This is a genomic window from Pseudomonas sp. ABa2, assembly GCF_056676075.1.
The window spans coordinates 1,609,068-1,830,829 of record NZ_CM155239.1 but is presented as its reverse complement, the minus strand read 5'-3'; the positions used below and the strand labels follow the sequence as shown (position 1 = coordinate 1,830,829).

The 221,762-nt window shown below is 65.3% G+C and carries 221 protein-coding genes, 5 tRNA genes and 11 pseudogenes (2 of these 237 cut by a window edge); 67 read left to right on the top strand and 170 right to left on the bottom strand.

The features are described 5' to 3' along the window. The 8 genes from flgG to AC1G9C_RS09005 all read right to left on the bottom strand — a co-directional run. Positions 1-382: the 5' portion of a flagellar basal-body rod protein FlgG gene (flgG, locus tag AC1G9C_RS09040; protein ID WP_021443992.1), read on the bottom strand. It extends 404 nt beyond the left edge of the window; the window shows 382 of its 786 coding nt (coding positions 1-382); the start codon lies at positions 380-382; the stop codon falls past the left edge of the window. A 46-nt stretch (positions 383-428) separates the two neighbouring features. After that, on the bottom strand, positions 429-1,169 hold the full coding sequence (locus tag AC1G9C_RS09035; protein ID WP_480409984.1) for a flagellar basal body rod protein FlgF: 741 nt from the start codon (positions 1,167-1,169) through the stop codon (positions 429-431). A gap of 211 nt (positions 1,170-1,380) precedes the next feature. Next, on the bottom strand, positions 1,381-2,697 hold the full coding sequence (gene flgE, locus AC1G9C_RS09030) for a flagellar hook protein FlgE (protein WP_021443990.1): 1,317 nt from the start codon (positions 2,695-2,697) through the stop codon (positions 1,381-1,383). A gap of 36 nt (positions 2,698-2,733) precedes the next feature. Further along, positions 2,734-3,399, bottom strand: a complete 666-nt coding sequence (gene flgD / locus AC1G9C_RS09025; protein ID WP_021443989.1) for a flagellar hook assembly protein FlgD — start codon at positions 3,397-3,399, stop codon at positions 2,734-2,736. A 21-nt stretch (positions 3,400-3,420) separates the two neighbouring features. After that, a complete protein-coding gene (gene flgC / locus AC1G9C_RS09020) occupies positions 3,421-3,864 on the bottom strand; it encodes a flagellar basal body rod protein FlgC (RefSeq protein WP_021443988.1) in 444 nt (147 codons plus the stop codon). A gap of 11 nt (positions 3,865-3,875) precedes the next feature. Beyond that, complete coding sequence (flgB, locus tag AC1G9C_RS09015; RefSeq protein WP_122108429.1) at positions 3,876-4,283, bottom strand: flagellar basal body rod protein FlgB; 408 nt, start codon at positions 4,281-4,283, stop codon at positions 3,876-3,878. A 474-nt stretch (positions 4,284-4,757) separates the two neighbouring features. Continuing rightward, positions 4,758-5,585: a protein-glutamate O-methyltransferase CheR gene (cheR, locus tag AC1G9C_RS09010; RefSeq protein WP_122108430.1), complete on the bottom strand. Its 828-nt coding sequence runs from the start codon at positions 5,583-5,585 to the stop codon at positions 4,758-4,760. 43 nt (positions 5,586-5,628) lie between these two features. Next, on the bottom strand, positions 5,629-6,561 hold the full coding sequence (locus AC1G9C_RS09005) for a chemotaxis protein CheV (RefSeq protein ID WP_122108431.1): 933 nt from the start codon (positions 6,559-6,561) through the stop codon (positions 5,629-5,631). A gap of 77 nt (positions 6,562-6,638) precedes the next feature. On the opposite strand from AC1G9C_RS09005, the gene flgA reads away from it, so the two are divergent. From flgA to AC1G9C_RS08985, 4 genes are all read left to right on the top strand, one after another. Next, positions 6,639-7,397, top strand: coding sequence for a flagellar basal body P-ring formation chaperone FlgA (gene flgA / locus AC1G9C_RS09000; protein ID WP_480409983.1), 759 nt, complete (start codon positions 6,639-6,641; stop codon positions 7,395-7,397). Positions 7,398-7,531: 134 nt separating this feature from the next. Continuing rightward, positions 7,532-7,867: a flagellar biosynthesis anti-sigma factor FlgM gene (flgM, locus tag AC1G9C_RS08995; RefSeq protein WP_021443983.1), complete on the top strand. Its 336-nt coding sequence runs from the start codon at positions 7,532-7,534 to the stop codon at positions 7,865-7,867. Positions 7,868-7,917: 50 nt separating this feature from the next. Continuing rightward, positions 7,918-8,385, top strand: coding sequence for a flagella synthesis protein FlgN (locus AC1G9C_RS08990; protein WP_122108433.1), 468 nt, complete (start codon positions 7,918-7,920; stop codon positions 8,383-8,385). 88 nt (positions 8,386-8,473) lie between these two features. Further along, on the top strand, positions 8,474-9,223 hold the full coding sequence (locus AC1G9C_RS08985) for a flagellar brake protein (protein WP_480409982.1): 750 nt from the start codon (positions 8,474-8,476) through the stop codon (positions 9,221-9,223). A gap of 2 nt (positions 9,224-9,225) precedes the next feature. Here AC1G9C_RS08985 and AC1G9C_RS08980 read toward each other — a convergent pair whose 3' ends face one another. From AC1G9C_RS08980 to AC1G9C_RS08965, 4 genes are all read right to left on the bottom strand, one after another. Further along, positions 9,226-9,849 carry a TIGR04282 family arsenosugar biosynthesis glycosyltransferase gene (locus AC1G9C_RS08980; RefSeq protein ID WP_122108435.1) on the bottom strand — a complete coding sequence of 208 codons (624 nt, stop codon included), beginning with the start codon at positions 9,847-9,849 and terminating at the stop codon, positions 9,226-9,228. Further along, entirely contained in the window at positions 9,846-10,535 is a 690-nt protein-coding gene (locus tag AC1G9C_RS08975) for a TIGR04283 family arsenosugar biosynthesis glycosyltransferase (protein ID WP_480409981.1), read from the bottom strand. Before AC1G9C_RS08975 ends, AC1G9C_RS08980 begins: the two co-directional genes overlap by 4 nt. Next, a complete protein-coding gene (locus AC1G9C_RS08970; protein ID WP_021443067.1) occupies positions 10,532-11,839 on the bottom strand; it encodes an MFS transporter in 1,308 nt (435 codons plus the stop codon). Before AC1G9C_RS08970 ends, AC1G9C_RS08975 begins: the two co-directional genes overlap by 4 nt. Before the next feature lie 79 nt (positions 11,840-11,918). Then, positions 11,919-13,160, bottom strand: coding sequence for a glutamine synthetase family protein (locus AC1G9C_RS08965; protein ID WP_480410398.1), 1,242 nt, complete (start codon positions 13,158-13,160; stop codon positions 11,919-11,921). 380 nt (positions 13,161-13,540) lie between these two features. Between AC1G9C_RS08965 and sstT the strand changes: the two genes are divergently transcribed. The 3 genes and pseudogenes from sstT to AC1G9C_RS08950 all read left to right on the top strand — a co-directional run. Then, positions 13,541-14,764 carry a serine/threonine transporter SstT gene (sstT, locus tag AC1G9C_RS08960; RefSeq protein ID WP_480409980.1) on the top strand — a complete coding sequence of 408 codons (1,224 nt, stop codon included), beginning with the start codon at positions 13,541-13,543 and terminating at the stop codon, positions 14,762-14,764. 157 nt (positions 14,765-14,921) lie between these two features. Continuing rightward, a complete protein-coding gene (locus AC1G9C_RS08955; protein ID WP_021443064.1) occupies positions 14,922-15,680 on the top strand; it encodes a siderophore ferric iron reductase in 759 nt (252 codons plus the stop codon). Beyond that, positions 15,598-15,771 (top strand): annotated as a pseudogene (locus AC1G9C_RS08950) (hypothetical protein); the annotation flags it as partial. The gene AC1G9C_RS08955 and the pseudogene AC1G9C_RS08950, both read left to right, overlap by 83 nt. A gap of 25 nt (positions 15,772-15,796) precedes the next feature. Here the strand turns inward: AC1G9C_RS08950 and AC1G9C_RS08945 are convergent. The 7 genes from AC1G9C_RS08945 to AC1G9C_RS08915 form a co-directional block, all read right to left on the bottom strand. Then, positions 15,797-16,129 (bottom strand): hypothetical protein, encoded by a 333-nt coding sequence (locus tag AC1G9C_RS08945; protein WP_480409979.1) that lies wholly within the window; start codon positions 16,127-16,129, stop codon positions 15,797-15,799. A 181-nt stretch (positions 16,130-16,310) separates the two neighbouring features. Then, positions 16,311-17,495: an aromatic ring-hydroxylating oxygenase subunit alpha gene (locus AC1G9C_RS08940; protein WP_480409978.1), complete on the bottom strand. Its 1,185-nt coding sequence runs from the start codon at positions 17,493-17,495 to the stop codon at positions 16,311-16,313. Between the two features lie 168 nt (positions 17,496-17,663). Next, positions 17,664-19,526, bottom strand: a complete 1,863-nt coding sequence (locus tag AC1G9C_RS08935) for an IucA/IucC family protein (RefSeq protein ID WP_480409976.1) — start codon at positions 19,524-19,526, stop codon at positions 17,664-17,666. Beyond that, positions 19,523-20,107: a GNAT family N-acetyltransferase gene (locus AC1G9C_RS08930; RefSeq protein WP_480409975.1), complete on the bottom strand. Its 585-nt coding sequence runs from the start codon at positions 20,105-20,107 to the stop codon at positions 19,523-19,525. The genes AC1G9C_RS08935 and AC1G9C_RS08930 overlap by 4 nt, the downstream gene beginning before the upstream one ends. After that, positions 20,097-21,296, bottom strand: coding sequence for an MFS transporter (locus AC1G9C_RS08925; protein WP_480409974.1), 1,200 nt, complete (start codon positions 21,294-21,296; stop codon positions 20,097-20,099). The genes AC1G9C_RS08930 and AC1G9C_RS08925 overlap by 11 nt, the downstream gene beginning before the upstream one ends. Further along, a complete protein-coding gene (locus AC1G9C_RS08920; protein WP_480409973.1) occupies positions 21,293-22,630 on the bottom strand; it encodes a lysine N(6)-hydroxylase/L-ornithine N(5)-oxygenase family protein in 1,338 nt (445 codons plus the stop codon). Before AC1G9C_RS08920 ends, AC1G9C_RS08925 begins: the two co-directional genes overlap by 4 nt. A 309-nt stretch (positions 22,631-22,939) precedes the next feature. Next, positions 22,940-23,014 (bottom strand) — tRNA-Arg (locus AC1G9C_RS08915). A gap of 122 nt (positions 23,015-23,136) precedes the next feature. On the opposite strand from AC1G9C_RS08915, the gene AC1G9C_RS08910 reads away from it, so the two are divergent. Continuing rightward, positions 23,137-23,613, top strand: a complete 477-nt coding sequence (locus tag AC1G9C_RS08910) for an N-acetyltransferase family protein (RefSeq protein WP_480409972.1) — start codon at positions 23,137-23,139, stop codon at positions 23,611-23,613. A gap of 84 nt (positions 23,614-23,697) precedes the next feature. Here AC1G9C_RS08910 and AC1G9C_RS08905 read toward each other — a convergent pair whose 3' ends face one another. The 3 genes from AC1G9C_RS08905 to AC1G9C_RS08895 all read right to left on the bottom strand — a co-directional run bounded on the left by AC1G9C_RS08905 (position 23,698) and on the right by AC1G9C_RS08895 (position 29,775). Then, the gene (locus tag AC1G9C_RS08905) at positions 23,698-25,092 is read right to left on the bottom strand and encodes a sodium-dependent transporter (RefSeq protein WP_480409971.1); all 1,395 of its coding nucleotides are present in this window, start codon (positions 25,090-25,092) and stop codon (positions 23,698-23,700) included. Between the two features lie 76 nt (positions 25,093-25,168). Beyond that, positions 25,169-26,227, bottom strand: coding sequence for a Leu/Phe/Val dehydrogenase (locus AC1G9C_RS08900; protein ID WP_397497409.1), 1,059 nt, complete (start codon positions 26,225-26,227; stop codon positions 25,169-25,171). 80 nt (positions 26,228-26,307) lie between these two features. After that, complete coding sequence (locus AC1G9C_RS08895; protein WP_480409970.1) at positions 26,308-29,775, bottom strand: indolepyruvate ferredoxin oxidoreductase family protein; 3,468 nt, start codon at positions 29,773-29,775, stop codon at positions 26,308-26,310. 197 nt (positions 29,776-29,972) lie between these two features. On the opposite strand from AC1G9C_RS08895, the gene AC1G9C_RS08890 reads away from it, so the two are divergent. Then, positions 29,973-30,440 (top strand): Lrp/AsnC family transcriptional regulator, encoded by a 468-nt coding sequence (locus AC1G9C_RS08890; RefSeq protein ID WP_003247035.1) that lies wholly within the window; start codon positions 29,973-29,975, stop codon positions 30,438-30,440. Positions 30,441-30,494: 54 nt separating this feature from the next. On the opposite strand, the gene AC1G9C_RS08885 is transcribed toward AC1G9C_RS08890, so the two are convergent. The 14 genes from AC1G9C_RS08885 to phnC all read right to left on the bottom strand — a co-directional run bounded on the left by AC1G9C_RS08885 (position 30,495) and on the right by phnC (position 42,368). After that, on the bottom strand, positions 30,495-31,742 hold the full coding sequence (locus AC1G9C_RS08885; protein ID WP_480409969.1) for an MFS transporter: 1,248 nt from the start codon (positions 31,740-31,742) through the stop codon (positions 30,495-30,497). Further along, complete coding sequence (gene phnP, locus AC1G9C_RS08880; RefSeq protein WP_480409968.1) at positions 31,739-32,503, bottom strand: phosphonate metabolism protein PhnP; 765 nt, start codon at positions 32,501-32,503, stop codon at positions 31,739-31,741. The genes AC1G9C_RS08885 and phnP overlap by 4 nt, the downstream gene beginning before the upstream one ends. Continuing rightward, a complete protein-coding gene (phnN, locus tag AC1G9C_RS08875; RefSeq protein WP_480409967.1) occupies positions 32,494-33,051 on the bottom strand; it encodes a phosphonate metabolism protein/1,5-bisphosphokinase (PRPP-forming) PhnN in 558 nt (185 codons plus the stop codon). The genes phnP and phnN overlap by 10 nt, the downstream gene beginning before the upstream one ends. Next, positions 33,051-34,196 carry an alpha-D-ribose 1-methylphosphonate 5-triphosphate diphosphatase gene (locus tag AC1G9C_RS08870; RefSeq protein ID WP_480409966.1) on the bottom strand — a complete coding sequence of 382 codons (1,146 nt, stop codon included), beginning with the start codon at positions 34,194-34,196 and terminating at the stop codon, positions 33,051-33,053. Before AC1G9C_RS08870 ends, phnN begins: the two co-directional genes overlap by 1 nt. After that, positions 34,186-34,902, bottom strand: coding sequence for a phosphonate C-P lyase system protein PhnL (gene phnL / locus AC1G9C_RS08865; RefSeq protein WP_480409965.1), 717 nt, complete (start codon positions 34,900-34,902; stop codon positions 34,186-34,188). Before phnL ends, AC1G9C_RS08870 begins: the two co-directional genes overlap by 11 nt. Before the next feature lie 152 nt (positions 34,903-35,054). Then, a complete protein-coding gene (phnK, locus tag AC1G9C_RS08860) occupies positions 35,055-35,864 on the bottom strand; it encodes a phosphonate C-P lyase system protein PhnK (RefSeq protein WP_480409964.1) in 810 nt (269 codons plus the stop codon). Next, positions 35,861-36,730 (bottom strand): alpha-D-ribose 1-methylphosphonate 5-phosphate C-P-lyase PhnJ, encoded by an 870-nt coding sequence (locus tag AC1G9C_RS08855; RefSeq protein ID WP_480409963.1) that lies wholly within the window; start codon positions 36,728-36,730, stop codon positions 35,861-35,863. Before AC1G9C_RS08855 ends, phnK begins: the two co-directional genes overlap by 4 nt. Continuing rightward, positions 36,730-37,806 (bottom strand): carbon-phosphorus lyase complex subunit, encoded by a 1,077-nt coding sequence (locus AC1G9C_RS08850; protein ID WP_480409962.1) that lies wholly within the window; start codon positions 37,804-37,806, stop codon positions 36,730-36,732. The genes AC1G9C_RS08855 and AC1G9C_RS08850 overlap by 1 nt, the downstream gene beginning before the upstream one ends. Next, entirely contained in the window at positions 37,806-38,417 is a 612-nt protein-coding gene (gene phnH / locus AC1G9C_RS08845; protein WP_021443045.1) for a phosphonate C-P lyase system protein PhnH, read from the bottom strand. Before phnH ends, AC1G9C_RS08850 begins: the two co-directional genes overlap by 1 nt. Beyond that, positions 38,417-38,866 carry a phosphonate C-P lyase system protein PhnG gene (gene phnG / locus AC1G9C_RS08840; RefSeq protein ID WP_122108457.1) on the bottom strand — a complete coding sequence of 150 codons (450 nt, stop codon included), beginning with the start codon at positions 38,864-38,866 and terminating at the stop codon, positions 38,417-38,419. Before phnG ends, phnH begins: the two co-directional genes overlap by 1 nt. A gap of 11 nt (positions 38,867-38,877) precedes the next feature. Beyond that, positions 38,878-39,582: a phosphonate metabolism transcriptional regulator PhnF gene (gene phnF / locus AC1G9C_RS08835; RefSeq protein ID WP_021444680.1), complete on the bottom strand. Its 705-nt coding sequence runs from the start codon at positions 39,580-39,582 to the stop codon at positions 38,878-38,880. A gap of 35 nt (positions 39,583-39,617) precedes the next feature. Beyond that, on the bottom strand, positions 39,618-40,412 hold the full coding sequence (gene phnE / locus AC1G9C_RS08830) for a phosphonate ABC transporter, permease protein PhnE (RefSeq protein WP_480409961.1): 795 nt from the start codon (positions 40,410-40,412) through the stop codon (positions 39,618-39,620). Positions 40,413-40,478: 66 nt separating this feature from the next. Beyond that, positions 40,479-41,480, bottom strand: a complete 1,002-nt coding sequence (gene phnD, locus AC1G9C_RS08825; RefSeq protein ID WP_480409960.1) for a phosphonate ABC transporter substrate-binding protein — start codon at positions 41,478-41,480, stop codon at positions 40,479-40,481. A gap of 54 nt (positions 41,481-41,534) precedes the next feature. Continuing rightward, entirely contained in the window at positions 41,535-42,368 is an 834-nt protein-coding gene (gene phnC / locus AC1G9C_RS08820; RefSeq protein ID WP_480409959.1) for a phosphonate ABC transporter ATP-binding protein, read from the bottom strand. Positions 42,369-42,755: 387 nt separating this feature from the next. Here phnC and AC1G9C_RS08815 point away from each other — a divergent pair, with 387 nt between their 5' ends. Continuing rightward, positions 42,756-43,082 carry an Arc family DNA-binding protein gene (locus AC1G9C_RS08815; RefSeq protein WP_031303295.1) on the top strand — a complete coding sequence of 109 codons (327 nt, stop codon included), beginning with the start codon at positions 42,756-42,758 and terminating at the stop codon, positions 43,080-43,082. A gap of 83 nt (positions 43,083-43,165) precedes the next feature. Here the strand turns inward: AC1G9C_RS08815 and AC1G9C_RS08810 are convergent, their stop codons facing one another. The 4 genes from AC1G9C_RS08810 to AC1G9C_RS08795 form a co-directional block, all read right to left on the bottom strand. Continuing rightward, a complete protein-coding gene (locus AC1G9C_RS08810; RefSeq protein ID WP_021444685.1) occupies positions 43,166-44,302 on the bottom strand; it encodes a sodium ion-translocating decarboxylase subunit beta in 1,137 nt (378 codons plus the stop codon). Between the two features lie 10 nt (positions 44,303-44,312). Further along, a complete protein-coding gene (oadA, locus tag AC1G9C_RS08805; RefSeq protein ID WP_480409958.1) occupies positions 44,313-46,088 on the bottom strand; it encodes a sodium-extruding oxaloacetate decarboxylase subunit alpha in 1,776 nt (591 codons plus the stop codon). Between the two features lie 24 nt (positions 46,089-46,112). Beyond that, a complete protein-coding gene (locus tag AC1G9C_RS08800) occupies positions 46,113-46,370 on the bottom strand; it encodes an OadG family protein (RefSeq protein WP_480409957.1) in 258 nt (85 codons plus the stop codon). Positions 46,371-46,567: 197 nt separating this feature from the next. After that, entirely contained in the window at positions 46,568-47,464 is an 897-nt protein-coding gene (locus AC1G9C_RS08795) for an AraC family transcriptional regulator (protein ID WP_480410397.1), read from the bottom strand. Positions 47,465-47,662: 198 nt separating this feature from the next. Between AC1G9C_RS08795 and AC1G9C_RS08790 the strand changes: the two genes are divergently transcribed. Beyond that, positions 47,663-48,163: a nuclear transport factor 2 family protein gene (locus AC1G9C_RS08790; RefSeq protein WP_480409956.1), complete on the top strand. Its 501-nt coding sequence runs from the start codon at positions 47,663-47,665 to the stop codon at positions 48,161-48,163. Here the strand turns inward: AC1G9C_RS08790 and mgtE are convergent. Continuing rightward, positions 48,126-49,568 carry a magnesium transporter gene (mgtE, locus tag AC1G9C_RS08785; RefSeq protein ID WP_021444690.1) on the bottom strand — a complete coding sequence of 481 codons (1,443 nt, stop codon included), beginning with the start codon at positions 49,566-49,568 and terminating at the stop codon, positions 48,126-48,128. The genes AC1G9C_RS08790 and mgtE overlap by 38 nt on opposite strands. Before the next feature lie 320 nt (positions 49,569-49,888). Between mgtE and AC1G9C_RS08780 the strand changes: the two genes are divergently transcribed. Beyond that, entirely contained in the window at positions 49,889-50,371 is a 483-nt protein-coding gene (locus AC1G9C_RS08780) for a DUF4124 domain-containing protein (protein ID WP_480409955.1), read from the top strand. Positions 50,372-50,405: 34 nt separating this feature from the next. On the opposite strand, the gene AC1G9C_RS08775 is transcribed toward AC1G9C_RS08780, so the two are convergent. The 29 genes from AC1G9C_RS08775 to gspE form a co-directional block, all read right to left on the bottom strand. Next, a tRNA-Arg gene (locus AC1G9C_RS08775) sits at positions 50,406-50,482 on the bottom strand. Between the two features lie 71 nt (positions 50,483-50,553). Then, positions 50,554-50,630 (bottom strand) — tRNA-Arg (locus AC1G9C_RS08770). Positions 50,631-50,701: 71 nt separating this feature from the next. Continuing rightward, a tRNA-Arg gene (locus AC1G9C_RS08765) sits at positions 50,702-50,778 on the bottom strand. A 48-nt stretch (positions 50,779-50,826) separates the two neighbouring features. After that, positions 50,827-50,917 (bottom strand) — tRNA-Ser (locus AC1G9C_RS08760). A 61-nt stretch (positions 50,918-50,978) separates the two neighbouring features. Further along, positions 50,979-51,164 (bottom strand): carbon storage regulator CsrA, encoded by a 186-nt coding sequence (gene csrA, locus AC1G9C_RS08755; protein ID WP_003244478.1) that lies wholly within the window; start codon positions 51,162-51,164, stop codon positions 50,979-50,981. A 188-nt stretch (positions 51,165-51,352) separates the two neighbouring features. Continuing rightward, entirely contained in the window at positions 51,353-52,591 is a 1,239-nt protein-coding gene (locus tag AC1G9C_RS08750) for an aspartate kinase (RefSeq protein WP_021443544.1), read from the bottom strand. Between the two features lie 102 nt (positions 52,592-52,693). After that, the gene (gene alaS / locus AC1G9C_RS08745; protein WP_480409954.1) at positions 52,694-55,318 is read right to left on the bottom strand and encodes an alanine--tRNA ligase; all 2,625 of its coding nucleotides are present in this window, start codon (positions 55,316-55,318) and stop codon (positions 52,694-52,696) included. Between the two features lie 125 nt (positions 55,319-55,443). Continuing rightward, on the bottom strand, positions 55,444-56,448 hold the full coding sequence (gene ltaE / locus AC1G9C_RS08740) for a low-specificity L-threonine aldolase (protein ID WP_480409953.1): 1,005 nt from the start codon (positions 56,446-56,448) through the stop codon (positions 55,444-55,446). A 177-nt stretch (positions 56,449-56,625) separates the two neighbouring features. Continuing rightward, positions 56,626-57,636, bottom strand: coding sequence for a succinylglutamate desuccinylase (astE, locus tag AC1G9C_RS08735; protein WP_480409952.1), 1,011 nt, complete (start codon positions 57,634-57,636; stop codon positions 56,626-56,628). 17 nt (positions 57,637-57,653) lie between these two features. Further along, positions 57,654-57,932 (bottom strand): hypothetical protein, encoded by a 279-nt coding sequence (locus AC1G9C_RS08730; protein WP_003244469.1) that lies wholly within the window; start codon positions 57,930-57,932, stop codon positions 57,654-57,656. A gap of 25 nt (positions 57,933-57,957) precedes the next feature. Continuing rightward, positions 57,958-59,304 (bottom strand): N-succinylarginine dihydrolase, encoded by a 1,347-nt coding sequence (gene astB, locus AC1G9C_RS08725; RefSeq protein WP_122107192.1) that lies wholly within the window; start codon positions 59,302-59,304, stop codon positions 57,958-57,960. After that, a complete protein-coding gene (gene astD, locus AC1G9C_RS08720; protein ID WP_480409951.1) occupies positions 59,304-60,767 on the bottom strand; it encodes a succinylglutamate-semialdehyde dehydrogenase in 1,464 nt (487 codons plus the stop codon). Before astD ends, astB begins: the two co-directional genes overlap by 1 nt. Before the next feature lie 233 nt (positions 60,768-61,000). After that, positions 61,001-62,017, bottom strand: coding sequence for an arginine N-succinyltransferase (gene astA, locus AC1G9C_RS08715; RefSeq protein ID WP_021443538.1), 1,017 nt, complete (start codon positions 62,015-62,017; stop codon positions 61,001-61,003). Positions 62,018-62,112: 95 nt separating this feature from the next. After that, on the bottom strand, positions 62,113-63,129 hold the full coding sequence (gene aruF, locus AC1G9C_RS08710) for an arginine/ornithine succinyltransferase subunit alpha (protein ID WP_021443537.1): 1,017 nt from the start codon (positions 63,127-63,129) through the stop codon (positions 62,113-62,115). 135 nt (positions 63,130-63,264) lie between these two features. Continuing rightward, positions 63,265-64,485 carry an aspartate aminotransferase family protein gene (locus tag AC1G9C_RS08705; protein ID WP_021443536.1) on the bottom strand — a complete coding sequence of 407 codons (1,221 nt, stop codon included), beginning with the start codon at positions 64,483-64,485 and terminating at the stop codon, positions 63,265-63,267. A 578-nt stretch (positions 64,486-65,063) separates the two neighbouring features. Next, entirely contained in the window at positions 65,064-66,044 is a 981-nt protein-coding gene (gene argR, locus AC1G9C_RS08700) for a transcriptional regulator ArgR (RefSeq protein ID WP_021443534.1), read from the bottom strand. A gap of 75 nt (positions 66,045-66,119) precedes the next feature. Continuing rightward, positions 66,120-66,884 carry an ABC transporter ATP-binding protein gene (locus tag AC1G9C_RS08695; protein WP_021443533.1) on the bottom strand — a complete coding sequence of 255 codons (765 nt, stop codon included), beginning with the start codon at positions 66,882-66,884 and terminating at the stop codon, positions 66,120-66,122. Between the two features lie 61 nt (positions 66,885-66,945). Then, positions 66,946-67,644, bottom strand: a complete 699-nt coding sequence (locus AC1G9C_RS08690; RefSeq protein WP_122107197.1) for an ABC transporter permease — start codon at positions 67,642-67,644, stop codon at positions 66,946-66,948. Positions 67,645-67,654: 10 nt separating this feature from the next. Further along, positions 67,655-68,344 carry an ABC transporter permease gene (locus tag AC1G9C_RS08685; protein ID WP_021443531.1) on the bottom strand — a complete coding sequence of 230 codons (690 nt, stop codon included), beginning with the start codon at positions 68,342-68,344 and terminating at the stop codon, positions 67,655-67,657. Positions 68,345-68,509: 165 nt separating this feature from the next. Continuing rightward, positions 68,510-69,289, bottom strand: a complete 780-nt coding sequence (locus AC1G9C_RS08680; RefSeq protein ID WP_397497434.1) for an ABC transporter substrate-binding protein — start codon at positions 69,287-69,289, stop codon at positions 68,510-68,512. Positions 69,290-69,742: 453 nt separating this feature from the next. Then, a complete protein-coding gene (locus tag AC1G9C_RS08675) occupies positions 69,743-70,267 on the bottom strand; it encodes a type II secretion system protein M (protein ID WP_480409950.1) in 525 nt (174 codons plus the stop codon). 2 nt (positions 70,268-70,269) lie between these two features. Next, complete coding sequence (gspL, locus tag AC1G9C_RS08670) at positions 70,270-71,412, bottom strand: type II secretion system protein GspL (protein WP_480409949.1); 1,143 nt, start codon at positions 71,410-71,412, stop codon at positions 70,270-70,272. Continuing rightward, a complete protein-coding gene (gspK, locus tag AC1G9C_RS08665) occupies positions 71,409-72,383 on the bottom strand; it encodes a type II secretion system minor pseudopilin GspK (protein ID WP_480409948.1) in 975 nt (324 codons plus the stop codon). Before gspK ends, gspL begins: the two co-directional genes overlap by 4 nt. Next, complete coding sequence (gene gspJ / locus AC1G9C_RS08660) at positions 72,380-73,141, bottom strand: type II secretion system minor pseudopilin GspJ (protein WP_480409947.1); 762 nt, start codon at positions 73,139-73,141, stop codon at positions 72,380-72,382. Before gspJ ends, gspK begins: the two co-directional genes overlap by 4 nt. Then, entirely contained in the window at positions 73,141-73,524 is a 384-nt protein-coding gene (gspI, locus tag AC1G9C_RS08655) for a type II secretion system minor pseudopilin GspI (protein ID WP_480409946.1), read from the bottom strand. The genes gspJ and gspI overlap by 1 nt, the downstream gene beginning before the upstream one ends. Beyond that, positions 73,521-74,066, bottom strand: a complete 546-nt coding sequence (gspH, locus tag AC1G9C_RS08650; protein ID WP_122107202.1) for a type II secretion system minor pseudopilin GspH — start codon at positions 74,064-74,066, stop codon at positions 73,521-73,523. The genes gspI and gspH overlap by 4 nt, the downstream gene beginning before the upstream one ends. 5 nt (positions 74,067-74,071) lie before the next feature. Further along, a complete protein-coding gene (gene gspG, locus AC1G9C_RS08645) occupies positions 74,072-74,458 on the bottom strand; it encodes a type II secretion system major pseudopilin GspG (protein WP_480410396.1) in 387 nt (128 codons plus the stop codon). A 42-nt stretch (positions 74,459-74,500) separates the two neighbouring features. Further along, entirely contained in the window at positions 74,501-75,718 is a 1,218-nt protein-coding gene (gene xcpS, locus AC1G9C_RS08640; RefSeq protein WP_122107204.1) for a GspF family T2SS innner membrane protein variant XcpS, read from the bottom strand. Next, positions 75,719-77,206: a type II secretion system ATPase GspE gene (gene gspE / locus AC1G9C_RS08635; protein WP_480409945.1), complete on the bottom strand. Its 1,488-nt coding sequence runs from the start codon at positions 77,204-77,206 to the stop codon at positions 75,719-75,721. It lies immediately after the preceding gene. Positions 77,207-77,436: 230 nt separating this feature from the next. On the opposite strand from gspE, the gene AC1G9C_RS08630 reads away from it, so the two are divergent. Further along, positions 77,437-78,066: a type II secretion system protein N gene (locus AC1G9C_RS08630; protein ID WP_480409944.1), complete on the top strand. Its 630-nt coding sequence runs from the start codon at positions 77,437-77,439 to the stop codon at positions 78,064-78,066. Positions 78,067-78,070: 4 nt separating this feature from the next. Beyond that, on the top strand, positions 78,071-80,017 hold the full coding sequence (gene gspD / locus AC1G9C_RS08625) for a type II secretion system secretin GspD (RefSeq protein ID WP_021442345.1): 1,947 nt from the start codon (positions 78,071-78,073) through the stop codon (positions 80,015-80,017). Positions 80,018-80,082: 65 nt separating this feature from the next. On the opposite strand, the gene AC1G9C_RS08620 is transcribed toward gspD, so the two are convergent. Beyond that, positions 80,083-81,786, bottom strand: a complete 1,704-nt coding sequence (locus AC1G9C_RS08620; protein WP_480409943.1) for an amidase — start codon at positions 81,784-81,786, stop codon at positions 80,083-80,085. A gap of 329 nt (positions 81,787-82,115) precedes the next feature. Between AC1G9C_RS08620 and AC1G9C_RS08615 the strand changes: the two genes are divergently transcribed. After that, the gene (locus AC1G9C_RS08615; RefSeq protein WP_480409942.1) at positions 82,116-82,523 is read left to right on the top strand and encodes a GFA family protein; all 408 of its coding nucleotides are present in this window, start codon (positions 82,116-82,118) and stop codon (positions 82,521-82,523) included. Positions 82,524-82,711: 188 nt separating this feature from the next. Here AC1G9C_RS08615 and AC1G9C_RS08610 read toward each other — a convergent pair whose 3' ends face one another. Together AC1G9C_RS08610 and AC1G9C_RS08605 are read right to left on the bottom strand one after the other, a co-directional pair. Continuing rightward, positions 82,712-83,935 (bottom strand): MFS transporter, encoded by a 1,224-nt coding sequence (locus tag AC1G9C_RS08610; RefSeq protein ID WP_480409941.1) that lies wholly within the window; start codon positions 83,933-83,935, stop codon positions 82,712-82,714. A gap of 502 nt (positions 83,936-84,437) precedes the next feature. Further along, complete coding sequence (locus AC1G9C_RS08605) at positions 84,438-84,845, bottom strand: RidA family protein (RefSeq protein WP_457790179.1); 408 nt, start codon at positions 84,843-84,845, stop codon at positions 84,438-84,440. 137 nt (positions 84,846-84,982) lie between these two features. On the opposite strand from AC1G9C_RS08605, the gene AC1G9C_RS08600 reads away from it, so the two are divergent. Beyond that, positions 84,983-85,903: a LysR family transcriptional regulator gene (locus AC1G9C_RS08600; RefSeq protein WP_457790177.1), complete on the top strand. Its 921-nt coding sequence runs from the start codon at positions 84,983-84,985 to the stop codon at positions 85,901-85,903. Positions 85,904-85,922: 19 nt separating this feature from the next. Here AC1G9C_RS08600 and AC1G9C_RS08595 read toward each other — a convergent pair whose 3' ends face one another. After that, positions 85,923-86,924, bottom strand: coding sequence for a GlxA family transcriptional regulator (locus AC1G9C_RS08595; RefSeq protein WP_480409940.1), 1,002 nt, complete (start codon positions 86,922-86,924; stop codon positions 85,923-85,925). Positions 86,925-86,992: 68 nt separating this feature from the next. Between AC1G9C_RS08595 and AC1G9C_RS08590 the strand changes: the two genes are divergently transcribed. Continuing rightward, the gene (locus AC1G9C_RS08590; RefSeq protein WP_480409939.1) at positions 86,993-88,195 is read left to right on the top strand and encodes an NAD(P)/FAD-dependent oxidoreductase; all 1,203 of its coding nucleotides are present in this window, start codon (positions 86,993-86,995) and stop codon (positions 88,193-88,195) included. Positions 88,196-88,213: 18 nt separating this feature from the next. Here the strand turns inward: AC1G9C_RS08590 and AC1G9C_RS08585 are convergent, their stop codons facing one another. The 8 genes and pseudogenes from AC1G9C_RS08585 to AC1G9C_RS08550 form a co-directional block, all read right to left on the bottom strand. Beyond that, positions 88,214-89,977 (bottom strand): sensor domain-containing diguanylate cyclase, encoded by a 1,764-nt coding sequence (locus tag AC1G9C_RS08585; protein ID WP_480409938.1) that lies wholly within the window; start codon positions 89,975-89,977, stop codon positions 88,214-88,216. A gap of 159 nt (positions 89,978-90,136) precedes the next feature. Continuing rightward, a pseudogene (locus AC1G9C_RS08580) lies at positions 90,137-90,460 on the bottom strand (low molecular weight protein tyrosine phosphatase family protein). After that, entirely contained in the window at positions 90,457-90,987 is a 531-nt protein-coding gene (locus AC1G9C_RS08575) for a GNAT family N-acetyltransferase (RefSeq protein WP_397497453.1), read from the bottom strand. The pseudogene AC1G9C_RS08580 and the gene AC1G9C_RS08575 overlap by 4 nt, the downstream one beginning before the upstream one ends. An 18-nt stretch (positions 90,988-91,005) precedes the next feature. Further along, positions 91,006-91,575 carry a DUF1285 domain-containing protein gene (locus AC1G9C_RS08570; RefSeq protein ID WP_021445425.1) on the bottom strand — a complete coding sequence of 190 codons (570 nt, stop codon included), beginning with the start codon at positions 91,573-91,575 and terminating at the stop codon, positions 91,006-91,008. A 175-nt stretch (positions 91,576-91,750) separates the two neighbouring features. Next, complete coding sequence (locus tag AC1G9C_RS08565; protein ID WP_480409937.1) at positions 91,751-92,353, bottom strand: DUF4823 domain-containing protein; 603 nt, start codon at positions 92,351-92,353, stop codon at positions 91,751-91,753. 313 nt (positions 92,354-92,666) lie between these two features. Then, positions 92,667-93,560, bottom strand: a complete 894-nt coding sequence (locus AC1G9C_RS08560; protein ID WP_480409936.1) for a radical SAM protein — start codon at positions 93,558-93,560, stop codon at positions 92,667-92,669. A gap of 303 nt (positions 93,561-93,863) precedes the next feature. Then, the gene (locus AC1G9C_RS08555; protein WP_480409935.1) at positions 93,864-94,832 is read right to left on the bottom strand and encodes a GTP 3',8-cyclase MoaA; all 969 of its coding nucleotides are present in this window, start codon (positions 94,830-94,832) and stop codon (positions 93,864-93,866) included. A 151-nt stretch (positions 94,833-94,983) separates the two neighbouring features. Beyond that, positions 94,984-95,604: a TetR/AcrR family transcriptional regulator gene (locus AC1G9C_RS08550; protein ID WP_021445429.1), complete on the bottom strand. Its 621-nt coding sequence runs from the start codon at positions 95,602-95,604 to the stop codon at positions 94,984-94,986. A gap of 75 nt (positions 95,605-95,679) precedes the next feature. On the opposite strand from AC1G9C_RS08550, the gene AC1G9C_RS08545 reads away from it, so the two are divergent. Continuing rightward, the gene (locus AC1G9C_RS08545; RefSeq protein WP_480409934.1) at positions 95,680-96,813 is read left to right on the top strand and encodes an aminotransferase class V-fold PLP-dependent enzyme; all 1,134 of its coding nucleotides are present in this window, start codon (positions 95,680-95,682) and stop codon (positions 96,811-96,813) included. Between the two features lie 369 nt (positions 96,814-97,182). Here the strand turns inward: AC1G9C_RS08545 and AC1G9C_RS08540 are convergent, their stop codons facing one another. The 13 genes from AC1G9C_RS08540 to AC1G9C_RS08480 all read right to left on the bottom strand — a co-directional run bounded on the left by AC1G9C_RS08540 (position 97,183) and on the right by AC1G9C_RS08480 (position 107,338). Next, complete coding sequence (locus AC1G9C_RS08540; protein ID WP_122107222.1) at positions 97,183-97,962, bottom strand: TatD family hydrolase; 780 nt, start codon at positions 97,960-97,962, stop codon at positions 97,183-97,185. A gap of 168 nt (positions 97,963-98,130) precedes the next feature. Next, the gene (locus tag AC1G9C_RS08535; protein ID WP_003245164.1) at positions 98,131-98,487 is read right to left on the bottom strand and encodes a PilZ domain-containing protein; all 357 of its coding nucleotides are present in this window, start codon (positions 98,485-98,487) and stop codon (positions 98,131-98,133) included. Positions 98,488-98,523: 36 nt separating this feature from the next. Then, the gene (locus tag AC1G9C_RS08530; protein WP_021445432.1) at positions 98,524-99,510 is read right to left on the bottom strand and encodes a DNA polymerase III subunit delta'; all 987 of its coding nucleotides are present in this window, start codon (positions 99,508-99,510) and stop codon (positions 98,524-98,526) included. Continuing rightward, positions 99,503-100,135, bottom strand: a complete 633-nt coding sequence (gene tmk, locus AC1G9C_RS08525; RefSeq protein WP_480409933.1) for a dTMP kinase — start codon at positions 100,133-100,135, stop codon at positions 99,503-99,505. The genes AC1G9C_RS08530 and tmk overlap by 8 nt, the downstream gene beginning before the upstream one ends. 9 nt (positions 100,136-100,144) lie before the next feature. Further along, a complete protein-coding gene (mltG, locus tag AC1G9C_RS08520; protein WP_457790160.1) occupies positions 100,145-101,197 on the bottom strand; it encodes an endolytic transglycosylase MltG in 1,053 nt (350 codons plus the stop codon). A gap of 3 nt (positions 101,198-101,200) precedes the next feature. Then, the gene (gene pabC / locus AC1G9C_RS08515; protein ID WP_480409932.1) at positions 101,201-102,016 is read right to left on the bottom strand and encodes an aminodeoxychorismate lyase; all 816 of its coding nucleotides are present in this window, start codon (positions 102,014-102,016) and stop codon (positions 101,201-101,203) included. After that, positions 102,016-103,260 (bottom strand): beta-ketoacyl-ACP synthase II, encoded by a 1,245-nt coding sequence (fabF, locus tag AC1G9C_RS08510; protein ID WP_480409931.1) that lies wholly within the window; start codon positions 103,258-103,260, stop codon positions 102,016-102,018. The genes pabC and fabF overlap by 1 nt, the downstream gene beginning before the upstream one ends. A gap of 113 nt (positions 103,261-103,373) precedes the next feature. Continuing rightward, positions 103,374-103,610, bottom strand: a complete 237-nt coding sequence (acpP, locus tag AC1G9C_RS08505; protein ID WP_003245177.1) for an acyl carrier protein — start codon at positions 103,608-103,610, stop codon at positions 103,374-103,376. Positions 103,611-103,809: 199 nt separating this feature from the next. Next, positions 103,810-104,553 (bottom strand): 3-oxoacyl-ACP reductase FabG, encoded by a 744-nt coding sequence (gene fabG / locus AC1G9C_RS08500; protein ID WP_480409930.1) that lies wholly within the window; start codon positions 104,551-104,553, stop codon positions 103,810-103,812. A 15-nt stretch (positions 104,554-104,568) separates the two neighbouring features. Next, on the bottom strand, positions 104,569-105,507 hold the full coding sequence (gene fabD, locus AC1G9C_RS08495) for an ACP S-malonyltransferase (protein ID WP_480409929.1): 939 nt from the start codon (positions 105,505-105,507) through the stop codon (positions 104,569-104,571). Between the two features lie 93 nt (positions 105,508-105,600). After that, a complete protein-coding gene (plsX, locus tag AC1G9C_RS08490; RefSeq protein WP_480409928.1) occupies positions 105,601-106,611 on the bottom strand; it encodes a phosphate acyltransferase PlsX in 1,011 nt (336 codons plus the stop codon). A gap of 3 nt (positions 106,612-106,614) precedes the next feature. After that, positions 106,615-106,797, bottom strand: a complete 183-nt coding sequence (gene rpmF / locus AC1G9C_RS08485; RefSeq protein ID WP_003245185.1) for a 50S ribosomal protein L32 — start codon at positions 106,795-106,797, stop codon at positions 106,615-106,617. A gap of 13 nt (positions 106,798-106,810) precedes the next feature. Next, complete coding sequence (locus tag AC1G9C_RS08480; RefSeq protein ID WP_397497464.1) at positions 106,811-107,338, bottom strand: YceD family protein; 528 nt, start codon at positions 107,336-107,338, stop codon at positions 106,811-106,813. A 106-nt stretch (positions 107,339-107,444) separates the two neighbouring features. On the opposite strand from AC1G9C_RS08480, the gene AC1G9C_RS08475 reads away from it, so the two are divergent. Continuing rightward, complete coding sequence (locus AC1G9C_RS08475; RefSeq protein ID WP_480409927.1) at positions 107,445-108,023, top strand: Maf family protein; 579 nt, start codon at positions 107,445-107,447, stop codon at positions 108,021-108,023. A gap of 51 nt (positions 108,024-108,074) precedes the next feature. On the opposite strand, the gene sppA is transcribed toward AC1G9C_RS08475, so the two are convergent. From sppA to rluC, 3 genes are read right to left on the bottom strand one after another with little or no spacing between them, the layout of a single operon-like run. Then, positions 108,075-109,055: a signal peptide peptidase SppA gene (gene sppA / locus AC1G9C_RS08470; protein ID WP_021443198.1), complete on the bottom strand. Its 981-nt coding sequence runs from the start codon at positions 109,053-109,055 to the stop codon at positions 108,075-108,077. Then, on the bottom strand, positions 109,045-109,740 hold the full coding sequence (locus AC1G9C_RS08465; RefSeq protein ID WP_021443197.1) for an HAD-IA family hydrolase: 696 nt from the start codon (positions 109,738-109,740) through the stop codon (positions 109,045-109,047). Before AC1G9C_RS08465 ends, sppA begins: the two co-directional genes overlap by 11 nt. Further along, complete coding sequence (rluC, locus tag AC1G9C_RS08460; RefSeq protein WP_397497467.1) at positions 109,733-110,686, bottom strand: 23S rRNA pseudouridine(955/2504/2580) synthase RluC; 954 nt, start codon at positions 110,684-110,686, stop codon at positions 109,733-109,735. The genes AC1G9C_RS08465 and rluC overlap by 8 nt, the downstream gene beginning before the upstream one ends. A gap of 579 nt (positions 110,687-111,265) precedes the next feature. Between rluC and rne the strand changes: the two genes are divergently transcribed. Then, positions 111,266-114,307 (top strand): ribonuclease E, encoded by a 3,042-nt coding sequence (gene rne, locus AC1G9C_RS08455; protein ID WP_480409926.1) that lies wholly within the window; start codon positions 111,266-111,268, stop codon positions 114,305-114,307. Positions 114,308-114,518: 211 nt separating this feature from the next. On the opposite strand, the gene murB is transcribed toward rne, so the two are convergent. The 8 genes from murB to AC1G9C_RS08415 all read right to left on the bottom strand — a co-directional run bounded on the left by murB (position 114,519) and on the right by AC1G9C_RS08415 (position 121,329). Next, positions 114,519-115,538, bottom strand: coding sequence for a UDP-N-acetylmuramate dehydrogenase (gene murB, locus AC1G9C_RS08450; protein WP_480409925.1), 1,020 nt, complete (start codon positions 115,536-115,538; stop codon positions 114,519-114,521). Further along, the gene (locus tag AC1G9C_RS08445; RefSeq protein ID WP_480409924.1) at positions 115,535-115,999 is read right to left on the bottom strand and encodes a low molecular weight protein-tyrosine-phosphatase; all 465 of its coding nucleotides are present in this window, start codon (positions 115,997-115,999) and stop codon (positions 115,535-115,537) included. Before AC1G9C_RS08445 ends, murB begins: the two co-directional genes overlap by 4 nt. Then, complete coding sequence (gene kdsB, locus AC1G9C_RS08440; RefSeq protein ID WP_021444519.1) at positions 115,999-116,763, bottom strand: 3-deoxy-manno-octulosonate cytidylyltransferase; 765 nt, start codon at positions 116,761-116,763, stop codon at positions 115,999-116,001. The genes AC1G9C_RS08445 and kdsB overlap by 1 nt, the downstream gene beginning before the upstream one ends. Further along, positions 116,764-116,949 (bottom strand): Trm112 family protein, encoded by a 186-nt coding sequence (locus tag AC1G9C_RS08435; protein WP_021444518.1) that lies wholly within the window; start codon positions 116,947-116,949, stop codon positions 116,764-116,766. Between the two features lie 19 nt (positions 116,950-116,968). Then, positions 116,969-117,973, bottom strand: a complete 1,005-nt coding sequence (gene lpxK, locus AC1G9C_RS08430; protein ID WP_480409923.1) for a tetraacyldisaccharide 4'-kinase — start codon at positions 117,971-117,973, stop codon at positions 116,969-116,971. After that, positions 117,974-118,402, bottom strand: coding sequence for an ExbD/TolR family protein (locus tag AC1G9C_RS08425; protein WP_480409922.1), 429 nt, complete (start codon positions 118,400-118,402; stop codon positions 117,974-117,976). Beyond that, positions 118,399-119,031, bottom strand: a complete 633-nt coding sequence (locus tag AC1G9C_RS08420; protein ID WP_003245211.1) for a MotA/TolQ/ExbB proton channel family protein — start codon at positions 119,029-119,031, stop codon at positions 118,399-118,401. The genes AC1G9C_RS08425 and AC1G9C_RS08420 overlap by 4 nt, the downstream gene beginning before the upstream one ends. A 72-nt stretch (positions 119,032-119,103) precedes the next feature. Beyond that, a complete protein-coding gene (locus tag AC1G9C_RS08415; RefSeq protein WP_480409921.1) occupies positions 119,104-121,329 on the bottom strand; it encodes a DNA internalization-related competence protein ComEC/Rec2 in 2,226 nt (741 codons plus the stop codon). Positions 121,330-121,457: 128 nt separating this feature from the next. Between AC1G9C_RS08415 and AC1G9C_RS08410 the strand changes: the two genes are divergently transcribed. After that, the gene (locus AC1G9C_RS08410; protein WP_457790137.1) at positions 121,458-121,988 is read left to right on the top strand and encodes a DUF2062 domain-containing protein; all 531 of its coding nucleotides are present in this window, start codon (positions 121,458-121,460) and stop codon (positions 121,986-121,988) included. A gap of 40 nt (positions 121,989-122,028) precedes the next feature. Here the strand turns inward: AC1G9C_RS08410 and AC1G9C_RS08405 are convergent, their stop codons facing one another. The 3 genes from AC1G9C_RS08405 to AC1G9C_RS08395 are packed head-to-tail and all read right to left on the bottom strand — an operon-like array spanning position 122,029 to position 125,226. Beyond that, a complete protein-coding gene (locus tag AC1G9C_RS08405) occupies positions 122,029-123,273 on the bottom strand; it encodes a lipoprotein-releasing ABC transporter permease subunit (protein ID WP_480409920.1) in 1,245 nt (414 codons plus the stop codon). Continuing rightward, positions 123,273-123,959, bottom strand: a complete 687-nt coding sequence (gene lolD / locus AC1G9C_RS08400; protein WP_177342919.1) for a lipoprotein-releasing ABC transporter ATP-binding protein LolD — start codon at positions 123,957-123,959, stop codon at positions 123,273-123,275. The genes AC1G9C_RS08405 and lolD overlap by 1 nt, the downstream gene beginning before the upstream one ends. Before the next feature lie 19 nt (positions 123,960-123,978). After that, entirely contained in the window at positions 123,979-125,226 is a 1,248-nt protein-coding gene (locus tag AC1G9C_RS08395) for a lipoprotein-releasing ABC transporter permease subunit (RefSeq protein ID WP_480409919.1), read from the bottom strand. A gap of 93 nt (positions 125,227-125,319) precedes the next feature. On the opposite strand from AC1G9C_RS08395, the gene AC1G9C_RS08390 reads away from it, so the two are divergent. From AC1G9C_RS08390 to AC1G9C_RS08380, 3 genes are read left to right on the top strand one after another with little or no spacing between them, the layout of a single operon-like run. Further along, positions 125,320-125,886, top strand: coding sequence for a PilZ domain-containing protein (locus AC1G9C_RS08390; protein WP_480409918.1), 567 nt, complete (start codon positions 125,320-125,322; stop codon positions 125,884-125,886). Positions 125,887-125,905: 19 nt separating this feature from the next. After that, positions 125,906-126,214 (top strand): phosphodiesterase, encoded by a 309-nt coding sequence (locus AC1G9C_RS08385; protein WP_397497476.1) that lies wholly within the window; start codon positions 125,906-125,908, stop codon positions 126,212-126,214. Further along, complete coding sequence (locus AC1G9C_RS08380) at positions 126,211-126,930, top strand: glycerophosphodiester phosphodiesterase (RefSeq protein ID WP_021445504.1); 720 nt, start codon at positions 126,211-126,213, stop codon at positions 126,928-126,930. The genes AC1G9C_RS08385 and AC1G9C_RS08380 overlap by 4 nt, the downstream gene beginning before the upstream one ends. Positions 126,931-127,150: 220 nt before the next feature. Here the strand turns inward: AC1G9C_RS08380 and sthA are convergent, their stop codons facing one another. The 9 genes from sthA to AC1G9C_RS08335 form a co-directional block, all read right to left on the bottom strand. Further along, the gene (gene sthA, locus AC1G9C_RS08375; protein WP_021445503.1) at positions 127,151-128,545 is read right to left on the bottom strand and encodes a Si-specific NAD(P)(+) transhydrogenase; all 1,395 of its coding nucleotides are present in this window, start codon (positions 128,543-128,545) and stop codon (positions 127,151-127,153) included. 93 nt (positions 128,546-128,638) lie between these two features. Beyond that, positions 128,639-128,869: a (Na+)-NQR maturation NqrM gene (gene nqrM / locus AC1G9C_RS08370; protein WP_021445502.1), complete on the bottom strand. Its 231-nt coding sequence runs from the start codon at positions 128,867-128,869 to the stop codon at positions 128,639-128,641. Beyond that, the gene (locus tag AC1G9C_RS08365; protein WP_480409917.1) at positions 128,866-129,891 is read right to left on the bottom strand and encodes an FAD:protein FMN transferase; all 1,026 of its coding nucleotides are present in this window, start codon (positions 129,889-129,891) and stop codon (positions 128,866-128,868) included. The genes nqrM and AC1G9C_RS08365 overlap by 4 nt, the downstream gene beginning before the upstream one ends. A gap of 2 nt (positions 129,892-129,893) precedes the next feature. Continuing rightward, complete coding sequence (nqrF, locus tag AC1G9C_RS08360) at positions 129,894-131,120, bottom strand: NADH:ubiquinone reductase (Na(+)-transporting) subunit F (protein WP_480409916.1); 1,227 nt, start codon at positions 131,118-131,120, stop codon at positions 129,894-129,896. A gap of 15 nt (positions 131,121-131,135) precedes the next feature. Continuing rightward, positions 131,136-131,744 (bottom strand): NADH:ubiquinone reductase (Na(+)-transporting) subunit E, encoded by a 609-nt coding sequence (gene nqrE / locus AC1G9C_RS08355; protein ID WP_021445499.1) that lies wholly within the window; start codon positions 131,742-131,744, stop codon positions 131,136-131,138. Then, positions 131,744-132,418: an NADH:ubiquinone reductase (Na(+)-transporting) subunit D gene (locus AC1G9C_RS08350; RefSeq protein WP_177342921.1), complete on the bottom strand. Its 675-nt coding sequence runs from the start codon at positions 132,416-132,418 to the stop codon at positions 131,744-131,746. The genes nqrE and AC1G9C_RS08350 overlap by 1 nt, the downstream gene beginning before the upstream one ends. After that, entirely contained in the window at positions 132,415-133,203 is a 789-nt protein-coding gene (locus AC1G9C_RS08345) for a Na(+)-translocating NADH-quinone reductase subunit C (protein ID WP_031303644.1), read from the bottom strand. Before AC1G9C_RS08345 ends, AC1G9C_RS08350 begins: the two co-directional genes overlap by 4 nt. Further along, positions 133,196-134,407, bottom strand: a complete 1,212-nt coding sequence (locus tag AC1G9C_RS08340; protein WP_075746500.1) for an NADH:ubiquinone reductase (Na(+)-transporting) subunit B — start codon at positions 134,405-134,407, stop codon at positions 133,196-133,198. Before AC1G9C_RS08340 ends, AC1G9C_RS08345 begins: the two co-directional genes overlap by 8 nt. A 3-nt stretch (positions 134,408-134,410) precedes the next feature. Next, positions 134,411-135,748: a Na(+)-translocating NADH-quinone reductase subunit A gene (locus AC1G9C_RS08335; protein ID WP_480409915.1), complete on the bottom strand. Its 1,338-nt coding sequence runs from the start codon at positions 135,746-135,748 to the stop codon at positions 134,411-134,413. A gap of 277 nt (positions 135,749-136,025) precedes the next feature. Between AC1G9C_RS08335 and AC1G9C_RS08330 the strand changes: the two genes are divergently transcribed. Further along, positions 136,026-136,577 carry a chalcone isomerase family protein gene (locus AC1G9C_RS08330; RefSeq protein ID WP_480409914.1) on the top strand — a complete coding sequence of 184 codons (552 nt, stop codon included), beginning with the start codon at positions 136,026-136,028 and terminating at the stop codon, positions 136,575-136,577. Between the two features lie 42 nt (positions 136,578-136,619). Here AC1G9C_RS08330 and AC1G9C_RS08325 read toward each other — a convergent pair whose 3' ends face one another. Further along, positions 136,620-138,086, bottom strand: coding sequence for a glyceraldehyde-3-phosphate dehydrogenase (locus AC1G9C_RS08325; RefSeq protein ID WP_480409913.1), 1,467 nt, complete (start codon positions 138,084-138,086; stop codon positions 136,620-136,622). Between the two features lie 131 nt (positions 138,087-138,217). Here AC1G9C_RS08325 and mfd point away from each other — a divergent pair, with 131 nt between their 5' ends. Both mfd and AC1G9C_RS08315 read left to right on the top strand, forming a co-directional pair. Continuing rightward, entirely contained in the window at positions 138,218-141,679 is a 3,462-nt protein-coding gene (gene mfd / locus AC1G9C_RS08320) for a transcription-repair coupling factor (RefSeq protein ID WP_480409912.1), read from the top strand. 14 nt (positions 141,680-141,693) lie between these two features. Next, entirely contained in the window at positions 141,694-142,215 is a 522-nt protein-coding gene (locus tag AC1G9C_RS08315) for a CsiV family protein (RefSeq protein ID WP_480409911.1), read from the top strand. Positions 142,216-142,344: 129 nt separating this feature from the next. Here AC1G9C_RS08315 and AC1G9C_RS08310 read toward each other — a convergent pair whose 3' ends face one another. From AC1G9C_RS08310 to AC1G9C_RS08295, 4 genes are read right to left on the bottom strand one after another with little or no spacing between them, the layout of a single operon-like run. Next, positions 142,345-143,082, bottom strand: a complete 738-nt coding sequence (locus AC1G9C_RS08310) for an S-methyl-5'-thioinosine phosphorylase (RefSeq protein ID WP_021444013.1) — start codon at positions 143,080-143,082, stop codon at positions 142,345-142,347. A gap of 9 nt (positions 143,083-143,091) precedes the next feature. Next, entirely contained in the window at positions 143,092-144,090 is a 999-nt protein-coding gene (gene nagZ, locus AC1G9C_RS08305) for a beta-N-acetylhexosaminidase (protein WP_480409910.1), read from the bottom strand. A gap of 21 nt (positions 144,091-144,111) precedes the next feature. Beyond that, positions 144,112-144,636: a L,D-transpeptidase family protein gene (locus AC1G9C_RS08300; protein WP_480409909.1), complete on the bottom strand. Its 525-nt coding sequence runs from the start codon at positions 144,634-144,636 to the stop codon at positions 144,112-144,114. A gap of 47 nt (positions 144,637-144,683) precedes the next feature. After that, on the bottom strand, positions 144,684-145,391 hold the full coding sequence (locus AC1G9C_RS08295) for a TetR/AcrR family transcriptional regulator (protein ID WP_457790116.1): 708 nt from the start codon (positions 145,389-145,391) through the stop codon (positions 144,684-144,686). Positions 145,392-145,618: 227 nt separating this feature from the next. Here AC1G9C_RS08295 and lexA point away from each other — a divergent pair, with 227 nt between their 5' ends. After that, positions 145,619-146,227, top strand: coding sequence for a transcriptional repressor LexA (gene lexA, locus AC1G9C_RS08290; protein ID WP_122107259.1), 609 nt, complete (start codon positions 145,619-145,621; stop codon positions 146,225-146,227). A 10-nt stretch (positions 146,228-146,237) separates the two neighbouring features. Then, entirely contained in the window at positions 146,238-146,711 is a 474-nt protein-coding gene (sulA, locus tag AC1G9C_RS08285) for an SOS-induced cell division inhibitor SulA (protein ID WP_021444492.1), read from the top strand. Positions 146,712-146,866: 155 nt separating this feature from the next. Here the strand turns inward: sulA and AC1G9C_RS08280 are convergent, their stop codons facing one another. From AC1G9C_RS08280 to fadB, 6 genes are all read right to left on the bottom strand, one after another. Then, on the bottom strand, positions 146,867-147,103 hold the full coding sequence (locus AC1G9C_RS08280) for a hypothetical protein (protein ID WP_021444491.1): 237 nt from the start codon (positions 147,101-147,103) through the stop codon (positions 146,867-146,869). Positions 147,104-147,210: 107 nt separating this feature from the next. Continuing rightward, positions 147,211-147,729 (bottom strand): DUF6586 family protein, encoded by a 519-nt coding sequence (locus tag AC1G9C_RS08275; protein ID WP_397497482.1) that lies wholly within the window; start codon positions 147,727-147,729, stop codon positions 147,211-147,213. A 76-nt stretch (positions 147,730-147,805) separates the two neighbouring features. Next, positions 147,806-150,412: a type I DNA topoisomerase gene (gene topA, locus AC1G9C_RS08270; RefSeq protein WP_480409908.1), complete on the bottom strand. Its 2,607-nt coding sequence runs from the start codon at positions 150,410-150,412 to the stop codon at positions 147,806-147,808. A 104-nt stretch (positions 150,413-150,516) separates the two neighbouring features. Then, the gene (locus AC1G9C_RS08265; protein WP_021444487.1) at positions 150,517-150,759 is read right to left on the bottom strand and encodes a DUF1653 domain-containing protein; all 243 of its coding nucleotides are present in this window, start codon (positions 150,757-150,759) and stop codon (positions 150,517-150,519) included. 73 nt (positions 150,760-150,832) lie between these two features. Then, a complete protein-coding gene (fadA, locus tag AC1G9C_RS08260) occupies positions 150,833-152,008 on the bottom strand; it encodes an acetyl-CoA C-acyltransferase FadA (protein WP_480409907.1) in 1,176 nt (391 codons plus the stop codon). Between the two features lie 30 nt (positions 152,009-152,038). Further along, positions 152,039-154,186 carry a fatty acid oxidation complex subunit alpha FadB gene (gene fadB / locus AC1G9C_RS08255; protein ID WP_480409906.1) on the bottom strand — a complete coding sequence of 716 codons (2,148 nt, stop codon included), beginning with the start codon at positions 154,184-154,186 and terminating at the stop codon, positions 152,039-152,041. A 469-nt stretch (positions 154,187-154,655) separates the two neighbouring features. On the opposite strand from fadB, the gene AC1G9C_RS08250 reads away from it, so the two are divergent. Continuing rightward, the gene (locus AC1G9C_RS08250; RefSeq protein ID WP_457790104.1) at positions 154,656-155,474 is read left to right on the top strand and encodes a hypothetical protein; all 819 of its coding nucleotides are present in this window, start codon (positions 154,656-154,658) and stop codon (positions 155,472-155,474) included. A 185-nt stretch (positions 155,475-155,659) separates the two neighbouring features. Next, positions 155,660-156,109: a universal stress protein gene (locus tag AC1G9C_RS08245; protein ID WP_021444483.1), complete on the top strand. Its 450-nt coding sequence runs from the start codon at positions 155,660-155,662 to the stop codon at positions 156,107-156,109. Between the two features lie 46 nt (positions 156,110-156,155). Here AC1G9C_RS08245 and AC1G9C_RS08240 read toward each other — a convergent pair whose 3' ends face one another. Both AC1G9C_RS08240 and AC1G9C_RS08235 read right to left on the bottom strand, forming a co-directional pair. Next, positions 156,156-156,842 carry a DUF6901 family protein gene (locus tag AC1G9C_RS08240; protein WP_021444482.1) on the bottom strand — a complete coding sequence of 229 codons (687 nt, stop codon included), beginning with the start codon at positions 156,840-156,842 and terminating at the stop codon, positions 156,156-156,158. An 18-nt stretch (positions 156,843-156,860) separates the two neighbouring features. After that, entirely contained in the window at positions 156,861-158,786 is a 1,926-nt protein-coding gene (locus tag AC1G9C_RS08235) for an ATP-binding cassette domain-containing protein (RefSeq protein WP_031303244.1), read from the bottom strand. A 169-nt stretch (positions 158,787-158,955) separates the two neighbouring features. Between AC1G9C_RS08235 and AC1G9C_RS08230 the strand changes: the two genes are divergently transcribed. Then, the gene (locus AC1G9C_RS08230) at positions 158,956-160,884 is read left to right on the top strand and encodes a transglycosylase SLT domain-containing protein (protein ID WP_457790098.1); all 1,929 of its coding nucleotides are present in this window, start codon (positions 158,956-158,958) and stop codon (positions 160,882-160,884) included. 76 nt (positions 160,885-160,960) lie between these two features. Here the strand turns inward: AC1G9C_RS08230 and AC1G9C_RS08225 are convergent, their stop codons facing one another. Next, positions 160,961-161,767, bottom strand: a complete 807-nt coding sequence (locus AC1G9C_RS08225) for an MOSC domain-containing protein (RefSeq protein WP_480409905.1) — start codon at positions 161,765-161,767, stop codon at positions 160,961-160,963. Here AC1G9C_RS08225 and AC1G9C_RS08220 point away from each other — a divergent pair. Next, the gene (locus AC1G9C_RS08220) at positions 161,766-162,251 is read left to right on the top strand and encodes a DUF1499 domain-containing protein (RefSeq protein ID WP_397497489.1); all 486 of its coding nucleotides are present in this window, start codon (positions 161,766-161,768) and stop codon (positions 162,249-162,251) included. The genes AC1G9C_RS08225 and AC1G9C_RS08220 overlap by 2 nt on opposite strands. A 3-nt stretch (positions 162,252-162,254) precedes the next feature. Here the strand turns inward: AC1G9C_RS08220 and AC1G9C_RS08215 are convergent, their stop codons facing one another. Together AC1G9C_RS08215 and yegS are read right to left on the bottom strand one after the other, a co-directional pair. After that, entirely contained in the window at positions 162,255-163,187 is a 933-nt protein-coding gene (locus tag AC1G9C_RS08215; RefSeq protein ID WP_021444477.1) for a chemotaxis protein CheV, read from the bottom strand. Between the two features lie 103 nt (positions 163,188-163,290). Further along, the gene (gene yegS, locus AC1G9C_RS08210) at positions 163,291-164,187 is read right to left on the bottom strand and encodes a lipid kinase YegS (protein WP_397497490.1); all 897 of its coding nucleotides are present in this window, start codon (positions 164,185-164,187) and stop codon (positions 163,291-163,293) included. 177 nt (positions 164,188-164,364) lie between these two features. Here yegS and AC1G9C_RS08205 point away from each other — a divergent pair, with 177 nt between their 5' ends. Further along, on the top strand, positions 164,365-165,063 hold the full coding sequence (locus AC1G9C_RS08205) for a pirin family protein (protein WP_480409904.1): 699 nt from the start codon (positions 164,365-164,367) through the stop codon (positions 165,061-165,063). Positions 165,064-165,146: 83 nt separating this feature from the next. Here AC1G9C_RS08205 and AC1G9C_RS08200 read toward each other — a convergent pair whose 3' ends face one another. The 3 genes from AC1G9C_RS08200 to AC1G9C_RS08190 form a co-directional block, all read right to left on the bottom strand. Continuing rightward, positions 165,147-166,754, bottom strand: a complete 1,608-nt coding sequence (locus AC1G9C_RS08200) for an FGGY-family carbohydrate kinase (RefSeq protein WP_480409903.1) — start codon at positions 166,752-166,754, stop codon at positions 165,147-165,149. A 125-nt stretch (positions 166,755-166,879) separates the two neighbouring features. Beyond that, entirely contained in the window at positions 166,880-168,463 is a 1,584-nt protein-coding gene (locus AC1G9C_RS08195; protein ID WP_480409902.1) for a glycerol-3-phosphate dehydrogenase/oxidase, read from the bottom strand. A gap of 2 nt (positions 168,464-168,465) precedes the next feature. Next, positions 168,466-170,061, bottom strand: a complete 1,596-nt coding sequence (locus AC1G9C_RS08190) for an FAD-binding oxidoreductase (protein ID WP_480409901.1) — start codon at positions 170,059-170,061, stop codon at positions 168,466-168,468. Between the two features lie 138 nt (positions 170,062-170,199). On the opposite strand from AC1G9C_RS08190, the gene gliR reads away from it, so the two are divergent. Beyond that, the gene (gene gliR, locus AC1G9C_RS08185) at positions 170,200-171,234 is read left to right on the top strand and encodes an AraC family transcriptional regulator GliR (RefSeq protein ID WP_480409900.1); all 1,035 of its coding nucleotides are present in this window, start codon (positions 170,200-170,202) and stop codon (positions 171,232-171,234) included. A gap of 69 nt (positions 171,235-171,303) precedes the next feature. Here gliR and AC1G9C_RS08180 read toward each other — a convergent pair whose 3' ends face one another. From AC1G9C_RS08180 to AC1G9C_RS08155, 6 genes and pseudogenes are all read right to left on the bottom strand, one after another. Beyond that, on the bottom strand, positions 171,304-171,975 hold the full coding sequence (locus AC1G9C_RS08180) for a DNA-3-methyladenine glycosylase I (RefSeq protein WP_021442951.1): 672 nt from the start codon (positions 171,973-171,975) through the stop codon (positions 171,304-171,306). Positions 171,976-172,111: 136 nt separating this feature from the next. Then, entirely contained in the window at positions 172,112-173,191 is a 1,080-nt protein-coding gene (locus AC1G9C_RS08175) for a 3-deoxy-7-phosphoheptulonate synthase (protein ID WP_480409899.1), read from the bottom strand. A 597-nt stretch (positions 173,192-173,788) separates the two neighbouring features. Continuing rightward, positions 173,789-174,490 (bottom strand): annotated as a pseudogene (ttcA, locus tag AC1G9C_RS08170) (tRNA 2-thiocytidine(32) synthetase TtcA); the annotation flags it as partial. Positions 174,491-174,656: 166 nt separating this feature from the next. Next, complete coding sequence (gene ttcA / locus AC1G9C_RS08165; protein ID WP_371320280.1) at positions 174,657-175,544, bottom strand: tRNA 2-thiocytidine(32) synthetase TtcA; 888 nt, start codon at positions 175,542-175,544, stop codon at positions 174,657-174,659. Positions 175,545-175,974: 430 nt separating this feature from the next. Then, positions 175,975-176,433 (bottom strand): annotated as a pseudogene (locus AC1G9C_RS08160) (VOC family protein). Positions 176,434-176,811: 378 nt separating this feature from the next. Then, a complete protein-coding gene (locus AC1G9C_RS08155) occupies positions 176,812-177,654 on the bottom strand; it encodes a helix-turn-helix transcriptional regulator (RefSeq protein WP_023444849.1) in 843 nt (280 codons plus the stop codon). 75 nt (positions 177,655-177,729) lie between these two features. Here AC1G9C_RS08155 and AC1G9C_RS08150 point away from each other — a divergent pair, with 75 nt between their 5' ends. From AC1G9C_RS08150 to AC1G9C_RS08135, 4 genes and pseudogenes are all read left to right on the top strand, one after another. Continuing rightward, positions 177,730-178,305, top strand: a complete 576-nt coding sequence (locus AC1G9C_RS08150; protein WP_003464997.1) for a carboxymuconolactone decarboxylase family protein — start codon at positions 177,730-177,732, stop codon at positions 178,303-178,305. Between the two features lie 27 nt (positions 178,306-178,332). Further along, complete coding sequence (locus AC1G9C_RS08145) at positions 178,333-178,881, top strand: cytochrome P460 family protein (RefSeq protein ID WP_003465000.1); 549 nt, start codon at positions 178,333-178,335, stop codon at positions 178,879-178,881. A 28-nt stretch (positions 178,882-178,909) separates the two neighbouring features. After that, a pseudogene (locus tag AC1G9C_RS08140) lies at positions 178,910-179,230 on the top strand (uracil-DNA glycosylase family protein); the annotation flags it as partial. Between the two features lie 61 nt (positions 179,231-179,291). After that, positions 179,292-179,513, top strand: coding sequence for a uracil-DNA glycosylase family protein (locus tag AC1G9C_RS08135; RefSeq protein WP_043244964.1), 222 nt, complete (start codon positions 179,292-179,294; stop codon positions 179,511-179,513). Between the two features lie 6 nt (positions 179,514-179,519). Here AC1G9C_RS08135 and AC1G9C_RS08130 read toward each other — a convergent pair whose 3' ends face one another. From AC1G9C_RS08130 to merR (AC1G9C_RS08095), 8 genes are all read right to left on the bottom strand, one after another. Beyond that, a complete protein-coding gene (locus tag AC1G9C_RS08130; protein ID WP_003100847.1) occupies positions 179,520-180,077 on the bottom strand; it encodes a recombinase family protein in 558 nt (185 codons plus the stop codon). Continuing rightward, on the bottom strand, positions 180,071-180,442 hold the full coding sequence (locus AC1G9C_RS08125; protein WP_003100853.1) for a hypothetical protein: 372 nt from the start codon (positions 180,440-180,442) through the stop codon (positions 180,071-180,073). Before AC1G9C_RS08125 ends, AC1G9C_RS08130 begins: the two co-directional genes overlap by 7 nt. Continuing rightward, positions 180,439-180,939 carry a hypothetical protein gene (locus AC1G9C_RS08120; RefSeq protein WP_003100856.1) on the bottom strand — a complete coding sequence of 167 codons (501 nt, stop codon included), beginning with the start codon at positions 180,937-180,939 and terminating at the stop codon, positions 180,439-180,441. Before AC1G9C_RS08120 ends, AC1G9C_RS08125 begins: the two co-directional genes overlap by 4 nt. Beyond that, on the bottom strand, positions 180,936-181,262 hold the full coding sequence (locus AC1G9C_RS08115; RefSeq protein ID WP_003100858.1) for a hypothetical protein: 327 nt from the start codon (positions 181,260-181,262) through the stop codon (positions 180,936-180,938). The genes AC1G9C_RS08120 and AC1G9C_RS08115 overlap by 4 nt, the downstream gene beginning before the upstream one ends. Positions 181,263-181,516: 254 nt before the next feature. Further along, complete coding sequence (locus AC1G9C_RS08110) at positions 181,517-181,873, bottom strand: cupin domain-containing protein (RefSeq protein WP_003465043.1); 357 nt, start codon at positions 181,871-181,873, stop codon at positions 181,517-181,519. A gap of 236 nt (positions 181,874-182,109) precedes the next feature. Beyond that, complete coding sequence (locus tag AC1G9C_RS08105) at positions 182,110-182,496, bottom strand: HepT-like ribonuclease domain-containing protein (protein ID WP_003100872.1); 387 nt, start codon at positions 182,494-182,496, stop codon at positions 182,110-182,112. Beyond that, a complete protein-coding gene (locus AC1G9C_RS08100; protein WP_016487057.1) occupies positions 182,493-182,759 on the bottom strand; it encodes a nucleotidyltransferase family protein in 267 nt (88 codons plus the stop codon). Before AC1G9C_RS08100 ends, AC1G9C_RS08105 begins: the two co-directional genes overlap by 4 nt. 208 nt (positions 182,760-182,967) lie before the next feature. After that, a complete protein-coding gene (gene merR / locus AC1G9C_RS08095) occupies positions 182,968-183,366 on the bottom strand; it encodes an Hg(II)-responsive transcriptional regulator (RefSeq protein ID WP_010466370.1) in 399 nt (132 codons plus the stop codon). A gap of 74 nt (positions 183,367-183,440) precedes the next feature. Here merR (AC1G9C_RS08095) and AC1G9C_RS08090 point away from each other — a divergent pair, with 74 nt between their 5' ends. The 3 genes from AC1G9C_RS08090 to AC1G9C_RS08080 are packed head-to-tail and all read left to right on the top strand — an operon-like array spanning position 183,441 to position 184,299. Further along, positions 183,441-183,791, top strand: a complete 351-nt coding sequence (locus tag AC1G9C_RS08090) for a mercuric transporter MerT family protein (protein WP_003089115.1) — start codon at positions 183,441-183,443, stop codon at positions 183,789-183,791. A 12-nt stretch (positions 183,792-183,803) separates the two neighbouring features. After that, positions 183,804-184,079 (top strand): mercury resistance system periplasmic binding protein MerP, encoded by a 276-nt coding sequence (merP, locus tag AC1G9C_RS08085; RefSeq protein ID WP_003150552.1) that lies wholly within the window; start codon positions 183,804-183,806, stop codon positions 184,077-184,079. A gap of 7 nt (positions 184,080-184,086) precedes the next feature. Then, the gene (locus tag AC1G9C_RS08080; protein ID WP_003089113.1) at positions 184,087-184,299 is read left to right on the top strand and encodes a GDCCVxC domain-containing (seleno)protein; all 213 of its coding nucleotides are present in this window, start codon (positions 184,087-184,089) and stop codon (positions 184,297-184,299) included. 12 nt (positions 184,300-184,311) lie between these two features. Here the strand turns inward: AC1G9C_RS08080 and AC1G9C_RS08075 are convergent, their stop codons facing one another. Genes AC1G9C_RS08075 through AC1G9C_RS08065 form a run of 3 tightly spaced genes read right to left on the bottom strand, consistent with a single transcriptional unit; the run spans position 184,312 to position 187,958 of the window. Next, positions 184,312-187,305: a Tn3 family transposase gene (locus tag AC1G9C_RS08075; protein WP_003299771.1), complete on the bottom strand. Its 2,994-nt coding sequence runs from the start codon at positions 187,303-187,305 to the stop codon at positions 184,312-184,314. Positions 187,306-187,308: 3 nt separating this feature from the next. Then, on the bottom strand, positions 187,309-187,719 hold the full coding sequence (locus AC1G9C_RS08070; RefSeq protein WP_003463562.1) for a putative toxin-antitoxin system toxin component, PIN family: 411 nt from the start codon (positions 187,717-187,719) through the stop codon (positions 187,309-187,311). Continuing rightward, positions 187,719-187,958: a ribbon-helix-helix domain-containing protein gene (locus tag AC1G9C_RS08065; RefSeq protein WP_003089107.1), complete on the bottom strand. Its 240-nt coding sequence runs from the start codon at positions 187,956-187,958 to the stop codon at positions 187,719-187,721. Before AC1G9C_RS08065 ends, AC1G9C_RS08070 begins: the two co-directional genes overlap by 1 nt. A gap of 97 nt (positions 187,959-188,055) precedes the next feature. Here AC1G9C_RS08065 and AC1G9C_RS08060 point away from each other — a divergent pair, with 97 nt between their 5' ends. After that, positions 188,056-188,670 (top strand): recombinase family protein, encoded by a 615-nt coding sequence (locus AC1G9C_RS08060; RefSeq protein ID WP_000904941.1) that lies wholly within the window; start codon positions 188,056-188,058, stop codon positions 188,668-188,670. A gap of 52 nt (positions 188,671-188,722) precedes the next feature. On the opposite strand, the gene merE is transcribed toward AC1G9C_RS08060, so the two are convergent. Genes merE through merT form a run of 6 tightly spaced genes read right to left on the bottom strand, consistent with a single transcriptional unit; the run spans position 188,723 to position 191,870 of the window. Beyond that, positions 188,723-188,959, bottom strand: coding sequence for a broad-spectrum mercury transporter MerE (gene merE, locus AC1G9C_RS08055; protein ID WP_001087809.1), 237 nt, complete (start codon positions 188,957-188,959; stop codon positions 188,723-188,725). Beyond that, the gene (merD, locus tag AC1G9C_RS08050) at positions 188,956-189,321 is read right to left on the bottom strand and encodes a mercury resistance co-regulator MerD (protein WP_003465059.1); all 366 of its coding nucleotides are present in this window, start codon (positions 189,319-189,321) and stop codon (positions 188,956-188,958) included. Before merD ends, merE begins: the two co-directional genes overlap by 4 nt. A gap of 16 nt (positions 189,322-189,337) precedes the next feature. Further along, on the bottom strand, positions 189,338-190,960 hold the full coding sequence (merA, locus tag AC1G9C_RS08045; RefSeq protein WP_425312120.1) for a mercury(II) reductase: 1,623 nt from the start codon (positions 190,958-190,960) through the stop codon (positions 189,338-189,340). Between the two features lie 20 nt (positions 190,961-190,980). Then, complete coding sequence (gene merF / locus AC1G9C_RS08040) at positions 190,981-191,226, bottom strand: mercury resistance system transport protein MerF (protein WP_000654684.1); 246 nt, start codon at positions 191,224-191,226, stop codon at positions 190,981-190,983. A gap of 2 nt (positions 191,227-191,228) precedes the next feature. Further along, the gene (merP, locus tag AC1G9C_RS08035; RefSeq protein WP_000735441.1) at positions 191,229-191,504 is read right to left on the bottom strand and encodes a mercury resistance system periplasmic binding protein MerP; all 276 of its coding nucleotides are present in this window, start codon (positions 191,502-191,504) and stop codon (positions 191,229-191,231) included. A gap of 15 nt (positions 191,505-191,519) precedes the next feature. Then, positions 191,520-191,870, bottom strand: coding sequence for a mercuric ion transporter MerT (gene merT / locus AC1G9C_RS08030; RefSeq protein ID WP_001294667.1), 351 nt, complete (start codon positions 191,868-191,870; stop codon positions 191,520-191,522). A gap of 71 nt (positions 191,871-191,941) precedes the next feature. Here merT and merR (AC1G9C_RS08025) point away from each other — a divergent pair, with 71 nt between their 5' ends. Beyond that, positions 191,942-192,376: an Hg(II)-responsive transcriptional regulator gene (gene merR, locus AC1G9C_RS08025; protein ID WP_000429838.1), complete on the top strand. Its 435-nt coding sequence runs from the start codon at positions 191,942-191,944 to the stop codon at positions 192,374-192,376. Between the two features lie 274 nt (positions 192,377-192,650). Beyond that, positions 192,651-193,169, top strand: coding sequence for a YkgB family protein (locus tag AC1G9C_RS08020; protein WP_003464991.1), 519 nt, complete (start codon positions 192,651-192,653; stop codon positions 193,167-193,169). 29 nt (positions 193,170-193,198) lie between these two features. Here the strand turns inward: AC1G9C_RS08020 and AC1G9C_RS08015 are convergent, their stop codons facing one another. The 3 genes from AC1G9C_RS08015 to AC1G9C_RS08005 form a co-directional block, all read right to left on the bottom strand. Next, positions 193,199-194,044, bottom strand: a complete 846-nt coding sequence (locus tag AC1G9C_RS08015; protein WP_003464995.1) for an AraC family transcriptional regulator — start codon at positions 194,042-194,044, stop codon at positions 193,199-193,201. Positions 194,045-194,280: 236 nt separating this feature from the next. After that, positions 194,281-197,310: a Tn3 family transposase gene (locus AC1G9C_RS08010; RefSeq protein WP_024015041.1), complete on the bottom strand. Its 3,030-nt coding sequence runs from the start codon at positions 197,308-197,310 to the stop codon at positions 194,281-194,283. Continuing rightward, positions 197,294-197,896: a recombinase family protein gene (locus AC1G9C_RS08005; RefSeq protein ID WP_010465829.1), complete on the bottom strand. Its 603-nt coding sequence runs from the start codon at positions 197,894-197,896 to the stop codon at positions 197,294-197,296. Before AC1G9C_RS08005 ends, AC1G9C_RS08010 begins: the two co-directional genes overlap by 17 nt. Positions 197,897-198,147: 251 nt before the next feature. Between AC1G9C_RS08005 and AC1G9C_RS08000 the strand changes: the two genes are divergently transcribed. The 10 genes and pseudogenes from AC1G9C_RS08000 to AC1G9C_RS07955 all read left to right on the top strand — a co-directional run bounded on the left by AC1G9C_RS08000 (position 198,148) and on the right by AC1G9C_RS07955 (position 205,333). Further along, positions 198,148-198,465: a type II toxin-antitoxin system RelE/ParE family toxin gene (locus tag AC1G9C_RS08000; RefSeq protein WP_222938819.1), complete on the top strand. Its 318-nt coding sequence runs from the start codon at positions 198,148-198,150 to the stop codon at positions 198,463-198,465. Beyond that, the gene (locus AC1G9C_RS07995) at positions 198,446-198,781 is read left to right on the top strand and encodes a helix-turn-helix domain-containing protein (protein WP_001172026.1); all 336 of its coding nucleotides are present in this window, start codon (positions 198,446-198,448) and stop codon (positions 198,779-198,781) included. The genes AC1G9C_RS08000 and AC1G9C_RS07995 overlap by 20 nt, the downstream gene beginning before the upstream one ends. 14 nt (positions 198,782-198,795) lie before the next feature. Then, positions 198,796-199,130: pseudogene (locus AC1G9C_RS07990) on the top strand (transposase). 23 nt (positions 199,131-199,153) lie between these two features. After that, positions 199,154-199,480: a hypothetical protein gene (locus AC1G9C_RS07985; RefSeq protein ID WP_000091614.1), complete on the top strand. Its 327-nt coding sequence runs from the start codon at positions 199,154-199,156 to the stop codon at positions 199,478-199,480. After that, a complete protein-coding gene (locus AC1G9C_RS07980; protein ID WP_001054412.1) occupies positions 199,477-199,857 on the top strand; it encodes a hypothetical protein in 381 nt (126 codons plus the stop codon). Before AC1G9C_RS07985 ends, AC1G9C_RS07980 begins: the two co-directional genes overlap by 4 nt. A gap of 156 nt (positions 199,858-200,013) precedes the next feature. After that, positions 200,014-200,325 (top strand): DUF3391 domain-containing protein, encoded by a 312-nt coding sequence (locus AC1G9C_RS07975; RefSeq protein WP_480410395.1) that lies wholly within the window; start codon positions 200,014-200,016, stop codon positions 200,323-200,325. Positions 200,326-200,408: 83 nt separating this feature from the next. Next, entirely contained in the window at positions 200,409-201,278 is an 870-nt protein-coding gene (locus tag AC1G9C_RS07970; protein WP_223198360.1) for an HD-GYP domain-containing protein, read from the top strand. A 409-nt stretch (positions 201,279-201,687) separates the two neighbouring features. Further along, positions 201,688-201,927 (top strand): ribbon-helix-helix domain-containing protein, encoded by a 240-nt coding sequence (locus tag AC1G9C_RS07965; protein WP_034011918.1) that lies wholly within the window; start codon positions 201,688-201,690, stop codon positions 201,925-201,927. Further along, positions 201,927-202,337, top strand: a complete 411-nt coding sequence (locus AC1G9C_RS07960; RefSeq protein WP_034011919.1) for a putative toxin-antitoxin system toxin component, PIN family — start codon at positions 201,927-201,929, stop codon at positions 202,335-202,337. The genes AC1G9C_RS07965 and AC1G9C_RS07960 overlap by 1 nt, the downstream gene beginning before the upstream one ends. Positions 202,338-202,340: 3 nt before the next feature. Further along, positions 202,341-205,333 (top strand): annotated as a pseudogene (locus tag AC1G9C_RS07955) (Tn3 family transposase). Positions 205,334-205,381: 48 nt separating this feature from the next. On the opposite strand, the gene AC1G9C_RS07950 reads toward AC1G9C_RS07955, so the two are convergent. From AC1G9C_RS07950 to AC1G9C_RS07935, 4 genes are all read right to left on the bottom strand, one after another. Beyond that, a complete protein-coding gene (locus AC1G9C_RS07950; RefSeq protein ID WP_034011920.1) occupies positions 205,382-206,119 on the bottom strand; it encodes a carbonic anhydrase in 738 nt (245 codons plus the stop codon). Positions 206,120-206,254: 135 nt separating this feature from the next. After that, complete coding sequence (gene tnpC / locus AC1G9C_RS07945; RefSeq protein ID WP_052168544.1) at positions 206,255-207,526, bottom strand: IS66 family transposase; 1,272 nt, start codon at positions 207,524-207,526, stop codon at positions 206,255-206,257. A 4-nt stretch (positions 207,527-207,530) separates the two neighbouring features. Further along, entirely contained in the window at positions 207,531-207,869 is a 339-nt protein-coding gene (gene tnpB, locus AC1G9C_RS07940; RefSeq protein WP_034011921.1) for an IS66 family insertion sequence element accessory protein TnpB, read from the bottom strand. Beyond that, entirely contained in the window at positions 207,866-208,318 is a 453-nt protein-coding gene (locus AC1G9C_RS07935) for a transposase (RefSeq protein ID WP_034011932.1), read from the bottom strand. Before AC1G9C_RS07935 ends, tnpB begins: the two co-directional genes overlap by 4 nt. Before the next feature lie 80 nt (positions 208,319-208,398). Here AC1G9C_RS07935 and AC1G9C_RS07930 point away from each other — a divergent pair. The 9 genes and pseudogenes from AC1G9C_RS07930 to AC1G9C_RS07890 form a co-directional block, all read left to right on the top strand. Beyond that, positions 208,399-208,638: pseudogene (locus AC1G9C_RS07930) on the top strand (IS91 family transposase); the annotation flags it as partial. Between the two features lie 474 nt (positions 208,639-209,112). Next, entirely contained in the window at positions 209,113-210,267 is a 1,155-nt protein-coding gene (locus AC1G9C_RS07925; RefSeq protein WP_034011923.1) for a glutathione S-transferase family protein, read from the top strand. Positions 210,268-210,757: 490 nt separating this feature from the next. Next, positions 210,758-211,234, top strand: a pseudogene (locus AC1G9C_RS07920) (recombinase family protein); the annotation flags it as partial. Between the two features lie 3 nt (positions 211,235-211,237). Continuing rightward, positions 211,238-214,204 carry a Tn3-like element TnAs1 family transposase gene (locus AC1G9C_RS07915; protein ID WP_043246808.1) on the top strand — a complete coding sequence of 989 codons (2,967 nt, stop codon included), beginning with the start codon at positions 211,238-211,240 and terminating at the stop codon, positions 214,202-214,204. Positions 214,205-214,251: 47 nt separating this feature from the next. Further along, positions 214,252-214,800 (top strand): type IV secretion system protein VirB10, encoded by a 549-nt coding sequence (gene virB10, locus AC1G9C_RS07910; RefSeq protein WP_071536831.1) that lies wholly within the window; start codon positions 214,252-214,254, stop codon positions 214,798-214,800. Then, a complete protein-coding gene (gene virB11 / locus AC1G9C_RS07905; RefSeq protein ID WP_034011925.1) occupies positions 214,784-215,839 on the top strand; it encodes a P-type DNA transfer ATPase VirB11 in 1,056 nt (351 codons plus the stop codon). Before virB10 ends, virB11 begins: the two co-directional genes overlap by 17 nt. Before the next feature lie 107 nt (positions 215,840-215,946). Continuing rightward, positions 215,947-216,246 carry a hypothetical protein gene (locus AC1G9C_RS07900; RefSeq protein ID WP_034011926.1) on the top strand — a complete coding sequence of 100 codons (300 nt, stop codon included), beginning with the start codon at positions 215,947-215,949 and terminating at the stop codon, positions 216,244-216,246. Between the two features lie 267 nt (positions 216,247-216,513). After that, positions 216,514-216,723 (top strand): annotated as a pseudogene (locus AC1G9C_RS07895) (DUF4158 domain-containing protein); the annotation flags it as partial. Then, positions 216,703-216,825, top strand: a pseudogene (locus tag AC1G9C_RS07890) (LysR family transcriptional regulator); the annotation flags it as partial. The pseudogenes AC1G9C_RS07895 and AC1G9C_RS07890, both read left to right, overlap by 21 nt. Positions 216,826-216,907: 82 nt before the next feature. Here AC1G9C_RS07890 and AC1G9C_RS07885 read toward each other — a convergent pair. Continuing rightward, the gene (locus AC1G9C_RS07885) at positions 216,908-217,696 is read right to left on the bottom strand and encodes a cysteine hydrolase family protein (protein ID WP_101516799.1); all 789 of its coding nucleotides are present in this window, start codon (positions 217,694-217,696) and stop codon (positions 216,908-216,910) included. A 191-nt stretch (positions 217,697-217,887) separates the two neighbouring features. On the opposite strand from AC1G9C_RS07885, the gene AC1G9C_RS07880 reads away from it, so the two are divergent. Continuing rightward, entirely contained in the window at positions 217,888-218,856 is a 969-nt protein-coding gene (locus tag AC1G9C_RS07880; protein ID WP_034011937.1) for a GlxA family transcriptional regulator, read from the top strand. Between the two features lie 383 nt (positions 218,857-219,239). Here the strand turns inward: AC1G9C_RS07880 and AC1G9C_RS07875 are convergent, their stop codons facing one another. Together AC1G9C_RS07875 and AC1G9C_RS07870 are read right to left on the bottom strand one after the other, a co-directional pair. Continuing rightward, positions 219,240-219,917 carry a hypothetical protein gene (locus AC1G9C_RS07875; RefSeq protein ID WP_033985546.1) on the bottom strand — a complete coding sequence of 226 codons (678 nt, stop codon included), beginning with the start codon at positions 219,915-219,917 and terminating at the stop codon, positions 219,240-219,242. 12 nt (positions 219,918-219,929) lie between these two features. Beyond that, positions 219,930-220,667 (bottom strand): HupE/UreJ family protein, encoded by a 738-nt coding sequence (locus tag AC1G9C_RS07870; RefSeq protein ID WP_033985547.1) that lies wholly within the window; start codon positions 220,665-220,667, stop codon positions 219,930-219,932. A gap of 495 nt (positions 220,668-221,162) precedes the next feature. On the opposite strand from AC1G9C_RS07870, the gene AC1G9C_RS07865 reads away from it, so the two are divergent. Next, entirely contained in the window at positions 221,163-221,456 is a 294-nt protein-coding gene (locus AC1G9C_RS07865) for a metal-sensing transcriptional repressor (RefSeq protein WP_003246772.1), read from the top strand. 8 nt (positions 221,457-221,464) lie between these two features. Continuing rightward, on the top strand, positions 221,465-221,762 hold the beginning of the coding sequence (locus AC1G9C_RS07860) for a nickel/cobalt efflux protein RcnA (protein WP_033985550.1). It continues 824 nt past the right edge of the window; only the first 298 of its 1,122 coding nucleotides appear in the window; the start codon lies at positions 221,465-221,467; the stop codon falls past the right edge of the window.

Here is a 221,762-nt window from a genome sequence, read left to right as displayed (position 1 = left end):
TCTGGCCGTCGGAGTCGAGGTGGAAGCTGCCGTCGCGGGTGTAGGAGACGGTGCCGTCGGGCTGCAGGACCTGGAAGAAGCCGCGGCCGTTGATCGCCAGGTCCAGCGGCTGCTCGGTGGTCTGCAGACTGCCGGCGGTGAAGATCTTCTGCGTGCCGACCACGCGCACCCCGGTGCCCAGCTGCAGGCCGGAGGGCAGTTCGCTGTCCTGGCTGGACTGGCCGCCCGGCTGGCGGCGGATCTGGTACAGCAGGTCCTCGAACTCGGCGCGATCGCGCTTGAAGCCGGTGGTAGAGACGTTGGCCAGGTTGTTGGAAATGGTGGTCAGGTTCATGTCCTGGGCGGACAAACCGGTCTTGCTGACCCACAGTGCCGGAAGCATATCGACTCTCCTCGGACGCCAGATTCATGGCGCCGCGTGCTGATAATTAGCTAATTTGCAAAACCCGCGCCATGGACGAGGCGTTGTCCTCGGCGGTGCGCATCATCTTCACTTGCAGCTCGAACTGGCGTGACAGCGAGAGGATCGCGGTCATCTCCTCGACGGCGTTGACGTTGCTCGACTCGAGAAAGCCGGAGGTCACCTGCACCAGGGCATCGGCCGGCGCCGCGGCCTGGCCCTTGACCCGGATCAGGCCGTCGCTGCCCTTCTCCAGCGACCTGGGATCGGGGTTGACCAGCTTGATGCGGTCGACCTCGGCCAGCACGTTGGGGTCCTCGCCTAGGGCGCGAATGCTGATGGTGCCGTCCTGGCCGATCTCCACCTTCTGCTCTGGCGGCACGGCAATCGGCCCGGCATTGCCGATGACCGGCAAACCGTTGCCGGTGCGCAGCATGCCGAGGGCGTCGATGTTCAGGCTGGCGGTGCGCACGTAGGCCTCGCTGCCGTCGGGCGCCTGCACGGCGATCCAGCCCTTGCCGCCGACCGCCACGTCCAGATCGCGGCCGGTTTCCTGCAGCGAGCCGGGACGAAAGTCGGTGGCCGGGCGCTCGCTCATGGCGTAGACGCGCGCCGGGTAGCTGTCGCCGAACAGCGGCATGGAGCGCGCCTGCTCGAAGTCGCGACGGAAACCCGAAGTGGAGACGTTGGCCAGGTTGTTGGCGTGCGCGCGCTGCGCCAGGGTGTTGTTGTGCGCGCCGGTCATGGAGACGTACAGCAGCTTGTCCATGGTGATTCTCCGAGAGGGCCTGTTGCCCGTGGCTCTTTGCAAGCTATTCAGCAAGCGCCGTGCCAGATTCGAAAAGATCACTCAAGCATCTGATTTAAAAGGCTTTATCAAAACAGAACGGCAATCCGGAGAACGCCGGCGGCGAGAGTTTGCCGGCGCCGGAACGGCAAAGCGGCAAGCCAGGCTTGCCGCTTTGCCGGAGCAGGTTTCATCAACGCAGGTTGATGATGGTCTGGGTGATGGCGCTTTCGGTCTCGATGGTCTTGGCGTTGGCCTGGTAGTTGCGCTGGGCGACGATCAGGTTGACCAGCTGATCGGACAGCTCGACGTTGGAGTCCTCCAGGGCGCCGGACTGCAGCGCGCCCAGAGTGCCGGCGCGCGGCGTACCGACCACCGGCTCGCCGGACTCGAAGGACTGCACCCAGGCGGTCTTGCCCACCGGCGTCAGGCCCTGCACGTTGGCGAAGTTGGCCAGTACCACCTGTCCCTGCACCTTGGACTGGCCGTTGGTGTAACGGGCGAAGATCACCCCGGTGTCGTCGATTTCCAGGCCGGCCAGCTGGCCGGTGGTATAGCCGTCCTGGCTGACGCTGTTGACCGCGAAGGAACTGGCGAACTGGGTCGACTGGCGCAGATCGATATTGACTCCCGTCGCGTTGGCCGTCGCCCCGTTCGGCCCCCACACCGGCGGCACCGAGTTGTCCGGCGCGGCCGGCACCCAGCTGCTCAGGTCGATGGTGCCGTCGGCGGCCACGGTGAAGCCGGTCGGCGTCGAGGCGATCAGCGCGGCCACGTCGAGCTGGCCGGCGGTGGTGAACTGCAGATCGACGCTGGACGGCGTGGTCAGGGTCGGATCGTCCGGATTGCGCCCGTCGATCAGCACGTTCATGGTCCAGCTGTTGGCCCCGGTCTTGACGAAGTACTGGGTGAAGACGTGGGCGTTGCCCTGAGTATCGTAGATGTTGGTCGAGGTGGACGAGTTGTAGCTGGTCGGATCGGTCGGGTCGAACGGCACGGTGGTCGGCACGGTATTGTTCGAGTTGAGGTTGAAGGTCTGATCCAGGTTGGCGGTGGCGCGCGGCTCCTGGTTGGTGGTCTGGATACGAATGTCGTTGACCACGCCGTTTTGCAGGTTGCCGTTGGCATCGACCGAGTAGCCCTGCAGGCGATAGCCGAAGTTGTTCACCATGAAACCGTCGCGGTCGGTGCCGAAGTAACCGGCGCGGGTGTAGCTGATCTCGCCGTTGTTGCTGGTGACGAAGAAGCCGTTGCCGTTGATCGCCAGATCCAGGGCGTTCTGCGTGTAATTGATGTTGCCCTGGTTGAACTGCTGCGAGATGTCGCCGAGCAGCACCCCGCTGCCCTGCGGGTTGGAGCCGGACCCCAGCACCGAGGCGGCATAGACATCGGCGAATTCGGCGCGCGACTGCTTGAAGCCGGCGGTGCCGGCGTTGGCGATGTTATTGCCGGTGACATTGAGATCCTTGGTCGCGGCGCGCAGGCCGCTGAGACCAATATTGAACGACATGGAGGACTCCTTTGCCGGAACTGCCGGCGGCAATAGTTATTGGCCGATGACTTGCACTTGGGAAATCGGAACGCTGCCGAGGCCGGCGAGGTTGAGCATCAGCTCGCTGCCGCCCAGGGTGACGCTGTCGACGTTGGCCGGCAGCAGGGTGTACAGGCCCTTGGTCTCGTCGCCGTAGGTGGCCTGCGCCTCGAACTTGTAGGTGCCGGGCGGCATCAGCTTGCCGCTGGAATCCTTGCCGTCCCAGATGAAGCTGACGTTGCCGGCAGCCTGCTCGCCCAGGTTGATGCGCGTGACCACCGAGCCGGCGCTGTCGTAGACGTTGACGTAGACGTTGCTGCTGCTGACCGGCAGCACCGTGCTGGCCTTGAAGCTCTCGCTGGTGTCGACCACCGCCTTCTCGCTCGGCACTATGACCTTGCGCCCGACCAGCGACGAGGCCTGCAGCGCCTGCGACGATTGATAGCCGGAGAGCAGCGACTCCATGCTGGTATTGAGCTTCTCGATGCCCTCGACCTGGCTGAACTGCGCCAGCTGGGCGATGAACTCGCCGTTGCCTTGCGGCTCCAGCGGGTTCTGGTTGTTCAACTGGGCCACCAGCAGGTTGAGGAACTCGTTCTTGCCGAGTTCCTTGTTCTGCGTGGTGTCCTGCTTGATCTGGTACTGATCCAGTACCGAACTGGTGCCGCTGACTGTGCTCATGCCTGACTCCCTTTCGCTGACTTACTGACCCAGGGTCAGCACGCGCTGCAGCATCTGTTTGGCGGTATTCATCATTTCCACGTTGGTCTGGAAGGCGCGACTGGCGGAAATCATGTCGGCCATCTCCTCGACCACGTTGACGTTGGGGTAGTACACGTAGCCGCCGGCGTCCGCCGCCGGATGATCCGGCTCGTAGCGCGGCATCAGGCTGCTCTGATCCTCGACCACGCCGAGCACCTGCACGCCACGGCCGGCCTCGTCCTGCTCGGCGAACAGCGAACCGCGGTCGCCGCCCTGGGCCTGCTGGAACACGGTGGCGAACACCGGATGGCGGGCGCGGTAGGTCTGGTCGATGCTCGAGGACACCGTTTCGGCGTTGGCGATGTTGCTGGAGATGGTATTGAGGCGCGTGCTCTGCGCGCTCATGCCGGTTCCGGCGATATTGAAGACACTGGCAAGGGACATGGTCGCGCTCCTTATTCGCCGCGCAGGGCGCTGGTCAGCCCTTTGAACTTGCTGTTGAGGAAGGTGAAGCTGGCCTGAAAGTGCACCGAGTTCTCGGCGTAGTTCGACTGCTCCATCTGCAGGTCGACGGTGTTCTGGTCCAGCGAGGCATGCAGCGGCGTGCGATAGGCCAGCTCGGCCTGGCCGGTGGCGATGCCCTCGGCGCCGATATGGCGGCCGTCGGTGCGCGCCAGGGCGACGTTGCCGCGCTGCTGCTTGGCGCTCTGCGCGGCCAGCACGCTGGCGAAGTCGAGATCGCGCGCCTTGTAGTTGGGGGTATCGGCGTTGGCGATGTTGTTGGCCAACACCTCGGCACGCTGGGCGCGGAAGCCGAGTGCCTGTTCGTGGATACCGAGGGCCTTGCCGAAATTGATGCTCATGCTCTGCAACCTTTGCCGCTGGGGCAGTCTGGTCTTTCCTGCCAGACATTCAGCAAAGCTTGTGCCAACTAATAAATCACTTATAAATCAGCCATTTAAACAAATAACGGGACAACGCAAGCGGCAAAGCGGCAAGCCCTTACCGCCCATAGGCAAGCGAGCGGCAAAGGCCGTTCGACTGTTTGCCGCCCGGCGGTGATGCCGGGGAGCGGCCTCGATCACCAATGGACAGATCGAATGGCGCCCGCGAAAACCGAGTAGCCCGGATGCGATTGCCGGCCAGGGAAGCCCCCCCGGGCTGCCTTCGGGCCACGGAAGGCTCAGGAGAGTGGAAGTCGCCGCTGACGCGCCTCCCACGGGGTGCCGCCTCGGCGCAACGGGGTCCGGACAACGTACAGGCGAGATCCCCAGGCCAGGAAACGCAAACGGGAGGCCAAGGCCTCCCGTTCTGCTCCACTGAGGGCGACCGCGCCACTACTTGGCCTTATAGATGATGCCCGGACTGCACTGCACCATCTGGTACTTCTCGGGCAGGCCGTTGAGCGCCTCGGACGCGCCGAGGAACAGGTAGCCGCCCGGCTTGAGCGTGGCATGGATGCGCGTGAGGATGTCCTTCTTCACCTCGGCGGAAAAGTAGATCAGCACGTTGCGGCAGAAAACGATGTCGAACTTGCCCAGCGCCGCGTAGCTGTCCAGCAGGTTGAGCGGGCGAAACTCGACGCGGTTCTTGATCGGCGCCTTGACCTGCCAGCGACCCGGCCCCTTGGGGTCGAAATAACGCTGCAGGCGCTCCTGGGCCAGGCCGCGGCCCATGGCCAGGCTGTCGTACTCGCCGGACTTGCAGTTGGCCAGCATCGACGGCGACAGGTCGGTGGCGACGATCTGCACCCCGCCCTTGAGCTGGCCGATATTGGTCCGTTCGAACTCGTCGATCGACATCGACAGCGAATAGGGCTCCTGCCCGGACGAACAGGCCGCCGACCAGATGCGCAGGCGCTGCGCCGGATAGGCCTTGATCAACTCCGGCAGCACCCGGTTCTTCAGCACCTCGAAGGGGTAGGTGTCGCGAAACCACAGGGTTTCGTTGGTGGTCATGGCATCGACCACCTGCTCGCGCAGGCCGCTGCGCGGCTGGTTCTGCATGCGCTGCACCAGCTCGCCCAGGGTCTTGATGCCGTTCTGTTCCATCAGCTTGTTCAGACGGCTGGAGACCAGGTACTGCTTGTTGCTGCCCAGCAGAATGCCGCAGGCCTTTTCCAGGAAAGTCCGGAACTGCTCGAAATCCAAATTACCTGAAGACACTAGTGCCGCCTCACCGACCATAACATTCGCCGAAGGTCACCCCTCAGCCCCCATCCGCCACGCGAATCCGCTCGACCACCCTAGAGGCCAGGTCGTCCGGCTTGAACTTGGCGAGGAAATCGTCCGCGCCGACCTTCTTCACCATCGCCTGGTTGAATACCCCGGACAGCGAAGTATGCAGGAGGATATGCAGCTTCTGCATGCGCGGATCGCTGCGAATCTCGGTGGTCAGGGTATAGCCGTCCATCTCCGGCATCTCGATGTCGGAAATCAGCATCAGCAACTCCTCGTCGGGGCGCTGGCCCTCGTCAGCCATCTGCTTGAGGTAATTGAGCGCCTCGCGGCCGTCGTTCAGCGCGGTGACCTCCACGCCCACGGTCTGCAGGCAGCGCGACACCTGTTTGCGCGCCACCGAGGAGTCGTCGACGATCAGCACGTGCTTGGTTACCGCACTGCTCTGCACCTGCTCGTCGATCACCCCGGCGGAGATCACCTCGGAGGTGGGCGCCACCTCGGCGAGAATCTTCTCCACGTCGATGATCTCCACCAGCTGCTGGTCGAGGCGGGTCACCGCGGTCAGGTAGTGATCGCGCCCGGCGCCCTTGGGTGGCGGATGGATCTCCTCCCAGTTCATGTTGACGATGCGCTCCACCGAGCGCACCAGGAAGCCCTGCACCTTGGTGTTGTACTCGGTGATGATCACGAAGCTGGTCTTGAGGTCTTCAAGGGCCGCCCGCCCGGTGGCGATGGACAGGTCGAGAATCGGGATGGTGCCGCCGCGGATATTGGCCACCCCGCGCACCACCGGGCTGGACTTGGGCATGATGGTGAGGTTGGGGCACTGCAGCACCTCCTTCACCTTGAACACGTTGATGCCATACAGCTGCGGGCCTTCCAGGCGGAACAGCAGCAACTCCAAGCGGTTCTGCCCTACCAGTTGGGTGCGCTGGTTAACCGAATCCATCAACCCGGCCATGCCCGGACTCCTTATCGTCTAGTAACGCCAACCCCTTGCAGCCTAGCAGGCGGCACGGGGCTTGCTTTGCATTGGTCATGAAGCCAAGAACGTCATCATTCCGTCAGCTGCTGGCAAAGTGCCTGGGCGCCCTGCCCGTTTTACTCGCTTTGCCGGCGATCGGCTACAGCGGCAGCGCTGCGGCGGCCTTCACCAGTACCGACCAGCTTATCGGCGCCACCGAGGCCTTTCTTGAGCAGGCCGTAGTCGACCATTTACAGCGTAGCGAAATCCAGGGCCGCCATGAGATTCAGGTCAGTCGACTCGACCCGCGACTGCGCCTGCCTCTGTGCGACCAGCCTTTGACTACGCAGCTCGAGAGCCCGGCACAACCCATTGGGCGTGTCACCACGCGGGTACGCTGCGAAGGCAGCGCGCCCTGGACCGTGTTCGTGCCGGCCGAGGTGCGCCTGTTTCGCCAGGTGGCGGTGCTGACCCGCCCGCTCAAACGCATGAGTGTGGTCGGCGCCGCCGACCTGAGCATGGTCGAGCGCGACGTCGGCCAGCTCCGTCAGGGCTACCTGACCGATCCGGCCCAGGCGATCGGCAAGAAATTGACGCGCCAGCTGGGCAATAACCAGGTTCTGGCGCCGAACCACCTGCAGGTGGCTGAGGCGATCCGTCGCGGCGACCAGGTGGTGATCAGCGCCAGCAGCGGCACGATCAACGTGCGAATGCCCGGCGAAGCGCTCAGCGACGGTGCTCCCGGCCAGCAGATCAACGTGCGCAACCTGCGTTCGCAACGGGTGGTGCGCGCCCGCGTGATCGGCCCCGGACAAGTGCAAGTGGCCATGTAGGCATGTTTCTTGTAGCGCAACGGCAAGGCGATTTCCTACACTGTTTAACGACGCAGCGAAAATAGCCCTAAAGTTTTACCGGCAGCGGCCGAAAGCTTGGCAAGCGTCCACCATATCGTCCGAGGTTCTGCATCATGGTCATCGACTTCAACCGGCTGAACAATGCCAATACGCCCGCCAACGCGGGGCGTACCGGCGCGACTCAGGCTGGCAATCGCAACGAGCCGGCAACGCCGACTCAGGCGCCGGTCGCCGGCGGCGATGAGCAGAACACCGCCAAGACCGGCGAGCCGGTACAGCTGAGCCGCGAGGCGCAGCAGCTGCAGAAGATCGGCGAGAAGCTGCGCGACCAGCCAATCGTCAACAAGGAGCGCGTGGCCCAGCTGAAACAGGCGATTGCCGACGGCAGCTACCAGGTCGACAGTCAGCGCGTCGCCGAAAAACTGCTCAACTTCGAATCCCAGCGCTAGTCCCAGGGCTGCGCTGGGGGTGTTGGACGCCCGACCCCCAAGAGCCCGCCATGCACGACACTGCCCTGCTTGACCTGTTCACCACCGATATCGGCACCGCCGAGCAACTGCTTGAGCTGATCGATGCCGAATTCCAGGCCCTGACCGAGCGCGACCTGCCGCGCCTGGACAGCCTACTCAGCGACAAACAACCCCTGCTCGCCCTGCTCCAGCAGCACGGCGGCGAGCGCAGTCGCCTGCTCCTGGCCGCCGGCCTGAGCGCCGACCGCGACGGCCTCGGCGCACTGGCGGCAGGCTCCGCGCTGGGCGAACAGTTGCTGGCACGCAGCGAGGCGCTGTCCGCCCTGCTGCAGCGCTGCCAGGAGGCCAACCTGCGCAACGGCCGACTGATCCGCGCCAACCAGGCCTCGGTCGGCAGCATCCTCGGCATCCTCCGCGGCGGTGAGACGCCGGGGCTCTATGACAGCAGTGGCAGTGCGGCTAGAATCGCCCAGCAAAGGCCACTCAGCCAGGCCTGAGCCACCACAAGAAAAAGCACAGGGACACGCAGGCACTCTGCCAGTATTCTAGTGCCGTTGTAGTCGATGACTCGGAGAGTTCCGAACTGTGTCCAGCGCGTTCAACGAGGAAAATGGTCCTCAGCCGCCCAAGGTGCTCAAGGCACCCGTGGAAATCATTGCCACCCTGCGCCAACTGCAACAGAACCACGACCCGCTGGTGATCCAGTTCAAGGATCGCAGCCAGCGATTCCAGAGCTACCTGGTGGAAATCGACCGCGAGCGCAACCGCGTGGCGCTGGACGAAATCATTCCCAACGATGGCGAGCGCTTCCTCAAGCAGGGCGAAGCCTTCAGCGTCGAGGCCTACCGTGAGGGCGTGCGCGTGGCCTGGAGCTGCGAGCACGACGTGCAACTGGGCGAGTTCGAGGGGGCGCCCTGCTACTGGGCGCCGCTGCCGCAGGAGGTGACCTATCACCAGCGCCGCAGCGCCTACCGCGCGCCGCTCAAGCAGAGCGACCTGATCAAGGTGGTGCTGGCCGGCGACAAGCTGCGCGAACCGCTGCCCGGCCAGTTGCTGGACATCTCCGCCACCGGCTGCAAGCTGCGCTTTGCCGGCGACCTCAGCCAGCAATTGCACAACGGCCAGGTGCACGAGCGCCTCACCGCCCAACTGCCGTTCGGCGCCATGACCTGTGCGGTGGAGCTGCGCCACGTGCAGTACGAGGAGAAGATCGACATGACCTTCGTCGGCACCCGCTTCTACCGCATGAGCGGTCTGGAGCAGCGCCAGGTCGAGCGCTTCGTCTACCAGCTGCAGCGCGAAGCGCGGCGCAGCGAGAGCGACGGCCTGTTCTAAGGTCAGTGCACCAGGTTGCGCCAGCGCTGATCCAGTTCCGCCAGGCGCGCCAGATCCTGCGGCCGGTCCACATCCCATAGCGTCGGCAACAACAGATGCGGCCAGGCTAGGCGCTGCAGGCACTCGCGGGTGCGCGCCAGCACCTGATCGCCGCCCCAGGGCATGTTCTCGAACAGGCTGTGATCGAGGCTGCGCAGGCCCAGCAGCACGTAGCCGCCGTCCTCCGCCGGGCCAAGCACCGCACGATGCTCGTCCAGTGCCGCACAGGCTTGCTGCAGGTAGGCGCCGTCGAGCGCCGGGCAATCGTTGCCGATCAGCACCACGCCGTCGTGCTCGGCCAGGCCGAGCGCCGCGATACGCCGCATGCGCTCGCCGAGGTCGCCGGCCGGCTGCTCCACCAAAACCCAGTCCTGGCGCTCGGCCAACTGCTGCAAGGGGCGGTCGGCATCGCCATCCAGCCACAGGAAACGCTGCTCGAAGGCCAGCGGCGGCAGGGCCAGGGTCTGTTCCAGCAGCGCCCGCTGCAGGCGGCTGGCGCCCTCCTCGCCCAATGTCGGAATCAGGCGCGTCTTCACCCGTCCGGGGACGGGTGCGCGCGCCAGCAGGTGGAGTGACAGCGTGGTCATCGTCGTGCTCCTCCTCGGTAACGGCCAGCCAGCAGCTCCGGGCTGACCCCGCGGTAGTAGGCCAGGCGCAGACGCCACATCAACCAGACCGTGCGCCAGGTTCCATGTTGCTCCCAACGCCGGCTCGACGTCGAGAGCGGCGGGCGCAGACAACGTGGCCGGGCCACGCGCCTGAGCCGCCGGCACAGCTCGAGGTCTTCCATCAGCGGGATGTCGGCATAGCCGCCGAGCGATTCGAACAGCTCGCGGCGCACGAAGATGCCCTGATCGCCGCTGGCGATGCCGGTCAGGCGCGAACGCAGGTTGATCATCTGGCCGATCAACCATAGCGATGGGCCAGCGCCCGACAGGCGTAGATCGAAACGCCCCCAGCCCGGCTCATCGACCAGCGCCTGCTGCAACGCGGCCAGGCAAGCCGGGCTCAGCCGGGTGTCGGCATGCAGGAACCACAGGTAGTCGCCGCCGGCCTGCGCCGCGCCGGCGTTCATCTGCCGCGCCCGACCGGGCGGGCTGTGCAGCAGGCGGTCGACCCGCTCGGCCGCCAATTCCGGCGTGCCGTCGTGGCTGCCGCCGTCGACCAGGATCAGTTCGGCGCCGGCACTGCGCAGCGTGCGCAGATCCTCGAGCAACGCCGGCAGCGCCGCGGCCTCGTCCAGCGCCGGGATGACGACGCTGAGGCGGCTCATGGCGTCGCCCGTGGCGCCTCCGCCGGCTCCTCTGGCGCCGCGACGGGGTCCTGCATCTGCTCCTGCACGGTCTGCTCGTCGACCCGCGGATCGAGCGCTGCCATCAGTGGCGAGCCGGCCACATTGGCCGGGCTGCCCAGGTGATGCAGCGGCGCGTCCTCGACCTGATGCAGGTGAGTGACCACCTCGGGACGGATGCGCCAGACCAGGATCAGCGTGCAGCAGCAGACGAACACGTAGAGCATGTGGGCGCCATAGAGGCGCATCAGCACCCCCGCCAACAGCGGGCCGATACAGGCGCCGACGCCGAAGGTCACCAGCAGCATGGCGGTCAGCGACACCCGCCGCTCCGGCTCGACGTGGTCGTTGGCCAGCGCCACCCCCAGCGGGTAAAGACTGAACAGCATCAGGCTGACCACGAAGCCGATACCGATCAGCGGCAGCAGCGTCACCTGCTGCAGCAGCGCCAGCGGCAACGCGGCGAGCAGCAGCAGTGCGGCGCAACCGCGGATCAGCAGTACCCGGTCGCGTCGGTCCGACAGCCAGCCCAGCGGCCACTGCACCAGCAGGCCGGCGAGGATGCAGCTGCCCATGAACAGACCGACCTGCTCGGTGCTCAGGCCCATGCGCGTGGCATAGAGCGGCGCCAGGCCATAGAAGGCCCCGATCAGCAGCCCGGCCACGGCCACGGTGGTCAGCGACAGCGGCACCCGGCTGAGGAAGAAGCGCAGCTCCAGCGGCGCCGGGTGCAGCGGTGCCGGGTGCAGGCGCCGGGTCAGCGCCACCGGCACCAAGCACAGGGCGAAGCACAGGGCCACCAGCATCAGCAGTTCCGGGCCCAGGGTCGGGTGCACCACCAGCACCAGCTGGCCGAGGATCAGCCCCAGATAGCAGGCCGCCATATAGCCGCTGAACACCAGGCCGCGCTGGCTGGCCTCGGCCTGCTCGTTGAGCCAGCTCTCGATCACCATGTACTGGCACATCATGCCCAGGCCCACCAGCATGCGCAGCAGCAGCCAGAACGGCAGCCACTCCACCAGGCCATGGCCGAGCACCGCGGCGGTGACCACCCCGGCGCAGGCGACGTAGGCGCGGATATGCCCGACCCGGGCGATCAGCCGATGGCCCTGCTTGCCGCCGAGCACCAGGCCGAAATAGTTGGCCGCCATCAGCGCGCCGACCCACAGGCCGTCCACCGTGTCGGCCAGGCGCAGGGCCAGGTAGGTGCTGAGCAGGCCGGAGCCGAGCAGCATCAGCAAGGTGGCGAAGTACAGCGAACGGAAGGACTTCCAGATCGGGCGCATGAACGGCTACGGCTCCTTGTGCGGGGCGCGCCCGGCAGGGCGCGCGGTACTGCGCGAATACATAGGGAGCGGCGGCCGGTCAGGCCTGCGCGGCCAGCACGCGTCGCTCCCAGGGGGTGATTTCATCGTAGAAGCTGTTCAGCTCCAGGGTCTTGCTGGCGATGTAACCTTCGATGAATTCCGCACCGAACAGTTCGACCGCCAACTCGCTGCGTTTCAGACGCTCGATGGCGGCATGCATGGTACAGGGTAGCGCCAATTCGTCGGGCACCTCGAACTCGCCCTGGATCGGCGCGCTCGGCTGCAGCTCGCGTTCCAGACCGTGCAAGCCGGCGGCCAGGCTGGCGGCCAGGGCCAGATAGGGGTTGGCGTCGGCGCCCGGCAGGCGGTTCTCTACCCGCCGCGCCACCGGCGCACTGGCCGGGATGCGCAGGCCGGCGGCGCGGTTGTCCGCCGACCAGCAGGCATTGTTCGGCGAGGCATAGGGATGGCACAGGCGCTGGTAGGAATTCACATGGGGGGCGAACAGCAGGGTGAAATCGGCCAGCGCCGCCTGCTGACCGCCGATGAAGTGATAAAAGGCCGCCGTCGCCTCGCCGTCGTCGGCGCTGAAGATATTGCGCCCGCTGCCCCGCTCCACCACGCTCTGGTGGATATGCATGGAACTGCCCGGGGTATGCGCCAGCGGCTTGGCCATGCACACCACGCTGAGACCGTGCTTGAGCCCGACCTCCTTGAGCAGGTGCTTGAACAGCAGGGTCTGGTCGGCCAGTTGCAACGCATCGCCGTGCAGCAGGTTGATCTCGAACTGGCTGACGCCCATCTCGTGCATGAAGGTGTCGCGCGGCAGGCCGAGCGCCGCCATGCAGCGGTAGACCTCGGCGAAGAAGGGGCGCAGGCCGTTGCCGGAGCTGACGCTGAACGCCGCACCGCCATCCTCGCGGCGACCGTCCAGACCGACCGGCGGCTGGAACGGCTGCAGCGGATCGGCATTCGCCGCGAACACGAAGAACTCCAGCTCGGTGGCCACCACCGGCTGCCAGCCATGCTCGGCGTAGCGCGCCAGCACGCGCTTGAGCAGGCCGCGGGTGGACAGGCCACTGCTGCGCCCGTCCAGCTCGTCGGCGTCGCAGATGGCCAGCGCGCGCGGCGGCTCGCTCCAGGGCAGGCGGTGGATCTGCGTCGGCACGGCGTTGAGCGCCAGGTCGCCGTCGTCGCCGCCGTAGAAACGCGCCGGCGGGTAGCCGCCCATGATGCACTGCAGCAGCACGCCGCGGGCCAGTTGCAGCCGCCGCCCTTCGAGGAAGCCGGCGGCGGTCATCACCTTGCCACGCGGCACGCCGTTGAGGTCCGGGGTCACGCACTCGATTTCGTCGATGCCGCGCAGGAGGGTTTCCAGTGCAGGGCGGCTGGCAGTGCTCATCTGTGGTTGTCCTTGTGTGCTCGAATACCGTCGGCCGACGGCGAGATGGACAAAATACGCAGCGGATGTTCGATATTTCAAGCACTCGCCGCTTGCCGAGATGCGACACCGGCTTGCACCCTGTCGCCCTGATCGCCCCGGCGCGGTCGACGCCCGCCGCGACTGTGCTAGAGTCGCGCGCTATTTTTTCCGCCGAGCCTCTCGCGCCCGGCCGGAAGCCCTGTCGCCCGGGGCCCAGCGCCACTTGTGGCGCGGCCCAGCAACCAGAGACTCCCGCGATGTCCGAAGCCATTCACCCTGCCCTGCAGCTGCTCAACCGCACCAGCCTGGTGATGCAGATTTTCATCGGCCTGCTGGCCGGTATCGTCCTCGCCCTGATCGCCCCGCAGGCGGCGCTGTCCGTCGGCTTCGTCGGCAACGTATTCGTCTCGGCGCTGAAAGCGGTGGCGCCGGTACTGGTGTTCATTCTGGTGATGTCGTCCATTGCCAACCACCAGCACGGCCAGCAGACCCATATCCGCCCGATCCTGCTGATGTACCTGATCGGCACCTTCAGCGCCGCGCTGGTGGCGGTGGTGGCCAGCTTCGCCTTCCCCTCGGCGCTGGTGCTGAGCAGCCAGGCCGCCGAACTGACGCCCCCCGGCGGCATCGGCGAGGTGCTCAAGACCCTGCTGCTGAATATCGTCGACAATCCGGTGAATGCGGTGCTCAAAGGCAACTTCATCGGCATCCTGGCCTGGGCCATCGGTCTGGGCTTCGCCTTCCGCCATGCCAGCGCCGGCAGCAAGCAGCTGCTGGGCGATCTGTCCGATGGTGTCACCGCCATCGTCAAGCTGGTGATCCGCCTGGCGCCGCTGGGCATCTTCGGCCTGGTCGCCGCGACCCTGGCCGAATCCGGCTTCGATGCCCTGCTCGGCTACCTGCACCTGCTGGTGGTGCTGGTCGGCTGCATGCTGCTGGTGGCGCTGCTGGTCAACCCGGCGCTGGTGTACTGGAAGATCCGCCGCAACCCCTACCCGCTGGTGTTCACCTGCCTGCGCGAGAGCGGCCTGACCGCCTTCTTCACCCGCAGCTCGGCGGCCAACATCCCGGTCAACCTGCAGCTGAGCCAGCGCCTGGGCCTGCACGAGGAAACCTACTCGGTGTCGATCCCGCTGGGCGCCACCATCAACATGGCCGGCGCGGCGATTACCATCACCATCCTGACCATGGCCGCGGTGCATACCCTGGGCATCGCCGTCGACCTGCCGACCGCCCTGCTGCTCAGCGTGCTGGCCTCGATCAGCGCCTGCGGCGCGTCGGGCGTGGCCGGCGGCTCGCTGCTGCTGATCCCGCTGGCCTGCAGCCTGTTCGGCATCCCCAACGAGGTGGCGATGCAGGTGGTGGCTATCGGCTTCATCATCGGCATCGTCCAGGACTCGGCGGAAACCGCACTGAACTCCTCCACCGACGTGCTGTTCACCGCCGCCGCGTGCATGGCGCAGGAGCGCAGCGACGGCTGATCGCCGACCCGTATCACGGCAAGAGGCCCACCCAGCGTGGGCCTTTTGCTTTCCAATGAAACATATTCCTAATTGCTAATTTGTATCATTAGCAATGTCCTGCTAGATTCCCTGCCACCGCCCCGAACCATTCGCGAAGCTGCAGGGTTTCACCTTCATGTCCGATGCCTCTGGCGACCTCGCCGTGCTGCTTACCACCCTGCGCGCCACTGTCCCTGCCCTGCACGGCCGTATCGGCACGCCAAGCCCCGATCAGCTGCAGTGCGCCAGCCCAGGCAACCCGCAACGGATCGCCGCGTTGCACGCGCACTGGCAACGCGCCCACCCCGGCGCCGGCCGCCACTACTGGACCACCCGCAGTTGGACCCTGCTGATCTGGCAACCGATCTACCTCAGCCTGCTGGCCGTGCACCTGCAGCACCGCGCACCCTGCCTGGGACAATTGGGGCAATCGGTCTGCGACGGCTTCGTCGGTGGCTTCAGCCTGCCGTCGCATAGCCCGCAGCGCGGCGAGCAGCAAGAGTTGATCGCCCTCGCCGCCGGGCAGATTGGCGATTTCGTCGAACGGCAACTGGACGAGTTCGACCGCGTCGCCAGCATCCATCCCAAGCTCGCCAGGCTGTTCGCCGTCGATTGCACGCGAGCCGCGCTGCTACTGGTGCAGCGCCGGCTGGGCCTGCCCAACTCGGCGTTGCGCGAACTGGAGGCCTGCTGGCTGCGAGCGCTAGCCATGCCGCGCAGCAGCGCACTGCTCGAGGTGCGCCTGGACGACGGCCGCGAGTGCCTGGCGCTGGGCCGCAACGCCTGCTGCCAGCATTTTCGCCGCGAGGACGGCGAATTCTGCAGCACCTGTCCGAAGCTCAAGCCGGCGGAACGCCAGCGCCGTCTGCGCGAGGAACTGGCAAAGGTGGACTGAAGCAGCCGCCGGCCAGGCGCCAGCGGCGCTGCACAGCCTTGCTCAGTACGTCCAGCTCAGACTCAGGGTCGCATTGCGCGACGGCGCATAGTAGGACTGCGCCCAGTACAGGCTGGTCAGGTACTTGCGGTCGAACAGGTTGTTGACGTGAGCGAGACGTTGAAGTGCGGGTCGAGGTCGTAGCTGGCCAGCGCATTGACCACGGCGTAGAAGCCCCGACCGCTGACGATGGTCGCGCCGCTAGTGGACGTGCCCTGCTCGCGGAAGATCTCACTCTGCCAGTTGACGCTGCCGCCCAGCTTCAGGCCCTGCACCTGCGGCACCCGATAGGTGGTGGCGAGATACAGGCTGTTCTGCGGAATGAAGGTGCGCGTGCGGCTGCCATTGCCATCGCGAATCGAGAACAGACGAGTCAGGCCACCACTGGCCAGGCCTGTGGCGCCAGACACAGGGCCATGGCCAGTATGCGGGGGCTGCAGCTGGCGCGCAGGTGCGCCGGGTGTCGTGAGTGATACATCGCGTTTATGGGGGCAGACACTTTTTCTTGGTTGAGTGGGATAAGGCGTTGGCACAGCGCAAGGAGACTGCAGTTCATCGCGGCAACCTCCATGTCGGGCCGATACCCGCGCCTTAGCGGCGCTCGGCTGCCAGGCCCTGGCCCATCACCTGGCGATACCAGCCGTGGAAATGCTGCATGCCCTCCTCCAGCGGTATCTGGTACGGGCCGCTGTCATCGATGCCGCGCTGGTACAGCGCACGCCGGCCGGCATCGGTTCGCTCAGCGATCTCGTCGTCCTCAATGGCGGTTTCCATGTAGGCGGCGCGGTGTGCCTCGACCAGCTCGCGATTGCCTTCGCACAGCGCCTGCGGGTAATAGAACTCGACGACGTTGAGGCACTCGTGCACGCCCTTGGGATACACGGTGGAAAGCACCAGGGCGTGGGGGAACACCTCGATCATGTGGGTCGGGTAGTAGCTGGCCCAGATGGCGCCGAAATCCGGCGCGGCATCGCCATGCACGGCCATCAGGCCTTCATGCCAGGCGCGGTAGGTATCGGTGCCGGCACGCGCCAGGTTGGGGTTCACGTTGATGCGCTGCAGGCTGTACCAGTCGCCGTAGTCCCACTGCAGCCCCTCGCTGCGCACGTAGCGGCGCAGGCCGGGATGGAAGGAGGCGATGTGGTAGTCGTCGTTGTAGATCTCGATGAAGGTTTTCCAGTTGCACTTGCACGGGTGCATCTCGACGTGGTCGAGCTGGTAGTCGGAGAAATCCATGTCCGGGCGGCGGAACAGCGCGCCGATGTCGGCGACTGGATCGCGCGGTCCCTCGAAGAGAAAGCCGGCGACGTTGTGCAGGGGGTAACGCGGCAGGTTGCGGCAGGGCTTCTGCGCAAACTTCGGCGCACCGACGATCAGCCCGCTGCTGTCGTAGGTCCAGGCGTGCAGCGGGCACAGGATGCGGTTGCCGGTGGCGCGCAGATTGCCGCGGCGCACCGCACTGGCATCGCTGCCCGGGCTGAAATCGCCGAGCATCAGCGCCTGACGGTGACGGCAGACGTTGGACAGCAGCTCCACGCCATGCTCGTTGCGCACCAGGATGCGGCTGTGCTCCTCGTGCGGTAGCGCGTACCAGTCGCCCAGCTCGGGCACCATCTTCTCGTGGCCGATGTAGTTGGCGCAGTGGCGGAAGATCAGCTCCTGCTCGCATTCGTAGATCGCCGGGTCGCAGTAACTGCGAATCGGCAACTGCGGCTCGGTGGGGCGAAAATCGTAGGGCGTGGCGGCAAACTGAGCGGTGCGACTGGGGTTGTACATGCTTGGCTCCTTGCAGCGAGTGCGAGGCGGACGGGCACCGGCAAGCGGAAATCGGCCTGCACCGATCCCGCCCGCGTCGGCGCAGCAACGCCTCAGGCTCTGGGCTATGACCCAATCCGGGCCATGGAAGTCGATGCCCCGCCAGGCGCCGCCTGACGGGGCGGGCAGCTAGCGCTGCAGCTCGGCGCTACGCCGTGGCACCGGTTGGCGCTCGCTGCGCGGCGCGAACGGGGCGACCGGGTTGGCCAGCGGCTCGGCCATGATCAGGCTGCCCGCCGGGTTGGCCAGGTCGACCATCTGCAGGTTGTTCTTCAGCTGCAGGCGGTTCAGGCACGAATGCAGGAAGCTCGGCGCGAAGAAGTCGTAGCGCGCGAAGCGCTCGGCCAGCTCCGGGTGCGCGCGCTGATAGTCGATCACCGACTCGGCGACACCACGCCAGAACTCGGCCTCGCTCATGCACTGGTTCTCTTCGAGGATCTGGCTCATATGACGGAACACGCCGTCGAACACGTCGATGAAGATGCCGAGAATCTTGTAGTCCTCCGGCACGTCCACGGCCAACCGCTCCAGCCCCGGCGGCATCTGCGCGTCCTTGTCGAGAATCGCCGACTCCTCGGCGATGTCCTTCATGATCGCGCGCACGGGCACGTGGCCGTCGAGCACCAGAATCAGGTTCTCGCCGTGCGGCATGAACACCAGATGGTGCGCGTAGAAGCAGTGCATCAGCGGTCGCAGGAAGGCGTCCAGGTAACGGCGCATCCAGGCCCGCGGCGCCAGCCCGGAGCGGCGGATCAGCTCGGGCAGCAGCGCCAGGCCCTGCGGGTCGACATGCAACAGCGCGGCCATGGTCATCAGCCGTTCGCCGCTTTTCAGGCGGCTACCGGGGCTCTCCCGCCACAGCGCTGACAGCATCTTCTTGTACGGGCTGTCGGTCTCCAGCGCCGCCTCGTAGTAGCGGTTGCGATAGCCCACCGAGGCGACTTCGCGCAGGATGCTGAAACCGTATTCACGCAGCACCGGGTCGCTGCTGATCAACTGGTCGAGGTAGGCGTTGATCGCCGGCGTGCCGGCCATGTAGTACGGCGACAGGCCGCGCATGAAGCCCATGTTGAGGATCGACAGCGAGGTCTTCACATAGCAGCGTTGCGGCTGCGACAGGTTGTAGTAGGTACGCAGCGACTGCTGGGCCACATACTCGTCGCTGCTGCGCCCCAGCGGCACGATTTTGCGCTGGGCGATGTCGGCGGCGAACATCAGGCTCAGCTTGCTGAACCACTGCCAGGGATGGGTCGGCATCAGCAGGTAGTCATCGGCATTCAGCCCCTGCTCCTGCAATTGCTGGCGGTAGGCCTGCAGTTGCGCCTCGCCCAGTTCCTCACGCAGCAGTTGCTCGTGGTCCAGCCCGGGCACGGCGGCGAAGTGCGCGTTGTCGCGGTGCACAGCAAGCCAGATGATAGCGAAGCGCGAGCCGGTTTCCGGTGCGTAGGCGTGGTAGTCGAAAGCGTTGAAGCCCAGGCGGCCGTTGTTGGCGACGAAGCCTGGGTGGCCCTCGATCATCGCCGCCTCGATGGTCTGGTAGTCGGCGTCGGCCAGCTCGGCGCTGCTCAGCGCGCGTTCGCCATGCTTGAAGGCGGCGCCGTAGAGCGTGCTGCTGATTTCATCCAGATAGACCGGCAGCTTGTCCGCCGGAATGCCCAGCGTGCGCTTGAAGTCGATGACGAAGGTCAGCGCATCGAGCGCCTGCGGCTGGCCATCGAGCAGGCGTTCGATGCTGGCCGGCTCGATATGCCAATGACGCAAGGCCATGGTGCGCGCTTCGAAGCGATACACGCAGCCCTCGGTGTCGGCCGTCAGTTCGTAGCGCTGCCAGCCTTCGCGTTCGGACGCACCCAACAACTTCGGGTTGAACAGCTGCTCATGGGCGTATTCGGCGATGGCCTTGCGCACCAGCAAGCGATTGACCTTGCGCCACAGCTCCGGGGTGAGGTGGGCGACGGCAGCGACAGGATGATCCAGACGAGGAGAAGTCATAGCGGGCTTGATCCTTCAAGTGATTGGAAGAAATCGGCGGGCGTGCAGAACGCCAGCAGTGCGGTCTTGGCAGGCAGCTCGACGGGCCCTTGCTCGACGAAACCGACCAGGCGGTTGAGGCGGTGTACCTTGTGATTGCGAATGTCCGGCTCCACCACCACCCGGCGGGCAGCAAGTTCGTCGAAGAGAAAGGCCATCACCGCGCGCAGCACGTCACGGGTGAAGTGGCGAATCGGCTGGGTGCTCGGGCCGACGAAAAAGTGCATGCCGAGATCGCCGGGCCGCACCGCATAGAGCTTGCCCAGCGGGTCGTGCCGGGGGTCGTAGCACTCCATGACGAAGGCCGGCGCGCCACGGTAGAAACCCATGAAGGCACGCATATGGCCACTGCCCATGGCGTCGGCGTAGAAGTCGCGGGTCGCCTCCAGGGTCATGTCCTGCATGTTCCAGTAGTGGGCGTAATCCATCTGGTACCAGGGGTGGATCACCGCGACATCCTCGTCGAGGCGCAGCGGCCGCAGGGTGAAATGCGGATCGAGCAACGCCCGCGGACAGCTCAGCGCAATGGCTTCAGTTGGCATGGCAGAGTTCTCCCGGAGCGGCATGCCGGCGGTCGACGCCGAACCAGCCGCGGTCGATGATCGCCGTCAGCAGCAGGCCTGCCGCAGCGATGACGAAGGTCAGCGGTATACCGACCAGGTTGACCAGGAACCCGGCGCCGAACGAAGACAGCAGCACGCCGAGATTCTGGAAGAAGTTGGTCACGCCGAAGTCGCGGGCATAGGCATCCGGCGTGCTGACCTTGAACAGGGTGACCTCGAGCTTGACGATCACCTGATACAGCGCCCATCCATACAGGCAGCGGCCGACGATGATCAGCTCCAGCGAGTCGCTGGCCTGCAGCGCCAGGCCCAGCGCACCGAGCAACAGGTTGAACAGGGTGTGATCGGCCCAGCGCGGCGGCTGCGCGACCAGGTGCTTGAACAGCAATGCGAGCAAGGCGACGATGCCGGGGATGGCGAACACCAGCCCCGTCAGCAGCGGCTCGTGCAGCCCCGTGCGCGCCTCCCAGTACAGGGTGAAGAACGGCCGCACCAGGTAGGCGCTGAAGTCGAAGAGAAACATCAACAGGCACAGCTTGAGCAGCGCCGACAGCGCCTGCGGGCTGCGCCGCGGTACCGGCGCCTGGCCGCTCTGCTCCTCGCGGCTGAGTACCTTGACCACCCGTCCCGTGCGGATCAGATAGAGACACAGTGCCATCTGCGCCAGGTCCCCGGCCGCCATCAGGGCAATGCAGAAGCTCGGCCCTTGATGCTCCAGCGCCATGCCACCGACGGCAGCGCCGAAGATCGCGCCGATATGGATGACCACCGACAGCAGGCCGATCACCAGGCTGTGGTTCTGCGGCTCCTCCAGGCGCATCAGGTAGGGGAACATCAGCAGGTAGCTGGCCTTGCTCATGAACATCATCAGGCTCAGCAACCAGTAGCTCTCGACGCTCGGCGCCCAGATCGAGGCCAGGCAGAACAGCGCCGCTGCGCCCTGGGTGTAGAGCAGCAGGTGCATGGTCTCGATGCGCCTGGCGACCCGCGCCCAGACCGGCAGCATGCACATCACCGCAATCGAGATGGCGGCGATATAGGCCCCCACGTGCACCGGGCTGGTCACGCCGTAACGGGTTTCGAAGAACTGCGGGTAGAAGGCGATCAGAATCGAATCGCTGATCACGCCGAAGCCCGACATGATCAGAATGGTGGTGCGCAGGTTCATGCAGAAACGCCCCCCTGCCCGAGCGCGACGAAGCCGCTGTCAGCCGGCGGCTGGAAGTCCTGGTAGGCGGTGCGCGCCTCGCAAGGGTAGGCATCGCGCCCGGTCAGCTCATTGAGCAGGCGCCCGTTGCGCCAGCAGGCCAGGCCGAGATCGGGGTTGGTCAGGCCGTGGCTGTGCAAGCCGACGTTCTGCACGAAGATCTCGCGGTCCCGATGATCCACCGCCCAGTTCGGCGAGGGTGCGTAACGCCCCTGGGCATCCCAGCGAATCCGCTCGCGAATGCCTTCGATGAAGCTCGGCAGCTGGTAGCGATAGCCGGTGGCGAACACCAGCCCGTCGGTCGCGTGGCCATAGCGCGCGCCCGTCTGGGCGTGCTGAAACTCCAGTTGCCACTGCCCGCTGGCAGCGTCTCGCCGGCATTGCTGCAACGCCAGGTTGGGCAGCAGCCTGACACCGGCAAGGCCCTGCTGCTGCCGCTCGTCCAGGGTCTGGTAGATGCGCTCGATCAGCGATTGATTGATGCCGTTGTAGATACTGCGCTGGTCATCGAGGATCTGCTGCTTGACCCCGTCGCCAAGGCCGTAGAAGTAGCGGCCGTAGTCCGGCGTGATCAACTCGAGGGTGAGCTTGGCGTTCTCCATCTGGAAGAAGCGCGGCGCACGGGTCACCCAGTTCAGCTGGTAGCCATGCCGCGGCGCCTGCTCCAGCAGGTCCTGAAAGACCTCGGCGCCACTCTGCCCGCTGCCGATCACGGTGATGCTGCGGCACCGCTGCAGCGCCTGCTTGTTCCCCAGGTAAGCCGAGGTATGCAGCGCCTGGCGGACGTCGCCCGGGCTGCAGCAGGCGGGAACGTGCGGCACGCCGCCGATGCCGATCACCAGCTTGCGGCAGCTGTACTGAAAGCCTTCGCCGGTATCGCCACGCACCCCTGCCAGGACATAACCGGGCAGCGCGGCGTCGTACCAGATCTCCTGCACCTCATGCTGGAAACGCAGGTTGTCCAGCTGCGCCGCCGCCCACTTGCAATAGCGGTCGAACTCCTGGCGCGACAGGTACCAGTTCTCGCGGATGTAGTAGTTGTACAAGCGGCCCTGCTGCTTGCAGTAGTTGAGGTAGCTGAAACGGCTGGTGGGATCGGCCATCGAGACCAGATCGGCAAGGAAGGGATTCTGTAGCGTGGTGCCGTCCAGCAGCATGCCGGGGTGCCAGCTGAATTCGGCCTTTCGGTCGAGAAACAGGCTGCGGGTCCCCAGAGGCTCCGCCAGGCATGCCAGCCCGAGATTGAAAGGCCCCAGGCCTATGGCAATGAAGTCGTAGGGCAATTCCGTGGTCATGTCGCGCCTCATCAGTCCGGATGAAAGTGGGCGGATACTAGACCTTGATGATAATGATTTGCAACAGCATGTAAGAATAAATGCTGATATAGAGACGTACGTCTTAGCACGGCCTTTCAAAGGTGAGTCGGGACGGGGATCAGGGGAACAGAAGCCGCGGTTTAGAGGTCCCGCGGGCTTTCAAAGGGGGTCAAGCGAGGCATTCACAAGCGCCATGTCAGGCACCTGAAACGCGGCCGATAGCGGAGGCCGGTCGTTTTGAATCAGAGGAAAGTGCGGAGAACCGCGGCGGATCGGAGAGGATGAAGGTGGCGTCCCCTGCTGGAATCGAACCAGCATCTAGCCCTTAGGAGGGGCTTATTCTATCCGTTGAACTAAGGGGACAAGGCCGTGCGCAAGGGATCGCGAAGGCCGGGCGGCATCTTAGCGGCGTCGCACGGATTTGTCATGCCACCGCCACGCACAGCGCGCCATACTCCTTCGATCCACCGCCCGGGAGCCACGCCATGCCGAGCCTCACCGATACCCTGCCCGACTCGCCCTTCGCCGCTTACGTCATCCGCGCCGCCTGCAGCGCCGACGCCAAGCCGCTGGCCGCCCTGCTGCAGCAACTGGGCGAAGACGAACCGCCGCCCGACGCCGCCCTGCTCGCCCTGCGCCTCGCCGAGCCGGCGAAGGATCGCCTGGTGCTGGTGGCCGAACGCGACGGCAAACTGCTCGGCACCTGCACCCTGATCCTGATCGAACACCTGGCGCACAACTTCGCCCGCTCGGCGATCCTCGAGGACGTGGTGGTCGACGGCGAGGCGCGCGGCCTGGGCATCGGCCAGGCGCTGATGCAGCGCGCAGCGGAGCACGCCCGCGCCTGGGGCTGCTACAAGCTGGCGCTGTCGAGCAGCCAGAGCCGCGAGGCGGCGCACCGTTTCTATGAGGGCTTGGGCTTCCGGCCCCATGGCGTCAGCTTGGCATTGGCGCTGGATTAAGGCCTTTGGTGGATAAGCTGCGCGTTATCCACCCTACCCGACCTAGGGTGGATGACGCCTTATCCATCCGCCATCCAGCGGTTGTCAGAACAACCCGAGGCTATGCAGGAACACTACCAGGATGCCCAGCGGGGTGACCACCCGCAGCACCTGCCACCACAGCGCGAACAGCCCGGGCTGCTCGATGCCGATGGCCTCCTGCACGGTCTTGCGGCTCAGCGCCCAGCCGGCGAACAGCACGGTGGCCAGGCCGCCCAGCGGCATCAGCAGGTTGGTGGTCAGGTAATCCAGGCTGTCGAAGAAGGTCTTGCCCAGCAGGGTCACCTCGCTCCAGGCGTTGAACGACAGCACAGTGCCCAGACTCAGCAGCCACAGGGCGATACCGCTGAGCGCTACCGCCCTGAAGCGGCTGATGCCGAACTTCTCGGTCAGCCAGGCGATGGTCGGCTCGCTCAGAGAGATCGCCGAGGTCAGCGCGGCGATCGCCAGCATGATGAAGAACAGCCCGCCGGCCAGCTGGCCCAGGGGCATCTGGCCGAAGGCGATCGGCAGGGTGACGAAGATCAGCCCCGGCCCCGCGCCCGGCTCCAGGCCGTTGGCGAACACCAGCGGGAAGATCGCCAGGCCGGCCAGCAGCGCCACCCCGGTATCGGCCAGGGCCACCATCAGCGCGGTCTTGGCGATCGAGGTGCCTGCCGGCAGGTAGGAGCCGTAGGCCATCATCGCGCCGCTGGCCAGGCTGAGGGTGAAGAAGGCATGCCCCAGCGCCACCAGCACGCCCTGGGCGCTGAGCTTGCTGAAGTCGGCGTCGAAGAGAAAGTGCACCGCCTGCATGAAATGCCCGGTGGTGGCGGCATAGCCCACCAGCACCAGCAGCAGGACGAACAGCCCCGGCATGAGGAAACGCAGCGAGCGCTCCAGGCCGCCGCGCACGCCGAAGGCGACGATGCCGAGGGTCAGCGCCAGCACCAGGGTGCCGTAGCCGGCCAGCTGCCAGGGGTCGGCCAGCATGGCGCCGAACAGCGCGCCGCTGCTCTCGCCGTTCAACCCGGCGAAGCTGCCGCTCATGGCCGCCGGGGTGTAGGCCACGGCCCAGCCGGCGATCACCGTGTAGAAGCTGAGAATGAGAAAGCCGGTCAGCACCGCCAGGGTACCCAGCCAGCGCCAGTGCCGGCTGGCCCGCGCCTCCTTGGCCAGGGCGGCGAAGGCGCCTTCGGGGTTGGCGCGGCCGCGGCGGCCGATCATCACCTCGGCCATCAGCAGCGGGATGCCGATGGCCAGGATGCACGCCAGGTAGACCAGGACGAAGGCACCGCCGCCGTTCTGCCCGGTGATATAGGGGAACTTCCAGATATTGCCCAGCCCCACGGCCGAGCCGGTGGCGGCGAGGAAGAACACCCAGCGCGACGACCACAGGCCTCGGCCGGCGCTGCTGGAGGCACCGGCGAAGGTGCCGGCGGCGATGCTGTCTTGACTCATTGGGACTTGCCCTCTTGTTGTTGTGAAAGTCAGGAGGCTGGGATGGTCGAGCCACCCCGGGTTCGGTGCGCGCGGCTCAGAGGCCGCCCTGCAGGCGCTCGCGGGCCATGCGGTCGGCGATGGCGGTGGTGGTGGCGCCCTCGCGCTCGGCGCGCTGGAAGATCTCCGTCAGGGTCGGGCCGATGCCTTCGATATGCGCCCTGAGCTGGGCCGCGCTGCCGCCGGTGCGCTCGTAGCAGACGTCGATGATGCCGCCGGCGTTGATCGCGTAATCCGGCGCGTACAGGCATTCGCGGCGACGCAGGGTCTCGGCCAGGCTGGCGTCGGCCAACTGGTTGTTGGCGGCGCCGGCGATGATCGGCGCGCGCAGCGCCTCCAGGGTCTGCGGGTTGACGATGGCGCCGAGGGCGCAGGGGGCGAAGACGTCGACGTCGAGGCCGTAGATATCGTGCTGGCCGACGGCGGTGGCGCCGAGCTGGGCGACCGCGCGCTGCACGTTGGCGGCCTGGATATCGGTCACCCACAGCTGGGCGCCGGCGTCCTTGAGCAGCTTGGCCAGGCCGAAGCCGACCTGGCCGACGCCCTGGATGGCCACGCGGATGCCGGAAAGGTCCTGACGGCCGAGGCGATGGGCCACCGCCGCCTGGATGCCGATAAACACGCCGTAGGCGGTGGACGGCGACGGATCGCCATCGCGGCTGCCGCCACCGAAGGCTTCGCGCTGGCCGGCGCCGGCCACGTGGCGGGTGCGCTCGGCCATGATCTGCATCTCGGCCACGCCGGTGCCGGAATCCGCCGCGGTGATATAGCGCCCGCCGAGGCTGTCGACGAAATCGCCCATGGCCTGGAACAGCGCCGCGCTCTTGCCGGTGTGCGGATCGCCGATGATCACCGCCTTGCCGCCACCCAGCGGCAGGCGCGCCAGGGCCGACTTGTAGGTCATGCCGCGCGACAGCCGCAGCACGTCGCGCAGCGCCTCCTCGTCCGAGGCGTAGTTCCACATGCGGCAGCCGCCCAGGGCCGGGCCGAGGGTGCTGTCGTGGATGGCGATGATGGCTTTCAGGCCGCTGGCCTTGTCGTGGCCGTAGACCACCTGTTCGTGCTGATCGAAGTCGACGTGGGTGAAGACGGACATCGGGTTACCTCGGGTATCGGATTGTAAAAGGCCGCCCCGCTCCCAGGCGGGAGGGGGTGGCAAGGGGTGACGGGGGAATATCAGGCGGCCGGCTCGAACAGCTGCACCGCGGCGATTTCGCTGACGGCCATGCGCGCCTTGAGCTGCACGGCCTGCTCGCGCGCCTTGGCCAGCGCCGCTTCCTTGACGTGGCCGTAGCCGCGGATCTGCTCGGGAATCTCGGCCAGCGCCACCGCCGTGCGGTAGTTGCCGGCATTGAGCTCGGCGAGCAGATAGGCGACGGTCGCCTCGTACTCCTCGATCAGCTCGCGTTCGAGTTTGCGCTCGGCACTGTGGCCAAACGGATCGAGCACCGTGCCGCGCAGGAACTTGAAGCGCGCCAGCACGCCGAAGGCCTTGAGCATCCAGGGACCGAAGGCGCGCTTGCGCGGCTGACCGGTGACCGGATCGGGCTTGCTCAGCCAGCTCGGCGCCAGGTGGAACTGCAGCTGGTAGTCGCCCTCGAACTGGGCCTCGAGCTGCTTGCGGAAGGCGGCGTCGCTGTACAGGCGCGCCACCTCGTACTCGTCCTTGTAGGCCAGGAGCTTGAAGTAATAGCGTGCTACGGCCTTGCTCAGGCGCTGCTCGGCGTCAGTGTCGGCCTGGCGCACGCGCTCGACCAGCTCGCGGTAGCGCGCGGCGTAGGCGGCGTTCTGGTAAGCACTCAGACGCTGCGCACGATCCTCGACGATATCCTCCAGGCTCTGGCAACGCGGCGCCTCGACCACCTTGGGCGCGGCCAGCTTCTCCACCGCGGCCAGGTCGTGGGCCGCGCGCCGGCCCCAGAGGAAGGCCTGCTGATTGAGCTGCACCGCCACGCCGTTGAGTTCGATGGCCTTGTTGATGGCTTCGGCCGATACCGGCACCAGACCCTTCTGATAGGCGTAGCCGAGCATAAACAGGTTGGTGGCGATGCTGTCGCCGAGCAGGCGGGTGGCCAGGCGGGTGGCGTCGACGAACTGGGTCTTGGCCGCGCCGACGGCCTCGACGATGGCCTCGCGCATGGCGGCGCCGGGCACCTGGGCATCGGGGTTGCGGGTGAACTCGGCGGTGGCCGCCTCGTGGCTGTTGACCAGCGCATGGGCGATCTTGTCGTTGAGCTTGGCCAAGGCCTCTTCGCTGGCGGCCACCACCAGGTCGCAACCGAGCAGCAAATCGGTCTCACCGGCGGCGATGCGCACCGCGTAGATATCCTCCTGCTTGGCGGCGATGCGGATATGGGTGACCACCGGGCCGAACTTCTGCGCCAGGCCGGCCTGATCCAGCACCGTGCAGCCCTTGCCTTCGAGATGCGCGGCCATGCCCAGCAGCGCGCCGACCGTGGTCACGCCGCTGCCGCCGACGCCGGGCAGAAGGATGTTCCACGGACGCTCCAGCGCAGGCTGGCGCGGCTCCGGCAGGGCGATGAAGAGCGCGCCCAGGCCGACGGCCTCGGGCTTGCGCAGGCTGCCGCCATGCACGGTGACGAAGCTCGGGCAGAAGCCTTCCAGGCAGCTGAAATCCTTGTTGCAGGCGTTCTGGTCGATCTCGCGCTTGCGCCCCAGCTCGGTCTCCAGCGGCAGCACCGACAGGCAGTTGGACTTGACGCTGCAGTCGCCGCAGCCCTCGCACACCGCCGGGTTGATAAAGGCGCGTTTCTGCGGATCCACCAGCTTGCCGCGCTTGCGCCGGCGGCGCTTCTCGGTGGCGCAGGTCTGATCGTAGAGGATCACCGACACGCCCTTGAACTCGCGCAGCTCGCGCTGCACGGCGTCCAGCTCGCGGCGATGGTGGAAGCTGACGATGGGGGCGAAGGTGGCGCGGGTCGGGTACTTGTCCGGCTCGTCGCTGACCAGGGCGATGCGCTTGACCCCCTCGGCATAGACCTGCTGGCTGAGCTGGTCGATACGCAGCTCGCCGTCGATGGGCTGGCCGCCGGTCATGGCCACCGCGTCGTTGTAGAGGATCTTGTAGGTGATATTGACCCCGGCGGCGACCGAGGCGCGCAGCGCCAGCTGGCCGGAATGGAAGTAGGTGCCGTCGCCGAGGTTCTGGAACACGTGCGGGGTGTCGGTGAACGGCGCCTGGCCGATCCAGGTGGCACCCTCGCCCCCCATCTGGGTGAAGGTGTCGGTGTTGCGGTCCATCCACTGGGTCATGTAGTGGCAACCGATGCCGCCCAGGGCGCGGCTGCCCTCCGGCAGCTTGGTCGAGCTGTTGTGCGGGCAGCCGGAGCAGAAGTGCGGGGTGCGCGCGGTGTTGTGCTTGGGCGCGGCCAGCGCCGCCTCCTTGGCGGCGAGGAAGGCCAGGCGCTCCTCGATCACCGGGCTGGAATAGATCGGCGCCAGGCGCTTGGCAATCACCCGGGCGATCATCGCCGGGGTCAGCTCGGAGAGGTTCGGCAGCAGAGAATTGCCGTCCTCGTCGAACTCGCCGACCACCCGCGGGCGCTTGCCCACCGGCCAGTTGTAGAGCTGGCCGGTCAGCTGGTCCTCGATGATGCTGCGCTTTTCCTCCACCACCAGGATCTCGTCCAGGCCCTCGGCGAACTCGTGCACCGACACCGGTTCCAGCGGCCAGCTCATGCCGACCTTGAGCACGCGCAGGCCGACCTGGGCGCAGAGCGCCTCGTCCAGGCCGAGGTCGTTGAGCGCCTGACGTACATCCAGGTAGGACTTGCCGGTGGTGATAATGCCCAGGCGCGGGTTGGGCGAATCCAGCTTGATCTGGTTGAGGTTGTTGGCCAGGGCGAAGGCGCGCGCGGCGTAGATCTTGTAGGTGTTGAGGCGCTTTTCCTGGACCAGGGGCGGGTCCGGCCAGCGGATATGCACGCCGTCTTCCGGCAGTTTGAAGTCGGTGGGAGTCTTCACCTCGACCCGCAGCGGATCGACTTCCACCACGGCCGAGGAATCGACGTTCTCGGCGATGGTTTTCAGCGCCACCCAGCAGCCGCTGTAGCGCGACAGCTCCCAGCCGATGATGCCGTAGTCGAGGATTTCCTGGACGTTGGCCGGATTCAGCACTGGAATCGAAGCGGCGATAAAGGCGTGCTCGCTCTGGTGGGCGATGCTCGAGGACTTGCAGCCATGGTCGTCGCCGGCCAGCAGCAGCACGCCGCCATGGGGCGATACGCCGGCCGAGTTGCCGTGCTTGAACACGTCGCCGCAGCGATCCACACCCGGGCCCTTGCCGTACCACATGGCGAACACGCCGTCGTAGCGCGCGCCCGGGAACAGGCTGGTCTGCTGGCTGCCCCAGCAGGCGGTAGCGGCCAACTCTTCGTTGACCCCGGGCTGGAAGTGGATGTGGTTGTCCTTGAGGTACTGCTTGGCGTCCCACAGGCTCTTGTCCAGGTTGCCCAGGGGCGAGCCGCGGTAACCGGAAATGAAGCAGGCGGTGTTCAGACCATGGGCGGCGTCACGCTGCTTCTGCAGCATGGGCAGGCGGGTCAGCGCCTGGGTGCCGGTCAGGTAGAGGTGACCGGTGGCGAGACGGTACTTGTCATCCAGGCGGATCTCGGCCAGTGACATGGGCGCTCCTTTTATTTTTATGGCGACCTTGGATGGCAACGGTGGGTGCCATCCTGTTCTGCCCCGCCAGGATCGCTGTACGGGACGACTGGCAAAGATCATGACCGAGGAGTTCCGCTTTTTTCTTTCTATTTACGGGCCGAATTGCCGATACTGCGCATGATCCTTCCAACAATCACAAGAAATTGGAAACAGTCATGCAGGACAAGCTGAGCCCCATCGACCGCAAGATTCTCCGCCTGCTGCAGCACGACGCCGACCTGTCCGCCGCCGAGGTGGCGGAGAAGGTCGAGCTGTCGCAGTCGCCCTGCTGGCGGCGCATCCACCGCATGCAGGAGGAAGGCCTGATCGAACGTAAGGTCGCCCTGCTCAACCCCAAGCAGCTGGGCCTGGGCATGACGGTGTTCGTCGACATCAAGCTGTCGGCCCACGGCCGCGGCAATCTGGAGGAGTTCGAGCAGGCGGTGGTGGGCTACCCGCAGGTGCTGGAGTGCTACACCATGGCCGGCGGCTCGGACTACCTGCTCAAGGTGGTGGCCCGCGACATCGCCGACTACGAACGCTTTCTGCGCGACCACCTGCTGCAGCGCCCGCACGTGCAGGAGGCGCACTCGCATATCGCCATGAGCGAGGTCAAACGCACCACCGAGCTGCCGCTGGATTAGGGCCGCCGCCGGCCGTGCGCACCCTGTATCAGTCCGGCGAGCGCAAGCCGAGGCCTAAGGCAGCCGTTGGCCCCCAGGCTGCGCCGTGCGCACCAAGGTCGCCTCTGCCCCGGAATCCCCAGGGGCCGCCCCCGCCCAGCGCAAGGCCAGCGGCCCGAGCAACAGCAGCAGCCCCATCAGGGCGAAGGCCGCCCACCAGCCGAGCAACCGGTCGTCGCCCAGAGCGTCGAGGCACATGCCGAACAGCAGCGGGCCGAGAAAGGCACCGGTAAAACCAGTGCAGGAGTACAGCGCCATGGCCGCGCCACGATGGCTGGCCGGGGCGACACTGACCAGTCCAGCGGTCAGCGAAGCCGAGTCGGCAGTCACTGTCACCGCGTAAAGCAGCACCAACACCAGCATCACCCAGAACGGCAGTGCCGCCCCCAGGCCGACCACGACTGCCAGCAGCGCGGAGGCGAACATCACGCCGATCAGCCAGCGCTGCCGACCGAAACGCAGCGCCAGCTCATTGCCGAGAATGCTCGACGGCATGCCGATCAACGTCGCCAGCATCGCCACCCAGGTGGCGGACAGCCAGGGCTCGACGCCCTGCAAGTGCCCGGCGAACACCACGAAGGCCACCAGCCAGGCACGCAGGGCGAACAGCTCCAGGTTATGCACCGCATAGGCCAGGCAGTAGGCCAGCACCGCGCGGCTTTTCAGCGGCGCCAGGTCCAGCAGCCGGCGTGGCTCATGGGCCACCACCGGTTTGGGCGCCAGCCCCCACTGCACCATGGCCCAGGCCAGCAAGGCGCAGGCGCCGCTGAGCAGCGCCGGCAATTGCCAGCCGCCGAGTTTGGCCAGCTCGCCGGCGAGAATGAAGGACAGCGCCGTGCCCAGGCCGAAGCTGGCGGTGTAGAAGGCGATGGCGCGCGACTGCGCGGCGCCGTCGATACGCTCGGAGAGCGCCTTGAGTCCCGGCATATAGGTGCCGGCCAGGCCGATACCGGCCAGCACCCGCCAGGCCAGGGCCGACCAGAAGCCTTCGGCGAAGACGAAACCGGCACTGGCCAGCGCTGTCAGCAGCATGGCCGCCAGGTAGATCAGTCGCGCGTCGTGACGGTCAGTCAGGCCGGTGAGAACCGGCACGGCGAGCATGTAGCCGAGAAAGAAGCCGCCGCCGATCCAGCCCGCCTCGGTGTTGGAGAGCCCCCACAGCTGCTGGAACTCCGGCAGCAGCGCGGCGAACAGGGCGAAGCCGGCCATGCCCAGGGTCTCGGCCGTGCACAGCAGCAACGTCAGGCGACGGGCGTTGTTCACAGCACGCGCCCGTCGCTGGCCAGCGTCACCCCGGGCGGCAGCGCGTCGGGATGATCCAGCAACCAGGCGTCGAAGCTATGGCCGATATGGGTCAGCACGGTCTCCTGCGGGCGCAGGCGCTCGACCACTTGCAGGGCGCGGGTCAGGTCGTTGTGGTTGCGCGGCGCCAGCGGCTGCGGCGCGGTGGAGCAATCGAGCACCAAGAGATCCAGCGGCGCGCGATCCAGCTCGGCGCAGCTGGCCTCGGGTACGCCGACCGTGTCGGTAAGGTAGGCGATGCGCCGGCCCTGCCCTTCGAGCCCTTGCCCTTCGAACAGGTAGCCGAAGGTCGGCTTGGAATGCGTCAGCGGCAAGGCGGTGACCCGTAACTCACCCAATGCGCGGCGCTCGAAGGCGGCGAACGGCTGGCTGAAGTCGAGAATGCCGGGGTGCTTGTACAGGTCGGCCAGGCCCTCGGGGTCATCAGGCCCGTGCACCGGGATGATCAGCCCCTGGCCCCAGCGCAGGTGCAACAGGCCCTGGGCGTGGTCGGCGTGGTAATGGGTCTGCAGGATGCCGCTGAGGCTGTGCGGCGCGAAGCGCTCGGCGAGATCGGTCAGGCCGCTGTCGATCAGCCAGCGCTGCGTGCCGCATTCGATCAGTGCGCAACAGGGGCCACGGCGGCGCGCCGGATAGACGCGGGCGGCGTCGCAGGCCGGGCAGCTGCAGTTGTAGACCGGCACCTGACGGGCGTCTCCCGTGCCGAGCAGGGTCAGGCGCATCGGCGAGCCTCGTCGAGCAGGTGCAGCAGGCGACTGACGGTGTGCGGCAGGGGGCCGGAGTTGTCGAGGATGACGGTGTCAGCCTTATCCTCCTGCTGCAACTGGCGACTGCGCGCCAGGCGCTGTTCGATCTGCTCCGGCGTTTCACGGCCGCGAGCCAGCAGGCGCTGGCGCAGCACCGCTTCGTCGACCTGCAGAACAATCGCCAACAGATCCGGATAGCGCTGACGAGCCGCCTCGAGATGACCGCGCGAACCGTTGATCAGCACGTCCTGGCCGGCGCTCAGCCAGTCATCGATCTCGCGCGGGATGCCGTAGGCCAGGCCGTTGGCGCGCCAGCTCAGGGCGAAGGCGCCCTCGCCTTCCAGGCGCTCGAACTCTGCCGGGCTCACGCCCAGCGCATCTTCCCCTACCGATTCGGCGCTGCGGGTGATCACCCGCCGGGCGAAACGGCAGCCGTGCGCCTCCAGCGGCGCACGTGCGGCTTGCAACAGGCTGTCCTTGCCCGAGCCCGAAGGCCCCATCAGATAGATCAACCTGCCCTGCATCAGAACACCCTTCGTGCTTGGCGCCACACCTGCTGGATCACCGGTTGCTGGCCATGCGCCCTGGCCTGCACCAGGTCGGCGCGCAGGCCGACGCGAATCTCGCCGCGATCATCCAGGCCGGCCGCCCTGGCTGGCGCACGGCTCACGGTGGCGATGGCCGCCGGCAAATCATAGTCGTTGTCCTGCCCGGCGAGCAGCCAGGCCGCGTGCAGCAGGCTGGCCGGGTAGTAGTCGCTGGAGAGGATATCCAGCACGCCGTGGCGCGCCAGCTCCGCGGCGGCGATATTGCCGGAGTGCGAGCCACCACGCACCAGATTCGGCGCGCCCATCAGCACCTTCAGCCCCAGCTCGTGGCTGGCCCTTGCCGCTTCCAGGGTGGTGGGGAACTCGGCGATGGCCATGCCGAAACCGGCGGACTCCTGCACGTGGGCCAGGGTCGCGTCGTCATGGCTGGCCAGCGAGATGCCGCGGGCGTGGCAGTCTTCGACTATGGCGCGGCGCTGGCGGTCGCTGTACTGGCGCGAGTTGGCGATCTGTTCCTGGAGAAAATCCTCCATCTCCGCCGGGCTCAGGTGGTACTTGCCCATGTAGTACTCGCGGTACTTCTCCACCTTGGCGAACTGGCGCTGGCCGGGCGAGTGATCCATCACCGACACCAGCGCCACCAACGGGTGCTCCACCAGGTCGCGGTAGATGGTCAGGGCATCGGGGTGGCACAGCTCGCAACGCAGGTGCAGGCGGTGCTCGGCGCGGGTCTGCCCGGCCGCCTCGCTGGCGGCGATGGCCTCGATCATCGCCGGCAGCTGCTGCATGCGCCGGCCACGCGGGTTGATGTCGCCGATGGCCAGCGCATCGAACACCGTGGTGATGCCGGCGGCGACGATCTGCGCATCGTGGGTCAGCACCGCCGAGGTCGAGGGCCAATCGACTCCCGGCCTGGGGCTCATATGCTTTTCCAGGTTGTCGGTGTGCAGCTCCACCAGCCCCGGCAGCAGGTAGTCGCCGCCCAGGTCCTGGGCTTGCGGCAGGCGGCTGGCGCCCTCGTCCACCGCGGCGATCAGCCCGTCTCGCAGCAGCAGGGTGCCGAGGAACTCGCGCTCGGCGGTGACGATGCGGGCGTTGCTGAGAATCTGTTCAGACGACATAGACGTACTCCGGTTGCGCCGCCGCGGCGCTCATGTCGAGGTAACGGTCGGCCACCGCCTCGCGGGCGATGCGGTCGTGGAAGATGCCGATCAGCGCGCTGCCGGCCGCCTTGGCTTCCAGAATCAACTCCAGCACCACCTGGCGGTTGGCCTCGTCCAGCGAGGCGGTGGGTTCGTCGAGCAGCAGCACCGGCCACTCGACCATGAAGCCGCGGGCGATATTGACGCGCTGCTGCTCGCCCCCGGAGAAGGTGCCCGGTGCCAGTTGCCACAGCGCCTCGGGGATATTCAGCCGACTCAGCAGGGCCTTGGCCCGCGCCTCGGCGTCGCTGCGCGTCCAGCCGCGGGCCAGCGCCGGCTCCATCACCACGTCCAGCGTCGACACGCGCGGAATCACCCGCAGGAACTGGCTGACGTAACCCAGGCTCTGCCGACGCACCGCCAGCACCTGGCGCGACTCGGCGCCGACCAGCTCCACCGGCTCGCCCTGATGGCGGATGCGGATGCTGCCGCCAGCGGCCAGGTAGTTACCGTACAGGGTGCGCAGCAGGGTCGACTTGCCGGCGCCGGACTGGCCATGCAGTACCAGGCACTCACCGCCGCGCACGGCGAAATTCAGGTCACGCAGCACCTGCAGGACGACGCCGTTCTGCTGGTGCAGGGTGAAGGTCTTGCTGAGGCCGCTGACCTCGATCAGGTTGTTCATACCTACCTCTATTACCGTCGTAGCCCTGGTTTCCTCGGAGCTACGGGTGGTCGGTTGTAGGGTGGATGGCGCTTTATCCATCCACCGATGACGACTCGCTGGTGGATGAGAAAAGCGTCATCCACCCTACGCAGCACCAGCTCGCGGTACGCTTATGGCTGCAACACCGACGACACCAAGAGCTGCGAATAGGGATGCTGCGGATCGTCGAGAATCTGATCGGTCAGCCCCGCCTCCACCACACGCGAGCGGCGCATCACCATCAGGCGGTCGGCCAGCAGCCGTGCCACCGCCAGGTCATGGGTGACGATCACCACCGCCAGGTCCAGCTCACGCACCAGGCCGCGCAACAGGTCGAGCAGACGCGCCTGAACGGAAACATCGAGGCCCCCGGTCGGCTCGTCCATAAACACCAGGCGCGGCGCGGAGACCAGGTTGCGGGCGATCTGCAGGCGCTGCTGCATGCCGCCGGAGAAGGTGCGCGGCAGGTCGTCGATACGCGCCGGGTCGATCTCCACCTGGCTCAGCCAGTCGAGCCCGGCGGCGCGCAGTTCGCCGTAGTGGCGCACGCCCTGGGCCATCAGCCGCTCACCAATGTTGGCGCCGGCCGACACAGCCATGCGCAGGCCGTCACGCGGGTTCTGCTCGACGAAGCCCCACTCGGTGCGCAGCAGCGTGCGCCGCTCGGCCTCGCTGGCGCTGTACAGGTCGAGCCACTGGCCATCGCGGCCGCGATAACTCACGCTGCCGCGATCCGGCGGGCAGCGCCCGGAGAGCAAGCTGAGCAAGGTGGACTTGCCCGAGCCGGACTCGCCGACTATGCCCAGCACCTCGCCGGGATAGAGGTCGAAGCTCACCCCCTGGCAGCCCTTGTCCGGGCCGTACAGGCGGGTCAGGTCGCGCGCCGAGAACAGCGGCTCGGCCGCTGCCACGGCAGGTTGCAGAGGTTCGGCGGCGCTCATTGCAGGTTCTCCTCGGTGCGCTGGCGGCAGTAGTCGGTGTCGGAGCAGACGTAGCGCTTGCTGCCGGCGTCGTCGACGATCAGCTCGTCGAGGAAGGACTCGCTGCTGCCACAGAAGGCGCAGCAATAGTCCCAGCGCTGCACGGCGAAGGGGTGATCTTCGAAGTCCAGGCTGACCACCCGAGTAAAGGGCGGCACCGCATACAGGCGCTTCTCGCGACCGGCGCCGAACAGCATCAGCGCCGGGCTCATGTCCAGCTTGGGGTTGTCGAATTTGGGAATCGGCGAGGGGTCCATCACGTAGCGCTCGTCCACCGTCACCGGGTAGGCGTAGGCAGTGGCGATATGGCCGAAGGTGGCGATGTCCTCGTACAGCTTCACGTGCATCACGCCGTAGTCCTCCAGCGCATGCATGGTCCGCGTCTCCTGCTCGCTCGGTTCGATAAAACGCAGCGGCTCGGGAATCGGCACCTGATAGACCATGATCTGCCCGGCCGACAGCGGGGTTTCCGGGATGCGGTGGCGGGTCTGGATCACGCTGGCCTCCAGCGTGCGCTCGGTGGTGGCGACGCCAGCGGTGCGGGCGAAGAAGCGGCGGATCGACACCGCATTGGTGGTGTCGTCAGCGCCCTGGTCAATCACCTTGAGCACGTCGTCCGCGCCGAGAATGGCCGCAGTCAGCTGCATGCCGCCGGTGCCCCAGCCGTAGGGCAGCGGCATCTCGCGGCCACCGAAAGGCACCTGGTAGCCGGGGATCGCCACGGCCTTGAGCAGGCCACGGCGAATCATGCGTTTGGTCTGCTCGTCGAGGTAGGCGAAGTTGTAGGCCGACGCCTCGCGGGCGCCGCTTGCAGTGGAAAGGTTCATCAGCGGTTCTCCTCTGCCGGCGCCTGGCGGCGCAGCTTGCGGATCAGTTCCAGTTCGGCCTGGAAGTCGACGTAGTGCGGCAATTTGAGGTGCGAGACGAAGCCGGCGGCCTCGACGTTGTCGCAGTGCATCAGCACGAACTCCTCCTCCTGCACCGGGCCCTGCACCTCTTCGTCGTACTCGCCGGCACGCAGGGCGCGGTCGACCAGGGCCATGCCCATAGCCTTGCGCTCGGCGTAACCGAAGGCCAGGCCGTAGCCGCGGGTGAACTGCGCCTGCTCGGCGCTTTCACCGACGAACTGGTTGACCATCTCGCACTCGGTGATTTCGATGTCGCCCAGCGGCACGGCGAAACCCAGTTCGGCGGGCGTCATCCATACCTCGACGGCGCCGATGCGGATCTCCCCGGCGAAGGGGTGGTTGCGCCCGTAGCCACGCTGGGTGGAATACCCCAGCGCCAGGAGGAAGCCCTCGTCGCCACGGGCCAATGCCTGCAGGCGCTCGGCGCGGCTGGCGGGAAAGGCCAGCGGCTCGCGGGTGATGTCGGGTACCGGCGCGCCGTCATCCACCTCGCGGGCCATCAGGCCCTCCTCGGCGAGAAAATCCAGCACCCGCGGACAGGGCTTGGACTCATCGGTAACGGCTGCTTCCGGCGCCGGATACTCGCCCTCGGCCAGCAGGGCGAAGTCCAGCAGGCGGTGGGTGTAGTCGAAGGTCGGGCCGAGCAACTGGCCGCCGGGCAGGTCCTTGAAGGTGGCGGAGATGCGTCGTTCCAGCTGCATCCGCGTGCTGTCCAGCGGCTCGCTGGCACCGAAACGCGGCAGCGTGGTGCGGTAGGCGCGCAGCAGGAAGATAGCTTCCATCAGGTCGCCGGCCGCCTGCTTGATGGCCAGCGCGGCCAGTTCCTCGTCGTACAGCGAGCCCTCGCTCATCACCCGGGCCACGGCCAGCGGCAGTTGCTGACGCACCTGCTGCACGCCCAGTTCGGCGACGGCGGTATCACCGCGGCGACGGTTGGCCAGCAGTTGATGGGCATTGTCGATGGCGCGTTCGCCACCCTTGACGGCGACATACATCAGGCAGCCTCCTCGGTTTCGATCAGCACGCGGGTGCTGCGCGGCAGGCCGATCACCTCGCCGCCCGCGGCGAAGAAGCAGTCCAGGCCACGGGGAAAGGCGCTGCGCGCCTGGCGCTGCTGCCAGAACGAGGCCGGCAGCGGCAGGTTGACGCTGCGCACGTCCTTGATGCCGGGGCCGCGCCAGCGCAGGGCCGGGCCGGCGTGCAGCTCGCCCAGCTGGATCAGCAGGGTGCAGGACTGATCCGGGTAGCGCTCGCTGCCGTTGTCGAAGTCCGCCAGGTCGCCCAGCTCGCGCTCATCGAGCAGGGCGAACAGCGCCACCTCGCGCTCGGCGACTATCGGGCAGCCACAGTGGAACGCCAGGTTGGCGCGGATCAGCGGCGTATCGAAGCGCGGCGCCAGCCACAGCGGCGTGTCGCTGTCGAGAAAGGCCAGGCACAGGCCATAGGTGGCCGGGGCCAGGTCACCCAGGGCGTGGGCGCGATCCATGGCGCGCGGCAGACCCGGTTCGGCCAGGGCGCCGAGGGCGGCGCGGAAGCTGAGCTGGGCGTCCAGCACCGGGTCGTCGAAAGCCGGTTGCAGCCAGTGCGAGCTGTGCGGCGCGTTCATCAATCCTCTCCTCTGACCAGGGTGAAAAACTCCACCTGGGTGGTGGCAGTCTGTGCGGCCCGCGCCAGGCGCTGTTCGCGCTGCTGGCGGGCCAGGGGTTCGATCAGGTCGCTGAGCCAGCGCGCCTGGTCGCTGCCCTGCAGGTGGGCGTCGGCCAGCGCCGCCAGCTCGGCGCGGCGCTTGTCGCGGCCGGCCAGGTAGCTGTAGCCGGTGCGGCCGTCGGCCAGGCGCACCACGCAGCGGGTGACGGTCATCTCGCCGAGGTTGAAGGCGTTGCCGGTGCCGCCCATGCGCCCGCGCACCAGGGTCATGCCCACCTCGGGGGCGCGGATCAGCTGGTAGGCGCTGTCCTTGAGCGCCGCCTCGTGGGCATCGAGGGCGTCGCCGGCGCGGGCCAGCACGCCCATCCAGCGCTGGCGTACGGCGATGTTCGAATCATGTTCGTTCATGCGGGTCTCCATCAGGTCGCTACCTGGTACTGGAAGCGGTCGGCGCGGCTGCTGGACTGCGCCAGCTCCACCGCCCGGCCAGCCGGATCGCGGGACAGGGTGAGTACGCTGAGCAGCGGCGCATGGCGTGGCATCAGCAGGTGCGCAGCCTCCTCGCGGCTGGGCAGGCGTGCGCCGATCAGGCTGAAGGTGCGCGCCAGCGGCAGGTCGCGCTGGCCCAGGTACTGGCGCAGCGAGCCGCCCTGGTAGTCGGCCAGCAGCGGCGCCAGGCTGGCGCAGAAGCGGTGGCGGATCAGGCTCATCGGCTGCCCGTCGAGCAGGCGCAGGGTGGCCAGCTCGAGCAGTTCGCTGCCGTCGGCCAGCTGCAGGTGGCGACACTCCTCGCCAGAGCCGGGGCGGCGGATACGCTCGATCAGCCGGGCCTCGACGCGGTGGCCGAGCGCCGACAGCGACTGGCTGTAGGCACTGCCCGCCTCCACCGGGTAGATCAGCGGTTTGGCCAGCACCTGGGTGCCCTTGCCCTGGCGGCGCAGCAGGCGGCCTTCGAGCACCAGCTCGTCCACCGCGCGGCGCAGGGTGTGGCGGTTGACGGCAAAGCGCGCGGCCAGTTGCAGCTCGCCCGGCAGGTAGTCGCCCGGGCTCATGCGCTGCAGCTCCTCGCGCAGCACGGCGGCTAGCTCGCGGTACAGCGGTTCGATTCGTCTAGACAAGTGCATGGCTTAAAAAAGGCGCTCGCAGGCGCCCATCTCCTTTAGATGAAGAGTTTGCGCAGGCGCTGGGAGAGGATGTCGATGGCGCTCACCACCAGAATGATCACGATCAGCAGGGCGCAGGTCTGGGCGAACTGGAAGCCGCGAATGGCCTCCCAGAGGATCACCCCGATGCCGCCGGCGCCGACCATGCCGACCACCGTGGCCGAGCGCACGTTGGACTCGAAGCGGTACAGCGAGTAGGAAATCCACAGCGGCAGCACCTGCGGGATGACGCCGAAGATCACCTCCTGCAGGGCACTGGCGCCGGTGGCGCGCACCCCTTCCACCGGGCCCGGGTCGATGGCTTCGACCGCCTCGGCGAACAGCTTGGCCAGCACCCCGGTGGTGCTGATGAACAGCGCCAGCACACCGGCGAACGGGCCGAGGCCGACCGCGACGACGAAGAGCATGGCGAAAACCATTTCGTTGATCGAACGGCAGGCGTCCATCACCCGCCGCACCGGCTGATAGATCCACCAGGGCACGATGTTCTCGGAGCAGAGAATGCCCAGCGGAATGGCGCAGACGATGGCCAGCACCGTGCCCCACAGGGCGATCTGCACGGTGACGACCATCTCCTTGACGTAGTGCCACCAGTTGCTGAAGTCCGGCGGGAAGAAGTCGGCGGCGAAGGTGGCCATGTTGCCCGAGTCGCGCACCAGCGCCAGGGGGTTCATCTCGGCGCCCTGCCAGGACCAGGCCAGCACGGCGAAGAACAGGCCCCAGCCGATCAACTGCAACCAGGAGCGCTTGGCGTCGGCGGCTGGCGGTGTGGCGGTAGTCAGAGTGGTCATGAAGGCGGTATCTCGAAAAAACGACTTGCGATCAGCCCCTCGGCAGGTGCCGAGGGGCTGTCGGATTCAACCGGCGCTGGCGCCGTTTTGCTTGTCGCGCTCGGCCATGCGCTGTTCCAGCTTGGCCAGCTCGGCGTCGATGTCCTTGAGCTGCGCCTGCTTGTCGGCGTCCTTGAGCGTGGCGTTGGCGGCCACTTCGCTGCGCTTCTTGAACAGCTCGAGCTGACGGATCGGCAGCAGCTGGTCGTCGTCGGAGACCTTGAACTGGCCCCACTGCAGGCCCTCGAGGACCTTCTTCTCGTCCGGCTTGGCGCCGTAGGTCATGAAGAACTCGCGCAGCTTGGCCTTGCTCGCGTCGGCCAGGTTCTTGCGCCAGACCATCGGGTCGGAGGGGATCAGCGGCGAGGTCCAGATCACCTTGAGCTGCGCGGCCTTGTCCGGCGCGGTCACTTCCAGGCGCTCCATGCCCTCGCTGTTGAAGGTGCCGACGTCGACCTGCTTGTTGGCCACCGACAGCGCGTTGACCTCATGGCTGCCGTTGAGCGCGCGCTTGAAGATCTTGCTCGGGTCGGCCTTGTTCTGGGCGAACACGTAGTAGCCGGGCACCAGGTAGCCGGAGGTGGAGTTGGGGTCGCCGTTGGCGAAGGTCAGGCTGGCGGCGTTCTTCAGCATGTCATCGATCGACTCGAGCGGGCTGTCCTTGTGCGCCACCATCAGGCTGTAGTAACCCTGCGCGCCGTTGGCCGCGACGGTCTGGGCGAACACCTCGCCGCCGGCGCGATCCACCGCTTCCATCGCCGCCTTGTTGCCGTACCAGGCCACGTCGACCTTGTCGAAGCGCATGCCCTGGATGATCCCGGCGTAGTCCGGGGCGAAGAAGGCGTTGACCTTGAAGCCGGTCTGCTTGCTCATGTCGGCGAGAAAGGGATCCCACATGGCCTTGAGGTTCTGCGAGGACTCGGTGGAGATGATGCCGAAATTGAGCTCCTCGGCGGCCTGGGCCGTGCCCAGCAGGGAACCGGTGACGAGCGCAGAGGCAGCCAGCACCTGGCCGATGCGTTTGAACATGGAGCACACTCCTGTTGCAAGTTGGCGTTGTTGGATCGAATGGGGGCAGCGAGGTCAGGCCTTGGCCAGCACCAGCGGGCGCTCGACGGCGCGCGGGCGCTGCCCTTGCGGCAGCAGCAGGCTGACGTCGAGGTCGCCGCCGTAGAGGTCGTTGAGAAAATCGGGGTTGAAGCTGTCGGTGGGGCCGTCGAAATGGATGCGCCCGCCTTTCAGCGCCACCGCACGCCGGCAATAGCGCACCGCGTAGTCGACCTGATGCAGGGTCACCACCACGGTCTTGCCGTCGCGGCGATTGATGTCGGCGAGAATCTCCATCACCTTGCGTGCCGACTCGGGGTCGAGCGAGGCGATCGGCTCGTCGGCCAGGATCACCTCGGCCTGCTGGCACAGGGCACGGGCGATGGCCACGCGCTGCTGCTGGCCGCCTGATAGCGTAGAGGCTCGCTGCGCGGCAAGATCGGCCAGCCCGACGCGCTCAAGGGCGTCCATGGCGCGCTGCTTCTCCTCGGCGCTGAACAGACTGAGGCTGCCGCGCCAGCGCGGCATGCGCCCCAGACCGCCGAGCAGCACGTTCTGCAATACGCTGAGGCGACCGACCAGGTTGAACTGCTGGAAGATGTAACCGATATCGGCGCGCAGGCGGCGCACCTCGCCGTTCAGACGGCCTGCGGCCTGCACCTGACGGCCAAGCACCTCGATGCTGCCACCGCCGGTGCGGTCGCAGCAGGCCAGGCCGGCCAGATGCCGCAGCAACGTCGACTTGCCCGAGCCGGAGGCGCCGATCAGCGCCACCATCTCGCCCGGCTGCACCGACAGCGCCAGGTCGAACAGCGCCTGTTTCTGACCGAAGGTCTTGTTCAGGCTATCGACTCGAATCACTGCGCTCATGGGCTGGCCCTCTACTATCATTGACGATAAGAAGGCAGCGCCTGGCCGCCATCTGGTGTAGACCAAGGTAGGCGCAAGCTGTGTCAGAGCCGTGAACCGGGGATGACGATTGAGTGACCAGGGCTTGAATTTTTTATGCCCGAGCACAGCCCGAGCACGACTTCTGCCGAATACTGCGCATTTCTGACAGTCGGTGCTGGCATATCGCCTTTACCTGGCCCAGAATTCGACACGTAATTGGCGTCAAGGAACTGTTCAGATGACCCTTAGGTCATAACGACGCATAACGCGATACTGGTTGAACGGCTAGTGCTAAAGATGGTCAAACCGGTGACAATCTTGAAACTGACTACCAGTCTCGCTCTCCTGAACTAACCGGTTTAATGTATGCGCCCTATGAAACAGGCTACCTATTCCAGCCGTACGGCTGACAAATTCGTCGTTCGCTTGCCCGATGGCATGCGTGAGCGTATCGCTGACGTAGCACGCAACCATCACCGCAGCATGAACTCGGAAATCATCGCCCGCCTGGAGCAGAGCATGCTGCAGGAAGGCGCCCTGGGCGACGAGCTCAACCTGCGTCTCGACAGCCCCGAGCTGAGCCTGCACGAGCGCGAACTGCTGCAGCGTTTCCGTCAGCTGTCGCGCCGCCAGCAGAACGCCCTGGTCGCCCTGATCGCCCACGACGTGGAAATGGCCGCCGAAGAAGCCTGAGGCAAGCCCCCCACAAAAAAACCGGCCTTGAGCCGGTTTTTTTGTGGGGGTATTAAAGGCGCGGAGCGAACTCCGCGCCTTCTTCAGCCGACGAAGCTGAGCAATACCCCCGCCGCCACTGCCGAGCCGATCACCCCGGCCACGTTCGGGCCCATGGCGTGCATCAGCAGGAAGTTCTGCGGATTGGCTTCCAGCCCCACCTTGTTCGACACCCTGGCAGCCATAGGCACCGCCGAGACGCCGGCCGAGCCGATCAGCGGGTTGACCTTGTGGGTGCTGAACACATTCATCAGCTTGGCCATCAGCACGCCGGCGGCGGTGCCGGCGCAGAAGGCGACCATGCCCAGCAGCAGGATGCCCAGGGTCTTGAGCTGCAGGAAGGCCTCGGCCGACAGCTTGGAGCCCACGGTCAGACCGAGGAAGATGGTGACGATGTTGATCAGCGCGTTGCGCGAGGTATCGGCCAGGCGCTCGACCACGCCACATTCGCGCAGCAGGTTGCCGAGGGCGAACATGCCGATCAGCGGCGCGGCGTCCGGCAGCAGCATGCCGATCAGCAGGCACAGCACGATGGGGAAGATGATCTTCTCGGTCTGCCCCACCGGACGCAGCTGCTGCATGACGATGGCGCGCTCCTCCTTGGTGGTCAGCGCGCGCATGATCGGCGGCTGCAGCAGCGGCACCAGGGCCATATAGGCATAGGCCGCCACGGCGATGGGGCCGAGCAAGTGCGGCGCCAGCTTGGAGGTGACGAAGATCGAGGTCGGCCCGTCCGCCCCGCCGATGATGGCGATGGATGCCGCCTCCTTGAGGCTGAACTCCATCCCCGGAATGCCGATGGCGGTGATCGCCAGGGCGCCGAGCAGGGTGCCGAAGATGCCGAACTGCGCGGCGGCGCCGAGCAGCAGGGTCTTGGGGTTGGCCAGCATCGGTCCGAAGTCGGTCATGGCGCCGACGCCGAGGAAGATCAGCAGCGGGAAGATGCTGGTAGGCAGACCCACCTCATAGATCAGATGGAGGAAACCGGCGCCCTCGGCCATATTGGCCACCGGGATATTCGACAGCAAGCCGCCGAAACCGATGGGCACCAGCAACAGGGGCTCGAAGCCCTTCTTGATCGCCAGATAGATCAGCAGCATGCACACCGCGATCATGAACGCCTGACCGGGCTCCAGGTGGTACAGGCCGGTGCTCTGCCAGAGCTTGAGCAGCTTTTCCATGGTGCGCCCCTCAGCCGATGGTCAGCAGGCTGTCGCCCACCGCCACCGCATCGCCGACCTTGACGTTGACCGCTCCGATGCTGCCGGCCTTGAAGGCGCGAATCTCGGTTTCCATCTTCATCGCCTCGAGGATGATCACCAACTGGCCCTCCTCCACGGTCTGGCCGGGTTGCACCAGCACCTTGAAGATATTGCCGGCCAGCGGTGCCGCCTGCGGCTCGCCACCCCCCACGGCAACGGGCGCGGCAGGTGCAGGCGCGGCACTGCCAGCGAGCGGCTTGATGCCCTCGATATCGCCGCCCTCGCCCACCTGCACGACGAACGACTTACCATTGACTTCGACGGTGTAGACCTCGGGCTTGCCGGCCTCGCGGGCAGGGGTTTCCTTGCCGGTCGGCGCCGGCTCGAAGGCCGCCGGGTTGCCGCGGTTCTCCAGGAACTTCAGGCCGATCTGCGGGAACAGCGCGTAGGTCAGCACGTCGTCGATCTCGTCGGCGGCCAGCTTGATGCCCTTCTCCTGGGCGATGCCCTTGAGTTCGGCGGTCAGCTTGTCCATTTCGGCGTCCAGCAGGTCGGCCGGGCGGCAAGTGATCGCCTCGGCGCCATCGAGCACGCGCGCCTGCAGCTCGGCGTTGAACGGCGCGGGCGCGGCGCCGTACTCGCCCTTGAGCACGCCGGCGGTTTCCTTGGTAATGGACTTGTAGCGCTCGCCGGTGAGCACGTTGATCACCGCCTGGGTGCCGACGATCTGCGAAGTGGGCGTCACCAGCGGGATGAAACCAAGGTCTTCGCGCACGCGGGGGATCTCGGCCAGCACCTGGTCGAATTTATCCTGGGCGCCCTGCTCCTTGAGCTGGCTTTCCATGTTGGTGAGCATGCCACCCGGCACCTGGGCGACCAGGATGCGCGAGTCGACGCCCTTGAGGTTGCCCTCGAACTTCGCGTACTTCTTCCGTACTTCGCGGAAGTACGCAGCGATTTCCTCCAGCAGCTCCAGATTCAGCCCGGTGTCGCGCTCGGTGCCCTGGAACATGGCCACCACCGATTCGGTCGGCGAATGGCCGTAGGTCATCGACAGCGAGGAAATCGCGGTGTCGACGTTATCGATACCGGCCTCCACCGCCTTGAGGATGGCCACCGAAGACAGCCCCGCGGTGGCGTGGCACTGCATATGGATCGGGATGGCCAGGCTGGCCTTGAGTCGCGACACCAGCTCGAAGGCGGTGTAGGGCGTGAGGATGCCAGCCATGTCCTTGATGGCGATGGAGTCGGCGCCCATGTCCTCGATCTGCTTGGCCAGATCGACCCACATCTGCAGGGTGTGCACTGGGCTGGTGGTGTAGGAGATGGTGCCCTGGGCATGCTTGCCCTGGCGCTTGACCGCCTGCAGGGCGGTCTGCAGGTTGCGCGGATCGTTCATCGCGTCGAACACGCGAAACACGTCGACGCCGTTGACGGCGGCGCGTTCGACGAATTTTTCCACCACGTCGTCGGCGTAGTGGCGGTAGCCCAGCAGGTTCTGGCCGCGCAGGAGCATCTGCTGGCGGGTATTGGGCATCGCCTGCTTCAGCGCGCGGATGCGCTCCCAGGGATCTTCGCCCAGGTAGCGGATGCAGGCATCGAAGGTCGCACCGCCCCAGGACTCCACCGACCAGAAGCCGACCTGATCGAGCTTGGGCGCGATCGGCAGCATGTCCTCCAGGCGCACGCGGGTGGCCAGGATGGATTGGTGGGCGTCGCGCAGCACCACATCGGTGATCCCGAGTGCTTGTTTAACGGCAGTCATACAGGTGCTCCCTCTAGAACCTGATCAACCGCGGCGGGCGCGGTGCTGATGAATGGCGGATTGAATGGCGGCCAGCAATTCGGCATCCGGCTCCTGGCTGGCCGGTTTGCCGCTAGGTGCTGCGGAAGAGGCGACGGGGGCAGGTGTGTGCGGGGCGAAGACTTCGATCAGACGCGACATCACGCGGATCGCCAGCACCAGCAGTACCAGAAAGACAAACACGAAACCCATGCCGAACAGCATGAGCTCGACACCCTCGAGCAGGAGTTCACTGGGGGTCATCTTGGCTCCTTTTGCCAGCAGCTCGCGGGCTGCATTCATTATTGATTAGGAGCGCCCGGGATCGGCCCCGGGCAAGGCTGGCGAACCTTAGCCTGAAACGAGCGTTTCAAGCAAACCTCAAACGGACCAGGCGGGCATTTTATGTAGTAGGCAACGCACTGCCACTACCAAAGACGAGGGCGCTCGCGCGAGGCCCGCTAGGAAACCACGCCCGACCGGGAGACGACGGCGGGCGCCAGCGTCAGCAGCGCCTTGAAATGGCGACATTCAGCGCCCGGGGTACGCCCGAACAGGCGCTTGAACTCGCGACTGAACTGCGAAGGACTTTCGTAACCGACCCGCTGCGCCGCGTCGGCCGCGCTCATGCCGCTGCGAATCATCAACAGGCGCGCCTGGTGCAGGCGGATGGCCTTGAGATACTGCAACGGTGAGCGACTGGTCACGGCCTTGAAGTGCACATGGAAGGCCGGCACGCTCATATTGGCCATCGCGGCCAGGGTCGCGACGTCGAGCGCCTGGGGATAATCGCTGTGGATGCGCCGCAGCACCCTGGCGATGCGGCCGAAATGGCTGCCCTGCGCCAGGGTCGCGCGCAGGCCGCCGCCCTGCTCGCCCTGCAACACGCGGAAGACGATCTCGCGCAGAATCGACGGCCCCAGCAAACGCGCCTCGTCCGGCTCGGCCAACGCCTCCAGCAGGCGCAACGTCGCCTCGCTCAACCTGGCATCCAGCGGGCTCGAACAGAGGGTGGCGGGCGCCGGGGGCGACGCCTCGTCCAGGCCGATGGCCAGCTCCGCGACCAGTAACGGGTCGATGCGCAACGCCAGCCCCAGCAACGGCTCGGCCGCGCTGGCCTCGGTCTCGATGGAAAACGGCAGAGGCAGCGCCAGCACCAGGTAGTGCTGGGCGTCGTAGACATACAGCCTACCGTCGTGCAACCCGCGCTTGCGCCCCTGGATGACGATGACGATGCTCGGTTCGTACAGCGCCGGCGTGCTGGGCAGCGGGCGATTGGCGCGCATGAAGGTCACGCCGTCGAGTAACGACTCGGTGTAGCCCTCTTCGGGGGCCAGGCGCAGCATCAGTTCCACCATGCGTTGGCGCCTGTCGGATATCGCGATCATGGCTCTGGAGACTCGGCAGTTTCCGCGGGCCGACATTCTATGGCCCTTGCAATAGAAACAGGCAAGATCGAAAGAGTAACCGGACTTAGCAGCCCGCCTCGCCCCGCCTAGCATGAGGCCTGCGCCCTGCACGCCGCAGGCGCTAGCCGCCAATAGGAGAATCGATCCATGAACCCGTTAGGACACCTCGGCGCCCTGCTGCTCGGCGTACTGCTGAGCCTGCCGAGCTGGGCCGCCGGCGCCACGCAGGACAATCGCGCCCTGATCCAGCAGGCCTTCGACGACTGGCGCAACGGCCAGGGCAGCGTCTTCGACCTGCTCGCCGAAGACGCCGTGTGGATAGTCGCCGGAAACAGCCCGGTATCAGGTACCTACCCCACACGTCAGGCGTTTCTCGAAGAGGCGGTCAAACCCATCACCGCCAAACTGGCGACGCCGATTACCCCCACGGTTCGCCAGCTGGTAGCGCAGGGGCCCTATGTGGTCGCGATCTGGGATGGCCAGGCGACCGCCCATGATGGCAGCCGCTATGAGAACAGCTACGCCTGGCATATGCAGCTCGAGGACGGCCGCATCACTCACGTCACGGCCTTCCTCGATACCTGGCGGCTAGTGCAGCTGATGGAGCAACCTACAGGAGGAAGATCGACGCCAGCCCCAGGAAAATGAAGAACCCGCCGCTGTCGGTCATCGCCGTGATCATCACGCTGGCACCCATGGCCGGGTCGCGCCCCAGGCGTGCCAGGGTCATGGGAATCAGCACGCCCATCAGCGCCGCCAGCAGCAGGTTGAGGGTCATCGCCGCGGTCATCACCACACCCAGCGACCAGCTGTCGTAGAGCAGATAGGCCACCACGCCGATCACCCCGCCCCAGAGCAGGCCGTTGATCAGGGAAACGCCCAGCTCCTTGCGCAGCAGGCGCGAGGTATTGCCGGTGCCGACCTGGTCCAGCGCCATGGCGCGGACGATCATGGTGATGGTCTGGTTGCCGGAGTTGCCGCCGATGCCAGCGACTATGGGCATCAGCGCGGCCAGAGCCACCAGTTTCTCGATCGAGCCCTCGAACAGGCCGATCACCCGCGAGGCGAGAAAGGCGGTGACCAGGTTGATCGCCAGCCAGGCCCAGCGGTTGCGCACCGACTTCCACACCGAGGCGAAGATGTCCTCCTCCTCGCGCAGACCGGCCATGTTGAGGACTTCGCTTTCGCTCTCCTCACGGATCAGGTCGACCATCTCGTCGATGGTCAGACGACCGATCAGCTTGCCGTTCTTGTCCACCACCGGGGCGGAAATCAGGTCGTAGCGCTCGAAGGCCTGAGCGGCGTCGTAGGCGTCCTCGTCCGGGTGGAAAGTCACCGGGTCGTCGGCCATCACCTCGCCGACCTGCTTGTCCGGGTCGTTAACCAGCAGGCGCTTGATCGGCAGCACACCCTTGAGCACGCCGTCGTAATCGACCACGAACAGCTTGTCGGTGTGGCCCGGCAGCTCCTTGAGGCGACGCAGGTAACGCAGCACCACCTCCAGGCTGACGTCTTCGCGGATGGTGACCATCTCGAAGTCCATCAGCGCGCCGACCTGGTCCTCCTCGTAGGACAGTGCCGAACGCACGCGCTCGCGCTGCTGCGCATCGAGCGACTCCATCAGTTCGTGGACTACGTCGCGCGGCAACTCCGGCGCCAGGTCGGCCAGTTCGTCGGCGTCCATGTCCTTGGCCGCGGCGAGGATCTCGTGATCGTCCATGTCGGCGATCAGGGTCTCACGCACCGCGTCGGACACCTCAAGCAGGATGTCGCCGTCGCGCTCGGCCTTGACCAGTTGCCAGACGGTCAGACGGTCGTCGAGCGGCAGGGCTTCGAGGATGTGGGCGATATCCGCGGGGTGCAGGTCGTCGAGCTTGCGCTGCAGCTCGGCGAGGTTCTGCCGGTGCACCAGGTTCTCGACCAGGTCGTGATGCTGGCCTTCCTGACGATGGGTCAGGTCTTCCACCAGCTTGTGCCTATGCAGCAGTTCGACCACCTGGGCCAGGCGATCCTGCAGGCTCTCTTGCGGCTTCTTGGCTTCTACTTCAGTCATAGCGCGCTCCACCCCCAGTTGGCGGGCACGCCAAAGGGGATCAATCAGGTTTTACGCGATCGTCAAATCGGGTCTGGTAACTACTGGGTAAGTCCATGGTGGTATTCCACAAGCCCCGGCGGGGCTGACGCGGCAAATGATAACACCGCAATACGGCTTTGCACGCGAGAAAAGCCAGGCAAGAACAATTGCTTGCATCACAAACTTCAATCCGCGCTGAAATCCTGTTGCTGCGACGCCGGCGACGTTCGGCAGGACACCCTGGCACGCTCGGAACAACGGGCTAAGCTGACCCAGGCACCCGTCAAGGAGGACGCCCCATGCAAGGATTGTTGCGCGCCGCATTCTGCGCCGCCCTGCTCTACCCCATCCAGGCCAGCCTGGCCGCCACCGTGTTTCGCTGTGAAGACGCCAACGGCCATATCACCTTCACCCGCCACGGCTGCCCGACAGAGCAGCAGCAGCGAACCCAGAACGCCCGCAACCAGACGCCGAGCAGCGGCAAGGCCGTACCACTGGCCAAACCCGAACGCAGCACGCGAACAAAGGGGGCCAGTGAACTGGTGGTGGTCGGTCAACAGGACGACGGCTGCGGCAACCGGATTACCGGCAGCGCGCGGCGGGCCGCGATCGTCAAGCAGGAGATTCGCAGCGGCATGACTCGCAGCGACGTGGAAAGCAGCCTGGGCAAGCCACAGAAGATCAGCCGGCAGAACGGCCTGCAGCGCTACCACTACCGCGACAACAGCGGCAACACGCGCCAGGTGAGCTTCGACGAAGCGGGCTGCGTGAAGGGGAAATAAAAAAGGGCCTGCATCGCTGCAGGCCCTTCGGGTATGGCGGACTCAGGAGGATTCGAACCTCCGACCGCTCGGTTCGTAGCCGAGTACTCTATCCAGCTGAGCTATGAGTCCGTTTAGCGCTTTTAGACCAGATCGCTGCTGGTTGAAGCAAAATGGCTTGCACTGCTGCAAGCCATCCAAGATGGCGGACTCAGGAGGATTCGAACCTCCGACCGCTCGGTTCGTAGCCGAGTACTCTATCCAGCTGAGCTATGAGTCCGTTTAGCGCTTTTAGACCAGATCGCTGCTGGTTGAAGCAAAATGGCTTGCACTGCTGCAAGCCATCCAAGATGGCGGACTCAGGAGGATTCGAACCTCCGACCGCTCGGTTCGTAGCCGAGTACTCTATCCAGCTGAGCTATGAGTCCGTGTCGCTGTTGCCGACCAGGCGTGCTGCCTGCCTGATTGACTAAATATGGCGGAGAAGGGGGGATTCGAACCCCCGACACCCTTTTGAGGTGTACTCCCTTAGCAGGGGAGCGCCTTCGGCCACTCGGCCACCTCTCCGCAACACGGGGCGCATGATAAACATGTTTTCCCCGTTTGCAAACAAAAATTTGTAGAAAAATTAGTGGCTTGGTTCGTCACCCTTCTCTTTCTGGATGCGCTGGTAGATTTCTTCACGGTGCACGGCAACCTCTTTGGGCGCGTTGACGCCAATGCGCACCTGATTACCTTTCACACCCAACACGGTGACAGTCACATCGTCACCGACCATCAGGGTCTCTCCGACCCGGCGAGTCAGAATCAGCATTCCTTTCTCCTCACGGATTTCATTTTCAGGACAACAGTCTGCAAAAAAGAAAATGGTGGCAGCCCCCAACGAACTCAAGCCCGGGAACCTTCACCCAAGTATTGACCAGAGCGCGCAGAAAGAAAGTTCCGACGCACCAGTCAAAAAGACGAAAGGCGCGGAACCAGCCGCGCCTTTCGGATCATGCGTTACTCGCCCTGTCGTGCCGGGGCGTCGAGCTCGAAGGCAGTGTGCAGTGCGCGCACGGCCAGTTCCAGATATTTCTCCTCGATCACCACGGAGACCTTGATTTCCGAGGTGGAGATCATCTGGATATTGATGCTTTCCTTGGCCAGCGCCTCGAACATGCGGCTGGCGACGCCGGCGTGGGAACGCATGCCGACGCCGACGATGGAGACCTTGGCGATGTTGGTGTCGCCGACCACTTCGCGGGCACCCAGCTCGTCGGCGGTTTTCTGCAGCACGGTCAGGGCGTTGTTGTAGTCGTTGCGGTGCACGGTGAAGGTGAAATCGGTGGTGTTATCGTGCGAGACGTTCTGCACGATCATGTCCACTTCGATATTGGCGGCGCTGACCGGGCCGAGAATCTTGAAGGCGATGCCAGGGATATCCGGCACCCCACGGATGGTCAGCTTGGCTTCGTCGCGGTTGAAGGCGATGCCGGAAATGATCGGCTGTTCCATGGATTCCTCTTCATCAAGGGTAATGAGGGTGCCCGGGCCCTCCTGGAAGCTGTGCAGGACGCGCAGCGGGACGTTGTACTTGCCGGCGAACTCCACCGAACGGATCTGCAGCACCTTGGAACCGAGGCTGGCCATTTCCAGCATTTCCTCGAAGGTGATCTTCTCCAGGCGCTGGGCCTGCGGCACCACGCGCGGGTCGGTGGTGTAGACGCCATCGACGTCGGTGTAGATCTGGCACTCGTCGGCCTTCAGCGCCGCGGCCAGGGCCACGCCGGTGGTGTCGGAGCCGCCGCGACCGAGGGTAGTGATGCTGCCGTGCTCGTCGACGCCCTGGAAGCCGGCGACGACGACGACGCGGCCGGCCTTGAGGTCGGCGCGAATCTTCTGGTCGTCGATCTGCAGAATGCGCGCCTTGTTGTGCGCGCTGTCGGTGAGGATGCGCACCTGGTTGCCGGTGTAGGACACCGCCGGCACGCCGCGCTTGATCAGCGCCATGGCCAGCAGGGCGATGGTCACCTGCTCGCCAGTGGACACCATCACGTCCAGTTCGCGCGGCACCGGGTCACCGTCGCTGACCTGTTTGGCCAGGTCGATCAGGCGGTTGGTCTCGCCGCTCATGGCGGAGACCACGACGACGATGTCGTCGCCCTTCTCGCGGAACTTCTTCACCTTCTCGGCCACCTGCTGGATACGCTCGACGGTGCCGACTGAGGTGCCTCCAAACTTCTGTACGATCAAAGCCATTTCAAAAAGCCGCCTGATTCCTCGAAGGGCGCCCATTAAACCCGCATCGGGTCACACTGCCAAGGCCCGCCGGACGCACTGCGGGCCCCGCTTTCACACCTGTTACAGGCCCTGCTCGACGAAAGTAGCAGCCAGTGCCAATGCCTCGTCCAGCTTGCCGGCGTCGACGCCGCCGCCCTGGGCCATGTCCGGGCGACCGCCACCCTTGCCGCCCACCGCTGCTGCGGCCTGACGCATCAGGTCGCCGGCCTTGAGCTTGGCGGTCAGGTCCTGGGTCACGCCGGCGACCAGTACCACCTTCTCCTCGAACACGCCGCCAAGCAGGATCACCGCGCTGCCGAGCTTGTTCTTCAGCTGGTCGACCAGCGCCAGCAGCGCCTTGCCGTCCAGCCCGTCGAGCCGCGCGGCCAGGACCTTGGCGCCCTTGACCTCGACGGCTGCGCCGGCCAGGTCGTTGCCGGCGGCGCTGGCGGCCTTGGCCTTGAGCTGCTCCAGTTCCTTCTCCAGCTGGCGGTTGCGCTCGAGCACGCCGGCCAGCTTGTCCAGCAGGTTGTCGCGGCTGCCCTTGACCAGCACCGCGGCTTCCTTGAGCTGCTCCTCGGCCGCGTTCAGGTAACCCAGCGCCGCGGCGCCGGTAACCGCCTCGATGCGGCGCACGCCAGCGGCCACGCCGCCTTCGCTGGTGATCTTGAACAGGCCGATATCGCCGGTACGCGAGACGTGGGTGCCGCCGCACAGCTCGACGGAGAAGTCGCCGCCCATGCTCAGCACGCGCACCTGATCGCCGTACTTCTCACCGAACAGGGCCATGGCGCCCTTGGCCTTGGCGGTGTCGATATCGGTTTCCTCGGTTTCCACCTCGGAGTTCTTGCGGATCTCGGCGTTGACTATGTCTTCCAGCGCCTTGAGCTGCTCGGGCTTGATCGCCTCGAAGTGGCTGAAGTCGAAACGCAGGCGCTGGCTGTCGACCAGCGAGCCCTTCTGCTGCACGTGCTCGCCGAGCACCTGGCGCAGCGCGGCGTGCAGCAGGTGGGTGGCCGAGTGGTTCAGCGCGGTGGCCTGACGCACGCTGGCGTCGACCTCGGCCTTGAGCGAGGCGCCGACGCTGAGGCTGCCCTTGGCGACCACGCCATGGTGCAGGAAGGCGCCGCCGGCCTTGGTGGTGTCGCGCACCTCGAAGCTGACGCCGGCACCCTCCAGGTAGCCGCAGTCGCCGACCTGGCCGCCGGATTCGGCGTAGAACGGGGTCTGATTCAGCACCACCACGCCCTCCTCGCCTTCCTGCAAGCTGTCGACGGCCTGGCCGTCGGCGAACAGGGCAATAATGGTGCCGCTGCCGCGGGTGCCTTCGTAGCCGAGGAAACGGGTGTCGGCGTCGACCTTGACCAGGGCGTTGTAGTCCATGCCGAAGGCGCTGGCGGAACGGGCGCGCTCGCGCTGGGCGGCCATCTCGCGCTCGAAGCCGCTCTCGTCGAGGCTCAGGCCGCGCTCGCGGGCGATGTCGCCGGTCAGGTCGTAGGGGAAGCCATAGGTGTCGTATAGCTTGAACACGGTTTCGCCGGGGATGACCTTGCCCTTGAGGCCGACCAGATCCTGCTCGAGGATCTTCAGGCCCTGCTCCAGGGTCTTGGCGAACTGCTCTTCCTCGGTCTTCAGCACGCGCTCGATATGTGCCTGCTGTTGCTTGAGCTCGGGGAAAGCCTCGCCCATCTCGGCCACCAGGGCGGCGACGATCTGGTAGAAGAAGCTGCCCTTGGCGCCGAGCTTGTTGCCGTGGCGGCAGGCGCGGCGAATGATGCGGCGCAGCACGTAGCCGCGGCCCTCGTTGGACGGGGTGACGCCGTCGGCGATGAGGAAGCCGCAGGAGCGGATATGGTCGGCCACCACCTTGAGCGAGGCCTGGCCGTCGTTGCTGCAGCCGATGGCCTTGGCTGCGGCGGCCAGCAGGTTCTGGAACAGGTCGATCTCGTAGTTCGAGTTAACGTGCTGCAGCACGGCGCTGATGCGCTCCAGGCCCATGCCGGTGTCCACGCTCGGCGCCGGCAGCGGGTGCAGCACGCCGTCGGCAGTGCGGTTGAACTGCATGAACACGTTGTTCCAGATCTCGATGTAGCGGTCGCCGTCCTCTTCCGGGCTGCCGGGCGGGCCGCCCCAGATGTGCTCGCCGTGGTCGAAGAAGATCTCGGTACAGGGGCCGCACGGGCCGGTGTCACCCATGGCCCAGAAGTTGTCGGACGCATAGGGCGCACCCTTGTTGTCGCCGATGCGGATCATTCGCTCGGCAGGGATGCCGACTTCCTGGGTCCAGATGTCGTAGGCCTCGTCGTCGGTGGCGTAGACGGTGACCCAGAGTTTCTCCTTGGGCAGCTTCAGCCACTTGTCGGAGGTGAGGAATTCCCAGGCGTAATGGATGGCATCACGCTTGAAGTAGTCGCCGAAGCTGAAATTGCCCAGCATTTCGAAGAAGGTGTGGTGGCGCGCGGTGTAGCCGACGTTTTCCAGGTCGTTGTGCTTGCCGCCGGCGCGTACGCACTTCTGGCTGGTGGTGGCGCGGGTGTAGGCGCGCTTTTCCAGGCCGAGGAAGCAGTCCTTGAACTGGTTCATCCCCGCGTTGGTGAACAGCAGGGTCGGGTCGTTCGCCGGGATCAGCGAGCTGGAAGCGACACGGGTGTGCCCTTTTTCTTCGAAGAAGCTCAGGAAGGCTTCACGGATTTCTGCGCTTTTCATAGGGGTCTTCCACGGAAACAGGCGGCCACGGCAAAAGCCGGCAAAGGGCCGCATTATATCGGGCCCACCGCGCGCGGCTAGTGCCTTGTTGATCGCTGGCGCCGCTGCGGCGCTGCGCTTGCGACTCAGAACGAGCGAAAAGCGGCGAAAGCCTCGATCACCTGCTCGATTTGCTCAGCGTTGACGTCCAGATGGGTGACCAGGCGCAGGCGCGGCGCAGCGCTCACGGCGATGCCGCGCTCGGCCATAAAGGCCTTTACCGTGCTGGCACGCTCGCCGAGCTGCACATAGACCATGTTGGTCTGCACCGGCTCGACGCTGTAGCCCAGCTCGAGCAAAGCTTCACCCAGGCGCGCGGCGTTGGCGTGATCCGCGGCCAGACGCTCGACCTGGTGCTGCAGCGCATACAGCCCCGCCGCCGCCAGTACGCCGGCCTGGCGCATGCCGCCACCGACCATCTTGCGCAGGCGCCGCGCCTTGCCGATCAACGCCGCGCTGCCGCACAGCACCGAACCGACCGGCGCGCCGAGGCCCTTGGACAGGCACACCGAGACCGAATCGAAATGCTGGGTGATCTCCCGCGCCGGCATGCCGAGCTTGACCGCGGCGTTGTACAGCCGCGCACCGTCCAGGTGCAGGGCCAGGCCGCGGCGACGGGTCAGCTCGCGGGCGGCGGCCAGATAGGCCAGCGGCAGCACCTTGCCCTGCATGGTGTTTTCCAGGGCCAGCAGGCGGGTGCGGGCGAAGTGGAAGTCGTCCTGCTTGATCGCCGCCTCGACCCTGGCCAGGTCGAGCGAGCCGTCGGCCTCGCCGTCGAGCGGTTGCGGCTGGATCGAGCCGAGCACCGCGGCGCCGCCGCCCTCGTATTTGTAGGTGTGCGCCTGCTGGCCGACTATGTACTCGTCGCCGCGCTCGCAATGGGCCATCAGGCCGAGCAGGTTGCTCATGGTGCCGGTGGGCACGAACAGCGCCGCTGCGAAGCCCAGCTCCGCAGCCAGCCAGGCCTCCAGGTGATTGACCGTGGGATCCTCGCCGTAGACATCGTCGCCCAGCTCGGCGGCGAGCATGGCCGCGCGCATACCGGCGGTGGGCTGGGTGACGGTATCGCTGCGCAGGTCGATCAGGGGCATGGCGGACATCCTTGAGTGGCATGGAAAAGGCCATGCTACGAGGCCGCCTCGCGCGGTCACAAGATACAGTTGGCTGCAAAATCGGCCGGAAAGCGCCCCCCATGCGGGAGCGGCTTCAGCCGCGAAGCGATCAGCCAGGGTTCGCGGCTGAAGCCGCTCCTACAGCTGTCACCCGGGCTACGCCAGGTTGGAACCGTCGTCCGGCACGATCAGGATGCCGGCGCGCAGGCCGTTCTTCACCTTGGGATTGGGGAAGATGATGCGTGCGCCCTGCTCTTCCACCACCCAGCGGGTGTCGGCGATGTCTTCGGCGAGCAGGTAGCCAGGCTCCAGTTCGCTAAAGTTCTCGATATCGGCCGGCAGGTGCAGCTGAAAGCTGTCGCTGTGCTTGATGATCTCGCGCGCCACGGCGAACAGTTGCAGGCCGTCCAGGCCCTGATCCTGCGACGCCGGTTCGCGCCCTTCGATCAGTTCGACGAGGGCATTCTCCAGCAGGTCGAGGTTGACCAGCTGGTTCTGGCCGAAGGCACGCGCCTTGCCCAGCTCCAGGGTGAAGGCCTCGGCGCCGAGCTGGGCGTAGGTGTAGGAACTGAAGGTGATCGAGCCCTTGTTCTGCAGCAGCACCGCCTCGATGCCGGCGGCGCGCAGGCGCTCGAGTTCGCGGCGCGAGTGAGCGCGACCCTGGTGCCAGGGGTAGAGGGCGAACTGCTCGATCTTCGAGCCGCGAATGGCGGTGTGCAGGTCGTAATGCAGGCGGGTGCGGCCGTCCTTGCTGAAGAAGGTCGCCGCCAGGTGTTCCAGGTCGCAGGCGCGGATCGCCTCGAAGCCGCTGGACTGCTCGTGGCGTCCATTAAACAGGCGGTTGATGTCCTGCTCCACGTAACGCTCGCCGCGGCGCATGGCCTCGGGGTTGCCGAACAGGAAGAGCATGCGCGCCGCCGGGTGCAGCTCGTTGCGCGCGATGCCGCGCAGCAGGCGGTCAAGCAGCTCGATCGGGGCGGTTTCGTTACCGTGGATGCCGGCCGACAGCAACAGATCCAGGCCGCTGTCGCGCGCCGCCGGCGGGGTCACCTCCAGCGCGCCTTCGGCCAGCCAGCGCAAACGCGTGCCCTCGGGGGTCAACTGGATCTTCGCCGACGGCTCATGGCCGGCCAGGGTCAGTTCAAGCAGTTTGCCGAGGGCAAGCATCAGACACTCCTCAGGGCTTAGTGATTGCAGTCCGGGCCGTGAACATGATCATCCTCGTCGGCGATCGCCGGCTCCATCTCCAGCTGCAGGCTGACCAGGTTGGTGGCCTGGGGGCGCAGCAGCAGGTTGGCGTACTCGCTGTCGCCCTCCTCCACGTCGACGCCGATCAGCAACTGGTCGCCAACGGCCTGGACCCACAGCTCCTTGCCCTGCCAGACCACGGCAAAGCGGCTGCAGGAGGTTTCCAGTTGGGTGCCGTCGTTATCTTCGAGAATCAGTTGCAGGGCGTCGCTCATAAAATCTCCGAGGTTGGGGCGAGGTTCAGGTCATCTGGAAAGGATAGACCGAGCCCAGTTTAAGGATCTGCGTCAGTTCATCCAATGCCGTGCGGCATTCGATCAGCAATTGCGGATCGGCCAGGTCGGCTTCGCTGAGGCGGTCGCGGTAGTGCTTGTCGACCCAGGCCACCAGGATGTCGTGCAGCTCGGGACTCATCACCACGCCCGGATTGACCGCGGCCAGCTCCTGCTCCTTGAGCGCCACGCGCAGGCGCAGGCAGGCCGGGCCGCCGCCGTTCTGCATGCTCTGCTTGAGGTCGAACACCTTGACCTCGCGGATCGGCCCGTTGCTGGCGGTCAGCTGCTCCAGGTAGCGCCAGACGCTGGCGTTGTTGCGGCACTCCTCCGGCACCACCAGCAGCATCGAGCCGTCTTCGCGGGTCAGCAGCTGGCTGTTGAACAGGTAGGACTTGACCGCATCCTCCACGCTCACGGTGCCGGCCGGCACGCACACCGCCTGGAAATTGCCGCCGCGGCGGGCGAGCTTGTCGCTCAACGCGGCAAGTACCTTGTCGGTCTCGAGGAAGGCGTGCTGGTGATAGAACAGCACCTCGCCGTTGCCCACCGCAATCACGTCGTTGTGGAACACGCCCTGGTCGATCACCTCCGGATTCTGCTGGGCGAACACCACCCCGGCCTTGCCCAGGCCATGCAGGCGGGCCACCGCCTGCGAGGCTTCCAGGGTCTGCCGCGCCGGGTAGCGCTGCGGGGCCGGATAGCGGCTATCGAAGGCGCTGCGGCCGTAGACGAAGAACTCCACGCCCGGCTCGCCGTAGCCCTTGCAGAAGCGCGTGTGGTTGGCCGCGCCCTCGTCGCCGAACTGGCTGACCGCCGGCAGCGCCGGGTGATGGGCGAAGTGTTTCTCGCTGGCGAACATCGCCTGCAGCACGCGGCTGGTGGTGGGGTGCTCGATGCTGCGGTGGAACTTGCAGTTGAGGTTGGCGGCGGTGAAGTGCACGCGACCGTCGGCGGTGTCGGCGCTGGGGCTGACGGTGCAGGCGTTGGCCGTCCACATGCTGGAGGCCGAGCAGCTTGCAACCAGCAGCGGCATGGCGCCCTTGGCGGCCTTGGCGATCACCTGCGCATCGCTGCCGGTAAAGCCCAGGCTGCGCAGCACGGCGACGTCCGGACGCTCCTGCGGGGCCAGCACGCCCTGCTTGAAGCCCATCTCCATCAGCGCCTTCATCTTCGCCAGGCCCTGCTTGGCGGCGTCCTTCGGGCTGGAGACCGCCTGGCTGTTGTTCTGCGACGCGACGTTGCCGTAGGACAGCCCGCCGTAGTTATGGGTCGGCCCCACCAGGCCGTCGAAGTTCATCTCATAGGCAGTCATTACAGAGTCACTCCCGGAGTCAGGGTGGTGGGCAGGGCCAGGGTGTCGCTTTCCAGCGAGGCCACCGGGTAGGCGCAGTAGTCTGCGGCGTAGTAGGCGCTGGCGCGGTGGTTGCCAGAGGCACCGACACCGCCGAAGGGCGCAGTGCTGGCGGCGCCGGTCAGTTGCTTGTTCCAGTTGACGATGCCGGCGCGGCTGTGCAGCCAGAACTGTTCGTAGCGCGCCTTGGAGTCCGACAGCAAGCCGGCGGCCAGACCGTAGACGGTGGCGTTGGCCTCGGCGATGGCGGCGTCGAAGTCGGCGTAACGAATCACCTGCAGCAGCGGGCCGAAGAACTCCTCGTCCGGGCGCTCGGCCACCGCGGTGACGTCGAGGATGCCCGGGGTCAGCAGCGCGGCGCCGGCCTGCGGCTGGGTCATGGCCAGCAGCGCGGTGGCGCCCTTGGCCAGCAGATCGGCCTGAGCCTGCAGCAACTGCGCGGCGGCCTGCAGGGAGATCACCGAGCCCATGAAGGGCGCCGGCTGTGCGTCGAAACGACCGACCTTGAGCCCGGCCGCGACCTGCGCCAGGCGCGCCAGCAACGCATCGCCCCACTGCCCTTGCGGCACCAGCAGGCGGCGCGCGCAGGTGCAGCGCTGCCCGGCGCTGATAAAGGCCGACTGGACGATGGTGTAGACCGCCGCATCGATATCGGCCACCTGGTCGACGATCAGCGGGTTGTTGCCGCCCATCTCCAGCGCCAGGATCTTGTCCGGGCGGCCGGCGAACTGGGCGTGCAGCAGGTTGCCGGTGCGGCTGGAGCCGGTGAAGAACAGGCCGTCGATGCCGGGATGGCCGGCCAGCGCCACACCGGTCTCGCGGCCGCCCTGCAGCAGGTTGAGCACGCCGGCCGGCAGGCCGGCTTCGGCCCAGCACTTGACGGTCAGCTCGGCGACCTTGGGGGTCAGCTCGCTGGGTTTGAACAGCACGCAGTTGCCGGCCAGCAGCGCGGGGACTATATGGCCGTTGGGCAGGTGGCCGGGGAAGTTGTAGGGGCCGAACACCGCCACCACGCCATGCGGCTTGTGCCGCAGCACGGCGGTGGCGTCGGCCAGTGGCCCGCTCTTCTCGCCGGTGCGCTCACGGTAGCTCTGAATGGAGATGGCGACCTTGTTGACCATGCTGGTCACCTCGGTGGCGGCCTCCCACAGCGGCTTGCCGGTTTCCTCGCCGATGGCGCGCGCCAGCTCGTCGGCATGGGTCTTCAGGCAAGCGGCGAAGCGCTCCAGCACGGCGATACGGCCATCCAGCGAATGCGCGGCCCACAGCGAGAAGGCGGCGCGCGCGGCCTGCACGGCCTGGTCGACCTGCGCCGCGCTGGCGCCGCGGCCCTGCCAGATCACCGCCTGGCTGACCGGGTCGAGCGACTGCAGCGGCTCGCCCTCGCCCGCGTACCAGTGGCCTGCGATGTAATGAGTGCTCATCTTGTTCTATCACTCCCAGCGTTCATCGGCAGGCGCGGGGCCTGCGCAGAAAGAAATCGTCTCGCAGGCTGTTGAAAAACTACCTGCGTTGCCATTGCTGCGTTAAAAACAGGCTCGGAATGCTCATTTACAGCTCGTAAAGTCGCCCGCGACTCCGACCGTTCCTCGCCTGTTTTTGCAGGGCCGCCATCGGTATTGCACTGGCTGCCTCGCCTACGTTTTTCAACGGCCTGCTAGCCGCGCGCCGACAGCGGCACCGCACGTACCTGGTCGCCCGCCGACAGCTGCAGGCGCTTGGCGGTCTGCGGGTCGACCACCAGGGTGCCGGCGGCCAGTCGCGCCGGGGCGGCGGTGATGCGGCAGTCCTCGCGCTTGCGGTTGTGCATCAGAAACGGCGCGGCGTCGTCGCCCGGGGTGCCGATCGCCAGCACCAGGTTCTGGCTGTCACGCACGGCGCGGATCTTCGCGGTTTCCGCCTCGATGGCCGGGCCGGCGTCGAAGATGTCGACATAGCCCTGGTAGCTGAAACCCTCGGCCTTGAGCATGGCCAGCGCCGGCTCGGTGTCGGGGTGGACGCGCCCGATCACCGCGCGCGCATCCTCGGAGAGGAAGCAGGTATAGAGCGGGAACTTGGGCATCAGCTCGGCGATGAAGGCCTTGTTGCCGACCCCGGTGAGGTAGTCCGCCTGGCTGAACTCCATCTTGAAGAAGTGCCGCCCCAGGCTCTCCCAGAACGGCGAACGACCCTCGGCGTCGGACATGCCGCGCATCTCGGCGATCACCTTGTCGCCGAACAGTTCGCGGAACTCAGCGATGAACAAGAAGCGCGCCTTCGACAGCAGGCGGCCGTTGAGGCCGGTGCGGTGCTCGGCATGCAGGAACAGCGAGCACAGCTCGGAGTTGCCGGTCAGGTCGTTGGCCAGAAACAGCGTCGGCACCTGACGGTGGATGTGCAGCTCCTGCGAGGCGCTGACGGTCAGGCCGACCCGGTAGTTGTACCAGGGCTCGCGCAGGCCGACGGCGCCGGCCACGGCGGAGATGCCGACGACGCGACCTGCGTCGTCCTCGAGCACGAACAGGTAGTCGGCGTCGGCGCGCTCGGCCTGGCCGCGGAAGGTCTTCTCGGCCCAGCCGACCCGGTGCGCCAGGCGCTCCTCGTTGGCCGGCAGGGTGGTCAGGCCGGCGCCGGTACTGCGTGCCAGGTCGATCAGCGCCGGCAAATCGGCGCTGCGCACGGGACGAACGATCATGGATCCTCCGGATCAGCTAAGAGCTTCAAGCGGCAAGCTACAAGTTAGAAGACAGGCTGGCTTGCCGCTCGTGGCTTGCAGCTTGCCGCTTCGGTTTAAACCGCCACCAGCCGGACGCTGGCGCCTTCGCCGACGCCCAGGGCCTCGGCGGCCTCCAGGCTGAGGCATACGGGCTTGCCCGGCACCCAGTCGAGGTCGGCGACTATGGCGCGGAAATCCTGCAACTGGCCGTTGCTCACCAGGTACTGGCGCCCGCCCTTCTCGGCCTCGCCGAGCTTCACCGGCACCAGGCGGCTCTGGGCGATGCTGCGGATGCCCGAGGTGCGCGCATGCAGGGTCGGCCCGCCGTCGAAGATGTCGATGTAGTGGTCGGTCTCGAAGCCTTCGCGCATCAGGATGTCGAAGGTGATCTGCGCCCGCGGGTGCACCTGGCCCATGGCCTCCTGCGCCTCGTCCGGCAGCAGCGGCACGTAGATGGGGTAATGCGGCATCAGCTCGGCGAGGAAGGTGCGGCTCTTCAGCCCGCACAGGCGCTCGGCCTCGGTATAGTTCATGTCGAAGAAGTTGCGCCCCACCGCATCCCAGAACGGCGAGTCGCCGTGCTCGTCGCTGTGGCCGACGATCTCCACCACCACCGCATCGGCGAAGCGCTCGGGGTGGCCGGCCATGAACAGCAGGCGGCCGCGCGAGTTGAGCTCGGCGAACACGCTGCTGACCAGCGGCCGCTCGACGTAGAAGCTGGTGAGCAGGCTGTTGCCGGTCAGATCGTGACACAGCGACAGCACGTGAATCTTGTTGTGGATCTTCAGCTCGCGCGAGTTGTGCACGAAGGTCTCGTTGCGAAAGCTGTAGAAGGGTTCGGAGTAGCCGGCCGAGGCGACGATCGCGGAGCAGCCGACCAGGCGTCCGCTGGCGCTGTCCTCGAGGACGAAGAAGTAGCTTTCCTCGCCGTTGAAGCTGACTTCGGCGGCGAACGACGCCTCCGAGGCGGCGATCTTGTCGCGCAGCCGCTCGGCATCGTCCGGCAGCGAAGTGACACCCACCGGGCTATCCGCGGCGAGCCGCTGCACATCCGCCAGGTCCGCCATTTGCGCAGGGCGCATTACCAGCATGGGGTCACTCCTTTTCAAGAAAAGCCCCGGATGCCACGCACGGGCAGCCGGAGAACGCCGAGGTCATCAACCCCGGCACACACAGGATCGTCATCCGTGAGGGAAGCCCGGCGCCTACCTGCGCCGGGCACTCGCTCAGGCGTTGGCCAGCTTGTTCAGGGCGCGCTCGAAGCGGGCCAGGCCCTCGTCGATGTCGGCGTCTTCCACCACCAGGCTGGGGGCGAAGCGCACCACGTCGGGGCCTGCCTGCAGCACCATCAAACCTTCGCCGGCGGCGGCATCGAGAATCGTCTTGGCCTTGCCCTTCCAGGCGTCGCTGAGCACGCAGCCGAGCAGCAGGCCCAGGCCACGCACCTGGGTGAACATGCCGAAGCGCTCACCGAGCTCGCTGAGCTTGGCGGCGAAGCGCTGGTGCTTGGCCTTGACCCCAGCCAGCACCTCAGGGGTATTGATCACGTCGACCACCGCCTCGGCCACCGCACAGGCCAGCGGGTTGCCGCCGTAGGTGGTGCCGTGGGTGCCGACCGTCAGGTGCTTGGCCAGCTCGCTGGTGGTGAGCATGGCGCCGATGGGGAAGCCGCCGCCCAGGCTCTTGGCGCTGGAGAGGATGTCCGGGGTGACGCCGTAGTGCATGTAGGCGAACAGCTCGCCGCTGCGGCCCATGCCGCTCTGCACTTCGTCGAACACCAGCAGCGCGTTGTGCGCGTCGCACAGGGCGCGGGCGCCCTCCAGGTAGGCCTGGTCGGCCGGCAGCACGCCGCCCTCGCCCTGAATCGGCTCCAGCACCACCGCGCAGGTCTTGTCGGAAATGGCCGCCTTCAGCGCCTCCAGATCGTTGTACGGGACATGGGTGATGCCCTGGATCTTCGGCCCGAAGCCGTCGGAGTACTTGGGCTGGCCGCCGACGCTGACGGTGAACAGGGTACGACCGTGGAAGCTGTTGGTGGCGGCGATGATCTCGTGCTTGTCCGCGCCGAAACGGTCGTGGGCCACGCGCCGGGCCAGCTTGAACGCGGCCTCGTTGGCCTCGGCGCCGGAGTTGCAGAAGAACACGCGCTCGGCGAAGGTGGCCTCGACCAGCTTCTTGGCCAGGCGCAGCGCCGGCTCGTTGGTGAACACGTTGGACACATGCCAGAGGGTGTTGGCCTGCTCGGTCAGCGCGCCGACCAGGGCCGGGTGGCAGTGGCCGAGCACGTTGACGGCGATGCCGCCGGCGAAGTCGATCAGCTCTCGACCGCTCTGATCCCAGACTCGCGAGCCCTGGCCGCGCACGGGTACGAAGGCTGCGGGAGCATAGTTGGGAACCATGAACTGGTCGAAATCGGTGCGTTGCACCGCATCGTGCTGAACGGACATCGAAACTCTCCTGATAAGGAAAACCGGCCTGCAGCAAGCCACGCGGGCGGCCCATTGCGGCGGGGAATGCAAGGATTGTAGGGACTGATTCGGGGCCGGCATTGCCGCCATGCGACAACTTCTTATAGCGCCAACCCAGGTTTTCCGGGGGCTTTCGTCAAAGCGACAGAAAGCGTCGGAAAGGCGCAGTTTAAACGCAGTTCGCCGCCAGGGCGCACGGCGACGGAAAAAATCTCCGCAGGCTGACCGGTCGGTATCGACCGAGCCAGCTGCACAGGGCGAACAGGCTGCGTCGTCCGGATGCGCCCCGGGAAACCGGCGCCAATACCCCCACGAGCCGACGCTTCCCTCCCCCGCCCCTCTCCCGTAAACGGGCAGGGGTGACCAACCGGGGCAATGGCGCCTGGCGCAGAATCGCCCCGGATTGCATCCGGGCTGCGCGCCGAACTGCCGGGATCGAATGAGTCAGTGGTGCAGAGCGTAGGGGGATCAGGCTTTACCGATCCACCCTGGCGGTCGGCTGCGGCGGATGAAACAAGCGTCATCCACCCTAGGCAGCTATAAGCCGCGGGAGGCCTTCAGCCGCGCTCGACCGGAGTGGAGGTGAGTTCGAAGGGGCTGTTGCTGCGCCGCTGGTTGCGGTCGTCGCGCGGGGTGGCGCCGAAGAAGTTGCGGTAGGCGCTGGAGAAATGCGGCCCGGAGGAAAAGCCGCAGGACAGGCCGATCTGGATGATCGACTTGCTGGTCTGCATCAGTAGCTGGCGCGCCTTGTTCAGGCGCAGCTCCAGGTAGTACTGGCTGGGCACGCGGTTGAGGTACTGCTTGAAGATCCGCTCCAGCTGGCGCCGCGAGACGCACACGTGCTGGGCGATCTCGTCGGTGGTCAGCGGCTCCTCGATATTGGCCTCCATCAGCAGCACCGCCTGGGTCAGCTTGGGGTGGCTGGAGCCGAGGCGGTTCTGCAGCGGGATGCGCTGGCGCTCGCCGCCCTCGCGGATGCGCTCGACCACCAGCTCCTCGCTGACCGCACCGGCCAGCTCGGCGCCATGGTCGCGCGCCAGCACCGCCAGCAGCAGATCGAGCACCGCCAAACCGCCGCAGGCACTGAGGCGGTCGCGGTCCCAGTCGAACAGGTGACTGGTGGCGATGACCTTGGGGAAACGCTCGGCGAAGTCGTCCTGCCAGCGCCAGTGCACCGCCGCGCGGTAGCCGTCGAGCAGGCCGAGCTGGGCCAGCGGATAGACCCCGGCGGACAGCCCGCCGATCACGCAACCGCTGCGCACCTGCTGCTTGAGCGCGGCAGCCAGGCCGGCGGAAACCGTCGCCGGCGGCACGTCGGCGAGCAGGAATAGCTTGTCGCAACCGTCCAGATGACCGGCCCAGGGCTCGCCGGGCAGGCGCCAGTCACCGGCGGCCAGCGGCTCGGCCTGGAGGAACACCAACTCGTACACCACTTCCGGATGCACACGCTGCGCCACGCGCAACGCCTCCTCGGCCAGCGACAGGGTCAGGGCCTTGGTGCCGGGCCAGTAGAGGAAGCCGATTCGATGGGGGGTCATGAGAGCCTGTTCAAAGTCTGCTGCGCGTCGGCCTGCTGCGGTGAGAGCAGGCCCTGGGCGAAGTGTAGCCGCTGGTTACTTGAGACTGCCGGAAAGGAACTGCTGCAGCCGCTCGGACTGCGGATTGACCAGCACTTCGCGTGGGTTGCCACGCTCCTCGACCACGCCCTTGTGCAGGAACACCAGCTGGTTGGACACCTCGCGGGCGAAGCCCATCTCGTGGGTCACCACCACCATGGTGCGCCCCTCCTGAGCCAGGTCCTGCATCACCTTGAGCACTTCGCCGACCAGCTCCGGGTCGAGCGCCGAGGTCGGCTCGTCGAACAGCATCACCTCCGGCTCCATGGCCAGGGCGCGGGCGATGGCCACGCGCTGCTGCTCGCCGCCGCTCATGTGCGCGGGATAGGCGTCCTTGCGATGGGCCACGCCGACCTTGGCCAGGTAGTGCTCGGCCTTGTCGCGGGCCTCGGCCTTGTCCACGCCGAGCACGTGCACCGGCGCCTCCATGACGTTGTCCAGGGCGCTCATGTGCGACCACAGATTGAAGTGCTGGAACACCATCGACAGGCGCGAGCGCATGCGCTGCAACTGCTTGGCGTCGGCGGCCTTGAGCGCCCCCTCCTTGTTCGGCACCAGCTTGAGTTCCTCGCCGTTGAGCAGGATCTTGCCGCCGTGCGGCTGCTCCAGCAGGTTGATGCAGCGCAGGAAGGTACTCTTGCCCGAGCCGCTCGAGCCGATGATGCTGATCACGTCGCCAGCCTTGGCCGCCAGGGAGACGCCCTTGAGCACCTCATGGCTGCCGTAGCGCTTGTGCAGGTCCTGAACTTCGAGTTTGTACATGGTTTCCACTCTCTTGAATCAGCCGCCGAACCGGCGACCCAGGGAAATTGACGACCGCCGTTCAGGCCTTGCGCGGCGCCAGGTAGGCCAGCCAGCGCAACTCGGCGCGCTTGAACAGGCGCACCAGGATGAAGGTCAGCACCAGGTAGAACAGGCCGGCAGTGATAAAGGCCTCGAACGGCATGTAGTACTGCGAGCTGACCGTGCGCGCCGCGCCGGTGATGTCGATCAGGGTGACGATGGACGCCAGCGAGGTGGTGTGCAGCATCATGATCACTTCGTTGCTGTATTGCGGCAGCGCTCGGCGCAGGGCCGAGGGCAGCAGGATGCGCCGGTACAGCTTGGCGCGCGACATGCCCATGGCCTTGGCCGCCTCGATCTCGCCATGCGGCGTGGCCTTGAGGCTGCCGGCGAGGATTTCCGCGGTGTAGGCGCTGGTGTTGATGGCGAAGGCCAGGCAGGCGCAGAAGGTGGCACTGGAGAAATACGGCCACATGAAGCTGTCACGGATGAACTCGAACTGGGCCAGACCGTAGTAGATCAGAAACAGCTGCACCAGCATCGGCGTGCCGCGGATCACGTAGGTGTAGAGCCAGGCCGGAAAATTCACCAGCGGCGACTTGGACACCCGCATCAGCGCCAGCGGCAGCGCCAGGCTGAGGCCCAGGGCCAGGGAGATGAGGAGGATTTTCAGGGTCACCAGCACGCCGTTGAAGTACAGCGGCAGGTTCTCCCAGATCATGTTGTAGTCGAAGATCATGGCACGGCTCCTACAGCTCGGCGGCCTTGGTGCCGACCGAATAGCGTTTCTCGAGGAAACGCAGGGCCAGCAGGGAAACACTGGTCAGCACCAGGTACAGCGCCGCCACCGCCAGGTAGAAGGTGAACGGCTCGCGGGTCGCGTCGGCAGCACTCTTGGCCTTGAACATCATGTCCTGCAGGCCGACCACCGAGATCAGTGCGGTGGCCTTGGTCAGCACCAGCCAGTTGTTGGTGAAGCCGGGAATGGCGAAGCGGATCATCTGCGGCACCAGGATGCGGAAGAACACCTGCACCCCGCTCATGCCGTAGGCCGCGCCGGCCTCGGCCTGGCCTTTAGGGATGGCCATAAAGGCGCCGCGGAAGGTCTCCGACAGGTAGGCACCGAAGATGAAGCCCATGGTGAACACGCCGGCGACGAAGGGATTGATGTCGATGTAGTCGTCGTAGCCGAGCAGCGGCGCGACGCGGTTCACCAGATCCTGGCCGCCGTAGAAGATCAGCAGGATCAGCACCAGGTCGGGAATGCCGCGAATCACCGTGGCGTAGGTCTCGCCGAGCATGGCCAGCCAGCGAATCGGCGACAGGCGAAAGGCCGCACCGAGCAGGCCGAGGAAAATCGCCACCGCCATCGATGTCAGGGCCAGAAGCAGGGTGAGCCAGGCACCGTCGAGAATGGTCGAGCCGTAGCCTTGAAGCATGCGCTAGTACCTCATGCGGGCGCCGCGAACGGCGCCAGGTAGCACAACAGAAACTGCCGGGAGCCAGGCTCCGCGACGGCCCAGAGGGCGGCCGCCAGGGCCGGCGGCCAGAAAGAAGCGGCACAAACCGCGAGTGAAGCCTGTGCCATTTGCCGTGCGTTGCGCTTACTCGCCGTAGACGTCGAAGGCGAAGTACTTGTCCTGCACTTCCTTGTACTTGCCGTTGGCGCGGATGGCCAGGATGGCAGCGCTGATCTTGTCGGCCAGGGCCTTGTCGCCCTTGCGCACGGCAATGCCCTGGCCTTCGCCGAAGTACTTGACGTCGGTGAAATCCGGGCCGACGAAGGCGAAGCCCTTGCCGGCATCGGTCTTGAGGAAGCCGTCGTCGATGTTCACCGAGTCGGCCAGGGTGGCGTCCAGGCGGCCGGACTGCATATCCAGGAAAATCTCGTTCTGCGAGCTGTAGCGCACCACCTCGACGCCGGCCGGGGCGAAGACGTCGGTGGCGTAGCGGTCGTAGACCGAGGAACGCTGCACGCCGACCTTCTTGCCCTTGAGGTCGACCAGCGGGTCCTTCAGCTCGGTGCCGGCCTTCATCGCCAGCTTGGCCGGGGTGGCGTAGTACTTGCCGGTGAAGTCGACGGATTTCTTGCGGTCTTCGGTGATCGACATGGACGACAGCACGGCGTCGAACTTGCGCACCTTGAGCGCCGGGATCAGGCCGTCGAACTCCTGCTCGATCCACTGGCACTTGACCTGCATCTCTTCGCACAGGGCCTGGCCGATATCGTAGTCGAAGCCTGCGATCTGGCCGTCCGGGGTCTTGAAGGCGAAGGGCGGGTACGCCGCCTCGATGCCGATGCGCAGCGGTTTGGCATCATCGGCCATGGCCAGCGGCGACAACAGGGACAGCGCCAGCGCGCCGAGAAGTGCGATCTTCTTCATTTTTTTGCTCCTTCGAATGGGAATGGCATCGATGGCAGTGGGGTTGGCCCTGGCCTTTGAATGAATTGTAGAAAGACTGCTGGTCTTTGCCGCGCAAGCGAGCGGGCAAAGGGCCTTGGTTGGGTGAGCGGCATTCTAGCGACAGGGGCTGAGGCGATATTTCCTCAATGCGACAACTAATTACAGAAGCCCTGGAGGCGCCGGGCAGGCGTATTGACAGGCGCACCTAAACGTGCAGCGCAAAAAGAATCGCAAACGGAATACTGAAGCAATAATCGCGCCTTATCCCATGAAATCCCCGATTCACCGGGCCTGCAGCGCCCAGGCCATGGCGCAGCGGCGCCCCGTGCGGCACCGCAACGGGGCCCGAACGTTCCCTAACACCCCATCCCGACGCGCCCTGTTACCGCAACGCGTAGGGTGCGCCATACGCACCACCCACCTGGCGCCCTCTCAGGGGCCAACCCGCAAACCCAACCGCGCCGCCACCCGTCCCTCGTCGCGACGCTCCATGCCGGCCTCCTCGATGCGCACACCCTGCCCTTCCAGCGCCTGCAGCCAGCGCAGCAACTGCTCGAACGGCGCCGGCTGCAGGCTGACCTGCACCGCGCCCTGGCCCTCGGCATCCAGGCGTTCGATGGCCAGGCCCTGCTCCGCCGCCGAGGCGGTGACCAGCCCCTGCAGGCGCGCCGGGTCGAGGCTGACGCGCGGCTGCAGCTGGCGTCCGCGCAGCTCCGGCGCACGGCTCTGCAGGTAGGCATGCAGGCTGCGCTGCTCCTCGAAGGCGCTGCGCGCCGCCTGGGCGTCGCGCGCCACCGGCTGCCACAGCAGCAGATAGCCCAGCACCAGCGCCAGGAAGGCACCCAGCGCCAGCAACGCCAGACGGTCGCGCGGCCCCAGCGCCTGCCAGCGCTGCGCCAGACTGGAACGCTGCCACTGCAGCTGCAGCCCCTGATTGAACTGACGCCAACTGGCCATGCTCATCCTCCTATCACCAGGCGCGCGCTGACGCCGTCCGCCTCGCGGCTGGCCGAGCCCATCTGCACCTCGAGTCCGGCCTGTTCCAGGCGTTCGCGCAGGCTTTCCAGCTCGGCGAAATCCGGCGCCTGCAGCTGCAGGGCGAGATCGGCGCGACTGGCGCTGTAATCAAGCTGATTGACCTGTACCCGCGCCGCGCCGCCTGCCGGCAGTGCCCGCGCCACCTCGCCGAGCAGGCCGAGCAGCGGGCTGTCGCCGCTGCCGGCGGCATCGGCCAGGTGCTGATCCAGCTGCGCACGCAGGTTGACCAGCTTGCGATCCTCGGGAAACAGCTCGCGGTACAGCGCCTCGCTGGCCAGCGCGTACTGATCGGCCTGGCGCTGCAGGTACCAACCCTGGACCAGGTTGAAGCCCCACTGCAGCAGCAGGCAGAGCGCCAGCACCCCGGCCAGCGGGCGCCAGCGCCGCCAGCCGTCGCCCGCCTGGTGCAAGGCGAACTCGCCCTGGGCCAGGTCGGCGCCCGCGCCCTGGCGCACCAGCCACTGTTGCGGCTGCTGCAGCAGGTGCACCTCGTCGACCGGCTCGGGCAGCGCCTGCTCGGCCGGCGCGCTGGCGATATGCGGCGCCGGGCAACGCGGCGCCAGCGCAGGCCAGCTCTCGGCCTGCAGCGCCAGACGCAGCGGCGCCTCGCCGCCGAGCAGCCAGCGCGACTCCAGCCAGAGCAGCTGACTGCCCTGGCGCGGCAGCAGGTCGGCATCGACGCGGATCGCCTGCGGCGGCTGCGCCGCACACAGCGCCAGGCACTGGCGCAGCCAGTCGGCGCGCAGCGCATAGACCCGGTGGCGACCGTCGGCCAGTTGCTCGCCCAGGGCCAGGTGCATCTGCTCGACATCCTCGGCAAGCAGTTCCTCCACCGCGAACGGCAGCGCCTGGCGCAGCCAGCGCGCCTTCTGCGTCGGCAACTGCACGGCGCAGGCGGTCACCGCCTCCACCGGCAGCACCAGTTCCCAGGCCGCCGGCAGCTCGCGCAGCCCCTCGCCCAGGCTCAGCGTGCGACATTCGGTGAAGGTCACCCACTGCACCGGCAGCTCCGCCGACAGGCCCTGACAGGCCTCCGGCGGCAGGAAGATCCATAGCTGATTCATCGTTGTGCTTCCTCGACGGGCAACGGCGGCGTACCGCCCTGCCCCAGATCACGCGCCAGGACACTGACCTGGCCATCATTGCCGCGCTGCAACAGGCTGCGCAACACCACGCGGCGCTCGCCGAGGCTCACCTCGCTGAACACCTCGAAGAACTGGCTGCCCACCGCCAGGCCCTGCAGCGCCTGCTCGCCGAGGCCGGCCAGGGCCGGCTGGGCGGCGAAGGCCGCCGGGCTGGCAAAAGCTTCACGGCCGCGCGCCGCCACCAGCGCCAGCGCGGCATCCGGGCTGAGGCCGTCGGCCAGGCTGGACAGCACCACGGCGCTGGCGCTGTTGACGTTGAGCAGCGCCTCGCTCGGCAGAGCGCTGACGAAGGGCAGCAGGCGGCGGTAGTCGGCCTCGTCCATTTCCAGCAGCAGGCGCAGCTCGGAGACGTCGGCGAGCTGGCGGTTGGCCGCGCGATAAGGCGGCGTGGCCAGCAGGTACTGGCCGTCCTCCGCGCCCTGAGCGCCGCTAGGCTCGCCGTCGCCATCGAGCCAGTCGAGCAAGCGTTCGGCGTAGGGCTTGGCGATCTCCAGGCGCAGCAGCAGGCGGCGCAGGCGCAGCAGCGCCAGCTCGTCGGGCTGGCCCTGGCGCACCAGGCTGTTGAGGTTGAAGCGGCCGCTGGGGTCGACGATGCGCACGCGCAGCTCGCCGCCCTCGTCCAGCGCGAAGGGTGTCAGCGGCTGCGCCCAGGGTTCGCCCAGGTGATCGACCGGCTGGCGCGGATCGCCCTGGCGCAAGTCGCGCTGAAGGATGGCCTTGGCCAGCGTCTCGCCGCCCAGGGCGTAGTGCCAGGCCTGGCGCACGTGCAACTGGTTGGCGCTGCTGCGGATCGACAGCTGCTGGCGGGCGATCAGCCCGGCGCAGACCACGGTGACCAGCGCCACCACCAGCAGCACGGTGATCAGTGCCACGCCGCGTTGAGGTTTCATGGCTGCGGCTCCTCGGGCTCAGCGGGGTCGCCCTCACCCTCGCCGGGGGCAGGCACGACGCTCTGCGGCGGCGCGTCCGGCAGGCGCAGTAGGCGGCGCAGCTCGCCATGGCGACGATGCTCCAGGCGCAGTTCGAGGGCGCGCGGCAGGCCGGTGAGCAGGCTGTCGCCAGCGGCATTGGGCGGCGGCCAATCGGCGTGCCACTGGCCCTCGTCGTCGAGGTAGCGCAGGCTCAGCGCCTGCACCCCGTCGAGCGCCTGCTGCACCTGCGGCTGGCTGTCCTGGGCCTGGTCCAGCACGCGCCAGTAACGGCGCTGCCACTGCTCGCCGCTGAGCTGCCAGCGCACCCGCTGCAGCTCGGCGCGCGGCTGACCGAGCGGATTGCGCCAGCCGGCGCGGGTCAACTCCAGCGCAGAGGCATCGCTCGGCTCGCTGCGCAGCGCCGGCTGCGGGTCGCCGAAGCCATCGCGGATCGGCCGCACCGCCACCTGCAGCACGTCGCGCTCGAAGGCGGCCATCGCCCGCACCAGCTCGCGCAGCTGCTGCTCGTGGTTGCGGGTGGCGGCGTCGGCGCTGAGCACGCTGTCGAGCATGCGGTAGGTGGCCAACCCGAGAATGGCGAAGATGGCGATGGCGATCAGCAATTCGAGCAGGGTAAAGCCGCGCTGCGGTCGGGCTGTAGGAGCGAGCTCTGCTCGCGAATCCAGATTGAGGCCATTTCGCGAGCAGAGCTCGCTCCTAAGGGGCATGCGCTTCATCACGGTGCCCCCAGAAAGCCGCTGAGGCTGACCAGTGCGCGCTCGCGCAGATCGCCCACGGCGCCGCGCTGCTCGGCGGCGACCCACAGGGTCACCCGGCGCATGCTCGGCTCGCTGGTGACCTGGATCTCGCTCTGCCACAGCCAGCGGCGCCCGGCGAACTCCACCTGGCCCTGGTCGCGACCGTCGGCCGGCGGCACCTCGGCCAGCTGCAGCTCGGTAAGGCGGTTGTCGGCCACCCACATGGCCAGGGTCTTGGCCTCCAGCTGCGCGGCGGTGCGCACGCTGCGCGCGCTGGCCGTCAGCACGCTGGCGGCGACCAGGGCGAAGATGGCCAGCGCCACCAGCACTTCGAGCAGGGTGAAACCGCACGCGCGCTTCATCCGGCGCGCCCTGCCGCCAGCTCCTCGATACGCGGCAGGCCGAAGCCGTCGCTGGACAGCTGCAGCTGCAGGCCGTCGCGGCGGCGCTCGGCCAGGCGCAGGCGAAACGGTGTGAGCTCGCCGCTGGAGAGAATCAGCAGTTGCGGCGCCAGGGCGCTGGCCGCGCCGGGCAGGCGCAAGGCCTCGCCCTCCCCCTCGCCCTCCACCTCAAGAGTCAGCTCGGCCCAGTCCGGCAGGCGATGCGCCTGGCGATCCAGCGCCTGCCACTCGCCGCGCCGCGAATCGTAGCGCAGCACCCGGTAGCCCTCGCGGGTAAAACTCAGGCCGTACTCGCGGTTATCCAGCACCGCCTCGTCGGCCAGCACGCCGATGAGACCGGCCAGGCGCTCGGCCTCGCCGCGCAGCTCGCGGCTCGGCCCGGCCAGCCCGGTGCCGAGCACCGCTAGGCCGATCAGGCTGCCGAGGATGACCAGCACCACCAGCAGCTCGATCAGGGTGAAGCCCCTCGCCCGCCTGGCCGAGCCCGCCGGTACGCGCTGCATGGCGATCAGAGATCCCAGTTGCCGATGTCCGCGTCCAGGTCGCTGCCGCCCTGCTTGCCGTCGGCGCCGAACGAATAGAGGTCGAAGGCGCCCTTGGTGCCCGGCGCCAGGTACTGGTAGGGATTGCCCCAGGGGTCGACCGGCAGGCGCTTGAGGTAGCCCTCCTTGTTCCAGTTCTTCGCCGGCGGGTTGCCGCCGGGCTTGCTCACCAGCGCCTCGATGCCCTGCTGGGTACTGGGGTAGTTGTGGTTGTCCAGCTTGTACATGTCCAGCGCCGCGCCGATGGCGCGGATGTCGTTCTGCGCCGCGGTGACCTTGGCCTGATCGGGCCTGCTCATCACCTGCGGCACCACCAGCGCCGCGAGGATGCCGAGAATGACCACCACCACCATGATCTCGATCAGGGTGAAACCCGACTGTTTTCTACTCACCTGCTAACCCACCATTTGGTTCAACGAAAGAATCGGCAGCAGGATGGCCAGGACTATGACCAGCACCACCGCCCCCATGAATACCAGCATGAACGGCTCGAACAAGCCCACCAGCAGGGCGATCTGCGCGCCGAGGTCGTTCTCCTGATTCTTCGCCGTGCGCGCCAGCATCTGATCCAGCTCGCCGGAGCGTTCGCCGCTGGCGATCATGTGCAGCATCATCGGCGGGAACTGCCCGGTGGCCTCCAGCGAACGGGTCAGGCTGCCGCCCTCGCGCACCTTCTGCGCCGCCACCAGCACCTCGCCACGGATCACCCGGTTGCCGATCACCTCGCCGGCAATCGCCAGCGCCTCCACCAGCGGCACGCCACTCTGGGTGAGAATCGCCAGGGTGGAGGCGAAACGCGCGCAGTCGGTGGCGCGTCCCAGCCGGCCCAGCAGCGGCACGCGCAGCAGAAACGCGTGCCAGCGCAGCTTGAACGCCTCGTCGCGCAGCGCCCAGCGCAGGGCGACGATCGCCAGCGCCAGCAGCACCAGCGTCGCCGCGCCCCAGGCCTTGACCCAGTCGCTCAGGGCGATCAGCCCGCGGGTCAGCGCCGGCAGGGTCTGCCCGGAATCGACGAAGACCTTGACCACGTCCGGCACCACGTAGCCGAGCAGGAAACCGACGATGAGCAAGGACGCACACATCAGGATCAGCGGGTAGAGCAGCGCCAGCTGAATCTTCTGCCGCGACTGCTGGCGCTGCTCGGTGTAATCGGCCAGCTGTTCCAGCACCGGGCCCAGGTGCCCGGCGTGCTCGCCGGCGGCCACGGTGGCGCGGTACAGCTCGGGAAAGGCGGCGGGAAATTCCTTCAGGCTGGCGGCCAGGCTGTGGCCTTCCAGCACCCGCGCGCGCACCGCCAGCAGCATGGCCTGGATGCGTGCACTGGTGGCTTGCGCGGCGGCCGCACGCAGCGCCTCCTCGATCGGCAGCGCCGCCTGCACCAGGGTCGCCAGCTGCCGGGTGACCAGCGCCAAGTCGCGCGCCGACAGGCCGCGGGCGAAGCCCAGGCGCGCGCCGCCGCTGGCCTGCTCGCGGTTGCGCGTGGCCTTGACCTCCAGCGGCGCCAGCTGGCGTTCGCGCAACAGCTGGCGCACCTGGCGCGCGCTGTCGGCCTCAAGCACGCCTTTCTGCTGGCGGCCGCGCCCGTCCAGGGCGATGTATTCGAAGGCGGCCACTTACTCCTCCCGGGTCACGCGCAGCACTTCCTCGACCGTGGTCACCCCTTCCAGCACCTTGCGCCGCCCGTCGTCGCGGATGCTCGGGCCCAGGCGGCGGGCGTGGCGGGTCATGTCCTGCTCGGAGGCGCGGCTGTGGATCAGCGTGCGCATGGTTTCGTCGAACACCACCAGCTCGTAGATGCCGGTACGCCCGCGGTAGCCCTGCTGGTGGCACTCGGCGCAGCCGCGCGCGTGGTACAGGGTCGGCGCCGATGCGGCCGGCACGCCGAGCAGCGCGCATTCGGCCGCATCGGCCGCGTAAGGTTCCTTGCACGCCGGGCACAGCACCCGCACCAGGCGCTGGGCCAGCACGCCGAGCAAGGAGGACGACAGCAGAAAGGGCTCCACGCCCATGTCCACCAAGCGGGTGATGGCGCCGATGGCGCTGTTGGTGTGTAGGGTGGAAAGCACCAGGTGGCCGGTCAGCGAGGCCTGCACGGCGATCTCGGCGGTTTCCTTGTCGCGGATCTCGCCGACCATCACCACGTCCGGGTCCTGGCGCAGGATGGCGCGCAGGCCGCGGGCGAAGGTCATGTCCACCTTGGTGTTGACCTGGGTCTGGCCGATGCCTTCGAGGTGGTATTCGATGGGGTCCTCGACGGTGAGGATGTTGCGCGTGTGGTCGTTGAGGCTGACCAGGCTGGCGTACAGCGTGGTGGTCTTGCCCGAGCCGGTGGGGCCGGTGACCAGCAGGATGCCGTGCGGCTTGCGCACCGTCTCCTCCATCAGCGCGCGGTCCTCGGCGCGCATCCCCAGGTGCTGCAGCGACAGACGCCCGGCCTGCTTGTCGAGCAGACGCAGTACCACCCGCTCGCCGTTGGCCGAGGGCAGCGTGGAGACGCGGATGTCCACCTCGCGCCCACCGACCTTGAGCGAGATGCGCCCATCCTGCGGCACGCGCTTCTCGGCGATGTCCAGGCGCGCCATGACCTTGACCCGCGACACCAGCAGCGCCGCCAGCTCGCGCTTGGGTTCGAGCACTTCGCGCAGGATGCCGTCGACGCGAAAGCGCACCACCAGGCGCTTCTCGAAGGTTTCCAGGTGGATGTCGGAGGCGTTTTCCTTGATCGCCTCGCCGAGGATGGCGTTGATCAGGCGGATGATCGGCGCGTCGTCTTCCTGCTCCAGCAGGTCTTCGGTCTCCGGCACCTGCTCGGCCAGCGAAACCAGGTCGAGGCTGCCGCCGATGTCCTCGGCCAGCTGCATGGACGCCGAGTCGTGCTGGTAGGCCGCGCCCAGGGCCAGGGCGAACTCGCCGGCGGCGAGCGGGCGCAGCGGCAGGCTGCGTCCGGCGAAACGCTGCGCCTCGGCCAGCGCCACCGGTTCGCAGTCGGCCCGATAGGCCAGGCAAGCGCGCCCCTCGTGCAGCACGAACACCACGCCGTGACGTTTGGCGAAACTGAAGGGCAGACGGCGCAGGGGAGTCTCGAGCAGCGAAGCGTTCATGCGATGAACCTTAAAAACAGAACCTTACCTTGAGTATTACAGCCCAATCTGACTGTTTGCCCCTCTACGGCGGTCTTTTTTGTAATGGTTATTGGGCTATCTTTAACACATCGCCCAATACAGCACACCCACCCCATATAGGGGATGTCAACGCCGCGCAGGCTGTTATGATCGGCCCGCGACGCATAGCACATAAAAAGAATTAGAACGTCGTTTCCGGAGTAATGCATTTGGCCCTCCCCCAGCGCCTCAAGGACAACGCCCCGAGCGTGCTCGGCATGCTCGTGCTGATCGCCCTCAGCGTCAGCCTGGCCTGGCAAAGCGCCGAGCTGCTGCGCCTGGTGCGCGGCCCCGCGCTGCAGCCGGCGAGCCAGGCCGCCAGCCCCCTGGAACAACCCAGCCAGGCGCCCCTCGCCCAGCTGTTCGGCAGCGCCAAACAGGCCGACAGCGGCCCGCCGCCGGCCACCAACCTGCAGCTGACCCTGCTCGGCAGCTTCGTCCACAGCGACCCGCAACGCTCCAGCGCGCTGATCCAGCGCCAGGGCCATAGCGCCCAGCGCTACGCCGTGGGCATGGAGGTGGACAACGGCGTGCGCCTGGATGCGGTCTATGCCGACCGCGTCGAACTGCTGCGCAACGGCCGCCGCGAGAGCCTCGCCTTCCCCCGCCAGCAGAGCGGCCAGTATGTCTACACGCCGCCGGCCGAAACGGCCGACGCCGCCCTCGATCAACTCGACCAGCTGGAGCAGGACAACCTCGAACAACTGCGCCAGCGCATGCAGGCGCTGCGCGAGCAGATGGAAGCCGCCGGCACCCTGCCCGAAGAAACGCCCTCCGATCAGCCCATGGAAAGCGAATGAACCGATGCATGCCATCCGCAGCCGACTGACCCTCGCCCTACTCGCCGCCGGCCTGGCCGCCGCCCCCCTACCCCTGCTGGCGCAGATCGAACAGGTGCCGGCCAGCGCCAACCAGCAGGACGAAAGCTGGACCATCAACCTCAAGGGCGCCGACATCCGCGAATTCATCGATCAGGTCGCCGCCATCACCGGGCAGACCTTCGTCGTCGACCCACGGGTCAAGGGTCAGGTCAACGTGGTGTCCAACACCCCGCTCAATCTGACCGAGGTCTACCAGCTGTTCCTCTCGGTGATGGCCACCCACGGCTTCAGCGTGCTGACCCAGGGCGACCAGGCGCGCATCGTGCCCAACGCCGAGGCCAAGGCCGAAGCCGGCGAAGGCCGCCCGGCACCCGATCGCCTGGAAACCCGCCTGATCCAGGTGCAGCACGCACCGGTGGCCGAGCTGATCCCGCTGATCCGCCCGCTGGTGCCGCAGTACGGCCACCTGGCCGCCGTCACCTCCTCCAACGCGCTGATCATCAGCGACCGCAGCGCCAACATCGCGCGCATCCAGGATCTGATGCGCCAGCTCGACCAGACCGGAGCCCGCGACTACAGCGTGATCAACCTGCAGCACGCCTGGGTGATGGACGCCGCCGAAGTGCTCAACACCGCCATCGCCCGCGGCCAGGCCAAGGGCGCCAGCGCCACCCAGGTGGTGGCCGACGCGCGCACCAACCGCCTGATCCTGCTCGGCCCGCCGGACGCCCGCGCCAAGCTGGCCAACCTGGCCCAGTCACTGGACACCCCCACCAGCCGCTCGGCCAACACCCGGGTGATCCGCCTGCGCCACAACGACGCCAAATCGCTGGCCGAGACCCTCGGGGAAATCTCCGAAGGGCTGAAGAACCAGCAGGATGGCGAGACCGCCGGCAAGCCGTCGAACATCCTCATCCGCGCCGACGAGAGCCTCAATGCCCTGGTGCTGCTGGCCGAGCCCGATCTGGTCGCCACCCTCGAAGACATCGTGCGCCAGCTCGACATCCCGCGCGCCCAGGTGATGGTCGAGGCGGCCATCGTCGAAGTCTCCGGCGACATCACCGACGCCCTCGGCGTGCAGTGGGCGGTGGATGCGCGCAGTGGCAGCGGCGGCACCGGCGGCCTGGGCGGGGTCAACTTCTCCGGCACCGGGCTGTCGGTGGGCACCGTGCTGCAGATCCTGCAGAGCGGCGAGGTGCCGGAAAACACCACCCTGCCCGACGGCGCCATCATCGGCATCGGCAGCGACAACTTCGGCGCGCTGGTCACCGCGCTGTCGGCCAACAGCAAGAGCAACCTGCTGTCCACCCCCAGCCTGCTGACCCTGGACAACCAGAAGGCGGAAATCCTGGTCGGGCAGAACGTGCCGTTCCAGACCGGCTCCTACACCACCGATGCGGCCGGGGCCAACAACCCCTTCACCACCATCGAGCGCAAGGACATCGGCGTCACCCTCAAGGTCACCCCGCACATCAACGAAGGCGCCACCCTGCGCCTGGAGATCGAGCAGGAAATCTCCTCCATCGCCCCCAGCACCGGGCTCAACGCCCAGGCCGTGGACCTGGTGACCAACAAGCGCTCGATCAAGAGCACCATCCTCGCCGACGACGGCCAGGTCATAGTGCTCGGCGGGCTGATCCAGGACGACGTCACCGAATCGGTGTCCAAGGTGCCGCTGCTCGGCGACATCCCCCTGCTCGGCGGGCTGTTCCGCTCTACCCGCGAATCCCACATCAAACGCAACCTGATGGTCTTTCTGCGGCCCACCGTGGTGCGCGACGGCGCCGGCCTGGCCGCGCTGTCGGGCAAGAAATACAGCGACATCCGCATCCTCGGCAGCGCCGACGAAGGCCGCCCGAGCATCCTGCCGCGCAACCCGGCGCAGCTGTTCGACGGCCAGGGCGCGCCGGCGGTGGATCTGCGCCAGTAAGCGAGTTGGTTGCGGGATAAAACCCTGGGGGGCGCTTTACGGCAAAGCCCTCCCAGCCTCCCCACTCACCCCAGCGGCGGCGTGCGCGGCGGGATCAGGCGTTTGCTGCCGGTGGCCTCATAGGCCGCGGCCAGGCGCAGCAACTCCGAGTCGTCGTAGGCGCGGCCGGCGAAGGTCAGCCCCACCGGCATGCCGATATCGGCCATCACCCCCATCGGCACGGTGACCGTCGGCACGCCCAGGTGGCGGATGGCGAGGTTGCCGTTGGCCACCCACACGCCATTGCTCCAGGCGATATCGGCGGAGACGGAATTCACGTCGGCATCGGCCGGGCCGACGTCGGCCACGGTGGGAAACAGCACCGCGTCGAGCTTGAGGCCGTCCATCCAGTCCTCCAGATCGAGCTTGCGAGTCTGCTCCAGGCCGCGCAGGCCATCCGGCACGGTGGGAATCTGGTCCCAGGAGCGGATGCCGCGCTTGGCCATATTGACGTACTCGTCCATGCCGGCGGCCAGGTCGCCCTCGCGGTTGGGCAGCGTGCCCGGGTCATGCGGGAATATCTGCGGGCCGTCGACGTCCGCCAGGCGGTTGAGCTTGGGGTCGCCGTTGGCGCGCAGGAAATCGTCGAAGGCCCAACCCGACAGCTCCCAGAGCTCGTCGTGGAGGAATTCCGGGGTGACGATGCCGCGATTGAATACGGTCGGCGCACCGGGGCGGTCGCCCTCGCAGTTGGAGACCAGCGGGAAGTCCACTTCCACCACCTCGGCGCCGGCCGCCTCCAGCGCCTGGCGCGCCGCCTGCCACAGGGCGATTACCGAGGGCCGGGTATGGATGCGCTGGCCGGTCGGCCCGCCGATGCCGGGGTTGTCGCTGGAGCCGGCTTCCTCGTCCTTATTGATGAACATGCGCGGCACGCCCAGGCGCTTGCCCTTGAGCGCACCGGGCTGGGCGGTGAGCGCCAGGTAGGACGCCGGGCGTACCTCGGAGGGCTTGGGAATCGGCACCCAGGGCTGCAGGCGCCAGAGGTCACCGCGGGTGTCTGGATCGTCGGCCACCACCACGTCGAGCACCTCAAGCAGGTCGGCCATGGTCCGCGCATAGGGCACCACCACGTCCATGGTCGGCGTCAGCGGCCAGTTGCCGCGCACCGAGATCACCCCGCGCGACGGCGTGTAGGCGCACAGGCCGTTGTTCGACGCCGGGCCGCGGCCGCTCGACCAGGTTTCCTCGGCCAGGCCAAAGGCGGCGAAGCTGGCGGCGGTGGCGGTGCCGGCGCCGTTGGACGAGCCCGAGGCGAACGGCGCGGTGAGGTAGGCGGCGTTGTACGGGCTCTCGGCGCGGCCGTAGACGCCGCGCTGCATGCCGCCGTTGGCCATCGGCGGCATATTGGTCTTGCCCAGGCAGATGGCGCCGGCGGCGCGCAGGCGCTCGATGGTGAAGGCGTCGCGCTGGGCCACCAGGTCCTTGAACGCCGGGCTGCCGGAGGCGGCGGTCAGGCCCTTGACCAGGTAGCTGTCCTTGGCGGTGTAGGGAATGCCGTCCAGCGGGCCGAGTCTCTCGCCACGGGCGCGGCGCGCATCGGAGGCCTCGGCTTCCTTCAAGGCATCGGGGTTGCGCACCACCACCGCGTTGAGCTTGGTCGGCGTGTTCGGGCCGTCGTAGGCCCCGATCCGCGCCAGGTAGGCCTGGACCAGCTCGACCGCCGTGGTGCGGCCGGCCTCCAGCGCGGCGCGCAGCTCGGCAATGGAAACTTCGGTTACCTCGATCATGGTGTCGTCACTCACTGATGGCGGGGCCGGCCGGCTGCGGCCAGCCCCGGATACGGAAAGCCCTGGTCCAGCGGCCGCAACGCCCCCAGTAGGAGCGGCTTCGGCCGCGAACATCTGCCTGATGATACATGCCGCCGAGCGCCCGCAGGAGGCCGAGACCAGGCCTCTGCCGCCCGCAACCACTGCAGCAGTTCGGCCTGCAGGCTACCCGGCTCCGCCGGCTAGGGCTCCAGCAGGCAATAGCGCGAGCCGTGCGCGACGCCCCCCCAATGGCACCACTCGCCTGCTATGGTCTTGGGCACTGCCTGCTGCAACCAGAGGACCCCGAAATGGAGCGATTCACCGGCGGTTGCCTGTGCGGCAACCTGCGCATCGTCGCCACGGGCCGGCCCTACCGGGTCGGCGTGTGCCACTGCCTGGACTGCCGCAAACACCACGGCGCCCTCTTTCACACCTCGGCGATCTTCCCCGAGCGCGCGGTGCAGATAGAGGGTGAAACCGCCCACTACGCCGGCCGCCACTTCTGCCCGCGCTGCGGCTCGCCGGTGTTCTCGCGCACGGCCGATGAAATCGAAGTGAACCTCGGCTCGCTGGACGCCCCCAACCAACTGACACCCACCTACGAACTCTGGACCATCAGGCGCGAGGCCTGGCTGCCGGCATTTCCGTTCGACAGGCGCTACGAGCGGGATCGGGAGAGCGAGGGGCGTTTCGAGGGAGAAGAGTCGAGTGGATGAAAGCGATCCAAGCGACCAGTCGTAGAGGGCCGTTGGCCTGAGTGGGCATTCAGCAACCTCGGGACCACGACCTGCACCCGAATGCTGCAACCGAGGTAAGCCAGCGCCGCCAATAAGGGCGCGCTCGTTCAGCTACGCCCTTCCCTTTTTGTGGCCACCGGCCCATGCGCAGCAGCCAATCCGCGCGATTAACTAGCGGCCAAACCCGCAGAAGCGGCTACTGGTAATTCTCTGGGCAGTTTTAGCGTCAGCACTATCAGCAACACACCCACTCCGCTTATGACGGCATATACCCCGGCAAAGCTGCCGCTGTGATTGGCCAATAGCCCCGCACCATAGTTGCCGAGCATGCCGCCAGAACCTTGCATCACATTAGCGATACCAAAGATGGAGACGGCCATGGCGCTGGACGATGCCACCTTGGAAACGTAAGCGGGAATAAGGCCGAAAATGGGGTAGAAGGCAGTGGAGAACAGCACTGCGGCGACCAGGGGCCAATGGCCCGAGGGCTGTATCACGAAGATCAGCGCAGCCATCACCACGCAGCCATACACCAGAAACATCGCCGCGCGTAGCCCGGTTCGGTCCGAGAGCCAGCCAATTGCGAGACCAGCGAACATGCCGACGAAACCGATCACGGCCCAGACCTGAGCAGTGTATTGCACGTCAAAGCCAAGCTCGGTACGCAGGTAAGACGAGAGGTAGGTCTGAAACGGAAAGGTGGCGAAACCTATCAAGAAATTCATCGACCAGATCAGCAATACCCAAGGTTTTATCAACTCTGAGCGCAAGCTGGGTAAGGCGACCTCGCTTGTTGTGGCTGCTGAGGTTGGCGACACGGTTTGGCCGAGCAAGCCTCCCCTCTTGAACACCACCAGCACCAGCGCAGCCATCGCCATCGTCAGCAACCCAACTACCCACCAAACGCTGCGCCACTCCTCTTGCGGGGCGTAGATGGGCACCAACAGGCTGTTGATAGCTACCCCATAGCTGGTACCGCTGGATACCAGTCCCATGGCCAAACCGCGGTAACGGTAGGCGACCACCCTGGCGATAACATCGACCATAGGCACAAAGACCGTCGCTGCAGTGCCCGCCAACAAGGTCAGCAGTACACCTATAAAAAAGGTGTTGTTCGACAACGGAATCAGTAGCAACGCGACTGCACACACAGCGCCCGACGCCACAATCATCCTGCCGCCGCCCACCTTGGGCGTCAGCCAGACCGCCAGCATTGCGCAGAGTAGAAAACCCAGCTGCGCTGAGGCGGTGATAGTGCCGACGTAGGAAAAGCCGAAACCCAAAGATGCCTGCATATCGGGTACGAGCTGGGCAAACAGGTATATCCCGAAGCCATAGGTCGCCGCCACCAGGCTGGTTAGCAACACTACGACCGCAGCATTTGAACGCATGGCGAGCACCCTATGGGCTGCTGGAATTGATTTCAGCAAGTCAGAACATGAGGTAAGAAAGCCGCGGAGCAACTTTCGCCCAGACACGTGGCGAGGCCCCGGTGCCCAGGTCGGTGCGTAAGTTCCGAGGCTCCTGTCCAACCTCGCGCCACCCAATAGCGCAACAGGTTCACATTGCTCTGAAGCAGCCCAACTCTACTGAGCGTGCAATCCAGCCGAGCGATAAAAGCGCCCTCCATATGCTCCATACCGCCACGTTGCATGGCTGTTCGTCGCTCAGACGCAAAGCAATCAGATGCCCAACATCGCGGGCATACCGCGAAACTCATGTCATTGAATGTCTGGCTCCGCTCGGCCGGCCGCCGCTGGTAACTGCTGGTTGCAAGCCTGCCGCAACTCAACACTGCGATATGACAAGCAAGGCCCGCGAATAGCCGCTCCAAGCAGGATGGCTAAACGTCGCGAGGCCCATCAGCGCTGTGCACAAACTATCCCGGTCCGCTCAACCCGCCGCATCCTCCGGCAGCTTGGCGATCACCTTGATCTCGAACTGGAAGCCGGCCAGCCAGGTCACCCCGATGGCGGTCACTGTCGGGTAAGGCGCCTGGCCCCAGAACTCGGCCGCCACCTCCCAGATGGTCTCGAACTTCGCGTCGGGCTCGAGCATGAAGATAGTGGTGTCGACCACGTCGGCGAAGCTGCATCCCGCCTCGCCCAGGATCGCATTGAGGTTGGCGAAGGTGAGGCGCACCTGGGCTTCGAGGTCGGGCTCGGGCGAGCCGTCCTGGCGGCTGCCGACCTGGCCGGAGACGAACAGGAAGCCGTTGGAACGGATCGCCGGCGAATAGCGGTGGAGCTCGTACAGGGCATGGCGGTCGGGCGGGAATACCACATCGCGTTTGCTGGTCATTGCGGGTCTCCATGGGCCGCTGCGGCCCGTTGCTTAAGATGGAGCCACTGTAAGAAGCGCGCCAGGCTGGATAAACCGGCAACTCTGGTCATGACTGTTTGTAGAATCCAAACAATCCCCCATGAGTGAGAAGAGCAATGGACCGTTTCGATGCGATGCAGGCGTTCGTGCGCGTGGTGGAGGCCGGCAGCTTCACCAAGGCGGCGACGACGCTGCACATGAGCAAGACCAGCGTGACGCAGCTGGTGCAGCAGCTGGAGGCACGGCTGCGCGTGCGCCTGCTCAACCGCACCACGCGCCGGGTCGCGGTCACCGCCGACGGCGCCGCCTACTACGAGCGCGCGGTGCGCCTGCTGGCCGATATGGACGACGCCGAAACCAGCCTCTCCAGCGCCGCCGCCCTGCCCAGGGGGCGCTTGCGGGTGGACGTGCCCAGCCCGCTGGCGCGGATGATTCTGGTACCGGCGCTGCCGGCCTTTCACGCGAAGTACCCCGACATCCAGCTGGACATGGGGGTGAGCGACCGCGTGGTGGACCTGATCGGCGACAAGGTGGACTGCGTGGTGCGCGGCGGCGAGATCGCCGATCAGTCGCTGATCGCGCGGCACGTGGGCGACCTGCAGCTGGGCGTGTACGCCGCGCCGAGCTACCTGCAGCGCGCCGGCACGCCCAGCCACCCGCGCGAGCTGGAGGACAGCCATCACCGCATCGTCGGTTTCCTCTGGGCGCGCGCCGGCAAGCCGCTGCCCTACGCCATGCAGTGCGGCGACGAGCGCCTCAGGGTGCAGGGCCGCTACGTGCTGGCGGTGGACGACGGCAACGCCTACCTCGCCGCCGGCCTGGCCGGCCTGGGCATCCTCTGGCTGCCGGACTACATGGCCAAGGCGCACCGCCAGCGCGGCGAGCTGGTGCCGCTGCTGGAGCACTGGCGGCTCGAGCCGATGCCGCTGTACCTGGCCTTCCCGCCCAACCGCCATGTCAGCGCCAAGCTGCGGGTATTTATCGACTGGGTCGTCGAGCTGATGGCGCAGCACGCACCGGTGCTGGGTCGCCGCTAGCCCAACAGGCCGCAGGCGCCTAGCGCGAGAAGCGCCGCCGATAGTCCCGCGGGGAAATGGCCAGGTGGCGCTGGAAGGTGGCGCGCATCCGCTCCTCGTCGCGGAAGCCGCACTGCCGGGCGATCTGGTCGATATTGCGGCTGGAGTCTTCCAGCAGGCGCCGCGCCGCTTCCAGGCGGAAGATCTCCACCGCCTTGGCCGGGGTGCGCCCGGTCTTCTGCTTGTACAGCCGGGAGAAATGCCGCGGGCTCATGTGGCAGCGTTCGGCCATGGCTTCGATGTCGAGTGCCGGACTGTCCAGGTTGTCGCCGAGCCAGCGGTGCAGTTCGTCGAAGGTCGCGGTATCGCGGGCCTGGGCCTGCAGCAGCTCGCTGAACTGGGCCTGGCCACCGGGGCGCTTGAGGAACACCACCAGCTCCCGCGCCACCTGCATGGCCACCTCGCGGCCGCAGTCGGCCTCCACCAGCGCCAGGGCGAGGTCGATGCCGGCGCTGACGCCGGCCGAGGTCCACAGCGCGCCCTGCTCGACGAAGATCGCGTCGCTGTCCACCTCGATGCCCGGAAAGCGCGCCTTGAGCATGTCGCACATGGCCCAGTGGGTCGCCGCGCGCTTGCCTTCCAGCAACCCAGCTTCGGCCAGCAGGAAGGTGCCGCTGCATACCGAGGCGGTGCGCCTTACCCGCCGTGCGTTGGCGCCGATCCAGGCGATCAGCTCGGCGGACTCGGCCACCGCCCGTTCGATTTCCGGTGCGCCCGGCACGATCAGGGTGTCGACCTGCGCCAGCGGCACCTCGGCCAGCGCCTGGGTCTGCACCACCAGGCCCTCGGCGCTGCCGACCAGGCCGCCCGGCAGGCTGGCGGTCAGGCGCTGGTAGCCGGGCAGGCCGCGCGCGTGCATGGCCTTGGTGGCGGCCCAGAACACGGTCTGCGCGCCGGTGAGGTCGAGCAGCCCGACTTGCGGGTAGGCGAGAAAAAGGATGGTGCGCGGACGGTTTGGCATGATTTCCGGGGTATCTGTCATTTCTGCCGAAATGCTCCTCTCCTAGCATGGGCCCGTCAAACACCAAGAGCCCAAGCCAGGAGTACCAGATGAAACAACGCATTCTGATTGTCGGTGGCGGTTTCGCCGGGGTATGGAGCGCACTGAGCGCCATGCGCCTGCTCGACCGGCACGGGCGCACGGATATCGCCGTGACCCTGCTCGCGCCGCAGCCGCAGCTGCGCATCCGCCCGCGCTTCTACGAGCCCGAGGTGCATACCATGCAGGCGCCGCTGACAGCGCTGCTGGCAGCGGTGGGCGTCGAGTTCGTCCAGGGCAGCGCCGAGGGCATCGATCCGCAGCGCCAGCAGGTCAGCTACCGCAACGCCGCCGGCCGCGTCGCCGAGCTGGGCTACCAGCGCCTGGTGCTGGCCTCCGGCAGCCGCCTGCTGCGCCCGACGCAAGCGGGGATGGACGCGCACCTGTTCGACGTGGACGAGATCGAGCAGGCGGCGCGCCTGGAGCAGCACCTGCTGGGCCTGGCGCAGCGCCCGCAGACGGCGGCGCGCAATACCGTGGTGGTGGCCGGCGGCGGTTTTACCGGCATCGAGACGGCCACGGAAATGCCCGCGCGGCTGCGCGCCGTGCTGGGCGAGGACGCGGCGATCCGCGTGGTGGTGGTCGACCGCGGCGAGCGGATCGGCGCGGCGCTGGGCGACGGCATTCGTCCGGCGATCGAGGCGGCGTCGCGCGAGCTGGGCATCGAGTGGTGCCTGGGCCGCTCGGTGGCCTCGGTCGATGCCGACGGCGTGAGCCTGGACGACGGCCAGCGCATCGCCGCGAATACGGTGATCTGGACCGTAGGCTTTCGCGCCAGCGAGCTGACCGCGCAGATTCCCGCGCCGCGCGACGCCCAGGGCCGGCTGCAGGTGGATGCCTGGCTCAAGGTCGAGGGTCAGGCGGCGATCTTCGCCGCCGGCGATACCGCGCGGGCGTCCACCGACGAGCTCGGCAACTTCACGGTGATGTCCTGCCAGCACGCCATCGCCCTGGGCCGCCACGCCGGCAACAACGCGGCCGCCGAGCTGATCGGCGTGGCCTCGACGCGCTACAGCCAGCCCAAGTACGTCACCTGCCTCGACCTCGGCGCCTGGGGCGCGGTGTTCAGCGAAGGCTGGGAGCGTCAGGTGAAGCTGGTGGGCAGCGAGGCCAAGGCGCTCAAGCAGCAGATCAACAGCCAGTGGATCTACCCGCCCGCTGCCGACCGCGCCCTCGCCCTGGCCGCCGCCGACCCGGCGATCCCGGTGGCCTGAGCCGCAGCGCGCCGCGGCTCAGTGGCACTCGATGCGGTTGCGTCCGCCGCGCTTGGCGCAGTACAGGGCGATATCGCTGCGCGACAGGGCAGCCTCGGCGCTGGCATCGGCAGCGCGCAGCGCTGAGATGCCGACGCTGACGGCGAGGAAGATCTGTTCGCCACCATGCAGGATCGGCGTCTTGGCCAGTTCGCCCTGGATGCGCTGGGCGAAGTGCCTGGCCTGGTGCAGATCGGCGTCGCTGAGCACCGCGGCGAACTCTTCGCCGCCCATGCGCCCGGCGGCATCGGTCTTGCGCAGCTGGGCGCAGAGGATGGCCGCGAAATGCCGCAGGGCCTGGTCGCCGACGCTATGGCCCCAGCGGTCGTTGATGGCCTTGAAGTGATCCAGGTCGAACATCAGGATGGTCGCGCACTGCCCCGGGCTGCGCTGCAGCCGGGCCAGCTCGGCTTCGAGCAGCTGCATGAAGTGCCGGCGGTTGGCCAGCTGGGTCAGGAAGTCCGTGGTGGCGAAGGCTTGCAGCTCGGCCTCGATCTGCTTGCGTTCGGTGACGTCGGTGATGAAGCCGTGCCACAGCACGCTGCCGTCCTCCAGGCGGCGCGGGCAGGCCTCGCCCTGACGCCAGGCGAGCGCCTGCCCCGGCAGCTGCAGGCGAAATTCCAGGCGCCAGGGCGTCAGCTGCCTGGCGGAGGCCTCGAAGGATGCCAGGTAGGCCGCCCGATCGTCCGGATGCAGCAGCGCCGGCAACGCCTGCGCGTCGCGCAGCAGCTGCTCCGCGCTGAGCCCGCAGATGACCTCGGCGCCGGCGCTGACGTAGGAAAAGGCCGACGCGCCGTCCGGCTGGCGCCGGTACTGGAAGACCATGCCGGGAATCTCGTTGGTCAGGTCGGTCATCAGCGCGGCGCTCTGCTGCAGCCGCTCGGCCAGCGTGCGCATGGCGGTGATGTCGGTGGTGGTGCCGATCATCCGTAGCGGCTTGCCGGCACCATCGCGTTCGACCACCTTGCCGCGGCTGCACACCCACTTGTAGCGGCCATCGCGGCAGCGCAGGCGGTGCTCCACCTCGTAGGCGGCGGTGCGCTGCTCCAGGTGCGCGGCAATGGTCGCCTTGACGTAGTCCAGGTCCGCCGGGTGCACCCGCGTGTAGCTCTCCTCGATGCGATTGCCGACTTCATGGTCGGCGTAGCCGAGCAGCGCCTTCCAGCCGCTGGAATAGTGGATTTCGCCGGTGGCGACGTTGCGATCCCAGATGCCGGTGCCGCTGCCGGCGATGGCCAGGGCCATGCGCCGCTCGCTGTCGCGCAGGGCGGCGATCTCCTGGCGCTGCTGGGCGTCCGCCTCGTCGCGCCCGAGCAGCTCCAGCGCCAGACCGGCGAACTCGAGCAGCGCCTGCTGCTGCGCGGCGTCCAGCTCGCGGGGGCGGTCGTCGAACAGGTAGAGCATGCCGAGCACGTCGCCGCCCGGCGCCCGCATCGGACAGGCGGCGAGGAAGCGCAGATGGGGAGCGGCCACCACCAGGTCGTGATCGCGCAGGCTGGCGTCGCGCTGCGCGTCGGCCACCAGGTACAGCCCGTCGGCACACGCCCAGTTACCCAGCAGACCGACCCGGGCGAGCTGAACGGCGCTGAGGCCGGCGCAGGCACGCACCTGCCGTCGCCCTTCGCCACCGGTCAGCAGCAGCGCGGCCATGACGTCGAAATGCCGCCGGGCCAGGCGCAGCAGGCCATCGAATCGCTCGTCATTGGCGCTCGCCGGCGCATCGTTCGAATACAGGGACTGCATAGGGGCTCTGCTTCGCTAGAACTGTGGACGCCGCCTGCTATTGATAGGCCATATCCAGATCGCCGTCTAATCCTGATGGCCATATGAAGCCACCGGCAGGGGTTCGCTGAGCCTAAAGGATTCGCCGCGCCGTTGACACTGGGCATCGCCCGTCTGTTCTCAGCGCAGGTAGCGTCCAACCCGACTGTGCAGCAAGGCCTGCAGCTCCGCCTGCATGAAGGCGTAGTCGTCGGCAATGTCCAGGCAGATCACCCGCTTGCCGGCCAGGGCGCGTCAGTACTGGCGCTGCAGCTTGCTGCGCTGGGCCTTTTCCATCACGAAGATCAGCGTCGCCCAGTCGAGCTGCTCGGCCGACAGGCGTACCTCGGCATCCGCCGCCAGCCCGGCGGAGTCGGTTTGCACGCCGGGCCAGGCGCCGAACAGCTGTTCGGCGGTCGGGCTGCGCAGGCGGTTGCGGCTGCAGATGAACAGCGCGCGAATCACGCGTCACCGACTCGCTCGTACAGCTCCACCGGCTCCAGTGCGCCCTGGCAGCCGCACTGGCTGTGGCCGAGCCCCAGGTGACGGAAGCCGGCCTTGAACAGCACCCGCCCGGACTGCGGGTTACGCGCCAGGTGGCTGGCGTGCAGGCGGCGCAGGTGCAGGCGGGCGAAGGCGAATTCGACCAGCGCCTGGCAGGCCTCGCTGGCGTAGCCGCGGCTCCAGTAGGGCACGCCGACCCAGTAGCCGACCTCGGCCTCGCCGCGGGCGATGTCCTTGAGGGCGATGCTGCCGATCAGCTCGCCGCTGGCACGCTCGACCATGGCGAAACAGGCCGCGCGACCGGCGGCCCAGTCCTGCGCGCACTGCGCGATCCAGCGCTGCGCCAGCTCCGGCGGATAGGGATGGGGAATGCTGCGGGTCACGTCGGCGATGCGAAAATCACCGGCCAGACGCGCCACCTGCGCGGCATCCTCGCCACGCAGCGGGCGCAGCAGCAGGCGTGCGGTTTCCAGCAGGGCTTCGTCCATGGTGATCCCTCGAGGTGCTCAGGCCGGCTGCGGCCCGATGGGATAGAACTGCCCGCCGCTCCACACGCCGAGCCAGGGCTGGCCGTCGATCTCGCGCTCCACCGCCAGCTCCACCAGTTGGTAGAACACGTTGCGATGGATCAGCGCCTCGAGGTTGCGCCGCACCAGCAGGTAGGGCGCAGGCTCGAGCGTTGCCGGGTCGATCTCGACGCGGATCGGGTGTTCGGCGCCGGCCGTTACCTCGTCCTCGACGTTGGTGGTGAAGCGCAGCAGCTGGGTCTCGCCCTCACCGATGACCTGCAGGGTCACGGCGACGAAGGGAGCGTCGTCGACGCGAATGCCGACCTTCTCCACCGGGGTGATCAGGAAGTAGTCGTCGCCGTCGCGGCGGATGATGGTGGAGAACAGCCGCACCATGGGTTTGCGGCCGATCGGCGTGCCCAGGTAATACCAGGTGCCGTCGCGGGCGATGCGCATGTCGATATCGCCGCAGAAGTCGGGGTTCCACAGGTGCACCGGTGGCAGGCCCTTGCCCTCGCCCTTGGGAATCTGCGCCAGCAGGTCGCCGGCCTTGCCTGGATCGCTCATGGTTTTGCTCGTCCACATTGCTGCGAACCGAAGAGGATACACCGTGGGAGGGGCTTTCGGCTCTGGCGTCCTGCTTCGCACTACCTCCTGCATCCATGCAGTCGTAGCCGCGACAACAAGCGGCGGATACCCGTCGCGGCTAAAGCCCCTCCCACAGAGCGCCAGCGACGCTCTGTCAGCGCGCCATGCCGAGCAGGCTGCGCGCGTAGTCGTGCAGCGGCGGGCCGATCAGGTCCTGCGGCTGGGCGTCGTAGAAGGTCAGAAAGCCACCGCGGCTGCGGATGCGTGCGGTGTCCACCAGGTAGCGGGTGTTGGTTTCGATCAGCATCAGCTGGATGGTCGCGCGGTCGGTGCCGAGACGGTCCAGCGCTTCCTGATCCTCCCACTCCTCGACGGTGCCGATGCGGTCGTCGTTATAGGCGAAGCGGCTGTACAGCAGGTAGTGGGCGCCGGCGGCACGCGCCTCGGCCATGGCCTCCTCCAGCCCGCGCGGCTCGCGCGCGCGGCGGACCAGCGGGAAGTATTCGACGAAGCCGTTGAAGGCCTCCTCGGCCACCACGTTGGGCCGCGGGTAACCGTGACCCGGCGGCACGAAATGGCCCTGGGCGATATAGATGAAGGAATCCTGCTGCAGGCGCCGCGAGGCCATGCGCTCGGTGCGGCCGTGGTCGAGAAAACCGGCGTCGCGCAGGTGATAGCCGGCGCCGCTGGCCAGGTCGCTGACCTTCATGCAGCCGGCCAGGCCCAGCAGCGCCAGCAGTAGAAGCAGGTTACGCATCAATCGATCCTCCTCGTGCCGGCGACGGAAAACCGGCGGATAAGGCAGGGATGCAGATTCTGCGCCAGGCTCGCCACCAAGGGCTGCCCCCCCAGTGTCGCGACAACGTCGCATTGCCGGTTGATCACAGCCTTATCCATGTGCCGCGATCCCCTGTAGGCTGGGTTAGGCGCATGTCGAAACCCTAATGACCCCGCAAGTTTTGGTGCGCCGTAACCCACCATTGGCGCAACGCGGAGAGACCGCCTGCTGGGTTACGCGGCGCGCCACTCTGGGAGTGTCCGAGGGTTCGGAGGTTGGCGCCGCTACCCCCCTACAGCCCGCGCTGCCACTCCTGACGCAGGCCGGCCTGCTGCGGCCGCTCGATGGCCTCGCGCACCTGCGCCAGCAGGCGCGCCTTGTCGCGGCCGAGATTGCCCTTGAGCACCAGGTAGTTGGAGGCGTGGTCGCTGCGAAATACCGTCTGCTGCAGCTCCAGGCCCTGCAGCAGGCGCTCGACTTCGCCGAACAGCTGCAGCTGGGTCAGCGGCTGGTAATCGGTGAACTGCTCACGAAACCGCGCCTCGCCCAGGGGGAAGCTGACCACCAGGGTGGAGAGGTATTCCGGCTGCGCGGCATTCATCAGCCGCGCCGAGTTGTCCGCATGCTGGGCGCTGAGGGTCTGGCCGCCGAGGCCGTTCAAGATCATCACCGAACGGGTGATGCCGGCCTGGCCGAGCTTGTCCAGGGCGCTGAGGCTGGAATCAAAGGTCTCGCCCTTGTTGACCCGCGCCAGCACTTCGTCGTCGCCGGACTCGCAACCGACGTAGGCCATCTTCAGCCCGGCGTCGGCCAGCTCCTTGAGCTCGGCCACCGACTTCTTGCGCAGGTTGCGCGGCAGGCAGTAGCTGGATACCCGGCGCACTTCGGGCATATGGCTGCGGATCGCTTCGAGAATATTGAGCAGGCGCCGCGTCGGCAGCACCAGGGCATCGCCGTCGGCGAGGAACACCCGGTTGACGATCAGCTGCGCGCCGGCGCGGCGAATCTCCTCGAGCACCTCGGCCTCGTCGCGGGCACGGAATTTCTTCTGCGGCGCCGTGTACATCTCGCAGAAGCTGCACTGGTTCCAGGAGCAACCGTTGGTCACCGGCAGAATCAGCGAGTGGGCCTCGCTGGGCGGGCGGAACACCGGCTCGATATAGGCGATGGGGAAACTGGCGGACATATTCGACCGTGCTTGGTTGGCTGAGGCTGCGCCAGTGTAACCAGTGCAGTCGTGACTGCCGAGCCACTCCCCCTCCTGAATCGGAGGCAGAAGGTCGACACGCTGAGGAAGCCCCCCTGCGGCGCCCTGGTCAAGGTGGGCTGAAGCGGATCGCCGCCCGGCCCACCCTACAATGCGACGGGTGTCAGTCGAATGCTCAATTGAAATGCGGGCCCTACTGGTAGGGTGGGCTTCAGCCCACCAGCGATGCCAGACCCGGGCAAAGCGCAGCGCCGCCCAGGCCGGCCTGCCAAGCCGCGAGGGTCAGCCGCCGATGATCTTCATCACCGTCACGCCGCCGGAGAAGGCCAACTCCTGCTTGTCACCGAGGGCCTTGACCAGCAGCCGCTGCAGCGCCGGCAGGGCCTGGTGGCGCGGCTTGTCCAGCAGGTCGCCGACGTAGTGGCGGTTGCTCGACGACAGGCAGCCGTGCAGCCAGCCGGTCGACGACAGGCGCAGGCGCGAGCAGGTGCGGCAGAACGGCACGCTCTCGTTGGCGATCACGCCAAAATGGCCGGCACCGGGGATGGCGTAGCGCAGCGCGGTGGCATCGACCGGGGCGTCGGCCTGGACGTAATCGTGACGGCTGCCGATCAGTTCCAGCAGCTCGGGCAGGCCGACGAACTGCTGGTTGAAGGCATTGGGGTCGCGGGCCAGGTGGCCCATGCGCATCAGCTCGATGAAACGCAGCTCGAAGCCGCGCTCCAGGCAGTAATCCAGCAGCGGCAGTACCTGGTCGAGGTTCTGCCCGCGCAGCGGCACCATGTTGAGCTTGATCTTCATCCCGGCGGCGCGCGCCGCCTCCAGGCCGGCCAGCACGGTGGCCAGGTCGCCGCCACGGGCGATGCGGGCGAAGGCCTCGGCGTCGAGGGTATCCAGGGAAATGTTCAGGCGGCGAATGCCGCATTCCAGCAGCAGCGCCAGCTTGCGTTCGAGCAGCTGGCCGTTGCTGGTCAGGCTGATGTCGTCGAGGCCGAGCTGGCTGACCTGGCGCAGGAAGGGTTCCAGGCGCGGGCTGACCAGCGGCTCGCCGCCAGTGATGCGCAGGCGTTCGATGCCGGCGGCTTCGATCAGGTAGGCGACGCCGCGGGCCATGGCGTCGGCGGAGAGTTCGTCCTGCGCCGCCACCAGGCGCTTGCCGTCCGGCACGCAGTAGGTGCAGGCGTAGTTGCAGGCGGCGGTCAAGCTGATGCGCAGGTTGCGAAAGCGCCTGCCCTGACGGTCGACGATCATGGCGGACTCCGAGGGGGAATAGGCCGGAGTATATCGCCGTAACCGGCCGCGGCACATGGGTCATCCAGCGGCTGAATGAGCCGAGTCGCGTTCACTATGGACAGTGGTCGCCCCGGGCATCGGCCGCGACTGGGGTCGCGGCGGGGAAGGGTTAGTCGCGCTTGCGCTTATTGCCCATGCGCACGCCGATATCCATGAGGAACTGGAAGAAGCCTTCCTGATCCTCCAGCACGTTGCTCCAGAACGGCGAGTGGTACAGCGCCACGGCGCCATGCACCAGCGCCCAGGCGGCGCAGTAGTGGAAGTACGGCGGCACGTCTTCCAGCTTGCCTTCGGCGATGCGGCCCTTGATCAGCTGGGTCAGGCGTTCGAAGTTGGAGGCGCGGATCTTGTGCAGCTGCTCGACCATCTCCGGCACCTGGTTGCCCTTGACCACCTTCTCTTCCAGGCGGTCGAACAGGCGATAGCGCTGCGGGTCGCGCATGCGGAACTCGAAGTAGGCACGCGACAGCGCTTCCTTGTCGCGATCCACGTCGGCCGAATGCAGCAGGGCGTTGAGATCGCGCTCGTAGTCGAGCATCAGGCGCAGATAGATCTCCGCCTTGGACTTGAAGTGCTTGTAGATGGTGCCTTTGCCGATACCGACCGCATCGGCGATCATCTCGACGGTGACGCTGTCTTCGCCCTGTTCGAGGAAGAGTTTCAGCGCTGTGTCGAGAATCTCCTGCTCGCGGCGACGGAATTCGCGGACCTTACGGGGTTCTTTCTGCATAAAGGGACTGTGGGGTCAAAAATCGAAGCCGCGTATTATGCCTAAATGTGGCCAAATTGCACGGATCATCCGACCATGTACGTGTTTCACGATGAGTTTCCCCAAGAAAGTGGACTGCGTTATCTGAACCACGCGGCGGTGGCGCCCTGGCCGAAACGCAGTGCCGAAGCGGTTCGGTGCTTCGCCGAAGCGAACGTGAGCAGCGGCGCGCGTGATTATCCGGACTGGCTGAAACTAGAGCGTAGCCTACGCGAACGATCAGTGCGTCTGCTGAATGCACCGAGCACCGGCGATATCGCACTGGTCAAGAACACCTCCGAGGCCCTGTCCTTCGTCGCCTTCGGCCTCGACTGGCGCCCGGGCGACCAGGTGATCATCAGCGACGAGGAATTCCCCTCCAACCGCGTGGTCTGGCTGGCCCTGGCGCCGCTGGGAGTGGAGGTGATCGAGGTCAGCCTGCGCGGCGTCGATGCCGAGGCCGCCCTGCTCCAGGCCATCGGGCCGCGAACCCGACTGCTGTCGATCAGCGCGGTGCAGTATGCCAGCGGCCTGCGCCTGGACCTGCCGCGCCTCGGCCAGGGCTGTCGCGCGCGCGGCGTGCTGTTTTGCGTGGACGCCATCCAGCAGCTCGGCGCCCTGCCCTTCGACGTGCAGGCCTGCGCCTGCGACTTCGCCATGGCCGACGGCCACAAGTGGCTGCTGGGGCCGGAGGGCCTGGGGCTGTTCTATTGCCGCAGCGAGCTGCGCGATCAACTCAAGCTGCACGAATACGGCTGGCACATGCTGGAACACGCCGGCGACTACAACCGCCAGGACTGGCAGCCGGCGCGCAGCGCGCGGCGCTTCGAATGCGGCAGCCCGAACATGCTCGGCGCCTTCGCCCTGGAGGCCAGCCTGTCGCTGCTGGAAGAGGTCGGCATGCAGCGGGTCGGCGCACTGCTCACCGAACGCGTACAGTGGCTGCTCGACGGCATCCAAGCCCTGCCCGGCGCGACGCTGCACAGCCCGGTCGAGGTCGAGCGGCGCGCCGGCATCCTCACCTTCAGCCTGGCCGGACACGACAACCAGGCGCTGCACCAGCGCCTGCGCGACGCCGGGGTGATCTGCGCACAACGTGGACCGGGCGTGCGCTTTTCGCCGCATTTCTACACCAGCGCTCAGGTGATCGAGGAAACCCTGGGGCTGCTAGGCCAGCTGGCAAGAGGCTGAGAACTCAGCAGCCGCCGCGGTATTCCAAATCTGTTTAAAAAACGCACGATTTCGCCTGGACGCGCGGCAATCCTGGCCAATACTGAAGATTACTGGTGCGCGGCATCTCCCCCCAAGTGCCCCGCCAGCCAAGGTACCGTGGACCGCGTACCTTGATTTACTCCTAATGGTCTTGACCCGGATTCATCCCCCAGAACCCGGGTTTTTTTTGGCCGATGAAAATTCACCCTGATCCATAAGCATGGCAGCGGCTTCAGCCGCGAAGCCGTTATCGGCCTTCGCGGCTGACGCGCTACGCCGCCCGGCGGCTCTGCACAAGCCTAGCCCGGGTGCAATCCGGGAATCCTGCAGCCGCGGATTGCCTCCGGGCTACACGCCGGCCAGCGGGAACAGGCGCTTGAAGTTGGCCGAGGTCTGCTCGGCCAGGACCTCGAAGCTCACGCCGCGCAGCACGGCCAGGTATTCGGCCACCTCACGCACGTATTGCGGCAGGTTGGGCTTGCCGCGATGCGGCACCGGCGCCAGGTAGGGCGAGTCGGTCTCCACCAGCAGGCGGTCGGCCGGCACCTGACGCGCCACCTCGCGCAGCGCCTCGGCATTGCGGAAGGTAACGATGCCGGACAGCGATATATAGAAGCCGATATCCAGCGCCGCCTTGGCCATCTCCCAGTCCTCGGTGAAGCAGTGCAACACGCCGGCCTGCGGCAGTGCCGCCTCGCGCAGCAGCGCCAGGGTGTCGGCGCGGGCTTCGCGGGTATGCACTATCACCGGCTTACCGGTGATGCGCGCCGCCTCCAGGTGCAGGCGGAAGGAGGCCTGCTGCAGCGCGGCGGATTCGGGTTCGTAGTGGTAGTCCAGGCCGGTTTCGCCGATGGCCACCACCTTGGGATGGGCCAGCTCGGCCAGCAGCCAGTCCAGTGCCGGCGCGGCGCCCGGCTCCAGATCCAGCGGATGCACGCCCACCGAGCAATCGACATCGGCATAGCGCTCGGCCAGCCCCTTGACCGTGGCGGCATTGTCGGCGCTGACACCGATGCACAGGAAATGCCCGACGCCCGCCGCACGGGCCGCATCCAGGGCAGCATCCAGCGAACCGCCGTGGGCGGCCAGGTCGAGACGGTCGAGGTGGCAATGGGAGTCGATCAGCACAGCGGGGAACTCGGGCAAGGGAAAGGCCCGAATTGTAATCGAAAGCGGCGGAAGGCTGGGCGCGTGGGAGAGGCTTTGGGGCGTGGGATGGGTTGAGCAGCGTAGCGCCGATACCCCGCATCCAGACATCGACGGGTGCGCTGCGCTCAGCCCATACTGCGGCTGCCGTTACATGGTATGGGTCGGACGATCGGACTTCAGCGCGCCGGCCAGATAGGTCTCGATCTTGTTGCGGGCGGTGTTGTCGCCATCGTTGAACTGCACGCCGACGCCGGCGGCGCGGTTGCCCTGGGCGCCCTTGGGGGTGATCCACACCACCTTGCCGGCCACCGGGATCTTCTCCGGCTCGTCCATCAGGTTGAGCAGCATGAACACTTCGTCGCCGAGCTTGTAGCTCTTGTTGGTGGGGATGAAGAGTCCGCCGTTCTTGATGAAGGGCATGTAGGCCGCGTAGAGCACGGACTTGTCCTTGATGGTCAGGGACAAAATGCCGTTACGGGGGCCCAGATTGGGTGGCAAGCTCATCAGGTATTCCTGGCGTCTATTGCGTAATGCCCGATTCTAGCCCGGTCCGGGCAAGCTTGCCCACTGCACCAGTAGGGCTTCGAGAAGCAAGACACGGTTGAGGTTGGCCTTGCCGATCACCTTCTGCCGCTGCGCCAGCAGCCACTCCTGGATCGCCAGCACCTTGGCCTGGGGGGTTTTCTCGGCCAGGTATTGCACCACCTTGCGCATGTCGGCCTGGCCCAGGCCGGCCTCGTCGCGGGTCAGCTGGTAGCGCAGCATCAGCTGCGCCCAGTCGCAGAACCAGTCGAACAGCAGGTTCAGCGGCAGCGCATTCCAGCTTTCCGCCAGCTGGCTGGGGGCGATCTGCTGCTTGAGCAGCTTCTTCACCCCTTCCACCGCCTGCGCGCGCTGTTCGCGCACGCCCTGCCCCTGCAGACGCAGCGCCGCCAGCGGCGAACCGGCGGCCAGGGTCAGCAGCTCGGCGCGCTCCTCCTCGCTCGACTCGGGCAGCGCCTGGGCCAGCCAGGCCAGGCTCAGCGCCTCGCTGGGCAGCGGGCAAGCCTGCTGCACGCAGCGGCTCTTGATGGTCGGCAACAGACGGCTGGGCTGGTGGCTGATCAGCAGCAGCACGGTGGCGCCGGAGGGCTCCTCCAGGCTTTTCAGCAGGGCATTGGCGGCGTTAAGGTTCATCGCTTCGGCCGGCTCCAGCAGCACCACCTTGCGCCCGCCGAGCTGGGCGGTCTGCACCACGAAGTCGACCAGCTCGCGCACCTGATCGACCTTGATCGGCTTGTCCGCCTCTTCCGGCTCCAGCACGTAGTTGTCCGGGTGGGTGCCGGCCGCCAGCAGGTGGCAGGACTTGCACTGGCCGCAGGCGTCCAGGCCGTTCGGGCTCTGGCACAGCAGTCGCGCCATCAGGCGTTCGGCCAGGGCGCGCTTGCCGATCCCGGCGGGGCCGTGCAGCAGGTAGGCGTGGGCATGCTGGCTGCGGCCGGCGAGGTGCTGCCAGAGGCTTTGCTGCCAGGGATAGGCGTCAGCCACGGCAGGTCTCCAGCAGGCTCGGCAGCAGGGCGTCGAGATCGGCCTGCACCTGGGCCAGGGTCTGTCCGGCATCCAGCACGCGGTAGCGCTGTGGGGCCTGCGCCGCGCGCTGCAGATAGGCCTGGCGCACCGCCTCGAAGAAGCCGCGGCCTTCCTGCTCGAAACGATCCAGCCGGCCACGGGCGGCGGCGCGGGCCAGGCCCACCTCCACCGGCAGGTCGAAGATCAGGGTTCGATCGGGGCGCAGCTCGCCCTGGACGAAGTTCTCCAGCAGGGCGATGCGCTCGCCGGACAAGCCGCGGCCGCCGCCCTGGTAGGCGTAGGTGGCATCAGTGAAACGGTCGCACAGCACCACGGCGCCGCACGCCAGCGCCGGGCGGATGACCTGCTGCAGGTGCTGGGCGCGCGCGGCGAACACCAGCAGCAGCTCGGTATCGCTGGCCATGGGCTCGTCGCTGGGTGCCAGCAGCAGTTCGCGGATGCGCTCGGCCAGCGGCGTGCCGCCCGGCTCGCGGGTCAGCAGCACGTCGACGCCGCGCTCGCGCAGGCGCTCGGCGAGGTAGTCGCGGTTGGTGCTCTTGCCGGCGCCTTCCGGGCCTTCCAGGGTGATAAACAGACCGGTCACGGGTTGCCCTTATTGAGTGTCGGCCGCACGCGGTGCGGGGCTGGAGCGATAGTCGGCACGGCGCTTGAGCTGGTACTCGCGCACCGCGCGGTTGTGCTCGGCCAGGGTATTGGAGAACACGTGGCTGCCGTCGCCCTTAGCCACGAAGTACAGCGACTTGCCATCGAGCGGATTGAGCGCGGCATGGATGGCTTCGCGGCCGACCATGGCAATCGGCGTCGGCGGCATGCCGTCGATGGTGTAGGTGTTGTAGGGCGTCGGCGTGCGCAGGTCGGCACGGGTGATGCGGCCGTTGTAGCGCTCGCCCATGCCGTAGATGACGGTCGGGTCGGTCTGCAGGCGCATGCCGATACGCAGGCGGCGGACGAAGACGCCGGCAATCTCGCCGCGCTCTTCCGGCACGCCGGTTTCCTTCTCGATCAGCGAGGCCATGATCAGCGCGTCGTAGGGCTCGCGATAGGGCAGGCCCTCGGCGCGCTTGTCCCACTCCTCGGCCAGCACCGCCTCGAGGCGGGCATTGGCCTGCTTGAGCAGGTCCTCGTCGCTCATGCCGCGCACGTAGCGGTAGGTATCGGGAAAGAAGCGCCCTTCCGGGTTCTGCCCGGCCAGCCCCAGGCGCGCCATCAGCTCGGCGTCGCTAAGCTCGGCCAGGCGTTGCTCGAGACGCTCCTGGCGCGCCAGGGCGGTGCGCACCTGGCGGAAATTCCAGCCCTCGACCAGGGTCAGGCTGTACTGCATCACCTCGCCGCGCTGCCACAGGCCGAGCATGTCCTTGGCGCTCTGCCCGGGCAGCAGGCGATATTCGCCGCTGTGCAGGGCCGGAGCGCGCAGGTTGAAACGCCAGTACAGGCGCAGCCAGAAGGCGTCGTCGATCACGCCCTCGCTTTGCAGACGATTGAGCAGGCCACTGGGAGTGGCGCCGGACGGCACCTCCAGCAGCATTTCCTCGCTCAGTTGCAGGGGCTGCTCCAGCGCCTTCTGCTGTTGCCAGGCGGCCCCGACCACCAGCAGCGCAGCCAGCAGCACGCCGCACTCGAGCAGCACCAAGATCTTGCGTAGCACTAATCAGATATCCAGTAAGTCGCGGACGATGGTCTGCAGTTTACGGGTGAGCGGCCCGACCGGCCAGTGCTGCGCCTGCAGGGCCCGTACCGGCCAGACGCCGTAGAGGCTGTTGCAGAGAAAGACTTCGTCCGCCGCCAGCAGTTCGTCATGGCCGATGTCGCGTACTTCCACCGGCACCCCGAGCGCCCTCGCCTGGTCCAGCAATTCGGCGCGCATCACCCCGGCGACGCCGCAGCGCGACAGGTCGGCGGTCAGCAGAGCACCGCCGCGCACCAGGAAAAGGTTGCTGTAGACCCCTTCGATCACCCGCCCGCTGGCATCGCACATCAAGCCCTCGGCGTGCTCGACATCCTGCCATTCGGCGCGAGCCAACACCTGTTCCAGGCGATTGAGGTGCTTGAGCCCGGCCAGCAGCGGCTGCTCGGCCAGACGGGTGACGCAGGGAAACAGGCGCACGCCCTGCTCGGCATGCGCGGCGGGATACTGCGGCAGCGGCGCCGCCTGCAGGATACGCAGCGGCTGACCGGGCTGCGGTGGCGCATAGCCACGCTGACCCTCGCCGCGGGTGACGATCAGCTTGGCTACGCCCTCGCCGAGCTGCCCGGCGAAGGCCTGCAGCTCGCTGTCCATCAGCGCGAGGTCGAGGGGAATGGCCAGGCGCCGACAGCCCTCGGCCAGGCGCGCCAGGTGCCGCGCCAGCAGCGGGATGCGCCCGCCACGCACGGCGATGGTCTCGAACAGACCATCGCCGTAAGCCAGGCCACGGTCGCGCACCGACAACTGTTCGCCGGGCGCGCCGTTGACCCAGCCCGGCATCAGCCGTGGTACCGACGGAACAGCAGCGAACCGTTGGTGCCGCCGAAACCGAAGGAGTTGGACAGCGCCACCTCGATCGGCATGGCCTTGGCCTGGTGCGCGACGAAGTCCAGGTCGCAGCCTTCATCCGGCTCGTCCAGGTTGATGGTCGGCGGCGCCACCTGGTCGCGGATCGCCAGCACGCTGAAGATCGCCTCCACCGCACCGGCCGCGCCGAGCAGGTGGCCGGTCATCGACTTGGTCGAGCTGACCGACAGCTTATAGGCGTGCTCGCCGAACACGCTCTTCACCGCCGCAGCCTCGGCGATGTCGCCGGCCGGGGTGGAAGTGCCGTGGGCGTTGATGTACTGCACCTGGTCGGCGTTGATGCCGGCATCGCGCAGGGCGGCTGCCATGCAACGCGCGGCACCGGCGCCATCCTCGGGCGGCGAGGTCATGTGGAAGGCGTCGCCGCTCATGCCGAAGCCGATCAGCTCGGCATAGATGGTGGCGCCACGCGCCTTGGCGTGTTCCAGCTCTTCCAGCACCAGGGCGCCGGCGCCGTCGGACAGTACGAAACCGTCGCGGCCCTTGTCCCATGGCCGGCTGGCCTTGGTCGGCTCGTCGTTGCGGGTGGACAGCGCCCGGGCCGCGCCGAAACCGCCCATGCCCAGGCCGCAGGCGGCCATCTCGGCGCCGCCGGCGACCATCACGTCGGCCTCGCCATAGGCGATGTTGCGCGCGGCCATGCCGATGCAGTGGGTGCCGGTGGTGCATGCCGTGGCGATGGCGTAGTTCGGTCCCTGCAGCCCCAGGTGGATCGACAGGAAGCCGGAAATCATGTTGATGATCGAGCCAGGCACGAAGAACGGCGAAATGCGCCGCGGCCCCTGCTCGTGCAGCGATTTGCAGTTGTTCTCGATATTGGTCAGGCCGCCGATACCGGAGCCCATGACCACGCCGATGCGCTCACGGTTGGCGTCGGTGACTTCCAGGCCGGCATCGCGCATCGCCTGGAAGCTGGCGGCGAGGCCGTACTGAATGAACAGGTCGAGCTTGCGCGCCTCCTTGGCGGAGAGGTACTCCTCGACGTTGAAACCCTTGACCGACCCACCGAAACGGGTGGAGTAGGCGGACAGGTCCATGTGCTCGATCAGGCCGATGCCACTGCGCCCGGCCAAAATGCCCTGCCAGCTGCTCGGCACATCGTTACCCAGCGGCGACAACATGCCCATACCGGTAACCACGACGCGTCTACGCGACACAGCAATCTCCTCTTGTTCTGCCTGATAGCGCCGGAATGCGCCTTGCACGTAAAGAAAAACCGCACGCCTGATGAGGGCAGTGCGGCTTTTCCGTGTCGGGAAGCGACGGTGACTTATTGCGCGTGCGCGGTCACGTAGTCGATAGCTTCCTGAACGGTGGTGATCTTCTCAGCTTGCTCGTCCGGGATCTCGGTCTCGAATTCCTCTTCGAGAGCCATCACCAGCTCGACGGTGTCAAGGGAGTCGGCACCCAGGTCTTCGACGAAGGAAGCGCTGTTGGTGACTTCCTCTTCCTTCACGCCCAGTTGCTCGGCAACGATTTTCTTGACGCGTTCTTCGATGGTGCTCATACCTTGTTTTCACTCCTATTGGACAAATCCAGGCAGCTAGCTGGTAGCGGCCAAGTGTATAGAAAGGGTTTTTAGCATTTCAAGCTGAATGCCGGGGAGCCCCCAGGAACACTTCAACGATCTGTCTATAAACCTGTTGCAGCTTTATAACGGATTTTAGACAGCCACTATGACAGTTTTCTGAAGGCGCTCGTCACATTCAGCTCATATACATTCCGCCGTTCACGGGGATAGTAGCCCCAGTGACGTAGGCTGCGCCATCGGAGGCGAGGAAGGCCACCACCTTGGCGATCTCCTCGGCCTGGCCCAGACGGCCCAGCGGAATCTGGGTCAGCAGCGCGTCGCGCTGGGCTTCCGGCAGTTCGCGGGTCATGTCGGTGTCGATGAAACCGGGAGCCACCGAGTTGACGGTGATCGCCCGCGAACCCACTTCACGCGCCAGGGCACGACTGAAACCTTCCAGGCCGGCCTTGGCCGCGGCGTAGTTGACCTGCCCGGCATTGCCCATGGCGCCGACGACGGAGCCAATGTTGATGATGCGGCCGAAACGCGCCTTGGTCATCCCGCGCAGTACCGCCTTGGACAGGCGATACAGGCTGTTGAGGTTGGTGTTGATCACGTCGTACCACTCGTCGTCCTTCATCCGCAGTATCAGGTTGTCACGGGTGATGCCGGCGTTGTTGACCAGGATCAACGGCTGACCAAGATGTTGCTGGATGTGTTCCAGGGTGCTGGCGACCGACTCATCGTTGCTCACGTCGAGCACCAGGCCGGCGCCTTCGACGCCGTTGGCCTTGAGGGTTTCGGCGATGCGCTCGGCGCCCGAGGCGCTGGTGGCGGTGCCGATGACGATGGCGCCCTGACGGCCCAGCTCCAGGGCAATCGCCTGGCCGATACCGCGGCTGGCGCCGGTGACCAGCGCGACCTTACCTTGCAGACTCATGTTCGTTCTCCTTGCTCAGGCCAGAGCCGCGCGGGCGGCGGCAAAGGCATCCGGGGTATCCAGGTTGTGGGTGTTGATGCCCTTGACGCAGCGCTTGTTGAGGCCGCCCAGCACCTTGCCGGGACCGCACTCGACCAGGTCGGTGACACCCTGCTCGGACAGACGCACCATCGACTCGACCCAGCGCACCGGGCTGTACAGCTGCGCCAGCAGGTCGGCCTTGAGGGTGGCCAGGTCGGACACCACGGCGGCGCTGACGTTCTGCACCAGCGGAATCTGCGGTGCCTGCCAGGCGATGGCCTCGACCGACTCGGCGAAACGCTCGGCAGCCGGTTTCATCAGCGCACAGTGCGACGGCACGCTGACCGGTAGCGCCATGGCGCGCTTGGCACCACGCGCCTTGCACGCCTCGATGGCACGCTCGACGGCAGCCGCGCTGCCGGCGATCACCACCTGGCCCGGGGCGTTGAAGTTCACCGCGCTGACCACATCGCCCTGCGCCGCTTCGGCGCAGGCAGCCAGCACGTCGGCATCGTCCAGGCCGAGGATCGCGGCCATGCCGCCCTGCCCGGCCGGCACGGCCTGCTGCATCAGTTGGCCGCGGCGCTCCACCAGCTTCACCGCATCGGCGAAGCCCAGGCTGCCGGCGGCGACCAGCGCGGAATACTCGCCCAGGCTGTGGCCGGCGACGAACGCCGGCTTCGCGCCGCCCTCGGACTGCCACAGACGCCACAGGGCGATGGAGGCGGTGAGAATGGCCGGCTGGGTCTTGTCGGTCTGGTTCAGTTGCTCTTCCGGGCCCTGCTGGGTCAGCGCCCAGAGATCGTAGCCGAGCACTTCGGAGGCTTCGCCGAAGGTGTCGATCACCAGCTGCTGCTGGGCACCGTGCTCGGCCAGCATGGCCAGGGCTTGCGAGCCCTGACCGGGGAAGACGAATGCGAGGGATGCAGACATGGATAAGTCCCTTGAGTCGGAAAACCAGCGCCAGGGCAAGCCTGGCGCAGCGAACTGACAGTTGGATGACAGGCCGTCGGCCGTGGTCACATCCTACAGCAACAGATCCTCGAGGCGACCGTGCAGGCGCTGCGGCAGATTCTCCTGCACCTCGCGCAGCGCGCAGCGAATCGCGCTCTGGAAACCCTCCTGCCCCGCTGCGCCATGGCTCTTGACCACGATGCCCTGCAGACCGAGAAAGCTCGCGCCATTGTGCTGCGCCGGCGCCAGGTCGGCCTTCAGGCGGCGCAGCAACGGCATGGCCAACGCCCCCACGGCCTGGGCGAACAGGCCCTGGCGGAACAACGCCTCGACCCGCCCGGCGATCAGTTGCGCCAGGCCTTCACTGGACTTGAGCAGGATATTGCCGACGAAACCGTCGCACACCACCACATCGGCCTCGCCGCGGTACAGGCCGTCGCCCTCGATATAGCCGACGAAGTTCAGCCCGCGCGCCTGCTGCAGGAGGCTGGCCGCCAGCTTGACCTGCTGGTTGCCCTTGATGTCCTCGGTGCCGACGTTGAGCAGCGCCACTCGCGGCCGGATGACGCCCAGGGTCTCGGCCGCCACCGCGCCCATGATGGCGAACTGGTAGAGATGCTCGGCACTGCAGTCGACGTTGGCACCCAGATCCAGCAGGTAGCAGTGGCCGCGCTCGGTGGGCACCGGGCTGACCATGGCCGGCCGGTCGATGCCCGGCAGCGTCTTGAGCACATAGCGCGACAGCGCCATCAGCGCCCCGGTATTGCCGGCACTGACGCAGGCATGGGCCTGGCGCTGACGCACCAGCTCCAGCGCCACGCGCATCGAGGCATCGGGCTTGCCACGCAAGGCCTGCGCCGGACGCTCGTCCATGGCGATCACTTCGCCGGCGGGATGAACCTGCAGGCGTGCGCGATCGACGCCGGGCTGGCGGGCGAGCTGCTCTTCGATAAGGGGGGCTTGACCGACGAGGGTCAGGTGCAGCGAGGGGAATTCGGCCAGCGCGGCAATGCAGGCCGGAACAATGCAGTGGGGACCGAAGTCCCCACCCATTGCATCAATCGCGATGATCGAGGCGGACAAGGATTACTCGTCGGCGCCCTTGTCGATCACCTTGCGACCGCGGTACACGCCTTCCGGAGAAACGTGGTGGCGCAGGTGAACTTCACCGGTGCTCTTCTCTACGGACAGGGTGCTGGCCTCGAGGGCGTCGTGCGAACGACGCATGTCGCGGGCGGAACGGGATTTTTTGTTCTGCTGAACAGCCATAACTGATTAACTCCTAAACGTTTGGGTCACGCTTTAACTGCGCCAATACACTGAACGGGTTGGACCGCGATACCTCGTCCTCGCCCGGTTCGATCTCGTCGAGACCGTCCGGCTGCTGGCAATCACCTGGGGCGTGAGCAGGAACGATGGGCAGGGCGAGGAGCAATTCATCCTCGACCAGGCCCAGCATTTCAAGCGGCTCTTCGCCCACTTCCAGCACGTCGTAGCCCTTCGGCAAGGACTGAGTGTTCGCTCCAACCCGAACCACGGCGTATTCACATTCGCTGCGGATGGGTAGCGCGACCAGCTCCAGACAACGCTGGCAGACCATTTTGACCTCAACCTCGAGCTCGCTGCGGATGACCACAGTTTTCTGCTCGTCACGCGCGAAGTGAAACTTCGCCTGCACCACGCCGGCCGTACCGGCAAGCGGGTCGCAGAGACGCGGCAGGCTGGCCAGTTCGAGTTGCCCTTCTAGGGTAACTTCGCGGTCGGCGAGCTTGCGCGGATCAACGTGAGGTGGAATCGGCCCATTCAACATAGGCGCAGCATTCTAGGGATGCACCCTGCCCCTGTCAAAGGAAATTCGGCCTGTCGCGGCACCTGGCGGCTCTTTAGAATGGCCTCCTTATATATAGGAGCCTCATATGCCGCTGCTACTCGCCTCCAGCTCGCCCTATCGCCGCGAACTGCTCGCCCGCCTGCAACTGCCCTTCAGCTGGCAGTCGCCAAGTATCGACGAGACGCACCGCCCCGACGAGACCGCCACAGAGCTGGTCAAACGCCTGGCCGAGGAGAAGGCCCGCGTCCTGGCCGCCAGCCACCCGAATCACCTGATCATCGGCTCGGATCAGGTCGCCGCGCTGGACGATGGCCAGATTCTCGGCAAACCGCACGACCTGGAGCGCGCCCAGGCGCAACTGCGCGCCGCCAGCGGCAGCAGCGTCACCTTTCTCACCGGCCTGGCCCTGCTCGACAGCGCCAGCGGCCGCTGCCAGGTGGACTGCGTGCCCTTCACCGTGCACTTTCGCCAGCTCGACGAGGCGCAGATCCTGCGCTACCTGCAGCGCGAGCAACCCTTCGACTGCGCCGGCAGCTTCAAGTCCGAAGGCCTGGGCATCAGCCTGTTTCGCAGTACCGAAGGCGAAGACGCCACCAGCCTGATCGGCCTGCCACTGATTCGCCTGGTCGATATGCTGCTCAACGAGGGCATCGAGATTCCCTGACAGCCACGAAAAAGGCCTGACAAGCAGGCCTTTTCGCACACGGCAGAGAAATCAGCGCAGCGTCGGCCCCTGAAAGCCCATCCACAGCGCGATACGATCAGCCACGCTGGTGCCCAGGCGTTTGGCGAAGCGGTCGAACGGCGTGTCGCGCACGGTGAAATCGACAATCTCCTTCGCCCCCACCACCTCGCGCGCCACATAACTGGCACTGCCCAGGGCATCGATCAGCCCCAACTGCAATGCCTGCTCGCCCGACCACACCAGCCCGGAGAACAACTCGGGATTCTCCTCGGCCTTGAGCCGCTCGCCACGCCCCTGTTTGACGCTGTCGATGAACTGGCGATGAGTGGTTTCCAGCACGCTCTTCCAGAACTGGGTTTCCTCTTCCTTCGGCGGCTGGAAGGGATCGAGGAAGGCCTTGTGCTCGCCCGAGGTGTAGACCCGACGATCCACGCCCAGCTTCTCCATCACCCCGACAAAACCGAACCCCGCCGCCGTGACGCCGATGGAGCCGACCAGACTGGCCTTGTCGGCGTAGATTTCATCCGCCGCACTGGCGATGTAGTAGGCGCCGGACGCCCCCAGGTCGCTGATCACCGCATAGACTTTGGTCTGCGGGTATTCGCCGCGCAGGCGGCGGATCTCGTCATAGATGTAGCCGGACTGCACCGGACTGCCGCCCGGGCTATTGATGCGCAGGATCACGCCCTTGGTGTTGGCGTCCTCGAAGGCGGCACGCAGACTGCCGACCACCTTGTCGGCACTGGCCGCTTCCTGATCGGCGATCATCCCACGGATCTCGATCAGCGCGGTATGCGCCCCGGCCGTCGAGGCCTTCTTCAGATCCAGCATCGGCACGAACAAGGCCAGTGCCACGAACAGGTAAACGAAGGTCAGCAACTTGAAGAAGATGCCCCAGCGCCGCGAGCGACGCTGCTCCTGCACGCTGGACAGCAGCGCCTTCTCCAGCAATTTCCAGCTCTTGGCATCCTCGGCCTCGGGCGACGCCGATGACTTCCACTCATCCGACATATTCATTCACCTCTATCGAGCGCTTCGCCGCCTGACCATCCAGCCAGGTGCGCAGCTCATTGAATTGGTTGATCGCCAGCCGCGGCGCACATTCGCGCAGCACCGACAATGGTTGAGCCCCGAAACCGACCGCCACCGCATCCATCCCGGCATTGCGCGCCATCAGCAGATCGAAGGTGGAGTCGCCCACCATCAGCGCCTGCGCCGGCTCCATCCGACAATGTCGCAGAATCTCATGCAGCATGCGCGGGTCGGGCTTGCTCGCGGTCTCGTCGGCGCAACGGGTGACGTCGAAGTAATCCAGCCAGCCCTTGTCCGCCAGCACCCGCTGCAGGCCATGGCGCCCCTTGCCGGTGGCCACCGCCAATCGATACCCCTGCTCACGAAAGGCTTCGAGCGACTCGCTCACGCCATCGAACAGCGGCGAAGGCTCGGTTTCCAGCGCCAGGTACTGCTCGCTATAGCAGCGGCGAAAGGCTTCGATGCACGCCGGATCGCGGAGTTCCGGATAGAGCGTCTCGATCGCCCGCCCCAGCTCCAGGCCGATGATGCCGCGCACCTCGACGTCGCTGCGGCGCGGCACACCGCCGACATCGGCGGCGCGATGCATGGCCTCGACGATGCGCCCGATGGAATCCACCAGGGTGCCGTCCCAATCGAAGATCAGCAGCCGATAGTCAGGCACTCAGACGCTCCAGGGTACGCGCCCACATCTCGTCCACCGGCGCCTCCAGGCGCAGCTCGCCGCCATCGGGCAGCGGCACGACCAGCTCATAGGCATGCAGGAACAGGCGCTTGCCGCCCAGCTCGCGGATCTCGCGGGTGAACTCGTCATCACCGTACTTGGAATCACCGGCGATCGAGTGCCCGGCATGCTTGGCATGCACGCGGATCTGATGGGTACGGCCGGTCACCGGCTTGGCCTCGACCAGGGTGGCGAACTCGCCGAAGCGGCGCAGCACGCGGAACAGCGTCAGCGCCTCCTTGCCCTCGCCATCGACCTCGACCATGCGCTCGCCAGAACGCAGGTTGCTCTTCTGCAACGGCGCATTGACCTGTTTCTTGGCGGTCGCCCAGTGGCCGCGCACCAGCGCCATATAACGCTTGTCGACACCATCGCCACGCAGCGCCTCGTGCAGATGACGCAGCATGCTGCGCTTCTTGGCGATCATCAAAAGGCCGGAGGTGTCGCGATCCAGGCGATGCACCAGTTCCAGATCCTTGGCCTCAGGACGCAACTGGCGGAACGCTTCGATCACGCCGTAGTTGAGGCCACTGCCGCCATGCACGGCGATGCCGGCCGGCTTGTTCAGCACGATCAGCGCCTTGTCCTCGTAGACGATGGCCGCTTCCAGGCGCTCGAGCAGGCCCTGCGCCAGCGGCTCGGGCTCGTCACGCTCGGCCAGGCGCAGCGGCGGCACGCGCACGATGTCGCCGGCCTGCAGCTTGTACTCGGGCTTGATCCGGCCCTTGTTCACCCGCACCTCGCCTTTGCGCAAGATGCGGTAAATCAGGGTCTTGGGCACGCCCTTGAGCTGTGTCCGGAGGAAATTGTCGATGCGTTGGCCGGCGAGTTCCGGTGCAACCTCGATCAGCTGAACGCCGGAGGTTGGAGAGGCAGGAGTAGTCATCGCGCAATCATAACAATTTTTTATGGAATTGAAGCACTTAATCATTGCTGCTATAGTCGCGAACGCCGCCAAAAGCGGCCTGGCTTGCGGATGATCGCCAAACTTGCCATCCCCTGCCCGCGCAACCCATTGAGGACGTGAGGCCGTCCGACGGATTCTTCGGCTTAGAAAGGCCGCAAAAGGCCGCGAAGAGTTCGGAAATAAAGCCTTGAGTATGATGCGCGATTCGCCCGGTCGGGCGGTCGCGGTAACTGACAACCGCTGCGGAATCCGCGCGCGGCACCCGATTTTCAGCGATACGTGTAGGGTGGAGATGTACAACTGTCGGACTGCGTAGCACATCGCTTGATCAAAGACGCCTCATCTCGTCCGCTACCGCCAGTTGATTCCTCCTCCTGACTGAGTGCTTCTGTCACCACAGCAAGCAGGAGACGTCCGTCGCGACCGCAGCCCGATAGTGGCTGGCCGTCGCTAGACAGTGGAACGATTTACGACCGTTTCTGACGCGCCTGACACCGACCCTGAGAGTCGTGTGTGCCTGACGTGGCTTCCGGCAGCCCCGGAACCCATTGGTACCACATGAAAAGAATGCTTATTAACGCGACTCAGCCCGAAGAGTTGCGTGTTGCCCTGGTAGACGGCCAAAAACTCTACGACCTGGACATCGAGTCCGGCGCCCGCGAACAGAAGAAGGCCAACATCTATAAAGGCCGCATCACCCGCGTCGAACCCAGCCTTGAAGCCGCCTTCGTCGATTTCGGCTCCGAACGCCACGGCTTCCTCCCCCTCAAAGAAATCTCCCGCGAATACTTCTCCAAGGCCCCTGAAGGCGGCCGCGTCAATATCAAGGACGTGCTCAAGGAAGGCCAGGAAGTCATAGTCCAGGTCGAGAAGGAAGAACGCGGCAACAAGGGCGCGGCCCTGACCACCTTCATCAGCCTGGCCGGTCGTTACTTGGTGCTGATGCCGAACAACCCGCGTGCCGGTGGCATCAGCCGCCGCATCGAAGGCGAAGAGCGCAACGAACTGCGCGAAGCGCTGAACGGCCTCAACGCCCCGGCCGACATGGGCCTGATCGTGCGCACCGCCGGCCTGGGCCGCTCCAGCGAAGAAATGCAGTGGGACCTCGACTACCTGCTGCAGCTGTGGAGCGCCATCAAGGAAGCCTCCACCAGCCGCCCCGCCCCGTTCCTGATCTACCAGGAATCCAACGTCATCATCCGCGCCATCCGCGACTACCTGCGCCAGGACATCGGCGAAGTGCTGGTCGACAGCGTCGAAGCCCAGGAAGAAGCGCTCTCCTTCATCCAGCAGGTGATGCCGCAGTACGCCAGCAAGATCAAGCTGTACGAAGACAGCGTGCCGCTGTTCAACCGCTTCCAGATCGAAAGCCAGATCGAGACCGCCTTCCAGCGTGAAGTGAAGCTGCCGTCCGGTGGCTCCATCGTCATCGACCCGACCGAAGCCCTGGTCTCCATCGACATCAACTCGGCGCGCGCCACCAAGGGCAGCGACATCGAGGAGACCGCGCTGCAGACCAACCTGGAAGCGGCCGAGGAAATCGCCCGCCAGCTGCGCCTGCGCGACATCGGCGGCCTGATCGTCATCGACTTCATCGACATGACCCCGGCGAAGAACCAGCGCGCCGTCGAGGAGAAGGTGCGCGAAGCCCTGGAAGCCGACCGTGCCCGTGTGCAGGTCGGCCGCATCTCGCGCTTCGGCCTGCTGGAAATGTCCCGTCAGCGCCTGCGTCCGTCCCTGGGCGAGACCAGCGGCATCGTCTGCCCACGCTGCAACGGTCAAGGCATCATCCGCGACGTCGAATCGCTGTCGCTGGCCATCCTGCGCCTGATCGAAGAAGAAGCGCTGAAGGATCGCACCGCCGAAGTCCGCGCCCAGGTGCCGATCCCGGTCGCGGCCTTCCTGCTCAACGAGAAGCGCAACTCGATCACCAAGATCGAACTGCGCACCCGCGCGCGCATCGTGATCCTGCCCAACGATCACCTGGAAACCCCGCACTTCGAAGTGCAGCGCCTGCGCGACGACAGCCCGGAAGCGCTGAGCGGCCAGTCCAGCTACGAAATCACCGCCACCGCCGAGAGCGAAGAAGCCCAACCGGCTGCCGCCACCCGCACCCTGGTACGCCAGGAAGCCGCGATCAAGGCCGCACCGCGCAGCAGCGCACCGGCTGCCGCCGAGCCGGCCGCCGCACCGCTGGCGCCGGCCCCCGCGCCGGAGCCGAGCCTGTTCAAGGGCCTGGTCAAGTCACTGGTCAGCCTGTTCGCCGGCAAGGAAGAAGAAGCCAAGCCGGCCGTGGTGGAGAAGAAGAGCAGCGAGCGTCCGCCGCGCGAAGAGCGCCGCAACGGTCGTCAGCAGAGCCGCAATCGCGGCGGTCGTCGCGAAGAAGAGCGCAAGCCGCGCGAAGAGCGCGCCCCGCGTGAAGAGCGTCAGGCCCGTGAGCCGCGCGAAGAGCGTCAACCGCGCGAGGAGCGTGCTCCACGTGAAGAACGCGCCCCGCGCGAAGGCCAGGAAAACCGCCGCGAGCGCAAGCCGCGCGAAGAGCGTGCCCCTCGCGAGGAACGCGTGCGCGAACTGCGCGAGCCGCTCGACGGCAATGCCGTAGAAGCCCGCAGCGAAGAGCCGCGTGCCGAACGCCCGCCGCGCGCCGAGCGTCAGGAGCGTCAACGTCCGCCGCGCGAGGAGCGTCAGCCGCGCGCCGAACAGGCCGAGGCCCTGCAGGATGAAGCCCTGCAAGACGAAGCCCTGCCGAACGAGGAACAACTGCAGGACGACGAGCAGGACAGCAACGAGGGCGAGCGTCCGCGTCGCCGTTCGCGCGGCCAGCGTCGTCGCAGCAATCGTCGCGAACGTCAGCGCGATGCCGACGGCAACCTGATCGAAGGCGCCGAAGAAACCGCGGAAGGCGACGCGCAGAGCGCCCAGGTCGCCGCAGCCGCCGCCACGGCAGCCGCGGTAGTGGCCGCCAGCGGCGACGAACAGCCCGCGGTCGAAGTGCAGGCCGTCGAGCCGGTTGCAGCGCCCGCCGCGCAAGTAGCCAGCGAAGAACCCACCGCGCCGGTAGAGGTCGCTGTCGCCGCCGAACCGAGTGAGCCTGCGGTGGTAGCCGAGCAGGTCGCCGAAGTCGTGGTCGAGGCTGCTCCGGCTGCCGAAGTCCAGGTCGTCGAAGCGCCGGTAGCCGAACCAGCGGCCGCGCCAGCTGCCGTGCAGGAAGAAGCCCCGGCAGCCGTACCAGAAGCTCCGGTTGCAGCGGCGCAAGAGCCGGTTGCCGCGGCTCCGCTCAGCAGCGGCGGTCGCGCGCCGAACGATCCGCGCGAAGTGCGCCGTCGTCAGCGCGAAGCCGAGCGCCTGGCCCGCGAAGCCGCCGAGGCCGCCGCTGCTCCGGCCGAGCAAAGCGTTGCCGCCGAAGCCGAGGCCGCTCCGGTCGAAGCTCAGCCGGCCGTTGCGACCGAGCAAAGCGTCGAAAGCGCCCCGGTTGCCAGCGAGCAGGTAGTGGTCGAGCCGAGCGAAGCCGTTCAACAGCCGAGCGAAGCGACCGACGAACAGCCGAACGCCGAGAGCGAAGTGGAAAGCGAGAAGGAAGAGGTCAAGCCGCAGGTTTGATGCTCGGCTCGCAATGAAAAAGGGGATGCCTAGGCATCCCCTTTTTTATGTCTGAGCGAAAAGCGCCTTGGACTTTGCACGTTCGCGGCTGAAGCCGCTCCTGAGAGAGCGGAGCAGTTCCTGTGGGAACGGCTTTCGGCTCTGGCATCCTGCTTCGCCCTACCTCCTGCGTCCATGCAGTGGTATCCGCGAATGGGCTCGAACCTAGCGCTCAGAGTACGTTGGGTTCGATTTCCAGCTCGACGCCGAAGCGCGCCTGAATATCCGTCTGGATACGCCGCGCCAAGGCCAGCAGTTGCTCGCCGCTGGCCTGGCCATAGTTGACCAGGACCAGCGCCTGCAGACGGTGCACCCCGGCATCGCCGTCGCGAAAGCCCTTCCACCCTGCCCGCTCGATCAGCCAGCCGGCGGCCAGCTTCAGCAGCCCCTCGCCCGCAGGATAGCCGACCAGATCGGCATGCTCGGCGCGAATGCGCTCGGCGACCGCGTTCGACACCAGCGGGTTCTTGAAGAAGCTGCCGGCATTGCCCAGCTCGGCCGGATCCGGCAGCTTCTCGCTGCGGATGGCGCAGATCGCCCGACTCACATCGCTGGCGGTCGGCGCCTCGATGCCCATCGCGGCCAGGCGCTGGCGCACCGGGCCATAGTCCAGGCGCAGCGCCGCCACACGGCTCAGTTGCAAGCGCACGCGCAGGATCAGCCAGCGCCCCGCCTCGCGCTTGAACAGGCTGTCGCGGTAGGCGAAGGCGCATTCGTCCAGGCTTAAGTCGCGCAGCTCGCCGCTCTGCCGATCCAGCGCGGTGAGGCCGACGAACAGGTCCTTGAGCTCGACGCCATAGGCGCCGATGTTCTGCATCGGCGCGGCGCCGACGGTGCCGGGGATCAGGCTGAGATTCTCCAGACCGTTAAGCCCCTGTTCCAGGCTCCACAGTACGAAGGGATGCCAGGGTTCGCCGGCTTCGGCCTCCACCAGCACCCGTTCGCCGTCGTCTTCGAGGATGCGAATGCCGCGACTGGCCATGCGCAGCACCAGCGCCTCGACATCGCGGGTCAGCAGCAGGTTGCTGCCACCACCGATCACCAGCAGCGGCAGGTCATGTGACTCAGCCAGACGCAGCGCTTCGCGCACTTCGTCGTCGTTATGGGCTTGGGCAAACAGTCGGGCGCTTACCTCGACACCGAAGCTGTTGAAGGCCCTGAGCGAAACCTCGCTCTGCAGATGCAGGCTCACAGGCGCCCCCTGATCTCGGTCAGCAATGCCTCGCTGGCCTGCTCGATCAGGTCCAGCACCTGCTCGAAGCCGTCTTCGCCGCCGTAATAGGGATCAGGCACGTCGTCCAGGCCCAGCTCATAGCGACGCAGATAGAGATCCAGATCCGCCTGGGCACCTGCCGGACGCAGCGCCTGCAGATTGCGCAGATTGCTCTGGTCCATGGCCAGGATCAGGTCGAAGCGCTGAAAATCGGCCGCCTCGACCTGCCGCGCGCGCAGCGCCGACAGGTCATAGCCGCGACGCTGCGCGGCGATGCGGGTGCGGCTGTCGGGCGCCTTGCCGACATGCCAGTCGCCGGTCCCGGCGGAATCCACCTGCACCCGATCCTCCAGGCCGGCGGCACGCAGCTTGTGGCGCAAGACGCCTTCGGCCGTGGGCGAACGGCAGATATTGCCCAGGCAGACGAACAGGACTTTCATCAGGCCCCCAGCAGGCGGCGCACCCGCTCCAGGTCTTCGGCGGTATCCACGCCGGCGGCCGGCGCCTCGAGGGCATCGGCGACATGGATGCGCACGCCGTGGTACAGCGCGCGCAGTTGTTCCAGGCACTCGGTGTCTTCCAGCCAGCACGGGCCCCAGGCGACGAAGTCGTGGAGGAAGCCGGCGCGGTAGGCGTAGATGCCGATATGACGACGATAGGGCACGCCTTGTGGCAGTACGTCGCGACTCTGGGCGAAGGCGTCGCGCGCCCAGGCCAGCGGCGCGCGGCTGAAGGTCAGGGCCAGACCATTCTTGTCGGCGACCACCTTGACCACATTGGGGTTGAACAACGCCTGGACGTCCTCGATGGGCTCGGCCAGGGTGGCGATAGCGGCCTGCGGATTGGCCGCCAGGTTGGCCGCCACCTGGTCGATGATCGCCGGCGGGATCAGCGGCTCGTCGCCCTGCACGTTGACCACTATGGCATCGTCGGCCAGGCCGAGCTGGCTGGCGACCTCGGCCAGGCGGTCGGTGCCGGAGTTGTGATCCTCGCGGGTCAGCAGCACCTCGGCGCCGAAGGCCTGGCAGGCCTCGACGATGCGCGCATCGTCGGTGGCCACCACCACACGGGCGGCGGAACTCTTCTTCGCCTGCTCCCAGACGTGCTGCACCATGGGCTTGCCGGCGATGTCCTGCAGCGGCTTGCCGGGCAGGCGGGTGGAGGCGTAACGGGCGGGAATGACGACGGTAAAGGCTGCGCTCATTTACTTGTCCAGGCGCTCGTCGGTGCTGAGGGTGCGCGCCTCGCTTTCCAGCATCACCGGGATGCCGTCGCGAATCGGGTAGGCCACGCCGGCGCCCTTGCTGATCAGTTCGGTCTTGTCTTCGGAGAGCTGCAGCGGGCCCTTGCAGATCGGGCAGGCGAGGATATCGAGCAGTTTAGGGTCCATGGCGGAGTCCTTGATGGGGTCATGAAGACCCCGGTATGAGGCGGGCCAACTCCTTGTCCAACCAGGCGACGAAGGCCGGCGTGGGCACGGCATCGACGGCCAGGTACCACCAGTCGGCGGCGGCGAAGGCCCGGCATTTCACCGCATCCTTCTCGGTCATCAGCATGGGCAGCGGCGGCTCGAAACGGAGCTGCGCGGCGTCGTACTGGGCATGGTCGGCGAAAGGGTGCGGAACCGGTCGCCAGTTTAGCGCTTCGAGGGTGGCGAAGAAACGCTGCGGGTTGCCGATGCCGGCTACCGCATGCACGGCCTGGCCGGCGGAGAAATGATCCAGGGGCACGCGCTCGCCGCTGGCCAGGTTGACCAGGGCGGTGGGCTGCAGGCGGAAGGCGTAGCCGTCGGCGCGATCGGCCTCGGCGCCGTTGAACAGCACGGCGTCCACCTCATCGAGGCGCTCGGCCGGCTCGCGCAACGGTCCGGCCGGCAGGCAGCGGCGGTTGCCCAGGCCGCGGGCGGCGTCGATCAGCACCAGCTCCAGGTCGCGCGCCAGACGGTAGTGCTGCAGGCCGTCGTCGCAGAGGATCAGATCCAGCGGCTCCTCGGCCAGCAGCGCACGCACCGCACGGCCGCGATCCGGGTCGATCATCAGCGGCACAGCGGTGCGCTGGACGATCAACAGCGGCTCGTCGCCGGCCTGCGCCGCCGGCTGCTCGGCGCGCACCCGCCAGGGCAGGCTCGGCGGCGTGGCGCCATAGCCGCGACTGACCACGCCGACCTTGAGGCCGCGGGCACGGCAGTGCTGGATCAGAAAGAGGATCAACGGAGTCTTGCCGGTGCCGCCGACGGTGATGTTGCCCACCACCAGCACCGGCACCGGCGCGCGGTAGATCTCGCCCGTGCCGGCGAGAAAGCGCGCGCGCTTGCCCTGCACCACGCGGCGGTACAGCCACTCCAGCGGGCGCAGCAGCGCCAGCGCCGGATGGCCGCGGTACCAGGCGTCGAGCAGACGGTCGGCAGCGCTCACTTAAGGGCTTTCCTGTGCTTCCACCGTGGTGATGCGCAGGTGCGCGAAGCCCAGCTTGCCGGCCGCGTCCATAGCGGTGATCACCGCCTGGTGCGGGGTCTTGCCGTCGGCGCTGATGATCAGCGGCAGGCTGTTGTCGCCGTCGGACTCCTTCTGCAGCGCCGCCATGAGGTTGGTCAGGTTGCTTTCCAGCAGCGCCTTGCCGTTCACCGAGAAGGCGCCGTCGGTACCGATCAGGATCTCCAGCTGTTTCAGCTCGGTCTGCTCCGGCGGCGTGCCGCTGACGGCCTCGGGCAGGTCGACCTTGAGCTGGGTTTCGCGGGTGAAGGTGGTGGTGACCACGAAGAACAGCAGCAGGATGAATACCACGTCGATCAGCGAGGCCAGGTTGATCTCGACGCTCTCCCGCGGTTTGCGCCGGAATTTCACGCCTTGCCCTCGCCCAGGTCGACGTCGCGGTCGCCCTGCACCATTTCCACCAGCTTGATCGCCTCCTGCTCCATGCCCACCACCAGCTCGTCGACGCGACGCTGCAGGTAGCGATGGAAGAACAGCGCCGGAATCGCCACCATCAGGCCAGCGGCGGTGGTGATCAGCGCCTTGGAGATACCGCCGGCGAGCATCGGTGCATTGGCCATGCCCGAGCCCATGAAGGAGCTGAAGATTTCGATCATGCCCAGCACGGTGCCAAGCAGGCCGAGCAGCGGCGCGATGCCGGCGATGGTGCCGAGGGCGTTGAGGTAGCGCTCCAGCTCATGGATGACGCGGGCGGCGGCCTCTTCGATGCATTCCTTCATGATCTCGCGACCATGCTTGGAGTTGGCCAGGCCGGCGGCGAGGATCTGCCCCAGCGGCGAATGCTCGCGCAGTTCCTTGAGTTTCTGGTTATTGAGCTTCTTGTCCTTGATCCAGCGCCAGACCTGGGCCAGCAGGTTGGCCGGGGTGACGCGGGCGGGCCGCAGGGTCCACAGGCGCTCGGCGACGATGCCGGCCGCGGCGATGGAGCAGAGAATGATCGGCAGCATCATCCAGCCGCCAGCTTTGACCAGTTCCCACACGGTAGAGAATCCCCCTCGAAAAAGTGGCGCCACTCTAGCATAGGGTGCCGCCCTCGCCGACCGCCGCCGTTCTCATTTTTCCCGCCAGAAACGTGCCTGGCGTCGCAATGCCTGCGCCTCGCCCTGCTCGCCCAGCAGCAGGCGCAGGGCGCCGCTGGTGGCGCTGTCGTGCAGCCGGGCGCCGGCCTCGCGGTAACGCGCCAGCACCTGCGGATGGGGATGGCCGAAGTTGTTGTGACGGCCGCGGGCGATCAGCACATGGCGCGGCGCCACCGCGTCGACGAAGGCCCGGCTGGAGGAGCTGCGGCTGCCATGGTGCGGCGCCAGCAGCCAGTGCGCCGCCAGGGGAAAGTCATCCTGCAGCAGCGCCTGCTCGGCGCGCGCATCGATATCGCCGGTCAGCAGCAGACGCTCGCCGCCCGCCTCCACCAGCAGCACGCAGGAGCTCTGGTTGCCAGGCGCCGCCTGCACCCAGCGCCACAGGCGAAAGCTGACGCCATCCCACTGCCACTGCCGGCCCGACTCGCAGGGCTCGGCCGCAAGCCGCGCCCCCAGGCGTTCGGGCTCGCCACTGAGCAGCCGCGCCACCGGCAGGCCGGCGACGATCGCGGCGGCGCCGCCGGCGTGGTCGTTGTCGGCATGGCTGAGCAACAGCAGATCGAGGCGCTGCAGGTTCAGCGCGCGCAACGACGGTAGGACGATACGCTCGCCGCTGTCGAAATCGCCGAAACGCGGCCCGGCGTCGTACAGCAGACTGTGCGCGCGGGTGCGCACCAGCACCGATAACCCCTGCCCCACGTCCAGCAGCCAGACCTCGGCGCGCCCCTCCGGCAACGCCGGCGGCGGCAGAAACAGCGCCGGCAAGAGCAGGGCCAGGCCGGGCAGGCGTAGCGGCACCCCGGCCGGCAGCAACAACAGCAGCGCCCCGCCCAGGGCCAGCAGCCAGGCCCACAGCGGCAGATTGCTCGGCAACCAGGCCGGCAGCCAGCCAGCGATATGACCGAGCAACAGGAATAACAGCTGCAAGGCGCCGCCGGCCAGCCACAGCAGACCCTCGCCCAAGCCCGGCACGGGCAGCAACAGGGTGCCGAGCAAGGCCAGCGGCACCACCAGCAGACCGACCCAGGGCACGGCGATCAGGTTGGCCAACGGCCCGCTGCTGCTGACCGGCAAGCCGAGGATCAGCATCAGCGGCAGCAGGCCGATGGCCATGGTCCACTGCGCGCGGGTCAGCCCGCGCCACCAGCCCCACACGCCCAGGCGGCCGCCGAACACCAGAATCAGGATTGCCACCGCGGCGAAGGACAACCAGAAGCCCGGCTGCAGCGAGGCCAGCGGTTCCAGCAGCAACACCGCGAGCAAGGCCAGCAGCAGCGGCCACCAGGCGCCGAGATGACGAAAGCGCAGGCGCCACAGCAGCACCAGCGCCACCATCACGCAGGCCCGCCGCACCGGCACCTCGAAACCGGCGAGCAGGCCGTAACCCAGGGCGCCGACCAAGGCCAGGACGCAGGCGGCCGGCAGCCAGGGCCAGCGCTGTGGCCAGGCGCCCACACGTGCCAGGAAGGCCACCAGGCCATAGAGAAAACCCGCCAGCAGGGCGATGTGCTGACCGGAGATGACCATCAGATGCACCGTGCCGGTGTGCTGCAGCAGGCGCCAGTCGGCGGTCGTCAGCCCCGAGCCGTCGCCCAGCACCAGGGCGGCGATACCGCCCTCGCGGCCGAAGGCCGGAGCCGCCAGCAAACGCTGGCGCAAGCCATCGCGCCAGCTGCCCAGGCCACTGGCCGGCGCCAGCCGCTGGCCGGCCTTGATCGTGCCGGTGGCGCCTATGCGCTGCGCCAGCAGCCAGGCCTCGTAATCGAAGCTGTGCGGATTGACCAGACCATGCGGGCGCTTGAGGTTGACCGCCAGGCGCCAGCGCTCGCCGCCGCGAATATCCGGCCCGCCATACCAGGCCAGGCGCAGCCGCCGCGGCAACTCGGCGCGGCGCGAATGGGCGCCCTCCAGCTGGAAACGCACCACGCCCTCGCCGACCTCCGGCAGGCCGACCACCCGCCCCTCCAGCCACAGGGTGCGGCCGTCCAGCGCCGGCGCCAGGCGATCGTCCAGGGCCCACTGCGCCGAGCAGCAGGCCCAGGCTAGGCCGAGCAGAAAGCAGCCGATGAAATAGAGCCGCGAGAGCAACAACAGCAGCCCGGCGCCGGCCAGCAACGCCAGCAGCCACCCCGGCGGCAACTGCGGCAGAAATCGCAGCGACAGCAAGCCCGCGGCCAGCGCCAACATCCCTGTGCGCATCCTCATTCCCTCGTCCGAAAGCGCCTGGCAAACCCTTGCAGCGCTCACCCGTTGTCACAATCTTAAGAAAGCGAACGGTCATGAATCTGTGCATAATACCGGCGCTTCAGCCTGCCCAGAGACTCTTCATGCCGCGTCGTTTATTTAAGCGCTACATGCCCCATCCCGACAGCATCAAGGGCAACAAATCCCTGCGCTTTCTCGGCAGCCTGATCCACGACCCCAACCTCTGGCACCTCAACCGCCATTCGGTGGCCCGCGCCATGGCCATCGGCCTGTTCTGGGCGATGATCCCCATGCCCATGCAGATGCTCGCCGCTGCCGCCGTCGCCATTCCGCTGCGGGCCAACCTGCCGATCTCCATCGGCCTGGTGTGGCTGACCAACCCGATCACCATGCCGCCGGTGTTCTACTGCACCTACAAGCTCGGCGCCTGGATCACCCAGACCCCGGCGATGAAGATGCCCAGCCACCTGAGCCTGGAGTGGATCACCGCCGAACTGGCCATCCTGTGGAAGCCGCTGCTGATCGGCTCGTTCGTCTCCGGCCTGGTGCTCGCCGTTCTGGGCTATGTACTGACCATGCTCTACTGGCGCTGGTGGGTGCAGCACAACTGGCGCAAGCGCCAGGAAAATCGACGCCAGCGCGAGCAGCGTTGAGCTAGAAAAAAAGCCGTCGGATTCGACGGCTTTTTTGCTTTCACTCGTAGCGTAGCGCCTCGGCTGGCTGCACCTGCGCCGCCCGCCAGGAGGGATAGAGGGTGGCGAGAAAGCTGAGGATCAGCGCCGCCGAGCAGATCAGCGCCACGTCGAGCCACTGCAGGTCCGACGGCAGGCTGCTGATGAAGTAGACGTCCGAGCTCAGCACCTGCTGGCCGGCGAAGGATTCCAGCCAGGCCACCAGGGCGCTGACGTTGAGCGCGGCGAGCACGCCGAGCAGGGTGCCGACCAGGGTGCCGACCACGCCGATCACCGTGCCCTGGACCATGAACACCGCCATGATCTGCCGCGGCGTGGCGCCCAGGGTGCGCAGGATGGCGATGTCGCCGCCCTTGTCGGCCACCACCATGATCAGCGTGGCGATGATGTTGAACGCCGCCACCGCGACGATCAGCAGCAGCAGCAGGCCGATCATAGTCTTCTCCATCTTCATCGCGCTGAACAGGCTGCCCTGGGTATGGGTCCAGTCGTCGGCGCGGTAGCCCTCGCCCAGTTGCGCGGCCAGCGCCGTGGATACCTGCGGCGCCTGGTACAGGTCCTGGAGCGCCAGGCGCACGCCCGGCACGCTGCCCTCCGGCAGGCGCTGCAGCGCGGCGGCGTCGGCGACGTGGATCAGCGCCAGCGAGCTGTCCAGTTCGGCGCCGACCTTGAACACCGCCGCCACGTTCAACCGCTGCATGCGCGGGGTGACGCCGCCGGGGGCACTGCTCAGCTCGGGAATGATCAGGGTCAGCTTGTCGCCCACCTGCAGGCCGAAACGCCGTGCGGTGATGTCGCCGATGACCACGCCGTATTCGCCCGGCTGCAGGTTGTCCAGGCTGCCCTGGCGGATATGCCCGGGCAGGATCGACACCTGGGCCTCTTCGGCCGGGTCGATGCCGTGGATCTGGATCGGCTGCATCACCCCGCGATGCGAGAGCATGCCCTCCATCTCGGCGAACGGCGCCGCCGCCAGCACCTGGGGATTGGCCAGGGCCTTGCCGGCCAGGGCGCGCCAGTCGGCGACCGGCTCGGCGCCGTAGAGCGTGGCGTGCGGCACCATACCGAGGATGCGCGAGCTCATTTCCTTCTGGAAGCCGTTCATCACCGACAGCACCACGATCATCGCCAGTACGCCCAGGCCCAGGCCGATCATCGAGGTCAGCGAGATAAAGGAAATGAAGTGATTGCGGCGCTTGGCCCGGGTGTAGCGGGCGCCGATGAAGAGACTCAGCGGGCGGAACATCAGAGGGCCACCAGCTTGCCGTCCTGCAGGCTCAGCACGCGATCCATCTGCCGCGCCAGCTGCATGTCGTGGGTCACCACCAGAAACGCGGTGTTGGAATCGCGGCTGAGCTCGCGCATCAGCTGCTGGATGCCTTCGGCGGTATGGTGGTCGAGGTTGCCGGTGGGCTCGTCGAGCAGCACCAACCCCGGGCGGTTGACCAGGGCGCGGGCGATGGCCACGCGCTGGCGCTCGCCGCCGGAGAGTTCGGCCGGCTTGTGATTGAGGCGATGGCCCAGACCGACCCGCTCCAGCAGTGCGGTGGCGCGCTGGCGCGCCTCGGCGATCGGCGTCTTGCCGATCAGCAGCGGCATGCAGGCGTTTTCCAGCGCGGTGAATTCGGCCAGCAGGTGATGGAACTGGTAGACGAAGCCCAGCGCGCGGTTGCGCAGCAGGCCGCGGGCCGTTTCGCTCAGCGCCGACAGCTGCTCGCCGGCCAGCCAGACGCTGCCCGCGCTGGGCGTATCCAGGCCGCCGAGCATGTTCAGCAGGGTGCTCTTGCCCGAGCCGGAGCTGCCGACGATGGCCACCCGCTCGCCGGCCAGCAGTTCCAGCTCCAGGCCGTCGAGCACCACCACCGACTCGGGGCCCTCGTCGTAACGCTTGCCCAGGTTGCGGCAGCTGAGCACGGCGGTCTGCTGTTGCATGGCATTTTCGTTGGTCAGGTCATTCATAACGCAGGGCCTCGGCGGGCTGGGTACGCGCGGCGCGCCAGGCCGGGTACAGGGTGGCGAAGAAACTCAGGAACAGCGCCGCGGTGCAGACCATGACCACGTCGGCCGTCTGCAGCTGCGAAGGCAGGTAGTCGATGAAGTACACGTCGGCGTTGAGGAACTTGATCCCCAGCAGCCTTTCCAGGCCGGCGATCAGGCTGCTGATATTGAGCGCGGCGAGGATGCCCAGCGCGGCGCCGATCAGGGTGCCGACCACGCCGATCACCGTGCCCTGGACCATGAAGATGGCCATGATCTGCCGCGGCGTGGCGCCCAGGGTGCGCAGGATGGCGATGTCGGCCTTCTTGTCGGTGACCACCATCACCAGGGTGGAAATGATATTGAACGCGGCCACCGCGACGATCAGCAGCAGCAGCAGGCCGATCATGGTCTTCTCCATGCGGATGGCCTGGTACAGATTGCCGTGGCTGCGCGTCCAGTCGCGGGCATAGAAGTCGCCATCCAGGGTCTGGGCGATTTCCCAGGCGCTGCGCGGCGCCTGGAACAGGTCGTCGAACTTCAGGCGCAGGCCCTGCACCTGATCCGGGCGCCAGCGCTGCAGGCGCGCCAGGTCGCTGATGTTGGCCAGGGCCAGGGCGCCGTCGATCTCGCCGGCGCCGACATGGAAGATGCCGGTGACGGTGAAGCGCTTCAGGCGCGGGAACATGCCGGCCGGGGTGACGGTGACCTCGGGGGCGACGAAGGTGACCTTGTCGCCCAGTTGCAGCCCCAGCTTGGCCGCCGCCTTGTCACCGATGACCATGGCGAATTCGCCCGGCTGCAGGCTGTCGAGGCTGCCTTGCTGGAAGAAGTCGTCGATGATCGACACCTTGCGCTCCTGCTCGGGATCGACGGCATTGATCAGCACCTTCTGCACCTTGCCCTGGTGGGTCAGCAGGCCCTGCATCTGGGTGAAGGGCGCCAGCGCCTCGACCCGCGGGTGGCGCTCGACCTGGCGCGCCAAGGCCGGCCAGTCGCTCACCGGGGTGGCCGACTCGACCGTGGCATGGGGAATCATGCCCAGCACCCGGGTACGCATCTCGTGGTCGAAACCGTTCATCACCGACAGCACCAGAATCATCACCATCACCCCGAGGGTGAGGCCGAGCATGGAGGTCAGGGAGATGAAGGAAACGAAATGGTTGCGGCGCTTGGCCCGCGTGTAGCGCGTACCGATGAATACGAACAGAGGTCTGAACATGTCGGGGAGGATTCGGAGAAAGAGGAACGTCCTTGTGGCAGGGCCCGGCGAGCAGCTTTACACTCAGACCACCACTGCTGCCATGGGTTCGCCATGTCGACACACGATGAAGATGATCGCCGCGAATACTATCGTATCGACGACACGATAGCACTGGAATTCAGCCTGCTGTCGGGCGCCGAAGCCCAGGCCAGCGACGCGCTTCACGATGCCTCGCCGCTGTTCAACCTGCTCAGCGACCTGCACCTGATGGACTTCGAGTCGCAGCACCTGCTGCGCCATATCAGCGAGCGCGACCGCACCCTGGCCAACTACCTCAAGGTGATCAACAAGCGCATCGACCTGCTCGGCCAGGCCGTGGCGCAGAGCCTGCTGCGCGATATCGGCGTGCCGCGCCAGGTGTCGCTGTCCGAAGGCGGCATCAGCTTCAACCATGGCCAGGCCGTGGCGCCCGGCAGCCACCTGGCGATCAAGATGGTGCTGATGCCGCAGGCCCTCGGCCTGCTGCTGCGCGCCCAGGTGGTGCATTGCCGCCCGCGCGCCGACGGCCAGTACGAGATCGGCACCGAGTTCGAAGCGTTGACCGACGCACAGCGCCAGTTGCTGGCCCGGCATATCCTGCAGAAGCAGGCCCTGGAACGTCGCCAGGCCCGCGAATGACCGCCGCCAAGGAACCCTCATGTATCGCTTCGTGCTACTGCTCGCCCTGCTCACCCCTACCATCCTGCTCGCCGACACCCTGACCATTCCATTGGGCAGCCAGGGCGCCGATCTCGATGCGCGCAACCTGCCGCAAAAAGGCGAGTCCAAAGGCTCGGTGCTGGAGCGCTTCGGCCTGGCCGACGAGGAACACCGGCCGGTCGGTCAGCCGCCGATCACCCGCTGGGACTACCGCGAGTTCAGCGTCTACTTCGAATACGACCACGTGATCAACAGCGTGCGCCACCACCGGCCGCGCCATCTGGACCCCGCCAAGGAGCAACAGTGACCCTTATCTACGGCCATCGCGGCGCCAAGGGCGAAGCCCCGGAAAATACCCTGGCCAGCTTCCAGCGTTGCCTGGAGCACGGCGTCGAGCGCTGCGAGCTGGACCTGCACCTGTCGCGCGACGGCGAGCTGATGGTGATTCACGACCCGACCCTCAAGCGCACCACCGGCCTGCGCGGCAAGGTGGTCGAGCACGACGCCGCCGAACTGGCGACATACGACGCGCGCAAGGGCGGCCCCGGCTGGGTGCGTCCCTGCCCGATTCCACGCCTGGAGCAACTGTTCGAGCAGTGCCGCTTCGCCCACTGGCAGCTGGAAGTGAAGAGCGCCTCCAAGGTGCGCGCCGCGCGCACCGTGCTGGCCATCGCCGAACTGGCCGAGCGCTTCGGCCTGCGCGAGCAGGTGACCATCACCTCCAGCTCGCGCGAGGTGCTCAAGGCTGCCCGCGAGCTGACCCCGCAGCTGCAGCTGGGCCTGGTGGCCGAATACGCCTGGCTCGACCCGCTCAAGGTGGCCGCCCATTACGACTGTCACCTGCTCGCGCTGAACTGGACGCTGTGCACCCCGGAGCGCCTGCTCAAGGCCCAGAAACAGGGGCTGCACGTGTCGGTGTGGACGGTCAACGACGCCGCGCTGATGCGCCGCCTCGCCGATTTCGGCGCCGACAGCATCATCACCGACTTCCCCGGCCTGGCGGTGCAGACCCTGCGCGGCTGAGGATCGGCGGCTTTACCCCGCGTAGCCCGGATGCAATCCGGGGATGCCCTCGCGCCAGGCCCCGTACAAGCAACGCCCGAGAACGAAAAAACCGGCCAATGGCCGGTTTTTTCGTCTTGCCGCCTGGTGCGCTAGAAGCTCTCCCGATTCGGCCAGCGCCACTCGGAAGCATCCTCCCAGCCCGTCTCCCCGACCGGCTCAGGCCACCGGCCGGAGCCGCTCAAAAAAGCCGGTTGAGGCCGTCGAACGCCGCCACCCGATAGGCCTCGGCCATGGTCGGGTAGTTGAAGGTGGTGTTGACGAAGTACTTGATACTGTTCGCCTCGCCCTTCTGGTTCATGATCGCCTGGCCGATATGCACGATCTCCGAGGCCTGGTAGCCGAAGCAGTGCACGCCCAGCACTTCCAGCGTCTCGCGGTGGAACAGGATCTTCAGCATGCCCACCGGCTCCACCGCGATCTGCGCCCGCGCCATGCCCTTGAAGAAGGCCTTGCCCACTTCGTAGGGCACCTTGGCCTGGGTCAGTTCGCGCTCGTTCTTGCCGATCGAGCTGATCTCCGGAATGGTGTAGATCCCGGTCGGCACGTCGTCGACGAAACGCCAGCTGCCGTTGTCGACGATGCTGCCGGCCGCCGAACGGCCCTGGTCGGAGGCGGCGCTGGCCAGGCTCGGCCAGCCGATCACGTCGCCGGCGGCGTAGATGTTGCTGACCTCGGTGCGGTAGTGCTCGTCGACCTGGATCTGCCCGCGGCTGTTGACCTTGATGCCGATGTTCTCCAGGCCCAGCTGGTCGGTGTTGCCGGTACGACCGTTGCACCAGAGCAGCGCGTCGGCCTTGATCTTCTTGCCGGACTTGAGGTGCAGGATCACCCCGTTCTCCAAGCCCTCGATGCGCTCGTACTCCTCGTTGTGGCGGATCAGCACGTTGTTGTTGCGCAGGTGGTAGGAGAGTGCGTCGGAGATCTCGTCGTCGAGGAAGCTGAGCAGCTGATCGCGGTTGTCGATCAGGTCCACCAGCACGCCAAGGCCGCTGAAGATCGAGGCGTATTCACAGCCGATCACCCCGGCGCCGTAGATGATCAGCCGGCGCGGGGTGTGACCGAGGCTGAGGATGGTGTCGCTGTCGTAGATGCGCGGGTGACGGAAGTCGACGTCGGCCGGGCGGTAGGGGCGCGAACCGGTGGCGACGACCACCTGCTTGGCCACCAGCTTTTCCACCACACCGTTGAGGCAGACCACTTCCACGGTCTGCTCGTCGGCGAAGCTGGCGGTGCCGAAGTAGGTGTCGATGCGGTTGCGCGCGTAGTAGCCGGTGCGCGAGGTGACCTGCTTGGCGATCACCTTCTCCGCGCTCTTGAGCACGTCAGGGAAGGAGAACCAGCGCGGCTCGCCGATCTGGCGGAACATCGGGTTGGTGTTGAACTGCATGATCTGCCGCACCGAGTGGCGCAGCGCCTTGGACGGGATAGTGCCGAGGTGGGTGCAGTTGCCGCCGACCAACGGACGGTTGTCCACCACTGCCACCTTGCGCCCGGCCTTGGCCGCGTTCATCGCCGCGCCCTCGCCCGCTGGCCCGGAGCCCAGCACCACCACATCGTAGTTGTAGACCGCCATGTTTACTCCTTCGCATCAGACCGGGGCGCGCGTGGCGCAGCCGCGGCAGGGCCGGCACCGCACGGGCGGCGCCGGCAATCAATCAAACGGGGATCAGCGCTTGCTCGCGTCGTAGGCCAGATCGGTGCGCGGCGCCTCGGCCGGGTCGCGGTTGACCTCTTCGCACTTCTCGCGGCTACCGCCGCAGATCGAGCATTCCTTCTCGATGCCCAGGTTGGCGATGCCGCCGCAGGAACCGGCGATCGGCTTACGGCCCATGATCACGCCCACGGCCATCATGCCGACGACCAGCAGCATGGCCAGGAAAACTACCAAGAAAGTCATTGTTCCTCTCCTGCAGCGAATAGCTGCTCGAATGCGGTGCTGCCGCGTGTGACGAAGCCCTCGCCCTCACGCGTCACGAAAAACGCCGCGATACCGTTGCGCTCGGCGAAGGCCAGACCAGCCTCGGGACCGAGCACCATCAATAGGGTAGACAAGCCATCGGCGCGCAAGGTCGATGGATCGGCCACGGTGACCGCCGCCAGCCGGTGATTGACCGGCATGCCGGTCAGCGGATCGAGGGTGTGCGAGTAGCGCTGGCCGTTTTCCTCGAAGTAGTTGCGGTAATCGCCCGAGGTGGAGATGCCGTAACCGTCGAGCTGGAGGGTGCGCTGGGCCACCCGCTGGTCGTCGCGCGGCGCCTCCAGGCCGATGCGCCAATGGCTGCCGTCGGGCTTGAGGCCGGCCGCCTTGAGCTCGCCGGTGGCTTCCACCAGGTAGCTGGTGACGCCCAGTTCGGCCAGGCGGGCGACGATGCGGTCGACCGCATAGCCGGCGGCGATGCTGTTGAAGTCGACCTGTACGTCGACCGCCTTGCACAGCCGCTCGCCGTCGATGCGCAGGTGCTGCTGACCGACCCGCTGGCGCACCGCGGCCAGCTGCGCGGCACTCGGCACCGCCTCGCCCTGCCCCTTGGGACCGAAGCCCCAGAGGTCGAGCAGCGGCTCCAGCGTCAGGTCGAACGAGCCCTGGCTCTCTGCATGCAGGCGATTGCCGGCGCGCACCAGCTCCAGCACCCCCGGCGGCATGGCCTGGCAGGTGCCGGCCGGCGCGCGGTTGAACTGCTCGATCAGCGAGTCGGCGCGGTAGGTGGACATCTGCTGGTCGATTTCGGCGAGGATCACCTCGGTCGCCGCCTTGAGTTCGGCCTGCGCCGCCACGCCGTCGCTGCGCACGTACTTGACCGAATAGGTGCTGCCCATGGTCGGGCCGCCGAACTCTTCGATCCGTTTAGAATGCAAGCAGCCCGTTAGGGCTGCCGCCAGGGCGACAGCGATAACGGGCTGGAGTACCGCAAAGTTCATGCTTAGCCGCCGAAGTCGTCGAGGAGAATGTTCTCCGGCTCGACGCCCAGGTCGGTCAGCATCTTGATCACCGCGGCGTTCATCATGGGTGGGCCGCACATGTAGAACTCGCAATCCTCCGGAGCCGGGTGGTCCTTCAGGTAGTTCTCGTACAGCACGTTGTGGATAAAGCCTTTCAGGCCGGTCCAGTTGTCTTCAGGCAGCGGGTCGGACAGCGCCAGGTGCCACTTGAAGTTGTCGTTCTCGGCCTGCAGCTGGTCATACTCTTCGACGTAGAAGGCCTCGCGCATGGAGCGCGCGCCGTACCAGAAGCTGATCTTGCGCTTGGATTTGAGGCGCTTGAGCTGGTCGAAGATGTGCGAACGCATCGGCGCCATGCCGGCACCACCACCGATGAACACCATCTCGGCATCGGTGTCCTTGGCGAAGAACTCGCCGAAGGGGCCGTACACGGTGATCTTGTCGTCCGGCTTGAGGCTGAACACGTAGGAACTCATCTTGCCCGGCGGCAGATCGTCCTTGCCGGGGGGCGGCGAGGCGATACGGATGTTGAACTTCACCAGGCCGCGCTCTTCCGGGTAGTTGGCCATGGAGTAGGCACGGATCACGGTCTCGTCGACCTTGGACACGTACTTCCACTGGTTGAACTTGTCCCAGTCGCCGCGGTACTCCTCCTGGATGTCGAAGTCCTTGTAGTACACGGTGTGCGGCGGGCATTCCAGCTGCACGTAACCACCGGCGCGGAAGTCGACGTTCTCGCCTTCCGGCAGCTTGAGCGTCAGCTCCTTGATGAAGGTGGCCACGTTGGGGTTGGACTCGACGGTGCACTCCCACTTCTTCACGCCGAAGACTTCTTCCGGCACCTCGATCTTCATGTCCTGCTTGACCGGGGTCTGGCAGGACAGGCGCCAGCCCTCGCGGGCCTCGCGCTTGGTGAAGTGCGACTCTTCGGTGGACAGCATCTCGCCGCCGCCGGATTCGACGATGCACTTGCACTGGGCGCAGGTGCCGCCGCCGCCGCAGGCGGAAGACAGGAACACGTTGTTGTCGGCCAGGGTCTGCAGCAGCTTGCCGCCGGCCGGCACCACGATGGTTTTTTCGCCGTTGATCTCGATGCTCACGTCGCCGCTGGACACCAGCTTGGCGCGCGCGGCGAGAATGATCAGCACCAGCGCCAGAACGATGGCGGTGAACATGCCGATGGCGAGGAAGATTTCGTAATTGATCATCTGCTCATCCTTTCCTTACAGCTGCACGCCGGAGAAGGACATGAAGCCCAGCGACATCAGACCGATGGTGATGAAGGTGATGCCCAGACCCTGCAGGCCAGCCGGCACGTCGCTGTACTTGAGCTTCTCGCGAATGCCCGCCAGCGCAGCGATGGCCAGTGCCCAGGAGACGCCGGCACCGACGCCGTAGACGGTGCTCTCGGCCAGGTTGTAGTCGCGCTCGACCATGAACAGCGAGCCACCCATGATGGCGCAGTTCACGGTGATCAGCGGCAGGAACACACCGAGGGCGTTGTACAGCGAGGGCACGTACTTATCCAGGGTCATTTCCAGGATCTGCACGATGGCCGCGATCACGCCGATGAAGGTCAGCAGGCCGAGGAAGGACAGGTCCACCTCAGGCAGGCCGGCCCAGGCCAGGGCACCATCCTTGAGGATGTTGGTGTAGATCAGGTTGTTCACCGGCATGGTGATACCCAGCACCACCACCACGGCGATACCGAGACCGATGGCGGTTTCCACCTTCTTGGAGATGGCGATGAAGGTGCACATGCCGAGGAAGAACGCCAGCGCCATGTTCTCGACGAACACCGCACGGACGAACAGGCTGATGTAATGCTCCATTAGTAGGCCTCCTTGTTGGATACCTGAGGCGCCATCTTGTAGGCGTTCTTCTCAACCTGGTCTTTCTTCCAGGCGCGGATGCCCCAGATGAACAGACCGATCAGGAAGAAGGCCGAAGGTGGCAGCAGCAGCATGCCGTTGGGCTGGTACCAGCCACCGTCGTTGACCACCGAGAAGATCTCGTAGCCCATCAGCTTGCCCGCGCCGAACAGCTCGCGGATCACGCCCAGGGCGATCAGCATGGCGCTGTAGCCGAGACCGTTGCCGATCCCGTCGAAGAACGACAGCACCGGCGGGTTCTGCATGGCGAAGGCCTCGGCGCGGCCCATCACGATGCAGTTGGTGATGATCAGACCGACGAACACCGAGAGCTGCTTGGACAGGCTGAAGGCGTAGGCCTTGAGCACCTGATCCACCACGATCACCAGGGAGGCGATGATCACCATCTGCACGATCATGCGGATCGAGCTGGGGATCTGGCTGCGGATCAGCGAGATGAACAGGTTGGAGAAACCGGTCACCAGGGTCAGCGCGGCGGACATCACCAGCGCGGTCTGCAGGTTCGAGGTCACCGCCAGGGCCGAGCAGATCCCGAGGATCTGCAGGCCGATGGGGTTGTTGTTGAAGATCGGATTGAGCAGGACTTCTTTAATAGTCGGCTGCGACATGATCAGGCCTCCCCTGCACGCAGGTTAGCGATAAACGGACCGAAGCCGTTCTGGCCGAGCCAGAACTTCAGCAGGTTGTCGACACCTTTGCCGGTGAGGGTGGCGCCGGCCAGGCCGTCGACCTGGTGCGCGGCCTTCGGACCCTGCGGATCGACGCTGCCCTTGACGACTTCCACGGCCAACTCGCCGTTGTCGTCGAACAGGGTCTTGCCCGGCCACTGGCCCTTCCACTTCGGGTTGTCCACCTCGCCGCCGAGACCGGGGGTCTCGCCGTGCTGGTAGAAGCCCATGCCCACCACGGTGTTCAGATCCCCTTTCACCGCGATAAAGCCGTGCAGGGTCGACCACAGGCCGTAGCCGCGCACCGGCAGGATCAGGGTTTCCACCTGGCCGTCCTTCTCCACCATGTACACGGTGCTGAAACGCTCCTGGCGCTTGATCCCGGCGATGTCGTCGCTGCCTTTCAGCACGCTGGACAGGCTCGGGTCCTTGGACGCCTTGAGCGGATCGAAGGTGATCGGGTTGTGCGCATCGGAGAACTTGCCGCTCTCCAGGTCCACCAGCTTGGCGGTGATGGTGCTGTTGAACAGCTCCTTGACCTTGGCCGCTGACATGCCCGCCTCGCCCAGACCGGCGATGGCCAGGATGCTGCGCTGCTTGTCGAGCAGGCGGTTTTCCACCTGGGTCGGCTTCAGGGCGATGGCGGCGCCGGCGACGAACACCGAGCACACCAGGCACACCAGCAGGGCCACCGTCAGGGTGCGGACGGTGGATTCTTTTTGACTAGACATTGCGTGCCAGCCTCCGCTTGATATTGGCTTGAACGACGAAGTGGTCGATCAGCGGTGCAAACAGGTTGGCGAACAGAATCGCCAGCATCATGCCCTCGGGGAAGGCCGGGTTGACCACACGGATCAGCACCACCATCACGCCGATCAGAGCACCAAAGATCCACTTGCCAGTGTTGGTCATGGAGGCCGACACCGGGTCGGTGGCCATGAAGAACATGCCGAAGGCAAAGCCGCCCACTACCAGATGCCAGTACCAGGGCATGGCAAACATCGGGTTGGTGGTGGAACCGATGACGTTGAACAGCAGGCTCAGGCCGATCATGCCCAGCATCACGCCGGCGACGATGCGCCAAGCGGCGATCTTGGTGATCAGCAGGACCAGACCGCCGATGGCGATGGCCAGGGTGCTGGTCTCGCCGAGCGAGCCGTGAATGGTGCCGACGAAGGCGTCCATCCAGGTGATGCCGTTGTTGATCACGTTCTCGATGCCGCCGGAGGCTGCCAGGCTCAGCGAAGTGGCGCCGGCAAAACCATCGACCGCCGTCCAGACCGCATCACCGGACATCTGCGCCGGATAGGCGAAGAACAGGAAGGCACGGCCGGTCAGTGCCGGGTTGAGGAAGTTCTTGCCGGTACCACCGAACACTTCCTTGCCGATCACCACACCGAAGCTGATGCCCAGGGCGACCTGCCACAGCGGAATGCTCGGCGGCAGGATCAGGGCGAACAGCACGGAAGTGACGAAGAAGCCTTCGTTGACTTCATGCTTGCGGATCGAAGCGAACAGCACTTCCCAGAAGCCGCCGACGATGAAGGTCACCGCGTAGACCGGCAGGAAGTAGGCGGCGCCCTGGATGAAGTTGTCCCACAGGCTGTTGGGATCGAAACCGGCCAGCGAGCCGATCAGGGCGAAGCGCCAGCCTTCCTGGCTCGCCAGCAGCTCGGGGCTCTGAGCGAAGATCAGGTTGGCCTGGTAGCCGGTGTTCCACATGCCAAAGAACATCGCCGGGAAGGTGCACAGCCACACGGTGATCATCATGCGCTTGAGGTCGATGCCGTCGCGCACGTGAGCGGTGGTCTTGGTCACGCTGCCAGGACGATAGAAGAAGGTGTCGATGGCCTCGTAGAGGGCATACCACTTCTCGTACTTGCCGCCCTTTTCGAAGTTGTGCTCGATCTTGTCGAGGAATGCACGAATGCCCACGGATTAACCCTCCTTCTCGATGCGGGTGAGGTTGTCCCGCAGGATCGGGCCATATTCATACTTGCCGGCGCACACATAGGTGCACAGTGCCAGGTCTTCTTCGTCGAGTTCCAGGCAACCCAGTTTCTGAGCCATCTCGGTGTCGCCAACGATCAGATAGCGCAGCAGTTGAGTCGGCAGGATATCCAGCGGCATCACGGCTTCGTAGTTGCCCACCGGCACCATGGCGCGCGGGCTGCCGTTGGTGGTGGTGGTGAAGTTGAACAGCTTGGCGCCGGCCAGCTTGGAGACGAAGATGTTCAATACCGAGTGTTTGTTAACGCCGGCACGCAGGTAATGCATCATCTCGCGGTCGTTGCCCTCGCCCAGGCACGACACCTGGTTGTGGTAGCGACCGAGGAAGGCGAAGGCGCCCTGAGCGGTACGCCCGCCGAACACCGAGCCGGAAATCACCCGATTGAAGCCGGGCTTGAGTTCGCCGGCGGTGAGCTCTTCCAGGTTGGCGCCCAGACGGGTGCGCAGCAGACGCGGCTGCTCGGCGACCGGACCGCCCAGCGCGACCACGCGCTCGACGAACAGCTGACCGGTGGTGAACAGCTTGCCCACGGCGATCACGTCCTGGTAGCCGATCTGCCACACGCTCTTGCTGGCGCCGACCGGGTCGAGGAAATGAATGTGGGTACCCGGCAGGCCGGCCGGATGCGGGCCGGCGAAGGCCTCGCTCTGCACCTTGGCCAGCGTCTCGCCGGGCAGGTTGGCGCCATCGGCCTTGCACAGGAAGACCTTGGCCAGGTTGCCCAGCACTTTCAGGCCATTTTCGAAATCGGCGGCATGCTCGGCGATCACCACGGCCGGATCGGCGGCCAGCGGATGGGTGTCGACGGCGGTGACGAAGATCGAACTGGGCACGGCATCGATGGCCGGCACCTTGCTGAACGGACGCGTGCGCAGCGCGGTCCACAGGCCGGACTGCAGCAGGTTCTCGCGCACCTGGGCGTCGCTCAGCGCATCGAGCTGAGCGGCCGGGTACTGGGCGAAGGTTTCCTGCTCGTCGCCGTCGATATCGATCACCAGCGACTGCAGCACGCGCTTCTCGCCGCGATGAATGGCGCTGACCACGCCGGCAGCCGGTGCGGTGTAACGCACGCCGGGGGTCTTCTTATCGGTGAAGAGCAGTTGACCGAGCTTGACCCGATCACCGACCTGCACTTCCATCGTCGGCTTCATCCCGTGATAGTCGAAGCCGATGACGGCGACACTGCGCACGGGCCTGGCGGCCTCGATACGCTGTGCCGGCGCACCCGTTATGGGCAAATCGAGCCCATGCTTTAGTTTGATCATAGGTTTGCCTAACCACTGATTTAGAAAGCTTTTTATAGGACAGGGGCAGCAGCCGAAGGTCTAATAGACTCAACCACGCCGATGCATTATTGGCGTGGATGATGATGCCGAACCTGGGTAAAAAATCCGCTTGATTATAAAGACGCCCCCCGAGGCTGGCCACCCAAGCGCTTGCTTTTTTTGACTTTTCGGTAACAGCGCGCAACAGATCGCGACTTGACCCGGATCAGCCTTCGGCGCAATTAAATAGAGCCTTTTCAGCCTGGGGATAGCCGCCATGCCGCGCGCTCTACTCGTCCTCCTCCTGACCCTCGCCAGCCCGCTGCTGCTGGCCAACAGCGATCTGCGCCTGAGCGAAGCGGCCTTCGCCCCGCAGGTGGCGCAGCTCGAACGCAAGAACCAGGCGGTACTCACCTACCTGTGGGCCGACGTCTACGCCGCCGCGCTCTACACCCCCAACGGCATCAGCCCGCGCGAGGCGCTGAACGGCCCGCACGCCAAACGCTTGGAGCTCTACTACTTCCGCAACATCGCGCGCAGCGATGTGATCAAGGCCGCCTGGCTCACCCTCGAACGCCAGCTCGACGCCCAACGCCTGGCCGCCCTGCGCGATGAACTGGACGCCCTGCACGCGACCTTCAAGGACATTCGCCCCGGCGACCGCTACGCCCTCGACTACGACCGCGAGCAGGGCCTGCGCCTGCTGCGCAATGGCGAAACCGCCTTTCGCAGCGCCAACCCCGAGCTGGCCGACGCCTACCTGGGTATCTGGCTGGCGCCCGACGGCCTGTCCGACAAACTGCGCGACCAGCTGCTGGCCGGCCAATAAAAAACGGGAGCCGAAGCTCCCGTTCTTTATTGCCCCTGGCGCTTAGCGCGGGAAGGCCGGCGGGTTGACCCCAGCCATGTCTTCCATCACGCGCACCACCTGGCAGCTGTAGCCGAACTCGTTGTCGTACCAGACATAGAGCACGACGCGGTTGTCGTTGCAGATGGTGGCTTCGGCATCGACCACACCGGCATGGCGCGAGCCGACGAAGTCGGTGGACACCACTTCCTGCGAGCTGACGAAGTCGATCTGCTTCTGCAGATCCGAGTGCATGGCCATCTGGCGCAGGTACTCGTTGATTTCCTCGCGCGTGGTGGCCTTCTCCAGGTTCAGGTTGAGGATGGCCATCGACACGTTCGGCGTCGGCACGCGAATGGCGTTGCCGGTCAGCTTGCCCTTGAGCACCGGCAGCGCCTTGGCGGCGGCGGTGGCGGCACCGGTCTCGGTGATCACCATGTTCAGCGCGGCGCTGCGGCCACGGCGGCTGCCCTTGTGGAAGTTGTCGATCAGGTTCTGGTCGTTGGTGTACGAGTGCACGGTTTCGACGTGGCCGTTGACGATGCCGAACTTGTCGTTGACCGCCTTGAGTACCGGCACGATGGCGTTGGTGGTGCAGGAGGCCGCGGAGATGATCTTGTCGTCCGGGGTGATCTCACCGTGGTTGATGCCGTGCACGATGTTCTTCAGCGCGCCCTTGCCCGGCGCGGTCAGCACCACGCGGTCGACGCCCGGGCACTTGAGGTGCTGGCCGAGGCCGTCGGCGTCGCGCCATACGCCGGTGTTGTCCACCAGCAGGGCGTTCTTGATGCCGTACTGGGTGTAATCCACCTCGGCCGGCGACTTGGCGTAGATCACCTGGATCAGGTTGCCGTTGGCGGTGAGGGTGTTGTGCTCCTCGTCGATGGTGATGGTGCCATCGAACTTGCCGTGTACCGAGTCGCGACGCAGCAGGCTGGCGCGCTTGACCAGGTCGTTGTCGGCGCCCTTGCGCACGACGATGGCGCGCAGGCGCAGGCCGTCGCCGCCACCGGTCTTCTCGATCAGGATGCGTGCCAGCAGGCGGCCGATGCGGCCGAAGCCGTACAGCACCACGTCGGTGCCTTCGCGACCGGCGCCGTTCTGCTTGCCGACCACCTCGGCCAGCTCGTCCTTGACGAACTGCTCGACGCCGCGCCCGGCGCCCTCGGCCTTGTACTTGGCGACCAGCTTGCCCAGGTCCACCGAGGCGGCGCCCAGCTTGAGCTCGCTCATGGCCTTGAGCATGGGGAAGGTGTCATGAACCGACAGTTCGGCTTCGCCTTCCAGACGGTGGCGGGCGAAACGGTGAGCCTTGAGGATGTCGATCACCGAGCGGTTGATCAGACCGCGGCCATAGATCGAGGTCACCACATTGTTGTTGCGGTAGAGCTGACCAATCAGCGGAATCATCGCTTCCGCGAGGGCTTCACGATCGATCCATTCACCGAGACACTGGTCGGGCTTCTGAGTCACGGGCAGTACCTTCCACATGTAGGGGCTGAAAAAAGGGGCTACATTATGACGGCGCGCGCGGGCATGAGCAATGCGCGCCTGTCGCGACTGACATTGACCACCAAGCCCCGCTACAATTCCCGGCCTTTTGTCACGACCGTGAGCCGCCCGTGTCCGCAACGACCGCGTCCGTACTGCGTCTTCCGTCCCTGCCCGCCAGCGCCGGCAAACAGCAATGGGGCAACCTGCCCGGCGCCGCCCTGCCGCTGGCCATCGCCGAGGCCGCCAGCGCCGCCGGGCGCCTCACCCTGGTGCTCACCGAGGGCAGCCAGAGCGCCGAGCGCCTGCAGGAAGAACTGGCGTTCTTCGCCCCCGATCTTCCGGTGCTGCATTTCCCCGACTGGGAAACCCTGCCCTACGACGTCTTCTCGCCGCACCAGGACATCATCTCGCAGCGCATCGCCGCACTCTACCGCCTGCCGCAGCTGACCCGCGGCATCCTGGTAGTGCCGATCACCACCGCCCTACACCGCCTGGCGCCGAAGCGCTTTCTGCTCGGCAGCAGCCTAGTGCTGGACGTCGGCCAGAAGCTCGACGCCCCGCAGATGCGCACGCGCCTGGAGGCGGCCGGCTACCGCTGCGTCGACACCGTCTACGAGCACGGCGAGTTCGCCGTGCGCGGCGCGCTGATCGACCTCTTCCCCATGGGCAGCGACACGCCCTACCGCATCGACCTGTTCGACGACGAGATCGAGACCCTGCGCACCTTCGACCCGGAGACCCAGCGCTCGGTGGACAAGGTCGAGTCGATCCGCCTGCTGCCGGCGCGCGAGTTTCCGCTGGAGAAGAAGGCCGTCAGCGATTTCCGCGGACGCTTTCGCGAGCGCTTCGACGTGGATTTCCGCCGCTGTCCGATCTATCAAGACCTGTCGTCCGGCATCACCCCGGCCGGCATCGAGTACTACCTGCCGCTGTTCTTCGAAGAAACCGACACCCTGTTCGACTACCTGCCGGGCGACACCCAGGTGTTCTCCCTGCCCGGCATCGAAAAAGCCGCCGAGCATTTCTGGACCGACGCGCGCAGCCGCTATGAGGATCGCCGCGTCGACCCGGAACGCCCGCTGCTGCCGCCGGCCGACATCTTCCTGCCGGTGGAGGACTGCTTCGCCCGCCTGAAGAGCTGGCCGCGCATTGTCGTCAACCCCGAGGATATCGAACCCGGCGTCGGCCAGACGCGCTTCGACGCCAAAGCGCTGCCGGATCTGGCGATTCAGGCCAAGGCCGGCGAGCCGCTGGCGGCGCTGCGCCGCTTCATCGAGGAATACCCGGGCCGCGTGCTGTTCTGCGCCGAGTCGGCCGGGCGCCGCGAGGTGCTGCTGGAACTGCTCGCCCGGCTCAAGCTCAAGCCGAAGGAAGTCGATGGCTGGCCGGCCTTCGTCGCAAGCGGCGAGCGTTTGGGGATCTGCATCGCCCCGCTGGACGAAGGCCTGCTGCTCGACGACCTGGCGCTGATCGCCGAAAGCCCGCTGTTCGGCCAGCGCGTGATGCAGCGCCGCCGCCGCGAGAAGGGTCGCGACGGCGGCGACAACGTGATCAAGAACCTCACCGAGCTGCGCGAAGGCGCGCCGGTGGTGCATATCGACCACGGCGTCGGCCGCTACCTGGGCCTGGTGACCATGGAGTTCGACGGCCAGGCCGCCGAGTTCCTAGCCCTGATGTACGCCGAGGAAGCCAAGCTCTACGTGCCGGTGGCCAGCCTGCACCTGATCGCCCGCTACACCGGCAGCGACGACGCCCTGGCGCCGCTGCACCGCCTCGGTTCGGAGACCTGGCAGAAGGCCAAGCGCAAGGCCGCCGAGCAGGTACGCGACGTCGCCGCCGAACTGCTGGATATCTACGCCCGCCGCGCCGCCCGCGAAGGTTTCGCCTTCCAGGACCCGGCGCTGGACTACGCCAGCTTCAGCGCCGGCTTCCCCTTCGAGGAAACCCCGGACCAGCAGGCCGCCATCGACGCGGTGCGCGGCGACATGCTCGCCGGCAAGCCGATGGATCGTCTGGTCTGCGGCGACGTCGGCTTCGGCAAGACCGAGGTGGCCATGCGCGCGGCCTTTATCGCCGTGCACAGCGGCAAGCAGGTGGCCGTGCTGGTGCCCACCACGTTGCTCGCCCAGCAGCACTACAACAGCTTCCGCGACCGTTTCGCCGACTGGCCGGTGAAGGTCGAGGTGATGAGCCGCTTCAAGAGCGCCAAGGAAGTCGAAGGCGCGGTGCAACAGCTGGCCGAAGGCAAGGTGGATATCGTTATCGGTACCCACAAGCTGCTGCAGGACGACGTCAAGTTCCACAACCTGGGCCTGGTGATCATCGACGAGGAACACCGCTTCGGCGTACGCCAGAAGGAACAGCTCAAAGCCCTGCGCAGTGAGGTGGATATCCTCACCCTCACCGCCACGCCGATTCCGCGCACCCTGAACATGGCCGTAGCCGGCATGCGCGACCTGTCGATCATCGCCACCCCGCCGGCGCGCCGCCTGTCGGTGCGCACCTTCGTCATGGAAAGCAACCAGCCGACCATCAAGGAAGCGCTGCTGCGCGAACTGCTGCGCGGCGGCCAGGTGTACTACCTGCACAACGACGTGAAGACCATCGACAAGTGCGCCGCCGACCTCGCCAAGCTGGTGCCGGAAGCGCGCATCGGCATCGGCCACGGGCAGATGCGCGAGCGCGAGCTGGAACAGGTGATGAGCGACTTCTACCACAAGCGCTTCAACGTGCTGGTGGCCTCGACCATCATCGAGACCGGCATCGACGTGCCCAGCGCCAACACCATCATCATCGACCGCGCCGACAAGTTCGGCCTGGCCCAGCTGCACCAGTTGCGCGGCCGCGTCGGCCGCAGCCACCACCAGGCCTATGCCTACCTGCTCACGCCGCCACGCAAGCAGATGACCGACGACGCGCAGAAGCGCCTGGAGGCCATTAGCAATGCCCAGGACCTCGGTGCCGGCTTCGTCCTGGCCACCCACGACCTGGAGATCCGCGGCGCCGGCGAGCTGCTCGGCGACGGCCAGAGCGGGCAGATCCAGGCGGTCGGCTTCACCCTCTACATGGAAATGCTCGAACGGGCGGTCAAGGCCATCCAGAAAGGCGAGCAGCCCAACCTCGACCAGCCGCTGGGCGGCGGCCCGGAGATCAACCTGCGCGTACCGGCGCTGATCCCCGAGGACTACCTGCCCGACGTGCACAGCCGCCTGATCCTCTACAAGCGCATCGCCAACGCCACCGACGAAGACGGCCTGAAGGAGCTGCAGGTGGAGATGATCGACCGCTTCGGCCTGCTACCGGAGCCGACCAAGCACCTGATGCGCCTGACCCTGCTCAAGCTGCAAGCCGACAAGCTGGGCATCGTCAAGATCGACGCCGGGCCGCAGGGCGGGCGCATCGAGTTCGCCGCCGAGACCTGCGTCGACCCGCTGACCCTGATCAAGCTGATCCAGGCGCAGCCCAAGCGCTACAAATTCGAAGGCGCCACGGTGTTCAAGATCCAGGTGCCGATGGAGCGCGCCGAAGAGCGCTTCAACACCCTGGAGGCCCTGCTCGAACGCCTGGCCCCACAAGCCTCATCCACCTGAAGGACAAACCGCCCATGCGTCTCTTGCACCTGATCCCTCTGCTGCTCTGCCTGCTGGCCCCGAGCGCCTTCGCCGAACGCCTCTACCAGGTCGAACTGCTGGTGTTCCGCCAGGCCGGCGACCCCGTCGTCGCGCCCAAGATCGCCCCCGACGACTGGGCCGGCAGCGCCCTGCCGATCGCCGGCAACGAACGCCCCACAGCGCTGGACAACGAGGCGGCCAAGCTCAACCCCGGCAACGGCTACCAGTTGCTGCTGCACAAGGCCTGGAGCCAGAGCATCGGCAGCAACCCGAGCCGCGTCGCGGTGAGCAGCGGCGAAGCGCAGTTCGGCCACCATCCGGTCGAGGGCACGCTGAGCTTCACCCAGGAACGCTTCGCCGACCTGGAACTGGAACTGTGGATCAACCAGTTCAGCGCCGACGGCCTGCTCGATGCCAGCGAGCACCTGAAGATCGCCCAGCGCCTGAAGGACGACAGCCTGACCTACCTGGATCACGGCAGCCTGGGCGCGCTGATCCGCATCAGCCCGCTCTGAGCGGAGGCCAGACAGGAGAGCGCCGGGAGCGGTTTGGCGCGCACGCCCCAGAGGGGTGAAGCGCGGGGATGTGCCGAACGATGCAAAAGGGCCGCTAAGCTGCCCTTTTCGTTATCCGGGGAACCAGGCTCAGCCCGCCAGCACCCGCGCCAGCACCGACTTGACCGTGCCCATGCCCTGCTCCAGCACCCGCTCGATCTCGGCCATGGTGATCAGCGCGCTGGACTTGCCCGCCGCCGGGTTGACCACCAACGCCAGGCAGGCGTAAGGCAGCGCCAGTTCGCGCGCCAGCACCGCCTCGGGCATGCCGGTCATGCCCACCAGGTCGCAGCCGTCGCGCTCCATGCGGGCGATTTCCGCGGCCGTCTCCAGGCGCGGGCCCTGGGTGCAGCCGTAGACGCCGTGATCGCTGAACGCGGCGTGCTCGGCGCGCAGCGCCGCCACCAGCCGCTCACGCAGCTGAGCATCGTAAGGCTGGCTGAAATCGACGTGGGTGACGTGCTCCAACTCGCCCTCGTAGAAGGTATGGGCGCGCCCCGCGGTGTAATCGATGAGCTGGTGTGGCACGCAGAAATGCCCGGTGGCCATGGCCGCATGGATGCCGCCGACCGCGTTGACCGCGAGGATCGCCTTGGCCCCGGCCTGCTTCAGCGCCCAGAGGTTGGCGCGGTAGTTGACCTGATGCGGCGGAATACGGTGCGGCTGGCCATGGCGGGCGAGAAACAGCACCTCGCGCCCGGCGTAGTCGCCGCGCAGCACATCGGCCGACGGCGCGCCGTAGGGCGTATCCAGCGGCAATGCTTCGCGGATGGTCAGGCCTTCGAGCTGGGTCAGGCCGGTGCCGCCGATAATCGCGTAGACGGTCATGGGCGCTCCTCAGTCAAGCAACTGGGCGGCTCGTAGCGCCGCCACGGCAGTCAGCCAGCGTGGCGCCTGGCGGTATTCGGTACTGGCGTGTGCACGGCCGCGCATACGCGCCAGGCGCGCCGGCGGCGTCACCTGCCGGCGTTGCAGGGCGGTCAGTGCCAGCTCGGCGGCGGCGCGGTCGTTGCACACCAGGCCCATGTCGCAACCGGCGCCGAGCGCCGCCTCGATGCGCTGGCCGGCATCGCCGACCACATGGGCACCAGCCATGGACAGGTCGTCGCTGAAGATCACCCCGTCGAAGCCCAGCTCGCCGCGCAGGATGTCCTGCAGCCAGCGCCGCGAGAAGCCGGCCGGCTGCGCGTCGACCTGCGGGTAGATGACGTGCGCCGGCATCACCGCATCCAGCTCGCCAGCCAACAGCTTGAACGGCTGCAGGTCGCAGGCACGAATTTCATCGAGGCTGCGCTCGTCCAGCGGAATCGCCACATGGGAATCGGCCTCGGCCCAGCCGTGGCCGGGAAAATGCTTGCCGGTGGTGGCCATGCCGGCCTCGCGCATGCCGCGGATAAAGGCGCCGGCCAGGCGCGCGGCGCGCTGCGGATCGCCCTCGAAGGCGCGACTGCCGACCACCGCACTCCGTTGGTGATCGAGGTCCAGCACCGGGGCGAAACTCAGGTCCAACCCCACCGCCAGCACCTCGGTGGCCATCAACCAGCCGCAGTGCTCGGCCAGGGTCTCGCCATTGTCGTTGTCGGCGATGGCGCGCATCGCCGGCAGACGCAAAAAGCCCTGGCGCAGACGCTGCACCCGACCGCCTTCCTGATCCACCGCCAGCAGCAGATCCGGACGCAGGGCGCGGATGCTCTGGCACAGCTCGCGCACCTGGCGCGGCGATTCGATATTGCGGGCGAAGATGATCAGCCCGCCCACCTCGGGCTGGCGCAGCAGCTGGCGATCCTCGGCGGTCAGCCAGGTGCCGGCGATATCCAGCATCAAAGAGCCTTGCATGCGTGTCGTCACATAAAATCCTTAGCGAAGATCCGCCCCGGCCCACTGCGGGCAGGGCGCCTCGTCGATCCTGACCGGGCAGTGCGGTGCCACCCGATCGAACAGGGCCAGCATGTCGGCGTTGCGCAGGCGCACGCAGCCATGCGAGAGCGGCACACCCATGGGTTCGCTATCGGGCGTGCCATGCAGGTAAATATAGCGGCGAAAACTGTCCACCTGGCCAGAACGATTGCGTCCCGGCTCCAGGCCGCTGAGCCAGAGAATGCGGGTGAGAATCCAGTCGCGCCCGGGAAACTGCTCGTGCAGCGCCGGCGACCAGATCTCGCCGGTCCAGCGCCGGCCGCGCAACACCGCGCCCAACGGCAGGCCGGCGCCGATCTTCGCCCGCACCTGGTGCAGGCCGCGCGGCGTGCAGCCGGAGCCGTTGCGCTCCCCCGCCCCGTTCAGCGCGGTGGAAACCGGCAGGCGCAGCACCAGCTGCCCCGCACGGAAACCGTACAAGGCCTGATCGGCGATGGAGATATGCAGCAGGTCGAGATCGAACATGGGCGGCTAGCTTAGCCGAAGGCCAACGCCGCGCCCACCCGCAGACGTCAAACCTTTGCCGGCGTGCTCGCGCTCTTGCTGCGTGGCTTGAGCTGCGCAGCGGCCAGCGCCGGGTCGTTGACCCCGGTCTCGGAGCGCATGCCGGCGGCGAGGAACGGTACCATCATGCGCATCACCTGCTCGATCGAGGTGTTGACGCCGAAATCGGTCTCGGCCATGGCGCGCAGCGCCTTGATTCCGGACATGCTGAAGGCCGCCGCGCCGAGCATGAAATGCACGCGCCAGAACAGCTCCAGCGGCGGGATGCGCGGCGCCGCCTCATGCACCAGCAGCATGTAACGGCGGAACACCTTACCGTACACCTCTTCCAGGTACTTGCGCAGGTGGCCCTGGCTCTGGCTGAAGGCCAGGCCGAGCAGACGCATGAAGATCGACAGGTCGTTGCCGCTGCGCGGCTTGACCGCCAGCGCCTGCTCGACCAGCAGTTCGAGCAGTTCTTCGAGGCTGGCCGGGGTATCGGCCTTGGCCTGACGCCGATCCAGCTCCTTCTCCAGGCTGGCGCAGAAAGGCCCGAGGAAGCGCGAGAAGACCGCCTGGATCAGCGCCTTCTTCGAGCCGAAGTGATAGTTGACCGCCGCCAGGTTGACCCCGGCCTTGCTGGTGATCAGACGCAACGAGGTTTCGGCGAAGCCTTTTTCCGCGAACAGCTGTTCCGCAGCATCGAGAATGCGTTCAACGGTTTCCGACTGAGCCATGAGCTATCACCTGACAAACACTTGTTTGAAACATACGTTTCAGCCCACTGCATTGTCAAGCCGCACGAGCCGTCTTTTGGCCAGCCGGTCACAGCTTACAACAAGCACAGACGCAGATTGCCCGTCGCAGGTTACAGGGCGGCCGGCGGGTAGGCGAAATTGTGCGTTGCCAAGCCGGCCTTACTGTATATAATCCCAGTCACTGTATAAAAAGACAGAGCGCCGCCATGCTGAAACTGACGCCACGCCAAGCCGAGATTCTCGCCTTCATCAAACGCTGCCTGGAAGACAACGGCTACCCGCCCACCCGCGCGGAAATCGCCCAGGAACTCGGTTTCAAATCGCCCAACGCCGCCGAGGAACACCTCAAGGCCCTGGCCCGCAAGGGCGCCATCGAAATGACTCCGGGCGCCTCGCGCGGCATCCGCATCCCCGGCTTCGAGCCGAGCAACGAGGACGAAGGCCTGCCGGTCATCGGCCGGGTCGCCGCCGGCGCGCCGATTCTCGCCCAGCAGCATGTCGAGGAATCCTGCCAGATCAACCCGGCCTTCTTCCAACCCAAGGCTGACTACCTGCTGCGCGTGCGCGGCATGAGCATGAAGGACATCGGCATCTTCGACGGCGACCTGCTGGCGGTACACACCACCCGCGAGGCGCGCAACGGCCAGATCGTGGTGGCGCGGCTGGACGACGAAGTCACGGTCAAGCGCTTCAAGCGCGAAGGCAACAAGGTCTGGCTTATCGCCGAGAACCCCGAGTTCGCGCCGATCGAAGTGGATCTGGAACACCAGGATCTGGTCATCGAAGGTTTGAGCGTCGGCGTGATCCGTCGCTAGAGGAGGCTCTATGCAGTTCCCGCACCCACTCGATCGCCCGCAAATGGCGCTGTTCGATGCCTTTCTCGGCCAACCGACAGAAGTCCTGCTGGAGCCAGGACTCGCCGCCCCGCTGCTCGACGAGTCCGAAGCCTTCAGCGAACTGTCGCTGCGTGGCGCGGCCGGACACTGCCTGCACCTGCTGGCGCCGATCCTGCGCGAACTGAGCGAGAACCTCGATGCTCGCTGGCTGACCCTGGTGGCGCCGCCGGCCAGCCTGACCCAGTCCTGGCTGCGCGAAGCCGGTTTGAACCGCGAACGCATCCTGCTGTTGCAACCACGCCGCGGCCAGAGTGCCGTGGAGCTGGCCGAGGAGGCGCTCAAGCTGGGCCGCAGCCATACCGTGGTGAGCTGGCTGCACCCGCTCGAACGCGGCACGCGCCGCCGTCTGGCTCAAGCCGCCGAGATCGGCGCTGCGCAGAGCCTGAATATCAGCCTGGGCTAGATCGCAGGGCAACTTCCCAGCAGCCTCCCCCCAGCCCGGATGCCGCCATTGAGCTGCGGATCACGTCCGGGCTACGGCTACAGCCAGCAAGGTATCCGACCAACGAAAACGGGGCTCCCTTGGAGCCCCGTTTTGCTTGCCGCGCCGCGGAAAATTCAGTGCAGTACCCGCGGCCCTTCGTCCTCGGCGCTGTAGTCGCCCTCGGCCAGGCGTCCGGCCATCTGCACCCCGACATTGAGCATGGCCTTGGCCACCTCGACGTGCTGGCCCTGCAGGAAGGCCTTGGCATCGGCGGAGAAATCCAAGGTCACCAGGGCCTCCTCGTCTTCCGCACGACGCAGGGCGATACGCCCATCGGGCAGTTCGACGATTTCCAGAAAGGATGTAGGCATGGTTCAGGTTCTCCACGAAAGGCCGGCATTGTACCAGCCGACCGGGCATGACCCCAGCCCGCCGATCCAGATGACGACGGATGAGCTCCAGGCGGAGCCGGCGCGGCTCAGCACTCGCTGAGCGATTCGCGAAAGCGCAGCACCAGTTCCTTGAGCTGCTGACGCCAGGCCTCGAGGGTTTCCGGCGCCAGTTCGGCCGCCTCGTCCTCGACGCTGAGCGCGGTGATCAGCGGCAAGCCAGGATCGACCTTGGCCTTCTTCTCGCCCTGCGGCGGCCGGAACAGCTCGGCATAGGCCGCCAGCAGCTGTGCCAGCCAGGTTTCCGGCTGCTGCGCCAGCTCCACCAGCTCGGCCAGTTCCGGGCTCGGCGCGCTGTCGAGCACCGCGCGGGTGAGCAGGAGCTCGACGCGCGGCTGGGCGGCATCGGCCATGCGGTAATAGCCCGCAATCTCGTGGCACAGCCCGAGCAGCCCGCCATAGAGGTGGAACAGGGCCGCCTCGCGCTCGGCCTGCACCAGCGCCTGGGTGTTGAACGCACCCTCCGCCTGCGCCTTGCGCCAGGCGTCCAGGGCCAGGCCGGCGAAGAAGATCTTCTGGTTGGTGCGGGTATAGAGCTCTTTGGCCATTGGGGCGATCTCCACTGCGGATCGAGCCATGATACGCGCGCCGGCCTCGACCGGCGCGCACCTCGTCAGGACAGGCTCAGCGCTTGTCTTCGACCTTCCACTTGCCGCCGTCGAAGAAGGCGCGCCAGCCGGTGGGCTTGCCGTCCACCTCGGACTGCACGTACTGCTCCTTGGTCTTGCGGCTGTAGCGGATCACCGCCGGACGGCCGTCCGGATCCTTGGCCGGAGCGGCCAGCAGGAAGTGGTACTTGGGATCGATCTCGCTCTTGTGCGGAATCAGCTCCAGCACCAGCGGCGCGCGGGTCTCGCGATTCTTGGGGAAACCGCTGGCGGCGAGGAACAGGCCGGAGGCACCGTCGCGCAGCACGTAGGTGTCGTCCACCTTCTCGCACTTGAGCTCGGGCATCTTCACCGGGTCCATCTTCGGCGGCGCCGCCTCACCGTTCTTCAACAGCTTGCGGGTGTTCTTGCAGCTGGCGTTGGTGCAGCCGAAGAACTTGCCGAAACGGCCGGTCTTGAGCTGCATCTGGCTGCCGCACTTGTCGCACTCCAGGCTCGGCCCTTCGTAGCCCTTGATGCGGTACTGGCCCTGCTCGATCTCGTAGCCGGCGCAATCGGGGTTGTTGCCGCAGATATGCAGCTTGCGCGTCTCGTCCAGCAGATAGGCGTCCATCGCCGTGCTGCAAATCGGGCAGCGGTGCTTGCCGAGCAGCACCAGGGATTCGGATTCGCCCTCGTCGTCCGCGGCGATCTCGTCGCCCGGCACCAGGTTGATGGTGGCCTTGCAGCGCTCCTTCGGCGGCAGGCTGTAGCCGGAGCAGCCGAGGAACACGCCGGTGGAGGCGGTGCGAATCATCATCGGCCGGCCGCATTCGCGGCAGGGGATGTCGGTGGTGGTCGGCTGGTTGGCGCGCATGCCGCCCTCGCCCGCCTCGGCCACCTCGAGCTTCTTCTTGAAGTCGCCATAGAACTCGTCGAGCAGGTGCTTCCACTCGCGCTCGCCCTGGGCCACGTCGTCGAGATGCTCTTCCATCGCGGCGGTGAAGCCGTAGTCCATCAGGTTGGCAAAGCTCTCGTCGAGACGCTCGGTGACGATGTCGCCCATCTTCTCGGCATAGAAGCGGCGGTTATGCACCGTGACGTAGCCACGCTCCTGGATGGTGGAGATGATCGCCGCGTAGGTGGACGGGCGGCCGATGCCGCGCTTCTCCAGCTCCTTGACCAGGCTGGCTTCGGAGTAGCGCGCCGGCGGTTTGGTGAAGTGCTGGCTGGGGTCGAGCTGGATCAGCTTGAGCCCCTCGCCTTCCTTCATTTCCGGCAGCACGTCGTCCTCGCCCGGCTTGCTCTGCTGGGGCAGCACGCGGGTGTAACCATCGAACTTGAGGATGCGGCCCTTGGCACGCAGCTCGAAGTCGCCGGCAGCCACGGTGACGCTGGTGGACAGGTACTCAGCCGGTGGCATCTGGCAGGCCACGAACTGGCGCCAGATCAGGTCGTACAGGCGCTCGGCGTCGCGTTCCATGCCGGACAGCTGGGTCGGGCGCAGGTTGACGTCGGACGGACGAATCGCTTCGTGCGCCTCCTGAGCGCCTTCCTTGCTCGAATAGAGGTTGGGCTTGCCCGGCAGGTACTTGTCGCCGTACTCGCTGCCGATAAAGCCCCTGACCATTTCAACGGCATCGTTCGACAGATTGGTCGAATCGGTACGCATATAGGTGATGTAGCCGGCCTCGTAAAGACGCTGGGCCATCATCATGGTCTTCTTCACCCCGAAGCCGAGACGGTTGCTCGCCGCCTGCTGCAGGGTGGAGGTGATGAAGGGCGCCGACGGCTTGCTGCTGGTCGGGCGGTCTTCGCGCTTGACCACGCTGTAGCTGGAAGCCTTGAGCTTCTCCAGCGCGGCCATGGCCTGCGCTTCATTGACCGGTTTGAAGGCAGTGCCGTTCTCGCGCACCACCTCGAAACGCACCTTGGCGTTCTTCGCCGTGCCGAGGTCGGCGTGCACTTCCCAGTATTCTTCCGGGACGAAGGCGCGGATTTCCTTCTCGCGCTCGACCACCAGCTTCACCGCCACCGATTGCACGCGGCCGGCAGACAGGCCGCGGGCAATCTTGGCCCACAGCAGCGGCGAGACCATGTAGCCCACCACGCGGTCGAGGAAACGGCGCGCCTGCTGGGCGTTGACGCGGTTGATGTCCAGCTCGCCGGGCTTGGAGAAGGCTTCCTGAATCGCCTTCTTGGTGATCTCGTTGAACACCACGCGCTTGTAGCGGCTGTCATCACCACCGATGGATTCGCGCAGGTGCCAGGCGATGGCCTCCCCTTCGCGGTCCAAGTCGGTTGCGAGATAGATGGTGTCGGCATCCTTGGCCAGGCGACGCAGTTCTTCGATCACCTTTTCCTTGCCGGGCAGGATCTCGTACTTGGCCTTCCAACCGTGCTCGGGGTCGACGCCCATGCGCGCGAACAGCTGGCGCTTGGCCTTTTCCTTGGGCGACAGCGCAGGCGCTTCGCCGGCGGCCTTGCCGCGCTTGGCCGGCTCCTTGGTGGCGCTTGCCGAACCGCTGGTAGGCAGGTCACGGATATGGCCGATGCTCGACTTCACCACGTACTGGCTGCCCAGGTACTTGTTGATGGTCTTGGCCTTGGCCGGGGATTCCACGATGACCAGCGATTTGCCCATGGATCAGAAAATTCCTGAATTGCGAAATATAGAAGGCAGGGAGCCTTGAGGCCCCGCTATATATAGTGGCGACCGAGCGAAGGTCAAGCGCAGGGGCTGCGCACTCAGACTTGCGAAGTGCCGATCGGGCTGACTTCGGCCTGAATCAAAGCAAAGCGTGGAACACGCTTGCCGTCCACCTCGACCTCTTCGCAGAACATGCTCAGCGGCCGAACCCACAGGCCGAATTCGCCGTACAAGGCCTGGTAGACCACCACTTCTTCCTCGTTCTCGGAATGGCGCGCCACACCGAATACGCGGTACTGCGGGCCCTTGTAGTGGCGATAGAGTCCTGGCTGCAACTGCATGAGAGGTTCCCGAAATAAAAAGCCGTAAAAAGCAAAACCGGGGCACTGGGCCCCGGTTTCTGTCCGCTAGCGCTTAAACGCGCTCGAAGACGGTGGTGATGCCTTGGCCAAGGCCCACACACATGGTGGAGACACCAAGGGTGCCGCCGTTCTGCTTCATGACGTTGAGCAGGGTACCGGAGATACGGGCACCGGAACAACCGAAGGGGTGACCCAGGGCGATGGCGCCGCCGTGCAGGTTGACCTTCTCTTCCATCTTGTCGAGCAGCTTGAGGTCCTTCAGCACCGGCAGGGCCTGGGCGGCGAAGGCTTCGTTGAGTTCGACGAAGTCGATGTCCGCCATGGTCAGGCCAGCGCGCTTGAGCGCCTTCTGGGTGGACGGCACCGGGCCGTAACCCATGATCGCCGGATCGACGCCGGCCACAGCCATGGCGCGCACCACGGCCATCGGCTGGATACCGAGGTCCTGAGCACGCTGGGCGCTCATGACGATCATGCAGGAAGCGCCGTCGGTGATCTGCGAGGAAGTACCTGCAGTCACGGTGCCGCCTTTCGGGTTGAACGCCGGCTTCAGCGCGGCCAGGCTCTCCAGGGTGGTTTCCGGACGAATGGTTTCGTCGAAGTCGTACACCTTGAGGAAGCCGTTCTCGTCGTAGCCCTGCATCGGGATGATTTCATCCTTGAACTTGCCTTCGACGGTGGCCTTGTGCGCCAGACGGTGCGAACGCTCACCGAAGGCATCCTGCTGCTCGCGGCTGATGCCGTGCATCTTGCCCAGCATTTCGGCGGTCAGGCCCATCATGCCCGAGGCCTTGGCGGCGTACAGCGACAGGTGCGGGTTCGGGTCGACGCCATGCATCATGCCGACGTGGCCCATGTGCTCCACGCCACCGACGACGAACACGTCGCCGTTGCCGGTCTGGATCGCCTGCACGGCGGTGTGCAGGGCGCTCATGGACGAACCGCACAGACGGCTGACGGTCTGGCCGGCGCTGGTGTGCGGGATCTGGGTCATCAGCGACGCCATGCGCGCGATGTTCCAGCCCTGCTCCAGGGTCTGGTTGACGCAGCCCCAGATCACGTCCTCGACTTCTGCCGGGTCCAGCTTGGTGTTGCGTGCCAGCACGCCGCTGATCAGGTGCGCCGACATGGTCTCGGCACGGGTGTTGCGGTGCATGCCGCCCTTGGAACGACCCATTGGGGTACGACCGAAGTCGACGATCACTGCATCTCTAGGATTCAGGCTCATAAATTCACTCTCGCTCTAGTCGTTGCGCGCTTAACCGAAGAACTTCTGGCCTTTGGCGGCCATTTCGCGAAGCTTGGCGGTCGGGTGGTACAGCGCGCCCAGGTCGGCGTACTTGTCGGCCAGGGCGACGAACTCGGCGACACCGATGGAATCGATGTAGCGCAGCGCACCGCCGCGGAAGGGAGGGAAGCCGATGCCGTAGATAAGGCCCATATCGGCCTCAGCTGCGGTGTCGACGATGCCGTCTTCCAGGCAACGAACGGTTTCCAGGCACAGCGGGATCATCATGAAGTTGATGATGTCCTCGTCGGTGACTTCACGCTCTTCGACCACGATGGACTTGAGCAGCTCGTAAGCAGCCGGGTCGGAGACCTTCTTCGGCTTGCCGCGCTTGTCGGTCTCGTAGGCGTAGAAGCCCTTGCCGTTCTTCTGGCCCAGGCGGTTGGCGTCGTACATCACGTCGACGGCGGTCTTGCCTTCCACCGCCATGCGGTCCGGGAAGCCTTCAGCCATCACGTCACGACCGTGGTGGCCGGTATCGATGCCGACCACGTCGGAGAGGTAGGCCGGGCCCATGGGCCAGCCGAACTTCTCCATGACCTTGTCGATGCGCACGAAGTCGACACCGAAGCCCAGCAGCTTGGAGAAGCCGCCGAAGTACGGGAACAGCACGCGGTTGACCAAAAAGCCCGGGCAGTCGTTGACCACGATCGGGTTCTTGCCCATCTTCTTGGCGTAGGCCACGGTGGTGGCGACAGCCACTTCGCTGGACTTCTCGCCACGGATGACTTCCACCAGCGGCATCATGTGCACCGGGTTGAAGAAGTGCATGCCGACGAAGTTTTCCGGACGCTTGAGCGCCTGGGCCAGCAAGGAGATGGAAATGGTCGAGGTGTTGGAGGCCAGGATGGCGTCTTCACGCACCACGCCTTCCACCTCGGCCAGCACGATCTGCTTGACCTTGGGATTCTCGACCACGGCTTCGACGACGATGTCGACATTGCCGAAATCACCGTAGGACATGGTCGGACGGATGGCGTTGAGCGCTTCGGCCATCTTCGCCGGGGTCATGCGGCCCTTCTCGACGCGCTTGCCGAGCAGCTTGGAAGCCTCGGTCAGGCCCATCTGGATACCCTCTTCTCGGATATCCTTCATCAGGATCGGGGTGCCCTTGGAGGCCGACTGGTAGGCGATGCCGCCGCCCATGATGCCGGCGCCGAGTACGGCAGCCAGTTTCACGTCGCGGGCGATTTCGTCGTGGTGCTTGGCCTTCTTCTTCAGCTCCTGATCGTTGAGGAACAGGCCGATCAGGCTCTCGGCGACCGAGGTCTTGGCCAGCTTGACGAAGCCGGCGGCCTCGACTTCCAGCGCCTTGTCGCGGCCGAAGTTGGCGGCCTTCTGGATGGTCTTGATCGCCTCGACCGGAGCCGGGTAGTTCGGACCGGCCTGGCCGGCGACGAAGCCCTTGGCGGTCTCGAAGCACATCATCTGCTCGATGGCGTTGAGCTTGAGCTTTTCCAGCTTGGGCTGACGCTTGGCCTTGTAGTCCAGCTCGCCGGAGATGGCGCGCTTGACCAGGTCCAGCGCGGCTTCCTTGAGTTTGGTGGGAGCGACCACGGCGTCGACGGCGCCTACCTTGAGGGCGTCGGCGGCGCGGTTTTCCTTACCGGAGGCGATCCACTCGACGGCATTGTCGGTACCGATCACGCGCGGCAGGCGCACGGTGCCGCCGAAGCCCGGGTAGATGCCCAGCTTGACTTCCGGCAGACCGATCTTGGCGGTCTCGCTCATCACGCGGTAGTCACCGGCCAGGCACATCTCGAAACCGCCGCCCAGGGCGATGCCGTTGATGGCGACCACGGTCGGCACGGCGAGGTCTTCGAAATCGCTGAAGATCTTGTTGGCTTCCAGGTTGCCAGCCACCAGCTCTGCGTCGGGCAGTTTGAAGTTGTCGACGAACTCGGTGATATCGGCACCGACGATGAACACGTCCTTGCCACTGGTGACAATCACGCCCTTGATCGAACCGTCGGCCTTGATCGCGTCGACGGAGGCGCGCAGCTCGTTGAGGGTAAGACGGTTGAATTTGTTGACGGACTCACCCTTGAGGTCGAAATTCAATTCGACGATGCCGCTCTCAAGAGCCTTAACCGTGATGGCTTTACCTTCGTAAATCATCAACTGATCTCCACGGTATGGAAGCTGAACAGTACACATCGGAGCCAACCGGCAGGCCAGCCCGCGGCAACGCCGCACGAGCATAGCCCCAATCGGTACGACACACCCGCCGACGCGATAATCGGGCTGTATAAGGCGCGCCTTTCCAGGCAAACGCTCAATTCATACGCCCGTTTGATTTGGGTGTGCACACCTTCGGGGAAAAGCCGGCGCTTGTCAATTGGCCTTCTTGCGCGGCGTGCGCATCCCTGACGCAAACCCAGGCCTGCCGTGGCCTGGGCCAGGGCCCGATAAACGCCATCGATAACGCACCATTGCGGCGCTTTAAGGCGTCCCGGCGGCCGGCCGCCTGCGCCTAGCCAAATCCCTGCGCTGCAGGTACAGTCGTCTCACTTTCGGCTGGCACAGCGCCATCCGGCTGCAATACCACAACAAATCGAGCCCCACGATGGGCCGCACGGAGTCCCCAATGTCGAGCCGCCGTTCGCTGGCATTTTCCCTGAGCGCCCTGCTCGTCTTCCTCTTCGCCTTCGTCTCGCCATCCCTGCTGGCCGCACCGGCCGACGATCTGCTGCGCCTGCACCAGCTGCGCCTGGCCACGCAGAAGAGCCTCGGCGACTTCTATATGTACAACGGCATGGAGGGCGACCAGCGCTACGCACGGATGATCGGCGAATCGCTGCAAGAGGCCCAGGGCCACCTGGATGCCCTCGGCGAGATGCCCGGCGAGGGCGCCAAGGCCTTGCGCAGCCAGTGGCAGGGCGAATGGCAGGGCTACCGCGACGGCCTGCAGGCGCTGATGGAGGCCATGCGCAGCCAGGGCTACACCGACCTGCAGCCAGTCGCCGACCTGGCCGACAGCAACCAGCGGCTGATGGCCATTGCCCAGGAGCTGTACCAGAAAATCCAGCAGGAAAGCGGCTACAGCGTACCGCCCTTGACCCAGCAGAGCCGCGAGCAAAGCCTGCTGATGCAGGGCATCGCCCTGGACTACGCCTCGCGCAGCGCCTCGATCGGCGGTAGTTTCTTCGGCGGCGGCGAGGAGCGCGCCATCGACGAGTTGGTCGGCGAGTTCGCCAGCAAGCTTGACGGGCTCAATCGCGCCCAGCAAAACACCCCGGAGATCAGCGCAGCTCTCGGCAGTATCGGCACCAAATGGCGCTATATCGAGAAATCCCTGCTGAACTACAACGAGAACAGCGTGCCCTTTCTGGTCAGCAAGTATTCCGACAGCATCATCGAAGGCCTCGAAGGCGTAGCCGCCCAGTACGCAGCCAACCAGCACTGATGCCACAGTTTTTCCGGCCTGCCTGGCCCGATTCAGGCCCGGTGCTCGCACCGGGCTTTTCTTTGTCCGCCCTCAGCCGGCACCCTGCCCGCCAGGCAAGATCGTAACAATAAGCGGCCGCTTATCGGGCGCAATGGGGCCATACTTGCTGCAGAGCCATTCGTACCCTTAAGGAGGAGTTCACCATGCCCTACCAGCATATTCTGGTCGCCGTCGACCTGACCGAGGAATGCGACCCCGTGGTGGTTCGCGCACAGAAGCTGGCCAAGGCCAGCGGCGCCAAGATGTCCCTGGTGCATATCGTCGAGCCGATGGCCATGGCCTTCGGTGGCGACGTGCCGATGGACCTGTCGATGCTGCAGCAGCAGCAATTCGAGCAGGCGCGCGAACGCCTGAACAGCTTTACCGGCAAGTACCCGGAACTGACCGCGGATCAGCGCCATCTGGCCTACGGCCAGCCGCGCCAGGAAATTCATCGTCTGGCCGAGGAACAGGGCTGCGACCTGATCGTGGTCGGCAGCCACGGCCGCCACGGTCTGGCGCTGCTGCTCGGCTCCACCGCCAACGACGTGCTGCACGGCGCACCCTGCGACGTGCTCGCAGTGCGCTTGAAGAAAGCCGAGAAAAGCGCCTGAGACGTGAGCATGAGGAGCGCTCAGCGCTCCTCATACCGGGATAGCGTCACTCGAACGACTCGCCGGCACTCATGACCAGCGGGCGGATCTTCTGCAACTGAGTCTCCAGCGACACCGTCATGCTCGACGACATGGAGAAGAAGGTGAGGAAGGCCTTGAGGTTGGAATCGCCGTCGCAGGTGTCGTGGATGCGCTGCCAGAATGCCTGATTGACCAGCTTGAGCTGCTGGAACAGGCGCACCAGGCCCTTGAGCTCCCAGTCCGCCAGGCGCCCCTCGCGCATGTTGAAGTACTGCCGCGCCAGGTACAGCGACACCGCGCGCAGGATGAACTCCTGGTTGCTGGCGAACGGCAGGTGGTTCTGCGCCATGGGCTTGAGGCGCGCCAGCACCGGGCAGGCGCTGGTGGCCATGATCACCCCGAGCAGCGCGCGCAGGCCCTCTTCCAGGCCGACCTGCTTGGTGTACTCGCGCTCTGGCGTACGCACCCACACGCTGGCCTTCTTGAACGCCGGCAGGCCGCGGAAATCCTCGATCACCCGGTGCAGGTCGACCGCCGCCGGGCAATGGCTGAACTGCTCGCGACTGAGCGGGCAGTTGCTGCACTGTTGGTGTCCCAACCGGGTCCAGGCCGGGGCCTGCTGCGCCTGGGCGGGGTCGTATTCGCGGTTCAGCTCGATCCGGTAGCTGAACTGATGATTGTCGTCGAGGGTGATGCGGTACTCGATGGCCATGTCTGTGCGTTCCTTCGTTCAGCCTTCCAGCTCTGCCCAGCGCTCGAGCAACTTGTCCAAGTCCTTCTGCAAGTCGTCGAGGCGCGCCAATACTTCCGTGGTGGCCTGCACCGGCTGCTGGTAGAAGCCCGGATCGGCGATCCGCTCCTGCAACCCGGCCATTTCCTGCTCCAGGGCATCGATCTGCCCGGGAATCGCTTCCAGCTCGCGCTGCAGCTTGTAGCTGAGTTTCTTCTTCGCCGGCTCGGCGCTCTCCTGCACCGGGGCGACTGCCGCCGGGGCCGGCGCTTCGACTATGGCAGTGGCCAGTTCGGCTTTGCCGGACTTGCTTTCACCCACACCGAGCAGACGCGGCGAACCGCCCTGGCGCAGCCAGTCCTGGTAGCCGCCGACGTATTCGCGCACCTTGCCTTCGCCCTCGAACACCAGGGTGCTGGTGACCACGTTGTCGAGAAAAGCACGGTCGTGGCTGACCATCAGCACGGTGCCGGGGAAGTTAAGCAGCACTTCTTCGAGCAGTTCCAGGGTTTCCACGTCCAGGTCGTTGGTCGGTTCGTCCAGCACCAGTAGGTTGGCCGGCTTGCTGAACAGCTTGGCCAGCAACAGTCGTGCCCGTTCGCCGCCGGACAGCGCCTTGACCGGCGTGCGTGCGCGCTGCGGGCTGAACAGGAAGTCGCCCAGGTAGCTCAGCACGTGACGGCTCTGGCCGTCGATACTGATGAAATCGCGGCCTTCGGCGACGTTGTCGATCACGGTTTTTTCCGGCTCGAGCTGGTGACGCAATTGGTCGAAATACGCCACTTCCAGTTTGGTGCCGACTTCGATGCTGCCGCTGCTGGGCTGCAGGTCGCCGAGCAGCAGCTTGAGCAGCGTGGTCTTGCCGGTGCCGTTGGCGCCGAGCAGGCCGATGCGGTCGCCGCGCTGCAGCACCATGGAGAAATCCTTGACCAGGAATGGGCCCCCGGCATGGGCGAAACTGACGTTTTCCGCCAGCATCACCTGCTTGCCGGACTTGTCCGCGGTTTCCAGGGCGATGTTCGCCTTGCCCTGACGCTCGCGGCGCTCGGCGCGCTCGGCACGCATCGCCTTGAGTGCGCGCACGCGGCCCTCGTTGCGGGTGCGGCGGGCCTTGATGCCCTGGCGAATCCACACCTCTTCCTGGGCCAGGCGCTTGTCGAACAGGGCGTTGGCGGTTTCTTCGGCCGCCAGTTGCTGCTCCTTGTGCACCAGGAAGCTGGCGTAGTCGCCGTTCCAGTCGATCAGGCCGCCGCGGTCCAGTTCGAGGATGCGCGTGGCCAGGTTCTGCAGGAAGGAACGGTCGTGAGTGATGAACAGCACCGCGCCGCCGAAATCCTTCAGTGCCTCTTCCAGCCAGGCGATGGCGCCGATGTCCAGGTGGTTGGTCGGTTCGTCGAGCAGCAGCAGATCCGGCTCGGAAACCAGCGCCTGGGCCAGCAGCACACGCCGGCGCCAGCCACCGGAGAGTTCGGCCAGGGTCTTGTCGGCCGGCAGTTGCAGGCGGCTCAGGGTGCTGTCGACCAGTTGCTGCAGGCGCCAGCCGTCTTTGGCTTCCAGCTCCTGCTGCACGTGCATCAGTTGCTCGAGGTCGTCGTCGCCGTGGATGTTCTGCGCCAGATGGTGATAGCGCGCCAGCAGCTCGCCGACCCCGGCCAGCCCCTCGGCCACCACGTCGAACACGGTGCGCTCGTCGGCGCGCGGCAGCTCCTGCGGCAACTCGCCGATCTTCAGCCCCGGCGCCCGCCAGATTTCGCCGTCGTCGGCCATCTGCTCGCCCTTGACCAGCTTGAGCATGCTCGACTTGCCGGTACCGTTGCGACCGATGATGCACACCCGCTCGCCCCGTGCGATCTGCCAGGACACCCCGTCGAGCAGGGGCATGGCGCCATAGGCGAGGGATACATCGGCGAACTTGAGCAGGGTCATGGGCTTCTCCAGAAACAGGCGGCGCATTCTACCCGAGTTGGCCGGCGCTCTGTTGCCACATATGTCCGCCGAGCGCGCCGGCATTCACCGCGCCCCGGCGAACGGCTAAGCTAGAGCCATGCAACGAACGGAACCCGTTGCCCCCTCACCTGCTTGCCCTGGAAATGCCATGCGCGGTCGTCTTCTTTCTGTAGTTTCCTGCCTGATCCTCACCACTGCCGGCCTGGCCAGCGCCGAAGCCGCCAACCTGACGCAACAGCGCCAGTACTACGACGAGGCCAAGCGCGCCCTGGCCAAGGGCGACAGCGGTCCCTACCGCCGCTACCAGGCCGCGCTGCGCGACTACCCGCTGACGCCCCACCTGGCCTATGACGAGCTGACTCACCGGCTCAAGTCGGCGAGCAACGCCGAGATCGAAAAGTTCCTCGCCGAGCATGGCGACCTGCCCCAGGCCAGCTGGATGAAACTGCGCTGGCTGCGCTGGCTGGCCGAACGCGGCGACTGGCAGCCCTTCCTCGCCCACTACGACCCGGCGCTCAATTTCACCGAGCTGGACTGCCTCTATGGCCAGTACCAGCTGAGCCACGGCCTGATCGCCGAAGGCAATGCCACCGCGGAGAAGCTGTGGCTGGTGGGCAAGTCGCAGCCCAATGCCTGCGATCCACTGTTCGCGCGCTGGGCGGCAGCCGGCCAGCTCACCGAACAACGCCGCTGGCAACGCACCAAACTGGCGGTGGAAGCCGGCAACTACGGCCTGGCCAACCACCTGAGCAAGAGCATGCCGACCCTCGGCGCGCGCGCCAAGCTGCTGGTCGAGGTGGCGCAGAAGCCGCAGCTGCTCAAGCAGACCGCGCGTTTCGCCCCGGCCGACGCCGCCATGGCCGACGTGGTCGGCCTCGGCCTGCGCCGTCTGGCCCGGCAGAGCCCCGAGGACGCCCTGAGCCTGCTCGACAGCTACGCCCAGCGCATGAAGTTCTCCCAGGACGAACAGGTGGCCATCGCCCGGCAGATCGGCCTGACCCTGGCCAAGCGCTTCGACATGCGCGGCCTGCAGGTGATGGCCAAGTACGACCCGGAGCTGCGCGACAACACCGTCAGCGAGTGGCGCGCCCGTCTGCTGCTGCGTCACGGCCGCTGGGACGAGGCTCATCAGCTGACCCAGCGCATGCCGGCCGACCTGGCCAGCAGCAACCGCTGGCGCTACTGGAACGCGCGCAGCCTGCAGCTGGCACAACCGAACAGCCAGCAGCCGGCCGTGCTCTACCAGGCCCTGGCCAAGGAGCGCGACTTCTACGGCTTCATGGCCGCCGATCAGGTCAAGGCGCCCTACCAGCTGAACAACAAGCCGCTGGCGCTCGATCCGAAGACGGTGCAGAAGGTGCGCAACACCGCCGGCATCCGCCGCGCCATGGAATTTCACGATCGCGGCCAGATCGTCGACGGCCGCCGCGAGTGGTACCACGTCAGCCGCCTGTTCAGCCGCGACGAACTGGTGGCCCAGGCCCGCCTGGCCTACGAGATGCAGTGGTATTTCCCGGCCATCCGCACCATCAGCCAGGCGCAGTACTGGGACGACCTGGAGGTGCGCTTCCCCATGGCCCACCGCGACCAGCTGGTGCGCGAGGCCAAGCGCCGCGAGCTGCATTCGAGCTGGGTATTCGCCATCACCCGCCAGGAAAGCGCGTTCATGGCCGACGCCCGCTCCCACGTCGGCGCCATGGGCCTGATGCAACTGATGCCGGCCACCGCCAAGGAAACCGCGCGCAAGTTCGGCATCCCCCTGGCCTCGCCGCAGCAGGCACTCAACCCGGACACCAATATCCAGCTCGGCGCGGCCTACCTGAGCCAGGTGTACGGCCAGTTCAACGGCAACCGCGTCCTCGCCTCGGCCGCCTACAACGCCGGGCCCGGCCGCGTGCGCCAGTGGCTGCGTGGCGCCGACCATCTGAGCTACGACGTCTGGGTGGAGAACATCCCGTTCGACGAAACCCGCCAGTACGTGCAGAACGTGCTGTCCTACTCGGTGATCTACGGTCAGAAGCTCGACGCGCCGCACCCGCTGGTGGCCTGGCACGAGCGCTATTTCGACGATCAGTGAGAGGCGATCCCCTCGGCAGGCCGCGCCGCGCGCAGCTGACCGAGGGTCTGCTGCGCATCGCGCGCCCCTGCCGGCGTTACTCCAGCACCTCGACCGGCATACCGACCTGCAATTCGCCGACGTCGCGCGGCAGCAGGTTCTGCCCGAAGTACACCTGGCCATCGCGCTCGCGGTAGGTCTTCAGCGTGCTCAGCGGTTCGCGGTCGGCGCTGCGCTCGCCGGTCTGCGGGTCCACGGTGGTGAGGATGCAGCGCGAGCAGCCCTTGGCCACCTCGAACTCCACCGCGCCGATGCGGATGCGCTTCCACTCGTCCTCGGCATAGGCTTCGCTGCCGGTGACCACCAGGTTGGGGCGAAAACGCAGCATCGACAGCGGCCGGCCGACCCGCGCCGCCAGGTCGTCCAGCGACGCCTGGCCGATCAGCAGCAGCGGAAAACCGTCGGCGAAGGCCACCCGATCACCCGGCTGGGCATAGGCGGTGTCGACCTGGCGCGTGCGCGTCTCCGGCACCTGCACCAGACGACAGGCACGGCCCAGCAGCGCGCTAAGCCAATCGGCGGCCGCATCGCCGGCATCCGGCACGCGCAGGCTGTCGCGCCAGACCGTCACGCCGCGCAGATCCTGCTCGGGGTCGGGCAGCGCCACGGCCAGATCGGCGCAACCCGGCGCGCTCAGGGTCAGGCCGCCGCGGGCGTCGTACAGGGCGCCGAGCTGGCTCATCTGCGGCAGCAGGCGCTGGGTGATAAAGCGCCCGCTCTCGGCTTCGACTACCATCCAGCGACGGTCGCCATGCAGGCCCAGGCCGTCCACGGCGCTGCGCTGCAGCACTTCGCCACGACCGGATTTGAGCGGATAGCGGTACAACTGCGAGAGACTCAACATGCGCCAGCTTCCTGTTTCGCAAAACGCCCTTATACGAGTTGCCGGCGGCGCTCACAAGTCCGCCGCCGCGATCCTCCTGGCGGTGATGCTGGGGGGCTGCAGCGGCAGCCCGCCGAGCGAGCTGGGGGTGCGCGACGGTCGCCTGGCGCCCTGCCCGGCCTCGCCCAACTGCGTCAACAGCCAGGCCAGCGACGAGCAACATGCCATAGCGCCGCTGGCGCTGCGCGGCAGCCCGGAGGAAACCCGAAGACGCCTGCTGCAGCTGTTGGCGGACGAGCCGCGGGTACGCCTGGTGGTGCAGGAGGATGACTATCTGCGCGCGGAATTCACCAGCCGGGTGCTGCGCTTCGTCGACGACGTGGAGTTTCTTATCGAGCCGCAGGCGGTGCAGGTGCGCTCCGCCTCGCGCCTGGGGCATTCGGATCTGGGGGTCAACCGCGAGCGGGTGGAGCATCTGCGCCAGCGCCTGGCGCAACAGCCCTAGGTTTCAGCTCGGTTCGTCCAGCGCCAGGCGCTGGCGGATCACGTCCACCAGCTTGTCCGGCTGGAACTTGGAGAGGAAGTTGTCGCAGCCGACCTTCTTCACCATGGCATCGTTGAAGCTGCCCGACAGCGAGGTGTGCAGCACCACATGGAGGTCGCGCAGGCGCGGGTCGTTGCGGATCTCGCTGGTCAGGCGGTAACCGTCCATTTCCGGCATTTCCGCGTCGGTGAAGATCATCAGCAGCTTGTCGGTCATCACCTCGCCGCTGTCGGCCCACTTCTTCAGCAGGTTCAGCGCCTTCAGGCCATCGCTGGCCATATGCATGCGGATGCCCAGCTGCGACAGGGTATCGCGCAGCTGGCTCAGAGCCACGCTGGAGTCGTCCACCAGCAGCACCTCGCGGCCGCGGGCCTTTTCCAGCAGCGGGTCGGCGAGTTTCTCGGCGGAAACCTTGGTGCTCATCGGCACGATCTCGGCCAGCACCTTCTCCACGTCGATGACCTCGACGATCTGCTCCTCGACCTTGGTGATGGCGGTCAGGTAGTGCTGGCGCCCGGCGCCCCCGGGCGGCGGCTGGATCGACTCCCAGTTGAGGTTGAGGATGCGGTCGACGCTGCCGACCAGAAAGGCCTGCACCGAGCGGTTGTACTCGGTGACGATGATGGTGCTGCGCTCGTCCGGCACCAGCGGACGCATGCCGATGGCCTGGGACAGGTCGATCACCGGCAGGGTCTGGCCGCGCAGGTTGACCACGCCGCAGACGAAGGGGTGGCGCTGCGGCATCAGGGTCAGCTTGGGCAGCTGCAGCACCTCCTGCACCTTGAACACGTTGATCGCGAACAGCTGGCGCCCGGCCAGGCGGAACATGAGGATTTCCAGGCGGTTCTCACCGACCAGCTGGGTGCGTTGATCTACTGAATCGAGGATGCCGGCCATTGCGCGCTCCTGAGGGGTTAAGGCGAGTCTAGCGTCAGGTTATCGGCCGCGCGCGCTGCCGCTGAAGCGCTGCTGGCGTAGCGCCATCATGCCTGAGCCGCCCTCAGCCGCCAAGCAAGGGCGAATCGGCCGGCAGGTGCAGGCGCAGCGCCGCGGCTTCCGCGCGAAAGCGCAGGCCGCGGCTCTCCAGCGGCTCGCCGTCGAGATTGAGGTCGAGCCCTTCGGCCGCCTCCACCTCCAGCCAGGGCACGCGGGCGCCGATGGCCACGCTCTGCAGGCCGTTGATGCCGCCGGACAGCAGCGTAGCGAGGGTGCCGACCACATCCTGCGCCGCCGGCACTATGCACACGTCGAGCAGGCCGTCGTCGGCCAGGGCATCGGGGCACAGCAGGTGGCCGCCGCCGGCCTGCCGGCCGTTGCCGATGCCCAGGGCGAGAAAGTCGCCCTCCCAGGCGAAACCCGGCGCCTGGAAACGACCGAAGGCCGAACGCACCTCGGAAAAGCGGCTGAGCCCGGTGAGGAAATAGGCGGCGCCGCCGAGCACCTTCTTCAGTTCCTCCGAGGTATTGGCGGTGACGTTGGAGCCGAAACCGCCGGTGGCCATATTGAGGAAGGCGCGCTCGCCGGCCAGGCCCAGGTCCACCGGACGCGGCTCCTGCTCCAGCAGCGCCAGCGCCTCGGCCGGCGCCAGCGGCACGCCGGCGGCGCGGGCGAAGTCGTTGGCGGTGCCCAGCGGCAGCAGCGCCAGGCTGGCACCGCCACCGGCCCGGTGCAGAGCCTCGGCGACATCGCGCAGGGTGCCGTCGCCGCCGCCGGCGATCAGGGTCGGGTATCCGGCCGCCAGCCCCTCGGCGACCAGGCGCTCGCCATCGCCGCCCTCCCAGGTCAGGCGCACCGCCAGGTCCCAGCCCTGCTCGCGCAGATCAGCGACCGCCGCCCTCACCTCCTCGTTCAACGCCTGCTTGCCATGCAGGATCAACCAGGCCTTGCGCTCGCGCATCGCAGTCCTCCTTGAAAGGGATCGGCAACAGCCTACTGGCTGCTTGCCCGACAAACACATCTAATAAATAGATATTTACACCGCAGTATTTGCGCTTTTAAATCGATCAATTCAAATAGATCATGCCGCCATCGACGTTGCACGGGACTAGGCCCGGGCACTACCGGAGGATTTGCCATGATCGAAGTACGCCCCTTTGCACAGCTCGGCGCCGCCCAGCACGGCTGGCTGAATGCCCGTCACCACTTCTCCTTCGCCGAGTACCACGACCCCGCACGGATGAACTGGGGCCGCCTGCGGGTGTGGAACGACGACGAGATCGCCCCGCAGTCGGGCTTCCCGCCGCACCCGCACCGCGACATGGAGATCATCACCTACGTGCGCCAGGGTGCGATCACCCATCAGGACAACCTGGGCAACCAGGGCCGTACCGAGGCCGGCGACGTGCAGGTGATGAGCGCCGGCACCGGCATCGCCCACAGCGAGTACAACCTGGAGGACGAGACCACCAAGATCTTCCAGATCTGGATCCAGCCGAACCAGGCCGGGCTGCCGCCGTCCTGGGGGGCCAAGCCGTTCCCCAAAGGCGACCGCTCCGGAGCCTTCGTCACCCTGGCCAGCGGCTACGAGGAAGACGTCGATGCCCTGCGCATCCGTACCGATGCGCGCCTGGTGGCGGCCACGATCAAGGCCGGAGAAAGCGCCAAGTACAGCCTGCAGCCGGGTCGCAAGGCCTATCTGGTAGGCGCCAGCGGTGCCTTCAGGGTCAACGGCGTGGCGGCGCAGGCACGTGACGGCGTGGCCATCGCCGACGAGACGCTGATCCGCGTCGAGGCCCAGGAAGACAGCGAGATCGTGCTGGTGGATGTCGCCTGATGCCAAACCAATCGCCCTCCGCTTAGGAGGGCGATCTTTTTCAGAGAAGTAGCCCGGATGCAATCCGGGCTACGAATAGCGCTTTACGCCGGGTAACCGGTGATCTTGCGAATGCGCTGGTACAGCGGTTTGAGCTGGCGGTACATGCGCTGGTAGACCTGCCCGTAGAGCTGGTCGTAGGTATTCTGCGCGGCCGGGTTGGGCTGGAATACCTGGCCGACGCGGGTCATGGCGGCGATGGCGCTCGGGTAATCCGGGTGCAGGCCCAGGCCCACCGCGCAATTGATCGCCGCCCCCAGGCCGCTGGTCTCGTACAGGTGCGGGCGCTCGGCCGGCAGGCCGAAGATATCGGCGGTCAGCTGCATCGCCGCATCGCTCTGCGAACCGCCGCCGGAGACGCGCAGGCGCTCGATGCGGGTGCCGACGCGTTTCTCGATGCGCTCCTTGCCCTGGCGCAGGGCGTAGGCCAATCCTTCCAGAATCGCCCGGTACAGGTGCGCGCGGGTGTGCACGTCGCCGAAACCGATGATCGAGCCCTTGGCTTCCAGGCCCGGCTCGCGGATGCCCGGCGTCCAGTAGGGCTGCAGCATCAGGCCCATGGAGCCGGGCGGCACGGCGTTGACCAGCTCGTCGAACAGCGCCTCGGGCGGCACGCCGAGGGCCTCGGCACGCTGCATCTCGCGCAGGCCGAACTCGCGCTTGAACCAGCTGACCATCCAGAAGCCGCGGTAGATCATCACCTCGGTGTTGAAGTGATCCGGCAGCGCCGCCGGGTACGGCGGGATCAGCGCGATGGTTTCCAGATAGCGACGGCGCGTGGTGTTGATGGTCGCCGTGGTGCCGTAGGACAGGCAGGCGGTAGTCGCCTCCAGCGCGCCCGAGCCGAGGACTTCACAAGCCTTGTCGGCGCCGGCGGCGATCAGCGGCAGGCCCTCGGGAATGCCGGTATGCAGGCTGGCAGAGGCGCTGATACTGCCCAGGCGCTCGCCCGGCTTGACCAGCTCCGGCAGTTGCTCGCGGCGCACGGCCAGCGCCTGCCATTTCCAGTCGCCCGGCGCGGCCCAGCGCAGGCGCTTGTAGTCGAACGGCAGGTAGGCCACGCAACTGCTGGTGGAATCGACGAAGCGACCACACAGGCGCTGGGTGAGAAACCCGGACAGCAGCAGTACCTTGTGCGCACGTTCCGCGATGTCCGGCTGATGCTGGGCGACCCAGTTGACCTCGGCCTGGCCGCGGAAGTGATCCACCGCCTCCTCGGCGCGCGCCAGCTTGAACAGCCAGCCCCAGGGCCCCTTGATCCGCCCCTGCACCTCGGCGCGGCGCTGGTCGAGCCAGAGTATCGCCGGGCGCAGCGGTGCGCCCTGCTCATCGACATGGATGATGCTGCCGCGCTGGGTGGTGACGGCGACGCCGCGGATCAGACCGCGGTCGATATCCACCTGCTGCCACAGCAGCCGGCAGGCCTCGCCGAGGCTGGCCCAGTAGTATTCCGGGTCCTGCTCGGCCCAGCCCGGCTGGCTGGAGAAATAGGGATCGAGCTCCACCTTGCCCTTGGCCAGCAGGTTGCCCCGGGTATCGAACAGCAGCGCGCGCACGCTCTGGGTGCCGTTGTCGATGCTCAGCAGGTAGCTTGGTTCGCTCAAGGTGTAGTCCTTCTTGTTATTCGGTGAACTCACTCTCCCCTCTCCCATTCATGGGAGAGGGGCCGGGGGAGAGGGTGTTTTGTCTTACGCCTGGCAGCCTTCGGATGAACGCTTACCCTCTCCCCAACCCTCTCCCGCAAGCGGGAGAGGGGGCCAATCGGAGCAGGCGCACACTAGTCATCCCCCTGCGGCAGGCTATAGCAGCGCCGCCACAGCGCCAGGTAGTCCGTCTCTTCCTGTTGCCAGCGCGCATCGCTCCAGCCCAGGCGCGGCTGGCACAGCGTGCGGATACGCGGCAGTTCGGCGCGCCCACCGCCCGCCAGCACCAGACCCAGGCGGGTGCGGCGTAGCAGCAGGTCGTCCAGGTGCAGCACCAGCTCGCCCTCGGCGGCCCAGGCCAGTTCGGCCCAGAGGGTGTCGGTGGCGCCGACGCGGTCGCCGCCGATCTCGTCGATCAGACGCAGCACCTCGCCCAGCTGGCGACCATGGCGACCGGCCAGGCGGCGCTGCTGCGCCGGGCTCAGGCCGGGCATGGGCGGGATCGCCAGCGGACGAAACACCGCCGTGCCGCGATCCTCCACCGGCTTGCCGACGAAGGCCGCACAGGCACGCAGCACCTCCAACGCCAGCAGACGAAAGGTGGTCAGCTTGCCGCCGGCCAGGGTCACGCTGCCCGGCTCGATCCACAGCGCATGCTCGCGCTTCTCGTCCGAGGGCTTGAGCCCCACACTGCCGTCACCCACCACCGGGCGTACACCGGCCCAGGTCGACAGCACATCACCGCGCGTCACCTCGGCGGTCGGGAACTGCTGGGCGCAGGCGGCCAGCAGGTAGTCGACCTCCTCCATGCTGATGGCCGCCTCGGTGTCCAGATCGCCGGCATGATCCAGGTCGGTGGTGCCGATCACCGTCGCGCCTTCCCAGGGGAAGACGAATACCGGCCGACCATCGGCGGCGTGCATAAAGCTGTAGGCATGCGCCACCGGCAGACGCCAGCCCGGCAGCAGCAGGTGGCTGCCGCGCAGCGGACGGATGCGACCATTGCCGGGCTGGCGCAGGCGATCGGCCCAGGCGCCGGTGGCCTGGGCCACGGCGCGGCTGCGCAGGCGGTAGCGGTTGCCCGTCTCGATATCCTCGGCGAGTACACCGACTACCTGCCCTGACTCACGCAGCAACTCGACCACGCGCATGCCATTGAGCGCCTCAGCGCCTTCGGCACGTGCCTCGCCCAGCACGCGCTGCACCAGGCGCGCGTCATCGGTCACCGCGTCGAAGAAGCGCGTGCCGCCGAGCAGGCCGTCCTCGCGGATGCCCGGCGCCAGGTAGCGCAGCTGTTGCAGCGGGTAGAACAGATGGTTGCGCTTGCCGGCCAGGGCGTCGTACAGGCTCAGCAGACCGCCAAATACCTTGGGCCCAGGGAAGCCGCCGCGGTAATGCGGCATGACGAAACTCAGCGGCTCCACCAGCCCCGGAGCCTCGCCGAGCAGGCGCTGGCGCTCGCGCACCGAGTCGCGGGTCAGCCCGATCTGGCCCTTGGCGACGTAGCGCAGGCCGCCATGGACCATCTTCGACGAGCGACTGGAAGTGCCCCAGGCGAAGTCGCGCTGCTCCAGCAGCAGGCAGCGCCAGCCGCGCCGCGCCGCCTCACGGAGGATGCCGGCGCCGCAGATGCCGCCGCCGATCACCAGCAGATCCCAGTCGCGCGCGGCCAGTTCGGGCAGCGCGCGCTCGCGCCAGGCGGCGTTCCACTGCTGCATGTTCAATCCTGCAGCAGCACGCCGGGAGCCAGGCGCTGCTCCGGGTCGAAATGCGCGGCCAGGCTGCGCAGCGTGGCCATGCCCAGCTCGCCCTTCTCCGCCGCCAGGTAGGGCGCGTGGTCGCGGCCGACGCCATGCTGATGGCTGATGGTGCCGCGGTTCGCGGCGATGGTGCGGCTGGCCGCCGCCTTCAGGCGCTGCCAGCGCGCCATGGCCTCGGCGTAATCGGCGCCGGGGCGGAACACGTAGCTGGTGTAGATGCTCGATCCTTCGCCGTAGACGTGCGACAGGTGGGTGAACACGTGCACCCGCTCGCCCTCGCCGGCCAGTTCGTCGCGCAGGCTGGCTTCCACCTGGTTCAGCAGCTTGTCGACGTTCGACCAGTCGGTGGCGGTTTCCAGGGTGTCCACCAGGTAGCCGCGCTCCCACAGGCCGTGGCGCAGATAGGGGAAGCGGAAGCGGTTGTGCTCCCATTTCTTGCCCAGCAGGGTGCCGGTGAACACCCCGCCGAAACCTTTCAGCAGGCGTCGCGCCTGCTTCAGCGAGGCGGCGTTCTGCAGGCGGTTGCCGGTGAGACCGAAGGTCAGCATGCATTTGCCGTCGCGCGCGCCGCGCAGCGCCAGGTACTTCTCCAGCCAGGCGATCTGCCGCGGGTGGCCGGCCAGGGCCAGCTGGGTGCGGGTTTCGATGGCGTTGGACAGGCGCAGCATGGACAGCGGCACGCGCGCCTGGGCCAGGCTGCGGATGGCGCTCAGCGCCTGCTGCCAGTCGGGCAGGAACACGGCGTAGAAGCGCTCCTGTTCGGCCAGGCGGCTGATGCGCACGCGCACCTCGGAGATCACCCCGAAGCGCCCTTCCGAGCCCAGCACCAGCTCGCGCAGGTCGGGCCCTGCCGCCGAGGCCGGGAAGGTGGGAATCTCCAATGTGCCGGCGAAGGTCTCCAGCTTGCCGCCGGCGAACAGCTGCTCGATACGCCCGTAGCGCAGCGACTGCTGACCGCTGGAGCGGCTGGCCACCCAGCCGCCTAGGGTCGACAGCTCCCAGGACTGCGGGAAGTGGCCCAGGGTGTAGCCGCGCGCGCGCAGCTGGCTCTCCACCTGCGGGCCGTTGGCGCCGGGGCCGAAGGTGGCGACCAGGCTGTCCTCGTCGATCTCCAGCAGGCGCGTCATGCGCTCCAGCGACAGGGTCAGCACCGGCCGCCCACCGGCCTGCGGGTTGATGTGCCCGGCCACCGAGGTGCCGCCGCCGTAGGGAATCAGGGTGACGTCATGCTGCTGCGCCCAGGCCAGCAGCTCGCGGATCTGCGCGGCACTCTCCGGGCAGGCGACGCCATCGGGGAACAGGCCGAACTCGCCGGAGCGCATCGCCAGCCAGTCCGGCAGGCTCTGCCCGCGGGCATGGCGCACGCGCACCTCGGCATCCTGGCTGATCAGCGGGTGCGGGGCCAGGCGCGAGGCCGGCACGCGGGCCAACACCTCCTGCAGGCTGGCGTCGGCCAGACGCTGGCCGGGGCCGATCAGCTCGGCGAGAAAGGCCTCGCCATGGGCCGGCAATTCCACCTCGGTGGCTTCGTCACCCCAACCGTTCCAACGTCGCATCGCATCCCCCATTCCGATCGGCACTTATGGCTGCCTATACTAGCCAGCCGCCGCCGGCCGTCACTGTCGGATCGGGCCAGGGCCTGTCGCCAATCAAGCCAGGCGCCGCGCCCGCTTCCCCCAGAACAAGAAGAAACCATGGAAAACCTCGGCTACACCTCGGTTCCCGCCCTGCTCAAGTACCTGCGCCAGGCCGAACAGCTCGGCCTGGATATCGACCGTGCCCTGGCGGCCGCCGGCATCGAGGCGCAGGAGCTGGCCGACAACGGCAAACGCATCCCCAGCGAAGTGCACGAGCGCCTGCTGGCGCACCTGCTGGAGGTGTCCGGCGACCCGCTGTTCGGCCTGCACTCCGCGCGTTTCGTGCAGCCCGGTTCGTGGAGCGTGCTCGGCTATATCGCCATGAATTGCGCCACCCTGGGTGAGGCCATGGGCCGCATCGTGCCGTACGAGAAACTGGTCGGCGACATGGGCACCAGCCGTCTCGAAGCCGCCGAGGATCACGTGCGGCTGATCTGGAGCTGCCGCCACCAGGCGCCGCAGGTGCGCCGGCATATGGTGGAGAACGTGCTCGCCTCCTGGCTGCTGTACGCGCGCTGGATCGCCGACTCCGAGCATTCGCCGCGCGAGGTGTGGTTCGAGCACGCGCAGCCGGCCGCCACCGAGCTGGCGGAGTATGAGGGTCTGTTCGGCTGCCCGGTATTGTTCGAACAACCCTGCAACGCCCTGCTGGTGCCGTTGGACTACCTGGCCGTGCCGCTGCGCCAGGCCGATGCCAACCTGCTGCGCACCCTGGAGGAACACGCCCTGGCGCTGATGGCCGGGCTGGACGAGGACGAGCCGCTGCCGCGGCGGGTGAAGAACGCCCTGCGCCTGCTGCTCAAGGACGGCCTGCCGCGCAAGGAACGGGTGGCGGAGAAGTTCGACATGACCGTGCGTACCCTGCAGCGTCACCTGCAGCAGGCGGGCACCAGCTACCAGCAGATCCTCGACGAGCTGCGCCAGGAGCTGGCCGAGCACTACCTGCTGCGCAGCGACCTGGCGATCCAGGATATCGCCTGCTACCTGGGCTTCACCGAATCACGCTCGTTCCACCGCAGCTTCAAGGGCTGGACCGGGCAGACGCCGGGGGAGTTTCGCGAGGCCAGGCGCAAGGACGGCGGTGTGCTCTGAGCGCACATTCCGTGGGAGGGGTTTTAGCCGCGACAGGTAGTCGCCGCTAAACCCCCTCCCGCAGGTGCCTCAATGATTAACCGTATGCGCCAGCATCACCGACAGCTGGCACAGCGGCCGGCCGCTCTCGGCGTGCCACTGGTTGAAGGCGGCCTGCACCGCGGCCAGCTCCTTCTGGCTGGTCGGTGCCTTGTCGACTATGCCCTGGGCCTTGAGCGCCGCGACCATGTCGTCGCTGGGGATGAAGGTATCCTTGCCGACCATGCGCAGAAAGCGCGGCGCCGACATGCCGCCGAGCTGACTGCCGTGCTTGGCCAGGTACTTCCACAGACCGACGATATCGGTCACCGGCCAGTCGGCGATCAGGGCGCCGAAACTGCCTTTCTCGCGGCGCACGTCGAGGATGAACTGGGCATTGCGCGGCACGCTTTTCAGCTTGCCCAGGTGACGGATCAGCCGCGCGTCCTGCATCAGGTTCTCCAGGCGTTCACCGCCCATCAGCACCACCTTCTCCGGATCGAAGCCGAAGAACACTTCCTCGAACGCCGGCCACTTGGCGTCCACCAGGCTGTGCTTGAGGCCGGCGCGGAAGATGCGCAGGCTGATCAGCGACAGGTAGCGGTCATCGCTCAGCGCGCGCAGCTCGGCGTCGCTGCGCGGCTGCGGCAGCAGCGCTTCCAGCGCCCGGGCCGAGCCGAAGCGGTTGAGGCAGTATTCGTGCAGCCATTTGTAGTCACGCATGGAGGGGTCGCGCCGTCAGTGGAACAAGCTGCAAAGGGTGCCCGCACAGCCCCCGGTGCGGCAAGTGCCATGTCTGCCGTAGCAGCGCGCTGGCGGGCGATCCAGCGCTCCCGCCGCATCGCCCGCCAGCAGCTGCCTACGCCGAGAGCGCCGCGCCCCGCAGCCGCTCGGCCGCCTGGCGCAAGGCGCTTTCGGTGCTGCTCCAGCCCAGGCAGCCGTCGGTGATCGACACGCCGTAGCGCAGCTCGCCGCTCAGCGCCTGACAGCCGTCTTCCAGGTGGCTCTCCAGCATCACCCCGCGCAGGCTGGCGTCGCCGGCCAGGCGCTGGTCGATCACGCTGGCCAGCACGGCCGGCTGGCGCAGCGGGTCCTTGCCGCTGTTGGCGTGGCTGCAGTCGACCATGATCCGCGGGGCGATGCCCTGGCGCTGCAGCGCCTCGCGTGCGGCCGCCACGCTGGCGGCGTCGTAATTGGGCGCGCCGTGGCCGCCGCGCAACACCAGGTGGGTATCCGGGTTGCCGACGGTGTGCAGCAGCGCCGGGTGACCGAGCTCGTCGATGCCGAAGTGCTGGTGCGGGTGCGCCGCCGAGCGCATGGCGTCGCAGGCGATGGCGAGGCTGCCGTCGGTGCCGTTCTTGAAGCCCACCGGCAGATCCAGGCCGCTGACCATCTCGCGATGCACCTGCGATTCGCTGGTGCGCGCGCCGATGGCCGCCCAGCCGAGCAGGTCGTCGAAGTAGCCGGCCGCCAGTGGCTGCAGCAGCTCGCTGGCCAGCGGCAGGCCGCGGGCGAGGATATCCAGCATCAACTGGCGCGACAGGCGCAGGCCTTCGGCCATGTCGCCGCTGCCGTCCAGCTGCGGGTCGTACAGCAGCCCCTTCCAGCCCACGGTGGTGCGCGGCTTTTCCACGTAGGCGCGCATCACCAGCAGCAGCTGGTCGTCCACCTGCGGCGCCAGCTCGGCCAGGCGCTCGGCGTATTCGAGCGCAGAAGCGCGGTCATGCAAGGAACAGGGGCCGACCACCACCAGCAGGCGCGAATCGCGGCCATCGAGCACGGCGCGAATAGCGTCACGGTCGGCGGCGATACGTTCGGCGAGGGCATTGGCCAACGGCAGGCGCTGGCGCAAGACGGCGGGGCTGGGCAGCGGCTGGGCGCTGCGGCGGGCGATGGGGGTGACGCTGGAAACGAGTTGAGCGGAGACGGATGCATTCATGATCTGGCGGTTCCTTGGCCGGCGCGGTCGATGCCGCGGCGGCGCTAACTGAGTGTTCGTTGCAGGGGTGTCAGGGCGGCGGTGACGCTGCTAAATCGCCAGTCGTAGCGGTAGTTGCGGTAATAACGGTTCATCTGTGCATCCTCTAAGCGCTTGGCCGTTTTCGGCCGAAAAAACAAAACCCCCGGTCGGGTTGCCGACCGGGGGTTTTCTGGAAAACGTCTCTGGTGGCGACCCTGTTGTCTCAGGCCGCCTGTGGGGTATCAGGCGCGCCTGTGGCTAAACCAATACCCAAAGTAATACGCGGCAGCGACCACCGCCTGCGCACGGGCCAGCGCGGCGCGAGCGGCACCGGCGTGGAGCGAGGACAGGAGGTTGTGGCTGGACGACATGATGTTCTCCGAAGCGATGGCCGAACCTTACTCCAGGCCTTCGCGGCCTGGCAAGCGAGGCGTGGAGAAACAATGGTCGCGGCTAAAGCCCCTCCCACAGTTCGCGTCGCTTGTGGGAGGGGCGTAGGGTGGATGTCGCTTTTTACATCCACCAATCCCCTTGCAAGGTGGATCGGTAAAGCGTGATCCACCCTACGGCCGTGCCTTACAGGCTCATCACATCGAGAAAACGCGGCGTGGCGCTGTCGTCGATCTTTAGGCTCTTGAAGTCGAACAGGTTGCGGTCGGCCAGTTGCGAGGGGTGCACGTTCTGCAGCGCGCGGAACATGATCTCGACCCGACCCGGGCTCTTGCGCTCCCACTCCTGCAGCATCTCCTTGACCACCTGACGCTGCAGGTTCTCCTGCGAACCGCACAGGTTGCAGGGGATGATGGGGAACTGCTTAAGCTGGCTGTAGGCCTCGATATCGGCCTCGGCGCAGTAGGCCAGCGGGCGGATCACCACGTTGCGGCCGTCGTCGGACAGCAGCTTGGGCGGCATGGCCTTGAGCGTGCCGCCGTAGAACATGTTGAGGAAGAAGGTTTCCAGGATGTCGTCGCGGTGGTGCCCCAGTGCCATCTTGGTCGCGCCGATCTCGTCGGCGTAGGTGTACAGGGTGCCGCGACGCAGGCGCGAGCACAGCGAGCAGGTGGTCTTGCCCTCGGGAATCTTCTCCTTGACCACCGAGTAGGTGTCCTTCTCGATGATGTGGTACGGCACGCCGATGGATTCGAGGTAAGCCGGCAGCACGTGCTCGGGAAAGCCGGGCTGCTTCTGGTCCATGTTCACCGCGACGATCTCGAACTTGATCGGCGCCACCTTCTGCAGGTACAGCAGCACGTCGAGCATGGTGTAGCTGTCTTTTCCTTATAGGCTAAGAAACAAAATTTTACAGCACCACCATAAACGTAACCTATTGATTTTAAATAAATTAAATAGCATTCAGGCTTTACAGAAAAAGGCAAAAATGTAAATTTGGCGTCTTCCTGAGCTCTAAAAACCCTCATACCTCCCGAAAAACCACCTTCAACCTTTACAAAATCCGAACGACATCAATCCGGCCTTCAACACTGGATGATGAAACCTCGGCTGCTTCGAATTCGTAGGGCGGCCGGACATCCGATCTATCAATGGATAGATCTATAAAATCGAAGAGACTGCGATCAGCTAACTGGGAAGGACTTACGTTTTGTAAGCTGTGAAAGATGTTTTCTACGCAGCCAGGATTTACCGAATCCCACTCCGCAATCATCGACTTGATTTTTTTCCTCTGCAAATTCTCTTGCGATCCGCAGAGATTACACGGAATGATTGGATATGCGCTATCGGCAGCGACCTTTGCTATATCTTTCTCGCGACAGTAGGCGAGTGGCCGGATGACTATATTCCTCTTGTCATCGCTAAGAAGCTTAGGAGGCATCCCTTTCAATTGCGCTTGGAAAAACATGTTCAGAAACAAAGTTTCAACCATGTCATCCATATGATGACCGAGTGCCAATTTAGTAGCCCCAATTTCCTCAGCAAAACTATAAAGCGTGCCCCTTCTGAGTCTAGAGCAAAGAGAACAAGTAGTCTTACCTTCTGGGATCTTACTCTTGACAACGGAATAAGTATCCTTGTCGATTATATAATAATCAATCCCTTTAGCCTCGAAAAACTCAGGCAATATATGCTCCGGAAAGCCAGGTTGCTTCTGATCAAGATTAACCGCCACAACACTGAATTTTATTTGCGCAACTCTCTGCAAGTGCAGCAAAGCGTCAAGCATAACGAATGAATCTTTGCCACCACTTACGCAGGCCATAACTTTGTCGCCATCTTCGATCATTGCATAATCTACAACAGCCTTGCCCACATTGCCGCGCAGCTTTTTACGACGAAGTTCCGCAGCTTTATTAATCTGAGATACCTGTTCGCCCATCATCATATACACTAGCTTCCAATTAAATATTTACAAGCCCAGTTTACTATAAAAACCTCGCCCACCTTGCAACATCCCGCACCACTTGCGAAGAATTGAGATAGTTAGACACTACCAAAATCGGACGCATAAACAATTCGAAGCAAAGCACAACATTGAGGCCACGTATTTAATATACGACATACACTCTTAAGTAAATCTATAAGTCAGTATCATCTGCCGAGTTTGAAGCCAGCTATATCATAACAAGATTATGCCTGCGTTTTATAGAAGCTCCTGACCAACGATTGCATTTAGCTTGACCGAGTCGCAACAGAGGAGGATCACAGCACGGAACTCTGCGAGTCACGCGGAGAGGCCGCAGCAGCCTCAGAATCACATGTGGTGTGAGGCAGGCTCAGTCATTGGGGCTGGATTCAGACGCTGGAGATTAAGCCTTCAGCGCAGCCTCGATCGCGGCAAAGTCGATCTTCGTCCTGCCATCAATGGCCTCGAACGAACGCGTTGCTGCCGCTCGATCAGGGCTGGGTATTGCAGCCGTCAGGATATGTAGGGAGATCTACCACGAAACACCCACTCGTCCCTGTGCCAGCCATACGCGCTCACCTGGCCACATTGTTAATGATCGCGCTCACAAGTGGTCCGTCTCAGCCTGATCATCGGTCGCGACCTGGAACGAAAGAGGCTCTTTGTACTGGAACACCGGGTCGTCGTTCAGGCCAAGGCAGGACATGCGCTACCCTGATCTCGACCGCGAACACATCGCCCTGCTTGCCGGCTGGATGGTCGCCGGGAGCGTGGTGGACGGCCACCACCACGCAGTCCGAAAAGTCTCTGCATAGAAAGAAGAAGTCTCCCCTTTGATTACAACAAAACGGCAGTAGCTGATTGGCGGTGACGATTCGAAGCTTCCACTCATCTAGCTCTCAGTGGTCCACGATGGTTCGGCTGTTGCCAGTCACGACTGGCCGGATTCAATCCATAGCTGCCGGTGGCCACGGGCCGAAACCGGCCAATAGCCGACAATGACGACACTGGAAATCCCCGCCTGTGAGCGTCGGCTCAGGGCGGGACAGCGTCATCCAGCTACCTGCGCCACTGACTCAGCCTTGTCCAGCCGGCCGCGCCGCACGAACAGACTGACCAGCCGTTGACGGATCGCCACCTGGAGTTCCGCCAGTTGTTCCGGCGTGATGCGAATTTCACCCGCTCGACGAGCGCAACACCGGCGCCGCCTACGCCAAGAACCGGCGAATCGAACTCAAACTCACGAACCGCTGAGCGCCGCGTCACCGCGCTGCTGCGCCAGCCAGTCGCGCGGGGCGCAGCCCATGCGCACGCGGAAGGCGCGCGCCAGAGCGTTCGGGCTGCCGTAGCCGACGCGGTCGGCCACCACCGCCACCGGCCGCCCCTGCTTGAGCAGGGTGCAACTGACGTTCATCCGCCAGTCGGCCAGATAGTCGCCCGGCGTGACGCCCACCGCGTCCTTGAACGCGGCGGCGAAGCGCGCGCGTGACATGCCCGCCTTCGCCGCCAGCGCCTCGAGCGACCACGCGGTCTGCGGCGCATCGTGCATGGCGGTTATGGCGCGCGCGAGTTTCGGGTCGGCCAGGCCCGCCAGCAGTCCGGTGGCGCCAAGCCGCCCATCCATCAGATAACGCAGCAACTGGATCAGTAGCAACTCGCACAAGCGGTCGATGGCGGCCTGCCGACCGCACTGGTCGCGCTCGGCTTCGGCAAACAGCAACTCTAGCGTCGGCCCGAGGCCGGGCAAGTCCGCCAACGGAATCAGCAGCATCGACGGCAAGGCCATGGCCAACGGATTGCCCGTCGAAGCGCCCAGGTCGACCTCCGCACACAACAGCTCAGCGGTATCGCCGGGGGCGGCGACAAAACGATGCGACGCCACGCGCGGATAAAACAGCAGGCTCGGCTCGGTAACCAGCAGATCTTCATGCACGGGCGAACGCGCCGTAATCGGGCCGCGCCGCACCAGATGGATATAGCCATGCGGCGCCGCGTAATGATGCTGCCCACAGAAGGCGCCGCTGTGAAAAACGCGCGCCGAAAGCGAGTAGTGCCGGAGCAAGCCGGCCAGTCGATCCGCCATTCCACTCTCCATATAAGACGATAGGTTACGTATTTGATACTTTACGTGCCATATCGTACCAAACAAAGGGCGATCATGCCCACGTGCTCTTGCACCTCACCCACTACGGAGATAGACATGACCCAAATCGCCCCCCTGACCATCGACACCGCTGACGCCGCTACCGCTGCCACACTCAAGGCCGTCAAAGCCAAGCTTGGCATGGTGCCGAACCTGTTCGCCACGCTGGCCCACGCGCCGGCGGCGCTCAATGGCTACCTCGGCTTGTCCGAAACGCTGGGCACCGGCCGCCTGAATGCCTCCCAGCGCGAGATCGTTGCGCTCGCTGCCGGTCAAGCCAATCGCTGCCAGTATTGCCTGAGCGCACACACCCTGATCGGCAAAGGTGCCGGACTGTCGGCAGAGGCCATCGCCGCGGCCCGCACCGGCCAGGCGGCCAACGCACTTGACGATGCAATCGCCGGCTTTGCCCGCGCGCTGGTCGAGCAACGCGGCGTGGTGTCGGCCGACGCCATGGCCAACTACCGCCGCGCGGGGCTCGACGACGGCCTGATACTGGAAGTGATCGCCAACGTCGCGCTGAACACGCTCACCAACTACACCAACCACATCGCCGACACCACGGTGGATTTCCCCGTGGTCGCCGTCTGATCTCCATAGGCATATAAGGAGAACACGATGAAAATCGCACTCACCGGCGCTCTGCTCGCCAGCGCCCTCGTCCTGCCACTGGCCGTCACGGCCGGCGACTTTTCGCCCTATGTGGACAGCCAGGGCGGCATCAGCCGCCCCACAGACTTCCGCACAAACTTCGTCCACCTGGGCTCATATGCGGTGTTGGACGAAAAATCCGCCTCTCGCGGCTTGCACGATGTGTACACCGAAAAGGCCTCGGCCGAGCACTACCGCAAGACCGGCAAGTTCTTGGACGGCGCCACGCTGGTGAAAGAGATCCGCAAGCTCGAAACCAGCGCCATGACCACTGGCAACCCTGTGGTCTGGGGTTCCGATGCGGCCGTGTGGTTCGTGATGGTCAAGGACGCCAAAGGCCGTTTCGCCAGCAACCCCTTGTGGGGCGACGGCTGGGGCTGGGCGCTGTTCAAGGCCGACGCCCCCGCCAAGAATGTCGCCGTCAGCTACGAAGCCGACTGCATGGGCTGCCATGTGCCGGCGGCCAAGACCGACCGCGTATTCATCCAGGGCTATCCGACACTGACCCAGCACTGACTTGCTGCCGGGTTACGCTTCGCGCAGGATGGCACCTCCGTCCTGCGCGAGCCACCCTTTCCGGAAGCGCGCCATGCCGACACTCGACGCCTTTCTGACCGTCGTCCGCGCCTGCACGCGCTGCGCACCGCATCTGCCACACGGCGTGCAGCCGGTCTTCCAGTTTCACCCGAGTGCGCCCATCCTCATCGCCGGCCAAGCACCGGGGGCCCGGGTCCATGCCTCAGGCGTGCCCTTCGACGACGCCAGCGGCGCGCGTCTGCGCGCCTGGCTGGGCGTGGACCGCGACACCTTCTACGACCCTACCCGCATCGCCATTCTGCCCATGGGCTTCTGTTATCCGGGCACCGGCAAAAGCGGTGACCTGCCGCTACGCCCGGAGTGCGCCCCCCGCCTGGCGCGAAGCCTTCATGCAGCGTTTCGAGCGCCTGTCGCTGGTCATCGTGCTGGGCAGCTACGCCATGGACTACCACCTCGGTACTGGCAAGACGCCGCTCACCCGGGTGGTCGAAGCCTGGCGCGAGCACTGGCCGCAAGCGTTCCCCCTGCCTCACCCTAGCCCGCGCAACAATCGCTGGCTGGTGCGCAACCCCTGGTTCCAACAAGGGGTCGTCTCAGAAAACGGAAAATAAAGCACGCTAAGCGTGCGTGGAGGCTGGCACCCAGCGGTACAGCGTCGGAATGGACACGCCGAGGTTCTTGGCCACGTCCTTGGGCGGCACCCCGCTGGCCAGCAGCTTCTTGGCCGACTCGATCTTGCTGTCGGTCATCTTCGGCTTGCGGCCGCCTTTGCGGCCGAGCTGCTTGGCGACTTCCAGCCCGGCGCGGGTGCGCTCGACGGTCAGCTCGCGCTCCATTTCGGCAAGGCTCGCCATGACGTGGAAGAAGAACCGCCCGGATGGTGTGCCGGTGTCGATGGAGTCGGTGAGGCTCCTGAACTGGACACCGTGCTTGTGCAGATCGCCGACCAGATCGACCAGTTGCTTGACCGACCGGCCCAGCCGGTCGAGCTTCCAGACGACCAAAGTATCGCCTTCGCGCAGCATTTCGAGCGTCTTGGCCAAGCCAGGCCGGTCTGCCCGCGTGCCACTCACCTTGTCCTCGAAGACCTTTTTACATCCGGCCTTGCTCAAGGCTTCGCGTTGCAGCTCCAGGTTCTGATCCTGCGTCGAGACGCGCGCATAGCCAATCAACATGGCTTGTCTCGCGCCCGGTCGATGCGTTCCTGCATCGCCTGCATCACTTCTTCGTGGGTGTACGATCTGGCGTTGGCGTCGGTGGCTTGCCGCAGGGCTTCCTCAACCTCGCGCGTCATCCGCTCGTAATCCTCCGGCCACAGCGCTTGCTCCATGCGCAGCGACGCCTGACCCAGCAGGTGCAGCAGGCTGAACAGCCGCATGTCGTTGGTGGCGACGATGCGCTCCCGAATCTGCTCCTGAATAGCTTCGCTAGCCCGATGCGCTTGTGGTGTGGCAGTCCCCTCGTAGTCAGCGGGGAATTCCGCTTCCTCGGCAATCCTTGCCCAGGCGCTGGCCAGCGCCTCGATGGTTGACGTGCTCATTTCCGCCGCTCCTGTGCTCTTTGGCGAATCAACCGGCCAAGGGGCCTCGACGCGAAAACCAGCAGCATCACGCCTATCGGATACCAGGTCGAGAAGACCACCAAGGCATCGAAGGCTGGCCGTCCGGTGTTGGTAGGCAGTACGGCGGTCACAGCCATCAACCCGCCGACCGTCCAGATGATGCGCCACACGTAGGGCATCACGCGGGGCACGTAGCCGTCATCGAAAGCGGTCTGGTAGTAGCGGCGCAGGCCGCGCTCGGCAAGCGCCTGGCGCTGCCGCTCCGACAGCGCATCCGTCCGGCCATACCAGCGCCGGAATGGTGGACAGCGCAGCAGCAAAGGGGTGAAGAGGATCATCACCGCCACGATCGCGACACCCCACGCCATGACGGCGCCGGCATCGGGCCGCTTGGCGTTCTCGATCACGGGCGCGAAGACGCCCGGAGCACCGATCATCCAGAACAGCGCAATGTGCTGATGGAAGGAGAGCTTCATTTGCTCATCCACTTGCGCAGCAGGCGCTTTTTCAGGGAGGCGCGTTCTTGCGGGTTGCGTCCCTTGTGATTGGCGATGCGATCCGCCGTGGCGGCCTGGCGCTTGACGGGCCAGTAGGAGCGGCCATCCTTGCCCATCGACCAGACGCTGCTGGCCTGGTTTTCCAGCAGGGGCAGATGGGCGCTCAGGGCTTCGGGCGACGCGCTGGTCAGCGCCGTGCGCTCACGGGTGCGCCAGCGCTGATGCCAGAGCTTCTTGTCCTCGCGCTCGCTGCCGCAGGTCGTGTGCCCGACGATGGGTGTTTTGCGGCGGCTGCGGCTCATAACGTAGTGGTCTCCAAGAACATTCAGGACTGATCCCAGGCGTCGATGGTCAAGACCTGATCGGCAGGACAGGCGGCTACGCGGTCGGGAACTGGATGGTGTTCAGTCTCATGCCGACCCCATTCGATTGATCGCGTCGCTTGCGGCACGCTGCGACGCAAGGAGGTTTGCGACCTGGTTTAGCAGCCGTGTCCGCTGCATGTCTGTTACCTATCTCCCCGACCGCTCATTGGACCAACTCCAGAGATTGGGCTCTATCGCTCAGCCAATACGAAACCGGCATTGGCTGATGCCACAACCGAGACGAACACAAATGGCTCGGTACCTGTATTTCGCGCCCCGTGCACTTGGCCCGGTCTTGCCACGGCTATCTCACCTTCCCTGAGGGCACGAACAATCCCATTGCCCTGAAAGTAATCAGCCATTCCCGACAAAACAGTCCACGTGTCTTGGCCGTGAGGATGAATGTGAGCCGCAATTTCCTGCCCGGGATGGACATGCCAAACCACGATAATTGAGTCTCGGGTTTCAAGCACAACGGAACGAATAGGCTCGCCTTCGGACGGCTGAACATACTCGGCTACAGAAAATATTCTCGATTCAACAGTCATCGGAGATCCCTCTTTCACAGTGCCCCCAGACAGGCTGGATATGAGTTCTAACTCGAATTTGAACGGGAGGCTGGTCGTGCGGTCGTGCAGTTGCCGATGAGCGTGTCGGCTGCTGCCTCCTTGCCCACCAGCGAACTCTCGTCCGTTGCGGCCATCCAGAAGGTCTTGCCCGAGCGCGGCTCATAGGTCGCGGGATCGAACACGCCAGAGGGGCCGAACATCGGCGGCTTGATTGGTCATGGCTCCATGCCTTTGTCGTTACGGTCTTCATCGTCGGCATCCTGACGCACGGCGGGCAATTGCTGGAGCAACGCCGGCAGCCATTCCTGTACCGTCTCCCACACCACATCGAGGTTGATGTCGAAATAGCCGTGAGCCATGCGATTACGCATATTGCGCATGCTGCGCCACGGCACGTCGGCATGCGCCTGGGTGAACTCGACGTAGCCATCCATCACCTTTGTGGCCGCCTCGCCGATGACGATCAGGCTCATGATGACGGCCTGCTGGGTGCGCTTGTCGGCCAAGAAGTCGTCCTTGGCCATCCCTTCCACGAAGCTGCGCGCATCGGTTGCGGCCTGCTGAATGTGGTCGAGGTAATCGGGCAGGCGGTTCTCGCTCATATCGGTTGCGCCTCCGCGAGCACCTTGGCCCGGAACTTCGGCGGCAGGTCGCCGGGAGTCAGCAGATCGACGTCAACGCCGAGCAGCGATTTCAGTTCTTCTTCCAAATCGCCCAAGTCCAACAACGTGGCACCGGGCAGCGCATCGACCAACAGGTCGAGGTCGCTGCCATCCCGGTCGGTGCCATGCAGCACCGAGCCGAAGACGCGCGGGTTCGCGGCGCGAAAGCGGCCTACCGCTTCACGCACTGCGCTTCGCTTCATGTCAAGCACAACAGACGGTCGCATGGGCATCCTTTCTTATCGAAACTCGTTGAGATGATATGCAATCAAGAATAGAATTTCAAGAACTATTTTCGAGAATCGCAATGCCTTGATTCCGGGGTTTGGGGAGCAATGGAACCAAAAACCAACGTAAGCTCTGAATCCCACCGTAAAGGGGCTTTCCGATCTCCAGCTCACCCGCCAGGCATTACTCTCTGATCAGTGCCTCGATGATCGGGCAGATCGTTCCGCCGTCTCCCGCATAACATTGCTGCACCAGTTCGCCTAACAGTTGCTGCATGACGACCAAGTCGGCCATCTTCTGCTCGATCAACGCGAGCTTGCGTGCAGCCCGTGCTCGCGTTTCGGCACAGGCGCACGACTCATCCAGCGTCAGCAGTCCACCGACTTCCGAGAGCGTGAAACCCAGCGCCTGAGCCCGCTTGATGAAACGCAGTCGCTTCACCATGTCCACCGGATAGCGCCGATGGCCACCCAAGGGTTTGGCTGGTTCATCCAGCAGCCCGCGTCGCTGGTAGTAGCGGATCGTCTCGACGTTCACCCCGGCGGCGTCTGCCAGCTTGCCAATGGTCAGCTCTGTGGCCATCACTTTCTCCTTGATTCCGTACTTTGGTACGGAGTTTAGAATAGCACCTAGGCAATCAGGCTCAGGAGATGGGAATGGGGATGCAACTCACCGGGAAAGGCTCGCTGGTCGCGAGTTCGCTGACCGCCATCGGTGCGTCGGTGTGCTGTGTCGGGCCACTGGTGCTGTTGGCACTCGGTGTCGGCGGTACGTGGGTGGGCGCTCTGACCATGATGGAGCCACTACGCCCCCTCTTCATCGGGTTGACTCTACTGTTCCTGGGATTGGCATTCCGCAAGCTCTACCTGGTGCCACAGGTTTGTACGCCAGGTACACCCTGCGCCGATCCGCGCACGCTCGTGCGACAGCGACTCGTGTTCTGGATCGTCAGCGTGCTGCTGCTCGGCCTATTGGCCGTGCCGTGGCTCGCCCCGCTGTTCTACTGAAGGAGATTAACCATGCGCAAACTGCTGATCGCCGTGCTTTTCGCCTTGCCCTTCGTGGCGCTGGCGGCTCCCCCGAAAACCGTCACGCTCGACGTGCAGAACATGACGTGCGGACTCTGTCCGATCACGGTCAAGAAGTCGCTGGAGAAGGTGTCCGGCGTGAGTGACGTCCAGGTCAATTTCGACCAGAAGACGGCGACCGTCACCTACGATCCCGATAAGGCCCAGCCCGAGGCACTGACTGAGGCGACCGCGAACGCGGGATACCCCTCCACAGTGCAGAAGTGAGGTCACGATGAGCGCCATTGTCCTTGAGTCCGTGCTGACTTGCCCGCGCTGCGGCTTCGCCAAGCCGGAAACCATGCCCACGGACGCCTGCCAGTTCTATTACGAGTGCAGCAACTGCAAGGCGCTGCTGCGCCCCAACCCAGGGGATTGCTGCGTTTTCTGTTCGTTCGGCTCGGTGAAGTGCCCGCCGATCCAGCAGCAGCTTGGGTGTTGCTCATAGCGTTTAGGGGGATCACAGGTCGTCGTCTGGATTACGCAGTGGCCGCAGCTCGCCGCGCGCAACTTCTTCCGGTACCGCAAAGGAATACCGCCCGAGCATGTTGATGTGCTCGTAGATCAGCGGCGATAGCCGGGCCAAATCCTCTTCCAGCACTGGATAGCCGTGCTGCTTGAGCCGTTCCACGGCCGCCGTCATGTAGAGGGTGTTCCACAGCACGATGATGTTCACCACCAGGCCCAGAGCACCGAGCTGGTCTTCCTGGCCTTCGCGGTAGCGCTGGCGGAGCTCGCCGCGTTTGCCGTGGAACACGGCGCGGGCCAGGCTGTGCCGGCCTTCGCCTCGGTTCAACTGGGTCAGGGTGGCGCGGCGCTTGGACTCGTCGTCGATATAGGTCAACGTGTGCAGAGTCTTTTCGATCCGCCCGAATTCGGCCAGCGCCTGGGCCAGCCGGGTGGGTCTATCTCCCGTTTGCAGCGTGCGCATGATGCCAGTCGCCGGCACCCGGCCGAGTTTGAGCGAGCCGGCCAGGCGCAGCAGGTCGTCCCAGTGCTCGGCGATCAGGTCGAGTTTGACCGACTGGCGGGCCAGCCCGTTGAGCTTGCCGTAGTCCGCGTCCGGGCGCGTGCGCCAGAAGCGGGTACCGCCGACATCGGCCAGCCGCGGACTGAAGTGGTAGCCAAGTAGGCGGAAGAGCCCGAACACCACATCGCTGTAGGCCCCGGTGTCGGTCATGATTTGCGTCGGCTGCAACTCGGTCTGCTGTTCCAGCACGACCGCCAGCAACACCAGGCTGTCGCGCAGCGTGCCGGGCACGGTGATGGCGTTGAGGCCGGAGAATTGGTCGGAAATCAGGTTGTACCAGGTGACACCCCGGCCGGTGCCGAAATACTTCGGATTGGGGCCGGCATGCACGGTGCGCACCGGTACGACGAAGCGCATGCCATCGGCGGAGGCGACCTCGCCGCCACCCCAGACTTGGGCCAGTTCCAGTTGGCTTTGCGCTCCGACCAGGATGGCGTTAGCCGCTGACAGGGTGTCGTCGCGGATATAATTCTGGCTGACCCAGGACAGCCGGTCACGGCGCAGCGCCGGGTTGTCGGTGCGGATCAAGGGCTCCAGGCCGGTGTTGCAGGCCCCGCCCAACAGCACCGCGCAGAGGCTGGTGACCAGGTTGTCGGCGCGTGCATTGCGTTCGGAGACATGGGTGAAGGCCTCGGAAAAGCCAGTGCGGGCGGCGATTTCCAAGAGGATTTCCGGCAGATCGACACGCGGCATCAGGTCAGACACGGCCGCCCGCAGTTGCAGCAACGAGCAGGGCTCGTCCAGCTTGTCCAGCGCCCCGAGCGACAGTTCGGTCTTGCCCTCGGTGTTCTCGCTCAGTTGAATCGCCGGGTTGTCGGGCAGGCGCGCGGCTACTGCCAGCCAGGTTGCATCCAGCTCGACGGACAAGGCGTCCAGGGTGGTTTTGGCGTCGATGGTCAGGCCCAGTGACCGGCAGATGATCGGTCGCGCCGCCAGCCATTCGGCACCGTCGAGCAGGCCAAGGCGCGGGTCGGCATAGCGCCAACTGGGCGAGACGAAGACATCGCGGCGGCGCAGGGCCGTGCGCAGCGCATCGAGCGTGCAGAACACATAGGCACCCATGTCGAGGGAGCCATCTTCGCGGGTGATGTGCTTCTGCCAAGCCTTGGCCACGATCTCCTGCGGCGCGTCATCCTCTGGCTTCCGGCGCGGCAGGTTCAGTTGCAGCCACTCCAGACTAGCCGCCACGCCCTTGCCGGCCGGGCTGAAGCCGAAGCGGATGTGCTTGAGCAGGTCGGGCAGGAAGCGGCGCACGCTGCGGTAGCGCGCTTCCAATGCAAGAAAATAGACGTCATCTACCGGGCGGATCAGCGCGTTGACCTCTTCCAGGGCCTTTTCCAGGGTGGTCCTCGGCAGGTCGTTGAACAGCCGGGCGCGCACGTTGTCATCGCTGATCGAGCTGTCCAGCACGACCTTGCACGCGGCGGCGAGCGTCGCGGCCGACCGATCCAGGTCTTTCAGGCTGCGCATGCGGGCTTTCTTGTCGGCCTTCTCCGCGTTGCTGAACAGGTCGCGCAGCAAGGCCTCCAGGACTTCCAGTGCGTCGTCGTGCGCAGTCGCCTCCAGGCAGAGTGCGAAGGCCACCAGTGTCGCCATCCGCCGCGACGCCGGCAGCCGATTAATCGCGGTGACCTTGGCCGTGTTGGCGAAGCGGGCCAGGGCGGCGATACGGCTGGGAGGGATGTGCGCCGCCGCCGGCAAGGTGATGCCGATGCCGCGCACGTCATCGAGCCGGCGCAGTGCCCGAATCAACGCGGGGCCACTGACCATGACCGGGCCGGAGCGCAATTGATCCAGCCGGGAGCTGCGGTTGCCTTCGGCCACCGTCAGCAAGTCTTGCAGTTGCAATCGCTGTTCCTCAGTCACGCTGCGGCCCAGCGTAAACCAGAGGCGTTCTTCGACCCGACTGCGCAACTGGGCGATAAAGCGCTCTAGTTGAGACACACCAGGCAGGAGGACTTTCTGTGTGAACAGCCACGAGGTGGCTCGCTCAAACAGCACTCCCGGCCGGTCGGTGCCCGTCCAGCAGAGGGCATACAGCCAGCGGCTCAAGCGAAAGCCGATGCCCGGATCGGTGAAATGACGATAGCCAAAGCGGTTCTGAATATCGGTGGCATGTATCCAGCGGCGATGATCGCTATAGCGCTGGAGGCAGTCGGGGTCTGGAATCGCCAGTTGTCGGCAAAGCACCTGCAGGACTTCCACCGGCACGGCGGCGGGCTTGTCCGGCAGAACGCCAACGAAGCGGACGGTGGTCAGCAGAACGGCATAACCCAGACGGTTATGGTTACCCCGCAGCACCTGGATGGCTTCACGGTCTTCATCGCTCAGGTGGAAGTAACGTTCCAGCTCTTCACGGCTGGGCGAATCAACATAGCGGCCAAAACCGTCGCGTTGCTCTTGAGTCAGAAAACCGACCGGCATTGATCACAGCACCTCGACGCAGAACACGGCGGGCGTGACGATCCGCGTGCGTTCGATGTGCCCGCGTTGCAGCAGGCCGGCGCGGCGATCACCGGTTATCAGGTAGTCCGCATCGCCCGCCAAGGCCATGGCCAGCAAAAACGAGTCATCCGGATCATCGGCTTCGACCTCGATGGTCAGGCGCTCCAGTACCACAGCCCGTTGCAGGTTATTGATCATGGCGCCCACCTTGGCGGGCTGTAGGATGGCCTGAAGCTTGGGATAGCGGCTGGCTCGACGAATTTCATCGAGTTGCATCCGCGAGGTCACCACCTCGAAACGCGCCGCCCGCCAGGCACGGTAGATCGCATCGGGCGCGCCATGTGGCGAGATCAGGGCGCTGAACAGGATGTTGGTATCCAACACGACCCGCATCAGCGCTTACGTGCCCAGTCGAGCGCTTCGTCAACCGCGTTGGTCAATTCTGCCTCACTCAGATGGGCGTTAGCGGCCTTGGCCTGCTCAGCGCTCAGCTCCAGGATGTGTGCCCGTACCGCTTCTTCGATGAAGCGCGACAGGTCGCCCTTACGGCCGCCGCCCTGGCTGGCCAGAAACATCCGAAGCGACTGGTCGGTGTCGGCCGAGACGGCGACATTCCAGCGAATGGTATTCATAGCGTTCTCCGCTAATAGGTGTTTGTGTGTTTATACGCCAATCACAAAGGGCGATGCAATGGTTCGACAAAACGAACGTATATGTGACAGGTACGACATGCTGATAGGCTACATGCGGGTATCGAAGGCGGACGGCTCCCAGGCTACCGATTTGCAGCGCGACGCGCTGATTGCCGCCGGGGTCGATCCAGTACATCTTTACGAGGACCAGGCATCCGGCATGCGCGAGGATCGGCCCGGCTTGACGAGCTGCCTGAAGGCGTTGCGAACTGGCGACACACTGGTCGTGTGGAAACTGGATCGGCTCGGACGCGACCTGCGACATCTCATCAACACCGTGCACGACCTGACTGGGCGCGGCATCGGCTTGAAGGTATTAACCGGGCACGGCGCGGCCATCGACACCACGACCGCCGCCGGCAAGCTGGTCTTTGGCATCTTCGCCGCCCTGGCCGAGTTCGAGCGCGAGTTGATCGCGGAGCGCACGATTGCCGGCCTAGCCTCGGCCCGCGCGCGCGGGCGGAAAGGCGGCCGGCCGTTCAAGATGACCGCCGCCAAGCTGCGGCTGGCGATGGCGGCAATGGGTCAGCCAGAGACCAAGGTCGGCGACCTGTGCCAGGAACTTGGCGTCACGCGGCAGACCCTGTATCGGCATGTTTCACCCAAGGGTGAGCTACGTCCAGATGGCGAGAAGCTACTCAGCCGAATTTGATGCCGGCATGAGGCAACGTAGCGACAGCGTGGTTTGTCTCAATGGGAAGCGCTCATGATCGATCTTTGAAGGCCCGCAGCAGTCGTGTCACAGACAGGACGAACAAACCGGTCAGCGTGAGGGCTGCGATACCCCAGTACTCTCCGATGAACGCGCCGGCCGTCGTGCCGGCCAGCACAATGGCGAGAATCGGCAAATGGCAGGGACAGGTGAGCACGGCCAGCGCGCCCCACAGGTAGCCGGTGATCGGTTTGTGCGTCTCGGACGGCAAGCGCTCGGGGCTGTTCATGGCAGACTCTCCGCGTGCTGTGCCGGCTCGGTCGGCATGGTGGCCAACTGCACCTCCAGATCGGCCAACGCTTCGCGCCGACGCTCGACGAACTGGCGCAGAACGGCAAGCTGCGCGGCCGCTTCATCGCCGTCCGCAGCATCCAGCGCCCGGCACAGCCGCGCCAGCGCGTCCAGGCCGATGCCCGCCTCGAAGGCCGCCCGCACGAAGCACAGCCGTTGCAAGGCGGCATCATCGAACAGGCCATAGCCGCCCGGGGTGCACGCCACCGGACGCAGCAATCCGCGCAGCAGGTAGTCGCGCACGATATGCACGCTCACCCCGGCATCAAGGGCCAGCCGGGACACGGTGTAGGCGCTCATTGAAAACCTCCTTTTTTTATCCAGCGCAGCAGGAAAGCTGCTTCACGTCCTTGTTGAAGGTCTGCGCCGCAAGCTTCAACCCCTCGACCATTGTCAGGTAGGGGAACAACTGGTCGGCCAGTTCCTGCACCGTCATGCGGTTGCGGATGGCGAGCACCGCCGTCTGGATCAGTTCGCCCGCTTCCGGGGCCACCGCCTGCACGCCGATGAGCCGTCCGCTACCTTCCTCGATGACCAGCTTGATGAAGCCGCGTGTGTCGAAGTTGGCAAGCGCTCGCGGAACGTTGTCGAGTGTCAGCGTGCGACTGTCGGTCTCGATGCCATCGTGGTGCGCTTCCGCCTCGCTGTAGCCCACGGTGGCGACTTGCGGGTCGGTGAACACCACTGCCGGCATCGCGGTCAGATTGAGGGCTGCGTCGCCGCCGGTCATGTTGATCGCGGCACGGGTGCCGGCGGCCGCTGCCACGTAGACGAACTGCGGCTGGTCGGTGCAGTCGCCGGCCGCGTAGATGTTCGGGTTGCTCGTGCGCATGCCTTGGTCGATAACGATGGCCCCTTGCGCATTGACAGTGACCCCCGCCGCGTCCAGCGCGAGGCTGCGCGTATTCGGTGCCCGACCGGTGGCAACCAGCAACTTGTCAGCGCGCAATTCACCGTGTCCGGTGGTCAGCACGAATTCGCCGTTCACATGGGCGACCTGGCTGGCTTGCGTGTGCTCCAGCACCTCGATGCCCTCGGCGCGGAAAGCGGCTGTCACGGCCTCGCCGATGGCCGGGTCTTCCCGGAAGAACAAGGTGCTGCGTGCCAGGATCGTGACCTGGCTGCCGAGCCGGGCAAAGGCTTGCGCCAGTTCCAACGCCACCACCGACGAACCGATCACGGCCAGGCGTGCGGGAATGGTGTCGCTGACAAGCGCTTCGGTGGAAGTCCAGTAGGGTGACTCTTTCAGGCCCGGAATCGGCGGCACGGCCGGACTGGCACCGGTGGCGACCAGGCAGCGGTCGAACGTTACCTCGCGCTCGCCACCCTCGTTCAAACGGACGACCAGGCTCTGGTCGTCCTTGAAACGCGCTTCACCGTGCAAAACGGTGATGGCTGGATTGCCGTCCAGGATGCCTTCGTATTTGGCGTGCCGCAGTTCATCGACACGGGCCTGCTGCTGGGCCAGCAGTTTGCTGCGGTCAATCGCAGGCACAGTTGCCGCAATACCGCCGTCGAACGGACTTTCCCGGCGCAGATGGGCAATATGGGCAGCGCGGATCATGATCTTGGACGGCACACAGCCGATATTGACGCAGGTGCCGCCGATGGTGCCGCGTTCGATCAGCGTGACCGTCGCGCCTTGCTCGACGGCCTTCAGCGCCGCCGCCATCGCGGCCCCGCCGCTGCCAATGATGGCGATATGCAAACCGGCGCCCTCAAGTGCATCACGGATTTTTGGTTCATCTTTGAAATCACCAACCCGGATCGAGCCTTGATAACCCAATGCGGCGATGGCGGCCAGCAGTTGGTTGTGGCTCACGGCGGTGTCTGCCATGACTTGCGCGCGGCTTTCTGGATAGGACACCACAGCGGCATTCACGCCGGGAATCTTTTCCAAAGCATCTTTGACATGGGTGGCGCAGGATGTGCAGGTCATGCCATTCACGGTGATTTCGGTCATTTTTTTACTCCATTGAATTTCGGGGTGCAGCAGGCATCGGCTTGGCGTTTTCGTTGGATGGCGTAGATGGTCAAGCCGATGAAAATCGCCAGCGCAGGCAGCAGCACATAGTCCAGATAGCCGGTCAGCGCGGACAAGCCGACCACACCGAGCAAAATGACCAGAACAGGGGTGAAGCAACACAGCGCCACGAGGGTTGTGCCAATGATGCTGACCCGCAGCAGTGTCTTCGGGTCTTTCATGATCAGTTCTTGACTGATGATGGGTAGCCCGCATCCTCGGTAGCCTTGGTCAGTTTCTGCACGCTGGTCTTGGCATCATCGAAGGTGACCACCGCTTCGCGCGTCTCGAAGGTCACGTCAACTTTACTGACGCCATCGACCTTGGAAATCGCCTTCTTGACAGTGATCGGACAGGCCGAGCAGGTCATGCCCGGTACGGACAGCGTAACGGTCTGGGTGGCGGCCCACACGGGGGCAACAACGGCAGCGAGGGCAAGGGCGGAAAGCAGCTTTTTCATGGTGAACTCCTGTGATCAATAGAAAAATGGCACGACGTAGGGAAATCCGAGCGCGACCAAAACCAGCACGGCCACGCCCCAGAAAATGAGCTTGTAAGTAGCTCGCACTTGGGGAATCGCGCAAACCTCACCCGGTTTGCAGGCGGCTGACGGCCGGTAGATGCGCCGCCAGGCGAAGAACAACGCCACCAGCGCCACGCCGATAAAGATGGGGCGATAGGGTTCCAACACCGTCAAGTTGCCGATCCAAGCGCCGCTGAACCCCAAGGCGATCAGAACCAGCGGCCCGAGGCAGCAAGCCGAGGCGAGGATGGCGGCCAGCCCGCCAGTGAAGAGCGCGCCGCGCCCGTTTTGAGGTTCAGACATACGTTTGTCCTTTCGAATCTGAATTGGATAGCTTAAGCTTACTTCCGTAGTTATGTACGGAGTCAAGCGATATGGAAAACAATTTGGAGAACCTGACCATTGGCGTTTTCGCCAGGACGGCCGGGGTCAATGTGGAGACCATCCGGTTCTATCAGCGCAAGGGCTTGCTCCCGGAACCGGACAAGCCTTACGGCAGCATTCGCCGCTATGGCGAGACGGATGTAACGCGGGTGCGCTTCGTGAAATCAGCCCAGCGGTTGGGCTTCAGCCTGGATGAGATCGCCGAGCTGCTGCGGCTGGAGGATGGCACCCATTGCGAGGAAGCCAGCAGCCTGGCCGAGCACAAGCTCAAGGACGTGCGCGAGAGGATGGCTGACCTGGCGCGCATGGAGGCCGTGCTGTCTGATTTGGTGTGCGCCTGCCATGCGCGGAAGGGGAACGTTTCCTGCCCGCTGATTGCGTCACTGCAAGGGAAGAAAGAACCGCGCAGTGCGGACGCGGTGTAGCCCGAGGGAACTACGCCTTAGCGTGCTTTATTTTCCGTTTTCTGAGGCGACTCCTTCATCGACCTATGTAAAACGACTCCTTTATCGAAATAGTGCACTCATCGCTCTCCACGGCGATCCCTTCATCGCGAATTGCACCGCCCAAGACGATCTGCACTGAAATCAATACTTTCTGATGCCTCTTGATTAGAGATGCCAGCCATAATCATCTCATCGCCAACGCATACGGCGTTCGGCAGCCAACACACTCTCACTCACTACTGGAAGCTCAGACATGAAAACCATAGGCATTGAAAACTCGAAGTCCAGCGTACAGGCCCACTTAACGCTTGGAACCAAAACTATGGGGCTAGGTATCTATGGCGCGTACTTGGCTCTCGCTATTATTTACTTCTGGTTCGGCGGCATGAAATTTACCCACTACGAGGCCGAGGGCCTGGTTCCACTGGTGAGCAACAGCCCGCTTTTGGGATGGGTGTATAGCATTTTTTCGGTCGACATGTTCTCCAGCCTGCTCGGCATACTAGAGATTTCGATCGGCACTCTGATCGCAGGCCGCATGCTGTCGCCCAAACTATCCGTGGTAGGAGGCGCTCTGTCTGCAGGCCTGTTCTTCACAACCCTTAGCTTTATGTTTTCCACTCCGGGCGTCATTGAGCCTAGTTTAGGGTTTCCGGCGATTTCCGTTGCGCCAGGTCAGTTTCTGCTTAAAGACTTAGGGTTGCTTGCTGTTTCGATATTTGTGGCAGGCCATTCGCTGGTTGAACTGGAAAAACGTAAAATTAATGCATAATTTTTTCAATGGCTTAAGGCAGTAATGCCTTAGGCCTTTTTGCCATCATTTTCCCCCGCCAGATCTTTCAACCAGTCACGAGGGCTCAACCCCGTCTTGCGTCTAAATGCGCGAGACAGCGCCGAAGGACTTTCGTAGCCGACTTGAGCTGCAATCAGCGTAATCGAGCGCCCTTCTCGCATCAGCTTCTGAGCCAGGCTAACTCGCCAACTCAACAAATAATCAGCAGGCGTCTGTCCGATGACACTCTTGAAATGCACGGCATACGCAGCGCGTGACATATTTGACTCACTGGCCAGCTCTGCTATTGACCAGGCATGTTCCGGGGAGTTGTGCATCTGTAAAAGCGATCGGGCAAGCCGCATGTCGGCCAGTCCAGCCATCATTCCGGTGCGCAACTGGTGATGATCGAGCAGGTAACGGAGCAACAGAATGATTAGGAGCTCAAATAAGCGCTCAAGCGCGGCTTCCCTTCCACAATGCACATTTGCCGCCTCGGCAAACATCCACTCCAACGTGTCTGCCAGCATGGGCAGATCATCGAGTGCGAGCACCAAACAGTCCGGTAATGAAGCCGACAAAGGATTATCAATTCCGCCCTCAAACTCCATGGAAGCACACAACAACTTTGCGCCATCGGACTCACCCGCAAACAATTGATGCTTGGCGGGGCGTGGCATAAAAATCAAGCTAGGGCGAGTGAGCTGCAAATCCTTGCGATCGGGACCAAGCAACGTCACGCTGCCGGCCTGAAGCAGATGGATATAACCTCGCCGCTCGGCGCCATCGTAAGATGCAGAGCCGCATAGGTCGCCGTCATAGAACAGATTGGCCCGCACGCCGAACCGCGAGAGCAAATTAGACAAACGATCCATTGGCCGATCCTTGACGAGTCAGAACGCACAGACCATACCATCTGCGTTGTCGTTCAGTGCCTGTAGCGAACATGCCGGCGTAAATCAGCCAACGGATAAAGTGATCACTGAGCAGCTCAGCCTCCCTTTCCAGTTCGGCTGTTAAAAAAACAACACCGTTGTTTGAAAGCACCAGCAAATCAAGTGCTCACTCTTCTATTTTACGGGGTTGTACGCCGGAATCCCAGAAATTTCCGTCAGCCCAGCTCCAGTCCCGCCACGAGCGCATCCAGGTCGATGAACTTGCCGTCAGTCTGGAAGGTGTAATGCCCGTTCAGCAGGATGTGCCGCCAGGCCGCTGGCGACATCTGCGTGATCAACGCCAGCGCCTTGGCATTGCCAGCTGCCTCGTACTTCGTCAGCAGCAGGGACAGGATCGCCGAGTTGTAGAAGATGATCGCGTTGCCGATCAGCCTGGCGCACTGGTTGCTGATCTCGATTTCGATGTCGGTGCGGCCGGTCAATTCCTTCTTCCCACCGACTTGGGCGATGGTCGAGCGTAGCTGGTGATAGGACTCAATGCGGTTCTGCGAGCGGTGAACATTACGCTCCAGTTGCGGGTCGCGCAGGTAGCGCAGTGTGTAGATACTGCGGATGAGCTTGTCGAACTCGAAGATTGCGCGCCGCGTCGGGTTCGGCGCCGTATAGGTGCACAGCTTGCGGATCAGCGTGCCCTGCGTCATTTCCTTCAGGCCCAGTGTGGCGACGATTCGGTCGATGTTCGCCTTCTCACCGACGATGAGTTGCCGGTCGATCTGGCCAGCCGGCCGGATCAGGCATTTCTCGTACAATGCCAGATCATCGGCGCAATACAGCTCCTGCAACTGGTCGTCGAGGTCGGTGAAGCGCGGCTCGAAACGAAGTCCGAACCAGTGCAGGATGGCGAAGTTGGCCTTGTTGATGCTGTGCATGTCGCCGGTGATCGCGCTCGGCACGATGTCCGACGTGTTGCGGTACCAGATGTCGAACACGTGGTGAGCCTCGTACTCGTGTGCGCCTATCAGGTAGCCGTTCAACGGCACGTGATTGCACAGCAGCGTGTAGGCGACGACGCCCTTGCCGCGGCCGAAATATTTGCGCGAGTAGCGCGCCTTCACAGTTGGTCGCTCGACGCCGAATTTCTGCCCATCAACGGCACCGTACAACGAATCGAGGTCGAACGAGTAATGCGGGAAGATCGGCAGTGCGGCGATGGCGTTGCTGATGCAATCGTTGGCCACATGTAGCGTCGCCTGGCGCAGGTACTGCTGGTAGGTACTCTCCAGGACGTGGTACGGGATGTCGCTGGTACGTGCCATAACCTGGTTGCCGTGGTTCATGGCTTGGGCAATGATCACCGCCATCAGACTGTCGGCGTCGGCTACCTTCTTCGCATAGCGTGGCTGCAATGGTGTCAGCGCCGACAGGAACTGGCACTGGCCGTTGACGAAGCGAAACACGTCGGCGACATCGCAGTATGGCAGTTGCTCGTAGAGAGCTTGCTCGCGCGCCTTCTGGTTCTCCCCCTTGGGCTTGCGCCAGGTCAGTCTCTGCGTGTCCTTGTCGTATTCCAGGTGCGTCAGCTTGCCCTGTTTCAGCTCGCGATTGAACGCCACCCATTGCGCACGCAACTCGGTCGCCAGTGCATCGAGCTGGGCACTGACCGGCTGCCGCAGGAAGGGGATGTCCATCTGCGCGAGCACGGCGGCTTTCTCGTCCATCGAAACCAACTCGTCGGACAAATGCCGGTGCTGCAAGCTATCGTCAATGTAGAGCTCGCCCGCCTGGAAGCGTTTCCTGACCTGACGGTAAAGCCAGAATTCGTAACGATCGGCATGCAGGCCTGTCGGCGTGCCTTCGGCATCGAACATCAGCAGGTACGGACGCAAGCGTTTCGGCAGCGTTGCCGCCGGACATTCGTCGAGTGGCCGTTGTGATAGGCGCTGCTGCTTGGCGAACACGCTCTTGGCCCAAGTCAGCGCCGCGAGCCATGGGTTATCGGGGGCCGTGCCGGCGAAGTCGAGCGCGACGTACAGCGGCCGTAGATGGCGTCGAATGCGTTCGGCCAGGCCGTCCACCGCCTGCCAGTGCAGCGCCAGTTTGTTCAGTGGCTTGACGCTCATGCGCTGCGCCGTGTTTTGCAGCAATTCCCTGGACATGATTTTGTAGGCGCGTTGGCGCACCTCGCCGAACGGCGTCGGATCGGCCACGCTGTCGTCCACGTACAGCGACAGCAGGCGGCCAACCTGCGGCGTTTCCTGATGGCGTCGCAGCTGTTCGGCGACAAAGGACTGTTTCGCACCCGTGCGGCTCTCGTCCTCAAGTTTTTTCATGTGGAAGGCCATCGCGTCGACCAGGTTGTCGGTGAGCTGCCGGTAACGTACCCAGGCATAGCACAGCAGGTAGAGCCGGGTCTGCTCCGCCTTCAGGTGGCGCAGGTCATGGACGGTATAGAAGTTCGCCAGGCTCGCGTAGTACAGCAGGTTCTGCTGCGAGATGCCGAGCTTGGGCAGCAGCGCCTTGGCGATCCCGTGCAAGGACTTCAGCGTGGCGCGCTTCTCGCGCTCCCCTGCCATCTGACGCCAGCCGAAATCTTTAGCGTCCTGCTTGAGCGCTGCCAGTTGAGACAGGGTGTCGTCACGCACCAGGAGCTGGCCCAGCGCAGCTTTGGCCGATTCGTCCAACACTTCTGCCAGCAAGCCGCCCAAGCGCCTGCGTTCGGTGGACAGGGCTTCACTGACCAGCTCTTGTAAGGTGGTGTGGCCGGGCCGGATGATTTTGTGCTCGCTGAGCCAAACGATCAGTTCGGCGGCCACGAATCCTGGCATTACGTCGCGCCGCACGATCTGTTCAGCCTGCTGTGCCAGTTGCGGCAGGAAGCTAGCCGCCCACGACCGGTAGCCGAACAGTTCGGCGATCTGACCCCTCTGGCTGTAGTGCTCATGCTTGGTGATCGCCTTGCGTTCGAACGCTTCGCCGTGGAAATAGCGACTCAGCACGAAGGCGCAATCGTCCTCGACCTCATGCCAATCGAAGCGGAAGAAAGCATGCTTGGCCTTGAAGTAGCCGATCTGCAAGACGCAATAGACTTGGGCCTGCAGGCTAGGCCGGCTGCTGGCGAACGCCAGTTCAGATTCGGCCAACGCCAGGTATTCCAGCCGCTGAGCATCGTCGAAGTCCGGTAGGCCGTACAAGGCTTCCTGCTCTGCGTCAGAAAAGACGGTGAGTAGCTTATTCTTGTTGCTCATCGACCGTCCTTCCCGCACCACGCCAACCTGCTCGCGTCAATGTTTCGATCAACGTAGTGCGCTTGACATTGAAGTTGCGGCACACCGCCGCCTTAGACATGCCGCCATCGAGCGCGGCGACGATGGCGTCCAGCTTCTCACCAGTGATCGCCTGCGGCCGGCCGCCGATCCGGCCGCGTTTGCGTGCGGCGGCCAAGCCCGCGACGACGCGCTCCTGAATCAAGGCGCGCTCGTACTGCGCGAGCGCACCGAACACCTGGAACAGGAATTCGCCCGAGGGCGTCGTAGTGTCCAGGTTCTCTGTCAGCGAGCGGAACGCCACCCGCTTGTCCTTGAGCGAAGTCACAATGGCGAGCAGGTGCGACAGCGAGCGACCGAGCCGGTCGAGTTTCCACACCACCAGCACATCGCCGGCTCGAACGAACTCAAGCGCCCGCGCCAAGCCGGCACGGTCATCCTTCGCGCCAGAGGCACGATCCTCAAACAGGTGACGCGGATCGACGCCGGCGGCGAGCAGCGCGTCGCGCTGCAAGTCCGTGCTCTGGCGGTCGGAGTCCGACGACACGCGCATGTAGCCAACCAACATAGGCGGATAACCATCAAAAACAGGTTTCCGCATAATAGTGAATAGCGATAGAGTTTTCCGTACATTTTTGAGGGGGTGTTGCACAGGTAGCACAGCGGCGGCTGACAGCCTGTCGCAAAACAAATGTTTTACGACACCTCCTTGAGGTTGCCGCGTTTACATCATTACCTGAACAGGTATAAAATTCCGTCATGACAAACAAAGAAAAACCGCTCGAATGGATCGCGAGCAGCCACAAGGATTTGATGGCGTTGCCGTCCGACGTGCGTCGCCGTTTCGGTTACGCGCTCTCGTTGGCGCAGATAGGCGATCAGGATGACGCAGCAAAGGTGCTCAAGGGGTTCGGTGGTGCCGGCGTGCTGGAGGTCGTCGAAGACGATGCCGGCGGCACCTATCGAGCGGTATACACGGTCAAGTTTGCGGAAGCGGTGTTCGTCCTGCACTGCTTCCAGAAGAAGAGCAAGAGCGGAATCGCCACGCCAAAGGCCGACATGGACATCATCCGCGCTCGGCTGAAGGTGGCCGAGGTATTGGCACAGGAGCTACGAAATGCAAAAACGAATCATTGAAGGCGTCGAGGTTCAGCGCAGCTCGGGCAACGTCTTTGCCGACCTTGGACTGCCTGACGCTGAAAAGCTCAAGATCAAGACCGGCCTGGTGGTCGAGATCAGGAGGGCCATGCGCGCCCTTGGGCTGACTCAACAAGCGGCGGCCAAACGCATGGGCATCCCGCAACCGAAGGTGTCGGGCATGATGCGCGGCGACTTCACCAATCTATCCGAACGCAAGCTGATGGATTGTCTGAATCGCCTCGGCTACGACATCGAAATCAAGGTACGGCCAGCAGCCGAGCCGATCGGGCATCTAACGCTCGCAACCGCTTAATCGGAGCTCTCCTGATGGCAGCCCGCATCACCGACGACGAATGGGACGAACTGACTCCCGAGAATTTCGATACCACGGCACTGCTGCGTGCAGTCGATGCCGTGGACGTGCTGCGCGGCGATTTGAATGACAGCGCAGACGGCGCACCTCCGCAACTGCGCACCGACCTGTTGAAGCTGCATCAACTGGCAATGGCCGCGTTCAACGAGGGATCACGCAGCCGAGTGGCTGAGCTATTTGATCTCGCCGTGGATCTTCAGGATCAGGTTGATCATCTGATGACCTCGCTGGAACAAGTGCAAGAAACCCTGTCCCGGTGACGGCGCTCTACCCAGAAAGCCTGTCCTGAATGTTCTTGGAGACAACCACATCATGAGCCGCAGCCGCCGCAAAACGCCCATCGTTGGGCACACGACCTGCCGTAGCGAGCGCGAGGACAAGAAACTCTGGCATCAGCGCTGGCGAACCCACGAGCGCACCGCGCTGGCCAGCGCGTCGCCGGAAGCTCTATGCGCCCATCTGCCTCTACTGGAAAACCAGGTCAGCAACGTCTGGTCGATGGGTAAGGATGGCCGCTCCTACTGGCCCATCAAGCGCCAGGCCGCCACGGCGGATCGCATTGCCAACCACAAGGGACGCAATCCGCAAGAGCGCGCCTCCCTGAAAAAGCGTCTGCTGCGCAAGTGGATGAGCAAATGAACCTGTCCACCATCGAGGCGCTGGCTATCGCTTGGGCGCGAATCGCTGAAGAAGCAGAACTCCCAGCCGGCTACGAGGGCACGGCGACGCCAGAGGCGCATCGGGCCTGCGAGGTGATCCAGGAGCGGATTCGAGAGCACGTCGTCGCCACCAATGACATGCGGCTGTTCGGCCTGCTGCACCTGCTTGGGCAGGCGTCGCTGCGCATGGAGCAAGCGCTGTGGCCGGAAGAATATGCGCGGATGACCCGCGAGGTCGAGGAAGCTCTCCGAGAGGCCGACGACCCCAACGCCAAGTCGTACACCCACGAAGAAGTCATGCAGGCGATGCAGGAACGCATCGACCGAGCGCGAGACAAAGCCATGTTGATCGGCTGACGGAAATTTCGGCGGTTCCGGCTGATCCAAGAATCTTGGCGTGACCTTACCTCCGCTCTACCGCTGGGTGCCAGCCTCGGCGCACGCCTAACCACCCAACTCAGAAAGGAAAATAAGTTGGTAAAACGCATTCCCGTATCCGAGCTTCGTCTCGGCATGTACATCCACAAGCTCGCCTGCTCTTGGGTTCGACACTCATTCTGGCGCGGCAGCTTCCTGCTGACCGAGCCTCAGGATCTCTCTGCCATTCGAGAATGTGGCGTCGGGGAGGTCTGGGTCGACTTGGCCAAAAGCCAAGTCGACCCAGAGAGCCCAGAGAGCCCAGAGAGCCCAGAGAGCCCAGAGCCCAGAGCCCAGAGCCCAGAGCCCAGAGCCCAGAGCCCAGAGCCCAGAGCCCAGAGCCCAGAGCCCAGAGCCCAGAGCCCAGAGAATTGTCGGAGGAGCAATCTCTGCCGTCTAGTCCACTAAGCAAGAAAAGTGACGGCGCAACCTCAATGGAGAGCGAAATGTGTTATGCACGGAAACTCTGTCTTGCGGCCAAGTCCCAAGTCATGGACATGTTCCAGGAAGCCCGGCTTGGCAAGGCCGTCGACCCAAGCACGACGTTGCCGCTGGTCGGAGAAATCGCTGCCTCGGTGCTGCGCCAACCTCATGCCCTCATCAGCGTCGCACGCATCAAAACGCACGACGATTACACCTACCTGCACTCGGTTGCCGTCTGCGCCCTGATGCTATCGCTGGCCCGGCATCTCGATCTAGACGAGGAGCAAACGCGCCTGGCTGGCATCGGCGGACTGATGCACGACCTAGGCAAGGCCGCGATGCCGCTGGAAGTGCTTAACAAACCAGGCAAGCTCACCGATGCCGAGTTCGCCATCATGAAGCGCCACCCTGTGGAGGGCGCAAAGATGCTGCGCGCAGGCGGGGCCGAGCCCGGGGTGGTGGACATTGCCCTGCACCATCACGAGAAGATCGACGGAACCGGCTACCCGGATCGCTTGGCCGGTGACGCCATTTCACTCCTGGCCCGCATGGGCGCAATCTGCGACGTCTATGATGCCGTGACGTCGGAGCGAGCCTACAAAAAGCCGTGGGACCCGTCCGCGGCGATGCGGCAGATGGCCAAGTGGGAGGGCCATTTCGACAAACGCATCTTCCACGCCTTCGTCAAGGCCGTGGGCATCTACCCCGTCGGCTCCTTGGTTCGCCTGTCCTCTCAGCGTCTGGCCGTTGTCGTTGAGCCGGGAATGGAATCACTGCTGACTCCCAAGGTTCGCGTGTTCTTCTCGCTACGCTCGAGAGAGCCGATCCCGATGCAGACCATCGACCTGGCGGCCACGAGTTGCAAGGACAGTATCACTGGCCCCGAAGACCCGACGCTCTGGAACTTCAAGAACCTCGACGACTTGTGGATGGAATAGCCCCCACAAAACGACGGCCCCGTGAGGGAGCCGTTGAACATCGTCGAGCGATGCCCGTCCAGGGAGGGATGGCCGAGCTCGATTCTCCAGAAGGTAGCTGGTGACACGAGTGTTGAGCCCACCCAACTAGGGTGACGGAAATTTCTGGGGTTCCGGCTTACATCCCCGTTCTGATCCCGAGTACTCACCCGCGCATAGCCAATTTTCATCAGAAGTACCGTTTACTCAACAGATAAATTGAAAATAGAACCTTGATTAACGATACCAGTATTTAAAACCATAATGAGGCTTAACTCAGAGCAGGGCTGGTCTTCCGTTAAAGTTCTATAAAACGAGGGTTTTATCGAACCATTGCGAAGCGGCAAGGAACGGGTGTATAAACACACAAACACCTGTTATTGGAGAAGTCATGAACACCACTCGCTGGAACGTCGCCGTCTCTACCGACACCGACCAATCGCTTCGCATGTTTCTGGCCAGCCAAGGCGGTGGCCGTAAGGGCGACCTGTCGCGCTTCATCGAAGAGGCGGTGCGGGCACACATCCTGGAACTGAGCGCTGAACAGGCCAAGGCTTTCAACGTCCATCTAAGTGAGGCAGAGCTGACCGACGCGGTTGATGAAGCGCTCGACTGGGCACGTAAACGCTGATGCGGGTTGTATTGGATACCAACATTCTATTCAGCGCGCTGATCTCACCGCATGGGGCCCCTGATGTGATCTATCGGGCCTGGCGTTCGGCTCGCTTCGAGGTAGTAACCTCACGGGCACAGCTCGATGAGATTCGGCGCGCTAGTCGATACCCCAAGCTTCAGGCCATCCTGCAGCCTGCCAAAGTCGGAGCCATGATCAACAACCTGCAACGCGCAGTAGTATTGGAGCGCTTGGTCATCGAGGTTGAAGCCGATGATCCGGATGATTCATTTCTGCTGGCCATGGCCTTGGCGGGCAATGCGGACTATCTGGTGACCGGTGATCGCCGCGCCGGCCTCTTGCAGCGCGGGCATATCGAACGCACGCGGATTGTCACCCCCGCGGTGTTCTGCGCCGAGGTACTGTGATCCATGCCGGTCGGCTTTCTGACCCAGGAGCAGCGCGACGGCTTTGGTCGCTACATCGAGGCACCCAGCCGTGATGAACTGGAGCGCTACTTCCACCTGAGCGATGAAGACCGTGAAGCCGTCCAGGTACTACGCGGCAACCATAACCGCCTGGGCTATGCCGTTCTGCTGACTACCGTTCGCTTCGTGGGTGTTTTGCCGGACAAGCCCGTTGCTGTGCCGGTGGAAGTCCTGCATGTACTTTGTCGGCAATTGGCAATCGCCGACCCTGACTGTCTTGCGCGTTACAGCGATCATCGTCGCTGGATACATACGGCCGATATTCAAGAGCGCTATGGCTATCGCCACTTTACAGACCCTGGCATCGGCTTTCGTTTGAGCCGCTGGCTGTATGCCCTCTGCTGGACAGGCACAGATCGGCCTGGTGTGCTGTTTGAACGAGCCGCCTCATGGCTGTTCACACAGAAAGTCCTATTGCCTGGGGTTTCCCAGTTAGAGCGTTTCATTGCCCAACTGCGTAGCCGCGTTGAAGAACGCCTCTGGTACACCTTAGGCCGCAGCGTGACCGAGGAACAGAGACAACACCTACAAGACTTGCTTCTGGTGGCTGAAGGCAACCGCAGTTCCCGGCTGGATCAACTACGCTCCGGCCCGGTGATGGTCAGTGGCCCTGCTCTGATTCGGGCGCTGCGTCGGCTGGATGATGTGCGTGGGTTGGGTATCGCCTTGCCGCCGGCTGCACATATCCCGCCCAGCCGTATTGCAGCCCTGGCCCGCTTTTCCAACACGGCCAAGGTCACGGCCATCAATCGACTGCCGGCGTCGCGCCGGTTGGCGACGCTGGTGGCGTTCGCGGTTTCCCTTGAAGCCAGTGCGCACGACGATGCGCTGGAAGTTCTGGAGGCGCTACTACGTGATATTTTCAACAATGCGGAGAAGGCTGACAAGAAAGCCCGGTTGCGTAGCCTAAAAGACCTGGATCGCTCGGCGGCAACACTCGCTGCTGCGTGCAAGGTCGTGCTGGATAGCTCGATCAGCGATGACAACGTCCGTTCCCAGCTGTTCAACGACCTGCCACGTGTCAGGCTGGAGAAAGCCCTGGAAGAGGTCACTGCGTTGATCCGTCCGGCCAACGATGTATTTTACCTCGCCCTGGAGGAGCGCTACCGCAGTGTGCGCCGCTTCCTTCCCGATCTTCTGAAACATATTCGCTTCGGCTTCAGTCCCGCCGGCAAGGGGGTGGCGGCTAGTCTGGACTGGTTGCAACTGAATCTACCTCGCAGGAAGCCCGAGGATGACGCGCCGCAGGAGATTGTTGCCAAGGCCTGGCAGAACCACATCACCCGCGAAGATGGCTCCCTCGACATGGGCGCCTATGTCTTCTGCACGCTCGATGCACTACGCACGGCCCTACGCCGCCGCGATGTCTTTGTTGCACCCAGTTGGCGCTATGCCGACCCGCGTATCGGTCTGCTCGATGGCGCAGAATGGCTGTCGGCGCGACCGATCATCTGCCGCTCACTGGGCTTGACCATCGACGCCAAAACCACTTTGGACGCTTTGTCTGCTGAGCTGGATTCAACGTGGCAGGCGGTTGCCGCCCGACTTCCCGACAACCCGGCCATCCAGCTAAGTGAGAGCGCAGAGGGTAAAACCGAGCTGTCCCTCGGGGCGCTGGACAAGTTGGAGGAGCCAAACTCGCTATTGCAACTGCGTGCAGCAGTGGCCGACTTGATGCCGCGTGTCGATCTGCCGGAAATCCTATTGGAAATCGCGGCCCGTACCGGCTTCGCTGAGGCCTTCACCCATGTATCCGAACGCAATACGCGGGCCGACAACCTGGTGACAAGTCTGTGCGCCGTGCTGCTGGGAGGCGCCTGTAACACCGGCCTGGAGCCATTGATCCGCAACGATAACCAAGCGCTGCGCCGTGATCGGCTGTCGTGGGTCAGCCAGAACTATCTCCGTGACGACACCCTGTCAGCAGCCAACGCCATTCTGGTGTCGGCGCAAAGCCAACTGGAGCTGGCTCAGATCTGGGGCGGCGGCGAAGTGGCCTCCGCCGATGGCATGCGTTTCGTCGTACCAGTGCGCACCGTGCATGCTGGGCCCAACCCGAAATACTTCGGTACCGGCCGGGCGTCACCTGGTACAACCTGATTTCCGACCAGTTCTCCGGCCTGAACGCCATCACAGTACCCGGCACCTTGCGCGACAGCCTGGTACTGCTTGCGGTTGTGCTGGAACAACAGACCGAATTGCAGCCCACACAAATCATGACCGATACCGGTGCCTACAGCGATGTGGTGTTCGGGTTGTTCCGTTTGCTCGGTTATCACTTCTGCCCGCGCTTGGCCGATGTCGGCGGCACCCGCTTCTGGCGCACACGCCCAGAAGCGGATTACGGCAAGCTCAACGGACTCGCCCGGCAGTCGGTCAAGCTCGACCTGATCGCGGAACACTGGGATGACCTACTACGCCTAGCTGGTTCACTCAAGCTCGGTCGAGTGCCGGCGACCGGCATCATGCGCACGCTGCAAACGGGAGATCGTCCGACCCGCCTGGCCCAAGCGCTGGCAGAGTTTGGGCGGATCGAGAAAACCCTGCACACACTGACCTACATCGATGATGAGTCCAAGCGCCGCGCCACCCTGACCCAACTGAACCGAGGCGAAGGTCGGCACAGCCTGGCCCGTGCCGTGTTCCATGGCAAACGCGGCGAGCTTCGCCAGCGCTATCGCGAAGGTCAAGAGGATCAACTCGGTGCTTTGGGCCTGGTGGTGAACATCATCGTGCTGTGGAACACCCTCTACATGACGGCAGCTGTGGAACGGCTAAAGCAGCACGGCTACCCGGTGCAGGAAGAGGATCTGGTTCGGCTGTCGCCGCTGATCTTCGAGCATATCAATATGTTGGGACGGTACTCCTTCGCGGTACCGGAAGAAGTCGCCCGAGGTGAGCTACGGCCACTGCGTAATCCAGAGGAAGACCTGTAGCTGTTTGTGATCGAAAGCGGCCATGCCCAGGCTGACGGTTATTTATTCTCAGGTAAAGAACTCAACCTCTCCACCCACAAGCTTATAGATAGCGCCTACAATTTTTATTTTCCCATCCTGCTCGAGCTTATTCAGGGTGGGGCTGTGTTGACGGATATCGGCCAGCGTCATCTTGATGTTGGTGCGGGCAACGGAATCGACAAAGTCATAGTTGTCAGCCGTACGCTCACCTGCGTATGCCGTTTCAGTAATTGCCGGTTTAATTTTGCTCAGCAATCCAGTCAGGTTTCCCAGTTCGGCGTTGGCAATGGCACCCTTCACCGCACCACAGGAGGTATGCCCCATCACCACTATTACCTTGGCCCCTGCCAGAGCACAGGCAAATTCCATGCTGCCGAGAATGTCTTCGTTTTCCACATTGCCAGCCACACGGCAGTTAAACGTTTCACCAATACCGGCATCCAGCAGGATTTCCGCCGGAGCGCGCGAATCAATACAGCTTAAAATTACCGCTGACGGATACTGCCCCTTTTGACTGGCGCGCTTTTGCGCCAAATAGTCATGCTGCTGCATTTTGCCTTCACGGAAACGCAGATTGCCAGATTTCAGGCTTTCAATGACCTCATCCGGCGTCATTTTATCTCGCTCTTCTTTGCTAAGCGCTGCGGCAAAAGACACTGAAGGCACAGTTAACCCGGCCACTCCAGTAATCGCCAATGTGGAAAGGGCAGCTCCGCGCTTGAGCAGCATGCGGCGGGATGGGTGTTGCGGGTCAGATTGGCTCATTGTTCAGCTCCTAGATTGTGGTGTTGGGCCACATTAACTCGGATGCACATTGCCGTAAGCAATACTTTCGAAAAGTACGGAAGATCAATCGAGGGAATTGCCTAGGAAGAAGGCTCTGAGCGGAGGTGGTAAGGCTTACGTTGGTTTTTGGTTCCATTGCTCCCCAAACCCCGACTTGGCGAGTTCGTCGAACTTGCGTCGGGCGTGCGCCGCACAGGCCGCCGAGACACGCTGCGGGAAGACCTTGGGGTCGAGCACCGAGTCATAGCCGCCGTAGCGGTCGCACACGAGCGTGCCGCTCCAGGGCGGATCCCGGCTCTCGGCGGGCCGGTCGGCCTGGCTGCCGGGTGGACTGGGCAGCCCGCCCAGGAAGGCCAGCGGGTACTTGCTGCCCCGCCCCGGACAGAAGTCGTAGACCACGCCGGGCCGGGGATCGAATTCCCCGCGTGCATAGGCCCAGACGTACGCTTTCCTGGTCTTGCCTGCACCCGGGTCCAGCATGTCCACCGTCGTCTCGTCGGCCTGCACGACCGCGCTGCCCAGCACGAAGCGCTTGAGCGCCTCGTACAGCGGGTGCAGCGCCGCGCCCGCCTGACCGGCCCACGCGGCCAGCGTCGAGCGCGGGGTGTGCACGCCCGAGCGGGCATTGATCGCCTCCTGCCGGTAGTACGGCACATGGTCGGCGAACCGGCTGATGAGCGTGTACGCCACCAGTCCGCTCGCCGGGATGCCCCGCTCAATGATCTGCGGCTCGGCGGGCTCCTGCACCAGGCGATCGACGCCCTGGCGCTGGCAGCACCGGCAGACCCACTTGCCCCGGATGTGCCGGTGCACGAAGAACTCCGCCGGCACGATGTCCAGTCGCTCGCTGACGTCCTCGCCCACCCGGGTCATCGGCTCGCCGCAGTCCACCGCCGGGCAGTGGGTGTCGGCCGGCTCGTGGTGATGCTCCACCCGGCGCAGGTGCTCGGGCAGCGCCTGCCGGCGCGGCGGCTGGGGCGCCTTCTCGGGAGTGACTGGCGGCGGCGACTGCCGGGCCTGCAACTCGGCGAGCTGCGCCTGCAGGTCCGCCTCGTCCTCGACCAGCGTCTCCAGGAAGAGCTGTCGCTGCTGCGCATCCATCGCCTCGGTGCGCGCGCCGAACTTCCAGCGCTTGAGCCGCGCCAGCTCGAACGTGATCTTCTCGATCTTCGCGTCCCGCCACACGATCTCGCCATCGCGCCGGGCAATCTCGCGCGCCTGCTGCTGGACATGCACCAGCATGCGCTGCGCCAGGGCCTCCAGGGCCTGTGGCGTCAGGCCCCTCAGGTCCTGGCTCTGGAGCGCGTCCATGTCATGCATGCGCCCATGCTGCCCGCACGAGGCCAGCCCCGCCATCGGCAACTTCAGCAATTGCGCCTCCGGCATCCGCTCACACCCGGGTGATCACCCGCCGCTCGTGCAGTCGCTGCCACGGCAGCCCCACGATCAGCGCATCGAATTGCTCCTGCGTCAGGGCCAGCGGGGTGCTCGACTCCAACCCCCGCGGCCACACGAAGTGCCCCGCGTTGAGTCGCCGGGCTGCGCACCACACCCCCCAGCCGTCATGGACGATCAGCTTCACGCGTGTGGCACGCGCATTCGCGAACAGGTAGCCGTGGTGGGCCTGCGCCGCCCCCAGCGTCTGCACCACACACGCCAGCAGCCGGTCCGCCCCGGCTCGCATGTCCACTGGCGCCGTGCACGCCCACAGCGCGTCGATGCGGATCACTTCGTCACCCCAGCGGCCAGTTCGCACAACCACGCCGCACACGCCTGGGCCTGCGCTGCCGGCCAGCTCACCGTCAGCCGGGCCGCGCCGCTGCGCCACTCGATGTGAATGTCTGGCGTGCTCGGGTTCGCCATGCCAGGGCCTTCGGCGCTCGGCCGCGGCCTGTCCGGTGCTGGCAAGGCCAGCGCTACGAACTGGGCATCGACCACCGGCGCCGGGTTGCCCGAGGCCATGGGTGCTGACGCCGCCGCCGGCACCTCACACCCAGATCCCAGCAGGCCTGCCCGCTTGACTCCCCGACCCGCCAGCCACTGACGCACCACGTTCGCGTTCAGCCCATGCCTGAGCGCCACTGCCGCGATCGACGCTCCAGGCTGTCGGCATTCGCCCAGCACCTTCGCCTTGAACTCGGCGTCGTGCACTCGCCGAGTCTTGTCCTTGTGTTCCATTGCTGTCCACCAATTCACATTGCTGGACACCATCGTCTCGGAGCTATCCAGCTCCTTCAAGGGGGCATGGCTGGTCGCTCACGCTGTGCCCCATGTGCGGTGGGCAGATGCGCATCATTGCCTTCATCACCCACAGCGCCGAAATCCGCCACATCCTGAACCACATCGGGGTGGAGTCTGCCCCCCCGCACATCACCCCGGCACGCGGGCCACCGCTGTGGGAGGGCTGCGACGCGCCGGTGGATGATGGTGCGCAAGGCGAGCCGGATTGGGATCTGGCAGCTCAACCCGACGAGGTAGACCAGCGCGTCAATTGGTGACCCAGTGAAGCGGCGGTATCCATCGCTGCGGGGAAGCAGCTGCGCGCGCGCCAGGCCCAAATGCATACTGCCTCCCAAGCTCTTGCCATTGAGCGGCAAGCGAGCGCTCAACCTTCCTTGGCCGAACGTGTTTCGAGGCCCAAAACTCGTGCCATACTTGGCCTCATGCGGTTGAATTTCCTATCCGTAAAGTCCTATTTCACCACAGCGCCAGCAGACTGCCCAGCAAGCGATGTCGCAGCCCGGCTGGATGCTGGCGGCTGTCTGTGTCTGAGGGAGCTCACAGCGTCATCAATCGGTGACAGCTCTACCCTGTAGCGACTTGCCAGCACGATACGGGGGTGATTCACTAACCGGCATTGCATACCGCCACAATAGCGGCGTCAGTCATAACCTGCGCGCTTCGTGGCTCCGCAAAACCCTGCTGTTTCAGCGGAGCCTTGAGCTTCCCACCTCGACCCGAGAACACCTGCCATGACCGATTCCCAGCAATGCATCACCCTGTGGGGCACGCCGCACTCCCTGTATACCGGCAAGATTCGCTCGTATCTGATCAAGAAAGGCATCAGCTTCCGCGAGCGCATGCCGGCTGAGCCGGCGTTTCAGCAGCGAGTCGTACCGGTGGTTGGTGCCGTGGTAGTACCCATTCTGGAGCTGGCCGATGGCACCATCGTGCAGGATACCAGCGACATGATCGACCATCTGGAGCAAGCCTTTCCCGCACGCCCGATGCTGCCGACCTCGCCGGTTCAGCGGGTAACCGCACTGCTGCTGGACGGCTTTGGTTCCGAGGGCCTGCTGGCCGCCGCCATGCACTATCGCTGGTCCTACCGCGCCGAGCAGGAACAATTCCTGCGCGCCGAATTCGGCCGCAGCGTGCACGCCGGCAACAACCGTGATGAGCGTCTGGCTGCAGGCGCGCAGATGATGAGCTACTTCAATTCCTTTCTGCCTTTCCTCGGTGTGACTCCGCAAAGCATCCCGGCACATGAGGCCGCCTATGAGGCGCTGCTGGATGCGCTGGACATTCACTTTCTCAGCCATCCGTACCTGCTCGGTGGTCACCCGAGCATTGCCGACTTCGGCTTTATGGCCCCGCTGTTTGCTCACCTCGGCCGCGACCCCTACCCGTCCGCGCTGATGAAAAATCGTGCACCGAATGTCTTCCGCTGGACCGAACGCATGAACCTTGCCGGTATCGGCGATGTCGAGTTTCCCGACCGTGCTGAAGCCTGGCTGCCCGACGATGCGCTTCCGGCCACCCTGGAGCCGGTTCTGGCGCTGCTGTTCAAGGACTGGGGCACTCTGCTGGCGGCGGATGCCGGGGCATTCAATGCCTGGAGCCAGGGACTGCCTGCAGGCACTCCGACGCATATAGCCCAGGAGCGCAAGATTCATCCCACCGTCGGCATGGTCGAGTATCAGTGGCGTGGCTGCAAAATCCAGCGCGCCAGTGCGCCACACGGTCTGTGGCTATTCGCCAAAGCCCAGGCAGCGGCCAACGGTCTGTCCGGTGCGGCGCAGCAGCGTGTAGCCGAACTGCTCAAGCGTACCGGCGGTGAGCCGGTCATGGCCTTGCAGCTGGCCCGGCAGATGAAGCGGGAGAACTACAACCTCGTCCTGCAATAGCCTTGCAGCCAGCCGGGCAATCACAAACCTGCGTCATGCAGGAGGATATTGCGCCAGGCGCTGGCCACAGCGGGTATCTGAGTAACCCCCGGCACTTCAAGGGTTCAGCGGAACGCCTGCATGCTATGTTCGCGCACTGGCCGGGGCCAGTTGAATGTTGCGGGCAGCGCGCGTGGAGGGTGGCCTCGGCGCGTAGCGACAGCCCGCCAAGGCCAACTTCCCTGTACCGGCTTACTGCCCATCCTGCATCCACGAATTACCGCGGTAGGTTGGGTTGAGCCACGCGAAGCCCAACAGGTATCAATGCACCGCTTTGTCGGGCTTCGCCGCAAGGCGGCTCAACCCAACCTACAATACGGACTTATTGACTCGGCATCATGCATCCATGAATTACCGGTAGATTGGGTTGAGCCACGCGAAGCCCAACAGGTATCAATGCACCGCTTACACCCCCAAGCCCTTCGTGCGCAAAGCGTTTGCCAAGGTGAGCAAGGTGTTCACCGACAAGGCATCGGGCAAGGACACCCAGCGCCCCCAGCTCGAAGCGCTGCTGAGCTTCGTCCGCGAAGGCGATACAGTGGTGGTGCACAGCATGGATCGGCTGGCCCGCAACCTCGATGACCTGCGTCGCTTGGTACAGAAGCTGACTCAGCGCGGCGTGCGCATCGAGTTCCTGAAGGAGGGCCTGGTGTTCACCGGCGAGGACTCGCCGATGGCCAACCTCATGTTGTCGGTCATGGGGGCCTTCGCCGAGTTCGAGCGCGCCCTGATCCGTGAGCGGCAGCGCGAAGGCATCGCCCTGGCCAAGCAGCGCGGCGCGTACCGGGGCCGCAAGAAGGCCCTGTCCGACGAGCAGGCTGCTACCCTGCGGCAGCGGGCGGCTGCCGGCGAGCCCAAGGCGCAGCTTGCCCGCGAGTTCAACATCAGCCGGGAAACCCTCTACCAGTACCTCCGCACGGACGACTGATACATGCCGCGTCGCTTGATCCTCTCGGCCACGGAGCGGGACACCCTGCTTGCGTTGCCGGAAAGCCAGGATGACCTGATCCGCTACTACACCTTCAACGATTCCGACCTGTCGCTGATCCGTCAGCGGCGCGGCGACGCCAACCGCCTGGGCTTCGCGGTGCAGCTCTGCCTGCTGCGCTACCCCGGCTATGCGCTGGGCACCGACAGCGAGCTGCCCGAGCCGGTCATCCTGTGGGTGGCCAAGCAGGTTCAGGCCGAGCCGGCGAGCTGGGCGAAGTACGGCGAGCGGGACGTGACTCGCCGCGAGCACGCCCAGGAACTGCGCACCTACCTGCAACTGGCTCCATTCGGCCTGTCGGACTTCCGCGTCCTGGTGCGCGAATTGACCGAGCTGGCCCAGCAAACCGACAAGAGCTTGCTGCTGGCCGGTCAGGCGCTGGAGAGCCTGCGGCAGAAGCGGCGCATCCTGCCGGCGCTGAGCGTGATCGACCGGGCCTGCTCGGAGGCCATTGCGCGGGCCAATCGGCGGGTCTACCGCGCCCTGGTCGAACCACTCACGGACTCGCATCGGGCCAAGCTGGACGAGCTGTTGAAGCTCAAGGCCGGCAGCAGCATCACCTGGTTGACCTGGCTGCGACAGGCACCGCTGAAACCCAACTCCCGGCACATGCTTGAACACATCGAGCGGCTGAAGACATTTCAGCTGGTGGACTTGCCCGAAGGCCTGGGCCGGCACATCCACCAGAACCGCCTGCTCAAGCTGGCCCGCGAGGGTGGGCAGATGACGCCCAAAGACCTCGGCAAGTTCGAGCCGCAGCGACGTTACGCGACCCTGGCCGCCGTGGTGCTGGAGAGCACCGCGACCGTGATTGATGAACTGGTCGATTTGCATGACCGTATCCTGGTCAAGCTGTTCAGCAGCGCGAAGCACAAGCATCAGCAGCAGTTCCAGAAGCAGGGCAAGGCGATCAACGACAAGGTGCGCCTGTACTCAAAAATCGGCCAGGCTCTGCTGGAAGCCAAGGAAAGCGGCAGCGATCCCTACGCGGCCATCGAGGCGGTGATTCCCTGGGATGAGTTCACCGAGAGCGTCAGCGAGGCCGAGCTGCTGGCCCGGCCGGAGGGCTTCGATCATCTGCACCTGGTCGGCGAGAACTTCGCCACCCTGCGCCGCTACACGCCGGCCCTGCTGGAGGTACTGGAACTGCGCGCCGCACCGGCCGCGCAAGGCGTGCTGGCAGCCGTGCAGACCCTGCGCGAGATGAACGCCGACAACTTGCGCAAGGTGCCGGCCGATGCGCTCACAGACTTCATCAAGCCGCGCTGGAAGCCGCTGGTGATCACCCCGGAAGGCCTCGACCGGCGCTTCTACGAAATCTGCGCCCTGTCCGAACTGAAAAATGCCCTGCGCTCCGGCGACATCTGGGTCAAAGGCTCGCGGCAGTTCCGCGACTTCGACGACTATCTGCTGCCGGCAGAGAAGTTCGCCGCGCTCAAGCACGAGCAGGCCCTGCCCCTGGCGATCAACCCGAACAGCGACCAGTACCTGGAAGAGCGTTTACAGCTGCTGGACGAGCAGTTGGCCATCGTCACCCGCCTGGCCAAGGACAACGAGTTGCCCGATGCCATCCTCACCGAGTCCGGGCTGAAGATCACCCCACTGGATTCTGCGGTGCCGGATCGGGCGCAGGCGCTGATCGACCAGACCAGCCAGTTGCTGCCGCGCATCAAGATCACCGAACTGCTGATGGACGTGGACGACTGGACGGGCTTCAGCCGCCACTTCACCCACCTGAAGGACGGTGCCGAGACCAAAGACCGGACGTTGCTGCTGTCCGCAATCCTCGGTGATGCGATCAACCTCGGGCTGACCAAGATGGCCGAGTCGAGCCCCGGCCTGACCTACGCCAAGCTGTCCTGGCTGCAAGCCTGGCACATCCGCGACGAAACCTACTCGGCGGCCCTGGCCGAGCTGGTCAACCACCAGTACCACCATGCCTTCGCCGCCCACTGGGGCGACGGCACCACCTCATCCTCCGATGGCCAGCGCTTCCGCGCAGGCGGCCGGGGCGAAAGCACCGGGCACGTCAACCCGAAGTACGGCAGCGAGCCGGGACGGCTGTTCTACACCCACATCTCCGACCAGTACGCGCCGTTCAGCACCCGCGTGGTGAATGTCGGCGTGCGCGATTCCACCTATGTGCTCGACGGCTTGCTGTACCACGAGTCCGATCTACGGATCGAGGAGCACTACACCGACACGGCCGGCTTCACCGATCACGTCTTTGCCCTGATGCACCTGCTGGGCTTCCGCTTCGCGCCACGCATCCGCGACCTCGGCGAAACCAAACTGTACGTGCCGCAGGTCGTGCAGGCCTACCCGACGCTGCGCCCGCTGATCGGCGGCACCCTGAACATCAAGCACGTCCGCGCCCATTGGGACGACATCCTGCGCCTGGCCAGCTCGATCAAGCAGGGCACGGTCACCGCCTCGCTGATGCTGCGCAAGCTCGGCAGCTATCCGCGCCAGAACGGCCTGGCCGTGGCCCTGCGCGAGCTGGGCCGGATCGAGCGCACGCTGTTCATCCTCGACTGGTTGCAGAGCGTCGAGCTGCGCCGCCGCGTGCATGCCGGATTGAACAAGGGGGAAGCGCGCAACTCCCTGGCCAGGGCGGTGTTCTTCAACCGCCTCGGTGAGATCAGGGATCGGAGCTTCGAGCAGCAGCGCTATCGGGCCAGCGGCCTCAACCTGGTGACGGCGGCTATCGTGCTGTGGAACACAGTGTATCTGGAACGCGCCACCCAGGGGCTGGTCGAGGCTGGTAAGCCGGTGGACGGCGAGCTGCTGCAATACCTGTCGCCGCTGGGTTGGGAACACATCAACCTAACCGGCGATTACGTCTGGCGGCAGAGCCGCCGGCTTGAAGACGGGAAGTTCAGGCCGCTACGGTTGCCCGGAAAACCTTAGCGTACGATTTTTTCCGTTTTCTCTATTCGCCCCTAACCCAGGGCTCTATGCTGGACTGCCAGCTCGAAACCAAGATCGTTTCCACTGTGCCCGGCATGACTACCTGCTACACAACTCGGGACATTTACTCGACCAATGGCCGCGTTGTGCTGCTGGATCGTGGCTCCAAGGTCGTCGGCCAGTACCAGGGCGGCATGACTCAGGGCCAGGCGCGAATCTTCGTCCTGTGGACGCGGGTTGAAACGCCTACCGGCGTCGTTATCAACCTCGATTCGCCAGGCGCTGGCCCACTTGGCGAAGGCGGTCTAGGTGGCTGGGTGGATACCCATTTCTGGAAGCGTTTCGGCGGGGCAATCATGTTGAGCATGATTGGCGATGTGGGCGACTTCCTGTCTAACAAGGCGTCGCAGGGCGATTCAGACCGGATCACCTTCGATAACACTTCGGATAGTAGCCAGGATATGGCCGCTACCGCGCTCGAAAACACTATTAACATCCCGCCGACCCTGTACAAGAACCAGGGCGAGCGGTTGCAAATCTTCGTCGCACGCGACCTTGATTTCAGCGGAGTATATAACCTTGAACGCAGCAACTAGCTTAGCCCTTGGGCGCGACGCCACGGTTAATCAGCTCATGCGGCCTATCGTGCCGCACCTGGAGCGTGGTGATGTGGTCGAGGTCACTATCAATCGCCCCGGCGAGCTGTGGGCAAAAACCTTTCAAGGCTGGGAACCTGTCAAGGTTCCCGAGCTGACCATGCCCTACCTCAAGAGCCTGGCGAACGCTATCGCCGTGTTCAACGGCATTTCCCTGGCCAGCATCACGTCTGTGGTGCTGCCAGGCGGGCAACGCGGCCAGATTGTCCTGCCGCCTGCCTGCATCGACGACACGCTGTCGCTTTCCATCCGAAAGCATTCGCTGGTGGTCAAGACGCTCGATGAGCTGGACGCCGAGGGTGCTTTCGAGTCCTTCGATGACGTGAGTTTCAACAAGCCAACGGCTGCCGAGGCGGCAGCCCTGGTGCTGAAGCGCGACTTCACTCGCCTGACGCCTGCCGAGGCCGAGCTGTTGGCCTTGAAGCGCGAAGGTCGCATGCGTGACTTCCTCGACCTGTGCGTCCAGTCGCACCGAAACATCATCATTGCGGGCAAGACTGGATCGGGCAAAACCACGTTCGCCAGGTCGCTGATTGAGCGCGTGCCCAACAGTGAGCGCCTAGTCACCATCGAGGACGTTCACGAACTGTTCCTGGAGAATCACCCGAACCGCGTTCACATGATTTATGGGTACGGCAAGGGCCGCGTCTCTGCGGTCGAAGCGCTGCGTTCCTGCATGCGTCAGTCGCCGGATCGAATCTTTCTGGCTGAGCTGCGCGGCGATGAAGCATGGGAGTACCTGGGCAGCCTCAACACGGCGCACCCTGGTTCGATCACCACTACGCACGCGAACAACGCTATCCAGACCTTCCAGCGTGTCGGCACCTTGATCAAACAGTCTGAGGTCGGGCGCGTGCTCGATCTGGATATGATCAACCGGACGCTCTTCAGCACGATTGACGTGGTGCTGTACTTCTCCGACCGGAAGCTCTGCGAAGTGTTCTATGACCCCGTGTTTGCCAAAGAGCAAATGCGCTGACGGAAAGGAAGCCGTTCGCCTTTGGCCTAACGGTTGCGCCACCTGCTTAGTGGTGGGCAGCTCGGGGCATCCGAGCACCATTTTTTCAGCATGACCAGGAGGCACCAATGAATAACCCAGCTCTCGACGCAAACCAGGTTCGTGCGCTGCACGTTCTTGGTCAGACCCTGGCGCAGATTCGCTCTCTCGCCCGTGCCCAAGGCTCCCCAGCCGACCGCTTGAACGCCATAGGCGCGCTTGCCGACGCTATGCACAACGTCCCTATGACGGTCGCCCATCCCGACCGCTACGACGCTTCCGAGATTGGCAGCGCCATCAGCGCCGTTGCTGCCATTCATCGCAAGCAAGGCGCAGCCGCTGCTGCCGCCTCTCTCGCTGCCAGCGGGCATCTGGAGTCGAATCTATGATTTCGTGCGCTGGCTGCGCCATTTCGGGCGCATTCGGGCCTGAAGCACAGGCGCGTTCTATCGAGGCACTGCCTACCGTGCTTTTGCTTGTCGTCGTCTGTGTTGTGGTTGTTTCTGGGGTTATGCCGAGATAAGGCAAAAATTAGGACATTCGCTCTGTAAGCCAATGATTTAAAAGGTCATTCTGGATCTTATGACTTACTGACCAACCACCGTCTGGCTAGACGTCTATGCTGATGCTTTTGCCTTGCTTGTGGGGTGTGCTCAATGGCATCGGTGGAAAGAACAGCCTATCCGGTCTTGCCCAGTCAGCTACCAGCCAAGGAGCTTCATCGAAGCTATTCCCTGTCTGATTCAGAGATCGAATGGGTCAACAACACCGCTAAGAGTCCAGCGCTCTCGATTGGGCTGGCAGTCCAGTTAAAGGTGTTTCAGCAACTGCACTATCTGGTGGAACTGGAAGACGCAACCCCTGAACAACTCTTCATCTCGGCTGTGCTTCCAACCCGCCAACAGGTGCCCAATCGTGTGAGGGTCTTTCTCGACCGGCTGGAGGCTGTTCTGAGCGATTCGAAGTGATCGCTATTGGCCGATCGAGACGGGAGCTGCTGGAGCTCCCGTATATGGATGTGAACGTGGGTGTGAACATTCTTTATCAGGATTACCGCCCTTCGAGTTTTTTCACCACTTCGTCGGTAGTCATCACACCGTTGGCGATATAGCGGAAGTTGACCAACGCGCTACCGTATCCGTCGCCATCAGGCAGCTTCGGTCCGGCCACCGCATCACGCACGACGATGACTTCAAAACCCCGTTCGAGGAACTCACGAAGGTGCGACTCAACGCACAGGTTGGAGGCCATGCCGGCCAGGACGATTTTGTCGATGCGCTGTTTGCGCAATTGCAGCATCAGGTCGTTGCTTTGCGGTCCGTACAACTTGTGTGGTGAGGCGATGATGGTCTTGCCGTCTTCGATGAAGGGCTTGAACTCCTGCATGAAATCGGCCCCCGAGTTACGGAACCCATCGAGCGTCAAGGCACCTTTGCGATCGAACAGCCCGAGCTTGTGCTGCACGGACTCTGCTGGCGCCTCAAACTCCCATTTGTGATCGTGGGGATAGTAGTAGTGGGGTGAGATGGCTACGGTTGCTCCGGCCTGCTTGAACGCTTTGAACAGTTGGTTCAGGTGCGGCACCAGTTTTTGCTCGGTGACGCTCTCACCGAAGACCGCCCAGCCGGCACCGTCTTTACTCATGAAGTCGATCTGCGGGTCGATCACCACCAAAGCGGTGCGACTGGAATCCCACTCGAAAGTGGAAGCCGGGAGCGCCGGCTTGACCGGGTCAGCATACGGGTCTTCGGCGGCGTTGCCCATGCCGGGGGCCATCAGTAACGCGGCCAGCAACGGGGCGCAGGCGAGAAATTTACCGGGACGAATGTTGAAGGTCATTTGCAAGTCCTCATGCATGTTTAGTGCATTCAAGGTACGTTGCGAGGTCCCGGCGCAATGGACATTTTTCCTTGGCTTTCGGACAAGAAGCGCGGCACCTGGCGTGCGCCAGCGGCATGACAACTGTGATGACCTTAGAGGTGGCAACCGCGTACCATGACGCCATCACTCGGACTTCGGGCGTTTCGTTCATGCAGCGTCATATCTGTTTTCTGGTTTACTCAGGCTTTGTCCTGCTTGATCTGAGCGGCCCGCTCGAAGCCTTCAGTAACGCCAATCGTGGACGTCCCTCAAGCTATCGATTCACCATTGCCTCACTGGAGGGCGGATTGATCGAAGCGTCGAGTGGGCTGCAGATTGCAACTGAAGCGATACAGGCTGTCGAGCGCTTCGATACGCTCATCATTGTCGGCGCGCCAACCGCGCCGATCGATGACAGGATGCCCTCATTGGCCGCGATCATACGGCAGATATCCGCGAACTCACGTCGCACGGCGAGTGTGTGTACGGGCGCCTTTTTGCTTGCCGAGAGCGGTTTGCTCGATGGCCGCGTGGCCACCACCCACTGGAACTATGCGCCGCAGTTGCAAGCGCGATACCCGTTGCTGCAGGTCAATGGAGACAGAATCTGGACCGAAGACGGCAATGTCTGGACGTCCGCGGGCATGTCGGCGGGTATCGATATGACCCTGGCCATGATTGAGCAAGACCTGGGCAAGGAAGTGTCGCGGTCCGTCGCGCGCATGCTGGTGGTTTATTATCAGCGGCCAGGGGGGCAGTACCAGTTTTCTTCGTTGCTGGATTTTGACCCGGGCTCGGACCGAATCCGTGCGGTGCTCACGTATGCGCGCGATCACCTGCATGAAGATTTGCCCGTTGAACGTCTGGCCGACGTTGCCAATATGAGCGTGCGCCAGTTTGGCCGCGTGTTTGCGGCGGCTATCGGCGTGACGCCCTCCAAAGCGGTCGAACGTCTACGTATTGAGTCGGCACGGCCGTTGGTTGAGGACAGCAACCAGACGTTCGAGGGGATAGCCAGGCGCTGCGGATTCGGCGATGCCGATCACATGCTTCGCAGTTTCATGCGTGTGGTCGGACGCACGCCACAAGAGCTGCGGCGCAGTAGCCGACAGGCAAAACTCGATGGTTCCAGGGTATGAGTCAGGCGCAATGCCCGGGCACCGATTAATGCGTGAAGCAGCGCGAAACGACTCTTGTACGTCGATGACAATGAGTGCAGTTTTCTGAGCGGACATTGTGGCATTCCTCAGCGGTTTAGGAGGTTACGAGGTTAGCCATGCTGCACATTGCCAGAAATGCCTGAGGCAGACGAAATCAGGACATTTCACGCCAATCAATCGTAGGCGAAATGAAACACCACCGGCGATTATGAATCTGGTTGTGTTCACCTGTTGAATCCAGAGCCGATTGCTGTCACCCATGGATGACTGCTTCTGGCCGATAGTTGCCCGCTGTCACCGGCTGCAATCGGCCAGCAGCGGACAGTGAGTGGCAGCCCCGGGTAGGGCTGCCTGACGAAGCGTCAGATCACGCGTTTGATGCTGATGTAGTCGCCCTGAGTTCGCAGGGTGACGGTCACCGGTTTGCTAGTGCGATTACGCCAGAACCAACCGTGCTTGCCATCGAATGCGGCCTCCAGAACACCTGTATCTTCTGGCGTTGAGCGTCCCTTCCCGTAGCCGTGATAGAAGTCGCGCGGCGCGTTGTAAGGATCGCCGTGGGTATCGTAGTTAACGACGCCGCCATTGGCAGTCCAGCTGTAGTTCACCTTGGCACCTTGCTTCATTTCCAGCTTCACTTCGGCGCCCTGGTTCGGGCTCAAGGTGATGCTCATTTCATGCTGCAGGGCAGCCTGCTCAGGCGCAGCCGGTTGCTCCGGAGCGGGAATGACCTCGGCAGGAGTGGCCGGGGTAGTGGCAGGGGCTGCAGGTGCTGCGGCGATATTTTCAGCTGGCAGCGGAGTTGGCGTCTGAGCTGCGGCCTCATCGGCGCGGGCCTCTTCAGCCAGCTGGATCTTCACCTCACCCATCTGTGTGAGACCCAGTGCTCGGCCCACGCCAGTGGGATCGATCGCATACTCCGAAGGCATCACCACGGTAACCAGAAGCACGCAGGCAATGATTGCCGCGATGATCGTGGAGCGCAGTAGCTGTGCTGTCGAGGGGAGTTCGTTGAGGGTCGGAAGCTTGGTATTGAACATAAAAAGAATTCCTTACTGAGAGACGATCAGGCCGGTGATCTGGTAGCCCATGAGCAAGAAGCCGGCGCTCATCATGGCAACGTTGGCGGTGTAGGCATGGCGCCAGAAGCTGGCAGTACGTCGCCAGTAGCCCATCAGAATGAGAATGCCGCCAAGGGCCAGTAGCTGGCCGATCTCGACACCTACGTTGAAGGCAATCAGGTTGGCGATCAGGCCATCAGGAGAAATCTCGAACTCCTGGATCTTGGTGGCCAGACCGAAACCATGAAGCAGGCCGAAGATCAGCGTTGCTGCGCGGGTATCGGGCTGGTACCCAAACCAGCGCTGGAAGGCGCCGAGGTTATCCAGGGCCTTGTACACGACCGAAAAGCCGATGATCGCGTCGATCACATACGAGCTGATGCTGATGTTGCTAAGCACTCCAAAGAGCAGAGTGATCGAATGGCCAACTGCGAACAGCGTGACGTACAGCCCTACGTCCTTCAGACGGTAGAGAAAGAAGATCACGCCGAACAGGAACAGCAGATGGTCGTAGCCGGTGATCATGTGTTTGGCACCCATGTAGATGAAGGGCACCAACATCACGCCGGTACTTTCCTGGATGAAGCCCTTGTCTCCTTCGGGAACTCCGTGGGCCAGCGCCTCAGGCATGACTGCCATCAGTAGAGCGAGGGTAAGCAAGGGCAGAAAGAGTGATCGACGCAGGCGTGCGATCAGCGCCGTTGCCCTGCTTAGGGGAAGCGAATTCATAACGATTTCCTAGGCTGTAGTGGTCTGGGGCCGCGAGGCGGCCGGTTTCAGAGCACGAACCTAGAGCGTGGTGGCCGTTCGATCAGGTAGATCGGCACTTCAGGGACAATTGCCCGCAACGAGCTGGGAGGGGTTTCCCGCTCGGGGCGTGACAGTAGTGTCAACGCCGACCCGAGATAGGGGATCTCATGGCTATGGTCAGCTGCATGTTTGTGGCTCGGGAATGCCGGCGCGTCCACGTCATGGGAATGACCATGGGACACAGCGCCAGAGTAATCCCCCGGTATCAGCGGTGCTTTGATGGCGGCCAGCGAATGCCCTACCCAGGCCAATAGCAAGGCCAGTATCAATGCGATAACGGGTTTCTTCGAGGCACTACGGCGAGCCATTTTCCTATGTCTTGCAGCTTGCAAAGGACCAACAGGGTCGTTTGACCGTATCCCCCCAGGGGGGATAGGATGCGAGCGTAAATCATCGAGGCATAGGACTCAAGGCATGAGCGATCACGAACACAGCCATGGCCACCGACACCAAAGCCACAGCGATGTCATGAAGCGCCTGAAACGCGCCGAGGGCCATCTGCGCAGCATCATCACCATGATCGAGGATGGCCGTGAGTGCGTGGATATCGCGCAGCAGCTGCATGCCGTGGAGAAGGCCGTATGCCAGGCCAAGCGCACTCTGATTCAAGATCACATCGATCACTGCCTGGAGCACACGATGGACGCCCTCGCTACTGGCGAGCGCACCTCCCTTGAAGACTTCAAGCAGATCACGAAGTACCTGTAGGTATCACCATGTCGAGCTTTGCCGAATTGCTGCAGCAGGGTGCGTCTCACGCCTGGCTGTACTTCCCCAGCGCCATCCTCCTAGGGGCATTGCATGGCCTGGAGCCAGGCCACTCGAAGACCATGATGGCGGCCTTCATCGTAGCCATCCGCGGCACCGTGAAGCAGGCGGTATTGCTGGGGCTGGCGGCAACCATTTCGCACACCGCGGTGGTCTGGCTGGTGGCCATGGGCGGCATGTATCTGGGCCAGAACCTGAATGCTGAAACGACTGAACCCTATTTCCAGCTCGCGTCCGCCGCGATCA

Coding starts and splice junctions, on each gene's coding strand:
- AC1G9C_RS08295 (WP_457790116.1), bottom strand. CDS start 145,391: ATGGCTCAGTCGGAAACCGTTGAACGCATTCTCGATGCTGCGGAACAG.
- astE (WP_480409952.1), bottom strand. CDS start 57,636: ATGCTTGCCCTCGGCAAACTGCTTGAACTGACCCTGGCCGGCCATGAG.
- AC1G9C_RS08575 (WP_397497453.1), bottom strand. CDS start 90,987: ATGGACGAAGCCCTGCTGGAAACCGCACGCCTGCTGCTGCGCCCGCTG.
- AC1G9C_RS08980 (WP_122108435.1), bottom strand. CDS start 9,849: ATGACCACGCTGTCACTCCACCTGCTGGCGCGCGCACCCGTCCCCGGA.
- gspK (WP_480409948.1), bottom strand. CDS start 72,383: ATGAAACCTCAACGCGGCGTGGCACTGATCACCGTGCTGCTGGTGGTG.
- gspD (WP_021442345.1), top strand. CDS start 78,071: ATGCATGCCATCCGCAGCCGACTGACCCTCGCCCTACTCGCCGCCGGC.
- AC1G9C_RS08315 (WP_480409911.1), top strand. CDS start 141,694: ATGCGTCTCTTGCACCTGATCCCTCTGCTGCTCTGCCTGCTGGCCCCG.
- AC1G9C_RS08705 (WP_021443536.1), bottom strand. CDS start 64,485: ATGTCCGTTCAGCACGATGCGGTGCAACGCACCGATTTCGACCAGTTC.
- AC1G9C_RS07900 (WP_034011926.1), top strand. CDS start 215,947: ATGAATAACCCAGCTCTCGACGCAAACCAGGTTCGTGCGCTGCACGTT.
- merD (WP_003465059.1), bottom strand. CDS start 189,321: ATGAGCGCCTACACCGTGTCCCGGCTGGCCCTTGATGCCGGGGTGAGC.
- phnE (WP_480409961.1), bottom strand. CDS start 40,412: ATGACCACTCTGACTACCGCCACACCGCCAGCCGCCGACGCCAAGCGC.
- pabC (WP_480409932.1), bottom strand. CDS start 102,016: ATGCCGGGCTGGGTCAACGGCGCGCCCGGCGAACAGTTGTCGGTGCGC.
- sthA (WP_021445503.1), bottom strand. CDS start 128,545: ATGGCGGTCTACAACTACGATGTGGTGGTGCTGGGCTCCGGGCCAGCG.
- AC1G9C_RS09005 (WP_122108431.1), bottom strand. CDS start 6,561: ATGGCCGGGTTGATGGATTCGGTTAACCAGCGCACCCAACTGGTAGGG.
- AC1G9C_RS08790 (WP_480409956.1), top strand. CDS start 47,663: ATGAACCCGTTAGGACACCTCGGCGCCCTGCTGCTCGGCGTACTGCTG.
- AC1G9C_RS08560 (WP_480409936.1), bottom strand. CDS start 93,560: ATGTCCGCCAGTTTCCCCATCGCCTATATCGAGCCGGTGTTCCGCCCG.
- AC1G9C_RS08115 (WP_003100858.1), bottom strand. CDS start 181,262: ATGAGCCGCAGCCGCCGCAAAACACCCATCGTCGGGCACACGACCTGC.
- flgE (WP_021443990.1), bottom strand. CDS start 2,697: ATGTCGTTCAATATTGGTCTCAGCGGCCTGCGCGCCGCGACCAAGGAT.
- merE (WP_001087809.1), bottom strand. CDS start 188,959: ATGAACAGCCCCGAGCGCTTGCCGTCCGAGACGCACAAACCGATCACC.
- AC1G9C_RS08300 (WP_480409909.1), bottom strand. CDS start 144,636: ATGTTCGATCTCGACCTGCTGCATATCTCCATCGCCGATCAGGCCTTG.
- AC1G9C_RS08890 (WP_003247035.1), top strand. CDS start 29,973: ATGCAGGACAAGCTGAGCCCCATCGACCGCAAGATTCTCCGCCTGCTG.
- AC1G9C_RS08800 (WP_480409957.1), bottom strand. CDS start 46,370: ATGACCCCCAGTGAACTCCTGCTCGAGGGTGTCGAGCTCATGCTGTTC.
- AC1G9C_RS08060 (WP_000904941.1), top strand. CDS start 188,056: ATGCTGATAGGCTACATGCGGGTATCGAAGGCGGACGGCTCCCAGGCT.
- AC1G9C_RS08365 (WP_480409917.1), bottom strand. CDS start 129,891: ATGAACTTTGCGGTACTCCAGCCCGTTATCGCTGTCGCCCTGGCGGCA.
- AC1G9C_RS08850 (WP_480409962.1), bottom strand. CDS start 37,806: ATGTATGTCGCCGTCAAGGGTGGCGAACGCGCCATCGACAATGCCCAT.
- AC1G9C_RS07870 (WP_033985547.1), bottom strand. CDS start 220,667: ATGAATTCGCTTCCCCTAAGCAGGGCAACGGCGCTGATCGCACGCCTG.
- rluC (WP_397497467.1), bottom strand. CDS start 110,686: ATGACTACTCCTGCCTCTCCAACCTCCGGCGTTCAGCTGATCGAGGTT.
- ltaE (WP_480409953.1), bottom strand. CDS start 56,448: ATGCCCCTGATCGACCTGCGCAGCGATACCGTCACCCAGCCCACCGCC.
- AC1G9C_RS08685 (WP_021443531.1), bottom strand. CDS start 68,344: ATGCTTCAAGGCTACGGCTCGACCATTCTCGACGGTGCCTGGCTCACC.
- virB10 (WP_071536831.1), top strand. CDS start 214,252: ATGCTGGACTGCCAGCTCGAAACCAAGATCGTTTCCACTGTGCCCGGC.
- AC1G9C_RS08415 (WP_480409921.1), bottom strand. CDS start 121,329: ATGCGCACAGGGATGTTGGCGCTGGCCGCGGGCTTGCTGTCGCTGCGA.
- AC1G9C_RS08200 (WP_480409903.1), bottom strand. CDS start 166,754: ATGGGAGAGGGGAGAGTGAGTTCACCGAATAACAAGAAGGACTACACC.
- lexA (WP_122107259.1), top strand. CDS start 145,619: ATGCTGAAACTGACGCCACGCCAAGCCGAGATTCTCGCCTTCATCAAA.
- csrA (WP_003244478.1), bottom strand. CDS start 51,164: ATGCTGATTCTGACTCGCCGGGTCGGAGAGACCCTGATGGTCGGTGAC.
- AC1G9C_RS08180 (WP_021442951.1), bottom strand. CDS start 171,975: ATGCGTGACTACAAATGGCTGCACGAATACTGCCTCAACCGCTTCGGC.
- gspG (WP_480410396.1), bottom strand. CDS start 74,458: ATGGTGGTGGTGGTCATTCTCGGCATCCTCGCGGCGCTGGTGGTGCCG.
- lolD (WP_177342919.1), bottom strand. CDS start 123,959: ATGCAACAGCAGACCGCCGTGCTCAGCTGCCGCAACCTGGGCAAGCGT.
- yegS (WP_397497490.1), bottom strand. CDS start 164,187: ATGCGCGAGCGCAAGGCCTGGTTGATCCTGCATGGCAAGCAGGCGTTG.
- AC1G9C_RS08335 (WP_480409915.1), bottom strand. CDS start 135,748: ATGATCAAACTAAAGCATGGGCTCGATTTGCCCATAACGGGTGCGCCG.
- gspJ (WP_480409947.1), bottom strand. CDS start 73,141: ATGAAGCGCATGCCCCTTAGGAGCGAGCTCTGCTCGCGAAATGGCCTC.
- sppA (WP_021443198.1), bottom strand. CDS start 109,055: ATGTCGGATGAGTGGAAGTCATCGGCGTCGCCCGAGGCCGAGGATGCC.
- AC1G9C_RS08110 (WP_003465043.1), bottom strand. CDS start 181,873: ATGACTGTTGAATCGAGAATATTTTCTGTAGCCGAGTATGTTCAGCCG.
- nqrM (WP_021445502.1), bottom strand. CDS start 128,869: ATGACTTTCTTGGTAGTTTTCCTGGCCATGCTGCTGGTCGTCGGCATG.
- AC1G9C_RS07950 (WP_034011920.1), bottom strand. CDS start 206,119: ATGAGCCAATCTGACCCGCAACACCCATCCCGCCGCATGCTGCTCAAG.
- AC1G9C_RS07885 (WP_101516799.1), bottom strand. CDS start 217,696: ATGACCTTCAACATTCGTCCCGGTAAATTTCTCGCCTGCGCCCCGTTG.
- nqrF (WP_480409916.1), bottom strand. CDS start 131,120: ATGATCAATTACGAAATCTTCCTCGCCATCGGCATGTTCACCGCCATC.
- phnC (WP_480409959.1), bottom strand. CDS start 42,368: ATGAGCGCAGTGATTCGAGTCGATAGCCTGAACAAGACCTTCGGTCAG.
- AC1G9C_RS08310 (WP_021444013.1), bottom strand. CDS start 143,082: ATGACCGTCTACGCGATTATCGGCGGCACCGGCCTGACCCAGCTCGAA.
- AC1G9C_RS08555 (WP_480409935.1), bottom strand. CDS start 94,832: ATGATCGTCGACCGTCAGGGCAGGCGCTTTCGCAACCTGCGCATCAGC.
- AC1G9C_RS08130 (WP_003100847.1), bottom strand. CDS start 180,077: ATGTTGATTGGCTATGCGCGCGTCTCGACGCAGGATCAGAACCTGGAG.
- AC1G9C_RS08325 (WP_480409913.1), bottom strand. CDS start 138,086: ATGTGGAAGGTACTGCCCGTGACTCAGAAGCCCGACCAGTGTCTCGGT.
- AC1G9C_RS08675 (WP_480409950.1), bottom strand. CDS start 70,267: ATGGCCAGTTGGCGTCAGTTCAATCAGGGGCTGCAGCTGCAGTGGCAG.
- AC1G9C_RS08410 (WP_457790137.1), top strand. CDS start 121,458: ATGCCGCGTCGTTTATTTAAGCGCTACATGCCCCATCCCGACAGCATC.
- AC1G9C_RS08020 (WP_003464991.1), top strand. CDS start 192,651: ATGAAAACCATAGGCATTGAAAACTCGAAGTCCAGCGTACAGGCCCAC.
- AC1G9C_RS08730 (WP_003244469.1), bottom strand. CDS start 57,932: ATGAGCGACGCCCTGCAACTGATTCTCGAAGATAACGACGGCACCCAA.
- fabG (WP_480409930.1), bottom strand. CDS start 104,553: ATGAGTCTGCAAGGTAAGGTCGCGCTGGTCACCGGCGCCAGCCGCGGT.
- AC1G9C_RS07965 (WP_034011918.1), top strand. CDS start 201,688: ATGAACACCACTCGCTGGAACGTCGCCGTCTCTACCGACACCGACCAA.
- AC1G9C_RS08405 (WP_480409920.1), bottom strand. CDS start 123,273: ATGTTCCGCCCGCTGAGTCTCTTCATCGGCGCCCGCTACACCCGGGCC.
- AC1G9C_RS08795 (WP_480410397.1), bottom strand. CDS start 47,464: ATGGTGGAACTGATGCTGCGCCTGGCCCCCGAAGAGGGCTACACCGAG.
- AC1G9C_RS08345 (WP_031303644.1), bottom strand. CDS start 133,203: ATGTCTAGTCAAAAAGAATCCACCGTCCGCACCCTGACGGTGGCCCTG.
- flgC (WP_021443988.1), bottom strand. CDS start 3,864: ATGTCCCTTGCCAGTGTCTTCAATATCGCCGGAACCGGCATGAGCGCG.
- AC1G9C_RS08435 (WP_021444518.1), bottom strand. CDS start 116,949: ATGGACCCTAAACTGCTCGATATCCTCGCCTGCCCGATCTGCAAGGGC.
- AC1G9C_RS08155 (WP_023444849.1), bottom strand. CDS start 177,654: ATGGCGGATCGACTGGCCGGCTTGCTCCGGCACTACTCGCTTTCGGCG.
- flgD (WP_021443989.1), bottom strand. CDS start 3,399: ATGAGCACAGTCAGCGGCACCAGTTCGGTACTGGATCAGTACCAGATC.
- rne (WP_480409926.1), top strand. CDS start 111,266: ATGAAAAGAATGCTTATTAACGCGACTCAGCCCGAAGAGTTGCGTGTT.
- astB (WP_122107192.1), bottom strand. CDS start 59,304: ATGACTGCCTATGAGATGAACTTCGACGGCCTGGTGGGGCCGACCCAT.
- AC1G9C_RS08475 (WP_480409927.1), top strand. CDS start 107,445: ATGCCGCTGCTACTCGCCTCCAGCTCGCCCTATCGCCGCGAACTGCTC.
- AC1G9C_RS08220 (WP_397497489.1), top strand. CDS start 161,766: ATGCGCCAGCTTCCTGTTTCGCAAAACGCCCTTATACGAGTTGCCGGC.
- phnD (WP_480409960.1), bottom strand. CDS start 41,480: ATGTTCAAACGCATCGGCCAGGTGCTGGCTGCCTCTGCGCTCGTCACC.
- merP (WP_003150552.1), top strand. CDS start 183,804: ATGCGCAAACTGCTGATCGCCGTGCTTTTCGCCTTGCCCTTCGTGGCG.
- AC1G9C_RS08905 (WP_480409971.1), bottom strand. CDS start 25,092: ATGAGTCAAGACAGCATCGCCGCCGGCACCTTCGCCGGTGCCTCCAGC.
- AC1G9C_RS08395 (WP_480409919.1), bottom strand. CDS start 125,226: ATGTTCAGACCTCTGTTCGTATTCATCGGTACGCGCTACACGCGGGCC.
- gspL (WP_480409949.1), bottom strand. CDS start 71,412: ATGAATCAGCTATGGATCTTCCTGCCGCCGGAGGCCTGTCAGGGCCTG.
- merR (WP_010466370.1), bottom strand. CDS start 183,366: ATGGCCACAGAGCTGACCATTGGCAAGCTGGCAGACGCCGCCGGGGTG.
- sulA (WP_021444492.1), top strand. CDS start 146,238: ATGCAGTTCCCGCACCCACTCGATCGCCCGCAAATGGCGCTGTTCGAT.
- AC1G9C_RS08615 (WP_480409942.1), top strand. CDS start 82,116: ATGGAGCGATTCACCGGCGGTTGCCTGTGCGGCAACCTGCGCATCGTC.
- AC1G9C_RS08190 (WP_480409901.1), bottom strand. CDS start 170,061: ATGCGACGTTGGAACGGTTGGGGTGACGAAGCCACCGAGGTGGAATTG.
- aruF (WP_021443537.1), bottom strand. CDS start 63,129: ATGCTGGTAATGCGCCCTGCGCAAATGGCGGACCTGGCGGATGTGCAG.
- AC1G9C_RS08120 (WP_003100856.1), bottom strand. CDS start 180,939: ATGAAGCTCTCCTTCCATCAGCACATTGCGCTGTTCTGGATGATCGGT.
- alaS (WP_480409954.1), bottom strand. CDS start 55,318: ATGAAAAGCGCAGAAATCCGTGAAGCCTTCCTGAGCTTCTTCGAAGAA.
- kdsB (WP_021444519.1), bottom strand. CDS start 116,763: ATGAGCGCAGCCTTTACCGTCGTCATTCCCGCCCGTTACGCCTCCACC.
- AC1G9C_RS07880 (WP_034011937.1), top strand. CDS start 217,888: ATGCAGCGTCATATCTGTTTTCTGGTTTACTCAGGCTTTGTCCTGCTT.
- AC1G9C_RS08205 (WP_480409904.1), top strand. CDS start 164,365: ATGATCGAAGTACGCCCCTTTGCACAGCTCGGCGCCGCCCAGCACGGC.
- AC1G9C_RS08280 (WP_021444491.1), bottom strand. CDS start 147,103: ATGCCTACATCCTTTCTGGAAATCGTCGAACTGCCCGATGGGCGTATC.
- AC1G9C_RS08330 (WP_480409914.1), top strand. CDS start 136,026: ATGCCGCGCGCTCTACTCGTCCTCCTCCTGACCCTCGCCAGCCCGCTG.
- flgM (WP_021443983.1), top strand. CDS start 7,532: ATGGTCATCGACTTCAACCGGCTGAACAATGCCAATACGCCCGCCAAC.
- AC1G9C_RS08550 (WP_021445429.1), bottom strand. CDS start 95,604: ATGCAGAAAGAACCCCGTAAGGTCCGCGAATTCCGTCGCCGCGAGCAG.
- AC1G9C_RS08145 (WP_003465000.1), top strand. CDS start 178,333: ATGAAAATCGCACTCACCGGCGCTCTGCTCGCCAGCGCCCTCGTCCTG.
- AC1G9C_RS08935 (WP_480409976.1), bottom strand. CDS start 19,526: ATGACTTCTCCTCGTCTGGATCATCCTGTCGCTGCCGTCGCCCACCTC.
- merT (WP_001294667.1), bottom strand. CDS start 191,870: ATGTCTGAACCTCAAAACGGGCGCGGCGCGCTCTTCACTGGCGGGCTG.
- AC1G9C_RS08005 (WP_010465829.1), bottom strand. CDS start 197,896: ATGTTGGTTGGCTACATGCGCGTGTCGTCGGACTCCGACCGCCAGAGC.
- AC1G9C_RS08680 (WP_397497434.1), bottom strand. CDS start 69,289: ATGAAGAAGATCGCACTTCTCGGCGCGCTGGCGCTGTCCCTGTTGTCG.
- AC1G9C_RS08390 (WP_480409918.1), top strand. CDS start 125,320: ATGTCGACACACGATGAAGATGATCGCCGCGAATACTATCGTATCGAC.
- AC1G9C_RS07925 (WP_034011923.1), top strand. CDS start 209,113: ATGACCGATTCCCAGCAATGCATCACCCTGTGGGGCACGCCGCACTCC.
- AC1G9C_RS07995 (WP_001172026.1), top strand. CDS start 198,446: ATGCAAAAACGAATCATTGAAGGCGTCGAGGTTCAGCGCAGCTCGGGC.
- phnH (WP_021443045.1), bottom strand. CDS start 38,417: ATGAACGCGCCGCACAGCTCGCACTGGCTGCAACCGGCTTTCGACGAC.
- AC1G9C_RS08480 (WP_397497464.1), bottom strand. CDS start 107,338: ATGTTGAATGGGCCGATTCCACCTCACGTTGATCCGCGCAAGCTCGCC.
- AC1G9C_RS08815 (WP_031303295.1), top strand. CDS start 42,756: ATGCGCCCTATGAAACAGGCTACCTATTCCAGCCGTACGGCTGACAAA.
- AC1G9C_RS08590 (WP_480409939.1), top strand. CDS start 86,993: ATGAAACAACGCATTCTGATTGTCGGTGGCGGTTTCGCCGGGGTATGG.
- astA (WP_021443538.1), bottom strand. CDS start 62,017: ATGATCGTTCGTCCCGTGCGCAGCGCCGATTTGCCGGCGCTGATCGAC.
- AC1G9C_RS08610 (WP_480409941.1), bottom strand. CDS start 83,935: ATGCGTTCAAATGCTGCGGTCGTAGTGTTGCTAACCAGCCTGGTGGCG.
- sstT (WP_480409980.1), top strand. CDS start 13,541: ATGTCCGAAGCCATTCACCCTGCCCTGCAGCTGCTCAACCGCACCAGC.
- AC1G9C_RS08895 (WP_480409970.1), bottom strand. CDS start 29,775: ATGTCACTGGCCGAGATCCGCCTGGATGACAAGTACCGTCTCGCCACC.
- AC1G9C_RS08245 (WP_021444483.1), top strand. CDS start 155,660: ATGCCCTACCAGCATATTCTGGTCGCCGTCGACCTGACCGAGGAATGC.
- AC1G9C_RS08075 (WP_003299771.1), bottom strand. CDS start 187,305: ATGCCGGTCGGTTTTCTGACTCAAGAGCAACGCGACGGTTTTGGCCGC.
- AC1G9C_RS09035 (WP_480409984.1), bottom strand. CDS start 1,169: ATGGACAAGCTGCTGTACGTCTCCATGACCGGCGCGCACAACAACACC.
- nagZ (WP_480409910.1), bottom strand. CDS start 144,090: ATGCAAGGCTCTTTGATGCTGGATATCGCCGGCACCTGGCTGACCGCC.
- AC1G9C_RS08235 (WP_031303244.1), bottom strand. CDS start 158,786: ATGACCCTGCTCAAGTTCGCCGATGTATCCCTCGCCTATGGCGCCATG.
- AC1G9C_RS08150 (WP_003464997.1), top strand. CDS start 177,730: ATGCCCACGTGCTCTTGCACCTCACCCACTACGGAGATAGACATGACC.
- AC1G9C_RS08275 (WP_397497482.1), bottom strand. CDS start 147,729: ATGGCCAAAGAGCTCTATACCCGCACCAACCAGAAGATCTTCTTCGCC.
- AC1G9C_RS07875 (WP_033985546.1), bottom strand. CDS start 219,917: ATGTTCAATACCAAGCTTCCGACCCTCAACGAACTCCCCTCGACAGCA.
- AC1G9C_RS08445 (WP_480409924.1), bottom strand. CDS start 115,999: ATGAAAGTCCTGTTCGTCTGCCTGGGCAATATCTGCCGTTCGCCCACG.
- AC1G9C_RS08780 (WP_480409955.1), top strand. CDS start 49,889: ATGCAAGGATTGTTGCGCGCCGCATTCTGCGCCGCCCTGCTCTACCCC.
- phnN (WP_480409967.1), bottom strand. CDS start 33,051: ATGCAGGGCAGGTTGATCTATCTGATGGGGCCTTCGGGCTCGGGCAAG.
- flgB (WP_122108429.1), bottom strand. CDS start 4,283: ATGAGCATCAATTTCGGCAAGGCCCTCGGTATCCACGAACAGGCACTC.
- phnP (WP_480409968.1), bottom strand. CDS start 32,503: ATGCGCCTGACCCTGCTCGGCACGGGAGACGCCCGTCAGGTGCCGGTC.
- AC1G9C_RS08230 (WP_457790098.1), top strand. CDS start 158,956: ATGCGCGGTCGTCTTCTTTCTGTAGTTTCCTGCCTGATCCTCACCACT.
- fabD (WP_480409929.1), bottom strand. CDS start 105,507: ATGTCTGCATCCCTCGCATTCGTCTTCCCCGGTCAGGGCTCGCAAGCC.
- AC1G9C_RS08900 (WP_397497409.1), bottom strand. CDS start 26,227: ATGTCCGTCTTCACCCACGTCGACTTCGATCAGCACGAACAGGTGGTC.
- flgA (WP_480409983.1), top strand. CDS start 6,639: ATGAAGCCAAGAACGTCATCATTCCGTCAGCTGCTGGCAAAGTGCCTG.
- ttcA (WP_371320280.1), bottom strand. CDS start 175,544: ATGGGCGAACAGGTATCTCAGATTAATAAAGCTGCGGAACTTCGTCGT.
- AC1G9C_RS08925 (WP_480409974.1), bottom strand. CDS start 21,296: ATGAACCTGCGCACCACCATTCTGATCATGTCGGGCTTCGGCGTGATC.
- AC1G9C_RS08065 (WP_003089107.1), bottom strand. CDS start 187,958: ATGAATACCATTCGCTGGAATGTCGCCGTCTCGGCCGACACCGACCAG.
- AC1G9C_RS08090 (WP_003089115.1), top strand. CDS start 183,441: ATGGGGATGCAACTCACCGGGAAAGGCTCGCTGGTCGCGAGTTCGCTG.
- AC1G9C_RS08215 (WP_021444477.1), bottom strand. CDS start 163,187: ATGGCCGGCATCCTCGATTCAGTAGATCAACGCACCCAGCTGGTCGGT.
- nqrE (WP_021445499.1), bottom strand. CDS start 131,744: ATGGAGCATTACATCAGCCTGTTCGTCCGTGCGGTGTTCGTCGAGAAC.
- AC1G9C_RS08535 (WP_003245164.1), bottom strand. CDS start 98,487: ATGAGCTTGCCACCCAATCTGGGCCCCCGTAACGGCATTTTGTCCCTG.
- gspE (WP_480409945.1), bottom strand. CDS start 77,206: ATGAACGCTTCGCTGCTCGAGACTCCCCTGCGCCGTCTGCCCTTCAGT.
- gliR (WP_480409900.1), top strand. CDS start 170,200: ATGGAAAACCTCGGCTACACCTCGGTTCCCGCCCTGCTCAAGTACCTG.
- AC1G9C_RS07960 (WP_034011919.1), top strand. CDS start 201,927: ATGCGGGTTGTATTGGATACCAACATTCTATTCAGCGCGCTGATCTCA.
- AC1G9C_RS08620 (WP_480409943.1), bottom strand. CDS start 81,786: ATGATCGAGGTAACCGAAGTTTCCATTGCCGAGCTGCGCGCCGCGCTG.
- AC1G9C_RS08195 (WP_480409902.1), bottom strand. CDS start 168,463: ATGCAGCAGTGGAACGCCGCCTGGCGCGAGCGCGCGCTGCCCGAACTG.
- mgtE (WP_021444690.1), bottom strand. CDS start 49,568: ATGACTGAAGTAGAAGCCAAGAAGCCGCAAGAGAGCCTGCAGGATCGC.
- AC1G9C_RS08965 (WP_480410398.1), bottom strand. CDS start 13,160: ATGACCGCCGCCGGCTTCCTCGAAGGGCGGCGGCTGCAACTGGCCCGC.
- AC1G9C_RS08910 (WP_480409972.1), top strand. CDS start 23,137: ATGCCGAGCCTCACCGATACCCTGCCCGACTCGCCCTTCGCCGCTTAC.
- acpP (WP_003245177.1), bottom strand. CDS start 103,610: ATGAGCACCATCGAAGAACGCGTCAAGAAAATCGTTGCCGAGCAACTG.
- merA (WP_425312120.1), bottom strand. CDS start 190,960: ATGACCTGCACATCCTGCGCCACCCATGTCAAAGATGCTTTGGAAAAG.
- phnG (WP_122108457.1), bottom strand. CDS start 38,866: ATGAACGAACATGATTCGAACATCGCCGTACGCCAGCGCTGGATGGGC.
- AC1G9C_RS08955 (WP_021443064.1), top strand. CDS start 14,922: ATGTCCGATGCCTCTGGCGACCTCGCCGTGCTGCTTACCACCCTGCGC.
- AC1G9C_RS08870 (WP_480409966.1), bottom strand. CDS start 34,196: ATGTCGTCTGAACAGATTCTCAGCAACGCCCGCATCGTCACCGCCGAG.
- AC1G9C_RS07970 (WP_223198360.1), top strand. CDS start 200,409: ATGGACATGTTCCAGGAAGCCCGGCTTGGCAAGGCCGTCGACCCAAGC.
- AC1G9C_RS08585 (WP_480409938.1), bottom strand. CDS start 89,977: ATGCAGTCCCTGTATTCGAACGATGCGCCGGCGAGCGCCAATGACGAG.
- gspI (WP_480409946.1), bottom strand. CDS start 73,524: ATGAAGCGCGCGTGCGGTTTCACCCTGCTCGAAGTGCTGGTGGCGCTG.
- AC1G9C_RS08990 (WP_122108433.1), top strand. CDS start 7,918: ATGCACGACACTGCCCTGCTTGACCTGTTCACCACCGATATCGGCACC.
- AC1G9C_RS08930 (WP_480409975.1), bottom strand. CDS start 20,107: ATGCCAACTGAAGCCATTGCGCTGAGCTGTCCGCGGGCGTTGCTCGAT.
- AC1G9C_RS08810 (WP_021444685.1), bottom strand. CDS start 44,302: ATGGAAAAGCTGCTCAAGCTCTGGCAGAGCACCGGCCTGTACCACCTG.
- AC1G9C_RS08690 (WP_122107197.1), bottom strand. CDS start 67,644: ATGATCTTCGACTACAACATGATCTGGGAGAACCTGCCGCTGTACTTC.
- AC1G9C_RS08070 (WP_003463562.1), bottom strand. CDS start 187,719: ATGCGGGTCGTGTTGGATACCAACATCCTGTTCAGCGCCCTGATCTCG.
- AC1G9C_RS08265 (WP_021444487.1), bottom strand. CDS start 150,759: ATGCAGTTGCAGCCAGGACTCTATCGCCACTACAAGGGCCCGCAGTAC.
- AC1G9C_RS07980 (WP_001054412.1), top strand. CDS start 199,477: ATGAACCTGTCCACCATCGAGGCGCTGGCTATCGCTTGGGCGCGAATC.
- phnL (WP_480409965.1), bottom strand. CDS start 34,902: ATGAACAACCTGATCGAGGTCAGCGGCCTCAGCAAGACCTTCACCCTG.
- AC1G9C_RS07975 (WP_480410395.1), top strand. CDS start 200,014: ATGTACATCCACAAGCTCGCCTGCTCTTGGGTTCGACACTCATTCTGG.
- AC1G9C_RS08570 (WP_021445425.1), bottom strand. CDS start 91,575: ATGAGCGATCCAGGCAAGGCCGGCGACCTGCTGGCGCAGATTCCCAAG.
- AC1G9C_RS08015 (WP_003464995.1), bottom strand. CDS start 194,044: ATGGATCGTTTGTCTAATTTGCTCTCGCGGTTCGGCGTGCGGGCCAAT.
- AC1G9C_RS08855 (WP_480409963.1), bottom strand. CDS start 36,730: ATGAACCTTTCCACTGCAAGCGGCGCCCGCGAGGCGTCGGCCTACAAC.
- AC1G9C_RS07935 (WP_034011932.1), bottom strand. CDS start 208,318: ATGGAACACAAGGACAAGACTCGGCGAGTGCACGACGCCGAGTTCAAG.
- astD (WP_480409951.1), bottom strand. CDS start 60,767: ATGAGCACTCATTACATCGCAGGCCACTGGTACGCGGGCGAGGGCGAG.
- gspH (WP_122107202.1), bottom strand. CDS start 74,066: ATGCAGCGCGTACCGGCGGGCTCGGCCAGGCGGGCGAGGGGCTTCACC.
- merP (WP_000735441.1), bottom strand. CDS start 191,504: ATGAAAAAGCTGCTTTCCGCCCTTGCCCTCGCTGCCGTTGTTGCCCCC.
- AC1G9C_RS08565 (WP_480409937.1), bottom strand. CDS start 92,353: ATGCGTAACCTGCTTCTACTGCTGGCGCTGCTGGGCCTGGCCGGCTGC.
- merR (WP_000429838.1), top strand. CDS start 191,942: ATGGAAAACAATTTGGAGAACCTGACCATTGGCGTTTTCGCCAGGACG.
- oadA (WP_480409958.1), bottom strand. CDS start 46,088: ATGACTGCCGTTAAACAAGCACTCGGGATCACCGATGTGGTGCTGCGC.
- AC1G9C_RS08080 (WP_003089113.1), top strand. CDS start 184,087: ATGAGCGCCATTGTCCTTGAGTCCGTGCTGACTTGCCCGCGCTGCGGC.
- AC1G9C_RS08385 (WP_397497476.1), top strand. CDS start 125,906: ATGTATCGCTTCGTGCTACTGCTCGCCCTGCTCACCCCTACCATCCTG.
- phnF (WP_021444680.1), bottom strand. CDS start 39,582: ATGCACTTGTCTAGACGAATCGAACCGCTGTACCGCGAGCTAGCCGCC.
- AC1G9C_RS08175 (WP_480409899.1), bottom strand. CDS start 173,191: ATGAATGCATCCGTCTCCGCTCAACTCGTTTCCAGCGTCACCCCCATC.
- AC1G9C_RS08940 (WP_480409978.1), bottom strand. CDS start 17,495: ATGTACAACCCCAGTCGCACCGCTCAGTTTGCCGCCACGCCCTACGAT.
- fadB (WP_480409906.1), bottom strand. CDS start 154,186: ATGATTTACGAAGGTAAAGCCATCACGGTTAAGGCTCTTGAGAGCGGC.
- fadA (WP_480409907.1), bottom strand. CDS start 152,008: ATGAGCCTGAATCCTAGAGATGCAGTGATCGTCGACTTCGGTCGTACC.
- AC1G9C_RS08135 (WP_043244964.1), top strand. CDS start 179,292: ATGCAGCGTTTCGAGCGCCTGTCGCTGGTCATCGTGCTGGGCAGCTAC.
- AC1G9C_RS08240 (WP_021444482.1), bottom strand. CDS start 156,842: ATGGCCATCGAGTACCGCATCACCCTCGACGACAATCATCAGTTCAGC.
- AC1G9C_RS08595 (WP_480409940.1), bottom strand. CDS start 86,924: ATGACAGATACCCCGGAAATCATGCCAAACCGTCCGCGCACCATCCTT.
- AC1G9C_RS08605 (WP_457790179.1), bottom strand. CDS start 84,845: ATGACCAGCAAACGCGATGTGGTATTCCCGCCCGACCGCCATGCCCTG.
- AC1G9C_RS08600 (WP_457790177.1), top strand. CDS start 84,983: ATGGACCGTTTCGATGCGATGCAGGCGTTCGTGCGCGTGGTGGAGGCC.
- tnpC (WP_052168544.1), bottom strand. CDS start 207,526: ATGCCGGAGGCGCAATTGCTGAAGTTGCCGATGGCGGGGCTGGCCTCG.
- AC1G9C_RS08695 (WP_021443533.1), bottom strand. CDS start 66,884: ATGTACAAACTCGAAGTTCAGGACCTGCACAAGCGCTACGGCAGCCAT.
- AC1G9C_RS08975 (WP_480409981.1), bottom strand. CDS start 10,535: ATGAGCCGCCTCAGCGTCGTCATCCCGGCGCTGGACGAGGCCGCGGCG.
- AC1G9C_RS08105 (WP_003100872.1), bottom strand. CDS start 182,496: ATGAGCGAGAACCGCCTGCCCGATTACCTCGACCACATTCAGCAGGCC.
- phnK (WP_480409964.1), bottom strand. CDS start 35,864: ATGAGCGCCGCCGAACCTCTGCAACCTGCCGTGGCAGCGGCCGAGCCG.
- AC1G9C_RS08750 (WP_021443544.1), bottom strand. CDS start 52,591: ATGGCTTTGATCGTACAGAAGTTTGGAGGCACCTCAGTCGGCACCGTC.
- rpmF (WP_003245185.1), bottom strand. CDS start 106,797: ATGGCTGTTCAGCAGAACAAAAAATCCCGTTCCGCCCGCGACATGCGT.
- AC1G9C_RS08545 (WP_480409934.1), top strand. CDS start 95,680: ATGTACGTGTTTCACGATGAGTTTCCCCAAGAAAGTGGACTGCGTTAT.
- AC1G9C_RS08225 (WP_480409905.1), bottom strand. CDS start 161,767: ATGTTGAGTCTCTCGCAGTTGTACCGCTATCCGCTCAAATCCGGTCGT.
- topA (WP_480409908.1), bottom strand. CDS start 150,412: ATGGGCAAATCGCTGGTCATCGTGGAATCCCCGGCCAAGGCCAAGACC.
- AC1G9C_RS08250 (WP_457790104.1), top strand. CDS start 154,656: ATGTCGAGCCGCCGTTCGCTGGCATTTTCCCTGAGCGCCCTGCTCGTC.
- argR (WP_021443534.1), bottom strand. CDS start 66,044: ATGACCCCCCATCGAATCGGCTTCCTCTACTGGCCCGGCACCAAGGCC.
- AC1G9C_RS07865 (WP_003246772.1), top strand. CDS start 221,163: ATGAGCGATCACGAACACAGCCATGGCCACCGACACCAAAGCCACAGC.
- AC1G9C_RS07985 (WP_000091614.1), top strand. CDS start 199,154: ATGAGCCGCAGCCGCCGCAAAACGCCCATCGTTGGGCACACGACCTGC.
- AC1G9C_RS08010 (WP_024015041.1), bottom strand. CDS start 197,310: ATGAGCAACAAGAATAAGCTACTCACCGTCTTTTCTGACGCAGAGCAG.
- AC1G9C_RS07915 (WP_043246808.1), top strand. CDS start 211,238: ATGCCGCGTCGCTTGATCCTCTCGGCCACGGAGCGGGACACCCTGCTT.
- AC1G9C_RS08125 (WP_003100853.1), bottom strand. CDS start 180,442: ATGAGCACGTCAACCATCGAGGCGCTGGCCAGCGCCTGGGCAAGGATT.
- merF (WP_000654684.1), bottom strand. CDS start 191,226: ATGAAAGACCCGAAGACACTGCTGCGGGTCAGCATCATTGGCACAACC.
- AC1G9C_RS08920 (WP_480409973.1), bottom strand. CDS start 22,630: ATGACCACGGAATTGCCCTACGACTTCATTGCCATAGGCCTGGGGCCT.
- AC1G9C_RS08970 (WP_021443067.1), bottom strand. CDS start 11,839: ATGCGCCCGATCTGGAAGTCCTTCCGTTCGCTGTACTTCGCCACCTTG.
- AC1G9C_RS08100 (WP_016487057.1), bottom strand. CDS start 182,759: ATGAAGCGAAGCGCAGTGCGTGAAGCGGTAGGCCGCTTTCGCGCCGCG.